The organism is Agarivorans sp. Z349TD_8, from assembly GCF_050870825.2.
In the GTDB taxonomy this organism is placed as follows: domain Bacteria; phylum Pseudomonadota; class Gammaproteobacteria; order Enterobacterales; family Celerinatantimonadaceae; genus Agarivorans.
On the sequence record NZ_CP194037.2, the window covers coordinates 1 to 230,686 of the forward strand.

A 230,686-nucleotide genomic window follows, 5' to 3' on the forward strand; every position below is an offset into this window, starting at 1 on the left:
GTGAGTGGGTCTCTTTGGCAACAAATCTTAGTTCGTTTACAAGATGAATTGCCGGCAACAGAATTTAGTATGTGGATCCGACCACTTCAAGTTGAGCAAGATGCAGGACTATTGGTGTTATATGCACCGAATCGTTTTGTACTTGATTGGGTAAAAGATAAATATCTGATTCGAGTGAATGCTTTACTGGAAGAATTTTGTGGGAACGATAAACCTAGTTTGCGCTTTGAGGTTGGCAGTCGACCTGCAACTAAACCGCTAGCAACAAAAACTAGAAGTAACGTGATTCAAGCCGGCACCGCTAACCAGCAAAGTAATCAGTATGATAATGGTAAGAGTTGGGATAAAGAGCCTGCGGTTAAATCTGCTTTAGAGGCGAATCATCGTAACAATATAAACGCCACCTATCAGTTTGATAATTTTGTTGAAGGTAAGTCTAACCAGTTGGCACGTGCTGCTGCGACTCAGGTTGCGAATAATCCTGGTGGCGCTTATAACCCCTTATTTTTATATGGGGGAACCGGTCTTGGTAAAACGCACCTGCTACATGCGGTAGGTAACGGTATTATTGCCAATAAAAAGAATGCCAAAGTTGTGTATATGCATTCTGAACGATTTGTTCAAGATATGGTAAAAGCCTTACAAAACAACGCGATAGAGGATTTTAAGCGTTACTATCGTAGTGTTGATGCATTGCTTATTGATGATATTCAATTCTTTGCCAATAAGGAACGTTCTCAGGAAGAATTTTTCCATACTTTTAATGCCTTACTTGAAGGTAATCAGCAAATTATCTTAACCAGTGACCGTTATCCTAAAGAAATTGATGGCGTAGAAGATCGTTTAAAAAGTCGTTTTGGTTGGGGCTTGACGGTTGCTATCGAACCTCCGGAGTTAGAAACTCGGGTTGCCATATTAATGACCAAGGCGAATGAAAATAATATTCGCTTGCCTGATGAAGTCGCTTTCTTTATCGCAAAACGCTTACGTTCCAATGTTCGAGAGTTGGAAGGGGCTTTAAACCGGGTGATCGCAAACGCTAATTTTACCGGTCGCGCGATTACCATCGATTTTGTACGCGAAGCCTTACGTGATTTATTGGCATTGCAAGAGAAGCTAGTCACTATCGATAATATTCAAAAAACAGTTGCTGAATATTACAAAATTAAAATAGCTGATTTATTGTCTAAGCGTCGTTCTCGATCCGTGGCGCGACCTCGGCAACTAGCGATGGCGCTGGCAAAGGAATTAACCAACCATAGCTTGCCTGAAATTGGTGATGCTTTTGGCGGTCGCGACCATACAACGGTGTTGCATGCTTGTCGTAAAATAAGTCAGCTTAAAGAAGAAAGTCACGACATTAAAGAAGACTATCAGAATTTAATTCGTACATTATCGTCATAATCGGAGAGGCGTTGGTAGGTATGCAATTTAGTATCAATCGGGAACAACTACTTAAACCCCTGCAGCAGGTTAGTGCTGCTTTAGGTGGTCGACCAACCATTCCTATTTTGGGTAATGTATTGTTGGATATTAGTAATAACCAGTTGTCTATTACTGGTACCGATATGGAAGTAGAACTAGTCGCGACCTTGCCTTTGCAAAGTACTGTAAATGAAGGGCGCGTGACAGTACCAGCGAAGAAGTTTGTTGATATTTGTCGTGGTTTACCTGATGGCTGTGAAATTAGTTGTAAAGCGGATGATAATCGCTTGGTATTGCGTTCTGGACGTAGTCGTTTTTCTTTAGCGACACTTCCGGCTAATGACTTTCCTAATGTAGAAGATTGGCAGAGTCAGCAGGTGATTCAGTTGACTCAGGGGCAATTAAAGAATCTGATCGATAGCACTCAGTTCTCAATGGCGAGCCAAGACGTTCGTTATTATTTAAATGGAATGTTGTTTGAGACGGATGAGAAAGGACTTAAAACCATTGCCACTGATGGCCACCGCTTGGCATTAGCCGAACAAACTTTTGAGACACCATTACAGCCTCAACAGGTGATTGTTCCACGTAAAGGGGTGATTGAGTTATCTCGTCTGTTGGAACACGAGGACCAACTGGTTGAGCTGCAAATTGGCAGCAATAATATCCGAGCTAGTGTGCAAGGTTTTACCTTTACCAGTAAATTGGTTGATGGACGTTTTCCTGATTATCGACGGGTATTGCCTTCTAATAGTGATAAGGCTCTTATTTCTGGAAGGGATGAATTGAAACAGGCATTTTCTCGAGCTGCTATTCTTTCCAACGAGAAGTTTCGCGGAGTTCGTCTGCAGTTAGAGGCGGGCATTTTGAAAATTACTGCGAATAATCCTGAGCAGGAAGAGGCGGAAGAGATCCTAGATGTTGATTATAATGCAGAAGCTTTGGAAATTGGTTTTAACGTTGTTTATGTTTTAGATGTATTGAATGCGCTAAAGTGCGATCAGATCCGCATCAACATGAGTAATAGCAATAGTAGTGCCTTGATTGAAGATAGTGAGCAGAGTGGCAAAGCGATGTACGTTGTTATGCCAATGCGACTCTAGTGACAAATTAAATTAATGTATATACAAAGTCTTGGTTTGCAAAATTTTAGAAATATTGAGCAAGCTAGTTTAACCTTGAACCCCAAGTTAAATGTGATTTTGGGCGAGAATGGTAGCGGTAAAACGAGTGTACTAGAAGCCATTTATTATTTGGGCTTTGGGCGTTCCTTTCGGAGTAACTTCGCCAGTAAAGTGGTCAGTCATAGCAAGGATAGCTTTGTTGTATTCGCTCAATTGGAGCAGCATAAGATTGGCTTGCAGAAGTTTAAGAGTGGCGACACGGTTTTAAGAATTAATAAGGAAACGGTACGCAGTCAGTCGGTATTGGCTTCGTTGTTACCTTTGCAGATCCTACATCCGGAAGGCTACGGCTTGGTGGATGGTAGTCCTCGCTACAGACGGGCATATTTAGATTGGGGAGTGTTTCACGTGGAACAACAGTTTCACGCGGCTAGTCAAAACTATAAAAAGACATTGAAGCAACGTAATGCATTATTAAAGCAAACAAAACAGTATCAAGACTTATTATATTGGGATAAGCAACTGGTTGAGTTTGCCATGATTGTTAGTCGGTTACGCGCTGCTTATGTGGAAAGTATTCGTACAACTTTGACTGACTTAGTTGCCGAGTTTTTGCCTGAGTATCGGTTTGAGTTGGCATTTCATCAAGGTTGGGAAGAAAAAAAGGATTTGGCTGTATTGCTACAGCAAGGTTTTCAGAGGGACCGTATCTTGGGCTATACCCAATGTGGCCCCCATAAAGCCGATATAAAGTTTAAATTTAATGGCGTAAATGCTGTTGACCTTATTTCTAGAGGTCAGTTGAAGCTTTTTGTTTGTGCGTTGATTTTAGCGCAGGGGCAACATGCACAGCAGCATAGCGGTAATCAGACGGTATATTTGATCGATGATTTTGCGGCAGAATTAGATAAGTCTAAACGCCAGTTGTTAGCTAAGTGGCTGCAACAACATGGGTCTCAGGTCTTTGTTTCTGCGATTGAGAAACAAATGCTGGATGGATTTGATTTAGAAGGATGCACAGTGTTTCACGTGGAACATGGTGTTATCAGCGACTATAAAACGAGAGTAAAACATGGCTGAAAATGAATATGGCTCATCGAGTATTAAGGTTTTAAAAGGTCTTGATGCCGTAAGAAAACGTCCTGGGATGTACATTGGTGACACAGACGATGGCTCAGGTTTACATCACATGGTATTTGAAGTCGTCGATAACTCTATCGATGAAGCGTTGGCTGGGCACTGTAAAGATGTGGTGGTTACCATTCATAATGATGGCTCTGTCTCTGTGTCGGATGATGGCCGTGGTATTCCTGTAGATATGCATGAAGAAGAGGGCGTGTCTGCAGCAGAAGTTATTATGACTGTTCTGCATGCCGGTGGTAAGTTCGATGATAATTCCTATAAAGTATCCGGTGGATTACATGGTGTAGGTGTTTCGGTTGTTAATGCCTTATCTATAAAGCTGCAGCTAACGGTAAAACGACAAAATCATGTCTATGAGCAATTTTACACTTTAGGTGTTCCCGATGCTCCCTTGGCTGCGGTGGGGGATACTGATAAAACAGGAACCGAATTACGCTTTTGGCCTAGTGAAGAAATTTTCTCTGATACAACATTTCATTATGAAATTTTGGCAAAACGATTACGCGAACTGTCGTTTCTTAATTCTGGTGTTTCGATCATTTTAAAAGATGAGCGCGATGGTCGCAAAGACCACTTTATGTATGAAGGGGGGATAGAAGCGTTTGTTTCTTACCTCAATACTAATAAAACACCGATTCACCCTAGAGCGTTTAGTTTCAACTTCCAACGAGATGATGGTATCGCGGTAGAACTAGCGATGCAGTGGAACGAAGGTTTTCAAGAAAATGTTTACTGTTTTACCAATAATATTCCACAGAAAGATGGTGGAACCCACTTGGCTGGGTTTAGGGCGGCATTAACGCGTACGCTCAATAGTTATATGGAAAAAGAAGGCATCAACAAAAAAGACAAAAATAACGCAACAGGTGATGATGCGCGAGAAGGTTTAACGGCCGTTATTTCGGTGAAAGTACCTGATCCTAAGTTTTCTAGCCAAACCAAAGATAAGCTAGTTTCCTCTGAAGTGAAGTCTGCGGTTGAGCAGACGATGGGAGAGAAACTGAGCGAGTATCTACTAGAGAATCCGACTGAAGCAAAAATCATTACCCAGAAAATATTGGATGCAGCTCGTGCTCGTGAAGCCGCTCGTAAAGCTCGCGATATGACGCGTCGTAAAGGTGCCTTAGACTTAGCTGGACTACCGGGTAAACTCGCCGACTGCCAAGAAAAAGATCCTGCGCTTTCTGAACTATATATTGTGGAAGGGGACTCTGCGGGGGGCAGTGCTAAACAAGCACGTAACCGCAAGAATCAGGCTATTTTGCCGCTGAAAGGTAAAATTCTTAATGTAGAAAAAGCGCGTTTCGATAAGATGTTGTCATCACAAGAAGTTGCAACACTGATTACCGCGATGGGCTGTGGTATTGGTCGTGATGAGTATAATCCTGATAAGACTCGTTATCACAACATCATCATCATGACCGATGCTGATGTGGATGGTTCACATATCCGAACCTTACTCCTGACTTTCTTCTACCGTCAAATGCCGGAAATTATCGAACGTGGTTATATCTATATTGCCCAACCACCTTTATATAAGGTGAAGAAAGGCAAGCAAGAACGTTATGTGAAAGATGAAGAATCTCTGACCGAATATCTCACAACTTTAGCTTTAGATAACGCTGGGCTATATGTGAATGCGGAAGCACCAAGTATTAGTGGTGAGCCTCTGGAAAGTTTGGTTACTCAATACCGTCGGGTATGGAAGAATAACGAACGTTTATCTCGTCGTTATCCTATCTCTTTGCTTAGCCAAATGATTTATCAACCACCGCTAAAAACAGAAGAGCTACAAGATGCCAGCGTACTCAAAGAATGGGCTGAACAACTGATCGCACCGGTTAATGCGGAATTACCTAGTGGTAACTACTATTCGGTAGCGGTTGAAAAACATCCTGAGCGTGACATCTACTTCCCTGTAGCAACACTCCGTCAACATGGGGTAGATGTATCTTTTAACTTTGAACCCGAGTTTTTTGCTTCGAATGATTATCGAGATATTTGCAGCCTGTATAGTAATTTAGATAATTTGGTGGAAGAGGGTGCTTATATTAAGCGTGGCGAAAAAACCAAACCAGTGAAGAGTTTTGAAGAAGCGCTCAATTGGTTAATGTCTGAATCGCGTCGTGGCTTATATATCCAACGTTATAAAGGACTCGGTGAGATGAATCCGGATCAGTTATGGGAAACGACAATGGACCCAGAGACTCGACGGATGTTGCAAGTGACGGTTGAGGATGCAATTGCTTGTGATCAGCTCTTCACCACCTTAATGGGTGATCAAGTTGAACCTCGTCGTAATTTCATTGAAGAGAATGCACTTAATGTAGAAAACCTAGATGTCTAACATTTAGTATCTACCGTATTAAGCTTAAAAAAGGCAATATGAAAATATTGCCTTTTTTGTGCTTGAAAGCCTAGAGTCTATCCCCATATCTATTCATAACAAGATGCCATGATCATGGGTTTTGTTAAGACAGAGATGCAGCCTTTGTGCTGGTCAATTTAAATTATTGCTCTATGAGGATAACAAACATGCGTAATCAATATGACTTTTCACCACTTTATCGTACGGCCATCGGCTTTGATCGTTTAGCTAATTTCATTGAAGCGGCATCAAACCAAAGTGCCCAATCTCAAAATACAGGCTACCCGCCTTATAATATTGAAGCAGTCGATGATAATCATTATCGAATTACTCTCGCCGTGGCTGGGTTTGCTGAAGATGAGTTATCTATTGTTGCTCAGCAAAATGCTTTAATTGTTACTGGTACTAAACAGAAAAAATCAGATGAGATTAAATATCTGCATCAAGGGATCGCAGAACGAGGCTTCGAACGACGTTATCAAATTGCTGATCACGTAAAGGTGAGCGCGGCTAACTTAGAACATGGCTTATTGGTTATAGAGTTAGAACGAGAAATTCCTGAAGCTCTAAAGCCAAAACAAATTCCTATTAATGGAAAGTTGGCTTCGGTTGAAGTATTGGAGACTAAATCGGCTTGATTGCCAAGGGATGATGAAGAGTGAAAAAAGGGCCAACAGTGGCCCTTTTTAGTATTGTTTTAAGCGAGCAGCGGATTAACCACAGAGGCCAAAATGTCGATACCTTGTCTTACATTGGCTTCACTCTGAGCGAAGTTGAGACGAATGCACTCTTGGGTATGTCGCCAATCCTTGTCTATTCCGGGGAAAAAGTAGCTTCCAGGTACGATTAGTAAACCCTTATTTTTTAATTGTTGGTAAAGCTGTTTATCGCTAATCGGTAAGTCTTCAAACCACAACCAAAGAAACATCGCCCCTTCAGATTTGTGAATTCTAAATTTTGCAGAGGGGATAGCTTGTTGTAACCAAGTGATAGCCTGCTCAGATTTATGTTTATAGAAAGGTCGAATGATATGGTTGCTGGCGTCGAGTAGGCTATTATCCTTTAACATCTCATTGGCTAAAGCAGGACCAATTCCGCCAGGGGATAAATTAATAATGCCTGACAAATTGCTGATTGCCTGAATCGTTGAAGGCTTAGCAATTACAATTCCACAGCGTGTTCCGGGTAAGCCCAATTTTGATAAGCTTAAGCAAAGTATGGTGTTGTTATTCCAAAATGGTTTTGCGTCTTCGGTAAAGACCAAGTTTGGAAAAGGAAGGCCATAAGCATTATCGATTAATAATGGCACCTGATGTTGTTCGGCAAGTTGTGATAGTTTGGTGAGTTCTGCGTCGGTAACTACATTACCTGTAGGATTGGTGGGTCGAGAGACGCAAATTAATCCAATCGACTCATCAACGACCAGCCGTTCAAAGTCGACATGATACTTAAATTGGCGGTTGGCTAAATACTCAATAGAAGGCTTGTTACCGACAAATATTTGTTCGCTTAAACCACTATCCTCATATCCTATATACTCAGGAGCGAGTGGAAATAACACTCTTTTATCCTGCTGCAGCCCCTTACCGGCAAAAAGATTAAATAAGAAGAAAAATGCGCTTTGACTGCCATTAGTGAGTGCTATGTTCTCTTCTTTTATATCCCAATGAAACTGATTACTTAAAAAAGAAGATAAGTTAGATATAAATTCCTTATTACCTTGGGGGGAGTCATAGTTACATAAGGCTTTGAGCAAACTGTCATTACTTAGCCCTGTGCTGAGGTGTTGCTGAAATAACTCGGTCATTTGTGGTATCTGTGCTGGATTTCCACCCCCGAGCATTATCATTTCGTCACCCGCTCGGATCCCTTCATCCAAGTCATCCATCAGTTGCGTGATCCCCGAATGACGGGTGAACTTATTACCAAAATCTGAATACGTCATAAAGCACCTTCTTCGAACTAGGCGTCACAATAACAAACAAATGTGAGGAATGGTATTCGCTAGTCCGATTTGGTTAATGATAGGGTTGAAGTGAATGCAAGGCTCGCTGTAAGGACATTTTGAAGGGCCTAATATCTCAGATAGTTTGATAGGCTCAATAATCTAATTATCGATGGTCAATCAGCGAACCGGCAGAGTTCAATTGAGAATCTACGATCTTGTCATCATATAGGCCAAGCAAAGCGGCTAAAGCCGCTTTGCTTGGCCTTATCGTTATCTACTTAGTCATTTGACCTGCATAAACGATGACTACTACATCGTCGTTTTTACGGCGTTCAAAAGCGTAAGGCGTGTTACTTAACAAGATGTGTTGTCCTGCCCCGACCGCTTGATGGCGCTTACGGAACTGTAACAACTTTTGCCAATGTTTTTTTACCGCGAGGTGCTCGGCATCGAACTGTTGCCAATTCATATCTGAGCGAGTGGCTTGTTTTTTGTCGGAGCTTCTTGAACCTTTTTCGCGTGCTGTCTCATCGCCATAAAAGACTTGTACCGCGGTTGGCATTAGTAAGAAAGCAGAACCGAGTTGTTTTTGCTTATCCAGTGTTTTGGCAATGCTGCCGTAGGCTAGCTTCGTATCATGCGATGATACATAACTGAGTAGCTTGCCGTCTCGCTTATTGAGTATATCAGCGTATTGTTGATAGCCATCTTGCATTGCGCTAAAACAGTTCATGCCCTTTTTAGCAAGGTCTGTTTGATAACTAAAATCTATTAGGGAGTCGAAGCCGTACTCATATAATTTTGAATCACTTAAACCTTGTCCCCAATATTCCCCTGTCATCCAAAACTCATTGTTGTCGAGAACTTTATCAGGATGCTCTAATTTCCATTCTTGAAATGCCTGGCTCGAGGCCATTTTTAAGGCTTGCCAAGCTTCTGGCTCGACGTGTTTAACGGTATCTGCTCTAAAGCCGTCAATACCGTATTCGCGAACCCAATCGGATAGCCAAGTGACCAAGTAATCGCGTACGCTTGCACCAGGTATTTCAACCGCTTTTGTATCTGGTTTATTTTTATAGAAGGTGGGAAGGCCCACAACCTTTTTGGATTCGGTTTTAAAATCAGGTAAATAAGCTAAAGACATGGTTAAGTCATTAGCCCCTGGGCTAGGGTAGCCTGAGATATCAGTACGAACCCAATCCGGCCCCCACCATTGTTGCCAAGATTTTCGTTTACCATAGTCAATAAAGTCGTTAAAACTATGCCAAGTTTCCCCTTTCGCTGGGGTCCAATTGGTCCACTTTTCGGTGAGATAAGTCTCGATAGGCTGGTCAAAATTTTGAGTTTCCCCAAACTTAAAGGCCTGCATATCGGCAAGAGTAGCGTAGCCTGCATGATTCATCACTATATCCATCACGACTCGAATACCGCGTTGATGAGCCTGATCCACAAATTGTTTAAATTCTTTGGCTGTACCCATGTTTTGATCCATGAGCGTATAATCTTGAGCATAGTAACCGTGATAAGCGTAGTGTTTAAAATCACCACTCATGCCTCCTCCAACCCAACCGCGAATTTGTTCGTAGGGCGCAGTGATCCAAATTGCGTTGATCCCTAGATCTTCGATATAGTCGAGCTTTTTGGTGAGACCGGCTATATCTCCACCGTGGAAGGTACCAATTTCTTTTTGACCGTCTTTGCTTCGCCCATAACTATTATCATTCGTCGGGTTACCGTTATAAAAGCGATCGGTGATGACAAAATAGATCGAGGCACTGTCCCAACTAAAGGTATCAGCTTTTTTATTGGTCGATTCTAGGAGTAACAAACCACCACTATCAGCGGCAGGGGTGAATGTTACGCTACCCTGTTGAACGGTACTAATTTGACCGCTGTAAAAATCTTTAACCGTAGAACCTTCTTTAAAGCTGGCGCTAACATCGACGGTAATCGGCTGACCGTCCCATTGCAGACATTGTGCTGTTTGTTTATGAGGTGAGGAGAATGTTTGAGTTTGGTTAGTGGTTTGCTCTGTGGAAGCACAGCCTGCAATGATTACACTAACAAAACATGCTAATAGCGTAGGTTTAAGTGAATTTTTCATGTTTTACATCCGTTTAATTGCTGACCTTTACAAATAAAAAAGCCCCTTTTCAGGGGCTCGAACTACCATGAAAATTTACATTTCTACTTTTTCGATATAAGCCACAGGGATTTCGCCTGACCAATCTAGGTAGAAGCGATAAACACCATCTTCTTCTGGAGTAAATTTAAAGTTATCGAAGGCGGCACATTTGTTTAACTCGCGACGCTCTCCAACTTTGATTGGCGCTTCACCGGATAAGAAACCGAAGTTAGTACCACATTGCCATGCAGCATCACCAAACTTCCATTCGTATGGTTGACCATCGGCAATCAGTGGCTCGTCTACAGGAGAGGTGGCGCTCCATACATTAGTTTTGCCTTCAACTGGCATTAACTTATTTTCTGGGGTTGCATCCCACCAACTAAATACACCGCGTAAATGCACGTCGCGGGTTAATTTGCTATCGCTGCCACTACCAGAAGCACAGCCCACGGCCACCACCGTAATCAGTGCAAGAACACCCGCTTTCAAGATATTTTTAAGCATTTTCAATTCCTTTCTTATTTTATAACTTTCCTTTGTCTCTACAGACAAACATTACCTAACGAGCTGAACTGAACTCGTTGTCAGTTATAACGGAGCTTCTCATGAAAAAACGTGCCAAGCTCACAGTCCTATTCTGAAAAGCATTTCATGAAATGAACTATTTTATTAAAACAGTTAAGTGGATCAAAAAAGCCGTATTCTGTAAAGAATACGGCTTGTTTCGGTTTTGCTGTTCTCGTTATTTATTGAATCACAGAAATGTCCGCGATTTCTAAAAACAATTGACGAAGTGAGCTGAGCAGACTTAAACGATTTATTTTTAAAGCATCATCTTCACTCATCACCATCACATTATCAAAGAAAGCATCAACCACCTCGCGGAGGCTTGCCAGCTCAATCAACGCTTGTTGATAATCACCTTTCTCAAGCAAGGGCGCTAAGCTGATTTGCATACTAGCGACAGCCTCAGCGAGAGCTTGCTCTTGGCTTTCTTTTAATAACGAAGCGTCGATTTGTGGTTTCACGAAATCTGGGTTTTTCGCCAAAATATTGGAAACCCGCTTGTTTGCAGCCGCCAAAGCTTGGGCTTGCTCCAAAGTGCGGAAGTGACTCACCGCTTTAATCCGCTGTTCAATATCTGCCAGTTTAGTCGGCTTCCGCTCAAGTACTGCGGTTATCACGCTCGGATCAATAGCTTGTTCTAGGTACATCGCTCTTAAACGGGCGTAAATAAACTCGATAAGCTGAGTGTGAACCTTTGTTTGAGTCGCTTGCTCAAGTTCTAAAGGTAGCAGTAACAAAGCACTATTAATCAAGGTATCCAAGTCCAGGTCAAAGCCCTTATCTTGGATAATTCGAATAATACCTAAGCAGGCTCTACGCAGTGCAAAGGGGTCTTTGTCTCCCTTTGGTAGCTGGCCAATGGCAAAAATGCCCACTAAGGTATCAAGTTTGTCGGCGATAGCGACCGCTGCGGCGACTTTTGATTCGGGTAATTTGTCGCCAGAAAAGCGAGGCCAGTATTGCTGCTGTAAGGCATTGGCTACATCATCATGTTCGCCGTCGAATTTTGCATAATACATGCCCATAACACCCTGAACATCAGCAAATTCCAAGACCATTTCACTGTTGAGATCGGCTTTAGATAGAAGTCCTGCACGCTGTGCATGCTGGCTATTGGCTCCGATCTCTCCAGCAATTTGTGCTGCTAATTCAGAGACTCTGTTTGACTTATCTAATAAGCTGCCAAGCTGCTGCTGAAATACTACGTTGGCCAGTTGGTCTAAACGACTATCTAACCGTGATTTTTTATCGGTGTTAAAAAAGAATTCTGCATCGGCAAGGCGAGGACGAACTACTTTTTCGTTACCCGCAATCACCTGTTGAGGATCTTTACTGACAATGTTCGAAACAAAGATAAAACGAGGTAATAAGTTACCTTTGGTATCTAAGATTGGAAAGTACTTTTGATTGTCTTTCATCGTGTAAATGAGAGCTTCAGCTGGGACGTCCAAGAACTTGTCTTCGAAGCTGCCAACCATCGCAACCGGCCATTCCACCAATGAACAGACTTCTTCAAGCAGCGCTTCATCAATCTCAACAATGCCACCTTCGCGAGCCGCTTCCGCTTCAATTTGTTCGCGGATAATCGCTTTACGCTGTTCATAATTAACAATCACTTTACCGCGGCGATCTAATTGTTGAACGTAGTTGTTGGCGTGGTTAAGCTCAAATTCAGCTTCGCCCATAAAACGGTGGCCACGAATAGTACGCGCAGATTCAATGCCGAGAATATTCCCTTGAACCAATTTCTCACCATAGAGCATCGTGATGGTATGCACTGGACGGATAAACTGAGTTGCTTTTGCTCCCCAACGCATAGGCTTAGGGATCGGCAGTTTAGCTAAACCCTCAGCGACAATTTCTGGGAATAGCTGGTAAATGGTTTGACCGCTGATTTCAGCTTTATGCAGTAGCCATTCACCTTTGTCGGTGCTGAGACGCTCTGCTTGTTCAACGCTAATGCCATTGGAACGAGCCCAACCCTCAGCCGCTTTGGTTGGTTTACCATCTGCATCAAAGGCACTACTTACCGCAGGGCCGCGTTTTTCTACCACTTTATCTGGTGTTTTTTCGGTTAATGCTTGAATAGAAAGTGCTAAACGACGAGGTGCCGCAAACCATTCGATATTTTCAAACTCAAAACCGGCTTTTTCTAAGCTTTGTTGGACATTGTTTTTGAAAGACTCTGCCAAGCCGCGCAGAGCTTTGGGTGGCAATTCTTCGGTGCCGATTTCTACTAATAGGTTTTCGTTACTCATGCTGCCTCCGTTACTTCTTATCTTTGCATAAAGGGAAACCAAGCTCTTCACGAGCATGGTAATACGCTTCTGCTACGGCTTTGGATAAGGCTCTCACCCTCAGAATGTAGCGTTGGCGTTCGGTCACCGAAATTGCATGACGAGCATCGAGTAAGTTAAAGGCATGAGACGCTTTCATTACTTGTTCGTAAGCAGGTAAGGGAAGACCTGCTTCAATTAATTTTTGGCTGTCTTTTTCACATTGATCAAACTGAGTGAATAGTGCGCCTGTGTCAGCGTGTTCAAAGTTGAAAGTAGACTGCTCAACTTCATTTTGATGGAAAATATCCCCGTAGGTCACTTTCCCCATCGGACCATCGGTCCAGATTAAATCGTAAATGCTATCAACACCTTGGATATACATGGCTAAGCGTTCTAAGCCATAGGTGATTTCACCGGTTACCGGGGAGCATTCTAAGCCACCAACTTGTTGGAAGTAGGTAAATTGAGTGATTTCCATCCCATTTAACCAAATTTCCCAACCGAGACCCCAAGCACCAAGTGTTGGTGATTCCCAGTTGTCTTCTACGAAGCGAATATCATGGATCTCGGGATTAATACCAAGTTCAACTAGTGAACCGAGGTAGAGTTCTTGGATATTGTCTGGCGACGGTTTCAACACGACTTGAAATTGGTAGTAGTGTTGTAAACGGTTTGGGTTTTCACCGTAGCGTCCATCGGTAGGGCGACGACAGGGTTGTACATAAGCACTATACATCGGTTCTGGACCGATAGAGCGCAAAAAGGTTTGCGGATGAAAGGTGCCAGCACCTACTTCCATATCTAAAGGTTGAACAATGACGCAGCCTTGACGGGCCCAGTAGTCCTGTAAAGCCAATATTAGGCCTTGAAAGGTTTTTATATCGTATTTATGCATGATTTGTGTCGCGCGTATGAAAAGTAATCGGTTTTATAACTGACGGAGTATACCCTAGCAAGCAGATAGACCCTAGTGCTGTTACCTCAGGAATCACTGATAACCGAGACTTTTTTTAAAAAATCGCTCAACTTCCTTTCTTGATCAAGTATTGAAAGGGCATTTGGTCTACTTTCTTAGCGATTAGCGTGTGATCCATAAATTCACAAAAACTAACCATATCTCGGGTGGTAGAGGGATCGTCAGCCTGAATTAATAAGGTCTCCCCTAGAGCAATGTTACGAATTGCTTTTCTTACCATCATTACTGGTTCAGGGCAGCGCAGACCGAGTGCGTCTAATTGGTGATCGGCTTGGTTAAAATCTATCAAACTACTCATTGATTTATCCCCTTATTGAATGACTTTTACATTGTATAACAGCTACGGTTAGATTTGCAGCTGTCAACTTTGACCAACAGCTTGGCATGTTTTCGATAGTTTTGGCATTTACTACTCAACTAAGGCTATTTCAGCAGACGGCACTTTTTGTTTTTTACAAACTTGCTCGCTGCAATCCAATCTTCCCTTTTTCTCACATCAAGGTGTCGATCATAGAGTGGTTCGCTAATTCCATCCCCGATTTATGATTGACATCAGTGACAACAAGATTGGCACCTTCCTCAGAAGAGGCTTCCCCAATTCTTCTTGTTGCTACGGTGGTTTTTGAAGCCTTAACATATAGAGCGTCTCCATAGCGTTTATAAGCTAGGCCTGGCGGATTTAAACCGACCCGCTCAGTAAGGTCGCTGTAAGGTACTTTCTGTGTTGATGCCGTATCTAACTGGTTTAGAAAGAGATATTCAGTTAAGCCAATACTTTGCTGTTGATACGCTAAAGCAAATTAAAAAGATTGCCCCGAAAATAAGTTTTGTAGTTGCTGCGGATATAAAGTTGGCTAACCTTTGTCAAGATGATATCGATATTGCTATGCATCGTGAACGCCCCACGGATAATAGATTAAATGTCGGGAGTATTTAAATACTCATGGGCAGGTTGAAGCAGGGAGTACATTTCTGATGAGCTATTGGTGATGTATAAAAAACAAACCTTACCTCAGTATTGGCAATCGTTATGTGGCCAAGCTTCTCATCATTCGCAAGTGATTGTAGAAACGAATTCACAAACCCTCTTGATTGAAGCGATCGCTGGTTTTTTTGATGACGGATCTATTATTTTTACTCTTAAAATCTTTGTTTTAGGGTATCGATGAAGTCAGTGGCGATTCAAATATTGAATTTCGAACGCTATAAAAATGTAATTCACCAATAGTGTGTTTCTTTTAGCTTTAGCTACTTGGCTGCTTTGACAACCCGCGCTAGTTTGATAGCTGCATATTGGGGCTCGGCTTTTGGATCGTTTAAGAAATTGCTGATCACATCAAAGATAGCACCTTGCACTTTTTCGCTTACCGCTAAGCCGTGGGCCATACTCGGTACCAAATCACCCGATTTGTTACTGGCTTTAAATGCGGCCATCGAGTCTAAAGCGCAGCTATCAAATTGCTTCATATCCATATCGATCCGAACTGGAATAGAGCCTTTGTTGAGGTTAAATATGGTTTGGAACTCGGGGGTGAGAATGGTTTTTGCGAGGCTTTTTTGAGCCTTAATATCTTCAGGTTTATTTAGTTCAAACATTGCAAAACTGTCGATATTAAAGATAAATTGCTGTTGTGTGCCGGGAGCGGGGACGCAAACAAAGTCTTTACCTGGTAGTTTACCTGCGGCAATAAACTCACCCTTGGCCCAGTCCCCCATAATTTGCATGCCGGCTGTACCATTAATTACCATACTGGTTGCCATATTCCAGTCGCGTCCGGGGGAGTCACTATCGATATAGTGGCTTATTTTTTTTAATACGCGAAAGACTTCGACCATTTTGTCTCCGCCTAAAGTCTTATCATCTAGTTTTACGAAAGCTTTCAGGTAGTCTTTCGCACCTAAAATATCTAAGGCTAGCGTCTCAAATAAAGTCGCATTTTGCCAATTCTGCCCACCGTGGGCGAGGGGAATAAACCCGGCGGCTTGTAGTTTGTCTGCAGCGGTGAAAAATTCAGCCAAGGTGGTTGGGATTTTTGCGTCTGCTTTTGCAAATACAGCTGGGTTTGCCCATAACCAGTTTACTCGATGCACATTTAGCGGGACGGCAACGTAGTTGCCCTGATACTTCATAATATCTGTCACGACTTTGGGGATCACATCGTCCCAATGTTCTTCTGCTGCGACGTCGTTAAGGTTACTTAAGAACCCTAGTTCTGCCCATTCTTGAATATCGGGGCCTTTTAGTTGTGCAGCGGCTGGTGGATTACCTGAAATTGCGCGGGTTTTTAACACCGTCATCGCGCTTTCTCCACCTCCTCCAGCAACCGCAAAGTCTTTCCAACTATGCCCTTGGGCTTCAAGCATTTTCTTTAAAACATTCACCGATTTGGCTTCACCGCCGGAGGTCCACCAATGTAAAACCTCAACTTCTCCCGCGTAGGCGGAATTAAGCGAATAGCAGAATATAAGAGTGGAGAAGAAAGTCGTTAATTTGCGCATAGTTAGACCTTATTATTTTTATTTAAGCTCTATCACTTATGTTGAGCATACTAGCCTGAATACTGCAGATAAAACCCAACCGATGAAGCAAATCTTAACTAGAGCTCTATTTGATGTGAGGGAGTCGCAGTTTCACTTCTAAGCCGCCTTGAGGCAGGTTTTGTAAGCATATATTTCCCCCGTGAGCGTGGGCGATATTACGAGCAATACCAAGGCCCAAGCCTGAACCTGACTTCGCTTTATTTAAGCGAACATAAGGGTTGAATACTTCGCTTAATTGAGCTTCTGGGATCCCTGGTCCATGATCGACAAATAGCAAGCAAAGCTCGTTGTCATCATCGAGCAAATAAATTTCGATTTTGTCACCGTATTTAATTCCATTTTCAATCAAATTAGCGATGCAGCGCTTGATCGCTAGGGGTTTACCACGGTAAGGGGAATTCGTCTCTCCAAACACGCTGACTTTATCGAGATACGGTTCGATACAATACTTTAGATGAGACATGATGTTGATATCGGTTAGATTTTCATGGATATCGGTGTCTTTTACCGTTTGCAGGGCACCTTTAGCCATAATTTCCAGTTCATCTAAATCTCGATTGAAGGCGTCAATGACATTGTCATCATCGAGCAATTCTGCGCGTAGCCGTAGCCGGGTAATCGGGGTTTTTAAATCATGAGAAATGGAGCGAAATAGCTGTTCTCGATCTTCAATATAACGTTTTAGCTTACTTTGCATGGTATTAAAGGCACGGGTCGCTTTGCGAATTTCATCACTACCTTCTTCTACCAAAGGTGCTTGGAATAAGTCGATCGTAAGGCGTGAGGCGGCTTTTGCTAAACGGCGTAGCGGACGAGTTTGTCGGCGCACGAGTATGAAGGTGAAAACCAGCAGAAAGACCGTCATTAAGGTGATAAACATTACGCGCCCCTTGGGTAATAAACTATCATCCAAGTTCATATATGGGGCTGGGAGTAGCGCAGCTAGGTAAATCCACTCTCCACTTTCTAGTTCTATTTGGGTGACCAATATGGGTGGATTCAAGGGTTTTATTTGCAGGCTATGCGAGGCCCAAGAAGAGGGTAAGTCTTGTAGTAATATATCGTTTTTTAAGACATGCAATTGATCGGGCAAGGAAAAGTCAACGTCAATTTTAGTGCTGCGATTGAGTTCTCGATGCAGAACATCGCTGACCGTTTGAATTACCAGATTTTTGTGATAACTGTCAGGAATGGAATTGATTTTAATGTACTCTCGATTGAGTGACACAAAGAAGCGAGTGCCGCCCATCTTACGTAACTGATTGAGTACAATGTGGCGATATTCAGAAGGTAAAGATTCAAAAAATGTCACCGTCGAGGCTAAGCTCAGCGCTAGGTTGCGAGAGGTGGCATTCAGGCCTTCACTCTCTGATTGGCGCAACTGATAAAACCAAATGAAGCTACTGGCACCTTGGGCCAGTGCAATGGCGAGCAATAGCAGCAATAGCATTCTTGCTAATAAAGAATTTGGCTTTATTCGCTGTAATAGCCGATTAAACTTCATGACTCACTTGAGTCACCATCATGTAACCTGAGCCTCGAATGGTACGGATCAGCCGAGCCTGACTGCCATCATCTTTTAAGCGTTGGCGTAGCCGGCTAATTTGTACGTCAATTCCTCGCTCCATGGGTAAGCTTTCGCGGCCGCGAGTGGCATCACTAATGGTATCCCGGTCGAGGGTTTCGTTCGGGTGTTGCAAAAATAGCTGCAATAAACGGTAATCGCTGCTGGATAACTCCAGCGTCTCTCCGTCTTCATGTTCCAGTTGCTGAGTTTGAGTATCTAGGCGCCACTGGCCGAAACGAATGTAGCGAGTATTTTGCTGAGCATTCGCGGTGACTTGAGAGCGGCGCAGTAAGGCCTTAATTCGCGCCAGTAGTTCGCGAGGGTTAAACGGTTTTCCAATGTAATCATCGGCACCCAACTCGAGACCAACAATCCGATCCATTTCATCGGAATTAGCGGTGAGCATGATAATCGGTACATTGGAGGTTCGGCGGATTTTTTGGCATAAGGTAAAGCCGTCATCGCCCGGTAACATGATGTCGAGAATGATGAGTTCTGGTTTATTGGTTTCCAGTAGTTTTGCCATTTCTATACCGTCATTGGCACTGATCACTTCAAAGCCTGATTTACTTAAGTATTGCTCAAGTAAGCTTCTAATTTCTAAGTCATCATCAACGACGAGCAGTTGTTTTGCAAAAACCATGGTTGTCTATTCAATATTAGTGTTATTCATTTGTACTAAGAATAACAAACAACGTGGCAGGGGCGAAATGCTTCACATCATTAAGCAAGAAAAATGGGAGCTAAATGCTCCCATTGGTTCTTTATCCGCAGATTTAGGGGCGTTCAAATATTGTTGCGATGCCTTGTCCTAAACCAATACACATGGTTGCAAGCCCTAGCTTGGCATCTTTGGCTTCCATTAGGTTGATCAGAGTGGTCGAGATTCGGGTTCCAGAACAGCCTAGTGGATGGCCTAAAGCGATGGCTCCGCCATTCAGATTTATCTTGTCTTCTAGTTGGTCCATGAGGCCCAATTCCTTCACACAAGGAAGTGATTGTGCGGCAAATGCTTCGTTGAGTTCGAAAAGGTCGATATCTTCGAGTGTCAAACCAGCACGTTTTAAAGCCTTTTGGGTGGCGGGCACTGGCCCGTAGCCCATAATGGACGGATCGCAGCCAGCAATGGCCATGGCGCGAACTTTCGCGCGGATCGGTAAACCCAGCTCCGCGGCCTTTTCGGCAGACATGATGAGCATTGCCGACGCCCCATCAGATAAGGCTGAGGAGGTACCCGCGGTCACTTTACCGTTAACCGGGTCAAAGGCTGGGCGGAGTTGCGCGAGACCTTCAATAGTGGTTTCAGGGCGGATCACTTCGTCAGTTTCTATCAGGCTCAGTGTCCCATTGGTATCATGTCCTTCGATGGGAAGAATTTCTCTGGCAAAGCGCCCCTCAATGGTGGCTTGATGGGCTAGACGGTGGGAGCGAGCGCCAAAGGCGTCCATTGCTTCGCGGCTAATACCATGCATTTGCGACAGTAATTCTGCAGTTAAGCCCATCATGCCTGCCGCTTTAGCCACCGACTTGGTCATTCCAGGGTGAAAGTCGACGCCATGGCTCATTGGAACATGCCCCATATGTTCTACTCCGCCAACGATAAAGATATCTCCTTGGTCGGCCATGATGGCACGTGCCGCGTCATGTAAGGCTTGCATCGATGAACCACATAAACGATTCACCGTGACCGCGCCAGTGGTATGTGGTAAACCCGCCAGTAAGGCGGCATTGCGCGCGATATTAAAACCTTGTTCTAAGGTTTGTTGAACACAGCCCCAATAGACATCCTCAATATCATTTGGATCGAGAACTGGATTACGTTTTAACAAGCCTTTCATTAAATTTGCAGATAAGTCTTCTGCGCGAACATGTCTAAAACAGCCATTCTTCGAGCGGCCCATGGGGGTGCGAATACAATCTACAATAACCACTTCTTTCATTTTATATTCCTCCATTAGCCTTGTGTCGCGTAGTAAGTTTCGCCTGCGGCGGCTTTGGCGCGTAGGCCGTCTGTAACCTGGTAGAGTGGTCCGAGAGCTGCGTACTGGTCGGCCAAGGCGACATATTCAGCCAAGCCCATGCTATCGAGGTAGCGAAATACCCCGCCACGGAACGGTGGAAAACCTAAACCATAAACCAAGGCCATGTCTGCCTCTCCGGGGCTCTGCACAATGCCTTCCTCTAAGCAACGCACCACTTCGTTAATCATCGGAATCATCATCCGGGCAATAATTTGCTGGCTGCTGTAATCTTGGCTTTGCGGGCTGAGTGCCGTGAGTAGCTGATAAGTACTTGGGTCGGCATCTTTTTTGGGTTTACCCCTTTGATCTTTGGTATAGGCATAGAAACCCAATCCATTTTTTTGACCAAAGCGTTGCGCCTGATACATTAGATCAATGGCATCTTCGCCGACTTTGCTCATTCGCTCAGGAAAACCCTCGGCCATCACCGCACCGGCGTGGTGGCCTGTATCAATCCCCACAACATCTAATAAGTAAGCGGGGCCCATTGGCCAGCCAAATTGTTTTTCCATGATCTTATCTACTTTGACAAAATCTGCGCCATCTTGAATGAGGCGGCTAAAGCCAAAAAAGTAGGGAAATAACACCCGATTAACAAAGAAACCCGGGCAATCATTGACTACCACCGGGGTTTTCCCCATCTTGGCTGCATAGGCCACCACACTGTCGATGGTTGCTTGCGAGCTGTGTTTGCCACGGATCACTTCTACCAGTGGCATGCGATGTACTGGATTGAAAAAATGCATCCCACAGAATTTGTCTGGGCGACTGAGATTGTCAGCTAACAAAGAGATTGGAATGGTTGAAGTATTTGAAACAATGATGGTGTTTTCACTCACATGTTGTTCTACTTCTTTGAGTACCGCTGCTTTGATTTTGGGATTTTCAACCACCGCTTCTACCACGATATTGCTATTCGCGAGCGATTGGTAGTTTAAACTCGGTTGAATGGCCGATAGAACCTTAGCCATTTTTAGGCCATCAATGCGACCGCGTTCTAGTTGTTTATTGAGTAATTTGCTGGCTTCGTTCATGCCTAAATCTAAAGCCGCCTGATTGATGTCTTTCATTACTGCCGGTACACCACGACTGGCACTTTGGTAGGCAATACCGCCCCCCATAATACCTGCACCGAGTACCGCTGCTTGCTCAATTCGCAGGGCGTTTTTACTGGACTTCTTGGCCAAAGCTTTAAGCTGTTGATCGTTTAAGAAGATACCAACCAATGCTTGCGCGACATCCGATTGAGCCAAACCGATGAAGTTTTTGCCTTCTAGCGCTAATGCTTCTGTACGTTTAAAACTGGCTGCTTTTTCAATGGTCGAGACTGCAGTCATGGGAGCAGGGTAGTGAGGTCCGGCTTTGGCCATCACCAACCCTTTGGCACAGTTAAAGCTCATCATTGCTTCAACTTTATTTAAATTGAGTGGACTGAGCTTTACTTGGCGTCGCTCTTGCCAATCAATTTTTCCGGTAATTGCATCTTCAAGCATACTCAAAGCGGCTGATTTGAGGTTATCGGGGTGAACCATCGCATCAAGTGCAGCAAATTTGAGTGCTTCGGCAGCCTTATAAGTTTTACCGGTGGTGATCCATTCCATGGCGTTATCGGCACCAATCACCCGTGGCAATCGCACGGTGCCACCAAAACCCGGCATAATACCCAGTTGAGTTTCTGGCAGACCGATGCTGGCGTTATTGTCAGCAACCCGCAAGTCGGTCGCGAGAATGAGCTCACAACCACCGCCTAGTGCAAAGCCATTAATTGCCGAAATAGTTGGCACATTAAGATCTTCTAAGGCGTTAAAAATATCATTTGCTTTGGTGAGCCACGCGGCGAGTTCAGCCTCGGGAAGCGCAAATAAGCCTAAGAACTCGGTGATGTCAGCGCCCACGATGAAGCTATCTTTGCTCGAGCTGACTAATAAGCCTGTTAATTCACTTTGTTGCTGCAAGGTCTCTATCGCTTCTGCTAAAGAGATTAACGTGCTGCGGTCTAATTTATTGACACTTCCTTTGTTGGCATCGAATGTTAATTCAGCGATGCCAGCGGCAATATAGCGAACACTAAGGTTCTCGCCTTGATATATCATTCTGCTCTCCTTGTTGCTGATGTACATAGCACCAGTTTTGTGTAGGGACTAGAGGTTAAATATGTAATCAAGTTGTTACTCAAACATTAAAGCAAATATAACACTCATTTTAAACACTTGTTTGATAATTTGTTGTTTGTGGCACAAAAGGTCGCTGTAAACACGAGTAAATAAAATTAAGTCATGCTAAATTAAATGCTCTAGATCCAACTATGTTTGTGTTAAATGCGCTATAACTAACAAGCTAACTAATAGTCGTAGGGAGAGTGTAATGCCAACTATTCAACAACTGTTTACCCAGCATATAGAGCAGTTACAGTTGCGGGTTGCCGATGTATTAGAGCGCGAGCAATTAGAGGCTTTAATCATTCACTCTGGCTATCCTTTGCGAATTTTTTTAGATGATCAGCATTACCCTTTTCAAACCAATCCTCACTTTAAACATTGGTTGCCTTTAACCGAGCATCCGCATTGTTGGTTAGTGGTCAACGGTGTTGATAAACCGACGCTGATTTATCATCAAGCGAACGATTACTGGCATAAGGCTGCTTCCAGCCCTAGTGGATTTTGGGTCGACTTTTTTGACATCCGAGTGATGAAGCATCCACAAGATATCGAGCCTTTTTTGCCGAAACAACGACAACGCTGCGCCTATATTGGGGAGCATCCTGAATTAGCCGAAGCTTTGGAAATTGGTGAACGCAATCCAGAGTTGGTTTTAAATTACTTACATTATTACCGTGCTTATAAAACTGATTACGAGTTAGAGTGTATTCAGGAAGCGAATCATCGTGCGGTGAAAGCGCATCTAGTCGCCAAGGAGCTGTTTTTGGCGGGTGCATCAGAATTTGAAATGAACTTGGCTTACCTCTCAAGCTTAGGGCGAGGTGAGCACTCACTTCCTTACGCTAATATTATTGCTTTAAATGAAAACGCCTCCATATTGCATTACACCGCTTTAAGTGCCAGTAAGTTAGCCGAGCAAAAACGTTATTCACTGTTAATTGACGCGGGGGCCGAGTACCGCGGCTATGCTGCCGATATCACCCGCAGTTATGCTTATAGAAAAGGTTTATTTGCAGAGCTGGTGCTGGAAATGGATATATTACAACAATCGCTGGTGAACGATCTGAAACCGGGTTATCGCTATACCGATTTACACCTTAAAGCGCATCGTAAATTGGCCAAATTGCTGGTGGATTTTGAATTTGTTTATTGTAGTGCCGCAGCAGCTGTTGAAACGGGAATTACCCGTTGTTTTTTTCCTCACGGTTTGGGCCATCACCTTGGTTTACAAGTGCATGATGTGGGCGGTTTGATGCAAGATGAAGATGGCACGGTACTCGCAGCTCCAACTCTCGATCCCTTTCTGCGTTGTACCCGCATGCTGGAACCTCGACAAGTACTGACAATTGAGCCTGGTCTTTATTTTATCCCTTCTTTATTAGCCGAATTGGCTGAATCTGAGCACACTCGCTTGATTAATTGGTCTCGGGTTGATGAAATGCGCCGCTTTGGTGGGATCCGTATCGAAGATAATGTGGTAATTACCGCGTTGAATTGTGACAACTTAACGCGTGCGGGCAATTGGAGTTAAACATTCAAACTGATCGTTATTTACGTCCCTCGCAGTTGGTAAGCCGAGAACAAGAAATTAAGCGTAGTCGTTTTATTAGTATTATCGCGCCCGTAGCGGATCGTCGGCAGGCCCAACAACAGCTTGCTGAGATAAAGTCGCAGCATCTTCAGGCGCGTCATCATTGCTGGGCGTTTATTGCCGGTCATCCTCTGGATTCCCAGTGCTTAGGTTTTAGTGATGATGGAGAACCTTCTGGTACCGCGGGAAAACCGATGTTAGCGCAGTTACAAGGCAGTGGCTTAGGCCAAATATTAGCGGTGGTGGTTCGCTATTCTGGAGGCATCAAGTTGGGGACTGGGGGCTTAGTCAGGGCTTATGGTGGTGGCGTACAACAAGCATTAAAATTACTGCAAACTGAACCCGTAATTGCTTGTGGATGTTGTGATCTAGAATTTGATTACGCCTTTACGACTCAAGTAGAAATGTTGCTGAATAAGGTTCAAGGGGTAAAACTGGAGACCGAATTTAGCAATCAGGCAAAAATGCAGGTGAGTTTACCAATCAGTGAATATGCTGGATTTAAACAACAGCTGATTAATTTATCGAGTGGGCAAATTGTCGTGACTAAGCTACGTGCTTAAGTTGTCATAGGTGATGCTTTACTTCAAGATATACAGCATTATCTCAATCTAATAAGAGAAACAATACCGATGCAAATCAGGGCGATAGTTAGGATCGTCGGATTACTTGTGATGCTATTTAGCCTCACCATGATTATTCCGGCCGTTGTCGCTGCGGTATATAAAGACGGTGCCGGTAAAGCCTTTATGGCTGCTTTTGCTATCTGTATTAGCGCTGGGTTTCTATTATGGTTTCCACAGCGGCAACAAAAAACAGAGCTAAAGGCTAAAGAAGGCTTTCTAATTGTTGTGTTGTTTTGGACGGTGTTGGGGAGTGTTGCGGCCTTACCTTTTATCTTGTCCGAACAGCCAAATATGAGTATCACCGATTCTTTCTTTGAATCGTTTTCTGGGCTCACGACCACCGGCGCGACAGTTATTGTCGGGATTGAATATTTGCCGAAAGCGATTTTGTTTTACCGGCAAATGCTGCAATGGTTAGGAGGGATGGGGATCATCGTTTTGGCAGTGGCTGTTTTGCCGATCCTCGGTGTTGGAGGAATGCAGCTTTACCGCGCGGAAATTCCTGGTCCAGTCAAAGATAAAAAAATGACCCCACGGATCGCCGAGACCGCCAAGGTGCTTTGGTATATCTATTTATTTTTAACGGTGAGTTGTGGGGTCGCATTCTGGCTGGCCGGAATGTCAATATTTGATGCCGTTTGTCATGCTTTTTCAACTATCGCGATTGGTGGGTTTTCTACGTATGATGCTAGTTTAGGGCATTTTGACAGCGCCTTAATTAATACCATCTGTGCGGTATTTTTAATTATCTCGGGGATTAACTTCTCGCTGCATTTTGCGGCCATCAACAGTAGAAGCATTACTTTTAAATACTATTTTCTCGATCCCGAATGCCGCGCCTTCTTCTTTATACAAATTTGTTTAACTTTAGTGTGTTTTGCAGTGTTACTGGGTCAACAAGTTTATGATTCAGCAGCATTTGCCTTAGACCAAGCTTTTGTTCAATCGGTCTCTATTTCTACAACCGCTGGGTTTACCACCACTAGTTTCTCTGAGTGGCCGCTGTTCCTACCTGTGTTATTAGTTTTTTCTAGCTTCATTGGTGGCTGTGCGGGTTCTACTGGCGGGGGACTCAAAGTGATTCGGGTTTTCTTATTGAGTTTACAAGGCATGCGTGAGTTAAAGCGTTTGGTACATCCTCGTGCGGTCTACCAAATTAAATTGGCCAATAAGGCGCTTCCTGACCGAGTATTAGAAGCGGTCTGGGGATTCTTTTCTGCCTATGCCCTCGTGTTTGTGATCTGTATGTTGTCATTGATAGCGGCGGGGATGGACGAGTTATCGGCGTTTTCAGCGGTGGTCGCCTGTTTGAATAACTTAGGCCCTGGTCTGGGTCAAGTCGCGGTACACTACTCAGATATTACCGATGCCAGTAAGTGGGTATTGTTGATTGCTATGTTATTTGGTCGCTTAGAAGTGTTTACCTTATTAGTACTATTCACTCCAGTTTTTTGGAAAAGTTAGTCATGAAATTATTGGTGTTATATTCAAGTTGTGAGGGTCAAACCTTAAAAATTGCTCAGCATATCGTTGCCCAACAAGCCGAGCCAGATGTTCAGGTCGACTATGTCTCACTTGACCAGAGGACAAGCTGGCCAGATCTCAGTCAATACACCAAGGTTCTGATTGGTGCCTCAATCCGTTATGGTAAGTTTCGTCCGCAGTTGTTTGAATATCTGGCGACCTATCAAAAGTCGCTGGCAAAAATGCCGGTGGCTTTTTTTGGTGTATGTCTAACGGCTCGTAAACCAGAAAAGAGTAGTCCGGAAACCAGCGTCTATATGCAGAAGCTAAATCACAATGCCGCTTGGATGCCAAATTTGCAGGCGATATTTGCTGGCGCGCTGCTTTATTCACGTTATAACTGGTGGCAGACTCTCATTATCCAGTTGATCATGAAAATAACGGGTGGCAGTACCGATACCAGTCAAGATATAGAGTTAACCGATTGGGCAAAGGTTAATCAATTCTCCATTTTGTTTGGCAAGCTGAGTAATAAAAGCGCAAGTTGATGGTTTTTTGTAAGCACCTGTATAAGCTTTGAGCAGTTAAACAAAAAACTGTGATTTTCTTCAAAAAAGGCTTGCACCGTAAGCGCGGATCCCTATAATGCGACTCCACTGACACGGCGGGCAGCACGCAATAGCGCAGCAGCAAGCGGTCAGGGTTGGTAAGGCCTGAGGCTTTATCAGCGACGGTTAAACGCTTCAAACTTTCCTTAGAAAAGTTCTTCGGAAAAGATTGAAAAAAGCGGTTGACAGTCACCGAGGATGGCGTAGAATGCGCACCTCGCTTCGCAAGAAGCAACGCTCTTTAACAATTTATCAAGCAATCTGTGTGAGCACTCACAGAGCACTAAGCGAAAAAAATTAGCTTAAGTGGACTGGAGTGACACACTGTTTTAACAGTAATAATTTCAGTATTTACTTTGAGCGAAAAAACTTTGATTGAAGAGTTTGATCATGGCTCAGATTGAACGCTGGCGGCAGGCTTAACACATGCAAGTCGAGCGGTAACATTTCTAGCTTGCTAGAAGATGACGAGCGGCGGACGGGTGAGTAATGCTTGGGAATATGCCTTTACGTGGGGGACAACAGTTGGAAACGACTGCTAATACCGCATAATGTCTTCGGACCAAAGGAGGGGACTCTTCGGAGCCTTTCGCGTAGAGATTAGCCCAAGTGGGATTAGCTAGTTGGTGGGGTAATGGCTCACCAAGGCGACGATCCCTAGCTGGTTTGAGAGGATGATCAGCCACACTGGGACTGAGACACGGCCCAGACTCCTACGGGAGGCAGCAGTGGGGAATATTGCACAATGGGCGAAAGCCTGATGCAGCCATGCCGCGTGTGTGAAGAAGGCCTTCGGGTTGTAAAGCACTTTCAGTTGTGAGGAAGGCAATATGCTTAATACGTATATTGTTTGACGTTAGCGACAGAAGAAGGACCGGCTAACTCCGTGCCAGCAGCCGCGGTAATACGGAGGGTCCGAGCGTTAATCGGAATTACTGGGCGTAAAGCGTACGCAGGCGGCTTTTTAAGCCAGATGTGAAATCCCCGGGCTCAACCTGGGAATGGCATTTGGAACTGGGAAGCTAGAGTTTTGTAGAGGGTGGTAGAATTTCAGGTGTAGCGGTGAAATGCGTAGAGATCTGAAGGAATACCAGTGGCGAAGGCGGCCACCTGGACAAAAACTGACGCTCATGTACGAAAGCGTGGGGAGCAAACAGGATTAGATACCCTGGTAGTCCACGCCGTAAACGATGTCTACTAGTTGTCTGTGGGTTTAACCCGTGGGTAACGCAGCTAACGCATTAAGTAGACCGCCTGGGGAGTACGGCCGCAAGGTTAAAACTCAAATGAATTGACGGGGGCCCGCACAAGCGGTGGAGCATGTGGTTTAATTCGATGCAACGCGAAGAACCTTACCTGCCCTTGACATACTAAGAACTTTCCAGAGATGGATTGGTGCCTTCGGGAGCTTAGATACAGGTGCTGCATGGCTGTCGTCAGCTCGTGTCGTGAGATGTTGGGTTAAGTCCCGCAACGAGCGCAACCCTTATCCTTATTTGCCAGCACGTGATGGTGGGAACTCTAGGGAGACTGCCGGTGATAAACCGGAGGAAGGTGGGGACGACGTCAAGTCATCATGGCCCTTACGGGCAGGGCTACACACGTGCTACAATGGCATGTACAGAGGGATGCGAACTCGCGAGAGCAAGCGGACCCCAGAAAGCATGTCGTAGTCCGGATCGGAGTCTGCAACTCGACTCCGTGAAGTCGGAATCGCTAGTAATCGTGGATCAGAATGCCACGGTGAATACGTTCCCGGGCCTTGTACACACCGCCCGTCACACCATGGGAGTGGGCTGCAAAAGAAGTGGGTAGTTTAACCTTCGGGAGGACGCTCACCACTTTGTGGTTCATGACTGGGGTGAAGTCGTAACAAGGTAGCCCTAGGGGAACCTGGGGCTGGATCACCTCCTTATTATGAACGTTTATGTTTTGTGAAGTGTTCACACAGATTGCTTGATAGAAAGTAGAGAGAAGTTGACACCTGTTTAGGTCTGTAGCTCAGCTGGTTAGAGCGCACCCCTGATAAGGGTGAGGTCGGCAGTTCAAGTCTGCCCAGACCTACCAAGGTGCAACTTTTAGTAAGAAATGGGGCTATAGCTCAGCTGGGAGAGCGCCTGCCTTGCACGCAGGAGGTCTGCGGTTCGATCCCGCATAGCTCCACCACTTCTTACCTAAAAACCAAAGATAAGTCGCCAAAAGATGGCCATTTAGCTTTGGTTTTTTTGTGAACCAATGCTCTTTAACAATTTGGAAAAGCTGATAAAAAATATCTCAAAAATACGAGTTAAATAACAAGTGTTTTTGGTATTCAAAAAAATAAGGTGATCGTACTCGAGTGGCAGGATTTATACAGCCTGACCATTCAAGTGATTTAAGCGACAACATTTAGGTGTTGTATGGTTAAGTGACTAAGCGTATACGGTGGATGCCTTGGCAGTCAGAGGCGATGAAGGACGTGTTAATCTGCGATAAGCCATGTTGAGTCGATAAAAGACGCAATAGACATGGATTTCCGAATGGGGAAACCCACTGCATTTTATGCAGTATCGTAACGTGAATACATAGCGTTACGAGGCGAACCCGGGGAACTGAAACATCTAAGTACCCGGAGGAAAAGAAATCAACCGAGATTCTGGTAGTAGCGGCGAGCGAACCCGGATTAGCCCTTAAGCTTCTTATAATTTAGTGGAACAAGCTGGAAAGTTTGGCCGTAGCGGGTGATAGCCCCGTACACGAAAGGTGATTTGAAGTGAAAACGAGTAGGACGGCACACGTGATATGTTGTCTGAATATGGGGGGACCATCCTCCAAGGCTAAATACTCCTGACTGACCGATAGTGAACCAGTACCGTGAGGGAAAGGCGAAAAGAACCCCTGTGAGGGGAGTGAAATAGAACCTGAAACCGTATACGTACAAGCAGTGGGAGCCTCTTTGTGGGGTGACTGCGTACCTTTTGTATAATGGGTCAACGACTTAATTTCAGTAGCAAGGTTAAGCGAATAGCGGAGCCGTAGGGAAACCGAGTGTTAACTGCGCGCATAGTTGCTGGGATTAGACCCGAAACCCGGTGATCTAGCCATGGGCAGGTTGAAGATTGGGTAACACCAATTGGAGGACCGAACCGACTAATGTTGAAAAATTAGCGGATGACTTGTGGCTGGGGGTGAAAGGCCAATCAAACCGGGAGATAGCTGGTTCTCCTCGAAAGCTATTTAGGTAGCGCCTCGGACGAATACTAGTGGGGGTAGAGCACTGTTAAGGCTAGGGGGTCATCCCGACTTACCAACCCTTTGCAAACTCCGAATACCACTAAGTACTATCCGGGAGACACACGGCGGGTGCTAACGTCCGTCGTGAAAAGGGAAACAACCCAGACCGTCAGCTAAGGTCCCAAAGTCATAGCTAAGTGGGAAACGATGTGGGAAGGCTTAGACAGCCAGGATGTTGGCTTAGAAGCAGCCATCATTTAAAGAAAGCGTAATAGCTCACTGGTCGAGTCGGCCTGCGCGGAAGATGTAACGGGGCTAAGCTATGCACCGAAGCTACGGGTACTTGCTTTGCAAGTGCGGTAGAGGAGCGTTCTGTAAGCCGTTGAAGGTGATTCGTAAGGATTGCTGGAGGTATCAGAAGTGCGAATGTTGACATGAGTAACGATAAAGGGGGTGAAAAGCCCCCTCGCCGAAAGACCAAGGTTTCCTGTTCAATGTTAATCAGAGCAGGGTGAGTCGGCCCCTAAGGCGAGACTGAAAAGTGTAGTCGATGGGAAACAGGTTAATATTCCTGTACTTCGTATAATTGCGATGGGAGGACGGAGAAGGCTAGGCCAGCGCGGCGTTTGGTTGTCCGCGTTTAAGGTTGTAGGCTGGACACTTAGGAAAATCCGGGTGTCTAAGGCTGAGGATTGATGACGAGTCACTAAGGTGATGAAGTGGTTGATGCCCTGCTTCCAGGAAAAGTCTCTAAGCTTCAGATTATACGAAACCGTACCCCAAACCGACACAGGTGGTTGGGTAGAGAATACCAAGGCGCTTGAGAGAACTCGGGTGAAGGAACTAGGCAAAATGGTACCGTAACTTCGGGAGAAGGTACGCTGCTGTTGGTGATGGGACTTGCTCCCTGAGCTGACGGCAGTCGCAGATACCAGTTGGCTGCAACTGTTTATTAAAAACACAGCACTGTGCTAAATCGAAAGATGACGTATACGGTGTGACGCCTGCCCGGTGCCGGAAGGTTAATTGATGTGGTTAGCGCAAGCGAAGCTATTGATCGAAGCCCCGGTAAACGGCGGCCGTAACTATAACGGTCCTAAGGTAGCGAAATTCCTTGTCGGGTAAGTTCCGACCTGCACGAATGGCGTAATGATGGCCAAGCTGTCTCCACCCGAGACTCAGTGAAATTGAAATTGCCGTGAAGATGCGGTGTACCCGCGGCTAGACGGAAAGACCCCGTGAACCTTTACTACAGCTTGACACTGAACATTGACCCTACATGTGTAGGATAGGTGGGAGGCTTTGAAGCGTTGTCGCTAGATGATGTGGAGCCGACCTTGAAATACCACCCTTGTAGTGTTGATGTTCTAACGTTGTCCCGTTATCCGGGATGCGGACAGTGTCTGGTGGGTAGTTTGACTGGGGCGGTCTCCTCCCAAAGAGTAACGGAGGAGCACGAAGGTTGGCTAAGTACGGTCGGACATCGTACGGTTAGTGCAATGGCATAAGCCAGCTTAACTGCGAGACAGACACGTCGAGCAGGTACGAAAGTAGGTCATAGTGATCCGGTGGTTCTGTATGGAAGGGCCATCGCTCAACGGATAAAAGGTACTCCGGGGATAACAGGCTGATACCGCCCAAGAGTTCATATCGACGGCGGTGTTTGGCACCTCGATGTCGGCTCATCACATCCTGGGGCTGAAGTCGGTCCCAAGGGTATGGCTGTTCGCCATTTAAAGTGGTACGCGAGCTGGGTTTAGAACGTCGTGAGACAGTTCGGTCCCTATCTGCCGTGGGCGTTTGAGAATTGAAGGGAGCTGCTCCTAGTACGAGAGGACCGGAGTGGACGAACCGCTGGTGTTTGGGTTGTTATGCCAATAGCATTGCCCAGTAGCTACGTTCGGAACTGATAACCGCTGAAAGCATCTAAGCGGGAAGCAGGCCTTGAGATTAATTCTCACTAGGACTTTAAGTCCTCTGAAGGGCCGTTGGAGACTACAACGTTGATAGGCAAGGTGTGTAAGTGCTGTGAGGCATTGAGCTAACTTGTACTAATTACCCGTGAGGCTTAACCATACAACACCTAAAGGGTGTTGCTTATAGATACTTTATTTTAGAACCAAGAGTGCTTGTTATGCTCGTGGGATATATCAGTTTTTTCGAATGTTAAAGACAACAAGTTTTTGCCTGGTGGCAATAGCGTTGTGGAACCACCTGAACCCATGCCGAACTCAGAAGTGAAACGCAACTGCGCCGATGATAGTGTGGGGTCTCCCCATGTGAAAGTAGGTCACTGCCAGGCGCCTATTTTAAAAACCCAGCTATGTGCTGGGTTTTTTTATGTCTGAAATTGCCATGTGAAAGTAGGCTGGATATTGCCAGGCGCCTATTGAGAGAAAGCCTATCTTTACGGATAGGCTTTTTTTATGTCTGGGATTTAGCAATGCTGCATCGCGCAGTTAACGCGAAGGTTTTATTCGTGAGCAGGATGGGACGCTTCGAAAATGTGTGCGTTTTTAGGCCGAAGTCGAAGCGTTTATGCGTGTTCGTATCACCATTTTTATATTTGCTGCATGTGATTTTTAGTGACTCGCTAAATCCTTTGGTACAATAGGGCTTGCATGTTGCTTTTTATCAAGAAAAATATAAATGACCCCACGTTTTACTCGTAATCGTTCGCTTCGCTCATTGCCTCAAATTGCTCAAGATCCGAGTCAATTTATGACTTTATTTAGCGCCGAAGACTACCGCATCAGATTGCTGCAGTTAATCTCTCAGGCTCGTTCTCGAATTTATATTGTGGCTTTATATTTGGAAGATGACTTGGCGGGGCGCTCAGTGATGGATGCCTTATATCAGGCAAAGCAGCAACGACCGGAACTGCAGATTAAGGTGTTGGTTGATTGGCATCGTGCACAACGCGGTTTAATTGGTGAACAACAGGCTCAAGGTAATGCGGCAATGTATCGGGAGTACGCTGCTAAGTATCCCGGCTTAATTGAGATTTCGGGGGTACCTGTAAGCAATCGAGAGCTATTCGGGGTATTACATCTGAAGGGAAGTATCATCGACGATACGATCATTTATAGTGGTGCCAGTATTAACGATATCTATTTAGCTCAGCAGCAGCGTTATCGTTTCGATCGTTACCAATTAATTGGTAACTCAGATCTCGCAAATGCGATGGTTGAATATTTAGAACAAGTACTACTGGCGACTCGTGCGGTGACGAGTTTATCGGTAGCCAATCCAGCCTCAACTCGGTCGCTTAAATCGTCGATCAGGCGTTTACGCTTGTCTTTACAGCGGCAACAGTACCAATTTCACGCTCAACAACTAAATGCGCAGCAACTTGGAATTACTCCACTCATCGGTTTGGGTCGGCGACGCAACTTATTAAATAAAACCATTAAGCTATTAATGTCTAAGGCTAAACAACAGCTTACTATTTGTACGCCGTATTTTAATCCTCCCCGTAGTCTGCGTCGTGAAGTTGCTAAGGCGCTTAGTCGCGGGGTGCGAGTGCACTTGATTGTGGGTGATAAAACAGCCAGTGACTTTTATAGTGAGCCTAGCGAAAATTTTAAGGTGATCCACGCTTTGCCTTATCTGTATGAAGTAACGCTCCGTAATTTTATTAAGGGCAAGCAAGCCTTTTTGGCGAGTGGACAGCTGACCGTGAACGTTTGGCAACATGCTAACAATAGCTTTCATTTGAAAGGATTATGGGTCGATCAACGATATGCCTTGCTCACTGGTAATAATCTGAATCCTAGAGCTTGGAATCTGGACTTAGAGAATGGCTTGTTAGTGGATGATCCACATGCTTTACTCGAACATCAGCGTCAGCAAGAACTACACAATATTCTGCAACATACTCAGCCAATTACTACACTGGCAGATATCGAGTCGCTTAATGATTACCCGAAACCAGTCAAACGTTTGCTGAAACGAATTGGCCGGGTGAAAGCCGACAGCCTACTCAAACAAATCTTATAAATAACAATGCCCAGCAAGATGCTGGGCATTACATAAAAAGCGTTGGGTGTCAGCGCTTAACTAGGGAAAGAAAAGTTAACACCTTCTCTTATCGATGAAGAAGGCCAGCGTTGAGTGATGGTTTTACGTTTGGTATAAAACCGCACGGAATCTGGGCCATAGGCATGTAAATCACCAAACAATGAACGTTTCCAGCCCCCAAAGCTGTGATATGACACAGGAACGGGCAGTGGAACGTTAATCCCGACCATTCCTACTTGAATGTTGTCCGAGAAATAGCGTGCCGCTTCACCGTCACGGGTATATAAGCAAGTCCCGTTTCCGTATTCATGTGCATTAATTAAGTCCATGGCTTGTTGCATGTCATCAACTCGCACCACACATAATACAGGTCCAAAGATCTCTTCTTGATAGGCTTGCATGGCGGTGGTTACGTGGTCGATCAGAGTCCCCCCAACAAAGAAGCCTTTTGGATAACCACTCACCTGTGGGTTACGGCCATCAACTACTACGGTGGCCCCTGCTGCTTCTGCGCTGCTAATATACATCTGTACTTTATCGCGTTGTTGCTCGGTGATTAATGGGCCAAAGTCATTTTCTTGGTCAGAATATGCGCCGACTTTCAAACCTTGCATTGCTTCGGATAGCCCTGCCACTAACTTGTCTGCGACTTCATCGCCCACAGCAACTGCTACCGATAAGGCCATACAGCGTTCGCCTGAAGAACCAAATGCAGCCCCTAACAAAGAGTTCACGGCATTCTCTAGATCAGCATCAGGCATTACGATTGCGTGATTTTTTGCCCCGCCAAGGGCTTGGCAGCGTTTTCCATTTGCAGTCGCAGTACTGTAAATGTATTCAGCAATTGGGGTTGAACCGACAAAGCTTACCGCGGCAACTCGTGGGTCGCTTAATAGTGTATCAACCGCTTCTTTATCGCCATTCACGACATTGAATACACCAGCTGGTAAGCCTGCTTCGTGTAGTAATTCGGCAATGAATAAGGTGACGGATGGATCGCGTTCCGAAGGCTTTAATACAAAGGTATTGCCACACATCAGCGCCATAGGGAACATCCACATTGGCACCATCATTGGGAAATTAAATGGGGTTATACCAGCCACAACACCGAGTGCTTGGAATTCACTCCAAGAGTCGATATTAGGACCAACATTGCGAGAATGTTCACCTTTGAGTAGCTCTGGTGCGCCACAGGCATATTCAACACATTCAATCCCGCGAGCCAGTTCGCCTTTTGCATCATGCACGATTTTACCGTGTTCTTTGCCGACTAATTCGCAGATCTTGTCTGCATGTTGTTCGAGTAAGGTCTTATAGCGAAACATAATTTGGCAACGTTTGGCTACAGGCGTATTACGCCAAGCTGGAAAAGCGGCTTCAGCGGCTGCGATCGCTTGCTCCACTGTGGCTTTTGGTGCGAGTGCGACTTGACTCGCTACTTCGCCAGTCGAAGGATTATAAACATCTTGTAAGCGAGTATATTCTGACTGGGTTTTACCATTAATTAAGTGACCAATAATAGACATGTAAGATTTCCTTGTGTGACTAGGCTTGGCCTGTCAATTGATGAATAGTATCGCCTAAGGCGTTAAATAAGCTGTCGATTTCTTCTTTGCTGACCGTAAAAGGAGGCGCAATTTGTATGGTATCGCCGCCATAGCGGACATAATAGCCCTGCTTCCACATCGATTGTGCGATTAAATATGGGTTGAGCGCGGGTTCACCGGGAGCGTGGGCAATACTAAGCCCAACAGCCATGCCCATATTGCGAACATCGGTCACCAGCGCTAGGCTCGCGAGTTGATGCGCGGCATGTTCCAGTACCGGGGACATTTCACGGACGCGTTCAAACATGTTGTCTCGTTGTAATAAATCCAGCGAAGCCAAACCTGCGGCACAGGCGATCGGGTGTGCCGAATAAGTATAACCGTGTGGCAGTTCTAGCATGTAGTCTGGGCCACCAGTTTCCATAAAGGTATCGTAAATTTCTTGTTTACAGGCGACCGCTCCCATGGGAATTACTCCATTGGTAAGCTGCTTGGCCATATTGATCATGTCTGGTGTTACCCCGCAAGCTTCTGCTCCGGTTTTATAACCGAGGCGACCGAAGGCACAAATGACCTCATCAAAAATCAGCAAAATTTGGTGTTGGTCGCAAATTTCACGTAAGCGTTGTAAGTAACCGACGGGTGGGGGGATGACGCCTGCACTGCCTGCCATGGGTTCAACAATTACGGCAGCGATGGTTGAGGCATCATGAACCGCGATCAAGTCCAGTAAATCATTGGCAAGCTCGGCGCCTTGTTGAGGTTGCCCCTTGCAGAAGACATTTTCTGGCAAGACAGTAGAGCGCATATGGGCAACGTCGAGGCCGCTGCCAAATAGTGCGCGATTTGGCGCGATCCCTCCAACCGAAAGCCCACCATAGTTGACGCCATGATAGCCTTTACCGCGGCCAATCAGCTTGGTTTTACCCGCGAGTCCTTTTTTACGCCAATAGGCGCGCGCAATTTTTAAAGAGGTATCAGCTGATTCTGAACCCGAGCCAGTAAAAAATATCCGATTTAGTCCTTCAGGCATAAATTCGGTGATTTTCTCCGCCAGTTGAAATGACCCCGGGTGGCCAAACTGAAAGGCTGGCGAGTAATCGAGCCGAGAAGCTTGATGGCTAATCGCATCGACGATCTCTTGGCGACCATGACCCAAGCCACAAGTCCATAAACCTGATAGACCATCAAAAATCTTGCGGCCATCGTCAGCAAAATAGTAATTACCCTTGGCATGGGTAATGATCCGTGGGTCCTTTTTAAATTGGCGATTGGCACTATATGCCATCCAATGGCAATCCAGTTGGTTCTGGCTAACACTTAACTCTTCATGATGCGCCATAGCTGACTCCCTCATAATATGTTTGAGATGGACTAAATATTTTGAAGCAGCTTATCGCTAGATTTGAGTTGCATAAATGTGTATCTTTCAATCTAAAGTTTCATAAATGCGAAACATTATGCAGCAGCGACTTGGACAATTAAGCGATATTGATTTACGACTACTCAAAGTATTTCGGGTGGTGGTGGAGTGTGGGGGGATATCGGCTGCCGAGGTGGAGCTTAATATTGGTCGTTCTACGATTAGCCGTCACGTGAAAGATTTAGAAATTCGCCTTGGGGTGAATCTTTGTCAGCGTGGGCGAGCAGGTTTTGTTTTAAGCCCAGAAGGGCAGCACGTCTATCAGTCCAGTTTACGCTTAATGGGCGCTTTAGACGAGTTTCGGGCTGACGTACAAAGTTTACATAGAGATATGACGGGTAATCTGGCGATTGCTTTGTTTGATAAAACGGTGACTAACCAGCAGGCAAAAATATCACAAGCCTTGCAGTTATTTGACCAGCGAGCACCTAAAGTCACGCTTGATCTTTATGTTGAAACCTTATCGGTGATCGAAAGTGGCGTGATTGAGGGGCGCTTTCATTTGGGGGTAGTGCCGGGGCAACGTCAGTCAGCGAGCCTCAATTATCAATTTTTGTTTGATGAACGGATGTCGCTTTATTGCGGTTATCATCATCCACTATTTTCACGCAGTGACATTACCATTGGTCCCGAGGAAATTGTTGGACAAAAATATGCTGGATTAGGACATCACTCGCCCAATATGGATACTTCACAACGTTTTGGTTTTCAGCGTCATGCCACCGCTTATGACCAGGAGGCAATTGCCACTTTATTGTTGTCGGGCAGTTACTTGGCATATTTGCCGGAACACTATGCACGTAGCTTCATTGAACAGGGCTTAATTCGGCCACTGGGTGGGGAGCAGTTCAGTTATCACTGTCCATTTTTAGCGGTGACACGTGTCTCCCCAAAACCTTCGCGTATTTTGGCTTGCTTTATCGAGTGCTTAACTCAGGTTCATCTGTCCAGCTAAGCCGCTACTTTTACTGAAGGCGCTGGGTGAGCCACTGATTAATTGCCTTTATTTGGCTCGGGGAAACACTATGCGCCATTTCATAGTATTCCAGTGTTGCATTATATTGCTGTTGCAGCAGTTGCTGATGAGCCTGTTCACCCAGAGCCGGAACAACCACATCATCTTGGCGGCCATGTTGGATCAATATGTCTAAGTTAGTTTGTTGTTGAGTGCTGGGGAGGCTGGCAGGGAGTAAATAAGTCGACATACACAACAATCCGCCCAGTGCTTGAGGAAAGTTTAACGCCAGCTGATAAGCCACTGCACCGCCTTGCGAAAAGCCTGCAATCACAATGTTTTGGCTGGCGATCCCTTGGTTCATTTGCTGCTCGATTAAAAGCTGAAGCTGCTGGCTCACCTCTTGTAGATGCTGCTGATTGATGATGCGCTGCGGCTGCATCGCTAAAATATCGTACCAAGCCGAGAGTTGATAGCCTTGATGCACGGTTAATGGGCGTAATGGCGCGGCCGGAAAAATATAGCGCAGCGCGATGGATTCGCTGAATTTAAAATGCTTTGCTAAGGGCGCAAAATCTTCGGGGCCTGCACCTAAACCATGTAGCCAAATGAGGCAGTGGGTTGCCGGGTGAGGTGGTTCAATCGTGATGGTAGCCGAATTTGGCATGGATAGTCCTTTGCTGAATGAAAGAGTTCTATTAAGCTGAGCAACAATTTAGCGAACAGGCATTGTATTGAAATGGCTGAGAGAGACAAGTATGCAAGAATTAATTGATGAAATAAGAGCCGCAGACCAGTCTGGCGCTTATCCAAGTGAACTCCCTAGCGACAGTCAGTTGGTGGAAGTGGAGGAGTTGATTTTGATCCCGATGCCCAGCGATTTGCGGGCTTTTCAACTGACTGTGAGCGATGTGATTTATGGCAGCTTAGAACCAGTCACGATTAGCGATCCTTACCTGCATACCTATTTGCCAGAGGTGGCTGCGACAGCTTGGAACATGGGTTTACCCCGCGAATTTATTCCCATTTGTCAAAATGGAGATAACTTTTACTTCATTAGTCAGGAGGGGGAAGTGGGTTATTGGCAAGGCCAGGCTGCGGAAGACTTGGTTCCTGAATGGGATAGCATTTGGGATTGGGCGATGGAAGTATGGATGCAAAGTTAGCGCAGCAGTCATCTCCCCCTCCCTATCTGGAGAAGTTTTGGTTGGTGATTGCACATATCCCAAGCGGTAAAGTGGCGACTTACGGTGGCGTTGCAGCCATGGCCGGCTACCCTCGCATGGCTAGAGCTGTCGGACGCTGCCTAAAGCAGCTCCCCGAGGGCTCATCGCTGCCTTGGCATCGGGTGATTAATGCTCAAGGTCTGATCTCGTTTCCTGAGGGCTCGGCTAAATATCAAAAGCAACGTCAGCGACTTCAGGAGGAAGGGATTGTTTTTCGTCATCAGCGGGTACCTTTGAAGCAGTATTTATGGCTTGGTGATTAGTATTTACGGTTTGTTCGATGCCAATGGGTATCACAAACCATCGGTATTTCGATGATTGCGCCAATCCGCCAATTCTGTTGGGGGTCGAGGAGAGTGGGAATAAGCCAATGACCAAGCAAGCGACAGTCGTCAGCCAATGGTACTTGTACATTCTTAGAACCAAACACAATCAATTATATACTGGTGTCAGTACCGATGTGGCTCGACGCTTTGCCGAGCATCAATCGGGAAGTTCGAAGGGTGCCAAGGCGTTACGTGGGAAAGGTCCGCTCAACTTAGAGTTTCAGCAAGGCCTTGCCAGTAAGCAACAAGCAATGCGTTTGGAATATAAAATTAAGCAATTAAGTAAGGCGCAAAAAGAACAGCTCTTATTAGGTCAATTCGACTGGCGCAGCTTGCTTTAACGACGGCCGGTTTCTGTTTTGGCGCAAGCTTCGCTTACCAATCAATATTAAGGGTAAAATAATCATCGCTGCACCCAGCCAGGTGAGGGCATCAGGCATTTCTGAAAAACTTACCCAGCCGACCACGGCAGCGCCAATCAGGCCTGTGTATTCTGAACTGGCAATGGTATTGGCCTCTGCAGTTTTGTAGGCAAAAATAGATCCTGCGTGTAAAAATAGAATAAATAAGCTACTCGCGCCTGCGAGCCAGAATATTGACCAGTTCATTCCAGTAAGCGTTGGCCATGCCAGTGCCACTGTCGTGGGCAGCACCATTAAGTTGGTCCAAAATAAACTGGTAACCACCGACTCCTTTTTTGGAATGTATTTTACGGTGAGGTTACTTAAGGCCAAAGTGAGGGCTGTCCCCAGCGCCGCAATGGCCCCCCAGTTAAACTCTGAAGGGCGAATAATCACCAATACTCCAATAAAGCCGATACTGGCGGCGAATATTTGGGCGCGATTGACTTGGCTTCGGTGGAGCCACATGCCAAGTGGTAACATCATAATCGGAGCCGCGTAGAATAAGGCATTGGCAGTTGCTAAAGGGAGCGCGACCAAGGCGACAACCATCAATCCTGAACCCGCTAACCAGAGGTAACCGCGAAAGAAGTGGACCAGTGGTTTTTCTGGACGCTTGTGTTTGGTCAGTAAAAAAGCAGGTAACAACAGTATCAGGGTGCTGATTTGCCGATAAAGTAATATTTCGAACACCGAGGCTTGCTCGCCCGCCACTTTCATAAAGGCATCTGAAAATACCGCGATCTGATTGGCGGTAATCAAAATAATGATAGCAATTAAGGTGGGATTAAGCTTCAAGTGGGCCTCTGTGATGCACGAATAAATTAAGCTGGAATAAAACAGTCTAAAGACTTGTTAAGCATTAAAAAAATGATAATAATCTACTATTGATGAAAATTATTCATGGATTGTATGCGAACTCTTCCTCCACTTAATGCATTGGTTGCTTTCGACGCCGTGGCTCGCCATCATCATGTCGCTAAGGCTGGCGACGAATTGGGCATTAGTCAAAGTGCGGTGAGTCATCGCTTAAGATTGCTTGAAGACTATTTGGGAGAATTGTTATTTGAAAAAGTTGGTCGCCAACTACAATTAACCGAGGCCGGACGTAGCTACTCCGTTGAGGTGGAACGGATTCTAAATGAACTCAGTCAGATTACCCGACAGGTAAAAGGAGAGGGGATCGCGCAATTGCGTTTAACCACCTATAGTTCCTTCGCGCTGAAGCGTCTGGTGCCGCTGTTACCCAGCTTTCGTGCTCGTCATCCCGAAATTGATTTACGTTTGCAAATGATTACCGAAGAACCGGTGTTATCGAGTAAAACTGGTGATTTGTTTATCTGTCTAGCGAAAAACGTGAAGGGTTATATCAGCCATCTATTGCATAAAGAGCGATTGGTGGCGGTTTGTTCGCCAGCTCTATATCAAGAAGTCGGTCATCAAAATTGGCGTCAAGATTTATTGAATTTCCCTTTATTATCTAGCGACTTAGATGATGAAATCAGCGAGCCAGGCGCAGACTGGATGGTTTGGTCTAAGGGGCTTGGTTTACAGCTGCCTAAGAAACAAATTTTTCATAGCTTCAGCCATCAAGTTCTGGCCTTGGAAGCCGCAGAAAGTGGCCAAGGTATCGCTTTGGTGAGTGACTTTATGGTGGAGCAGGATATACGAGCGGGTAAGTTAGTTGACTTGCCGTTTGGTGGGGTAGAGACCGGTTATCATTTCTATTTATCTTACAAGCAGGCGCGTGGCAGAGAACAAGAGTTAAAACAAGTGGCCTCTTGGTTGATTGAAACTGCCGCGAGTCCGTTAGAGGTTTAACGGGGCGTCAATCCAACACTGGCTCGCTATACAATTCTGTGATCAATCCATGATTCTTTCAGGGCACCGATGAGGGTGATATTTTTTCCAAAACAGTCATGCTCGCACTAATCCATTAATAGTTTGACCAGCAATAGGCTCAGGCTATCCACAAAATTCAGCCGCAATATCGCAAATTCATCATTTCTTAATACTTGTTGCATGGTGGCCGAGGGGTGGCTGGTATGCCAACAGCCAATGATACTTTGGTATAGGAACATGACCTTGGTGAGTGCCTGCTGCTGGTTGAGTTGTGGCGACCAGTGCTGAAATAATTGGCAGAGTTGTTCAGCCAGTCGCTTCAGCTCGCGTTTAAAGGCGATGGCTTGTTCAATATTCTGTTGCTTTTCTAATACGGTATGCAAAATTGCAGAGAGATAGCAAAAACTCGGTCTGGCGGCGATGGTTTCAGCGAGAACTCGTGCTTGTAAGGGGTGGTTGGCGAGGCGTTGGATAGCAAGCAGTAACTGCGCTGCCTCGTCTAAATACAGTGCCATAAACAGACTTTCTTTGTTCTTAAAGTAGCGATATAGCGCCGGTTTCGATAACTGTAGTTGTTCGGCTAAGTGGCTTAACACCACCTGATCGTAACCATGCTCCGTGAGGGCTTGTTTGGCGGAGGCTAAGATCTGTTGGCGACGCTGTTGTTTTTGTTCGGGACTAATTGCGCGCTTTCTTATGCTGGTATTTACATCATTTTTTATCAAGTGTTGGTTCCTTTCACCTTTACATGGCTTACGCTTTTGTTGCTAATTTAACTTTGTTAACCATGCATTTTAACGACGGCAGAGAAAAGCAGCTGCCGCTTACCCAAACACTATCTTTTAGGTCTGTGTTGTACTCGCTGCGACAAGTGTGAGTCGCGCACAAGCAAGCGCCTGATTAGGTAGTGTTTTGCGATTTTGTTTACAGTCTAAGAATAAGTTACCCATAGAAACTTGCCAAACTATTTAGTAACTGCTATCTAAGTTACTCATGGTATCTTATTTTGTTGATCTGAGTTCAAGGTGAAATGATGATTGATTGGGAGCGAGGGTGAGTATTTCTCGGCGACAATTTTTGCAAGGTGCTACAGCCATCGCGGCGATGGCAGGCGGTGGCCAGTGGTTATTTGCTAGTTATCCCTTACGCTACCAAGCCAATCCCCAACTCGCGTTATCGGCGCAGCATCAACAGATCCTGCTGGCGTTGATCCCTGTGTTTGTGCAGGGGCAATTTAGTGACCAGGATGACCTCGCGATGCTGCGTATTTTAAATAATGTTGATGTTGCGATCAGTGGATTGGCTGCGCATAGTCGGGCTGAATTACGCCAACTGTTGGACTTATTACAGTCGCGGGGCGGATGGTTATTACTCAGTGCTGGAAGTAGTCAGCTTAGTGAACTCAGCACTCAGCAAAAAATAGTCTTGTTGAGGACCTGGCAGATGCATTATTTGCAGCTATTACGCCAGACTTATCAAGGCTTACATGAGCTGATCATGGCGGCCTGTTATGGCGACCCCGAGGTTTGGCCTCTGTTGGCTTATCAATTACCAGCCCAAGTGAAGGGACTGTTTCATGATTAAAGATTGGATTGTCGAAGGGCTTGCCGACGGATGGTCACATCTTGATGGGGCAAGTTTGCAAGATAATCGTCAATTGGATTGTGATGTGTTGATCATTGGCAGTGGTGCTGGTGGTGGGATTAGCGCTCAGGTTATCGCAGAAGCGGGCTTCAAGGTTATTTTGGTTGATGAGGGACCGCTAAAAACGAGCCAAGATTTTAAAATGCAAGAGCGTCAAGCCTATCCCGATCTCTATCAGGAATCTGCCGCTCGTAAAACCAAAGATAAAGCGATTAGCATTTTTCAGGGACGCTGTGTTGGGGGGTCCACTACCGTAAATTGGACGACTTCGCTGCGAACCCCGGAATCCACGTTACTGCATTGGCAGCGGCGTTGGGGCATTCGTCAGTTAACATCCGAGAATTTACAGCCCTATTTTGAACAGGTTGAGCAGCAGTTAGGGATCCGTCCCTGGTTGGCCAATAATGCCAATAATGCGCTGTTAGCCAAGGGCTGTGAGGCGCTTGGTTGGTCTCATAAAGCGGTTCCGCGGAATGTCAGGCAGTGCTGGAATTTGGGGTACTGTGGGATGGGGTGCCCGACTAATGCAAAACAGTCGATGCTGGTGACCACCATCCCTGCAGCGCTTAATCTAGGGGCCAGTTTACTAAGCCGATTTCGGGTAGAAAGCTTAAATATTAAGCAACAACGGGTGCGGGGTGCAAGCTTACAAGCCTTAGATCAACAGCAATGTCCAAGGCAAATCGAAATTAAAGTGAATGCGCGACACGTGATCCTAGCAGCTGGTGCTATTGGTTCGCCAGCGATATTGTTGCGCTCAAAGGTGCCTGATCCGAATCAATTGATCGGTAAACGCACGTTTTTACATCCGAGTGTGATCAGTGGAGCCTTATTCGAACAGCCTGTATTAAGTCATCAAGGTGCGCCACAGTCCGTATATTCCGATCACTTTGTATGGCGTGATGGTGTCGAAGGGCGCTGTGGTTACAAATTGGAAGTGCCACCGGTTCATCCGATTTTATTGGCCACCAAACTGACCGGCTTTGGCCGCTTTCATAGTGAAATGATGCAACAAATGAATCATCTACAAGTGACGATTGGATTGTTGCGGGATGGCTTTCATGAACAAAGTCACGGTGGGCAGGTTAAGCTGCGAGACGATGCTAGCCCGATGCTGGATTATCATCTGAGTGATTACCTGTGGGATGGTGCTAGGCGAGCGCTGCTGAGTATCGCTGAGTTACAATTTGCCGCCGGGGCTAAACAGGTTTACCCCTTACACGAACAAAGTCGGCAACTGAACAGTTGGACTGAGGCCCAGTCGTTTATCAAGCAATTGGCCATGCAGCCATTGGCCACTCGTTTGGCATCGGCACACGTGATGGGGGGATGTGCAATGGGGGGGGAAGCGGCATCGTCGGTGGTTGATGAAGATGGCAATTTTCGTCTCTTGGCTGGCTTGACTGTGATCGACGGTTCGGTTTTTCCAACCAGTTTAGGTGCAAATCCTCAGCTTACGATCTATGCCTTAGCATTGCGGAATAGTCAGCGACTTGCCGCCAAGCTTGCGCTGAGTGTGCCCTGAATGGTGGGCGCTTGGTCTATGCTTGTTTCTCTTAAACCACTGCTCGGTACCACCTGAATAAACTATAAACCTGCGGTGGTCATCGTAATTGAGAAAGATAAGCAGAGTTAGTGTATTTACAAACTTAAGCGCCCACTGTTAGTCTAGGGATGTTAATCGAATGCTGTTTAATTTGTTTATCGATTCAAGCGTGTGTAGGTTGCCTGTTTTGGCCCTCGCGCTGCCCAGTATCAAGGAGACAGACAGCTATACTTGAAATACGTTCTAGAACATAGACTAAAGGCCTTATTTAATGTGGTTACAACGTTTGGTAAGACTTAAGGCTCGGCCTCGTGGCTTTCACTTAATTACCGAAGAGTTACTATTACAGCTACCAGAATTAAAGCAGTTTAATGTGGGGCTGTGTCATTTCTTGTTACAACATACCAGTGCGAGTTTAAGCTTGAATGAGAATGCCGATCCCAGTGTGCGGCATGATATAGAAGCTCATTTTAATCATATGGTGATTGAGAATGCGGGCTATTATCAGCATACTTATGAAGGTCCCGATGATATGCCTGCACATATAAAAAGTAGCTTATTAGGCTGCGAACTCACCTTGCCGCTCAGCTCCGGAGAGCTTAACTTAGGTATTTGGCAAGGTATTTATTTAGGCGAACATCGTGAGCAAGGCGGTCGTCGGCAAATTGTGGTGACGATCAACGGTGAATAAGCTGAGTAAAGAACTCCAACGTGCTGAGTTACCCTCCTCGACATCTTGTTCATTCCTCAAACTGAAGATGGTGCGATGGACTTATTAGCGATCTTTATTTTTATGGCCATCGTGTTGTTTTTTTGGCGTCGCCGTAAAGACGCCGAGCGTGCGCAACATTTGATTAAGCAAAAATGTCAGCAGCTTGATTTGCAGCTACTCGATCTCAATTTTAAACAAGAAAAACCGCAAAAAATAGCTGGCCATTGGCGCTGGTGCCGCTGCTACCAATTTGAATTTTCTTCGACCGGAGAGAGCCGTTATCAGGCCTTGTTGATCATGGCTGGTAGCCAATATAAGTTTGATTTACCAGCCTATCGGATTGATGAATCCTTCGAACCCTTACATTAGTAAAGGTTGACCCTACAGTTGAATATATTTGCTGCTGTACTAATGAGCACTTAAAAAGTAGCTGAGTAGTGCGGAACCACCCGATATCGCACATAGCGTTAGTGAGAAGCTGCGCATCCATCGCTGTGGCAGTCGTTTACCGTAGCGCCTGCCACACCAAACGCCCGCTAAAGCCGCCGGAATTAAGGGTAAACTGGCTTGTAAGTGTTGCAGCGACATATAACCGATAGGCACTTGTACTAGCAGTGATAATAAACAGCTCACCACAAAAAATGCTGATAAGTTTGCGCGCAAATAGCCTGCTTGTTGATGCTGCAGTAACAATGCCATGGGCGGCCCACCAATGGAACTGCTGGTGCCCATAAATCCAGACATAAAACCTGCGATCGCCATGCGCTTCGGAGTCGGGGCGAGGCGCACTGGTAATAAACTGATAGCCACCGCGATCAGTACCGATAAACCTAACCAAAAGCTTAAGCTGGCCAAGTCTGCCCAATAGAGTAAAGCGCCACCGGCAATTGTGCCAGGGATCCGACCGAGTATGGCTGCTTTTAAGCCATTCAATGAGATGCTGCTGCGATGCTCGACGGCGCTGAAGATGGAGATCACCAGCGCAACAATCACCACCGGACCGGGTACATAGATGGGCGAGAGCTGAAATAGTAATGGCGCGGCAATCACCGCCAAGCCAAAGCCAATTGTGTATTGGACCAACGAACCGATAAAGATCAGTAGGCAGGCCAGCAGGGTAATCACCAAAGTATTCCTTATTGATATTGGGCTAACAGGGCTTAGCCCGTGAGCGATTTCTCGATGGGTTTAGTTGAAGTTGCATCGTTGTTGCTGCTGGTGGCTCAGGGTGGCGAGTTCTATTACTCGAATCACATCACTGGCTTGTTGAGCGCTAATGGCCAGCGGTTCACCATGAAGCACTGCGGCGGCAAAGTTATCATAAAAGGCCGGATAATTGCCTTTGCTTAAGCTTTGATGCACGGTGGCTTGGTTGGCGAGATGAATTTCGCTACGATTTGAGTCTTTGCCAAAGTGTTGCGCCTTCGGTGACAGTCCCACCGTTAGTTGTTGTGCTTGCGGATCCATTCCCCACTTTGCGTAGGAGCCTCGATCGCCATGTAACTGAAAGCGAGGGCCTGGTTCAAGCATTAAAGAGTTGCAGCTTAACTGCACCTTTAACTCGGGATAGATTAAATGTAAGTCAAAGCTGTCGACACTCTTAGCTCCAGGGCGTTGCATGGCAAGATGAGCCCATAGTTGTTGGGGGGGGCCAAACAAACACAGTGCTTGATCAATCAGGTGGGCACCTAAGTCATATAAAACACCGCCACCCTGAGGGTTGAGTTCTTTCCAGCGGGTTTTCACAACTGGCCGATAGCGGTGAAAATGGGCGCTATAGCTATGTAATTTCCCCAAGCGTTGTTGCTTGATGAGGCCTTGAATGGTGAGAAAGTCACTATCCCAACGGCGATTGTGAAATACACTTAAGTACTTTCCTGTCTGTTGGGCGACTTGTTGCAAACGCAAGCATTGTTGGCTATTCAGCGCCAGTGGCTTTTCGACAATCACGTGTTTACCTGCCAACATGGCCTGTTCTGCTTGTTCAGCATGTACCGAATTCGGGCTGGCTATCACTACAATGTCGACTTCAGGGTGGTCGATGACCTGTTGCGGATCAAGACACAGAACATGCGGGTAGCGCTCAGTAATCGAGGCCTGCTGCGAGCTGGCAATCGCGAACAGCTTAAGTTGTGGACAAGCTTGAATGAGCGGGGCGTGAAATACTCGCCCCGATAAACCAAAACCAATGATAGCAACGTTTAACATGACCGCTCCTGTTAGGGGGTAGACAAAGGAATGGTTGAGAGTTTAACCCGGTCAGGTTGCTGGCGTGTGACGCTGAGTAACCATAATTGTTTGCCATTACTGGCAATCGCTTGGGCCGTGTCTGGCTGTGCTAGCGCTGATATCTTGAGGACTTGACCGCTTTGCTGGTCAACTTTTAATAGACTGCTAAAGCGAGGACTCAGTATATACCAGTTGCCTTGATGCCAAGCCATACTGCCCAATTGGTATTCTTGTAGGCTTTGTTGTTGATTCGGATCTGCCATCACTAAGTCAAATGAGCTTGCTTGTTGGCCCTCGCGGTTGCCGCGATAACAACGTTTTAAGCCTTCTCGCTCGCAACTATACAATTGCTTGGCTTGGGAGTCCCATATCACGCCTGCCGTTTTATGGATCAGTCCGCCCTTGAGCCACTTCCGTTTATCGATAAACTTCCACTGTTCGCCGGCTTGGCTAAAGAATAGCAAACGTCCATCCGCAGAAATTGCCAGTAAGTGTTGATCAATCATGGTTAGGTCTGCAATGTCTCCGCTGGTGGGGAGTGGTACCAGTTCTGCGCGCTTGAGTTGGGGATTGAGATAAGCCAATTGAGCGGAGCCGTTCACCATGACGGTTTGTGGGGCAAGCGTGCCAATGAGCCACTGTTGTTTCTCTGTTTGCCAGAGCAAGCTGGCGGCATTAGGGATCCCCGTTAACTCGGCTTTTAGTTCTGGTTTAAGTGTTTCATCGGCTAAAGGACTGTGTTGGAAGTCACTGCTTGGCGGTGGAAATAGCACTAATCCAGCGAGTGTACCGAACATTAATAGGGCGATAAGGGCGATTACTTTAAGCATTGGCATCCTCGTGAATGCAGAGGGAATGAGCTACCGCTTGAGTTGCCAAAAATTGGCCGTTTGGTCGAGGCTTGAGCGCCATTCGCTGAATCATGGTGTCGCAATTAACTCTTGGATTGTGGAGTAGCCACAACTATGCCGTTTGCTGAGGCGTTAGTAAATTGTTCATCAAAAATTCATGGTGTTTTTATAGGATTGTTGCAGCCTACGGATAGCTTTAATGGCATGAATGAGGAACGCAACATGAGCAGTTCTGAACAGAATTCTGGGCTGGAACAACCAGCCGACCAGCATAAGTTAGTCAGTATAAAATGGCGTTTACCGCCGTTTCGAGTTTGTGACTGTTGGTCGATGAGTTCACCGTATCTCGGGATTTTAACTGACGATCGGCATTACTCGATTTCGGCCTAAGCGTTTTGCTTCGTAGAGTTGCGCATCGGCAGACTCGACAATCGCCTGTGATTTACTAATAGGGTTATATTCAGCAACACCAAAGGAGCAGGTGATGTTGTCGATGCGCTGGTGGGATCGGCGATCTTTAAGGCTAAGCTTTTCTATCGCGCGACGGACTGATTCGGCTAATTGCCTGGCCGAGCGTATATTCGATTTCGGACAGAGAATTGCAAACTCTTCGCCGCCGATACGATAGGCTTTAGCCCCGTCTCTACAGGCCTCTTGGATCCGTTTGGTCACGACTCTTAAAACTTGGTCACCGAGAATGTGTCCGTAACTATCATTAAAGGCCTTGAAGTGATCGATATCGGCTAAAATGATGCAGAGTCCCTGCGGAGTCGTATCGTATAGTTGCTTAAAATCGGTATCGAAGGCTCGACGATTTAAAGCGCCAGTGAGGGCGTCGTAGAGCGCTTCTTTTTCGGTTTCTTTTAGTTTGCTTTTTAAGTTTTCTATTTCAGCCTTGGCTTTACCCAATTGCGAATTAAAGAAATTGGTACTTTGACGAATATTGGCTGCATCCTCGACTAAGTTACGAACTAATCCGAGTACTTGCTCTAAGGGAACGCCATCTTCTTCAATACGATTGAGTTTGGCAAAGTTACGGTCGATATTGGACTGAAAAGTACTCGCATCACTGCCGGTATCAAGCATGGTTTGCGATAATTCGGTAGCCATAGCTTCCAAGTTAAGACGCATGCTCTCGATATTTAATTGATCTTGGCTGGCAATATGGTTTTGATATAACACTTGGCTATTGGTGGTGGGGACTGTGTCATATTCACTAATTATTTCATCAATAGCGGCATTTAGTTCAGGATTTTGGTCATCGACATACAGATACCACAAGGCATAATTGTTGGGGGTGGCCGGGATCTGATACTTCATCATCAGTGGTACAGCTTTCTTTAAATTTAGAGTCGCTTTCTTAAATAGTTTTTGGCTCATAAGAGTTCCATCGATATTGAGACTGTCCCTGTTTGGTGATTGCGAAATGTAACGGAGAGTGCAACATACCCAAACCCAAGGCTATGATAACTGATTTACTGATCAACTATAGGTGATTTGATTAGCAATAATTGTGATTTAAATGCTTTGATGCGTAGATAAATGGAAGAGTATGACTATCTTGTCATCGCTCACCTATCGTTTAAGTCTTGGTCAATGAGCGCTTAAAACCATTTTTTAATTGCCAACCATTACTCATTACAGCTTAGTTAACTTTACGCTATCACGAGGTTTTTTTATTTAGAGGAGTTTTGCTGGGGGATAAGTAAAGTCAGCCCAGCAAGTTTGACTGGGCTGAAGTGCTTGATTATTTTGCGATCAAAATACGTAGCATTCTGCGCAATGGCTCTGCCGCGCCCCAGAGTAACTGATCACCGACAGTAAAAGCCGAGATATACTCTGGCCCCATACTGAGTTTGCGAATGCGGCCTACGGGAACACTGAGGGTGCCAGTGACCTTGGTTGGGGTGAGTTCTTCAACTGAAAGCTCTCGCTGGTTGGGGATCACTTTTACCCAATCGTTATGCTCGGCAAGAATTTGTTCGATCTCTGCCACAGGGAGGTCTTTTTTCAGTTTGATGGTCAGCGCTTGACTATGACAACGCATTGCGCCAATTCGCACACAGATCCCGTCGATGGGAGTCGCTTGCTCGCTGGTGCCTAAAATTTTGCTGGCTTCGACTTGTGCTTTCCATTCTTCTTTACTTTGGCCACTTGGTAGTGGGACGTCAATCCATGGGATTAAGCTACCCGCTAGTGGTACCCCAAATTGATCACTCGGGAAATCGTCGGCACGCATTTTCTCGGCAACTTTACGGTCGATGTCGAGGATCGCAGAGGCTGGGTCTGCTAGCTCTTCGGCAACATCATCACGAATAGCGCCCATTTGGCTGATTAATTCCCGCATGTTACGCGCACCAGCACCCGAAGCGGCTTGGTAAGTCATAGGGCTTACCCATTCGATCAGCTCTTTTTCAAATAAACCACCAATCGCCATGAGTAACAGTGACACTGTGCAGTTGCCACACACGTAGGTTTTGATCCCTTTGTTGAGCGCTTGGTCAATCACATCGCGGTTAACTGGATCGAGTACAATGATGGCATCGTCTTCCATACGTAAGGCTGAAGCGGCATCAATCCAATAGCCATCCCAACCACTGGCGCGTAATTTGGGATACACAGCTTTGGTGTAATCTCCGCCTTGGCAGGTAATGATGGTATCCATGGTTTTTAGGCTGTCGATGTCAAAGGCATCGAGTAAGCTGGTCTTACCTGTACCGACATCCGGGCCGGCAATGCCAACTTGCGAAGTACTAAAAAAAACAGGGTCAATGTGGGCAAAATCGTTTTCTTCTCGCATACGTTGCATTAACACGGAACCCACCATACCGCGCCAACCAACCAAACCTACTCTCATGGCTTGCTTACATCCTTTATTTTATAATATTGAGTGTTTGCTATTTCGCCAAGACGCCGTCTTCACGAACTTTTGAGATTACCATTGGCAAGCGCTGAACGCTAGGCCCGGTTGCGCTTTTGTGATTATTTTTACAGCAGTTTGTTTATATCGCGAAGGCTAGGTATGGGAAGCATGCCAATTCAAGCGAAGGGGTCGCACTCTCTGCGGTGGCCCGATACGCTTGATAATTCAGTTTTTACTTCTTGCTTCCCATTTTGAAAGAAAAACAGAGAAGGGTTTGCGTCACTTATTTAGACCTTTTTCGTGACTAAAACTATTTGATCCAAACCAAACTTAAGCGTCAAAGTTCTACCAAGCCTCGCATCTCCAATAGATACCGGCAGTTTTAAGCTCGTTGATAACGAGCTCTGCGCTTAAGCAGAACCGCTGTAGGGAAAATTAACGACTTTAGATGATTGGCGAGGATCTTCACCGATGGTAATGGTTCGGGTGCGGCGTTTACCTTGGCTATAGCGATCGTAGCTGGCATCGCTGATCCCCATTTCTTGGCAAAACTCCACGAAGGTGGCAAAGTCTTTGGCTGTAAAGGCGCTATCGTTTCGAGTCAGTTGATTGTCAAAATACGCTTGAGTGCCGTTGAAGTTGATATTGGCACAGGCATCATAGGGCTGACCATATTCGCTAACTCTGATCGCTCGGACCATCTTAATTTCAAAAATCCAATCGCCAATGCGTAGGCAGCGCTGTTCAAACTGTTGCATAGTGGTCCCTATTATTTATTTTAAGCTAGACGAGCGGTTTAGAGGGGCTCGTGGTATAGGTCCTACAAAAGCATAAATTGAGCCAAATAATTTAATTATTACAAATCAATGGTTTAACTAATTACTGCTGGACATGCTGTCGTGCTAAGGCGACAGGTGGTTTGGTGCTGTGTTAGCCAAGGGCTAATTTATTCTAGCGATTCAGATAAATCACATCGACATCAAATACTTACCAATAGATTGTGGCGCTTTTCTCATTGTCGCTATCTGGCGACAGTATAATTTTTAACTATCTCTGGCATTATAGGCGCAATTTATCGGATATTTATTGCTAGGATTGGCCCATTGATTAATTTTCGTGCGCTTGCTTCAATTCGTCGTCTGAGTTTTTGGGCTTTGGCTACTCTGGGGTTGCCGCTGTTATTGAGTTTGTTGTTAGCTTCTTACTATTTACAACAGGTCTCTATGCAGGGCCAACAAACTGCCTTTTTGGCCGCTGAGGTGGTTTCCAGTAGTAAACGTTTAGACGAGAACTTACTCGATTTAGAGCGTAGTGCCCGTCAATTTAGGGTATTAGCTGACGAGAATCTACTGAGTTTATACCAGGATCAATGGCAAAAGTTGTCGGGTGGATTGGTGGCCTTTCAGCAACAACATCATGACCCCGCGCTATTGAGTATTGTCGCGCAATTACAGCAGCAGTTAGTGAGTCTCGGTAAGTTAATGGCGCAACCGAAATCCAATGATAATAAGCAGTTAAATCGACAGTTTAATCGCTTGTCTGAATTAGGAAAGAGTTTCGATCAACGTAGTCAAATCTTGGTGAAGGAGCTCGCTCAACAACTGGAGCAAAGTACCCAATCGGCGCAACGGCGCTTGATGTTAAGTATGCTGGGGCTGCCCTTCGCTTTAGCTGCGGCGGTATTACTGGTGCTGGTTGTTACTCGACCGCTGCAACAACTGCGGCCGCAAATCGCGCGTCTTAAATCGGGTGAATTTGACCAAGCTATTAAAGTGAGTGGTGCCAGTGAAGTGATGGCTATCGCCGATGCTTTAGATGAGATGCGACTGCGTTTACTTAGCTTAGAGCAGCAAAAAACCAGTTTTATTCGGCATATTTCCCATGAGCTCAAAACGCCTTTGGCGGCGATCCGTGAGGGTAATGAATTACTCTACGATAATAGTGCTGGGCCACTGAATGCGCAGCAACAGGAAATCACCGAAATTTTACGAGACAGTAGCTTACGACTACAACAGTTAATCGAGGCTTTACTCGATTTCAATTTACTCTTGGATACGCCGCTGCAACAAGCTTCGCAAGGGGTTGATATTAGGGCGCTGGTGGAGCAGGTTCTCGCAAGTCATCGATTAAGTTTAAGTAGCCGTCAGTTAACGACTCAATTGGATATTCAGCAGCCAAATGTTGTTGCAAATAAGGAGCAACTACGGGTGATCGTTGACAATTTGTTGTCTAACGCGATTAAGTTCTCTCCCGATCATGGTCAAATAGTGTTGGGTTCTTTCGTGGGGTCTGCGGGGGTGAGCCTCTATATCGACGATCAAGGTCAAGGCATCGACGATGATTTGCAAAGCCGAATCTTTCAGCCTTTTGTGCAAGGGCCGGCAGCCAAAGATCCACGCCTTAAGGGCAGCGGTCTCGGTTTAACGATTGCCAAAGAATTGGTTGAACGACAACACGCACAGCTACGCTATCAGCGTTTAAGTCCAGGCAGCCGGTTTTTAGTCGAAGGATTACAAGGAAACCAACAGCATGAAAAGTAGTGCCAAGCTAGGTTTATTGGCTTTATTTACACTCGGTTTAACGGCTTGTCAGCTGTTACCTGAGGGGGAAAATCAGGTGGCGCTAGTTTGCGACGCCCAGTCGAGTATGAACGGTATTTTTACGCCCTCGGCCTATTATTTGCGCTTAGCGGAGATGAGCGATGATCAGATCTTCAATGAGTTAGAGATTTTATTGCAAGATCCACAGTTGGGTGATAATCCGGTAAAACTCGGCCTGTTATATGCTTATAAGAGATCACCGGTGAAAAATCCGCATCGAGCTCATGCAGCCTTGAGCCAGGCTTTTGCCAGCCAAGGCAGCTTTGCTCAGCAGGGGATGCTGCTGGCGCTAAATGATCAATTGAGTGATGCGCTAAAGTGGCAGCATAAATATGAAAATTTGGGCGCTAACCAAAAACAGCAACAGCTATTATTACAACAGCAAATTGCGGCATTAAAGATGCAACTAGATGAACTCACTCGAATTGAGCAGCAATTAAATGAACGAAATTAACCCACATGGCGGCAACCTTTTAGTTGTCGATGACGACCCTAGTTTATTGCGCCTGATTAGCTTGCGTTTGCAATCGGCTGGTTATCAGGTACGAGCGGTTGCCAGTGCCAAACAAGCTCTGGCCGAATTAGAAAGTTATCCGGCGGAATTGGTGATCAGTGACGTACGCATGGATGGCATGGATGGCTTAGCCTTGTTCAATGCCATTAAACAACGCTATCCCAGTCTGCCTGTAATGTTATTGACGGCTCATGGCAATATTCCGGATGCGATTGCCGCCACTCAACAAGGTGTATTTGGCTACTTAACCAAACCTTTTGACAGTCAAGAGTTATTAGCTAAGGTGGCCGAAGCGCTGCACTTACAGCAACCCGCAGGCGAGTCGGTTCGCAGTTGTGAGCCGCCAGCTTGGCGACAAGATATCATTAGTCGTAGTCCAGTAATGGAGGTGTTGCTCAAGCAAATTCAGCAAGTGGCACCGAGTGATGTGAATATCATGATCCAAGGTGAAAGTGGTTCGGGTAAAGAATTGCTGGCTAAGGCGATTCACTATGCAAGCTCGCGCAGCCAAGGCCCTTTTGTTGCGGTGAATTGTGCAGCCATTCCCGAGGGTTTATTTGAGTCGGAACTATTTGGTCATGTGAAAGGGGCCTTTAGTGGCGCAGCTCATGCGCACAATGGTTTGTTTCAGGCGGCTCAGGGCGGCACCTTGTTTTTGGACGAAATTGCCGATACCCCCTTAAGTGTGCAGGTGAAGTTATTGCGAGCTTTGCAAGAACGCGAAGTGCGCCCGGTGGGATCGACAAAACATGTTGCGGTAGATGTGCGCATCGTTTCGGCAACTCACCAAGATCTTTATCAGGCGGTACAGCAACAGCAGTTTCGGGAAGATTTATACTACCGACTCAATGTGGTGGAATTAGACCTACCGCCTCTGGCGAAACGTCAGGAAGATATTCCCCTGTTGGTGCATCATTTCAGTCAGCAAATTGCCGACCGACAAGGTGTGGCGGTTAAAACCTATTCGCCCGATGCGATGGCCAGTTTGGTGGCGGCGCGTTGGCCGGGCAATGTTCGCCAGCTGATGAATGTGGTAGAGCAAACCAATGCCTTATCCACGGGGCCGTTGATCCCTGTGCAACTGGTGCAGCGAGCACTGCGTGAAAAAGCTGAGCTAGTTAGCTTTTCACAAGCCAGAGATGAGTTTGAGCGAAGTTATTTAGCTCGCCTATTACGTCTCACTCAAGGGAATGTGAGTCAGGCGGCAAGGTTAGCGATGCGTAATCGCACGGAATTTTATAAATTGCTGGAACGTCACCACCTACGCCCCGAATCGTTTCGCGCTTAATCAATCAAAGTGTCATTGCTTGCCGCACTTCGCGCGCTTGCTGTGATCGCTTGGGACGAGAGAACACTTTTCGCTGGTCTTTGAGTCACCAGAGATTGGAGCGCTAGCAGTGGCACTCCAAGTCTTTTTGTGTTTAAAGGTGTTTCTCGTTGAAACGATCCACGATCACCGCACAAGCGGCATCGCCAGTGATGTTCAGCGATGTTCGGAGCATGTCGAAGATTCGGTCTAAGGCAAATAATAGCGGTAGACCTTCGATGGGGATCCCTGCGGCCAATAAGACTGCGACCACTAAGAATGAAGGGCCGGGTACACCCGCTTGACCAATTGCACCAAGCGTTGCAGTAAAGATAATCGCGGCGTAAGCGGCAAAACCTAAGTCGACCTGAAAAATTTGCGCGAAGAATACTGCAACTAAACCGTAATAGATGGCGTTGCCACTCATATTAATGGTGGCGCCCAGTGGCAATACAAAGGAGGCGGTTGCTTTAGAGATGTTTAATTCTTCTTCGACAACTTCCATGGTGACCGGTAGGGTTGCCATCGAAGATGCGGTGGATAAAGCGACCGCTTGCGGCTTTGTCATTACATTCATGAACTGGCGAACCGAAGTCTTGGAGAATAGTTTGATGGTGAGAGGGTAGAATACTAAGCCGTAAATTAAAATCGCGGCGACATACACTGCAAATAACTTGGCAACCAGCGTTAACATACTGAAGCCAAGGGTGCCTACCGACTCCGCCATCAAACCAAATACACCAATAGGGGCAATGATCATCACGATGTTAATCATCCAAATGAAAGCAGAAATGATGGTGTCTAAGCTTTCCATTAAAGGGGCTGTTTTGGCCTTAGGTTGTTTCGAAATAGCAATTCCTAAGAATAGGCAGAACACCATGATTTGCAGAATATTAGCATCCATTAAAGAAGCAAAGATGTTCTGAGGGATCATGCCGATGATGGTTTCCATCACGCCGGGTACACTGCCTTTGTCGGCGTATTCATTGGAGAATAAATGGCTGGCTTGGCTCAAGTCCAGACCGCTACCCGGTTGGAAGATATGGCCCATCACCAGCGCTAGAATAACCGCGACCGCCGAAGTACCAAGGAAGAAAGCAAAGGTGGTAATGCCGATTTTACCGGCTGCAGGGCTATTTCCCAAATTCGCCGCACCCGCGATAATTGAGACGCCAATCAGTGGGATCACCAGCATTTTTATTAAGTGGATGAAGATGGCGCCAAGAGGTGCAAACATTGCCGCCTGTTCTTCCATCAGTGTGCCAACGATGGTCCCAAGAATCATTGCGATGATGACTTGTATACCAATATTTTTATACAGCGGTTGTGTTGCGTCCATCAATATTCCTATTTGAATCGATTTGGGGTTGCACCCTTGTTTTTGATGGTCGCGCATTGTACTTGAATTGATGGATTTGGTCATTCTTTATGCTGTTATTATTGCAATTTAAGATATAAAAAATTATATTTTCGGTTAAATACTCGCCACATTTAAAATTATTCTCTGCATCTATAGTTGTTTGCACTGCAATTTTTCTTTAAATTTCTTTATCAGTTGTCTGCGTCAAGTGTTCTAAACCCTTATAAGCTGCGGCTTGTCGTCTGCTTGAGTCTTGGTTCCGCAGACATCAACGTCGCCTCGCTGGGTGAACCTTTTATGATTGTTAATTGCATTGGGAAAAGACCGTTCGGAGGGGGGCGCAACAATTTGGCTTGCTTGTCGCCGATTCTTGTCTGGCAAGTGAATCATTACATCGATAACAGCATTACCACAAACCAGCGCCGGGAGAATATCATCGCGCCAGCAAAGAACTGACAACCAGTGAATAGGTGCCTCGCTGATGATTTACTTGAGTTGGTACCGAAACCTCTTGAAAGAAGTAAGTGAATTGTTGGTTTGATGCCTTTGCCGTTTAATGCAGCCGCATTATCGTATTAATTGGCGCGCGAGATGGGGCGTGTTGGGTGTTGGCCTGCTTAAGTTGGCGTAAACGAAGCATAACTATTGCCTTAAAATTAGATCATGATATTTTTTGTGCTCGAATTATTTAAGGAACCTCAGCCATGCCAAAGGCCAGTGACATTAAAAAGAACGCCGCGATTGAACATAACGGCAAAGTTTTTTTCGTGAAAGATATTGTGAAGCTTACCCCTAGTGGCCGAGCAGGCGCGAGTTTATACCGGATGCGGCTCTACGATGTCGCCACAGGCGCCAAAGCTGATGAAAGCTTTAAAGCTGACGAAATGATTAGCTTGGCCGATGTTAGTCGTCATCAAGTGATGTTCTCTTACATCGATGGCGACGAGTATGTATTTATGGATAATGAAGACTACACTCCCTATAACCTCAATAAAGAAACCATTGCTGACGAAGTGCCCTTCATTACCGAAGAGACCAGTGGTATCCAAGTGGTCACCGTGAGTGGAGAGCCTGTGGCTATTGAATTACCGGCCAGCGTTGAGATGCTGATTGTGGAAACCGATCCTTCCATTAAAGGCGCTTCCGCCAGTGCGCGTACGAAGCCTGCGATTTTAAGCACAGGTTTGTCGGTACAGGTGCCGGAGTATATCTCCAGTGGTGAGAAGATTAAGATCAGCACCACCGAGAAGAAGTTTATGAGTCGCGCCGATAAGTCGTGATTTGCAGTGATTGATGGATAGGAAAGCAGCTTTATAGCTGCTTTTTTGGTTTTGAACCGGTAGACAAATTGTGCGGCTCTCAGTGCATAGTGTGCGAATGAAGCCTATGTAGCGAATTTGGGTGAGTCCTTGCTTCAACATGAGCTGGTCGAGGCCAATCTGGTATTCATTAGGGGTTACGGCATGCCAGCGCTGCATAAATGCTTTGGTAAACATCGTTTGAGTAGGCTTTTAGCTTGGGACTGGCTAAAGTCACCGGCTGTGTGGGGGGCCACCGTTTGTCTAAGCTTGCTATTGATGGATTTAATCTTAGTTAACAGGCCGAATACTAGCGATTATTGTTATTAAACACAATATAGAAAGCCACTTTTAAAAGTGGCTTTCTATTCTCATTGCTTTAAGCGCTGATGGAGCCAGGCTTTGTTAAATCATCACTCGACCTTGGCGCATTAATTCTTCTATTTCGCTGAGGCTGCTGGGGTCGTCGATGGTAGAGGGGATGGCGTAGTCTTCACCATCGGCCAGTTGACGCAGGGTGCGACGTAGTATTTTCCCGGAACGTGTTTTGGGCAGACGCTGCACGATAATCGCCTGAGTAAAACAGGCGATAGGACCAATTTCTTGGCGGACTTTTTTAATCAGCTCTTTTGAAATCTCATGGTCTGCTTGTTGTACGCCGTCTTTAAGCACCACCAAACCGAAGGGCACTTGGCCTTTCAACTCATCGTGGCTGCCAATCACCGCGCACTCTGCCACAGCCGGATGAGCGCCCACCACTTCTTCCATTTCGCCAGTTGATAGGCGGTGGCCAGCCACGTTAATTACATCGTCGATACGACCCATGACAAACAGGTAGCCATCTTCATCGATGTAACCGCCATCACCGGATACATAGTAGCCGGGAAATTGTTTTAAATAGGCAGATTCGAAACGGGCCTGATCGCCCCAAATGGTGCTTAAGCAACCTGGGGGAAGCGGTAATTGGATGGCAATAAAACCTTGCTGATTGGCAGCGCAGGGCTCACCCATTTCATCTAAAATGCTTACCTGATAACCGGGCAATGGCTTGGTGGCGCTGCCCGCCTTGACTGGCATGCGCTCTAAACCCAAAGGATTGCCGGCTATCGCCCAACCGGTTTCGGTTTGCCACCAGTGGTCGGTAACTGGTTTATCGGTTTTGGCAAGGGTCCAGTCGAGAGTGGGTGGGTCTAAACGCTCGCCCGCCATGAAAATATCGCGTAGCTGGCTGAGGTCATAGTTTTTTACCAAGGCCCCTTCGGGATCTTCTTTTTTAATGGCCCGAAAGGCGGTGGGGGCGGCAAATAGTACTTTCACTTTATGTTCGCTTGCTACTCGCCAAAAGGCACCTGCATCGGGGGTTCGTACTGGTTTACCTTCATACAAAATGGTGGTGCAGCCTTTGATGAGCGGGGCATACACAATGTAAGAGTGGCCCACCACCCAGCCGACATCGGAAGCCGCCCAAAATACTTCGCCGGGTACCATTTGGTAAACGCTGTGCATTGAATAGTGCATCGCTACTGCGTGGCCGCCATTGTCGCGAACCACGCCTTTAGGTTTGCCCGTGGTGCCCGAGGTATACAAGATATACAGCGGGTCGGTGGCTTTTACCGGCACACAATCGGCGGCGGGTGCTTGTTGTTGCAGCTGCCGCCAGTTGAGGTACTGTTGATTAAAACCAACCGCTTGCTGTGGGCGTTGCCATACTAGAACTGGGGTTTCCATTTGTTGGCTTTGCTCCAGGGCAAGGCTCACCATCGGCAGGTAGTTAATCACCTTGCTGCCTTCGAGGCCGCAGCTGGCGGTCATGATAACCTTGGGCCGAGCATCGTTAATACGCACCGCTAATTCCTGGGCTGCAAAACCACCAAATACCACCGAGTGAATGGCTCCTAGGCGAGCGCAGGCTAACATGGCGATGGCGGCTTGGGGGATCATCGGCATGTACAAGACTACCCGGTCGCCTTTTCTCACGCCTTGCTGAGCCAACATACCAGCGGTTTGTGCTACCTGATCGCGAAGCTGAAAGTAGGAGAATTTTTGCTGACTATGACTCACCGGAGAGTCATAAATCAGCGCCGTTTGATTGCCTCGCCCTTGCTCGCAATGATAGTCGAGCGCCAGATAAGCGGTGTTCATTTCACCGTCGGCAAACCAGCGATAGTTGCCATATTCGTCCTGGCTGAGTGCCTCTTGGGGTGGCTTGTACCAGGCTAATTGTTGCGCTTGGCTTAACCAAAACTGCTCGCGGTGCTGATTGGCATAGTTGATGGTTTGTTGATAATCACCGTTTTGTTGCTCGTTGCCGATGGGGCGCATGGGTTCATGGTGTTGCATATTCATCTTTTTCCTCCTCGTCCCTAAGCTAGTTACCTCTTGGCAAGGGGCGGATGTCTGCTTGGCTCCGCTGGCAGTGCCGCGGCTGATTTAGTGTGCTTGGTGGCGCTTTAATCGTCGTCGCCGGGTACTCGGATCCAACCTTCCATTAAGATCCTGGCGCTGCGACTCATCGCAACTTTGCTGATTTGCCATTGGCCATTGAGTTCTCGTGCCTGTGCTCCAACCGTTAAACTGCCAGAAGGATGGCCAAAGCGCACTGTTTCGCGGGCCTTACCGCCAGCGTTTAAATTGACCAATGTGCCGGGAATGGCAGCCGCGGTGCCAATGGCGACCGCTGCGGTACCCATCATGGCGTGGTGTAACTTGCCCATCGACAGTGCCCGCACCAGTAAATCGATGTCGCCTTGTTTTACGGTTTTACCGCTGGCGCTCTGGTAGTCTTTGCCTGGTGAGACAAAGGCAACTTTGGGGGTGTGTTGGCGTTGCTCCGCCTCTTGTAGCGACGAAATAAGTCCCATGCGCAGCGCGCCATGGGCACGGATCGACTCAAACATGGCTAAGGCGCGCGCATCATTATTAATCGCCTCTTGTAGCTCGGTCCCTTGGTAGCCCAGTTCGTCGGCTTGAATAAAGATGGTGGGAATTCCGGCGTTAATCATGGTGCTCTTGAGGCTCCCCACACCCGGTACATCTAACTGCTCCATCAGTTTCCCTGTGGGAAATATCGAGCTATCGCTGTCGGCGGGGTCGAGAAACTCCAAGCGTATTTCGGCGGCGGGGAAGGTCACACCATCTAGCTCGAAGGCCCCCGTTTCTTGGACCTGGCCTTGGCTGATCGGGACATGGGCAAGAATAGTTTTGCCAATGTTGGCCTGCCAAATTCGGACCTCGGCGATGCCGTTGTCGGGGATGCGTTGCGGATCGACCAACCCGGCATGAATCGCAAAGGCGCCGACTGCCGCAGTCAGGTTGCCGCAGTTACCACTCCAATCCACTTTGGCGGTATCGATGGACACCTGGCCAAATAGGTAATCGACATCGTGTTCTGGATGTTGGCTGGTGGATAAGATCACCGCCTTGCTGGTACTGGAGGTTCCCCCGCCCATGCCATCGGTTTGTTTGCCGTAGGGATCGGGGCTGCCGATCACCCTTAGCAACAGGGCATCACGCGCGGCACCAGCTTGTTGCGCGGCTGGTGGCAGGTCATCGCGTTTAAAAAATACCCCTTTACTGGTGCCACCCCGCATATAGGTGGCCGGGATGCGGATCTGTGCCGGATAAGTCATGATGGCTCCTTAATGCTGAGTCGAGCTTTCGAGAAAATCGTCGGCAAAACGCTGTAATATACCGCCTGCTTGATACACCGAAACTTCCTCGGCGGTATCTAAACGGCATAACACGGGTAAATCGATGCGCTCGCCGTTACTGCGGGTAATCATCAGGGTGAGTGTTGCGCCAGCGCTGGGCTCACCTAGTACATCGAAGCTTTCGCTGCCGTCGATGCGGTAACTATGACGGTTATTGCCAGTAGTGAACTGTAGCGGTAATACGCCCATGCCGACTAAGTTAGTACGGTGAATCCGCTCGAAGCCTTCGGCTACAATCACTTCCACCCCAGCTAAGCGCACGCCTTTGGCGGCCCAGTCGCGTGACGACCCCTGACCATAGTCGGCACCGGCAATAATAATCAGCGGCTGCTTCCGTTGCATGTAAATTTCGATGGCTTCCCACATTCGCATCACGTTTCCTTCGGGCTCTAAGCGGGTCAGTGAGCCTTGCTGAACCTGACCGTTTTGTTTGACCATTTCATTAAATAGCTTGGGGTTGGCGAAGGTGGCTCGCTGAGCGGTGAGGTGATCGCCGCGATGGGTGGCATAGGAGTTAAAATCTTGCTCGGGCAGGCCCATCTTGGCCAAATAAGCACCGGCTGCACTGTCCAGCATAATCGCATTGGAAGGCGATAGGTGATCGGTGGTGATGTTGTCGCCTAATACCGCCAAAGGGCGCATTCCCTGCATCCTGCGTTTGCCCGCCAAAGCTCCTTCCCAGTAGGGAGGGCGACGAATATAGGTGCTTTGTGCACGCCACTCGTAGAGCGGCGAAGTGTGATTGCCATAATCTACCTTCATATCGAACATTGGTTGATAAATCTGGCGAAATTGCTCGGGTTTGACACTTTGAGCGATCACCGCATCAATCTCTTCATCACTGGGCCAAATGTCTTTAAGGGTGATCGGTTTACCTTGGGCATCGTGCCCTAAGGCATCTTTTTCAATATCGAAACGGATGCTGCCGCCAATGGCGTAGGCCACCACCAAGGGCGGAGAGGCTAAAAAGGCCTGCTTGGCATAGGGATGGATCCGTCCGTCGAAGTTGCGGTTGCCCGACAATACGGCGGTGGTATACAGCTCTCGTTCAATCACTTCTTTTTGAATCGCAGGATCCAAAGCGCCGCTCATGCCATTGCAGGTGGTGCAGGCAAAGCCAACAATGCCAAAGCCCAGTTGTTCGAGTTCGGGTAATAACTTGGCCTCTTCCAAATACAGTTGCACAGCTTTGGAGCCCGGAGCCAGCGAGGTTTTGACCCAAGGCTTGCGGCTTAAGCCGCGTTGGTTGGCGTTGCGGGCAAGTAGCCCTGCAGCAATCACATTGCGTGGATTACTGGTATTGGTGCAGCTGGTAATGGCGGCGATAATGCAGGCGCCATCGGGCATTAACCCCGCTTGCTGAGGTACCGGAGAGGCAATTCCGCGGCTCGCCAATTCGCGAGTGGGAACGCGGCGATGCGGGTTGGATGGCCCGGCAATGTTTCGTCCCACGCTGGAGAGGTCGAAATGCAGTACGCGTTGGTATTCGGCCTGACGGAGCGTATCGGCCCACAAGCCAGTGGTTTTGGCATAGTTTTCCACCAGTCTAATCTGTGATTCTTCCCGTCCGGTGAGTCGCAGATAGTCGATGGTTTTGTCGTCGATATAGAACATCGCGGCGGTTGCACCAAACTCTGGCGTCATGTTGGAGATGGTCGCTCGATCGCCTAAAGTCAGCTGCCTTGCACCTTCGCCGTAAAACTCCAGGTAACTTGAAACCACTTTTTGCTCGCGCAAAAATTCGGTGATGGCCAATACGATGTCGGTAGCGGTAATTCCCGGCTGGCGTAGGCCACTCAGTTCCACACCAATGATATCTGGCAGTCGCATATAGGAGGCGCGACCGAGCATCACACTTTCGGCTTCCAGCCCGCCTACGCCCACAGCTATCACCCCTAAAGCATCCACATGTGGGGTGTGGCTGTCGGTGCCAACGAGCGTATCGGGAAATGCCACACCATCTCGAGTTTGGATCACCGGTGACATTTTTTCGAGATTGATTTGATGCATGATGCCGTTGCCGGGCGGGATCACATCGACATTTTCAAAGGCGCTTTTACACCAATTGATAAAGTGAAAACGATCTTCGTTACGGCGATCTTCAATGGCGCGGTTTTTGGTAAAGGCCTGTGGATCGAAACCGGCATGTTCCACCGCCAGCGAATGGTCAACGATCAGTTGAGTTGGCACCACCGGGTTCACCTTGGCCGGATCGCCCCCTTTCGCGGCGATGGCATCACGCAGGCCGGCTAAATCAACCAAGGCGGTCTGGCCAAGAATGTCATGACAAACCACTCGCGCAGGGAACCATGGGAAGTCAAGTTCGCGCTTGTTTTCGATGATCTGTCCTAAGGCGGCCGTTAGTTGCTGCGGTGGGCAGCGGCGTACCAGATTTTCGGCCAGTACCCGCGAAGTATAGGGCAGCCTGGCATAAGCGCCGGCTGAGATGGCTTCTACCGCAGCACGGGTATCAAAGTAATCGAGTTGGCTGTTCGGCAAGGCTTTACGGTATTCACTATTCATATACTCATCCATGGATGCTCGGTCGTAACTAAGGAGAGACCGGATCCGCTACTGTGACTAAAAATAAGCTGACAGGGCTGAGTTGCTGGTGTTTGCTCAGCCCAATTTATTCGTGCGATTTAACGTTGGTCTATGGGCAAATAACTGCGTGGGCCGCTACCAGTATAGTCGGCACTCGGTCGAATAATGCGGTTATTAGCCCGTTGTTCCATAATATGCGCCGCCCAACCGCTGACCCGCGAACAAACAAAAATCGGGGTAAACAAGGCCGTTGGGATCCCCATAAAGTGATAGGCACTGGCATGGAAGAAGTCGGCGTTACAGAATAATTCTTTTTCTCGCCACATTACTTGTTCTACTCGCTCCGAGACTGCAAATAAATGCTGTTCTGGGCTGTTTTCACTGAGTTTTTTCGACCAGGCTTTGATTAGCGCATTGCGTGGATCGCTGGTGCGGTAGACGGCATGACCAAAACCCATGATTTTGTCCTTGCGCGCCAGCATCGCCATAATTTCGGTTTCGGCCTGCTCGGGGCTGGTCCAATGTTCAATCATTGCCATGGCGGCTTCGTTGGCTCCGCCATGCAAGGGGCCACGCAGCGCGCCAATCGCTCCGGCGACTGCGGAGTGAATGTCTGAGAGGGTCGAGGCAATCACCCGGCCAGTGAAGGTTGAAGCATTAAACTCATGCTCGGCATACACCACCAGTGAGCATTGCATGACCTGTTCATGTAAAGGATCGGCGGGTTTACCGTGTAACAACTCCAGAAAATGTCCAGCAATCGACTTGGCCGAGCTTTGGGTGGAAATCCGCTGACCATGTTGGCTAAAGTGATACCAATAACAAATAATGCCGGGCAAGGTGGCGAGTAAGCGGTTGGCGTGGTGTTGCTGTTGTTCGAAGCTGGCTTCGGTTTCCAGATTGCCTAACATCGACACGCCAGTACGCATCACATCCATCGGGTGGGCGTTTGCTGGGATCAGCTCTAACACCGCTTTGAGTGCATCCGGAAGTTCACGCAAGTTATGTAAGCTGTCGTGATAGGCCGCTAATTGTTCGCGATTGGGCAACTCACCATTGAACAACAAGTAGGCGACCTCTTCGAAGCTGGCTTGCTCGGCTAGTTCGCGAATGTCGTAACCGCAATAGGTGAGCCCCGAACCGCTTTGACCCACGGTACATAGTTTGGTTTCGCCGGCACTTTGACCGCGTAAGCCGGCGCCTCCGATGGCTTTCTGAACCATGATGTTCTCCTTCATTTCTTTATGTTGTAGGGCTAACGGTCAAATCTTTGTTTCACTCGCTAGTTCAGATCATTGTTGTTTCTCATCACGCGTAGCGCTGCGTGATGTGGTGCTTTGGGTTTCCTGTCTGTTACAGGCGCAGCGGTCAAATCTTGGTTTGACTCGCCAGTGCATGCCTTGTTCTATTCTGCCTGGCTAAGTGGCGAGGCTTTGGTCCGCTCACTTAGATAGTTTGGTTTCGCCAGCGCTTTGACCGCGTAAGCCGGCGCCTCCGATGGCCTTCTGAACCATGATGTTCTCCTTGATTTCTTTATGTTGTAGGGCTAACGGTCAAATCTTTGTTTCACTCGCTAGTTCTGGTCCTTGTTGTTTCTCATCACGCTTAGCGCTGCGTGATGTGGTGCTTTGGGTTTCCAGTCTGTTGCAGGCGCTGCGTTTGTATTCTTTGCCGCGCGACTTAATCTTGTTTAAACAGTTGGTCTAACTTTTGTTCGTAGGCGTGATAGCCCAGATAGTCGTATAGCTCGGCGCGGGTTTGCATGCTATCGACCACGTTACGCTGGTGGCCGTCATCCCGCAGGGCGCGATATACATCTACTGCCGCTTGGTTCATGGCCCGAAATGCCGACAGAGGGTAGAGCACCATATCGACGCCGACAGCGGCCAGTTCTTCACCGCTAAATAAGGGGGTTTGGCCAAACTCGGTAATATTGGCTAATACTGGTACTTTGACCGCTTTGGCAAATTGCTGATATTGCTCCAGGGTGAGCATCGCTTCGGGGAAAATCATATCCGCGCCAGCTTCTACATATTGGCAGGCTCGCTCAATGGCACCGCCCATCCCTTCTATTTGCAGGGCGTCGGTACGAGCCATCACCACAAACTCGGGATCTTGGCGGGCATCTACCGCGGCTTTAATTCGATCAACCATTTCCTGAGTGGAGACAATCGCCTTGTTGGGGCGGTGACCACAACGCTTTTGTGCCACTTGGTCTTCCATGTGTACCGCGGCGGCTTCGCCGCGGATCATTTCTTTAATGGTACGGGCAATATTAAATGCGCCGCCAAAACCAACATCGATGTCGACCAGCAAAGGTAAGTCACAGGCGGCAGTGATCCGGCGAACGTCTTCCAGCACATCGTTCATGGTGGTGATGCCAAGATCGGGCAATCCATAGGAAGCATTGGCGATGCCTCCTCCAGATAAATAGATGGCTTGATGGCCTTCGCGTTGCGCCATCATTGCGCAGTAGGGATTGATGGTGCCAACAATTTGTAGCGGCTGATTGCTACTGACGGCATGCCGAAAACGGGCTCCTGCTGAGAGTTTCATGAGTTCACTCCTGGTAATACGTGAGGGGATGTGGCCGTGGGCATTAAAGCCTCTGGGCTTTGGTCGGATCCAAATAAACTTTGTTGTTCAATGGCTTTACGAGCGCGTGCGATATGACGGCGCATCAGCATTTCGGCTAACTCGCCATCGCGATCGGCCAGCGCTTGCCAAATGGCCCAGTGTTCTTTGAGCGCGCGCTCGGGGCGCGAAACTTGTTTGCTGGCCTGGTAACGGTACATGCGCAACAGGTGGTAAAGTTCATCACAGAGCAAGTTGACTAAACGCTGATTGGCGCTGCCTTTAATAATGAGATAGTGAAAGTCGAAATCGCCCTGTTGTTCGAAATAAGCTTTGCCTTGGTGTTGCTGTAGATAATCTTGATGGTGTTCTAGTAATGATTTTAACTCGGCCAGTTGTTCTGTCGACAATTGGCTTGCCGCGAGGCGGCAGGCCATGCCTTCCAGCGCCTCACGTACCGAGTAAATGTCGACGAGTTGTTGCGGACTGAGTTGCACCACTCTCGCACCGACATGGGGGATCCGCTCAAGCAGCCCCATGCCTTGTAGTTTTAAGATGGCTTCGCGCAAAGGGCCACGACTAACCCCGTAGTGGCGAGCCAGTTCGGGCTCTGAAATCTTCTCGCCTTGAGCAATTTGGCCACTCACGATGGCTTCGATTAGCGTGTCGCTGAGATTCTGCGACAGCAGGTTTTGTTTATCACTCTGCTCTTTTAGGTGGCTTAGTTCGGACATCTGTTGTTACGTCTGTGTTGTTTAGATGTTGCACAGTGTAGTGTAAATAGTGAGCTACGATCAAGGGATTGTCGACAATCTTGTCTTATACTTTAGTTTTAGACGAGTTTTCACCGCTTAATAGTCTGTTTTGTTTACAATGATTGGGCTAGATGGTTTATTGTCGACAATGTTGGATTTGTTCAATGTTGATTCGGTATTTGGGCTGCATGATTTTGATGGATTTTGACTGCAGTCGTTGCCAGTTGTCATGGCTAGTAAACAGTTATCTCAGCGACTTCGTTGTTTAAATCGTGCCGAATGAAGCTTCACCCGATGGCCTCACGGGCCTGCAAAACGCCGATTGGAAAAATAAACATTGCGCACAATTCTGAGTTCACAGGTTTTATTCTCGTGATCGACTAAGCGTACCAAGCGATCATTCTGTTGGCGATGAATATCAAAAAAAACATGTGCGACGGGAGAGAGAACGATCCTTCAATGTGAATGGAAGGGATTGTTTTTGTTCACTCAAAATCAATGATAAAAAAAGTCATTTTATTGGTGTTGGTGCTTGATATTTGAGCGTTCAACGGTTATCTTACGTTTTCAATCATTTACTGCATAAGTCGAGGGGAAATATGAAACATTTATCATGTGTTACACATCATTCCGTACGACTAATGGCTAACGTTTCGCAAGCTCGTTTTTTCAATATGAATAAACGATGCGTGTTACTAAAGGCCTACGCAGTTAGCTAAGATTGAGACCCATCCCAATTTTACCCGAGCTGCGAAGTGTTGCAGTGAGGGATCATCATTAATACCCCTATATTAGCTGTATCACTTCGCCCTCTTTAATGGAGAATGCGACATGATGTCACTAAAAATTCGTTTACTTACTTTCATCGTAGAAAGCTTAATACGTTACCAGCGTCATTTGGAAACCCAACAATGGCTTAAGGCTCAGCGCCAACAACGCTGGCGAGTCGAAGGCTTGAATATACATATTGCCAAAGATATTGGTGCTGATGCTGATGGCCGATTCCGCACTAAGCTCGATCAAGTGGAACGCCCAGAGCGCCGCGAGCGAGCAAAGCGTCGAGTAAACCTCAAGGCTTGGCGTATTCGACAGAGACCGTTGAAAATTCGAACGTGAATCTGCGCTCCCGAAGGGGAGCGCAGATTGGTGGTCTTTATCTTCAATGATGAGCCAAGTTAAGCAATCGCTAAAATAAAAACCCTGCTTATTGCAGGGTTTTGTGTGATACAAAGGTGGGGATTACACTAAAAAGTGGAGCCATACGCTCAAACTCACAAAGGATAAAATGGTGGTCACCAACAAGGTACTGGCGCAAAAGCTGCGTTCACCATATTCGCCGCCAATAATTGGATAAATACTAAACATGGGAACAGCGGCAAAGATAATTACCGAGGTTTTCAAATCGCTGGATAGATCGGGAAACAATAATACCAAGCCCGATACCACCATTGGAAAAATCAGCAATTTCACCATTGCTACCAAAGACATTTGGCCAATATTACATTTGATGGATACCCCGCAAAGTGAGCCGCCAATTACCACCAGGGCCACGCAGGCCGCTCCTTGAGATAGCATGCCTAAACCATAGCTAATGAAGGCTGGCATTTTTAGGCCCAGCGAAGAGCAGAGCAGTCCCAAAAATACTGAGATAATAATTGGATTGGAGCTGATCCGTTTCACGACAGGGACAAATACACTGCCTTTATTCCCTTGGCGTTTTCCCATCATGGTTTCCAGGAAAATTAAGGCAGCTGGCATCAACACGATGTTCTCCACCATCACACTCATGGCGAAGGCTTGTGCCGGTGGGTGTTCAAACATTTGTAAGATCACCGGAAAACCAATAAAGGCACTATTGGGTAAGGCGGCACCTAAACCTCTTACCCCAGAGGCTTCCCAGGAATCTTTAAATACCAAGCGACTCAACAAAATGGTAAACACTAAGGCGAATAAGCCACCTAGGGTGTAGATTAGCATGTAATCGAGGTTAACCACTTCGGCTAAATCCATACTTAATAGTTTGGTGAAGACTAGTGCAGGTAAGGCAAAGTACACCACAAAACGGCTTAAACCGGGCAGGGTGTCTTGCGGGAGAACTTGGAAGCGGACTCCCAAATAACCTAAGAAAATTAAGAAGAAAATAGGCGCAGTAATGCTTAATACAGCTTCCATTAAAACTCGTCCTTGAAAGTCACTTAGACCTGAATCGGCTAGCAAAACACCATTGTAAAGGACTTGATTAAAAAATCATACAAATAGTGAGGTGACAGCAATCGGGATAACAGCCTAACGGTGCTGTATTCAAGGCTTTATGGTTAGAGGCTTTGCAGCGAGCCTCCTGCGAGCCGGGATGATTCAATCATCGTCGTCAGCTCGCTTGGTTGTCAAATTGAGTTGTTAGTGGTGCTCCCGCAAATTTTTCAACGCCAAAATTCTCTGAATATGGCTAAAGGTCTAATATTTGTGCGCAGATGTCTACGAATGCACTTAGTTTGGGCTGATTTTTTGCCGCTATTGAAAAATAAAGAAACAGTCCATCTATACGGTGATATTGCTGGTTGGCGGGTGGGGCACGGTCCAATGTGGGATTATTGTGAATAACCCAGAGCTCATTGATATTGTGTGCACCATGTACCAAAAAAAAAGACATTGTTAGCGCGGTTTGTCATGGTCCGGCCGGACTCATCAATGTGAAGTTAAGCAATGGCGAAAGCTTGATCAAAGGTCGTCATGTAACTGGGTTCACGCCAGAAGAAGAAAGCTCTCGGGATTACGATAAGATCGTACCTTTTGAATTGGAAACCGCTTTAAAACAGACTGGGGCTATATTTGAAAAATCACCAATGTTTGAAAATAAAGTGGTGGTAGATGGGCGTTTGATTACCGGTCAGAACCCCGCTTCGGCGAAAGCGTTGGCAGAGGCTGTGATTCAGGCGTTGTAAGTGAAGGCAAACTATAGTGTTGCGGTAGCGGGCATAACAGGGACGTAATTCAATCAAATGAGACTTAGCCAGACCTCGCTCATTTTTAAGTCGTTTGAAGCCGCTTGGGTCTATTTTATCTAATAATATTACCCAAGAGAAAGGCAGAAACATTTACTACTGCAATGGTTTTACCCATTTGTTTTGTGTATTTTGTGTTTAATAATACTCAAACGATTTCAAGTTATTGGGCTTAATAAAGATGATTTCGCAAGTCGATTAATATCTTTAGCTAGGGAAATAAGGGATCTCTTGTTGCTCGCATTTTTCGGGTCACTGTGAATTTGTCATCTTGAGCTTGTTTGAGATCTCTGCGTTATATTTTTGCGGTGAAAGGAATGATTATGTCGACGAAAGTTTTGGTGATAGGGGCAGGTGCGATTGGTGCCTATTATGGCGCGCGTTTGGCACAGGCTGGGGCAGAGGTGTCTGTGGTGGTTCGTTCCGATTATGACGGCCTGAGCCACAAGGGCGAGTATGCCATTCAAAGTCATCAAGGGGACTTTTCCTTTAAGCCGAGTCAAATTTTGAAGCATCCTAGAGATTATCAGGGGATAGCTGATTATGTGATTGTGGCGACCAAGGTGCTGCCGGGTATTGATACCCGAGAACTGCTTAAAGATGTGGTGTCGGAAAGCACCACTATCGTTTTATTGCAGAACGGCGTTGAGATCGAAGAGCCGGTGCAGCAGGCTTTTCCAAAGGCAGAGATTATCAGTGGCCTGTGTTTTATCTGTGTGCAGCGTGTTGAACCGGGTGTGATTGACCATCAAGATTATGGTCACTTGGTGATAGGCCGTTACTCGCAAGGCAGGAGCGAACGCGCAGAACGGCTTGGTCGTATGTTCAATCGTGCAGGGGTGCAATGTGAGGTCTCTGCTCATGTCCAGCAGGCAAGATGGATGAAACTGGTGTGGAATGCGCCTTACAATCCACTTTCAGTGCTTGCTGGGGGGGCCAATACCCAGCAGATTATGGCGAATCCACAAACCGCTCAACTGGTGACTGACATCATGGAAGAGGTCTACCACGTCGCAAAGGCCGTTGGTGCCGAGTTTGATTATGCAGTGCTTCAGCAAAATATAGATAGAACCCTTAAAATGTGTCCATATAAACCGTCGATGCTACTCGATTATGAGGCTGGCCGTGAAATGGAGGTGGAATCTATTTTGGGCAGTACAGTCAAAGCGGCGCGTCGAGTGAAGGTCGCAACGCCGCATATTGATTCAATTTATGCGCTATTGCAGTTGGTGAATCAGACAAAGCATTCGGCATAATCTAATCGCGATGCGTCCTGCCCTAAATCGGCATGGACGCACCCGGATCATATTTAGACGATTGTAGAAACCGTCAATTGGAATGGCTGTCTGAATGTTTAAGATATTTAAACAATAACGGCCATCTCAGGTGAAGAGTTAGTTTTTTTACGAGAGTGAGATAAAGTCAAACCTACTAGAATCAATATCAAGGTTAGCCATGTAGCAGGCTCAGGTACTGAATTAAGCTCTAGTGACACACCGCCGATATTATCACCAATATTACTATCTGGAATATAAAAACCAACATTGGTAACCGAATCTAAGTGAAAATTTGCAAACAAACCGCTTGATTTAGCGAGAGAATAGACAGCTGAGGAATAATAGCCATCACCAGGATTAATTGGCCCAAGACCCGCGATCCCTTGACTTTCGCCATACCAATAAGTTATATCATCAATAATATAACCCACTGTATTTTCCCAGCCTCTAACACAGTTTTCTCCCAAGCCATCACAAGCTCTCACCGAACCGAATCGGTTAAAAGCAGTATAAACGTCTTGAACAAAAGACAATTGATAGTCACCAGGTTCCAGTGACACGTTAAGCGCGTTACTGCCCGCTAAAGAGGCATTAGTTCTACCACTGATATTAATAATGGTTGCACTGGCACTAGAACTCATTACAGTTAATAAAAGCAAGGCACAATAAAAAGCTGATTTTTTCATAATAACAAAAGTCCATTTAATAAAAATGGTATGTTCTCACAGTTGTATTATTTAATAAACACTAAGTAACATAATTGTCAGATTGAACCTTGATAAAATATGCGCGCAACGTTAATTGAGCTTGTTTTTTACATTTATTGCTAATCTGTAACATTTAGTGATGACGTCATAGCCTAAATAATCTTGAACCTTTCGGCCCCCTCTTATGATAATTTAGACGACCAATGCATGATCGTTAGTTGGGATGGCTACTTTATTATTTATCTGGGCTTGATTTTGGTTAATCCGTAATACTAAATGATAGTGGTTAGAAATAATCACCCGCAACTTCAAATGGCTGGTGGTTAAAGGCTCTAGTTCTTCGGCTCTACTTGGATTTCTTTAAATAAGTGTACGTTGTTATAACTAAAAAATGCTGTGATTTTTCGTTTAACGATTTTTGATATTTCTTACAGTTCGAGCTTTGGCTAATATTGCTGAATAATCTATCGCTCCATTTATACCTAAATCTGAGTCTGCAATAATAATAAAATGTTGTTCGATAATAGAAGGATTAAAGTTGTTTGATATTGCTATCGCTGACATATCGTCTATGTCTGGAGTAACATTTTGTCGTTCTAGTTGATTAGTGTTCGCATTTGATACTTGTACTCTTGAGCCTTCTTGTAAGTTTAAATTACTCTGAGAGGTAACTTGGTTACTACAATCAAATTTATGAGCCTTAATTAACACTTGACCGGTAGCCTCTTTTAATTTTCCTTCTACTCTTCTTTTAGTAAATTTGTCAACTATCCATTGTTTTCGGTGGTTAAAATTAGCACCACTTGCTCGGTCTTCGCCACACAAAAACGCTCTGCGCACACAGCGGCAGATGCAGTGGTAGTAGGGCGTACTGTCTAAACAAATTTGCTGTTCGCGAGCTCGAGTCATCACCGCACCTCTAAGGCTTTGAGTGTATTTAAAGTCTAGAAGTGCTGTTTGGGATTGTCAAAAAGACTTGGGTGTCCTTTTTTTGTTTCTATCTTTTTACGGATATCTTAAGTTTGTCAAGAAATAAGAGAATATAACGCACATTAAAATCAAAGAGTAAAGGCTAAAGGCTATTAGTGAGAGTTTATTTTTATTTTTTAGGGAGTATATATTGACACTTGATTTCATCCATAACTTAGATATTAAATATGCACTAAAAGAGGTCCCTATGAAACACATTGTTATACCTTTTATCTTTTTAGGTTTATTTATATTCTTCCAAAATGTATAGATTGTATATACAGAAAAAATAATATTAAAAGCGGAAAAAACACAAAACAAAAAAGCGCTACCCATGACCGTAAGGTATATGTAACGTCCTTCTTCAATATTTCCAAAAATTAACTGGATTAAAATAAAGGCCACAATAGAAATTGGAAATCCTAGAAGCGTTATAGGCCATGCTATAGAGACTTCTCCGTTCGTTTTATCACTCATTTTTACTTGCCTCGTGTCTTGATGCGGAATAGGAAATTTTAAATCTTATAAAGTCATTCGAGACAGCCATCTTAAGGATTGAACAGCCAACATCATACGATGAATATCACTTCTCATTCACATAAAAAGCAGCGTGATGTCGAAAATTGCAATATTGGTAAAGGTGTTACGACGAAAAGCCGCAAGAAGCCAAACAGCAAACACAGCGATTCGAGATATGCTAAATACCTACTCGGTCGACAAAAAATCAGACCATAAATTACTTAGCCAACATCCAGCCAGCGTTTGGCTGCTCCCATACCTTTAATTCGCTGCTGATTGTGCTGGCGCTTGTAGCACTCTAGTGCGTGACCGGCGCCCACCACACTGGCAAAGTGATGCTCTAAACCCGTGCTCAAGGCTAACCAGCTTTCTTCATCGATATACCCACGTTTATCTTCTCTGATAACGCGGCCGATGAGCTCCACCAGTTGCAGATAATCTTGGAGCTCAAAGGGCAAACCTTTGGGCATGGTTTCTCTGGGGTTGCCGACAAAGGGCATCAGAGGTTTGGGCTGTTGCCCTTGTTTGGCTTGCTGAATGCGCTGTTTAATACTGGTATGCGCTGAGGTTTCAGGCGTGCTCGCCATGTTTGAGCGAATTGGGTTTAAATCGACATAAGCCATACAAGCCGCTAGGGCTGCTTCATCTAAAAGCGCTTGGGATTTAAAACGGCCTTCCCAAAAACGCCCGGTACATTGGTCTTCTTTATTGGCAGCTCGAGCAATGTGTTCATTCAAATGGCGCATAAATCAGCTTAAATCGAAGAGGCGAGTTCGGTACACTGCAGCGGTAGCGCGAACGGCCTGCAATTGCACCTCACTTAACTGCGGACGTAACTCAAGGTTGAGATACACCTGAGTCAGTAAGGTGCCCTGATGCAAGCTATGCCAGCGTTCTAAGACTTCATCCATTGACCAAGCTTCTGCTTGTTGCGGATTAACATGTAGCACGAGGTGGGTATGATTACTCATGACGGCATAAGCACAAACATCAATCGCGAACACCGACGCTAATTTGAGTAGATTATCCTCGACCCACTGGCGGCGGTGCTCATAGCTTTTACCACTTACCTTGTCTTCGCCGCACAAAAAAGCCCGTCGCACACAACGGGAAACACAATGATAGTAAGGTGTATCTGACAAGCTCACTTGCGACTGTCTTGACCGAGGCATGGCACTAACGCCCCAAAAACCACTATTGGTAGTTTAGATTATTATCGGGGTGTGGCTAGTTGGTGTGGCTGTCTAGTTACCTTGTTTGCCACCTTATTGTTTACTTTGTCATTATTCATGTTTATTATCTTGTCCTGCAACTAAAGGAGATATTTGCAGTGGCTCACAATCAATTTCAATGCTTGTCCCAACGAAACAAAGCCAAACGTGATGCTTGCTTAAGCAAACTTAACGCCTCAGAAATGAAAGAAGTGGACCTTTATGTACTGCATGGGCCGCAGTTTTTCTCACTATGGTTAGCCAAACAGCAAAACCAAGGACTTGAGCAAACAGCGATTAGTCAGAAATTGGAAGATCTAGGCTTATCGGAGCTCGCTCAAAAGTTAGTTCTAAATACCGCTAGCCTCACTAACCAATTTGCTAGCCAAGCCTTAGACGTAAAAGCTATGGGAGCGCTAGCACTAGACATGCAGCGTGGCGGGAGTATTTTGGGTAAATACGAAATAACTCAAAATGGCACTAAAAGCTACATTAGTTTTAAAGGTAATCACAAGCTAAGGACAGTAATTAAAGGAACTAGATACCTCTCTACAAACACTAAGATGCTTAAGCTCGGAATTGGTCAACAAGGGCTCAAAGCATCCGCTAGTGGTGGTGTAATAATCACAGTTGTGTTTTCAGTATCACACCATACTCTGGAGTTAGTACTTAAAAAAGACTACTTGATGACCAATTGGGTGGTAGATATTACTTCAGATATCGTAAAAGCTTCAATTGCAGCATGTATAGGCTTCTTAGTGGCTTCTGCATTTGGCGCAACAAGTGTTGTAGTAATACCTTTAGCGATAGGCTTTAGCATAGCCTTTATAATCCAAACCGCATTAGGTATCGCAGAGGATCAACTAAAACTAAAAGAAACAATAGTCGCTAGTTTAAATCAGTCTGTCGAAATTTCAGCTAAAAACGAAATTGAAGGGCTGAATAAGAGAGTTGATACAATGAGGGCCATTTCGAGTATGAACCAATCTACATATCGATTTTTTTAGGAAGTACTATGGTTAAACTCTCTCCCCAAAAGGCAATAGTAACTTCACTGGCTTGCTTCACGTTATGCCTACTATCAGGCTTCATTTTAGTAAGCTATAAAACGCTTGGATATTTAGGAATTCAGCTCCATAACGATTATAAAGTGATCTATTTAGACTCCGGATATTTTGGACTGATTGGAGCTTCGTTTGGTCTACTATCGGCTGGACTATTTATGTTCTGGCAATATATCTGTTTAAAGCGGTTTGACTTGAGTTTAGGCCCAAAACACCTTTCGACAAAGGTCTTTGCAGTAGCTGCAGTCATCGGCTTTCTTTTCATTTTCCCAGGTCAATCTATAGAAAAATCCCGTATCGAAAAAATTGCTGAGCAACATGGCTACCAAGCCTGTCCCCCTTTCACATTATTAATGGGTTCAGCAACCATCGACGCATGGGTAAAGGACTTTAGCCTTTGTAACGATCCAGAAGTCGACAAATTAGCTCAATATGGCTACCCAGACGAACCTGCCCAAATAGCCAAACTGCTTGCAGATAGAGAGTAGAGACAAAATTAGTAGTACAATATACTCGCTAAGAAGCGAGGAATAAAAGGGGCAGAGTCACTTTAATTTAGCTAACAAAAAGACTTGGATGTCCTTTCTTTTTGAACTGTTTCCTTTTTTTCAGTTTTTTTTCATCCTATTATTATTTCTGGTGGCCAAATCTAGTGTGCCACTACACTAATTAAATCTATTATTTATAGCTTCCTGTATATTAACGCCTTTAGTTTCTAAATAATTAAAAACGTCTTGTTTATAAGGTTTCATGTCATCGGATACCTTTATTACGTAAGCTGACACTGCAACCTCTTGTAAATTCCCCTTGAATCCTTTTTTAAGGAAAAATAAAGTCCAATCAAACCGCCCGACATTAATTGTTGATTGAATTACATTTAGCGAACCTTTATTGCCCTCTGTATTCCAATTTACATCTGCACCATGATCCAATAACAGGTCAAAATACTCTTCTCTAAAATTAGAAATAGCCACCATTAACATAGTTCTTCTAAATGCTCCGCCCAATTTTTCTGGCGCTTCCAAATTAGGGTCTCCACCATATTTCAATAGCACTTCAAGGATCTCTTTACGATCTCCGCCGGTAGCTAAATACAATGCAGAGAAACCTTGTTCATCTCGGTAACTTGGGTTTGCTCCGTTGAGTAGCATATACTCTATTAGCTTATGCGCATCATTTGAGTCAGTATAAACCCATAGCAACGGAGTGATTCCGTTAAGCCCTATCTCGTTAATATTTGCTCCCTTAAGCAGCTGCTCGTTAGCTTTGTCAAAATTCTTTTCTACGACCGCTTCGATAAACTTGGCGGTTTCCGCTGAAAATGTTTCTGATAGTTTCATTTCGTTATTCTTCTCACTGCAACTACTTATCAAAGCACAATACAAAAATAAACATACTAAACGATGTACATATCTACACATTCCTGATCCCTATTGATATGAATGCGCCAAAGCAAGCGCTGTTAAGCCCATCGAATGTCGTTCTATTGGACCTAGACTTTGTGCGTAGACTGGACGACCATTAAAGTCTACTGGAGACAACTCTACCATATTTCCTATAGCCTCTGGCTGTGATGTTTCCCTCTGCAGAATATGCAATCCTTCTCCTTTGTTGTAGTAAGCTTCTATATTTTCAGCGTTACGCCTATCCAATCTATATCTAGTTATCGTACCTTCAGATATTCCAGCTGCGTTAAACGTAATTGCACTAGCTCCCGTACTTAAAGCTTGAACCGATGCGAGTCCACCACCTAATGTCAAAAAGACTTGGGTGTCCTATTTCTTCTATTTCTTCCTATTTCTTCTGGGTTAATTTTTTTTGTTTACTAAATTAGTTATCAAACGAGATCTTGGTTTGTTAAGTAGTTTGCTGGTTTATTTTTTGATGGCGGGGGGGGGGTGAGGAACGTCGATTAATGTAAATATTGAGAGCAAGGCGAAGATCCCATCGCGTATTTGTTATCGAATATTATTTCACTTTGCTTCTTGTCATGCCGCAAGGGGGGGGGACAATTGATGATTGTATTGGCCGACATTGATCGCCAATTGGGATAGATGTCTTATTATTTTCGTTGGTCTAAACAAATTTGCTGTTCACGTGCTCGAGTCATCACGGCACCTCTAAAAGGCTTTGAGTGTATTTAAAGCCTAGAAGTGCTGTTGGGAGCTGCCAAAAAGACTTGGGTGTCCTATTTCTTCTTCCTATTTCTTCTTAGCTGAGTAAATTTGTCAACTATCCATTGTTTTCGGTGGTCAAAGTTAGTACCACTTGCTCGGTCTTCGCCACACAAAAACGCTCTGCGCACACAGCGGCAGATGCAGTGGTAGTAGGGCGTACTGTCTAAACAAATTTGCTGTTCGCGAGCTCGAGTCATCACCGCACCTCTAAGGCTTTGAGTGTATTTAAAGCCTTAGAGGTGCGGTTTTGGATTGTCAAAAAGACTTGGGTGTCCTTTTATTACCAATTCGAGACAGCCATCTTAAGGATTGAACAGCCAACATCATACGATGAACATCATTTTTTATTCACATAAAAAGCAGCGTGATGTCGAAAATTGCAATATTGGTAAAGGTGTTACGACGAAAAGCCGCAAGAAGCCAAACAGCAAGCACAGCGATTCCAGATATGCTAAATACCTACTCAGTCGACAAAAAATTAGACCATAAATGACTTACCCAACATTGTAAAAAAGACTTGGGTGTCCTTTCTTTTTTTATTTCAGTGGTTAGTTTATCAAATCAGTCGAACTGTACTTAAAGGAAGAGAAAAAGATAAACAAGCTAGGTGCTAGAGCTAGGATTTTCATAATTGGGTGCTCAAAGTATACAAACAACCAAAGAGAAAATAACGAGCATATAACTGTTTTGATCGCAAAGGATTTGCTCCTAAGTAGTAAAGAAATAATGTGCTTCTGGGGCAAGCCTAGAGCTACTAGAAACAAACAAATAATAATCACTGGGTAATTCAGTGGTTCTGGAGAAAGTAGCCCATCAACTACCTCGTCTATAAGGCCAAGTGCACCAGCGTATCCTCCACCGAAGAGCCCAGCCTTTAAGTTTGAACCTCGCAATGTTTCCAAATCACTTTGTTTCATTGTTAGCCGCCTCTCTAAACATAAATGAGCTTACTTGCCCATATGCGTCAGTTGCTAGGAAAATATCTAGACACCCAGCCTAAATATTAAATATTTCATCTTCAATAAAAATAATCTAATGGGTAATCCAGGATGAGAACACGAGCGTTTTTCAATCAAGAGTGGAATAGCTATCGAACGTATATTGGATGCTAACTAACCGCTTAAACTGTGCTTTTTAAACTATGATTGGTGTGAAATCAAACTGTACGCAAAATGAACACTCTTGCTCTCACCCTGATGGTGGTTGCCAGTTGGGATGGCTGTCTAGTTATTTTGGTTGGAACATTGACTGTTAAACCATTATCAACGCTTTCTATCCATACCTTTGCCTTGGTTAAGAGGTTCAGCTTAAGCATAGTTGCTTTAATTTGACACTGACCCCTTTTATTAAAAGCGAACAGCCAATTGGTCTATCTGATTTTCATGGTGTTGATGCTTTTGAATACCAGCAACGATAATGTTACCAATCGCATTGCCAAATACATCAGCTAACGATTAGCGTTAGCTGAATTTAAATTGAACCTGACCACATTAATTTTATTTATTTCTCTTCTCCACCTTTAAACTCTGGAGGTAAATACGGTGAATCATTACGCCAATCTGGCTCTACGACATCTAAGAAACTTGCGGCTTCCATATAGTAATTTGCCACTTTTTCTTTGTATTCACTACGAAAAACATCATCCTTATAAACATCACCATGAACAATATGCTCTGGATATACTGGAAGCTTTAAGTCTGAAGATTTCTTCCCTAAATAGTAATCAATAATGTGCATATAAATATTAAATTTTCTATTTACTCTTCTAGTTTCTTGTGTAAGCCAAAACTGTACTTTAGGATCATCTAAATTTCTTCCTAATGTTCCAACTCCTATATGAGGGGACTGTGGGATTGGAAACTTAACCCCCCTATCTAACATTATTTTTTTTACTTCTTTATAAGCTTCAGAACCAGATTCAAAATCCTGAACCTGATGAACTAATGTTCGACCACTATTTCGCACAAATAATGGGTCTTCCCCCTTGTCTATTATAGAAACCACCACTTCATAGAAGCGATGAAATGATGCATCAAACGCTAAACTAAATGATCTATGTTCTAGTGGTGTCTTATAGTTTGCTCCATGCTCTATCAAAAGCTCTATGAAGCTCAAACTTCTATTGTAAAGCGCATGCTGAAGTAAATTTAAAGAGTTACCTTCAAAATTAGGATTTCCACCGTAATCAAGCAACAATATTAAAGCGTCTCTTTTGCCTTTTCCTACAGCAAGCTCCAAAACGCTTTCAATCTGACCTTGAGCCATAATTAGGTTTGGATTAGCACCATGCTTCAATAATAACTCCATCCCTTCCAAGTCATTTTTATACATGAGCCAATGCAATGCTGTTACACCTTTTTCTCCCTTTTCATTTGGATCAACACCTTGTTGGATCATAGATGTAATTTTATTTTCACTACCTATTTGAGCTGCATTTATTAAGTTTATTTGTTCAGATGTATTAAATACTTCTTCCATGCTATCTCCACATGCGAATAACGACAGCGTCACGATAGCTGCAAATAATATCTGAAGCGGCCTTATTACATCTGTAACTTCGTACAACATATTAGTTTCCTAATTCTGAATATAGTTTATAACCGTACATTCCCATACTAGCATGCACATAATCCATTTTATGGCGAGCAGGACTGCCAGTTACCCAGTCAAGGCCTGTTACTGCTTTTCCATCTGAATCAACAGCAGGAAGTTCGATCATTCTACCAGCTGCCTCAGGAACATAACTAAATCCAAAGTTAGCCTTAACGTCATCATCGAATAGTCCGCGTAAAGCTTTTCCTGCCTCAATTGGAGTGCGAATGATAGTACGGTAATCCTCCCATTATTAACCGCATTTATTCGTAGAATTCATGCTGCCGTTTTTAGTGGTGGGAACCCTCCATTTGCAAGGTGTGGTCGTTGATGATTGTAGAACCATAACCATTGGGTCGCCCGATCTTGAACCTCTTCAAGTGTGTCAAACAAATACTTACTCACTAAGCCAAACCTCATAGTACGGTTGAACCTTTCTATATACGCGTTTTGTTGTGGGTTCCCTGGCTGAATATAATCGATTCGAATGTCGTGGTTGTTGGCCCATTTAATAAACGCATGGCTAATGAACTCAGGACCATTGTCGCAGCGGATCGCAACAGGTTTGGTTCGTTGTTCGATGAGCTGCTCTAAGATCCGAGTGACTCGTACTGTGGGCATTGAAAAATCAGGTTCTGACGCCAGACCTTCACGTTTGTAATCATCTATCACATTGAATAAACGGTACTTCCGGCCATCAGATAGCTGATCATGCATAAAGTCCACGGACCAAACTTGGTTTGTTTTAATCGGCTCTTTAAGAGGCTCTGGCGTATGGCGATTCAGGCGTCGTTTTGGCCTAATACGTAAGTTTAGAGCCAATTCGCAGTAGATCCGATAAACCCGCTTATGGTTCCATGTATACCCTTTAACGTTCCGCAAATGGTGAAAACACAGGCCAAAGCCCCAGTCAGAGCAGTCTTCACTGTTGCACAGCGTTACTAACTCTTGAGCTATCAACTCATTCTCAGGTTGAAGCTTCGATTTATAGCGATAGCAGGTCTCGCTGATCCCAAACCAATAGCATGCACTTTTAATGCTGATGTGATAGTTCGCCACCGAACGCTGAGCCATCAATCGACGCTCACAGGGCTTCACCACTTTTTTGCCATCGCCTCTGAGATCACCTCTGCTTTAAGGCGTTCTTCCGCATACATCTTTTTAAGCCGTCGATTTTCATCTTCGAGTTCTTTCATCCGCGCCATAAGGGATGCGTCCATACCACCGTATTTCGAACGCCACTTGTAAAAGGTTGCGTTGCTCATTCCATGCTCACGACAGAGCTCAGGAACAGGTGTACCAGCCTCAGCCTGCTTGAGAATAGATAAGATCTGACTGTCCGTGTAACGTGACTTTTTCATGTTGAATCTCCTGTATTTACTATACGAGAAAATTCTACTTTTGCATGGGATTAATTTTCGGGGGGATTACCGTACCTACTCCGCCTGAAAATAAGTCAGCAGTAGATGACCGTACAGCAGTCAAGATTTCACCATCAACATGGTAATTTCTTACTAAATCAGTCGCTCGTGTGATATTTCCAGCCTCAACTTGAGTGGAGTATGAACACCCATAATAAAAATCACAGCGGCAGTAACATCCTTGCCTAAGCGACCCCCACTGTAATGACTTAGCTCTCAGGCTGGCGTAAAAAAGCACGATTCAGATATACGTTCAAACACTAAAAGTTTGGCGTTAATGAGTTGATAATTCTAATCATTTAAAAAGTGTTAAGCCATCGTCACTGCTATGACATCGTGATTTTGGTCATTGAATGAGTGGGAATATCTGCGCACTCGATGAATTGAGACCGGCTGAGAGGGGAATGCAGAACTGAGAATTCGGTTCTGGCTATTTTTTCGAAAAGACCCGCTTTTGCCAAAAAAGCCAAAGCTTGGCATGTACAAGCCTTGGAGCATTGGGTTGGCTACAGTACACTAGCGGCAGTTGGCATTATCAGGAAGTAAAGATGAGCGTTGAGCAGGAAACCATCGATTTTGGTTATAAAACGGTAAACCGCGAAGAGAAAGTAGGCATGGTTGCCGAGGTATTTCATTCAGTTGCCGCTAAATATGATGTGATGAATGATTTAATGTCGGGTGGCATTCACCGCTTATGGAAGCGTTTTACCATTGATTGTAGTGGCGCACGTCCTGGACAAAAGGTGTTAGATTTAGCGGGAGGTACTGGTGATCTTACTGCCAAGTTTTCACGTATCGTAGGTGATGGCGGTGAAGTGGTGCTGGCAGACATCAATGAATCGATGTTGAAAATGGGCCGAAGTAAGCTGCGCGACAAAGGCATTGTGGGTAATGTACGGTATGTGCAAGCTAATGCCGAGGCGCTGCCTTTCCCCGATAACAGCTTCGATTTGATTACCATTAGCTTCGGTTTACGTAATGTGACCGATAAAGATGCGGCGCTACGATCGATGTTTCGAGTGCTCAAACCCGGCGGTCGTTTGCTAGTGTTAGAGTTTTCTAAACCAGAAATGAAAGCGCTGAGTAAAGTTTACGATGCTTATTCTTTTCACTTATTACCGAAGATGGGCAAATTGATTGTTAATGACGCCGAGAGCTATCAATATTTGGCCGAGTCGATCCGAATGCACCCCGATCAAGAAACCTTAAAAGGGATGATGCAAGATGCTGGGTTTGAGGGCGTCGAATACTACAATTTAACTGGCGGTGTGGTTGCCTTACACCGAGCTTACAAATTTTAAGAGGCCCTTATGCCGCTATCTTCTCTGATTACTGCCGGTGTTGAAGTCTTAAGCAATCAAGTGTTGGCACTTGATGAGGCCAGCGCCGAGCGTCGCAGTCATTTGTCGGGCAAAGTTCTGGCGATTCAAGTTAGGCCATTGCCAAATTTTTATTTTGTGGTGAGCAAGCAGCAACTCGACGTACTTCATGAATATCAAGGCAAGCCGGATTGCAGCTTGAGCATGTCGCTGTTGACCTTGATGGAATTAAAACAGGCGGAGCGAATTCCCAGCTTGATTAAGCAAGACAAGCTGCAACTGGAAGGTGATATTAAGCTGGCGCAACATTTTGCCGACTTGTTCCTGCAACTCGACCCTGATTTTGAAGAAAAGTTGTCGCAGCGGATCGGTGATGTTGCCGCTTATCAAATCGTGTCCAAGAGTCGTTTGTTGGCTCAAGCATTGAACACGCTGTTCAATAAAGCCCCTACAAAACTAACTGAGTTAGCCAGTGAAGAATGGGGTTTAGTGGTGGGTCAATTGGAATATCAAGCGTGGCAACAGCAACTACAGCTACTGGTTAAAGATGTGGATACCTTGAGTCTTCGGATACAGGATTTGAGTCAATGACCCCCAAAGAGTTTGCGCGTTTTCGGCAGATTAATCGCACCCTGTGCCATTACGGTATAGACCAATTATTGCCGAAACGTTTTTGGCCTTGGCCCTTACGCTTGTTGCGCAGCTTGGTTTTTTGGTGGCGTAATCAACACCAGCAAAGCGCGCCCGGTGCGCGTATTCGCATGGCGATGGAAGACTTAGGCCCGGTATTTATTAAATTTGGCCAGATGATGTCCACTCGGCGCGACTTATTTCCGCCAGATATTGCCGATGAATTGGCTCTATTACAGGATAAGGTCTCGCCGTTTAGTGGCGAATTGGCCAAACAACAGGTCGAATTGGCGCTGGGCCAGCCGGTCGAGGATCTGTTTGATGATTTTGACTTGCAAGCCTTAGCCTCTGCCTCGATTGCTCAAGTGCATACTGCCCGTTTAAAAGAGAATGGCGCCGATGTGGTGTTGAAGGTGATCCGTCCGGGGATTGAAGCGACCATTCTGTCTGATATCGCTTTAATGCAGCGAGTTGCTAGCTTATTTGCGCGTTTCTTTAGTGATGGTCGTCGCTTACGCCCTAAAGAGGTGGTTGAAGAATATCGCAAGACCATTGTAGATGAGCTCGATTTAGCGCGTGAAGCGTCTAATGCGATCCAACTACGGCGTAATTTTAGCGGTGCTAAAGAGCTGTATGTTCCCGAGGTTTATAGCGACTACTGTAGTAAAACCTTGTTGGTGATGGAGCGGATCTACGGGATACCAGTGGCGAACATTGGTGAACTAGAAGCGCAGGGCACCAACATGAAACTGTTGGCCGAACGAGGCGTGGAAGTCTTCTTTACTCAGGTATTTCGCGATAGTTTTTTCCATGCCGACATGCATCCGGGCAATATTTTTGTGTCTCGAGAGCATCCTGAAGATCCCCAGTATATTGGCATTGATTGCGGTATCGTGGGTACCCTCAATAAAGAAGACCAGCGTTATTTAGCGGAAAACTTTTTGGCTTTCTTTAATCGTGATTATCGTAAGGTCGCACAACTGCATATTGATTCTGGTTGGGTGCCTTCCGACACTAAGGTGGAAGAATTCGAAGCGGCGATCCGTACCGTATGTGAGCCTATTTTCGCCAAGCCGCTGTCAGAGATCTCATTTGGTCATGTACTGCTGAATCTGTTTAATACGGCGCGCCGTTTTAATATGGAAGTGCAGCCGCAATTAGTATTACTGCAAAAAACTTTACTCTATATAGAAGGCTTAGGGCGTCAGCTCTACCCCGAATTGGATTTATGGGCGACTGCTAAACCATTTTTAGAGCGTTGGATGCGTAAGCAGGTGGGGCCCGAGGCGGTCTTCTCTGCAATTAAAGAAAAGGCGCCTTATTGGCTGGAAACACTGCCGCATTTACCGGAGTTAGTTTATGATAACTTGCAACTGGCGAAACAGCAGCAGCTTAAGTTTCAACGTTTTACCGAACGTTATTTACAGCAGCAGAAGCAACGCCAACGAAGTTTGGCTTTGGCTTTAGCCGCAGCGGCAAGCTTAATTTCGGCGGCGGTGATATATCCAAGTTTACCTGCGCTGGCCTTGGCCTTGGCGGTGACTAGCGGATTAGCGGGTTTAATCTGTTGGCAACAATTGAAGTAGATACTGGGCCTTTGGCTCGACAAAAGATGAAAGAGGATCACTAAATGGGCGGTATTAGTATTTGGCAATTGTTAATTGTTGCTGTAATTGTGGTGTTGTTATTCGGCACCAAGAAGCTACGTAACATGGGCGGTGATTTGGGCTCGGCAGTAAAGGGCTTTAAAAATGCGATGCGCGAAGATGAAAGCAAGCCTAGTGATCATGCCACCGACAAAGCCACCCCAGAACAGCTTGCGCAGCATAAGCAAGCCGCAGAACAAGCAAGCAAAGACAAAGACCAACAAGGTTAAGCATGTTTGATATTGGTTTTTGGGAGTTAGTCTTGATCTCGGTATTAGGGCTGTTGGTGTTGGGGCCAGAACGTTTGCCGGGAGCGATCCGTAGCGTGTTATCTGTGGTGCGCTCGGTGAAGCAGGCGGTATCGTCGGTGAGCACCGAACTGAAACAAGAACTAGAGTTAGACGAGTTGCACCAAAACCTGAAGCAGGCCGAACAAAATGGTTTAGAGTCTCTTAATGGTGATTTACAAGCATCGGTAGAGACTCTAAAAGCGCGTGCCGAGTCAGTTTCTCGCCCCTATCAAAAGAAGACGGTTGGTAGCCCGCAGCCTGCTGAAGCTGCAAATCAAGCTGTGCCATCCGATTCTGACATTAGCCAAGAAGACAATAAGTAAGCTATGAGCGATGCCCCCGCACAACCCTTGATCGAGCATTTAATTGAGTTACGTAATCGCCTATTGCGTGGTGTATTCGCCTGCTTAATCATTTTTCTCGGCTTGGTGTATTTTGCCAACGATATTTACGCTGCTGTCGCACAGCCCTTGCTCGCCGTATTACCAGAAAATGCGAGTATGATCGCTACCGATGTGGCGGCACCATTTTTCACGCCGATTAAGCTGACCTTAGTCACCTCGGCTTTTTTGGCCATGCCTTATTTATTAGCTCAGGCCTGGGGGTTTATTGCGCCCGGTCTGTACCAACATGAGCGCCGTTTGTTGGTGCCTTTGGTGTTTGGTTCGGCCTTGTTATTTTATGCGGGTGTTGCCTTTGCTTATTTTGTGGTGTTCCCGCTTGCCTTCAGCTTTTTTACTGCAGTTGCCCCCGAAGGGGTGACCATTGCCACCGATATTTCTAACTATCTCGATTTTGTATTGAAGCTGTTTTTTGCTTTTGGTTTAGCCTTCGAAATTCCGATTGCAACCTTGTTGCTGTGTTGGTCGGGGGCAACCTCTCCAGCGCAATTGCGAGCCAAGCGCCCCTATGTGATTGTGGGAGCCTTTGTGGTGGGCATGTTGTTAACCCCTCCCGATGTGATCTCACAAACTCTATTGGCCTTGCCGATGTGGCTATTGTTTGAGGTCGGTCTGTTCTTTGCGCGTTTTTATGTGCGCAAAGATGACGATGCCGAACAGGCGACGGATTAGCTTGGTGATGTTTGATATTGCGCTGAACCTTACCAGCTCACAGTTTGATAAAGATCGTGAACAAGTGCTACAACGGGCGCAGGCTGCGGGTGTGAGTGGCATGTTACTGCTGGCCAGCGATTTGGCCGAAAGCCAGCAAGTGAGTGATTTAGCCCAACAGTGGCCGGGCGTATGTTATGCCTCCGCTGGCGTGCATCCGCACCATGCAAAGTCGGTAAGTCCTACCGATATCGCCACTCTCAAACCGCTGTTTACCCAAACACAGGTTTTAGCGGTGGGCGAGTGTGGTTTAGACTTTAATCGTGATTTTTCACCACGTCCCCAGCAAGAGGCCATTTTTGAGGCGCAATTAGCCCTTGCAGCAGAACTTAAGCTGCCTGTGGTGATGCATGAGCGGGATGCGCATCAGCGCTTCATCGATATCCTTAAGCCTTGGCGCGACCATCTGCCCGGCGCTGTATTACATTGTTTTACCAGCGATCAAGCGGCCCTAAAAGCCTGTCTGGATCTGGATTTGTATATTGGGATTACCGGCTGGGTGTGCGATGAGCGCCGTGGTCTCGATTTGCAACAGCGGGTGAAAGAAATTCCAATCAATAGACTGTTGTTGGAAACGGATGCGCCTTATTTGTTACCTCGCGATTTAAAACCCAAACCCAAGAGTCGCCGCAACGAACCTTGTTATTTGCCACATATCTACCAGCGAGTCGCGCAATTGCGAGGCGAGTCGTTGGTCGAGTTGCAGCAACAAGTGCAGCAAAACGCTCGCCGTCTTTTTTCATTTTAAGTTTATCTTTTCTTAATAAGTTGATCTAAGTTAATACTGAGCGAGTAGATTTCCGTTGAGTGAACATCTAGGTGTGCATCTTGCTTGCAATTGTGAATGGAACACGCCAATCCTTAGATGATATGTCTATAGTTAAGTAAATAACATTATAAAATAGGCGTGAGAACCGAACTTAAGGAAGAGAATATATCGTGACTCTGCAAATACGTTTTTACTTAATTATTCGACGCTTGGTGTTTATTAGCGGTATTCTACTGTTCAGTTCGAGTAGCCTGGCGGCGATTGTAAATAACAATCATCTGTATCAAAAAGTACAGCAGATAGCCCTGCAAGTTCAGGCTATCCGTGCCCAGCAACAGTTACCTACCTTAGAGCCCGAACCACAAATTGTCGCCGATAAGTTGGCTTCACACTTGGTTTTTAAAACCCAGCAAATTGGTCGTTTAGCTGCGGCCTTACAGCAAAAAATGTCTTTGCCAGTCACGTCGTCTTTAGCGGTTGCATATAGTGTGATGCGCCCCCGTAATGTGCTGCCTTATTTAGATCAGGTTGAGCAACAGTTGGCCGCGGTCGCTAAGCACTTAGCGCTACCAGAGGGCCCCGAATTGGAGCGTCCACTAGGAATGACTGAAAATGATGTTTATCAGCAGCTAGTGGTGATAGAACAATTGTTTGAGGGTTTGATTGAGCCGCAAACGGTCTCTGCGATGAGCGCAGATCTGGCGTTGATCCGCGGCGACTTGCAGCTGATTAGTGAAGCGAAAAACCTTCCTTTGCAACTCGGTTCACTTGGTCAGTACCATGACCGTCAAATGACCGATGTGAATATTTTGGCTTATCAGAGCTTGTATCTGATTGAGCGTTTATTTCGCCAATTGGATATTGAACCAAGTAAGCCCGATCGTTTACCCGTTGGCGAATCGAGTATTGAGGCGGTTCGTGATACCAGCATTCTGATCCGCGCCGAATTACATCGCGGTAAAACCATTCTTAAAATTGAGCAGGATAGCCAAGTGATGGATCCTCTGTTGCTGAGTGATGCGAACCAAAGTTATGCTGCTTTTATTCAACTACGTGATGGCTTACTAAGCATGCTGGGAGCGCCAGCCCTATGATTAATCGATTAAGTTTGAGTCAAAAAATCGCGCTTATTCCGGTTGGTATCGTATTACTCATGGTCTTGATGATATGGAGTAGTAATCATTCGCTGACAGGGGTGCAACAGAAAACCAAGGCTTTCTCTCAGGAGGTTGAACCGAGCGCTCGTTTAGCTGGAGATTTATCGGTCAATGCGCTGCAACGTTTAGTGTTGCAGTCGCACTTTAGTGAAACCGAAGCGCCTGCGCTACTTGAGCAGTATCAACAACTGGCCGAACAAGCTAAGCAATTGGAACAGAGCCCGCACCTGCGCGGGTTTAGCGATGCCGCGCAAATTACCGCTAATAGCGAACTACTCGACCAACACTTTGTTGAGGGATTAGTACCATTATTGGCTGAAATTAGTCAGTTAGAAAGCCGTGTATTACGTGATGTAGTCCCACAAACTTTGGCTAAGCTCTCGGATATTCATGCCACCTTAGATATCACCAGTTCAGGCATGCTGCCCTCGCTCACGGTTAATTTGGCGAATCATATACAGGCCGCCTCGATTGCCTTAATGAGCCATCTCAACCGACAAGATAGTCGCAGTAAAGACCGTTTTTATTTAGAGCTATTTGGCGCACAAAACACCTTACTCGATTTGATCAAGGGCTTAAATCGAGAGCGTCATCAACAGTGGATCCAGTTGGTAGAACAGCAGGTCCAGTTGTTCGCTGACTCGGCTGATCGTTTATTTGATCTGGTTGAGCAGCAGCAACTCTTGAAGGATGACTTACTTAACCCTGCGGCAGAGCAAGTGGTCGCGGCGGCCAGTAATACCCTGCAACAACAGTGGCAAATGGTGAGTCAATCGAGTTCAGCGATTAGTGAGCAGCTACAGCAAACAGCATGGACTAACATGGCCTTTGGTTTGTCGATTGTGGTGATTGCTTTGGTGATGGGCTTGATTATTACTCGTTTAATTCGCCAGCCCGTGGTGGCGATGGTGCAGGCGATGCAAGCGATTGCCCAAGGCGATGGGGATTTAACGCAGCGTTTAGTGGTAAAAGGGCGCGACGAGCTTGCTCAGTTGGCCTCGGCCTTTAATCAGTTTATTGCACTGTTACAAACCACCGTCACTAATATTAATCAGCATGTTGCCGAGCTGAATGGGGCTGCGGGGCAACTTAATACTTTAGCGCAACAGTCAAAAACTCAAATGGGTGAGCAGCAGCGGGTGGTATCAGAGGTTAGTGGTCATATTGGCCAGCTGTCGCAAGGTTTTAGCGAAGTGGCCGATTTGGTGCGTAATGCTGATAGTTCGGCAGTCTCCATTAATCAGGCCTCGGAGCAGGGCAGTCAATTAACTCAATCGGCAACTAGCGAAATTAAGCAGTTAGTGGCTCAAGTGGATGGCGCTTCGGAAGATATGCGTGAACTGGCTAAAAATAGTAAAGATGCCAGTAAAATATTAGAAGTGATCAACAGTATCGCCGAACAAACCAATCTCTTGGCGCTGAATGCGGCGATTGAATCGGCGCGTGCAGGCGAGCATGGCCGCGGTTTTGCGGTGGTGGCCGATGAGGTTCGCAATCTTGCAATGCAAACTCGTGGCTCAACGGAGCAGATTGAGCAGATGATGTCAGATTTAGTGAAAGGTGCGGAGAAAACTGAAATACAAATGCGTGAAGGGCGTTCTCAAGCCAGTAGTAGTTTTGAATTGATGTCAGAAATGCAAGGCTCGGTGACCCAAACCCATGAGTTAGCCAGCCATATTACCGGCTTGTTGGACGAGGTGAGTGGTGCCTGTGATACGCAATTGAATACTTCTGAGACGGTGGTCAATGAAATGCAAGGAATGGAATCAGGGGCGCAGCGTAGTTTAGAAGGGACCGAGCATACGGCTCTGCAAGCTGAAAAAGTTGGACAACTTAGCCATCAGATCCAAGCGAGCATCGCGAACTTCAAAGTATGACCAAGGCACTGAAGTGGCTTAAGTGAGTCGCTTCAGTGTTTGTGGCATTCAAGCTCTTAAATCACGTCGCTGGAACTTAGCTGAGTGCGCCAGCTGTGCAGGTGTTTGATGGATATTACGTTCCCTGCTGATTTCTACTGATCACTAGCCTTAGCTAAAAATTTGCAACATAATTTATAATATTCAGTAATTTATAGTTAAGTTGATGCTGTTTTGTATGATGGACGTCGGCCCAGCTTAAGTTTTCCTAGGGACGGCTTTGCTTCCGTTTCCAGAGTATCTTTAGAGGTTCTAATGTATCTTCCTAAGCCCTTCATCCAAGATGATTGGTCGAGCACTGTTGAGTTGCTCGGTAACTACCCTTTAGCCTGTATTGTGAGTCAAAGCTCAACCGGTTTGGTGGCGGAACATATTCCGCTATTATTGCATGAGGTGCAGCCTGAACAATGGGTTTTACGTGGGCACATTGCCAAGGGGAATCCTTTAGCTAAAAGACTGGCTCAGCCTCTGTCTGTGCTGGTGATATTTCAGGCGGAACAATCCTATATTTCGCCTAATTATTACCCTACCAAGCAAAGTGATCCTAGGGTTGTGCCGACTTGGAATTATCAGGTGGTGCATATTAATGGCCAATTGCGCGGGATCGATGATAGCCAATGGAAACTGGCCTTATTAGCCGAGTTAACTAAAACACACGAGGCGCAACAGCCGCAACCTTGGCAGCTCCGCGATGCGCCAGAATCCTACATTGAGCAATTGAATAAGGCGATACTGGGGATTGAGGTGAGTGTTGAGCAAGTACAAGCAAAAAGTAAAATGAGTCAAAACCAAAGTCCACAGAATCAAGCTGGGGTACTGCGGGGCTTGGCTGAGCGCCAGCACCCGATGGCAGAAGTATTGGCTCGGCAAATGTCAGGGATCCAGTCTGAAAGTAATTAACAGAAAGTCGATGTGGCGGGGTTTAGGCTTGCTATGCGGCTTAGCGCTATAAACTTTTACTTTTCGCGGTCATTTATTTGTTGATGAGTCTGTTGTCGGTGGCAGTTTATGCATTTGATCAATCGGCTGAGCGACGCGGGGCGTGGCGTGGTGAGTGAAAGAGCCTTACCTGCATGGGCTGGCGCTGCTAGGTGGCTGGCCGAGCGCGATGTTCGCGCAGCAATGGTTTCGCCATAAAACGTAGAAGGCCTGTTTTCGTCGGGTTTACTATCAGAGCATTGTGATTCATGATGCTTTGCTGGGGGATTGGTATAGCCCTTATACGACAGTTTATCGAGACTGGTTGACCAAGCGATTGATGTGAGGAGGGCGATGTTGAAAATCTGTCATTATACTGAGCCCTATGCTCTGTTGGTCGCCGAGCTATTTACTGCGGCGGTGCATGCCATTGATGATGAGGTTTATTCCCCGCTACAAAAACAGGCATGGGCACCGGAGCCCTTTGATGAGACGCTTTGGCGAAGCCGTTTATTGCCCGAACGTTGTTTTTTGGCTTTGCACGAGCAGACGCTGTTAGGTTTTATTGAACTTGATGGCGACTATATCGATTGTTGTTATGTGCATCCCCAGTTTCAGGGGCAAGGGGTGGCCAGTGCTTTATATCAGCATATTGAAACGCTAGCTTTACAGCGAGGGCTGGAGCGCCTTTGGGTGGATGCATCGAAGCGGGCAAAACAATTTTTTGTTGGACAAGGTTTTATGCTGTTAAAACAAAATCAGGTGCACATTCGCGGTCAAACGCTGGAAAACTACAGTATGAGTAAAGACTTAACCGCTTTATCAGGATGGTAAAGGCTTGGCGAGCTGTGAGCTCTCGCTTTAGGGCGTGTATTGGTTTTTAAACTCCGAGTTCGCCTACCATTGCGAGTTTATCAAGCCAAAAAAAACCAAGCTCTTGCTTGGCTTTTTATCGGCGATGGAGGTGCTTAAAGTGCTTGACCGTTGACGCTTAGTTTGACATCGATGTTACCACGGGTTGCATTTGAGTAAGGGCATATTTGGTGAGCGGTTTTAACCAGTTCGACCGCGGCACTTTGCTCTAATTCTAATTCAGCGGCTAAGGCTACGCTGAGCACAAAACCACCCTGTTCATTGGGGCCGATCCCTACAATCGCGGTCGTTGGTGCTGATTTAATCGCGATTTTGCCTTCGCGCGCCACATGTAAAATTGCATTCGAGAAACAAGCGGCATAACCAGCTGCAAACAGTTGCTCTGGATTGGTCGCTTCGCCACTACCACCCATTTCTTTTGGATAGCTTAAGGCTAAATCGAGTTTGTTGTCGTCGGTAGTGACTTGACCGTTACGGCCGGCTAATGCAGTGGCAGAGGTAGTGTATAAAGTAGACATACTGGATCCTTTTATTTAGGTTGTGCGCAATTAAGTTGTTAGCAACTCTAATTGAGTTCTGGTTAGAATGCAAGTATATTGTGCACAATTTAATTCCGAGCGAGTTTAGCCATGAGTGACGCTTCTAAAGATAAACTACAATCCTTTAGCCTGAGTTTAGATAAGCAGCTGTGTTTTGCCCTTTATAGTGCTTCCAATGCGATGGGGCGAGCTTATCGCCCCTTATTAGAAAAATTGGACCTTACCTACCTGCAATACATTGTGATGATGGTGTTGTGGGAGCAGCGTCGCGTGAGTGTGAAACAGCTGGGGGAAAAGGTGCATCTGGATTCGGGTACCTTAACGCCGCTACTGAAACGTTTAGAAGCGAAAGGTTTGGTGGTTCGCGCACGTAGCGAGCAAGATGAGCGAGTGCGGGTGATTAGCTTAAGTGAAGCGGGACAAGCGATGCGAGAACAGGCGCTGGCCATTCCCACAGCGATGTTGTGTCAGGTAGACATGCCTTTAGAAGAGTTGCAGGCTTTAAAGCAAGGCTGTGAGCACTTATTGAGTCAATTGCTAAAATAAAATATCGGCATAAAGCAATCGGTATGAGAAAGAGAAAGCTTGATTGAAACGCTTTTAATGCCTTCCAAATCTTACAGGGCTTAGAAACCTTAGGCCTGCGTATGGAACGCCATTGTGAGAATGCCGAGAAATTAGCCCTCTACTTAAAACAGCATCCTAAAGTCGCTTGGGTTAATTATGCGGCCTTGCCCACCTGCCCTTACTATGCACTTTGCAATAAAATTGTCGGGGGGAAAGCCTCGGGTATTTTAAGTTTTGTCTTGAAGGGCGGTAAAGATGCTGGTGGAAAGTTTATTGATGCGCTGCAGATGATTTTACGTTTAGTGAACATTGGTGATGCAAAGTCTTTAGCTTGTCATCCCGCATCAACAACCCACCGTCAGCTGAATGATGAGGAGTTGGCAGCGGCAGGGGGGAGTGCCGATTTGGTGCGGATTTCGGTTGGGATAGAAAACATCGATGACATTATTGATGATGTGAGCCAAGCCCTGGATAAAAGTTAAGCAAGGCAGATTGCATATTCATATTGAGCCAGCTTTGTGCTGGCTTTTTTGTGTCTCAAATAATGAGCCAGTCGATGGGTGTCAAGCCAGAGATACATGCGGTAAAACTTACATTTTTGGATTTATCAATAATTGTTTTATAGTTAACGTTAGGTTGCAATTTGGTTAAATTTTCTGGGTTGTCGTTATATCACGCTTAGGGAAAAGTCGTGATTTCGTGAACCTGATGTGAGGCTCGGAGTTCGCAAGCAAGGAAGCATCGATGGATAATAGGATGGTTCAGCTCAAGGCAGCCGTGATTTCGCTGTTATTGATGCTGGTTTTTTTTCTGAATCCTTTTGGATTACGGAGCGCTTCAGAAAAATACAATGAAGATCTTATCATTGGTTTTAATGCCCCCTTGTTTCCGCTTGAGGCACAAGCACAGCTCGCCGTGGTGTTGCTGGATGAAGCCTTTATTCGACATTATGCTGGCCGATATCCGGTTGATTATAGCTCGCTCAATCAGCTGTTGATCCGTATTGCACACTATCAGCCAAAAGCTGTTTTTTTCGATATTCTTCAATATTACCCAAGCTCAAACTATCAAAGTTTGTGGACCGAACGGTTACGCAAGAGCAATCAAAAATTCCCGGTTTTTATGGCGAGTATTCCGCATATGGATCGTTCGGAATACTTCCAGAAAGATTCTGGCTTGCGCCAGAGCATTTCCGCCGCTAGTCAGCTTAGTGCCGTTGGTTGGAGCGATTATCAGCATTATTATCCGCTAAATTTTCAGTTGGATGGCAAAGCTTACCGCTCGGCTGCTATGGATTTATATCGTATTTGGTGCCTTAGTGAGCCAAGTGTGTGTCCTTATAGCGATGAAGATTTGGTGGAAAGCGGGCGGTTTACCGCGCCAATGATCGTGCAATGGAGTAATCAAGCGGCTGAAAACCAGTCCGATTTTGCCTACTTACCGGAAGGTGTCCAGTGCCAGCCTCGGACCTTAAAGGCTGAGCAATCGACCTTGATTAGACTCTATCGGCGCCTTCAATCCTTGCGAGATAACTTTTTGGCGTTGTTTCATTCGGGATTATCTGGAGAGGCGCTTAAAAAATCAGTAGCTTACCCTTGCCCGCAAGTGCTGACGATTTCCGCTACTAAGTTTTTTCAAGATGATCAAGCTGCCAAACTCAGGCGACTGCAGCAGCGCTTGGTTTTGGTGGGTTATGGGATCGAAGGTTCTCCCGATCTGGTGGAATCACCAGTGAATGGGTCGTTGGCTGGGGTCTTCTTACATGCCGTTGCGCTCGATAACCTGATTAATTTTGGTGAGAACTATTGGCATGTGCCTGCAACCATCGATGGCTTAGGGATTAATGTGAGCGATCTTATTGAAGGAATACTACAGACTATATTTTTATATGCGGCCCTCTATTATCGATTTCACTATCTGGAGAATAGCGCTTTAAACGCCGTGGCTAAGCCGCATCAGCATCATTGGAAAGGACTCATCATGGCCTTGCTGGCGATTTTGTTGACCTTTCTCTGCGTCTTATCCGCATATCAGTATTTGAAATACGGGCCGGTCAATTGGTATGCCTTTATTCTAATTTTATTGACCATTATCCCTACGTTTTTACACCAATTATTCGCTCAGTTGATGGCTTTCTACTCCAATCAATTGACACTTTTCAAGTGCGAGTTGCTCCATATGTTCTATTCGCCATTGTCGCGGATGGCGAAGTTGACTTGCTGCTGGAGCTTAATCAAAAACAACAAATTGATCTTGCTGGCTTTGCTCGGTTTAGCTTGGTTGACTGGCTTGGTGTTGACCCATTGGTTCTATTACGCGGCGGTATTTTTGCTGAGTCTGCTTGCCTTGATCGGCTTTCATGACTTGGTATCACGTTTGATGAAAGGAAAGTAATGGCTGCCTAAGCCATTTATTGGAAGGAGAATATGATGAGATTACGACTTTATTTCAGCTTACTCTTACTCGTCGTGGGTTTGCTTTTACTACCACCAGTGCAGGCGCTATCGTTGGTTGGCGCTAAAGTGTTGCGCTTTAAGTACGATCCGATAGAGCTTTGTTATCGAGACTCGCAGGGAGAGTTTACTTGTAAAGAAAGCCCTCATAGTGAGCTTCCCAATTTGCAAACAAGCTCGTTAACCGTGTTACAGCATATTGTTGACCCTGGTATGGTCGAGTTAAATATATCGGGGGAAAAGGTGTGGATCTTTCAAGACAGCGTCGAAACGGACAAAAAGGCAAAATCTTTAGGACCGTGTGTTACGCAAAGTCTTTCTAACGACCAAGGGACTAAGGTCTACGCATCGACTGGATTTGGAGAGGGATGCTAGCCATGAAGATATTGAAAATCATCTCTTTTACGCTGCTGTTAAGCGCTTGTGCCACTCAGAATTTTCCGTCGTTGAATTTGGCCTCGACCAATAAAGTAGACCAATTTGAGGGCGAATTTTTGGACAGTGAAGACGTTAGCTTAGCGCTTCAAGCAAGTTCGCTCAGTGAACCCGATGATTTAGCTCAGGATGTGATACTCAGCCAAGATCGACTCAGTCATCAACAGTTGCTGCGCTACTTTGATGGGATCTTAAATCAGTTGTTATCTAGTTGGCCGGGTCATCGACCCGAGATTGATTTGTCGATTGAACTTTCGCGAAGTTACAGCGCTTACGCCACCCGCCAGCAGATCGTGCTATCGATGGGGATGATCTCTGATTGTGAGACAGAAGCTGAGATTGCTTTTGTGATTGCCCATGAGCTTTCGCATATTTTGTTGGGACACAATAATACCAACGCCTATTTTAAGCGACAGCATGAAACGGTTGAAGAAATGGCCCAGCTGGCAAACTTAGGAATGGCCATTGGCGATCTTGAAGTGAGTCGCGATCAGCAACAGATTAAAGTGGAGAGTAAGAACAGCCAGCACACGCAAAATACCTATAAGGACATATTTAAAACCAGTTTAGCGATTAATCGCCTGAGCCGGGATGTGATTAATTCCAGTATGAGCCGAGAATATGAGGATGAAGCCGATTTATTGGCCATCGACCTGTTAGTGAGAGCGGGTTATAACCCACGAGCCTACGACGTGGCGTTGCAACGACTTGAAAGTAGCCAGACTTTCACTCAACAGCAACTGCTGCAGAAGAAACAAGAATATCAAAAAGTGGTGACTATTTTATCTGAGTCAAAAATTCCGCAAGATGATTCCTTGTCACAGCGCTTGATCTATTATGCCGGTAACGAAGCGGCGACTCAGGCTTTACAAATTTTTGCGCAACGCCATCGTTCCGCTCAGTTACGTAGCGCGGATCTGAGTAAGTACATCCAACGCCAATATAAAGCGAGTTCAATTAAGCTGCGTCCTTTACATCAACAACGTTACCAGGCGCAGGTTAAGTCTGGTACCGATGTGCAAATTACCCGCAATTATTGGCATGCAAGCAATGCCATTCAGGCGATGCAGCAGGGCGATCTAGTGAGTGCCGAAAAATCGGCTAGAAAGGCGGTGTCAAAACCAACCAGCAGCGATGGCTATCCTCGCATAGTGTTTTCTCAAATTCGTTTACAACAGGGTCAATTGAACAAGGCGGTAAAGAATCTCGATTTAATTAAGGATTGGAAAAATTTGTCTTTGGAGTCAAGTCTCTATGCGGTGAAGACCTATCAGTTGGCTGAGCGTTATCGCCAAGCGGAAAAAATTTTACGGCAGACCCAAGCGCAATTGACCGAGCAAAGTATTTTGTATCCACAGTGGGTGAGTTTGTATTATCAAGAGAACGATATTGAAGCTTTGAATCAGTGGTTAGATAAATGTCGAGCCGTCGGTCGTAAAGATTTGAGTTTACGTTGTAACACGGCTGCGAAAATCCCAGTGGTGATCCCCGAACAAGCGACGCCAACAGAGTCGCTGCTAGAAAGGATCAATACACTGTTTTAGTATTGCGAACCAGCTGTTTGATATAGCTGTGGAAAAAAAACACTTAATGATGATTTAATGTATAAGTTGGCTAGAATAAAAATGACTAATCAATTAAATAAGCAAAGCGTAGGGACTGTATGAAAGCTTTGGTGATTGTGTTTTTGTTTATTTGCTTTCCCTTGATGGCGGGATCAACCATGCGGATTTCTGCTGCAGCTGGTGCCAATGCGCTACCAGAGGTGCTGGATATGGTCTCTTCCGCATATGCGATCATGGGCTATAAAATTGAATTATTGGGAATGCCGGCAAAACGTGCCTTACGACAGGCTAGAGACAACCCCAATATTGATGCCGAACTTGCCCGTAGTCAATTGGTGGAAAACTACTTGACCAACTATATTCGAATTCCGGTTCCGGTCAAAACGCTGGTAGTATCCGCATTTGTTGTCGATGACAGCATTCATGTGAGTCAATGGCAGCAATTAACCCCCTATCGCGTAGGCTTGGTGCGAGGTCATTTGGCTTTTCATGAGCAGCTAAAAAACCATCCTGCTGTGGAGTATTTTACCAGTGCCAATCAAGCGATTACGATGTTAGAGCGGGGTCGCGTAGATGTGGTTATTTTACCGAAGCAGATCGGAGAGTATGCGATTAAAAAGTATTGGCATAAACAGACTAGAGCCGTCACTCCGCCGATCGACCAGATTTATTTATATCATTACTTGAATCAAAAGCATCAGGCTATTGCCTCAGAGCTCACGCACATTCTGCAGCAACTCACGATTCAATCTGAATAAGCAGATTCGAATTTGACTCTGTTGCATGGATGGTGGTTTGTTCAAACTAAACTTCTGAAGATAAGAATTGACCAATCTCATGCAGAGCATGCGTGGGTGAATGCCATTGATAATGGCGCTTTTTTTTGGTGCTTGTGGTGACGGATTGGAACATGAACAAAATGTAATGTGATCGCCACCTTGCGGTAAGGAGGGATCGCTTATAGTGAGTGCAGTGACATAACACAGGACCACAAGTGATGAGATCCCCCATGAAATTATCAACAAAAATCTGTCTGGCGGCTGCGCTTGCATTCAGTTCTACCGCAGCGATGGCCGATGACGAGGCGTTATCTGCTTTAGCCATTAAGCGGGCCAACTTTAGCTTAGAGCAGGCTATCGAAAAGGTTCACAATACTTACGCTGGACAAATTACCGAACTTGAGTTGGATGACTATCATGGTCAGGCCGTTTATGAAATAGAAGTCGTGAACCTAAACCAAGGACAGCAACACAAGCTTAAATTGAGTTTGAGCGATGGCGAAATGTTAAAAAATGAAAGCCGCAAGTTGACGCTGTTAGGTATCAGTAAATTGGATGAGGATGAGCGTTTAGCGCTGGAGCAGCTAAGCCAAGCAGATTTTTCTTTGAGCCAAACGGTGGCGATGCTTAGCAGTAAGTTTCAGGCGCAAGTGCTAGAGTTGGAATTAGAAAATGAAAAGGGCATCACTTATTACAAATTCAAGTTACTCGGTGAGCAAGGTAAGCAGCGAGTGATTGTGGATGTACTAAATGGTGAAACCATTCCGGTATTGAAACACTAACAGGTTTGAATTATCACGAATCAGTGTTGCCGTTACCTCGATCAGGTAGTGCTTATTGGTTTATTGGGGATGAGTTATGGGGTGGGTAAGGCCGCCCATGACCCATCTGAGGTCAAGCAATCAAAGGTAAGTTAGGTGCGAATATTAGTTGTTGAAGATGATCGAACCACCCAACAGTTTTTACAACGCGCTCTCAGTGAGCAGGGGTATCTGGTGGATGTTGCCAGTGATGGTCAAGCGGGGTTGTTTTTAGCCTTAGAGCATGACTATCAATTGTTGGTGCTGGATCGAATGTTACCTAAACTGGATGGTTTAAACCTGTTAAGCACTTTACGTGATGCCAATAAAACACTACCGGTGTTGATCTTAAGTGCCTTAGATAGTGTTGATGAACGGGTCAAAGGTTTGCGTCAAGGGGGAGATGATTATTTAGTGAAACCTTTCGCCTTAGCCGAGCTATTAGTGCGGATCGACATTCTGTTAAAGCGTCCGCGAGGCCCAGCTGCGTTCGCCAGCAATCGGCTTCAAGTTGCGGATCTTAGTATCGACTTGCTGGCGCGTCGGGTGTGGCGTGGTGAGCAGGAAATTTTACTGCAACCCAAAGAATTTAAGTTGTTACACTATTTAATGGAGCATGCAGGCCAAGTGGTGACCCGAACCCTATTATTTGAAGCCGTGTGGCATTATGATTTTGACCCCCAAACCAATGTGATCGATGTGCATGTGGCACGTCTAAGAAAGAAGGTAGAACTGGATGGCCATCGACCACTGCTTGAAACCGTTCGTGGTGTGGGTTACCGAATGCTGGCAAAATAATTTTAAAGCCAGCTCCATTTGGCGACTAACTGGTATTTATACCGGCTTATTGATGCTGGTGGTGGGTATTTTACTGTGGGTTCTTTACCAGTTGAGCGTGGGGCAGTTAAGTCGTAGCCAAGCCCAGCAAATTAGTCAGTTGTTACAGCAGCAAACCTTATTGGCTAAAGAGTTACAGCCAGCAGATTTTATTCGTCAGTTTGAGCTGCAAGCGGAGCAAGCTGGACAGTTTGTATTAGTCTTTATTAGCCCTGAGCGCAGCTATGGTCGTTTACAGAGTATTCCTTCCCAAATCAGTGCTTGTCCGACGTTGAGCCGTTTTCCGGTGTATAGCTACAACGAAATTCGTTTATTTTCTGGTTGTGTTGAGTTGCTCAACACTGGTCGTTTGCTGGTGGCCACCGACGATGAAGCGCTGGTTGAGATGCGCGAGCGCTTCATTCACGCCAGTATGATTGCCTTAGCTTTGGCTCTGGCCTTGGGACTGCTTACCGGATGGTGGTTCTCGGCTCAGTTATTACGCCGAATTAACCGGATCAATCAAGTTGCTTTAGCCGTAGAGCAAGGGCAGCTGGATGCGCGAGTGCCCTTGAGTCGCCACCACGATGAATTTGACCATCTGGCGAAACATATGAACAAAATGTTGGCTCAGCTAGAGTACTCTTTTCAGGCGATTGCAGGGGTTACCGATGCGATTGCTCACGATTTACGAACCCCCTTAGGACGACTGCGATTGGCTTTAGAGCAAAGCCTCATTGATGTGGAACATCAGCGGCTGAGTTCGACGCAAGTATCCGCCATGTTAGCCGAATTAGACGGCATATTAGTCACTTTTAGCGCCATGTTAGAGTTGACTCGCTTGGAGCAACACCAGCAACAGGCACAGTTTAGTGCCGTGGATTTAGTTCAAATCGCGGAGGATGCCATCGAGTTATTGTTGCCGGTAAGCCAACAGCAAGACCAGCATTTATGTTTGTTTAATGCTCGCGCGGCAAAGCCCTTGCAAGGGGATCCCAGTTTATTGTTTCGCGCGATCTATAACTTATTGGAAAACGCCAGTAAGTATGCCGGACCACAGACCCAAATTAGTTTTGAGTTCAGCGGTGATGGCTTTATCGTCAGCGACAATGGCCCTGGTATTCCCGAGATGGAAAGCGAGAAGGTCTTCCAACGCTTATATCGTTTGGAGAGTAGCCGTCATAGCCCCGGTTACGGTTTGGGGCTGCCCTTAGTTCGGGCGATTGTTGCTTTGCATGGTGGTGAGATTAAACTCAGCGATAACCAACCGGGACTTAGAGTCAGCGTGAGTTTTAGCCAAAATGAAGCTTTTGTATAAGCCGCCTGTTGGCAAAAGTAATGGCGGAATGTCCAGCCATTACCTGAGTACTTGGTGTTGGTTTGCTTCTCTGTTTTAGACACTCGCGCTAAGCGAGCGCCTTGCGATGGAGTACTCGCTTGATCAAGGTGAACAGAGCAATGCTTTCCCCAGAGAGTGACAACGCGAGTTGATTATCACTTAACCCTGGATCGACGGCTAAGCCTAATAGCGCATTTCCCAAATAAGCGGTGTTGGCATCGGGGCTAGAAGCCAAGGCCTGTAACGTAGTGAGAGTGCTGGTTTCGGTGGACTCATCGCCTTTGTAATGAGCAACGTGTAACGAGGCAGCTAAGCTGGCAAATTGATTCAGACTATCGCCAGTCAATCCCATTTGAGCCAGATAGCGACGATATAGGCTGAGCATACCTTGGTTGATAAAGTTTTCTTTATATTCGGCAAAGTTGCTCATGGAAGTGATGCTATCGATGAAGAGACTCGAGATATTGAAGCTTTGATCCGCGATGTTTACATCCACTAGACGATAAGGGCAGGGCGCAGTGACGGTGGAGCCTGTTTCTACATCATATAAAAGAGTTGAGCCATCCCCATTATAATCAGCCATGCTGGCATCTTGCGCATGAAAATGTCCGGTAAAAACTAAATTTAAGCCATAAGCTGCCAGCATCGCACCGACGGACTCATAGTCATCAATCAGGTATTCCGGGAAAATGGTCCGTTGGCTGGCAAAGTGCGCAACGAGGCCATGGTGTTGCATCCCAAACACTAATTTGTTTTGTGCCTGTGCTTCAGTGAGTAGTGGTTGTAGCCAACCCAGTAAATCATCAGATAAAGCGCCAGAGGTTTCCGGGGAGCCGAGACTGGCGTTATCTTGATACTTGCAAGAGTCTAGTGCGACCAACCAAACCCCGCTAGTTGGCTCGGCGATATAGCTCAAAGAGTTGTCGTGTCGATAGAGTGCTTGCTGGTAGCCAAAATCTGCATATAAAGAGGCAAATTGTTCAGCATTGACAGTCTCGACCGCGCTCGTTGTATCGCCATTAAAGGAGACCGCGTCGGGATTGTTGATGTCGTGATTGCCCGGTATGACATACACTTTTTTCCCCGCATCGCGTAATGGTTGTAATAATTCGAGTGCTTTTTGGTGACACACGAGCTCGCCATCTTTGGTAAGGTCGCCGGGGATTAACAATGCATCCAGCTCCGGTTGTTGCAGTAACTGCTGCACAATTGCACTTAAGATTTCACCGCTTTGGAGGAGCATTTTACGATCTTCTGCGAGGTAATTTTCAAGGGCCTGCCCAGTCGTACCTAATGCGAGGTTATAGACGTGAGGATCGGAGAGTACCGCAAAGCGCAGGGTGTCTGAAGCGCTGCGGCTTTGTGAGCTACTGCTCTGGTGACATGCGCTTAAGCTGTGACCCAGAGTGATAGTAGAGCCTAGTAATGCAGTGGTCTTTAAAAATTTTCTTCGATTAAAATTAGTCATGAATTTTCTCTTTGATTGATGAAAGATGAATTCACGCTAGGCTGGTCGGATGACTATTGGGTGACAGAATTATGAAAGGCTTTTTTTTATTGATTTAGAACAAACAGATAATGAATTCAGGCTTAAATATGGTTTGAGAATTTTGAATTATTGTCTTTAGGACTTGGCGACTTATATTGATTCATCGCCACCGCCAATAGTAAGTAGATGACCGCCAACAACCATAAATGAGTAAAGTGGTTTTGCACTTCAGTAAAGCTGGCGCCCATTTGGTTGAGCTTTAATAGGCCCAGCACCATTGGTTTGGCGGGAACTAAATCGGCTAGCATGTTGATTGGCATCGGGATCGCGCTCTGTGGCCAAATAAATCCGCAGCCAAATACAATCGGCAGAGAACTTATCAAACCGACCACCGTGGCGTAATCGCGTTTTGGTAATAGGGTTGCGATACACATTGAAAAACCGCAGCTTGCAAGCAGAAAGGGCAGCAGCATGGCCGCGATGTCTGCCATATGTCCCCAGAGGTGAACCTGGTAATAATCAAGTACAAAACCAAGATAGAAGCAGCTGAGTACGCTGTAGAGGGCCACAAACAACAGGCTGCGTACCAGCACCAACTTCCAGGCGGGCACAAAATGCAGATAATTGGGTTTGAGTGCAGGGCGACTGGGAGTGGCGTGTAGGCCTACGGCGATTAACAAAGTTTGGTGTAACAAGATAATAAAGACAGCGGGTAATACATAATCTAAATAGCCTTGATTGGCATTAAAAACCGGATTGCTACTCAGCTTGATGGGCGTGTGTGATTCGGCGGCACCTTTAAGAGGGATGCCTTCGATAAGCATTTTGCTGACCTTGGTTTGCGCCGCTAAAGTACCAGCGGTGGTACTTAGGCCTTCTACAATGGTGCTGTAAACTAAGAAATAAGAAGCATCGCCAGCATAGGAGAGCGCTGGAGAGCGGTCCTGCAATAGGTCACGATAAAAGTGTTTCGGGATCACCAGTAAGCCGCCAACACGGCGTTCCACTAGCAGTTGCTGAGCCTGTTCAATGCTGGCCACCTGTGCGCTTACTTTGATCAGTGGGCTGGCATCGACCATCCTAAGTAGTTGCCGACTGAACTGACTGCCATCGTGATTGACCACTGCTATCTGCTGTTCTCGAGGGCTTTGTTGCATATAGGGTCGAGGGTAGAGAAAGGCATAAAACAGCAAGCCCCCAATGGCGGTGAGTAACAGGGCTCGATTGGCGAGCAGCCGCCGTATCTCTAGCCGCAGCAATAGGTAGCTGTTCATGATACGGACTCATCAGGTTGTGATAATCCCTGAAAACGCAGCTTGACTAGCCATGCCGCGCTGACGAAAGCCAATAGGAATATCAGCAAGTGGCTGAGTGCGGGCAGTGATTGCAACATTGGTGCCCCATAGTTTGCCTGAGTGATTTGGATTTCGATGTAGTGGCAAACCGGAATTAAGCTTCGCCAGAATTGGGCAAACCAAGGCATATCACTCACTGGGAAGGTCACCCCCATAAAGGCGAAACTTGGCGCGGTGAGGGCGGCGGCGAAACTTAAAGCGCGAGCAAGATCTTCAAATAATAAGATAAACAGCAGGGCAATGGCTTGTGAGGCCAATACACAAAGCACTAAGGCCAGCAATAGGATGCTCCATGAGCCCCGCATTGGCCAGTCGAAGCTGGTAAACATTAGGCTACAAAACAACACTCCTTGTAGCCATAGTAAGGCGCCAAAAAATAATAGTTTAGCGGCAATTTTCTTGCTGGCATCCTTTTTAAGCCAAGACCGAAAACTTTGCTCACGCAGTTCTGCGCCAAGGGCGAGTACCATCACCACCATGCAGAGCACTTGCCAAAAAGCTGGTAGGGCTGCCGAAACGATAAATTGAGCGTAGTTGCTATTGCCGTTAAACAGCGCACTAATTTGGTTGCGAATGGGGACAGCTTGGGCCAGTGCTTGCGAGGTTTGAGTATTCCCTTGGCTGAGGACTCTGAGCAGTGCAACTTTGGCATTAAAAGTGGCGTGGCTTTTTTGCAATGCCGAGTTGATTTGCTTACCCACCACCATCAGTTGGCCATTATAATAGGCGGCCACGGTAGGTGCCTGACCCAGTTTGGTATGTTGCTCAAGCTGATTGGGGATAATGAGTAACGCGTTCACTTGACCAGTGCGGAGCAGGGCCCCTGCCTCCACTTGGTCGGTTACACTCTGCACCTGCAAGCTTGGGCTGGCATCATAGTGGGCGATAAGGCTACGCGACAATTGGCTGTGATCATGGTCGACCACTGCGATGGTTAAATCTCGGGTAAGCCCTGCGGAAAAAATCCACCATAACAGTACAAATAACAGTAAGGGAACCCAGCTGAGCAAGGCGCTTAACCATGCATCTTGTCGCAGCTGGTGCCACTGTTGCGCCAGCAGTTGTGAAAAGCGAGGTGATGGTGAAGACATCAGCAGGTTTCGCCTAGTGTTCAAGAGTGATAATGGCACTCATGCCGACTCGCAGTTGCGGTACTGCTTGGGTGGGCCTCGCTTCAATTTCAAAGGTGCGCAGGTCAAACCCGGTGCGACTGTCGGTGGCCCGCCAGGTGGCAAAATCCCCCATTACCGCCACATGGGAAACTTTAAAATCAACCTGTTGATTATTTAAGGCGGGCAGCATGGCACTAAACTGCTGATCTTTCTGAAATCGGCTGAGCTGATCTTCGCGCACATGTAAAATCAGCCAGGCATCTTGCATGTCGATGATTGAAACGACTGGAAAACCTGTAGGGGCTAGCTCGCCTTGCTGCAGCAAAATTTGACTGACTTCGCCAGCGTGCCAGCTTTTCACTAAGGTATCACTGGCATAGGCTTGCACTTCGGCCACTTTCCCAGCGGCAGCTCGCAGCTGTTCGACGGCGGCTTTTTTGGTTTCGTCACGCGCGCCAGCCTTGGCCATTTGATACATTTCGGATGCCGAATTTTCAGTGTAGCGGGCTGCTTGCCATTGGGTATAGGCTTCGTCGCGTTTTTGCTCAGAGACCACACCGTCTTTAAAGAGGTTATTGACCCGTTGATAGGTCTTTTCGCTTAGCTGAGTGGCCGCTTGAGCTTTTTGCCATTGATCTTTGGCCGCTGATATTTCTTGGCTGCGAGCCCCATTTTCAGCCTGTTCGGCGATTGCCGACGCGGCTTGTTGACCGGCTTTGGCTTGCTCTAGTTTGGCTTCGAGTTCAGGACTGGTAATTGAGAAGATCAGTTGTCCTGGCTCAACCTGTTCACCCTTTTTAACCAAGACTTGATCGATCCGTCCCGCTACCTTTGAAGAAATGTTGTATTGCTGGGCCTCGATTTGCCCCTGCAGAGTTTGTGCCTGCGGTTGATAGGCTTGCCAAAAGGAATAGCCGACCCAAGCAATAATTGCCAGTAACGGTGCGATGGGTAATAGAGCGGAAAACTTACGCATAATCAGGCCTTAGTTAAATCGATAATATTGTGAAAACCGGTCCATTTCACCACTCAGTGCAGTGAGCTTAGCCAACGCGATAACATGATTATAAGCTGCCGATTGGCGTTGGGTTTTGACCTTCGCCTGAAATAGTTCAGCATCCACCACATCTAATGAGGTGGCTAAACCTTGGCTAAAAGCCTTGAGACGGATCCGCAGGTTTTCTTGCGCTAGGGCGAGGCTGGATTCCAGACCCTGATATTCTTCTAAGGCTTGTTCGGCTTCGCGGTAGGTTTTTTCAACGAGTAGGCTCAGGTCTCGCTCGGCTTGAGCATGTAAATAATGGATTTGGACAAGGTTGCTATGGGCGGCTTGTACTTTGCCCGAGCGACCGCTGTTATCGACTAAGGGCACTGATACGCCAAGGCCGACCATCCAGTCAGGCGAGACTTTAGCTGCCAGACTGTCTCCTTCGTAAAGTTGGTAGTTACCAAACATGTAAACCTCTGGCTGGTAAAGACTTTTGGCAATAATCTGCATGTTTTTGGCCTGCTCTGCCTTGCTGTCGAGAATCGCGAGGCCGGGGTAGCTGCTGAGTGTTTTTGACATAAAAGCTGCGAGGGCTGGGATGCGAGGTTCGGTAAATAGCTTGGTGGCCGGCTGGATCGCCGTGTCTTGATGTAATAGCTTACTTAAGGCGAGTTGCGCGATTTGGTAGTTGCGCAGCGCTTTTTTGGTATCAACTTTGGCCTTATCGTAGGATGCATCGGCCTGCAGACGTTCTACCAGCGCGATTTGTCCTTGTTGCTCTAGCTTCATCGCGTTGCGTCGATGTTTGGCGAGACCATCTTCGACTTCTTGGTAGGTTTGGGCGACCTGAGTGGTGAGAACCACGCCAAAATAGACGCGAGCCAAATCTTCAAACTTCGCCTGCTGTCGCATCGCTAAGATTTTAGCGGCTTCGATATGTTGTTCGCGCGCGATATCAATCGCGGCACCGCGTCGGCCGCCCAGGTAAAGCGGCCAAATAGCGCGGATGGAACTGGTGGTGATATTTTGCTCGGTGAAGTTGGTCGTCGTGGGTAACTGAAGTAGCGGTCCAAGAATTTGTGCCAGCACTGGGTCTAGGGTACTTGGGTCGAGCGAGGCCAGAGGTTCTAGGTCTTTGAGATCGAGCGCGACTGGTTTCTCCAAACGGGTATAGCTGCCGCTGAGATCTATTTTGGGGTAATACAGATCGGTCGCTGCATCACGCAAAGCCTCACTGCGCGCCAAATTGGCTTTATCGGCGGCTAAGCTGTCGTTATGTTGCAGTACTTGTTGCCAGGCCTGCTCGAAACTCATGGCCTGTGCTGTGGAGATCAAGATGAATGCGCTTGCGCCAAACCAGCAAGTCGCGGTAATCGCGCAGCGTAAAAAGTACCTCATCAGTATGGTCGGTTCCTATCTAATTAGAATATTTACTCTAGCTTAATCCTTAAGGCTGGTTCAAGCCTTTCGTGGTTGCAATGTGCGTCTGGACAAGCCTTAGTGTAAATCCTTTTATAAGCCGATTACTGGGGCAGCGTCGCGTTATTTGCTAAGGATCTTGGTCACTGTTGATCATCATGAGATTGAGCAATAGCAGTTTTGTTTCAATTGACTGGCTCTTTACTCAATTTAGGCTCTGAGAGCCCGCGATAGATGGGAGTAGGAAGCAGGGCTTCAGTGGTGGTTTTGTCACGAAGCTGTGCTATCTGCTTATGTGCTTGTCTGGAAAAATAACAATAGAGATATCGACGCCACCATGACAGCTGATGTTGCAGCAGCTAAGACGAGATTGTGAAGCAGGGGCCATTGTCATGCTGGTGAAGTCTGCGAATAACAGGCTGGCATACCGAGTGGCCTTTGCTTGAGTAGCCGGCTTTTTAAGCTGATTTTTTATTGTATTAGAGCACCAATTAATTCATAAATATCAAGCTGCTGCTTTAGCCTGCAAGCAATGTGCTGCAGATATCATTTGCTTAGGAGTAACAAAGACGATAAAAATGGAAACCAAGCGATTAGTCCTTCGGCAATGGACTTGTGCAGATTATCGAGCGTATGCGCAATTGAATGCAGATCCCAGAGTGATGCGCTATTTTCCGGCAGTCCTTTCAACCCCGGAAAGCGACCAACAAGCCAAGCGTATTCAAAATCTTATTTCAGAAAGAGGCTGGGGGTTTTGGGCCCTTGAGTTGAAATCGACGGGCCAATTTATTGGATTTGTTGGACTGCATCAGTAAGATGACACTAGCGGCATTCCTGATGCGCCATTGATTGAAATTGGCTGGCGTTTATCTTCAGACTGTTGGGGACTCGGCTACGCCCCCGAAGCGGCGGAAAAAGCCTTGGAATTTGCCTTTTTAAAGTTAGCTGTGACTTCGGTGTATGCATTTACGGCAATACAGAATCGAGCCTCTCAGCGGGTGATGTTGAAATTGGGGATGCTAAATACTCAGCAAGATTTTAATCATCCTCAATTATCGGCTGGACATCGATTGGAGCGGCATTGCCTGTATCAAATCACGAAACAACAGTGGCTCGAAAAACAGCCTTTGTCGGTTTTTTCACAAGCAAAAAGCACCGGACTCAGCGCTTCGAAATCTTAGCGAACGATCATTTCCGTATGCTTAGTCTTTGGCTAAACAGGGAATAGCAAGGCAGAGCGGCAATTATGGATAAAGGGAGTTGTGTGGTTCGATTCAACGCAGATTAACTGGCGATATTAGCAACGTGATTCATTGTCAACGCAGATTAACTGCCGATTTACCGTGTTATCAAGAAGATGAATTCTCTCGTCAAAAATGCGACTCGCTTGGCTTGAGTCATGGAGCGCAGCTAATCAAGTAATCAGGAAGTATAAACTGTGAAGCAAATGATGAAATACGACAATAGCTTTGGAAAGTGGCTTTACTCGGACCTTTCATACCGTTTGAGAGGGCCGTCCCTATGCCAGTCTTAGCACTGCTTGCCGCTTGTGGTGCGGGTTTTCTTTGGGGAACGGGGGCATTGGTGGTGAACCTATTGGTGGCGCAGCATGGTTTCACGCCAGAGAATATATCATTTTGGCGTTTTGCGATTGGTTCTGTGGTTTTGCTTGGGATCTTTGGTAAAAACATTCATTGGCGCTTGGTTCAGCCGGTTTTAGGTCGCTTGACGATCGCTGGTATCGCAATGGCTGGTTATGTATTGTGCTGGTTTCTCGGCATCGAGCGGATGGGCGCAGCAGTGCCGACTCTGATCGCACTTTGCCTGCCTCCGGTTTTAGTGACTATGGTTGCGGTTGTTCGAGGCCAGGAAATCATTGACCGTCAACTCTTCAGCGTATTGGTTGCGGCGATTATTGGCACCATATTGATTGTGTTTCAGCATGGCGAGGCGAATACCGCGGCAGATTTTAAAAATGTGGTCATCGGCATCGCTTTCTCGCTGGTATCGGCTTTTCTTTATGCTGGATTTTCGATGACTAGTGGCCGCTTGTCGAAGGTGTTAGGCGCGGGCCAGTCAACCACCTGCCTCACCGTCATTGCGACACTTGTGATGGCGATCTTTGGACTGTTTCGACCATTAAGCTGGCCAGTTGCGGTCCCACCACAAGCTTGGTTTCTATATTTGGGCGTGGTGACTGCGGCTCTGGCGCTGTTGGCATTTAGTTGGGGGGCTGCCAAACTGAGCCCAACAACCCTTACCGTCGCCACGCTTTTAGAGCCCCTCACCGCGGTAGTGCTCTCGGCTTTCATCCTCGGAGCTCAGATGAGTCACCTGCAACTGCTGGGCGGCGGATTGCTGATGCTCAGTATTTGGGTGCTTGGCAAAAGAGCTAGCCCGGTTGATTCGTAGTGGAAGTTAGCAATCTACGTGGGTACCTTAAAGTGAGCGACGGTCCGCTGCGGGTACACCGTATGACTGTTTATGAAGGCTAAATTAGCTCCGTGGTTGTCCCTTAGCCCATTTGTCTGCGGTGCAGGCAGGATAGAGCCAGAAGGTGTTCGATGAAGGTGTCGCTCAGGGACATTGAACTGGGATCTCGTCAGGTTCACGACAACCTGTCTCCTTATTATATTTCTGATAGGTCCGAATACATGGGATGGCCCCTGAATGAACAGGGCCCGTTTAATCATCGATCTGGCTGGTATTAGTCACTCCCTCCTGATTGATTGTTGTGCTTATTGCGCTCGATCAAGGACGTTTGCGCGGGGCGATTTTGGATGTCTTTGACGAAGAACCTTTGGCCGCAAAACATCCTTTATGGCTACATCCCAAGGTTTCTGTGACCCCCCATATGGCTTCTGAAGCGTCGAATACGGCAATTGTGAAGCAGCTGCTGGAAAATACCCGTCGATTTTCCCAAGGCCTGGCTTTACTGCATCAAATTTAGCCTGTGAAAACACTAATAAATGGGCCCGAGCTCTTCCAGTTGGGTAAGGTAGACCCGAGTATCAAACTCTAGCTGGTGGTAGTTGGGCAGCATATGCTGACAGAGCTGATAGAAGGCTTTGTTATGCTCTTTTTCTTTGAGATGGGCCAGCTCGTGCACCACAATCATCTTTAAAAAAGGTTCCGGAACTTTTTGAAACAGTTTGCTGATGCGAATTTCGTTCTTGCTCTTGAGTTTGCTGCCTTGTATTCGGGAAACATAGCTATGTAGGCCCAGCGCATGTTTTACCACATGAATTTTTGGATCGTAAATCACCTTGCTTAAGGGGGCCGATTTACGAATATAACGATTTTTTAACTCGGTGGCGTAGTCGCGTAGCTCTTTGTCATTATGGATTTGGTGGACCTTGGGGTATTTGTTCAGTAAAAACTCGGCTAATTGTTGCTGGTCGAGTAAGTACTGGATCCGGTCACTTAATTCGCTGGGGTAGGCACTGAGGTATTTAAGAGTCGACATGGTCGGGCTGTGGCTCCTGTGCAAGGGTTAATTCAATACCCACTCGGCGCTTAAGGCCGGGCGGGGCTGGCGCACTATAACGAATTTGGCGCCAAGGCTTAAGTTTATTTGCGGTTCAGCAGCGTCACGGCCGCCACCACCAGACCGATGCCGAGGATTTGCCCCCAGCTGACCGAGTGTTCTAATAAATAGCAGGCCATCAAGAGGGTAAAGATCGGCCCGACACTGCCAGAGATGGCGGTTTTTTGTGCGCCGATTCGATGGATCGCTTCGCTAAACAGAAAGGAGGGGATCATCGTTGAAAACAGCGCATAGCCATAAACGGACGGAGCATAGTGGTTGAGCTGAGTTGAACTATCTTGCAATGAAAAGTGAACAAAGATAGCTAAACTTGCGGCAATCATCGCAATACAGGTAAAAGCCTGGCTACCGATTTGACTGACTATTGTTTTACTGAAAACCAGATAACAGGCAAAGCTAAAGGCGCTGGCAATCACCAGCCCGGTGCCTAGCAGTAGATCTTGATTGACCATTTGGCCCTTGGTTTCACTCCACATCATCATGGCAACACCTAACCAGCTGAGAGGTAAAGCGAACACCACCAGTCGTTGTGGTTTTTGGCGGTAAATCAGCCAACTCAGGATGATGGTAAAACTGGGGTAGGCGTAGAGTACCACACGTTCCAAGGGGGCTGAGACATACTGCAATCCACTTAAATCCAAATAGCTGGCAAGGTAGTAACCGCTGATGCCAACTGCTGCTGCCTTTAAGAGGTGGCTGGCGATCGGCTTGTGAGTAAAATGGCCCTGTTGCCACCACCATAAGCCAAGGCCGACATAGAGCGGTAAACTAAAGGCCATGCGCAGGGTCATTAGGCTAGTGGGGTCGATGCCATGTTGGTAGGCGAGTTTTATCCAAATGCCTTTCAGTGAAAATAAGGCGGTTGCGAGTAAGGCAAACAGTAAGCCAAGACTGCTGGGAGCAAGGGGGATGCGCCGTCGTGTGGCAAAGCGAAAGTAGTGGGTAATATTCATGTCTTGGCTGCCTTCTATGGAGAGAGAAAGAGGCTACGAAGGCATATTCACCGGCTGCGCTTCGCAGCCAGTAACAATTAAATCTTATTGTTCACCGCTGCTTGAGTTCTGTGCCACCACAGATCAAGCCCTTGACACCTCGCATTGGTGCGGAGCGGCTTACTGTTGCTTAAGGTGTGATGGAATAAGTGCATGTTTTGATCCTTGATGGTGGATCTTTAATCTAAGTGGAATGCCCTGTGAATTCAAGGCGGTATTTTGTTAAATCGGGATAAAGCGCTGGTCAAACAGGCAGCGCCGCTCCACTGAGGGCGCTGCGATGCGGCAAAGAAATTAGTTTATCCCTTGTCCGGCTTGGTTTATTTTTGATCTGGCTCTGGCTCTGGCTCTGGCTCTTAACAGGGCGTGTCCGCTAAGGAAAGCCAAGCAGAGTAACAGTGCATAGGCACTTTGCCAACCGAGTTCGAATAACAGCAGAGCACACAGGGCTGCACTAAATAGTGCGAGGTAGCGAGCCACTCCCGGCAGAAGAATACTACCGGCGAGCATACTGAGTAGGTAGACCACAATAAAATTGCCATTGGCGTAGCGGATCAGGTGCTCTAGGGGTAAGTCGAGGAGCCAAGCAGCGATACAACTGAGTCCGCAGGCACCCACGATGCTAAATAAGGCAGTTGTTGGCACCTTGCTCTTAGACAAATGTGCAAATAAGCTTGGCAGTTGCTGTTCGTCGGCCATACTCCATATGAGCCGAGCAAAACCTTGTATGTAGATGTTAATGCTGGCAAAACAAGCCAAGTAACCTACCATCGCCGCCAGCCATTTGGCCTGCGGGCCAAACAATATGGCGACCAAATGGGGCAGGGATTGAGTATTCGCGTATTGGTTGCCAAAGGCTCCGTATTTTAAAACCACCACCGAGGCCGCCCAATAAACAATGCCAGCCAATAGCGCGCCGAGTAATAGCGCGATCGGAAAATCCCGTTCTGGGCGGCGAAACTCTTCGCCCATGTGGGCAAAGGCTTCGATACCGACAAAACACCAAAACATAACGGTGAGTGCTGGGGCGATACTGGGCACATCAATATGACGGGGAAGCTGTACATCGGTCAGGTGAATATCGGCTTTCCACCATAACATGCCCACCAACGTGATGATGGCAATAGCGATTAAACCCTGTACATTTCCAGATAGTTTTGCGCCTCCTAATCCCAAGAGTAGCATTGCGAAGAGGCTCAATAGTTGGATTGCCAGTGCGCTGAAGGCGCTGAGCTGAAACAGTGATTGCCAAAAACCTGTGGCCATCACTAAGGCTGCTGGCAAACCTACGGGTAGCACCGAAATAAACAGAAAGGCGGTCATCTTTTCTGCCCGGTCACCCAAGGCTTTTCCTACAAAATGGGCCGCACCTCCGGCATGGGGGTGACGCTTGCCGAGTGCGGCAAAGGTAAAGGCAATCGGTAATACCAGTGCCAGCAATATTAACCATGCCACCAAAGCACTTCGCTCGGCGATACTGGCGGCCATGGCTGGTACCACAAAAATTCCGGTTCCTAATAATGAGGTCGCGAGTAAGGCGACACCTTGGCCAATACCCAATTGTTGATTTAAACGGCTCATCCTAGACTCTGTTTGATAACGGTTAGCTAAAGATGATAACGCCGAACCGCAATTTTGCTAGCTGTTAAGTCAACGGAATTGCGCGACAGAGTGTCGGTACTGACCGTGAATTTAACGGTGAGTGTGGTGAAGTTTGATGAGTCGAGTCGATGGCAGAGGATGCGTTGAATTTGAGCAATATCAAGACATTTTTAAGGACGGTGTTCATCCTCTTAGCTTACTGGTATTCTAGCCCAAATACCGTTTAACCGCTGTGATGACTTCCAATAAATGGTAAGACAAAACAATGGCTTAGATTATTTTATGAAACATAGACTTTAATTTTATAGCGAGATAAGCATGTCTGACAGTCAGCCTGATGACCAATATACCGATTCCTTTCAACAGCAACAGGGCTTTGTCTCGTTGGTGGGAGCGGGTCCCGGTGATCCTGAGCTATTGACGGTCAAAGCGGTGAAACGGATCCGCTGCGCCGATGTGATTGTTTATGATCGCTTAGTCTCGCAAGAGATTCTTGATTTGGCCTCACCCACAGCCGAGATGGTGTATGTGGGTAAAAAGTTGGACCATCACTTTGTGCCGCAAGCCGAGATCAACCAAATCTTGGTTGAGCAAGCCACGTTGGGTAAACATGTGGTGCGTTTAAAGGGCGGCGACCCGTTTATTTTTGGCCGCGGTGGTGAAGAATTACAAGCTTTGGCCGAGGCGACGATTCGCTACGAGGTGGTACCTGGTATTACGGCTGCGGTAGGCTGCACCGCCTATGCGGGGATTCCACTGACCCATCGAGACCACGCCCAGAGCGTGCAGTTTATTACCGGTCACTTAAAACAGCACGGTGAAGATATAGATTGGCCTTCTTTGGCCCACGCGAATCATACCTTAGTATTTTATATGGGCTTGAAGCAATGTCCGCAGATCCAAGCTAATTTGTTGAGCAATGGCTTAGCGGCTAGTACTGCTTGTGCGATTATCGAACGCGGTGCCACGCCACAGCAACGGGTTTTCACGGGTTGTTTGGCGCAATTGGCTGAGCTGGCGGCGCAGGCCGAAAGTCCTTCGCTGATCGTGGTGGGTAGCGTGACCAAATTACATCAGCAACTGGGGTGGTTCAAGCCAGAGCTGAGCGATTGATTTCGTTCGATTAATAAAGCCGAACATCGCCCGACTTTAGCTTGGTTAGCGAATGGTTTAATCAGCCTTTTTACGGCGAAAAAGACCTTTTAGCAGCGCCCCTAAACCGACCACAATAATAACTGCAAATTTCTTTAAAAATAACAAGGCGACAACAAAGAAACCAGTTTTAGCTATCACTTTCCCTGCCACTAAAGCGCCTAGGCCGTAGGCCGCCACTTGGTCGATATCGGGATTGAAATCGAGATAGCTAGAGCCTTGATCGAAGTTGGCTAAAGCTAATACCGAATCCAGATTTGCAGAGATGGTTGCCAGCTGATCCATGTTGGCAATAAAGTTTAGTACTAACACACCTTTTCGACCTAAGATCCGAATGTTGTAGTTTAGGGTATGGACTTCTTGGTCGCCAAATTTGAGTTCTTTTGCCCAGTGTAGTTTATGGTGACTAGCATCATAGTAAGGGCTTGCTGCCCAGCCGACTAATTGGATGCTTTCATAGCCTTGTTCGATCCGCTGCTGGTTATCGGCCTTGGTATCGGCTTGCATTTCTTGCAGTAGTTCAACATAGTCGATGTCTTCGGCATCGCTATCTGAAACGTAACCATCTTCCTCGTACTGGATACTGACTGCCCATGAATCTGAATCAAAAGGGGTATACTCTGCGGGGAAAAGCATGCCTAAAACCTGCTGTCCCGGTGGATTACCCCACACTTGTTCCAGTACCGTTTTTGAGTCTTCCGGATTTAAGTAATAAAAAGAATCGGGAACGTTCAAGGTGGCGTTGGCATCGGAAATGACAATTTCACCGGTCTGCCGATCTAAGGACTGCCAGATCCCACGCGCCCACTGTTGGTAGTCTTGATCGTTTGCATCGTTGCTGCTGGCCGTTGCGGATAAACATAACAGCAGGCTGCTGAAGATGATTCGGTAAAACATAACTATCCCTGTTCTCATATTTGATGTCGGCGGCTATTGTAAATGACTTGCTGCCTATTTTATTGATTCAAATCTCCATCGTTACAAGTAGTTGTAAATGAGCTACTTTTATTTGCTAGTGCCATGGATGGTGTAAGATGAGACGCATCAGGCAATGCGACTCTCATGAGGCTCATTTCATAGACTCAATGCCTAACACATGAGCAAGGGGGCTCGCGAAGCGCTTTGAACGACAAAATAAGGGGCTGGAATATCAAATCATATGTCTACGATGTGTTTTGTGGTGAATTTGCCGCAGGCAATCCTTGTGGCGTGGTGGTGCTCGAGCGCTGGCTGAGTGATGCTGAGTTACTCGACTTAACCAGAGAAATTGCCCAGCCAGTGACATCTTTTGTACTTGTCGAAGACAAAACTTACCACATTCGGTGGTTTTCACTGCTGGGTGAAATAAACCTTTGTGGGCATGGCAGTCTGGGGGCGGGGGCCGAAATCATCAAGCGCTACCAGCGCAAGCAAGTCGACTTTCAAAGTCGTTATGGTCAGCTAAGGGTATCGGAGAACCAAGGTTTTTTTTCAATGACGCTACCTAGCTGGCGGGCAAAACCATATGCCTCAAATATGCTGGGCAATGAATTTTTGCTACCTAAACATCGGGATGTATTTACCACCCGAGATATGGTTCTTGTTTTGGATTCTGAAGCGGCTGTAGCGAGTTTTAAACCCGATTTTGAACAGCTCAAATTAATCGAAGATCAGCATGCCTTTATGGTGACGGCACAATCCAGTGATAATGAGTATGTACTGCGATACTTCGCCCCCAAGATTGGGATCCCCGAAGATCTCGCAACTGGCTCTGCGCATTGTTCTTTGGCGCCCTATTGGTTCGATCAATTAAAGTGTCGAGAGCTATATGCACGCCAGCTTTCCAGCAGTGGTGGACAATTTAAAATCGAAAAAGCGTCGAATCAGGCCATCGTGCTTTCTGCTCAGGCGAAACCACGGATCTAGTTTAGGCGATTGAATGGGACCTCAAAGGTCTTGTTTTTCCTGTCATGCCACCAACGGCCAGCTTAGATCTCGCCCCGAACATTTCTGTTAAACAAGTGATTCTGAGGGATGACTGCTTGTCCATTTTAATGACTGCTTTTAAAGGCTTCGGTCAATATCTATCGCCATGTCAACACTTATTGGTAAATGTTAATTAAGATCACGCGTCGAAATAATTTATGCTGTATTTTGTTGCAAATTGATATCCATCAAAGTTGTATGGTTATTTCGTGTTACTGTGCGCAAACAAAATAGCAACGTTTGATCAACCATAAGTAAAGGAAAAATAAAATGAAAAAGACGTTATGTGCGATTGCTGTTGTTGCCGCATTCAGTTCTAGCAATGTATTGGCTCACGAGAAAGGGGATTTCTTTGTGCGTGCCGGGGTTGCGAGTGTGATACCGAATGACAGTAGTGATGGTATTTTGGGGACTTCGAGCCAGTTGGCGGTTAATTCGGATACTCAATTAGGCCTGAACCTTGATTATATGATGAGTGATAATGTTGGAATAGAGTTGCTCGCCGCAACACCTTTCTCGCATGAGATTTCTACCGATCTGGGGGGGCTTGGAAATATCGGCAAGACCAAACACTTACCGCCAACTTTAATGGCGGAATATTACTTTGGTGATTCGCAATCAGCCTGGCGTCCTTACATCGGTGCGGGGGTGAATTATACGACCTTTTTTGATAGTTCTTTTAATAGCACAGGCACCAATGCCGGTCTCAGTGACTTGAGTCTTGATGATTCTTGGGGACTTGCTGCGAATATCGGGGTGGATTATAAACTCAATGAAAATTGGTTCTTAAATGCCTCGATATGGTATGCCAATATTGAAACCACTGCTCACTACAAAGCGGGCACGGAGAGTAAATCTACAGATGTGAAGATCAACCCAGTTGTGGTGATGCTCTCTGGTGGCTACAAATTTTAATGATGCGCGATTGAAAGAAACGCGAATACATTTTTCTTGCGCAGTGCTTGATTAGCGCGGTATCAAAGGATCAAAGTATTGGCTGTTAAATTTGAGTTTTATGGTCTAGTTTTTTTGACTACGGGCCATAAAGCACAAATTAAGCGAATTGATTGGCGGCTAACTCGATGAGTTAGCGCTTATTTCAAAACTCGTATAATTTAATCTACTGTTCAATATTTAGTTTCAAATTTTAGGGAAATTGCAATACCTTCAACTAAACGCTTGCTGTCATTCCCCAGCTAGAGTCCCGCTGCTTAAAGCCTGTTAGTTTGTTGAATGAACTAGTTTACTGCATGGATCTCGGCTACTGCGCTTAGCGTGATGCTATATGCCATCATCTATAGTGCGCAGTGACATCAGCCCTTCTTTTCTGAGCATTGCTCTGCTTCAGGATCTTAGCTCTTTCTTGGATAAGTCTCGCTTAAAAAATTCAGGTGAAATTTAACTTGCTTCAATCTTAGTAATCCATAGAATGCACATGATAATCATTATCACTCGCTTTTTAGATGCTTTATGAGGTTTTAAATGAAAGGATTGGCGTTTAGCGCAGCTTTAGGGATGTCTTTGTGGTCGATGACGGCTCAAGCAGAAGTTAAAATAATTGAAGATGTATTGGGTCGCTCCGTGCAAGTGGATGTGCCAGCAGAGCGCGTGGTACTAGGATTTTATGCTGAAGACTACATGGCAATTGGTACTGAGAAGGCCTTTGATCATGTGGTTGGGATCTCTAAAGATACTTGGCAAGCCTGGCGCCCCGCGAGTTGGCAGTTGTACACCGACTATCGCCCATCACTAAAAGCCATTCCAGATGTGGGTGAAGTTGAGTCGCAAACCTTCTCCGTTGAAAAAGTTCTGAGCCTAAACCCCAGTGTGTTGTTATTGGCTGACTGGCAGTATAAGGGCCTTGGAATGGATGTAGACGCCATTGAAGACGCCGGTATTCCGATTGTGGTGGTGGATTACAATGCTCAAACCTTGGAGCGTCACTTAAAAAGTACTCAGATTATCGGTGAATTAACTGGCCAGGAAGCACGCGCCGCGAAAATTGCTGATGAGTATCAGACGGTGGTTGAGCATATTCACGACACTATCGCCAAGGCCAAGTTACCAAAACCACGTACTTACGTAGAGTTTGGGAACCAGGGTCCTAGTGAGTATTCTTTCACCTATGGTAAAAATATGTGGGGCGCGATGGTCACCAGCGCGGGTGGCGATAACATTGCCGCGCCATTCATCGAGTGGTGGGGACCAATCAATCCAGAGCAAGTATTAGCCTCCAACCCGCAAGTGATCTTCATTACGGGCACCGAATCGGGCAAAAAATCGGATGCTATGGTGATGGGTCAAGGGATTGCTCAATCGCTGGCGGTAGAGCGTCTTAAAGGCTTCACTCAACGTGCTGGCTGGGAAAGCCTGGACGCTGTCAAGAACAAACGTCTGTTCGGTATTTACCAAGGTGCATCGCGCACCATCCTTGACGGCAGCATGCTGCAATTTATTGCAAAAGCGCAGTACCCTGAGCTTTTCAAAGCACTCGATCCGGCACAAAATTATCTTGATTTTTATCATAAGTATTTGCCTGTAAGTCCTAAAGGCAGCTTTGCCGTACAAATGACTGATTAATGCTAGCATCCAGCCTCATTGCAGATGCGGTCAATCACCAACGTCGCTCGGAAAAGCGGCGTTGGTGGGTTTTGGCCGGCTTACTGCTGTTACTGGCATTTTCCTTTTTGCTGGATATTGCAACCGGACCTTCATTACTGGGCCTGACGGATGTGTTTCGGGCCTTAATGGAGGGGCTTGGTGCGCCTGTTGAGGTGACCACTACCACTAAAGTGATCGTGATGAATCTGCGTTTGCCCATCGCCTTAATGGCGGTTGTGGTTGGTGGATCTCTGGGGGTGGGTGGCGCTGAAATGCAAACCTTACTCAATAATCCGATGGCCAGCCCTTATACCTTGGGGATGGCGGCTGCAGCGGGTTTTGGCGCCGCCTTTATGTTGTATCTTGGCGGCTTGGGTTTACATTCGCAAATCGCGGTGCCGCTGGGTGCCTTCGCCTGTTGCATGTTATCGGCAAGTTTGTTGTTTGGCCTGGCGATGATGCGACATATCACTTCCGGTCAATTAATTCTGGCCGGCATCGCCTTGCTATTTTTGTTTCAGTCGCTGCTTTCCTTGGTGCAATTCATCTCATCGCCGGAATTAAGCCAGCAAATTTTGTTTTGGTTATTTGGTAGTTTAACCAAAGCCAATTGGACCAATTTTCTAATCACCGCCATCGTAACGCTGATTTGTGTCGCGGTGTTGCTGAAAGATGCCTGGCAACTAACAGCGCTTCGCTTAGGGGAAGAACGGGCGAAGAGTCTTGGCGTGAATGTGGCTCGCTTGCGTATTAAGACTCTGATTATAGTGGCCATTATGACCGCAACCGCTACCAGTTTTGTTGGCATTATCGGCTTTATTGGTATTGTGGCGCCTAACATTGCCCGTATGCTGGTGGGTGAAGATCAGCGCTACTTCTTGCCATTATCATTTTTGGTGGGGGCATTTTTGCTGTCCAGCGCCTCGGTGTTGTCGAAAGTGATTGTACCCGGCGCTTTATTCCCCATCGGTATTGTAACCGCGATTATTGGTGTGCCGTTTTTCTTTTGGTTGATTATGAGTAAGAGGCGCTAAGCATGCTGGAAGTCCGTGAATTATCTCTGGCATTTGATGACTTAGTGTTGGCTGATCGTCTTAGCTTTTCGCTGGCCGCCGGAAAGACCCATGTGATTATTGGCCCCAATGGGACCGGTAAAAGTTCCTTGCTAAAAACCTTGTTTGGTGACATTCAGCCACAAGGCGGAGAAGTACTGTTTGAGCATACCCGGTTGACCAAGTCCAACTTGAATCCTTGGCGCCAGCAGTTTGGCTATATGCCGCAGGATATTCGTCTGGATGTGGGTTTGAGTGCCTTAGAGGTGGTGTTGTTGGGAAAAATGAGTGCACTTTCCCTCAAACTAGACGATTCCTTGCTCGAGCAAGCCTTACAGGCTCTGGACGCCATTGGTTTATTGCACTTGGCAAATCGCGATGTGCGAACCTTGAGTGGCGGCCAATGCCAGATGGTTTTGTTCGCTCAGGCTTTGATGCGTCAGCCTAAGATTTTAATGCTGGATGAGCCGGTGAGCGCTTTGGATCTACATTTTCAGCAAGTGCTACTGAACCATCTCGACCAGCAAACCAAAGCCAAGCACTGGGTTTCACTGATGATCCTGCATGACCTTAATCTGGCGGCGCAGTATGCCGACAACTTATTGGTGTTGAAAGATGGTCACTTGATTGCTCAGGGGGCACCAAAAGATATTTTGTATCCAGAGCTAATTGATAAAGTGTACGGGGTAAAAGTAGACATTCAACTGGACAGTTTAGGGGCGCCGTTTATTCGAACGCGACGGCCCGGTCACGCAGCCGTTCACGGATAAAAACCATCAAATAAAATCGATCGAAGGAAATGAAGATGTCGAGTAAATACCTTATTTTGGCCCTGTTGGCATGCTTGTCTGTCAGTCCGCTGTCGGCAAAGGAATGGCAGGTTAAAATGTTGAGTTATGGGGACGCCGGTTCGATGGTATTTGAGCCCGCTTTTTTGCAGGCGGAAGTTGGCGACAGCGTTACTTTTGTTCCCAGCCAGTCAGGACATTTTGTTAAGTCTTATGTGGTGCCGGAGGGCGCGTCGGGCTGGGCCTCTAAAATGGATCAAGCTTATACCATTACGCTGGATCAACAGGGATTGTTTTTGTATTACTGCCCACCACATTTAATGATGGGCATGGTAGGGTTGATTCAGGTTGGTGAGGCGGTGAATAAAGCCACCTTTGAACAAAAATATCCGCGTTTACGTGCCAAAGTGGCACTCAGCCCAGAGCGAGTGGATGCTGTTGTTGCCCAGATCAAATAGTCGATGAAAGCAAATCATTTGCTGGCCGACTGGCAAGGCTTGTCAGCTGCCAGTCGTGTATTGGTGATTAATGGCTTTAGCTTTAATCTTGGCTTCTATATGTTATTGCCGTATCTGGCAGATCATTTACAGCGTTCGCTTGGTTTGTCGCCTTGGTACGTTGGTCTGGTGATTGGCTTGCGGGTATTTAGTCAGCAGGGCATGTTTCTGGTGGGCGGCACTCTCGGCGATTATTTCGGTTACAAGCGCCTAATTCTGGCTGGCTGCGTGGTACGGGTGGCTGGTTTTGCTCTATTAGGCGTCGCCGAAAGCCTTCCCTGGTTGTTACTCGGCGCCTTTTTTACGGGGTTTGCCGGAGCGCTCTTTACCCCATCCAGCAACGCCTATCTGGCTTATGAGGCGCCCGATCTGGCGCGTCGAGACCGGATTTTTGCGCTGCAAAACTGGACCAGTGAAGCGGGCATGTTGTTAGGTCCCTTGCTGGGCATTCTTTTGGTCGCCAAAAATTTTATGTGGGTTGGCTGCTCTGCCGCCGCGATTTTTGCGATTTTGTTTTTGATCCAATGGCGCTACCTACCCAAATTAGCGGCTCAGGCAAATCGTGAGCAGGGAGCCCAGCCTTTTTGGTTGCAGTGGCGGTCGATGTTACAGCATCGGCATTTCATGGGCTTTATTGGCTTTGCCTGCGCCTTTCAGTTGTTGTTTCATCAATTGTATTTGGCACTGCCCAATGAGGTGCAAATGCGCGGCCTGAATTCAGATGTGATCACTTGGGTATTTATGACCTCTTCGGCACTGGGGATTGGCTTACAGATGCCTATCAGTCGTTGGGTGGCTCGAAATATTGGTCCGGCCGCGGCGATGGGCATCGGTTTAGCCCTAATGGGCCTGTCCTTTTTGTGGTTTTTAGTCAGTGTCTCTTCTTGGCAGGCCGCCAATTTTATCGCTTATGCGGTGATGTTTAGTTTCGGCTCGATGCTGGTTTTACCCCTACTGGGCTCCTATGTGGCCCGTTTTTGCAGCGCAGCTGAGCTAGCCAGCCATTATGGTTTATATGCCTGTATTGGCGGGGTTGTGGCCTTGCTTGGTAACGTTGCTGTGGGTTGGTTGTTAGACGTCGATGCTTTACCGCGCCAGTCGGTTTGGCTCGGGCTAGCGTTGATCGGTTGTTGCTCGGGCTTTGGCCTGTATCGACAGGTTCGTCATTTACCTTAGTGTTAGAGGTGGATTGGTGATTGATTTGGCAGGATCAGCATGGCGAATGACTCGATTGCGGTGTGCTAACCGCCACGACTATAAATGAGCGCTCGTCATTAGCATTCCGATTGTTGCTTAAGCCGTAGTTGCCTATTGCAAAGAAATGTAAATTTTATATCTATTTAAAGTCAAAGATATAAAAATCATTATTTTAGTTAATTTTATATGGAGTAAAGGGCAAGGATTTAGATAGTTTTTGACGAAATTTTCAGTCATTAACTCTTAGCTTTTTCGACTTTGATGACAAAAACACGACAGAAAGATTAAAGCTTAAGCACTATGGTGGTTTGCTAATCAATTTTGTTCTCATTCACACACCATTCGCTCATTCAAATGACTCAATATCGACTGTAATTACAGGCTTGCAGTGAGTATTTAGTTCCTAATTAAGGCTTAGGCGCATGTTGCGTCGAGCAAGTATTCAGCCATTTTTGCAGTCAGGAGATTTATGCATGACTAAAGTATTTAAATCATTCCGTTTTACTTTGCTCGGTTTAGCGGTGGCGTTTTCCCTTCTTGCTTGTGACACTGAAACAACCAAGGCGAAACCTGCAGCGGCTCCAGCGATGCCTGCGGTTACTGTCGATGCGGTTGTCATCAAAACCCAGCCTATAGAGTTAGCAACCCGTCTTCCGGGTCGCACCAGTGCTTTTCGGGTTGCAGAAGTTCGGCCACAGGTGGAAGGGATTGTTTTGCAACGCTTGTTTGTTGAAGGCAGCACGGTCAAAAAAGGTGATGTGTTATTTCAAATTGACCCTGCAAGCTATGAGGTCGCGTTAGATAGTGCTCAAGCGACGCTTGCTTCAGCGCGAGCGGTACTCGAAAGAGCAGAGCTACAGCTGAATCGTTATCAAGCTTTGATAAAAAAACGAGCGATCAGTCAACAAACTTACGAAGATTCCCAAGCGAGTTATCGTGAGGCGGTGGCATCGATTATGTCAGCTAAAGCGGCGGTTAAATCGGCGCAAATTAATTTAGATTATACCAAGATTAAGGCCCCTATCTCGGGTCGTATTGGCTTGTCGGCGGTGACTGAAGGAGCCTTAGTGACCGCAAATCAAACAACTTATTTGGCGGTGATTAAACAGCTGGATCCTTTGTATGTAGACATTTCTCAGTCTAGCTCTGATTTGATGAAACTACGCAGTAATCATCCTCTGGGTGAAAAAACACTGGGTGCGATTCAGTTGTCGCTGGACGATGGGACACCAGTTGCAGAACCAGCAAGCTTGCAATTTGCGGATGTGAGTGTAGACCAAGAAACAGGCACGGTGAATCTTCGCGCCTTGGTACCTAACCCCGATTTGTTGTTATTACCAGGCATGTATGTTCGGGCCGAAGTCCCCACCGAGACTCGTGCTGAAGCGATTCTGGTGCCGCAGCGGGCGGTTAGCCGGGATGTGACCGGACGCGCTCATGTGATGTTGGTGAATTCAAAAAATGTAGTTGAAGATCAAGTGGTTGATGCAGTTCGAGTGGTGGGAACTCAGTGGTTGATTGATGCTGGCTTAAGTGTGGGCGATCAGGTGATCGTGAATGGCCTACAAAAAGTGAAACCCGGAAGTGCAGTGCAGCTGAATATCTTAGCACTTGATGAAGGACAGTAAACTATGGCTCGTTTTTTTATTGATAGGCCCATTTTTGCATGGGTAATTGCCATTGTTATTATGTTAGCGGGGGTGTTATCGATTACGTCACTACCGGTGGCGCAATATCCGACAATCGCTCCGCCAGCGGTGAGTATTTCTGGGAATTATCCAGGCGCTTCGGCACAAACCGTAGAAGATAGTGTGACGCAAATTGTCGAACAAAACATGAATGGTATTGATAATTTATTGTACATGTCATCGACCAGTGATTCTTCGGGACGCTTCTCTACCACCTTGACCTTTGCGTCAGGCACCGATCCAGATATTGCGCAAGTACAGGTTCAAAATAAGCTTAGTGTGGCGGAGTCTTTACTCCCGACTGCAGTGGTGAATCAAGGGATCTCGGTTGCCAAATCATCCAGTAGCTTTTTGATGGTGATCGGCTTTTATTCCAAAGACGGTAGCATGAACAATATCGACTTGGCGGATTATGTCGTCTCTAAGGTGAAAGATCCTTTGAGTCGAACCGAAGGGGTTGGTGAACTGCAGGTATTTGGTTCTCAACATGCTATGCGTATCTGGCTCGATCCACATAAGCTGAATAAATATAGTTTAACGCCAGTTGATGTGACCAACGCTATTAGCGCGCAAAACACCCAGGTATCGGTGGGTGAATTAGGCGGCGCTCCTTCGGTGCCGGGTCAGCAGCTGAATGTGACCGTGACCGCGCAAGGGCGTTTGTCATCGGTGAAGCAGTTTGAAAACATTCTATTAAAGGTAAATAGCGATGGCTCGCAAATCCGCTTAGAAGACGTTGCGAGAGTGGTGTTGGGAGGGGAAAGCTATGCTTCGGTGGCGCGTTATAATGGCCACTATGCAACTGGCTTGGCGATTACTTTGGCTAGTGGGGCGAATGCCTTGGATACTGCCGAAGCGGTGACAGCAAAAGTTGCTGAGTTGCAGAAATTTTTCCCTGAATCCTTGGAAGTGGTATATCCCTACGACACCACGCCATTTGTCAGAATTTCTATTGAAGAAGTCGTGCAAACGCTCTTTGAAGCCATTGCATTGGTATTCTTGGTGATGTTCTTGTTCCTCCAAAACTTTCGGGCGACCTTGATCCCAACTATTGCGGTTCCTGTTGTGTTATTGGGAACTTTTGGAGTGATGGCGGCATTTGGCTTCTCGATCAATACCTTAACCATGTTTGGCTTGGTTCTGGCGATTGGCTTGTTGGTCGATGATGCGATTGTGGTGGTAGAGAACGTGGAACGGGTGATGGCCGAAGAAGGCTTGTCTCCGCGTGATGCCACGCGAAAATCGATGGGACAAATTACTGGTGCACTGGTGGGGATTGCTCTGGTGTTGAGCGCAGTATTTGTACCAATGGCCTTCTTTGGGGGCGCTTCAGGCGCGATTTATCGACAGTTTTCTTTAACGATTGTGTCGGCCATGGTGTTATCGGTGATCGTTGCGATGGTGTTAACCCCGGCGCTATGTGCAGCGTTGTTAAAGCCGGTCAGTGAAGGCGCGCATACCCCTAAACGTGGGCCTTTAGCCTGGTTTAACCAAGGCTTTAATGCCAGTACCCAAAAATATCGAGGGGTAGTGCAACGTGGTGTACATCAAAAAATCCGCTACGGGATCGTTTATATTGCGGTGATTGCTGCCTTGGCTTCGCTGTGGAATAAATTGCCAACGTCATTTCTTCCCGAGGAAGATCAGGGGGTATTGATGGCGATGATTCAACTACCTACTGGTGCTACTCGTGAGCGGACCATGGCAGTATTGGATAAGGTTCGGGGGCACTTTCTCGAGGGTGAAAAGGACGCCGTGGAGTCGGTGTTCTCGGTGGCTGGTTTTAGTTTCGCGGGCAGTGGTCAGAATATGGCGATGACTTTCGTGAAGCTGAAGGATTGGGATCAGCGTACCAATCCAGGGCTATCGGTGAAGGCGATTATAGGTCGAGCTTGGGGGGCTTTATCTCAGGTGAAAGAAGCCTCGATATTTGCCTTTAATTTACCGCCAATCCCTGAATTAGGCACCGCCAGTGGTTTTGATGCTTACCTGATTGATGAAGGTAATTTAGGTCACGAAAAAATGATCCAGGCGCGTAATCAGTTACTGGGGATGGCTGCTAATAATCCGAATTTAAACGCGGTGCGACCTAACGGCATGGAAGATGCCCCTCAATTTCGAATTGAGATTGATTATGAAAAAGCCATGTCAATGGGCGTTGCGGTGAGTGACATCAATAGCTCTTTGCAAACCGCTTGGGGTTCTAATTATGTGAATGATTTCATTGATAATGGGCGGGTTAAAAAAGTATATGTTCAAGCAGATGCGCCATTTCGTATGAACCCTGACGATTTCTTGTTATGGCATGTTCGTAATGCCAACCATGAAATGGTGCCGTTTAGCGCATTTGCAAGCACTCATTGGAGCTATGGTTCACCACGTTTAGAGCGCTTTAATGGGTCACCAGCTCTTAATATTCAAGGTGCGGCAGCGCCGGGTAAGAGTACTGGTGACGCGATGGATGCGATTGAAGCGATTGTAAGTCAGTTGCCGCAGGGAGTGGGTTTAGCTTGGAATGGCGTGTCTTACCAAGAGAAGCAAAGTGGGGCGAACTCGGCCTTGCTATATTCGATCTCCTTGTTGATCGTATTCCTTTCTTTGGCGGCCTTATATGAAAGTTGGAGTGTACCATTCTCGGTGATAATGGTGGTGCCACTAGGGATTTTTGGGGCAATTATTGCTGCAACTTTCCATCACTTATCCAATGATGTGTATTTCCAAGTTGGGCTATTAACAACAGTGGGATTGTCGGCGAAAAATGCCATTCTGATTGTTGAGTTTGCGAAAGCACAATATGACCAAGGGATGGACCTTATCGCTGCGACCGTAGAAGCTTGTCGGATGCGTTTACGCCCAATTATCATGACTTCTATGGCCTTTATTTTAGGAGTATTACCTTTGGCCTTAAGTTCTGGTGCTGGGGCTGCTAGCCGTAACGCGATTGGTTGGGCGGTTGTTGGTGGTATGATTTCAGCCACGGTACTCTCGATATTTTTTGTCCCAGTGTTCTTTGTTTTGGTGATGCGTCTATTTCGTACCCAGCCAAACACTATTCAGCAAACAGCGGGAATTGAGCAGACTACAGAGGATAATTAATTGAGTAGGCCGGCGCACTTATTGGAATTGATAGTGCTTTAAACTAATTTTGTTCGACATGTTTTCAACACCATCAGCTTGGCTGATGGTGTTTTTTTATGCGAAAACGATAGCCATGGATAAATTTCTCGCGGGTCGTTGATGACGCTCGCCAGCGCGTAGGAGTCGATTTCCCTGTGTTTGATTGTTGAGTACGGTCAAAGAGCCTGCTATAACATTTGCTGGTGCTGATATGATGGAATGATATTTTTGGATAAATTTGATCAACAGATTGTTGCATTGTTGGTAGATAATGCCCGTATGCCGGTGAGTCAAGTTGCCCGTGAAGTGAGCCTGTCGCGTTCGGCGACCGCTGAACGGATCCATAATTTAGAAAAGCATGGGATCATTAAGGGTTATCATGCAGAGCTTGGGCATGGCGACCAGTCACCGTTGATTGCAGCGCATTTTGAATTACGTTATAACGAACATCATTGTGAAGCCTACGCGGCGTTTATGCGAAAAATTCCTGAAATCAAACGTTGTCAGTCGATCAGTGGCGATGTGGATATGTTGCTCTATGTAGAGGTGGAGTCGATGGCTCGTTTAGAGGCGATTCGTCTGCAGTTGGAGCAGATGGAAAAAATGGTGATGGTTCGCACTCACATGGTATTACGCGAAATGTTTAATCGTTAACTTCATATGGATCAAGTGATTGTGGGCTTTCATCTGGATGAGCAGCAACATTGGATTGCAAAACTCGCCTGTGGTCATAGCCAGCATTTACGGCATCAGCCACCATGGCAAAATCGTGCTTGGGTGTTCGATCATCACGCTCGCTTAAGTCGCCTAGGTCAAACCTTGTACTGTACCAAATGCCTCAAATCGGTTCCTGCCGATTGGATTTAATCATTATTTCAATTTCATCGATCGTTTTCAGTTGTTTCCCCGTTATAAGCATAGGATTAGGCTGTAAGGTAGATTGTTATGCGATTGGCGCAAGGCAGACATCGACGCTATTTACTTCTCATCGTTTTACTGGCTGGCCTATTCGGTTGTGCTCGTGATGATGTGGGTGCTTATGCTGCAAACCACCCACAATTGCTACTGAAAGATTTTTTCAATGGTGAGTTAACCGCACATGGTATTGTCAAAAACCGAGATGGTGAATTAATCCGCTATTTTAATGTTAGCATGCAGGCCCGTTGGGATGAGCAGGGGCAGGGAACACTTGATGAACACTTCGAATTTGATGATGGGGAACGACAACGGCGGATATGGACTTTACAGCCGCAGGAAGATGGTCGTTACCTCGCCAGTGCTAATGATGTGAGTCAACCAGTAAGCATGCGGATCTCCGGCAATGCGTTGTTTATGGAATATGTATTAAGTTTGCAATACCAAGGGAAGCCTTTGGACGTTAATGTGAAGGACAAAATGTATTTGGTGAACCCACGTACCATCATTAACGAATCGCAAATCAGTAAATTTGGTTTTACGCTTGGCTCTGTGAGCTTGGTGATCCAGAAGCTGCCTTGAGCACAAAAGCTAATTAAATAAAGTAAATACCTTGTTAATTTCTAGTAAACTAGACTAGGTATTATGAATAGCATCATTTAATAAGAGAGAATTGGATGTCGAATGTGTCTAATCTAGCGCCTCTGGCGAGCAGTTTTAGTTTAGATCCTGCCCTGATTACGATTACTAATTTGCGGCTTCGTACCTTTATTGGTTTTAATCAAGAAGAGCTGAGTAAACAACAAGATGTGGTGATTAACGCAGAAATTCGTTATCAGGCTAGCCAAGCCTGTGTCGCGGATAGTGAAGATTTGGCGCTGAACTACAAGCTGATCACCAAAGCGATGATTGCCCATGTGGAGCAGGGGCATTTCAGACTGCTCGAAAAATTATGTGCCGATTTGCTGAATTTGGCGATGAGTGAACCAAGAGTGATTAACGCACGGATTACGGTGGATAAACCGCATGCCTTGCGGTTTGCCGATTCGGTATCGGTGACTCTATCGGGCACTCGTAATGCCGATTAAGGTTAGTGAAATTCACGCGCCAGTTTTGATTACTGGTGCTGGACAGCGACTCGGATTAAGCATTGCTAAAGACTTGTTAGCTCAGGGCTATCCGCTTCTGATTAGCTACCGTAGTGAAACCGCTGGTGTTGCCGAGCTACGTGAACTGGGGGCGGACTGTGTGGCGGCCGATTTTAGCCAAGATGCCGGTATTCAAAGTTTTATTACTTATGTGTTAAACCATTATTCGGTGTTGCGGGCGGTGATCCATAACGCTTCGCAGTGGTTAAAAAATGCAGCTTTAGACGATGAACATGAGTTGATACGTCAGATGTGGTGTGTGCATGTGACGGCTCCGTATCAGATGAATTTGGCCTTCGAAAGTCTATTAAATCAACAGCATCAGACTGGCGAGACCAGCGATATTATTCATTTAACGGATTATGTGGCAGAAAAAGGCAGTGCCAAACATATCGCCTATGCTGCCAGTAAAGCTGGTCTGGCCAACTTGAGTCTCTCTTTTGCTGCTCGGCTCGCGCCTGCCGTGAAAGTTAATAGCATTGCGCCTTCGTTATTGATGTTTAATCAGCACGATGACGCAGCCTATCGTCGTAAGGCATCGGCCAAATCGCTGATGGCGAAAGAAGGCGGCGCGGCTGAAGCGGTCGCCGCGGTGAATTTTATTATGAACAGTCAATATTTAACGGGTCGCTGCATTGCTTTAGACGGCGGTCGTCACCTCGTTTAATGTGAATAGCCCAGCATGGGCTTGACCTATCAAGACAATCTAAAGGAAGTGATTATGAAAGTAGCGTTAGCCGAAAAAAAATTTAGCAAAGACGCTTGCTTGTCACCGGAGGCAATTCAAGTACGCCAAGCCTTGATTGCAAGAGGTATCGAAACCCCCTTGCTAGAAAATCAGTTAAGCAACGAGCAAAAGTACCAAAAAATAAAGGCTTCATTAACTGAGGTGGTGAGTACTCTGGGTTTGGATCTTCGTGATGATAGTTTGGCGGAAACGCCGCATCGGATTGCTAAAATGTTTGTGGATGAAGTGTTCTCAGGCTTGGACTATTCGCGTTTTCCCAAAATTAGCATCATTGAGAATAAAATGGCGGTGGAAGAAATGGTGAAAGTTGCCGACATTTCCTTTACCAGTACCTGTGAACATCATTTTGTGACCATCGATGGTTTGGCGAAAGTGGCGTATATTCCCAAAGATAACATCATTGGTTTGTCGAAAATTAATCGTATTGTTCGTTTCTTTGCCCAGCGTCCGCAGGTGCAGGAGCGTTTAACCCAGCAAATTTTAGTTGCTCTACAAAGCCTATTAGGCACCGAAGATGTGGCGGTTTCGATGGTCGCGACCCATTTTTGCGTGAAGGCGCGAGGGGTGATGGATGCAAGTTCTTCTACCCAAACCTCTGCTTTTGGTGGTCAATTTAAGTCGAGTCAATCCACGCGTAGAGAGTTCTTGGCCTAAGGCCCGGATTTAGTGATTAATTTTACCGCTATTTTTGATTTGACTGATGAAGCAGCCCAAAGCAGGGTGATGTATGACATGGGGGATGTCTAAACAACGCTTCATTTTAAAGCAAAATTCAGCGTTGCTGTTCAAGGCACCTTGGTGAAGGTGTTTTCCCCTATTGCCTATTACAACAGGGGAACATTCAGTTTATTTATTGCCTGAAGTACTGCTTGCAGGTTTCGCGAAACGTTTACTCTTGGCTGTACCACCAGTATGTCGGCGATTTTTCCCAACTGGCTTATTGCCGCGGGCATTTTCACTCGAGCGTTGTCCGTCTTGGTGTTCAACGCGTGGATTTCTCGGTTTTTTGGGTTTTTTCGGTTTTATTGGGCGACCGTCTAAGCGAGTCGGTGGTAGCACGACACTCGGCTCAAAACCGGCCACTTCTTTACGCTCCAATAGTGCTCCAGTTAAGCGCTCGATACCACTCAGATCGGCAACTTCATCGGCACAGACCAATGAGATGGCTTGACCAGTCGCGCCTGCGCGACCCGTTCGACCGATGCGATGTACATAGTCTTCAGATACATTCGGTAAATCAAAGTTGACCACTTGTGGCAGTTGGTCAATATCCAAGCCGCGCGCCGCGATGTCGGTGGCGACTAAGACTCTTACTTCACCACTTTTAAAGTTGGCTAAAGCTTTGGTGCGTGCACCCTGGCTTTTATTACCATGAATTGCCGCTGCACTGATGTTTCGCTGTTCCAGATGTTTGGCTAAGCGATTCGCTCCATGCTTGGTTCGGCTAAATACTAAAACTTGCTGCCAGTCATTTTGTTTGATGAGTTGGGTCAATAAGCCTGACTTCTTGCTTTTATCAACAGGCACGATCCATTGCTCGACCGTTTTGGCTGCCGCATTACGCGGCGTCACAGAAATTTCGACCGGATCTTTTACCAAGCTCTTGGCTAGCGTGCGAATTTCATTGGAGAAAGTCGCTGAAAACATTAAGGTTTGACGCTGTTTGGGCAATAAAGCCAGAATTTTTCGAATGTCATGGATGAAGCCCATGTCCAACATCCGGTCAGCTTCATCAAATACGATGACTTCCAGTTGTTGGAAGCGAAAGGCATTTTGCTGGTATAAATCGAGTAAACGGCCTGGCGTTGCCACTAAGACATCGGCGCCACGACGTAGTTTTTGCATTTGCGGGTTAATTTTAACACCACCAAATACCACGGTAGAGCTTAAAGGTAAGTTCTTACCGTAAGTGGCGACACTTTCACCAACTTGAGCCGCTAACTCGCGGGTGGGCGTTAATACGAGTGCTCGCACCTGATTGGCTCGGGCTTTTGGCCCCTTGGATAATATTTCTAACAGCGGCAAAGTGAAGCCGGCGGTTTTACCGGTACCGGTTTGCGCGGCTGCCATGATGTCTTTACCTTCTAAAATCACAGGAATAGCTTTGGCTTGAATGGCTGAAGGTGTGTCGTAGCCTTGTTCGGCAACGGCTTCAAGAAGGGGTTTGGATAAACCCAGGGAATCAAAGCTCATAGAAAATTGTCTCTTGTGGTAAGTGGTTAAAACATGGCCGCCGAATTGGCTGGGCGTGCAGCTTACAGCAAGTTCGCCAAGAGCGCCATCCTTGCAGTTACTGATGCAAGGTTTTGCCATTGATTATGGCAGCCGCAACCGACTCTGTCTTGTTTTCCCCGGCTGATGGAGTCGCGTTGGTCGCTGTTGATGGGAGCTTGGCTTGTAATTGAGCAGATTTTCGGCATAGTGAAAACTATTAAGTGAAGTAAGGAAGATAGTTACAGTATGAAAATTTGGGTTGATGCCGATGCCTGTCCGGTGGTGATTAAAGAGATTCTGTTTCGGGCTGCCGAACGTATGCAATTACCGTTGATTTTAGTGGCTAATCAATATATTAAAACGCCGCCTTCGAAGCTGATTAGCTGTATTCAGGTGAGTGCAGGTTTTGATGTAGCGGATAATGAAATTGTGGCGCGGGTAGCACCGGGGGATTTGGTAATTACCGCTGATATTCCTTTAGCCGACGAGGTGATTAGTAAGCAAGCGCAAGCCCTGAGTCCACGGGGTGAACTGTATACGAAAAATAATATTAAAGGGCGGCTGAATATGCGGGACTTTATGGATACCTTGCGTTCCAGTGGGATGCATGCAGGAGGCCCTGCGGCGATGAATCAATCGGACCGAAAGGCTTTTGCCAGTCACCTTGATAGAATTTTGGCTCGTTACCTGCGCGAGTCGCCGACGAAGCCATCGTGAGTGTCAGTCGCGATATTATAGTTGACTCGTTTCAGCGTTGATTTTGATAGCAAATATGAAAAGGAGGAGCAAATGGGAAAGCAGTTTGTGTCGATGAGTCATCAGCATATTGAGTTTATTGAGCAACAACAGCTATTTTTTGTTGCCACGGCAGCCGCACAAGGCAAAGTGAATGTTTCACCCAAGGGAATGGATTCTTTTCGGGTACTCAATTCGCAACAAGTGCTTTGGCTTAACTTGACTGGTAGTGGTAACGAAACCGCAGCCCATGTGCAGCAGCTGCCTCGGATGACAGTGATGTTTTGCGCCTTTCAGGGGAAACCGTTGATCCTTCGTTTATATGGTCAGGCGACGGCTATTCACCGTGCTGATGAGGCTTGGCAAGACTATATCTCGATGTTTCCTGCACAAGCAGGCGCTCGCCAAATATTCTTGCTAGAGATAGAGATGGTGCAAGGTTCTTGTGGTCTATCAGTCCCATTTTTTGACTTTGTGGGACCGCGAGATGAGTTAAGTTCGTGGGCTGAAAAACAAGGCGAAAGAGGTATTGAACAGTATTGGGCTAAGAAAAATCAACGCAGTCTCGATGGCGTGGCTACCCATATTGTCGACTTATCTAAGCCAGCCACTTAAGCTCAAATCGACTTATCTAAGCCAACCACTTGAGCTCAAATTATCATTTGAGCTGTAAGTAATTTTTTAACGTTGTAGTTCTTTATTTGGTGCTTCAATGTCTAATAATGGGGACGCATCAATTTCTTCGGCATTCATCATCGCTGCAACGTGTTGTAACGAGGATAAGATCTGAGTTTTTTCCCAGTCGTTCAAATTTTCAAAACGCTTAATAAATTGCTCGTGTAATAGCGGTGGAACCGTGGTTAATATGTCCATGCCTCGCTCGGTGAGCCGTGGGTTGACGATGCGTCGATCGGTCGCGCTACGAACGCGTTCAATAAGCAGCCGTTCTTCCAAGCGATTCAGGATGGTGGTAACCGTGGCCTGGCTTAACGAGACTTGGTCAGATAGCCGCTTTACCGTTACTGTGCCTAATTCTTCAATTGCCCTGAGGACCATCACTTGAGGAATTGTTAAGCCACAGGCTTTTACAATGCGTTTCGACTGTAAGTCAGTCGCGCGGATAATTTTTCGAAGCGAGATGAGAACATCTTGCCAGTACGCTGATTTTTCCATGGTCACCGAGCTTTTTGATTTTTGCCTAGTATATCCCATACTTAGCCTACAGGGTATGTTCAGCTATTCGTTTGAACTCTAATTATTAGAGATGTATTATTAGCGCCACTAACTGAGGCATCAAGGAAGGAAATAATCATGAAATTTAGATACGCAGCATTGCTGTTAGTCTGTGGTTTTGTTCAGGCAGAAGAGGATTGTGGCAGTGTAACCATTGCCGATATGAATTGGAGTTCTGCATCGCTGATCGCCAATGTAGACAAGTTTATCCTTGAGCAGGGGTATGGCTGTGAAGCGGAGCTAGTTCCTGGTGATACAATGCCAACCACAGTTTCGATGATTGAAAAAGGCGAACCTGATATTGCGCCAGAGTTGTGGACCAACTCGGCCAAGGATGCCTTGGAACGCGGGGTCGCCGAAAAACGCATTCGTTTTGCTGGACGTTCGCTCTCCGATGGCGGAGAAGAAGGTTTTTGGGTTCCACAATATATGGTTGACCAATACCCTGAACTGGCCACTATCGAAGGCATTAAGCAACATGCCGATTTATTCCCACATCCTGAAAGTAAAGAACTTGGGGGATTTTATGGATGTCCGGCGGGCTGGAATTGCCAAATTTCATCTGGGCATCTATTTACTGCTTTGGCGCTAGAAAAGTCGGGCTTTGAATTAATTGATCCTGGTTCGGGTGCTGGTTTATCTGGCTCTATCGCAAAAGCCTATGCACGCAAGCAGGGTTGGTTTGGTTATTATTGGGCACCTACGGCGGTATTGGGAAAGTACAAGATGGTCAAAGTTGACCTTGGTAGTGGTATCGATGAGCAAGAGTTTTTGAGCTGCACCACACAAGAAGACTGCGTTAATCCTAAAGTGACGATGTACCCACCTTCTGCGGTGTACTCGGTGACGACCGAAAGTTTTGCCAGCAAAGCACCACAAGCTTATGGATATATTACTAAGCGAGCGTTTAGTAATGCCCAAATGAATCAATTATTGTCATGGATGGAAGACAATCAAGCTGATGGTGATGCTGCTATGTATCATTTCTTAAGCGAATTTCCAGAGACTTGGAAAGCTTGGGTTTCACCCGAAGTGGCTGCAAAAGTTAGTCAAGCGCTAGCGAGTATGTAATTGATTGTTTTATAGGCCAGCCTCAGCTGGCCTTTTTCATTTATTAAGAGGTAGTTTTATGGCGGATTCGTCGTGGCTGGATAGCTTTCCACAAATGAGCCGAGCCGATCTTATTATGATACGCAAAGGCCTAGATGGGGCATATCGAAGTTTTTCCCGAGAGTATGGCGAGGCCATTGAGTCGTTTTTCGATCCCTTACTACAATTTTTAGTGTGGTTCGAAAAATTACTTATCAACACACCATGGTGGTTAGTTTTATTGGTTTGCGCGGTGTTAGTTTATCTGGCCAGCCGTTCTTGGAAACTGGTGATCGGCAGCGTGGTATCGCTATTGCTGGTGGGATATTTTGGTATGTGGGAAGACATGATGCGTACCATGAGTATTATTACCGTTTGCACCATGCTGGCGATTGCTTTAGGGATCCCCATTGGGATCGTAATGGCGCGCTCTAATCGTGCGCAAGCCATCATCACCCCAATGCTTGATGTGATGCAGACGCTACCAGCCTTTGTGTACTTGATTCCGGTGGTGATGTTGTTGGGTATTGGTAAGATTCCAGGTGTTATCGCCGTGGTTATTTATGGTATTCCTCCGGTCATTCGCCTCACTAATTTGGGGATCCGTTTAGTAGATAAAGAGGTTTTGGAAGCGGCCACGGCCTACGGCGCTAACGCTTGGCAGAGGTTATTTGGGGTGCAAATACCCTTGGCGATGCCAACGATTATGGCGGGTATAAACCAAACCATTATGATGGCTTTATCGATGGTGGTGATCGCTTCCATGATTGGGGTGAAGGGTTTAGGCCAACCCGTACTGAAGTCGATTACGAATCAGTACTTTACTCTAGGTCTACTCAATGGACTGGCAATTGTTGCGCTGGCAATTATTTTCGACCGGACCTCTCAGGCTTATGCCAAGCGTACTCAAGCGCATTTACAAGGACTCAAACATGACTAAGTCGCTAATTAAGATTGAAGGCTTATATAAGTTGTTTGGGGAAAATGCGAAGCAAGTGATGTCGATGGTTGAGGCTGGCAAGTCTAAGGACGAAATCCTCGCTGAAACTGGCCATACTCTAGGTTTGAAGGATATTAATTTAGAGATCAAACAGGGTGAAATTTTCGTAATTATGGGGCTTTCTGGCTCCGGGAAGTCGACCTTAATTCGTCATTTTAATCGTCTGATAGACCCGACTAAAGGGGTGATTAGTATTGAAGGCACCGACGTGATGAAGTTAAGCCCTAAGCAGTTGCAGGACTTCCGTCGCCATAAAATGTCGATGGTTTTTCAACGTTTTGGTTTAATGCCTCATCGCAGTGTGATTGAAAATGTCGCCTATGGTTTAACGGTGCAGGGGCTTGCTAAAGAACAACGTTTGGCGAAGGCGCAGCAATGGCTAGATACCGTCGGTTTAAGTGGCTATGAGCAACAATATCCCTCACAGTTATCGGGAGGACAACAGCAGCGGGTTGGTTTGGCGCGGGCCTTGTGTACCGATGCTGAAATCTTGTTGATGGATGAAGCCTTTTCTGCCTTAGACCCTTTGATCCGTAGCGAGATGCAAGATCAGTTGATCGAGTTACAAGAAAGCCTGCATAAAACCATCATCTTTATTACTCATGACTTGGATGAGGCCTTGCGTCTGGGAGATCGGATCGCAATTTTAAAAGATGGAGAAGTGGTGCAGCAGGGCACGCCAGACGATATCTTATTGAATCCGGCCACCGATTATGTAGAAGCCTTCGTGAAAGATGTGAACCGTGCTCGAGCCTTAACAGTGGAGACGGTTATGCAGCCTCCCGCGCGTCGAATTACTGCCGATACCATTAGTGAAGCCTTGATGCAGATGAAAAAGATCAAAGGCGACTATGCCTATCACGTGACGGAGGAGGGTTATCAAGGAATCGTCACCCAAGACGCATTGGAGGCTGCCTCGAAAACCCATGGTGATGCCTGCTTTACGTCGAGTGAATGTGAATATCAAGATGTCCCGACAATTTCTCCGGATGCGGCGATTGAGAGTGTGCTCACCGATTCTTTAGAAACGAGTTATTCGCTGCCAGTGGTTGATGATGAAGGGAACTTAAAGGGCGAGCTTACCCGTCGCTCGGTGGCAGAGGTATTTGCCGACTCGGATTCTGAAGCGAGTTCGGTAAAATAAAGTCTTCTCGTTCAACTACAGGTACTGTTCTCCGAATATGGCTTCTGTTTTACTAGGGGCTGTTGAACTTGGGAATTTGTAGGTTCGAGATTACCGCTCACTATCCAAGATAATGCCCTAAGTTTGGTCATACTGAGTCTACGGGAGAATGTAGTCCAGAGTTTTAGTATTGTGCCAATCGCGGCAAATCATGATCTGGAAGTGAGCCAAATTATCGAGCATGCAGGCTTGGAGTTTGGCGCTGTGGGGGAGGGATTTGGTCCTTCCGACGCAGAAGTGAAGTTCATGAGCTAGCACTATCGTCAGCCAAAAGCAGGTTATTGGGTCGCTTTGGTCGATGGTCAGGTCGCTGGATGCGGTGGTATTGCTTGCTTGGATCCAGCGAATGGCAGCTGTGAACTACGCAAGCTATTTGTATCAGCGCACTATCGTGGCCGGGGGATTGGGAAGGCTTTAGCGCTGCATTGTCTTCAATTTGCGACGGAGCAAGCTTATCAACAGTGCTATTTAGGTACCTTGAGTAGCATGAAGTCGGCAATTCACTTATACACTTCTTTGGGATTTAAACGATTAGTGGAGCCCTTTTGCGGTAGCATTCATGATGGCTGTGATGTGTGGATGCTAAAGTCCCTAGCAATGAATGCAGATAAAAATTTTATATCCGCCTGAGTCGTGAGAAACACGCCAGTGATGAATCACCAGCGTGTTTGTTGTGGTGTTTAAGCTAGGGCCAGTACTTCATCTAAATTGATGATTTCTAATATGCCACTCCAGATTTCTCCTTCTTCACTGTTCATGTAGCAGAAGCCATTTAGCCAACCTGCTTTTTGTTAGTAAAGTCAGTGAATAGCGGCTTGGATTGCTCTGCGTTACCCTATTGAAGGTACTTTGCTTGTGATTGTGAGGTGCTTTGTTTAAATTGTGACTTTATTATCTGGCTTTTAAGTCTTTGGAGTCGTCATGATACGAAGCGTTGAACCGCAGGATTTGGCGCAAATGTGTGCCATTTATAACCATTATATACGTAATTCAGTTGCTACCTTTGAAGAACATGAAGTGAGTTTGGAGGATTTCAGTCAGCGCATCGAAAAAATTACCCAGCGTTTTATTTGTTTAGTTTATCAAGGGCAGGATAAGGTCTTGGCTTATGCCTACGTGAGTCCTTGGAAGGAGCGCAGTGCCTATCGTTTTTCAGTAGAAAGTTCGATCTATGTTGCCGCGGATGCTGCTGGTCAAGGTGTCGGTCGAGCACTTTATCAGCAACTCATTGAGACCCTGAAAGATTATCCTGTGGCTACTATTTTAGCTGGAATATCCTTGCCTAATCCTGCCAGCATTGGCTTGCACCAAGTTTTGGGTTTTAAAAATGTGGCTGAAATTGAACGGGTTGGACGCAAATTTGGGACTTGGATCAGCGTTGCTTACTGGCAGCGACATATTAAAACCGAGCAACAACTGCTGCAGCTAGAAGCAAGTACGGATCTGGAACCTTAACCATGTCTGAAATTAGTTTTTCTAAACAACACAAAGATATTTTGGTCGCTAAGGTCCAAGCATATTGTGAGCAACAGCTGAATCTCGAGATAGGCCAGTTTGATGCTGAGTTTTTGCTCGATTTTTTCTCCGAAGAGCTTGGCGCATTCTATTATAACCAAGGTTTGCAAGACGCCCAAACAGTGGTACAGAGTCGAGTTGATAGCATCAGCGATGCACTGTATGAAATTGAGAAACCCACTAAGTGGTAATGGATGAGGAGTGAAGCGTCATCATGAAAACAATTGGCATTTTAGGGGGAATGAGTTGGGAGTCTAGTTTGAGTTATTATCAGTTACTCAATCAAGGCATTAAACAGGCTATGGGCGGCTTACATTCGGCCAAAATTAATTTAGTCAGTGTCGATTTTGCTGAAATAGAAGTTTTGCAACATCGTGGTGATTGGGACGCTTTGGCCGATAAAATGGTCGCGGGGGCTTTGGCGGTGCAAGCGTCAGGTGCAGATTTTTTGCTGATTGCTACGAATACCATGCATAAGTTAGCGCCTCAGGTGGTGAATGCGCTCGATATTCCATTACTGCATATTGCCGATGCGACTGCCCAATGTTTGCGCAAAGACCAGATCCGTCGCGTAGGTTTATTAGGAACCCGCTTTACCATGGAGCAGGATTTTTATGCTGGTCGTCTGCGGGAGCATCAGCTTGAGGTATTGGTTCCCGATGAGCATGGCATGGCACTGGTTCACGATATCATTTATCAGGAATTATGTCAGGGCATGATTTCGGCAGCTTCTAGAGCGATTTATTTGCAGCAAATTGAAGCGCTGCATGCTCGAGGGGCCGAAGCGATTATCCTCGGTTGTACCGAGATTGGTTTGTTAGTGAAACAGCAAGACACTGCGATCAAACTATATGATACAACGGCTTTGCACGTTGCAGCTGCGGTAGAATTTGCCTTAGAAGAATAAAGGCAGAAAAACAAAAACGGCCCCAAAGGACCGTTTTATTAGCTTAAAGCTAGTGTCTAATTAATCGTAGACTAATTGGATACTAATGCCTTAAAAGCAGCTTAGGCAACAGTTACGTTTGCAGCTTGAGGACCTTTTGGACCTTCTTCAACTTCAAACTGAACTTCTTGACCTTCAGCTAAGGTTTTGTAACCGTCGCTTTTAATTGCACGGAAGTGAACGAATACGTCTTTTCCGTCTGGACGCTCAATGAAACCAAAACCTTTTTGCTCATCGAACCATTTTACGCGACCTGTAGCCATGAGTAATCTCCAAAATATAATAAATAAAATTTACGCCAAAAGCGGGCAAATTATAGGGTGCCGAAAGATGCAGAAATTACTGACGAACAAACAAGTAATGATCCGAAAATCATGCAATTGTATGGGGCATAAATATCCGCTGTAACCTTTACCAGCGAGCAGAAGTGTAACTTATATTGGGGCAATGTAAAGGTGAATGTGTGATCTTCTCGATCTGTTTCGAGTAGTTTATAAGCAATATTACTGGATTATCTCGCCTGGAACCGCGTACTGCTTGGCTGTAGCTCGCTTATTGTGCCAATCTTGTCATTAAAATTTCATTTATGGCACTGATTGTTTACAGTTTTAAGGTTTCATTCTCTGGTGACGTTGCTTGAGGGCGATCCGCCATGATTGATATGGATAGTGATCATTTACGGGCTGGTGTTATTTGGATGTATTTTTTGTTCGAGCTAAGGCGCTTTAGTGAGCTTGTCTGATGATGACTTCTGAGATAGAACAGAGGTGAAGATTTATCCACGAGTCGAACTCCAGTATGCTGACTCATATCCCGTTTGATTGAGAGTATGCCTGTGTTTAAATGGTCCTCCCGTTGGCAAACTAGTGTGGCCACCATCATCGCTTTGATTGCTTTTGCGGGTAATTCAGTCTTATGCCGCTTGGCCTTAGCTGAACAGCAGATGAATGCTGCAGCCTTTACTAGTGTGCGCTTATTTGCTGGCGCATTGATGCTGAGTCTATTGCTGGGCATGCAGTCTAGAAAAAATACTGGGGGGGTGCGCGGAAGTTGGTACTCGGGTGGTTTGTTATTCATTTATGCGAGTTGTTTTTCTTTTGCTTATCTTTACCTCGATACAGGTATTGGTGCCTTAATCCTATTTGCTGCGGTGCAATTGAGCATGCTTGGGATGGCGGTACTCAAAGGTGCGCGTTTGCATTTGGCGGAGTTATTGGGAATTATTTTGGCCTTTAGTGGCTTGGTATGGTTATTGATCCCTTCCAATGAGCGTCTGCAGATTTCGCCATTAGGTTTTAGTTTAATGGCCGTCGCTGGGATTGCATGGGGTTTATATAGCCTTAAAGGCCGAGATTCTGTTCGTCCTCGAGTGGATACCACATTTAATTTTTTGCGTAGCCTGCCTTTTTTGTTACTGCTCATCCCTTACTTGAGCTCAATTAAAATCATCAGTAGCGAAGCGCTATTATTGGCCTTGTTATCCGGTGCGATTGCTTCTGGTTTAGGCTATTGGATTTGGTATATTGCCTTAGCGGGCTTATCGGCAAGCCAAGCCGCAGTCGTGCAGTTACTGGTCCCGATTATTGCCGCGGGTGGTGGTTGGGTATTTGCCAATGAGTCTTTGGATCCAAGCTTTGTACTATCGGCAAGTTTGGTGTTGGGTGGTATTTTACTGACTATTCTCGCGGGGCGGCAACGGTCTCTTTCAATAAGGAAATAAAATGACTCGTTCTCTAAATTTGGTGGTGGGACGTGGCTCGACTTGGTCTATTCGTGCTTATTTGTGTTTGCAACTGATTGAATTTGAGTTCGATCTAAAGGTAATCGCCTTGGGCGAAGTGGGTTACCGAGAGGTTTTGGCGAAGTATTCAGCGAACGGCTTGGTACCAGTGCTGCAATTATCCAATTTAGCTATTCATGATTCGCTGGCCATTGTCGAATACCTGAATGAATGTTCGGCTGGGAAGTTATTCCCAGTCGATCCGAGGCAACGCGCCTATTGTCGTAGCTTGTTAGCCGAGCTGCATTCGGGCTTTAGCCGGATCAGGACTCAGCTTCCCTTTGAGTTTGCTCCGCTGAGCACTCAACCCGATGGTAGTGGTTTGACTGAAGAATTGGCGCGCTTGCAAGCGATTTGGCAACAGTTTGGAGCCGCTTTTGCTTTTGGGGAGCCAGGGGCGGTGGATGCGTTTTATGCGGTTATGGCCCAGCGTTTACACCATTACGGGATTGATTTTGAGGGTGCTGCGGGTGCTTATCAACAGTACTTACTTGGGTGGCGGCTATTTAAAGATGCGCTGGCCGACGCTCAGCGTTGGTAACGGGCGCGGCGGCTTGAGATCTGGCTTAAAATGAGCCAGGTGTACTGTAGCGGTACACTTGGCTTCAGCAGCTTTTAGCAGGGTAAATGGCGAACCCGAAACGAGCGACCTTTCATTTTTCCGTGCTCTAACTTTTTGCGTGCGCGTTTTAAAACTTCCCGCTCTACAGCAACATAGGCGCGGTTATCGAATAGGTTTATTTTGCCCACTTGCGCTCCTGCGATACCATCTTCTCCGGTGAGAGCGCCTAGGATATCCCCTGCTCTAACCTTTTGTTTCTTGCCGCCATCAATTTGTAGGGTGGCCATGGTTGGTGGGGGGGGCGTCTTATTCAACAAAGTCATTGGCGGTAAATCTTCATCGACGATTTGGCGTGCTAAATAGTCTTCTAATAAGGCAACTTTGTAATGCTCATTATCGCTATAAAATGAACAGGCAATCCCTTTACTACCTGCTCGGCCAGTACGGCCTATGCGATGCACATGGATTTCTACGTCACGGGCAATCTGGTAGTTAATTACGGCATCTAAGGCGTCAATATCTAAACCACGGGCCGCGACGTCGGTGGCGACCAAGATGGAAGCACTATGATTGGAAAATTGCACCAGTGTTTGGTCACGATCGCGTTGTTCTAAATCGCCATGTAATGCTAAGGCATTAAAGCCTAACTGTCGTAATTCGTCGGCGACTTCCTGAGTTTCCCGTTTGGTATTACAGAATACTACACTTGATTTAGGGCGATGTTGTAACAACAGTAAACGCAGGGCAAGCATTCGTTGTTGGTTGTCATCGACCTTGAAAAAATGTTGAGATATTGAGCTGTCATCGTGGGTACTGGCGACTTGAATGCGAACCGGCTCACGCATAATGTGTTTCGAAATACTCTCGATTTGTTCTGGAAATGTAGCACTAAATAATAGTGTTTGACGTTCACTAGGTGCCAAATCAATGATCGCGTCGATCGCGGATTGGAAGCCCATTTCTAACATTCGATCGGCTTCATCTAAGATCAAATTTTTGACGTGGTCTAAGCGTAAAGTGCCTTTGCTGAGATGTTCTTCAATACGACCGGGGGTGCCAACGACAATATGTGCCCCATGTTCTAAGGAGCCAATTTGTGGGCCAAAGGGCATGCCTCCACACAGCGTGAGTACCTTAATGTTATGGATACTGCGAGCTAATTTACGAATTTCTTTGGCAACTTGGTCGGCTAACTCTCGAGTTGGACATAGCACCAGCGTTTGAATTCGAAAACGTTTCACTTCCAACGCATTGAGCAAGCCTAAACCAAAGGCAGCAGTTTTTCCCGAGCCAGTTTTCCCTTGAGCAATCACATCTTTGCCTGCCAAGATTGGGGGGAGACTTTGCGCCTGAATTGGCGTCATCGAGCAATAACCCAGGGTTTCCAGATTTGTTAATAAATCGGGGTGCAGGGCAAGGGTAGAAAAATCAGTTTGGCTCACAATGGCGTCCTCTTCGAGGGTGAAAATAAAGTGTCGACCGCAGCAGCAATTGCATCGGGGGCGCGATGATAGCTGAAAACCGCGCACAATTGGGTAAAAAATAGCAATTTTTTGCCCGCTAGTGAGAACCGTTATTGCCAATAATCTTAGTAATCAAGTATATAAGCGAGCAGCAAAGATGCCGACTATTGCTTATTATGCTCAGATTATTGCCGATACAAAGCAAACTTTGCTTAGCCAAGCGGCATTTGTGTTTTTGCCGCAGGGTTTGCTTGACGTGTTAGATCAACAGATCTTGATCGATGGCTTGATAAGCGCTGGCCGAGTTGATTAACGCGTGTGCGGTAAGGCTGGGAACCCCATATACCAGGGTTTCAACGGCATAATCATCCGAGAGCTTATCTAGTAAAATCGCAAAATCGCCGTCTCCAGACAACAGCACCACCATATCTACATGGCGTGCGGCTTCGAGCACATCGATGGTAATACCCACATCCCAATCGCCTTTGGCACTGCCATCGCGGCGCTGAATAAATGGTTTGAGTTTGACCTCAAAACCGATGTGTTTTAGCGCTTCTTGAAACTTTTGTTGTTGGTTATCTCCGCGATCGATGGCATAGGCATAAGCGTTGACGATATCCCCTTGATGTTGCAGTTGTTGCCAAAGCCGACGATAGTTAAATTGCCGATTATAAGCCTCGCGACAAGTGTAATAGATGTTCTGTACATCGGCGAACAGGGCGATTTTTTTCACAAATAATCCAATCAAATAGCAAGCACTCTAGACTAGCGGCTGGTTGAGTCGGATGCAATCGAAAGCCTACTGGCGAGATTGGCATTGAGATCGAGCAGTAGTTTTGTGGGTTGTTCGGTAAGACTTGAACATTAAAGTATTTAGATTGACAAATAGTTTGATTATCAAATATTATTCATTTCAAATAATTTGGAGTTGAAACAAAATGTTGCATCAGTCTGATCCTGCTACTCAACGTCGTTGTCGGGCCTTTGTTAGTCATAGTCCTCAAGGTGAGAGTCGGACGCGTTATGTGTTAGCTCTCACCGTGGTGACCATGTTGTTAGAAATTACCGCTGGAAGCCTATTTGGATCGATGGCCTTGTTGGCTGATGGTTGGCATATGGGTACCCACGCAGCCGCCTTCATGATTACGCTGTTTGCTTACCGTTATGCGCGTACTCATGCGAATAATCCGGATTTTTCCTTTGGGACCGGTAAGGTGAGTGTATTAGGCGGTTATAGTAGCGCTATCGCCTTAGGGATGGTGGCGTTGTTAATGGCGGTAGAATCGATAGAACGCTTGTTTAACCCGCTTTCGATTCAGTTTAACGAAGCTATTGGTGTGGCACTGCTTGGCTTGTTGGTTAATCTTGCAAGTATGTTGTTATTACAAGAAGGGCATCATCATGGTCACGACCACGACCACGACCACGACCACGACCACGACCACAATTTAAAAGCCGCTTATATGCACGTTCTGGCGGATGCCCTTACTTCGGTGTTGGCTATTGCTGCGTTATTTATTGGTAAATATCTTGGCTGGACTTGGCTCGATCCGGTGATTGGTGTGGTGGGCGCTTTGGTGATCAGTAAATGGTCTTGGGGTTTGATTAAGCAAACCAGTCCAATTTTACTGGATGCGAATATTGCACAAGTCTATCAGCAAAAAGTTCTTGCTTGTTTGGAGCTAGGAGGGGACAAGGTCAGCGATATTCATATTTGGCGAGTGAGTGCCGATCATTATTGTGCAGCGATTTCAATTATTAGCCCATCGCCACGGCCTTTAAGTGAATACAAGCAGCGCTTAGCCCAATTTGATAAGATCCATCATCTAACTATTGAAGTGAGCCATGGAGCGTGACATGCAATCCCTAACCACCCTTAATCATTTATTGACCGAGTTTTACGACAAGTTTTCTTCTTGGGAATTGTCGGTGGTTAAAGAGAGTGCTTACTCCTTGGCTCAGGTGCATACTATCGAGGTGCTGGGTAATCATGGGGCCATGCGGATGAAAGAATTGGCTGAGAAATTGGCCATTACCACGGGGACGCTGACGGTGCAGGTAGATAAATTAGTAACCGCTGGTTTAATCGAGCGACGCGCACAACAAGATGACCGGCGGGCTATTGTGGTGGCTTTATCCGAACAGGGTTTGCAGGTCCATCAGTATCATAACCAACGCCATCTTGAATTAGTCACGGATTTAACTCGTCATATCGACGCGCCACAGCTAGAGGTCTTAATCGATAGCATGCAAAAAATGAATCGTGAATTTTAAGTCTGGTGAGTGGTTTTGTTTCAATTGAGTGCTTCACCGCTTCACTAAAGTCAGGTCGAAATAACAAGGCTCTCTCATATTTGCAAGCCGTTTGTGATGAGTTGAGAGCTAGTTTGCGTATTCATGAACTTTCGCTTGCACTTGCCTTGTCAATCCCCTTAGAGTGCAATTCTTATCTTTCATTATTATTTTCCTATATAAATATCAATAAGGTAGTCGTTGTTGTAACTGCCTTCTTTATAGCTATAAAACTGACTATTTGGAATTTGAGATTATACTTAGTTCTATAACTAAATCGGTTTGTGCTGCGCTAGGCTTGCTTGACATGAAGTTCTGGCGTTTTACTGAGTTATGGCAAAGGCATTCAATGCTGCGCTGGCTTGAAGATATCTAAAATTATTCAGCAGCCTCTCGCGAGGTAAGTTAATGGAGTTACTATGTTGAAAACGTTTTCATTTAAAGGGAAGTTGATTGCTTTGTTTGTTGCGATTATAGCGGTGACTTTGCTTACTTCTTATGTCAGCGTGAATCACTACATCAGCCAATATATTTATCGCTCAGATAGCACTAACATTCGGGTTCATCTTCGCTTAGTACAAGACAAGATAGCTTCAGATATTAACGCCAAGATCCTGCTGGCTAAAAATATTGATGTTGGCCTGGTGAATGTTAAACAAATTCATGATCAAAGCGGCTTTTATCGGATTGTGAAGCTAATTTCGGAAGACATGGGGGTGTCTAACGAAGAGATGTTGGAAGAAGATGAACAACTGCGCCCGTATGTGGACCAATGGCAAGCGGCCAAAGGGCAAGATATTGCAACCAAGGTGGTATTTGAAGAACAGCGTCCTTTGTTGGAAATTATTAGCCCTAAGGATGGTGAGTTTTTCTATCTGGATTTAAGTTATCTGGTAGCCCTGTTGCAGGACTCTTCCATCGACGGTAGCTATATGGAACTGGTTGATGACAATGGCGAGCAATTATACAGCGATAAACCGCAACAACAGAATGCCGATTTAGAAGCCATCCCGATGCCCATCAGCGTGAATGGTAAGCAGTGGCAGTTAACGGGTTTTATTGACCCGGCGTTTATTCAAGCCAATACCAACCGGTTGAACAATGCGATTACCTTGAGTTTGCTATTTGCTTCGTTATTTATTGTGGCCCTGAGTATTTTTGCCTTACGACTAGCTTTTAAACCGATTAATTCCTTACGTCAATTGGTACACGACTTGGCCCAAGGTGATGGCGATTTATCACGGCGTTTACAGGTGGAAAGCCACGATGAATTGGGTCAAATAGCAGAAGACATCAATCATTTCATCATGAAGTTGCAAGCGATGATGTTGGAAGTTGCGGGAGCGGGGCAAAAAATAGCGGGAGAAGTGAGCAAGCTCTCGGAGCGGGTTAACGCGAACCAAGAGTTGTTAAATCAACATACCCAAGAGACGGAACAGGTGGTGACAGCAGTCACTGAAATGAGTTCGACCTCGGAATCGGTGGCGCAAAGTGCTGCAGATACGGCTTCGCTGACTCAGCAAGCGAGTGAAGAGGCACAACGCTCTCGAGAGGTGGTTCAGTTAGCCGTTGAAAGTGTGAATCAATTGGTGACGGAAGTTGATGGGATGTCGGAGTCGGTACAAAAGACCACCGAAGATACTCAAATGATTGGCGAAGTGCTGAAGGTGATAGGAGATATTGCAGCACAAACTAACTTATTAGCATTAAACGCGGCGATAGAAGCAGCCCGAGCAGGAGAGCAAGGACGTGGTTTTGCGGTGGTAGCTGATGAAGTGAGAGCATTGGCGGGTCGAACTCGCGACAGTACCGAACAAATTGATGCGATGTTAGCGACCTTGCGTAGTGGCAATCAAAATATCGTGCATAGCATGGAAGCGACAAAACGCAGTTGTCAAAGTAGTGCCGAGAATACTTCACAGGTGATGGGCTCATTGGATGTGATGGCAAATGCGGTGTTAGAGATTAATGATTTGGCGACTCAAATCGCGACGTCGGTGGAAGAACAAAGCTTGGTGGCAGAGGAAATTAATCGCAATATGATTGCCATTGGCGACGTGGTGCATGTGCTCCGAGAGCGTGGCGACGAAAGCCTCGCAAATACCAATAGCTTATCTGATTTTAACCACTCTTTAGAGGAACAGGTGGGCCAATTTAAGCTCAGTTAATTCTGCGTTTAAGAACGTTTATTTCGCTACATTCGTCGAAAATAGCCTATGACTGGTTCTATTTTCGACGAACTTCCCCTTACCTATGTTATCTCTTTTCAGAGCATGTCGTTGGTGTCGATTGATTGGCGTGTGCCTGTTTATCAGCCGTTAAATGTCTACCAGCAGCGCGGATGTATGGCATGGGCATCGGCCAAATTTTCTCATTTTTGTATATCACCCCCCATTGACTTACCCATAACGTTTGCCAAATAGTCTCGGAAAGGTCAAGGTGTTGCACACTGGTATGACCATCAACTATCTGTATTTTATCGTAAAAATTGTAAATCTGCCGATCGACTCAAAGAAATAGATTTTTTTGATATATAGACTAGCAGTTTGCCCTTAAACGCAGGGCCCTTGTATTTATGGAGTAAAAGCTTTGAAAGGTTTTTCATTTAAGGGCAAATTGATAGCATTATTTGTTGCGATTATAGCGGTGACTTTGCTTACCTCTTATGTCAGCGTGAATCACTACATCAGCCAATATATTTATCGCTCAGATAGCACTAACATTCGGGTTCATCTTCGCTTAGTACAAGACAAGATAGCTTCAGATATTAACGCCAAGATCCTGCTGGCTAAAAATATTGATGTTGGCTTGTTGAGTGTAAAAACAGCACCTGAACAAAGCGGTTTTTATCGAGTGCTGAAAATGGTCTCATCACAAATTGGTGCGACTAACGAAGAGATGCTAGAGGGGGATGCACTCAAACAGTATTTCGATAAATGGCAAGCGGCCAAAGGGCAAGATATTGCAATCAAGGTGATATTTGAAGAACAGCGTCCTTTGTTGGAAATTATTAGCCCTAAGGATGGTGAGTTTTTCTATCTGGATTTAAGTTATCTGGTAGCCCTGTTGCAGGACTCTTCCATCGACGGTAGCTATATGGAACTGGTTGATGACAATGGCGAGCAATTATACAGCGATAAACCGCAACAACAGAATGCCGATTTAGAAGCCATCCCGATGCCCATCAGCGTGAATGGTAAGCAGTGGCAGTTAACGGGTTTTATTGACCCGGCGTTTATTCAAGCCAATACCAACCGGTTGAACAATGCGATTACCTTGAGTTTGCTATTTGCTTCGTTATTTATTGTGGCCCTGAGTATTTTTGCCTTACGACTAGCTTTTAAACCGATTAATTCCTTACGTCAATTGGTACACGACTTGGCCCAAGGTGATGGCGATTTATCACGGCGTTTACAGGTGGAAAGCCACGATGAATTGGGTCAAATAGCAGAAGACATCAATCATTTCATCATGAAGTTGCAAGCGATGATGTTGGAAGTTGCGGGAGCGGGGCAAAAAATAGCGGGAGAAGTGAGCAAGCTCTCGGAGCGGGTTAACGCGAACCAAGAGTTGTTAAATCAACATACCCAAGAGACGGAACAGGTGGTGACAGCAGTCACTGAAATGAGTTCGACCTCGGAATCGGTGGCGCAAAGTGCTGCAGATACGGCTTCGCTGACTCAGCAAGCGAGTGAAGAGGCACAACGCTCTCGAGAGGTGGTTCAGTTAGCCGTTGAAAGTGTGAATCAATTGGTGACGGAAGTTGATGGGATGTCGGAGTCGGTACAAAAGACCACCGAAGATACTCAAATGATTGGCGAAGTGCTGAAGGTGATAGGAGATATTGCAGCACAAACTAACTTATTAGCATTAAACGCGGCGATAGAAGCAGCCCGAGCAGGAGAGCAAGGACGTGGTTTTGCGGTGGTAGCTGATGAAGTGAGAGCATTGGCGGGTCGAACTCGCGACAGTACCGAACAAATTGATGCGATGTTAGCGACCTTGCGTAGTGGCAATCAAAATATCGTGCATAGCATGGAAGCGACAAAACGCAGTTGTCAAAGTAGTGCCGAGAATACTTCACAGGTGATGGGCTCATTGGATGTGATGGCAAATGCGGTGTTAGAGATTAATGATTTGGCGACTCAAATCGCGACGTCGGTGGAAGAACAAAGCTTGGTGGCAGAGGAGATTAATCGCAATATGATTGCCATTGGCGACGTGGTGCATTCGCTGCGGGAACGAGGAGAGGAGAGCCTTATCAGTACCAATGGCTTATCGGATTACAACCATGCCTTAGAAGCACAGGTGGGCCAATTTAAGCTCAGTTAAGGTTACATACTAGGAGCGGTGTGCTTTCGCGAAGCATGCTGACGTAGTGGCGTCGAAGTTCAGTGTATCGGTTCGTTATACTGTTTAGGTCGCGCCATTACTACCTCGCGTTTAAACGGACGAAGTTCAATTTTCTATTGCATCATCTTTAGCCGCTGGCGGCTATTGTCAGCGATACCTTTACGCTTCTTTACACTTGTAAGACTGCCTCTTTTAAATGAAATCGTTATACTAAATAACCTGCTGAATTATCAGGCTAAATTTTTTAGCTGTAACTTTGATGTCTGAATAGTATGAAAAAATTTGCGAAACGTTTATCGATGGTTTTAGTGCTGTTTTTGTTCGTAGCAGCAGTTGGATCGCTCTATTACAGCTCTCGCCCTGAAGCCGAACCAGCTTATGTGACTGAAGCTGTACAACGCGGTGATATTGAAAATACCGTATTGGCAAACGGCATGTTGCACCCTGCCAAGCTAGTCAATGTTGGGGCGCAAGAATCCGGGCAAATCAAACACTTAGCTGTTGGGCTTGGCGATGAAGTTACACTGGGCCAATTGATTGCTCAAATTGATAGCCTGAGTCAGCAAAATGCCTTGAAGCAAGCGCAAGCGTCATTAGCCAGTATTAACGCGCAGTATCGTGCTAAGCAGGCGCAAATTCATCAGGCCTCACTTGAGTATCAAAGGCAACAACGAATGCAGGCCGATAATGCCAGCTCACGTGCGGATTATGAAGTCGCAGAGGCAAATCTTGCCATCTATCAGGCTGATCTGGAGCAATTAAAAGCCGAGCAGCAACAAGCTGCGATTACCGTGGATAGCGCCAAGGTTGATTTAGGTTATACCACGATTGCTGCACCCATGGCTGGTACGGTGGTATACACCTCAGTAGAAGAGGGGCAAACCGTAAATGCGAATCAAAGCACTCCAACCATCATCGAATTGGCACAACTCGACACCATGATCGTGAAGGCGCAAATTTCGGAAGCGGATGTGATTCATGTGCATCCTGGCCAAGACGTTTATTTCACCATTTTGGGTCAAGCCAAACACCCCTATCGTGCGCAATTACAGGCCATCGAGCCTGGACCTACCTTAATGGATGGTGATGATAGCGATCTGAGTGTCAGTGACAATGAAGCGATTTATTACAACGGTTTCTTTGAAGTGGAAAATCCCGGTCATACCTTACGAATTGGCATGACCGCTCAAGTGTCGATTGTGTTGGATAAGGCGCAAGACACCTTACTGGTTCCCGCTCAAGTGCTACAGAGAAAGCCGGGTTCTAAAGGCCGCTATCAAGTGCCGGTGTTGGTGAACCAGCAGCTGGAGTATCGAGATGTGCAAGTGGGCATTAACAATAAGATCCATGCCCAAATACTTACGGGTTTAAATGAAGGTGAGTTAGTGGTTGTGGGGGCTCCTGGTGAGAGTAACGCCGCAGGTAATCGCCGTCGTTCGCCAATGGGTTTTTAGTCATGAGTGAAGCCTTACTAGAAGTCTCCAACATTTCGCGTTCTTTTAGTGCTGGAGAGCAGCAGCTGACGGTTCTCAAGCAAGTGAGTTTATCGATCCAAAAAGGGGAAATGGTCGCAATTGTGGGAGCCTCGGGCTCGGGGAAATCCACCTTGATGAATATTCTAGGTTGCTTAGATAAGCCGACTCAGGGACGTTATTTAATCCAAGGTCAGGATACTTCAACCATGGATGTAGATCAGTTAGCCGCCCTGCGACGTGAGCACTTTGGGTTTATTTTTCAGCGTTACCACTTACTGAGCGATTTAAGTGCGGTGGCCAACGTTGAAGTGCCGGCGATATATGCGGGTAAGAATAAGGTCGAGCGTAAAGCACGGGCACAGGATTTACTGAGCCGTTTAGGTCTGGCTGACCGTTTCGACCATAAGCCGAGCCAACTCAGCGGTGGCCAACAACAGCGCGTGAGTGTTGCGCGCGCGTTGATGAATGGTGGTGATGTGATCCTTGCGGATGAACCCACTGGCGCACTAGATAGCCAAAGTGGCGAAGAGATGATGGCGCTGTTACGCGAGTTACATCACGATGGTCATACTATTATTTTAGTGACTCATGATATGCACGTGGCACAATTTGCTGATCGTATTATTGAAATCAAGGACGGTGAAATTCTCAGTGATCGCCGCAGTAGCGCTGGTTCGACAGCGACACTGGCTAAAGTGATGTCAACGAACAAGCCCGGGTGGTTTGCTTGGGACCGCTACTTAGAGGCCTTGAAGATGGCCCTTTTAGCGATGTCGAGTCATCGCTTACGCACTTTTTTAACCATGTTAGGTATTATTATTGGGATTGCTTCGGTGGTATCGGTGGTTGCCTTGGGTGCTGGTTCACAACAAGCCATCTTAAAAAATATCGCTTCGATGGGTACCAATACCATTGATATTCGACCGGGTAGCGGTTTTGGCGACCGACGTTCGGGTCGGGTTCGTAGCTTAACCGCAGCCGATGCCGATGCGCTAAAACAGCTATCTTTCGTCGATAGCGTGACGCCTTCTTTAAGTACCAATGTTACCATTCGTTTTGAGAATCAAGCGGTAACAGGTAGCGTGGAAGGTGTGGGACCGGAGTATTTTCGAGTAAAGGGTTATCAACTCGCGCAGGGTCAATTTTGGGATCAAGCCAGTGTCGATTCCTTAGCGCAACAAGCGGTCATCGATAGCAATACCCTTAAGTCGTTGTTTCCTGACCAGTCCCCGCTGGGTCAAGTGATGTTTCTGGGCAGTTTACCGATCCGCATTATCGGCGTCACTCAGCCCAAAACCAGTGCGTTTGGCAATAGCGATTCGCTAAAAGTATGGTTACCTTATACCACGGTTGCAGGGCGGATGATTGGCCAGCGTTACCTCAATAGCATTACGGTGCGCATCGATCAGTCTGCCCCCAGTAATGCTGCCGAGCAAGGGATTATTAGCTTGCTTAAAATGCGTCACGGTAAGCAAGACTTTTTTACCATTAATACCGATACCATCCGACAAAATATCGAGAAGACCACCGCTACCATGACCCTATTAATTTCTGCTATTGCGGTGATTTCTTTAGTGGTTGGTGGCATTGGTGTGATGAATATTATGTTGGTATCGGTGACCGAACGAACCAAAGAAATTGGCGTGCGGATGGCGGTTGGTGCGCGTCAAAACGATATTTTACGTCAGTTCTTGATTGAAGCAGTGTTGGTTTGTTTGTGCGGTGGGGCGATTGGTATCGGCCTAGCATATCTGATTGGGTTTGTTTTTGCGTCTACTGGCGGTAGTTTTCAGATGATATATTCAACCAGCTCGATTGTGGCAGCCTTCGCTTGTTCCACCTTAATAGGTATTTTATTTGGCTTTTTACCCGCCCGCAATGCCGCCAAACTTGATCCCGTTGATGCACTGGCAAGGGAGTAGCATGATGAATTCACAGTTGTATAAGTACAGCACTGTTGGGCTCGCAATGAGCTTATTGACGGCTTGTTCTCATTTCAGTCGCAGTGAGTTTCATCCACCCGAGGTGCTTACGCCGCAAGTTTGGCAAGACACAGTCGAACCAAGTGAGGCGACAACAAACACGCTTTCTAGCCGTTCGCTTAGTCAAGATCGTTGGTGGGAGAAATTTAATAATCCTGAGTTGGATCGACTCATCGAACAGGTATTGCAGACCAACAACAATTTAAGCTTGGCAACTTTAACCTTGCATAAGGCCCGTTTAGAAGCTGGCTTGAGTGAAGATCAACTCTATCCTCAGTTGTCTTCGAGTTTGTCTGCTGGTCGCAGTAAGGACTTCAATGATGGGGCCAGCAGTGGCTCCTATCAGGCTAATATTTCGGTGGGTTACCAAGTCGATCTGTGGGGTAAGGTTTCGGCAGATATCGATCAGGCGCGTTGGTTAGCCATTGCCAGTGCTGAAGATCGTGAAAGTACCGCACAAAGTTTAGTTGCCACCACCGCTTCACTATATTGGCAACTTGGATATCTCAAGCAGCGTGTTAGTCTCAGTAATGGTAGTATTAAAGACGCGCAGCAAACCTTGCAGTTAACTCAGTCCCAGTACCAATCGGGGGCGGTGACCATTCTCAATGTATTGGAGGCGAAGCGCAGTCTGGCTAGCCTGCAAGCCAATCATAGCCAGTGGTTACAACAGCTTCACGAGGCGCAAAATGCCTTGGCAATCCTTTTTAATCAACCTCCTGCAGAGGACCAACTGCAGATAAAGCAATTACCCGAAGGGCCGATGCCCTTGGTGATCGAAGGCGTTCCCGCTGATATTTTAGTGCGGCGTCCCGATGTGAAGGCCGCGCTGTATCAACTGAAGGCAGCCTTGGCCGGCAAAGACTCAAGCACTGCGAGTTACTTGCCCGCCTTGAGCCTAACGGGATCGCTAGGTAGCTCTTCGAATCAGCTGAAAGAGTTGTTACGTAACCCTATTGGGACGTTGGGAGCAGAGTTAGCGTTACCTTTTTTACAATGGAATCAATTGCAGCTTAATCAGCAGATATCCGAAGTGCAGTATCAGTCGGCAGTGGTCCAATACCGTCAAACTCTCTATCAAGCATTTGAAGATGTTGATAACGCATTATCGGCACGCCAGCAGTATCTATATCAAGGGCAGCGTTTAATTGAGCAATATCAAAGCGCCAAAGAGGCGGAGCGGATCTATCAAAGTCAGTACCGAAATGGTGCCGTTGGGATTAAAGATTGGCTAGATGCGCAAGAACAATTGCGTAACGCCGAGGCTTTGCTACTGGAAAATAGTTACCAACAGTTTGTTACTCAGGCGACCTTGTACTTAGCTTTAGGGGGAAGTGACATTGCCCCACAGTTAGCTGGTAAATCGAGCGATATAAAGTCTTAGTTGTTGAGCCGCAGCTGCTTTACTCGCTGGCGGCTTAACTTATTGCAGTCACAAGTTTGTAGTCTCGAACAAAAATGCGCTACGAGCTCGAGTACTTTACTTAATTAAGCATTCTCGGCAGTGGCGCGGGCATCTTGTACTTGAGTCATTAAATCTTGTGCTTTTTTGATCACTGCGCTGGCTTCTTTAGTGCGACGTTTTTGTAGTAAGTAGTCGGAAAAGCGTAAGTATTTATTTGCCATACGTTGACGAGTCTGTACCAGCAAAGAGAAATCATTAGGAAGCTGTTTCGCCATCGATCGTACTTCTTTAGCCAGCTTATCGAGTGATTTGATTCGGTTCATATTATTGATGCGTTGCTGAAGGTCATCAAATTGGTGTTGATATACCAATTCAGCCGCATGGTAGGGGAAGTCAATCTGTTGATTTTTGGCTTTGGCTTGCTGGTAATCCGCCATTTGCTGAATTGCTGACTTTAAGGCATTTGCTTGGGCAAGGCGTTGCTGCTGTTGTTCGCTATTACCAAAGAAGGCTTCGCCAGCTTCGATCATTGAAGCGAGTTTGATTACATCGAGCTTGTCGCGCGCATTGTCAAATAATTGGGTGAATACCTGCTCTGATTTCTGGTTAGGTTGAAACTGAAAATCTGTTCTAACCTGCATTAAATCGCGGTAGATGGTGTAGATATCATCACCGTCTTCACTATGTTGGTAACGACCTTGCTCTAGATGTGTATTGAGACGTTGGCTGAGTGCTTCCACTGTGCTCATCCATCCCTGATTGATATCTTCGGCGGTTAGGGCAAGAGCGTAAGAGTCTGGATAGATGCGATTTACCTCTTGTAATAGAGACTGAATGGCATAGTAATCAGGATAAGCTATGCCTTTATTATTAAGCAGATTGTCAATTTTTTTTTCATAGTAATTAATTACCAAGCCTTGCTTTTGACGCAATAAGGCTTGTTTAGGGATTGCTTGTTGATCGGTAATTGTTGCTAACAGCGGCAGAAATTGTTGTGGGTTTAGTGCTAATAATTCACGATTGGCTTGTTCGATTTGTTGTCGCGAAGCCAAGTCGAGTTGTGACTGTTGGACCTGTTGGTGTAAGTGCTGATAAGTCACACCTGCGGAGGCAATCAGAGCGAAGGTCAAGCAAACACTTAGGGTTGGGTTTATATAGCTTTTGGTTAAGTCTTTTTCGAGTGTAGCTAAATCAGTTGTTCGTTGCTTAATGTTAAATTTTAGACCTTTTCTTAAACTTGCCCAGCGTAATATGGAGACATGCTTGGGCTTGTCAGGGAATATATTTTCTTTTGCCGCTTGATTGACGGGCTTGCGATTAAATGGGTGCTTACTGGTAAGTAATTCATAGCTGATGCAACTAAAGGCAAACACATCGTCGGCGATGCTGGGGTTTGCGCCTGCCAATAACTCTGGAGACGCATAAGTGGGGGTAAAGCCACTAACTGGAGAGGTTTCTTCTGGCTTGTCAGCCGCATATTGATCTGCATTTAAATTAAGCGCTCGGGATACGCCAAAATCGAAGATCTTAATGGTTCCATCACGTGCCAGCATGATGTTGCCAGGCTTTAGGTCCGCATGAACTACACCGTTGTTATGCGCATAACCTAGGGCCGATAGTAATTGCTTCAGTAAAGCAAGGGCGCTCTTGAAAGGCAGTCCATGAGGACGGTGACTTTTAATTATTTCATCTAGAGTTTGTCCGTCTAGCCATTCCATGATCAAATAATAGTCTTCTTGGTCAACTCCAAAGTTATAAACCCTAATGATATTTGGATGACTCAAACGCTGGGTTTTTCTGGCTTCTCTGATCAGGATCCGAGCTGCGTCGGGCTGGTTATGAAACTCTTTCTGTAGCAGTTTAATCGCAACATAGGGCTGGCTATCACCAGCCGCTTCAAGTAATAAATCTTTCGCTCGATAGACATCACACATCCCACCGTGTCCTACCAGACCTTCAATTTGATAACGTTTTTTGATCACCCGATTGATCATTTTACAGTCATTGCTGTTGGACGTTTCGCTTTCTTGGATTTTTGAGTCTGCTAGGTTATTCGATTGATATATTTGTGTATGACCGACCTTGGTTTCGTCTTTTAATTTTTTGTCAGTATGTTTTTTACTTGAATCATCCATGAAGCCGCCGTATATAATTTAACCAAATTTTTGTTATGGTGATTTATTTAATTTGTCATATAAATGAATTTATTTTTTATTGCCACTAATAACCAATATATTATCAGCGGAGTATGATGGCAATCTTTACTGAGTTTTCCTTATTGGGAGTCCGTCCTCTCAGTTCTTTCAGTCTAAATAATTTAAATTACATTAACAACAATATAATCACTAGTAAGATTCGAGTTAATTTATATTTATAAAAAGTTTTTATTTTTATTGATTAAATTATTCTTTGAGTGTAATAATACGGCCTCTTTTTTGTAATGATATTTTGGTCATTAGTTATCTTGGGTTGATGGGTTCTACTTAAAGTAAAAGAGAATGCTTCTAGGGGACGGAAGATTATGGATTTGTGTTTATCTGTGATGAGTTATCACAGGTTTACCTCTGGCGTGGAAGAAAAAAAACATTTCTTCAGTGATTCAGGGGAATCGGTACTGACGATTGGGCGGGCGAGTCAATGCTCTTGGTGTTTACCTGATCCAGAAAGAGTGATCTCTAGCCGTCATGCTAGGGTCGAGTTCAATCAGGGGGTATTTTGGCTTTACGATACCTCAACTAATGGGGTTTTTGTTAATCGTTCGGTTGAACCCATCGAAAAAGATAAACCTTATCAATTGGTTGATGGTGATATCTTGGCGATTGGTGATTATGAAATAGCGGTCAATTTGTCTGCTTTACCGGAGGACTTGCAAACTCAAAAAGTAATCTCTGCGCCTGTAGCTGCAGAAGATTTTGGCGTTCTTGCTGAGCCGTCATCGCCAGCTCCTAACTCGCTCAGTTTAGATTCCAGTCTAAATGCCAATCTAAGTGATGCTTTTATCTTGCCCTCAGCTCTGACGCAAGATTCGTCATCAAATATTCCAGAGGATTGGAATGCTTTATTTGCTAACGATCCTAGGATTGAAAAATCGTTAAGCCTTGAGCCTGAAGTGACTGAAGAACAGCCTATTAATACAAAAATAGTCCATTCGCAGACACTCAACGCTGGCGTTGCCAAAGCAGAAAAGCTGACGTCAGCTTTTGTTTCGGATATTGATCGGGCTCAGTCTCGTCCATCGGCAACACCACTCTCAGCAAATTCGATTGATGAGCAGACGCATCTTGGTGCTTTTTTAGAAGGGATGGGCATTTCTGCCGATCTTATTTCTCAAGAAAATCCGATCCGTTGGTGGCATCAATTAGGAGGGATAACTAGGGACTCTCTCGATGGGATTATGAACACTTTACATAATCGAGCAGCATTTAAAGAAAATACTCGGATTAACCAGACGACTTTTCGTAAAAATGAAAACAATCCATTGAAATTTTCAACCAATGCTGAAGACGCCCTTCATAACTTACTACAGCGTAAGACTTCAGGGTTTCTCCCTCCTGAACGAGCGGTAAAGGAAGCCTTTATTGATCTCGAGCGACATGAATACGCCTTGCTTTCCGGTGTTGAGGGGGCCGTGGCGAGTGTCATGCAATTGCTTGACCCCAAATCGATAGCGTCGAAGGTCCACAATACGCAGGGCATCGCGAAGTATTATTCGGCAATTGAAAAGCATAAAAGCTGGAATCGTTATTGTTCGGTACACAGTGATTTAGAACATGAATTTAGCCAAAACAACAATGCTTTCTATATGGAAGATTTTGCGAAGGCTTATGAGGCGACTTTAAAGCGCATAGACCAAAAGGGACAACGATGAGCAAAATAGGGAAATTAGTACTTAGTATGCTGCTGAGTATGTCAATGTTGGGCTGCACGGTAGCCAATTATGTAGTCGAACCATATTCAAAACTGCAATTTAGTGTGGCTAAAAATGTTAACCCCGATATTACTGGGCGAGCTTCTCCTGTGGTGGTGAAGGTTTTCGAATTGTCTTCAAGAACCTTGTTTGATAGCCAAGATTTTTTTGCTTTATATGATGATGCAGCCCAAGTTTTAGGCCCAGACTTGATTCATAAGACTGAGTTTGAATTTGAACCTGGCAGTCAGTCTGAATATAAGTTGTCACTTTCCCCTGGGGTACGTTATGCCGGCGTTTTAGTTGCGTATCGAGATATCGACACCGCGAGTTGGCGAGAAGTTGTCACAATCGATCCTACCAATTACAAAACTTTTAATATTCATGTCGGCGAACTCGCCGTATTTGTTGGTAACCCATGATGCAATTGGGGAACAAGAAATGAGCGATTTTTGTCGTGTGGCTTGGACTGAGGGTATGTTTTTGCGTCCTCAGCATTTTCAGCAACAAGAACGTAGTTTAAGTTTTCAGCAACAACAAATGTTGCAGCAGTCGAACTACTTTTGGGGAATCAATGAGTTAGTGATCGACAACGCATTGTTAAGTCATGCGAAGTTCGGTTTGTCAAAGATAAAGGCTTACTTACCTGATGGCGCGTTGATGGTTTCTCCTGAACGCGATCCATTACCGGAACCGCTATCGCTAGATAGTCGTGTTCGCGACCAGATGGTGTTAATTGCGATTGCGACCGAAAAGTCGAATAGTTTGAATGTATCGGCTCAAGCGAATAGCGTCACGCGTTACCGTTTTGTTGATCACGAAGTTGCTGATACCTCGCTCGGTAATGATGCAATAGAGGTACTGCAGTTGGCCCAGGCTGGCTTTGAATTGAAGCTAGAAAGCGACAATTTATCGGGTTATACAACTTTGCCGGTTGCCAAAATTAGTGCTGTTTCTAAAGAGGGGCAAGTGACTTTAGATGGAAAATTTGTACCTCCTTGGCTGAATGCGCAGAACAATGCGGTGCTAAAGCAGCACTTATTAGAAGTTCATGGTGTGATGCGTCAACGGGCAGAAGCTTTAGCTGCACGGATTGGCGCTGGTCAGGGTAGTACTAGCTCAATTGCCGATTTTTTAATGTTGCAGTTACTGAATCGCTATGATGCATTGCTGGGACATATCTTACATACCAGCGGTTTGCATCCTGAACGCCTATATCAAGAATTAGCGAGTTTGGCTGGGGAACTCGCTACTTTTTCTAGTAAGAATAAGCGAGCACCGCAGTTGCCTGCATATCAGCATCAACAACTCACAGGAGTATTTGGTGACTTGATGGTAGTGCTTAACCAATATCTAAGCATGGTGCTTGAGCAAACCGCGATTCAGTTGCCTTTAGATCAAACTAATTATGGTATTCGGATTGCTCAAGTGCAAGATAAAGGGCTGCTTGATCGCGCTGAATTTGTGTTGGCGGTTACTGCCAGCCTTAGTTCCGATGAGTTACGCAAGCGTTTCCCCGCGCAAGTGAAAATTGGTCCGGTAGAGCATATTCGGGATTTGGTTAACAACCAATTGCCGGGTATTTCCGCTGTTGGTTTGCCAGTTGCACCGCGGCAAATACCCTATCATGCCGGTTTTCATTATTTCAAATTAGATAAGAGTAACGACTATTGGGCGCGCTTAAGCGCGAGTGGTGGGATTGCCATCCATTTGTCGGGTCATTATCCAGAGCTTGAAATGAATCTCTGGGCGATTAGTCAGTAATTTGAGTACCAAGGAAGAGTATTGATGTCAGAAGCTACAGTGATGAAGCCTCGGCCAGGGAATCGCGGCGCGAACAAGTCTGTCAGCGATTTAGGCAAAATTGCGGCTAGCGCGGCAGAAGCCGAATGCACCGTGCTTATCACGCCTTCGAAAAATAAGGAACGGGGGGTTCAACTCCTTAAGTTTGGCGATAATCCCTTAATTGACGAAGCGAGTATTTTGTTATCGATGGTGGGGCAAATTCGATGTACTGCGAAGCATGGAGATATCGCGTCGTTACGCCAAGTGTGCATCGATAAGATTCGGGATTACGAAGCCAATTTACGTCACCTACAAATTAGTGCCGAGCAAATTGAGGCGGCACGCTACTGCATGTGCTGTTTTATCGACGAGACGGTACTCAATACTAACTGGGGTGGACAGTCGATTTGGGCGAGTGACAGTTTACTATCGACTTTTCACTCGCAAACTTGGGGGGGCGAGTACTTTTTCACCTTACTCGATGAAAACTTAGTCGCCCCTCATCAAAAGGCCTCACTATTAGAGCTTCAATATTTATGTTTAGCCTTAGGGTTTGTCGGAAAAATGCGGGTAACAGAGCGAGGTCAAGATCAGCTAGAAGCCTATCGCCAACAAGCATTTGAACGTTTACAAGTGATTCATGGTGAGTCTGAAATTGCCTTATCTCCACAAAGTAACGCTAGTGTCAATATGATGAAGGAGGCTGGTGGTGGGATCCCAATCTGGGTGCTGACGGCTATTTTGGGTGTGCTCTTGTTATCGATTTACATGACGAGCAGTTATTTCATTAATAACTATTCAGATCAAGTGTTTAACCAACTCAATACTTTGGCGCGCTGGGACGCTACGGTCAAAACTTCGGTTGAGCGTGATGATCAACAATTGCTGATGTTGCAGCAGCGTTTACAAACGGAAGTGAATCGCCAGCTACTAGAGATCCAGCCGCTCAGTGATCGTGTTCGTATCACGATTCATTCAAGCGAGTTATTTGCGCCAGGAAGTGCAGAAGTGAAGTCTGCACTGGTGCCGATATTACAAAAACTGTCTCGAGCTTTAGAGTCAACCAGTGGTCGGATCCTAATCACCGGACATACCGATAATCAACCGATCTTTACGAGTCGTTACCCATCTAATTGGCATCTTTCGTTAGCGCGAGCGACCGCCGTTGCTAATACCATGTCGGTGGGCACTTTGTTGCAGGGGCGCTTGTGGCCGGAGGGACGAGGTGACTCTGAGCCTCGAGCAAGTAATGACTCAGAATCTGCGCGGGCGTTAAACCGTCGGGTTGAGATTGATTTGCTTTATTAAGCATTGTTAAAGGATCTAAAAATGTTTATCAGGTTGTTTTTTCAACGCTTATTACAGTTATTAAAATCCAAATGGACGATTAAAGTGATTGGCTTTTTAGCTTTATCCTTTTTAATTTGGTTTGGTGGTCCGCTCATTGCTATTGCTGGCGCAGAGCCCTTCGTGGGGGCATTAGCGCGTTGTTTGACGATTCTTATTGTTGCGATGATCTGCACCGTGTATCAGCTATGGCAGCATTTACGCCGTCATAAACAAGATCAACAAGCGGTTCAATCGTTACTCGATGGTGAAGGGGAACAGAGTAACGATGAAGATAGTCGTAGAGAAGTTGAGACGTTACGCGAGCGAGTGGTGACTGCATTAGAAGTACTTAAGAATTCCAACTTGGCAAGAGGCCAAGGGGTATATCAATTGCCTTGGTACATCATGATCGGCCCTCCGGGAACCGGAAAAACCACGGCTCTAAAAAATTCAGGTTTAGAATTTCCCTTGAAAGACAGGTTGGGAGATGACCCCTTAGCTGGCGTGGGTGGGACGCGCCATTGTGACTGGTGGTTTACCAACAAGGCCGTATTAATCGACACCGCAGGTCGTTATACCACTCAAGATAGTAACAACGTAAAAGACGCTAGAGCTTGGTTGGGTTTTCTCGGATTACTTAAAAAGTATCGAACCAAGCGGCCAATTAATGGTGCCGTTGTTACGGTCAGTTTGGCGAGTCTATTGCAGCAAACTCGTACTGAACGCAATTTACATGCTCGGGCGATTAAGCTGCGTATTCATGAGCTTAAAAATCAGCTCGGGATGCAATTTCCAGTCTATGTGATTTTAACTAAGGCCGACCTAATCGCAGGATTTAGTGAATTCTTTGCTGATTTGAATGCGAATGAGCGAGAGCAAATTTGGGGGATTACCTTTCCTTTGGTCGCGGAAAATCCGGAGTTGGGTGTTGTTGGTCAATTTAATCGAGAATTTCATGGCCTACTGAAGCGGATCCAAGGTCGATTAAACCAGCGTTTACAGCAAGAACGAGATATCGATAAACGAACCTTGATGTACGAATTCCCGAAACAAATGCATTTATTGCAATCGAGTATTGATGATTTTCTAAAAGAGGTTTTTTCGCCGAATGCTTTTGAAGAAGCGCCTATGTTACGTGGTTTATACATTGCGAGCGCAACCCAAGAAGGGAAGCCAATTGATCGTGTGATGACCGAAACGTCTAGTGGTTTAGGTTTGGGCCAGGTGCCACTGAAACAACAGGCCGGGGAAACTAAAGGCTATTTCATTAAACGTTTATTAGAGGATGTGATTTTCCCTGAGCAATATCTTGGCTCGGTTAATCGATATCACCAAAAAAATGCCTTGTGGACTCGCCGATTGGTGATTGGTACTTGTTGTTTGAGTTTATTGCTATGCAGCGTGTTCTGGTACAACAGTTATCGTTGGAACAAGCAGCTCATTGATCATAGTGAGGTGGCGGTTAGTCAATATCAGGATCTGGTTAAGCCGAGCTTAAGTAAAGATACCGATGTGATAACCCTTGTCCAGGCTTTAAATCTGTTGCGTGACTTACCCGCAGGTTTTAGCCATCAGCTGGTCGATAAAGATGTTCAGCGGATGGGTTTGTATCAAGGTGATAAAATTGGTCAACCAGCACAAGCGGCATACCAACGAGCCTTACAGGGATATTTTGCGACTTACCTCACCAATGCGCTGAAAACTGAGTTAGCCGAAAATGAGGTCTATTTGGAGTACCTCTATGAGTCATTAAAGACTTACTTAATGATTTACGATGCTGAGCATCGAGATCTAGAGCTGTTATATAGTTGGTTTGAGGTGTATTACGAACGCAAACTGCCGGGCGAAATTAATCAAACCCTTCGCCAGAATCTGATGGCCCATACTCGCAATTTGTTTCGTGTTGGGGTCAATACGGTTGCTGTCGATGAGCAGGCGATAGCGCAGGCGCGTAGTGTATTAACCCGGATGCCTTTGGCCGAACGGGCTTATCAACGCTTGCGTATCGAATTTCTTTCAAGCCATGTCGCTGATTTTAAGTTGAGTGATGTGTTGGGACGCCAAGGTCGCCAAGTGTTCAATCGTTCAAGTGGTACCCCTTTGCATGAGGGGATCCCTGGTTTGTATACCTATAGTGGATTCCACGGTTTATTCCGCATTGAAAATAATCGGATTGTTAAACGTTTGATGGAAGACAGCTGGGTGTATGGCGATAGCTTATCGATTGATGAAGCCACTCGCGATGAAGTGGTGCAAGCGGTGAGAGAGCGTTACTTTAAAGACTATGTTTATGAGTGGGAGCAGTTACTCGCAGACATTCAACTGAAACCTTACGCTTCGGCACGAGAAGGTGCCGAGTTAGTTCAAAAGCTCACAGGCTCTGAGCGGCCGATGCAAAGCTTGATCCTTGCGGTGCAAAAAGAGTTGCGCTTAAGCGATGTTACGCTTAGTGATAAAGCTAAGCTGGCAGGGGATGTCGCGGCCAATGCGGCCGACGTGGCGTTTAAAAATCAAAAGGCTCGAATTAACCGTTTTTTACCCAACGATATGTCGGCGGCGAAGCTTTCCTTGCCCGGCGTGGAAGTTGAAGCGGAGTTTGAAGATTTACTCAGTATTAACGAGGCTGACTTAGAAGGTTTGCAAGCTTCACTATTAGAGCTTCGCGATTATTTAGAGGTTTTATCGGAGTCGAATAATAAACGCGCTTATACCAGTTTAATAAATGATAGTAGCCAGGCTGCGGTTAGTAGTGCCTTACGCCGTAGTCGAAAAATGTTACCAGCTCCTTTTGCCTCATGGATGAGTGAGTTGTCGAATCAAACCGTCGCCTTGGCTAAACGAGGCGCGCAGGTTCATGTGAATACGATTTGGAAGGATAGCGTCTACAAGGAATATCGAGCAGCTATTCGAGGTAAGTACCCGTTTAGTCATAAAGCCACTGAAGACGTTAGACTCAAAGATTTCTCTCGCTTTTTCGGTTATGGCGGAACCATGGACCAGTTCTTTGAGCGTTACCTAAAGTCTTCGGTCGATACCAGTAAGCGAGTCTGGAAGCTAGAACGCTCGGTGGGAATTGATGCAGACTCCCTCAAGGTCTTTCAACAAGCGCGACGGATCCGCGACGTATTTTTCGAACCTGGTACCCAAATACCGCGAGTGGAATTTGGTTTAAAACCCCTATCTCTGGATGCCCATATCAATAACTTCAGAGTTGAAATGGGTGAGCAGGAGTTGGTTTACCGGCATGGACCGCGGCGTACTTCGCATTTCATTTGGCCTGGCGACGCCAGTCGCAGTACCCGTTTAGCTTTTGTACCACCTAAATCGGGCCATTCAATTTCTGAGACCTTCCCTGGCAATTGGGGCTTGTTTCGAATGCTCGATGGTTTGTTAGCGCAGCGTCCAGCGAGTCGTAAAGACAACATTCTCGATATCGAAATTAAAGGGAATAAGGTAAAGCTCGAGTTAATTCCGAATACTGCCATGCACCCTTTTTGGTCTAACGATTTGGCGAGGTTCGCATGTCCAGTCAGCCTATAAGCGGATTTGGTTATTTTGGAAAAGTCCCAGCTCGAGGTGATTTTATTCAAGGTCATTTACCCAATGATTTTGTGAGCGCTTGGCGTGAATGGTTGCAAGCCGTGACCGCTGTCAGTCGCGAACAACTCGGAGAGCAATGGTTAGATCGTTATCTGACCAGCCCCATCTGGCATTTTGCTCTTTCTGCTGGCGTATCAGGAGAGTCTGCGATGGGGGGAACGTTGATGCCTAGTGTTGACCAAGTTGGTCGCCACTTCTACTTCACTATGGCAAAACCTGTGAATGTGCAGCCAGTCAGTCTTTGGCAGCAGCGAGAGTGGAGCGAGCACAGTGAAGAGAAAGTACTTAAATTGCTTGATGATGATACCGACGTACAACGTTGGGCTGAAAGCATTCGTCAACTCGACTGGTTGGAATCTATCGCAGTAGCTAATCCAGTATTAAATGGCGCCAAAGACTCTCAACAACTGGTATTAGAGAGTGAGCAAGTAATCAACAGTGAAAACTTATTGCATTTGCAACTACGTCAGAACTTAGGGCGCTACTGCATATGGTGGACTCATGGTTCTGAGCATGTACCTGAATGCACGCTGGTGACCGAAAGTTTGCCGTTAGTTAGCCAGTTTTCAGCCATGTTAGATGGGCAATGGGAGCATTGGGGATGGTAGCGCATTCAACATTGTTAGACGGATTTTTTGTGAGCTTCGCACGAAGCCATCCTGGAAAAGTGCGTCCATATAATGAAGATGCTGTGCTTGATTTACGTGAAGCTGGCGTGTGGGTGGTTGCCGATGGCATGGGGGGCCATGCGGCCGGAGACATTGCCAGTCAAATGGTGATTGATAGTGTGACGCAAAGTGTTGAGTCAAGCCCAACTGAGCATTTAAGTATTGATTGCCTACGCAAGGCCTTACTTGGTGCCAATCAGCAAATCATTGACTATTCGCAGCAGCATTTAGCGGGCAAAACAGCCGGCAGTACGGCTGTGTTACTGCAGATTCGAGATGGTTTCTATCATTGTCTTTGGGTCGGGGATAGTCGTATTTATCTGTTTCGCGATCAGCAGTTACAGCGTAAAACTCGCGATCATAGCCAAGTCATGGAAATGGTCGAACAAGGTTTAATTGCTGAGTCTGAAGCAGAGCAGCACCCTTTGTCGAATGTGATTACTCGAGCCATTGGGGTAAGTGAAGCGCTGACCGTGGATCAAAGCTCCGGTCAGTTGCTACCGGGAGATCAATTTTTATTGTGCTCCGATGGTTTAACCAAAGAGCTCAGTGATGCTGATTTGGCGATGTGCATGCAAGCGAACAGTGTTTCTGATATTGGTTTGGCCTTGATGCATTCCGCTTTGGTGAAAGGCGCGAGTGACAATGTGAGTTGTGTGTTGGTGAAGGTATGTCAAAGCGATACCGGAACTGATGAAGAACATTGTGACGATACGGTTCCCGTATTTTTTAATCGGCGCTAGGAGCTTAAATGTTTGACCAACTGTTCGAGATTGATTTTCTGGCATTAGCAAAGCCTCTATCTGAAGCGCGACCTTGCGGTGAAGACCCGCGCTTAGATGCTTCACCTTTATCGACCTACTTTACGCTTAAAGATGTTCGTAACGGTGCTCGGGCCGCAGAGCGTAATGCCTTGGTGGATAACGAGCCGCTTTTGAGTCTCGCTCATGAATGGGACCCCATTATTCAGCGAGTTCCCGAGGTATTGCTCGATACTTGTAAAGATTTAGAACTCGCGGCTTGGCTGATTGAAGCCTTGGTGCGCCGCAAAGGATTTAAGGGCATAAAACTGGGCTTTGATGTTGCGCGTAGCCTGATTGAACAGCATTGGGAAGATCTGTACCCCAGCCCAGATGAAGATGGGCTACTTACTCGCGTCGCGCCTTTGATCGGACTTAATGGTTATGACGGTGAAGGCACCCTGTTAATGCCGATTGCTTGTGTGCCTTTAACCGAGCTGGTTGAAGACCAAGCCTATTCCTTGTGGGAATTTGAACAAGCGAGCGAAGTGGAGCGTTTCGATGATACTAAGCGTAGCCAGCGTTATGCCGCTGGCGCGGTGCGGCTGGAAGATATTACTCACACGGTGAAAGCGACTCGCGGCAGTTTTTTTGTTGAGTTGTTAAGTGATATTGAAGCCGCCATGGAATCCTATCTGCTTTTATCACAGTGCATTGATGAGGCGGTTGGCGAACCGCAGCCCAGTTCTCACATCGCTAAGCGTCTTACTGAATGTGCAGAGGCGGTACGTTATATCGCCGCTGATAAATTGGCTGAAGCTGAAAGCCAGTCAATGACGCAGCAAGTGAGTATGGCCTCGACAGATGGCGCGCTTTCTGCCGCGGACGCAGTTAGTCCTCATTCGCAGTTAAATAGCCGGGTAGAGGCGATTGCTCAACTGACAACAATAGCAGATTTTTTTAAGCAAACAGAACCTCACTCGCCAATGGCTTATGCCATTGAGCAAGTGGTTCGTTGGAGTGGAATGAGCTTACCGGATTTACTCCAAGAGCTGATTACAGATAACGATGCTCGAACCGGGTATTTCCGATTGACCGGAATTATATCGGAACAACAAGACTAACGTGGTGCTTAGCGCTCTACGTGTTAATCAATAACAAGGAGATTGATATGGACAGTATCCACGGCAAGTTGTCTCGGGTACGCAAACCAAGAGTTCACATTACTTACGATGTGGAAACTGAAGGTGCTGCAGTTAAAAAAGAATTACCGTTTGTCGTCGGAGTGATGGGGGATTTTGCGGGCGACAATACCACGGCATTGAAGCCGCTTAAAGACCGTCGTTTTATTCAGATCGATCGCGACAATTTTGATGATGTATTGAAGCGAATGAATCCTAAATTAGAGTTTAAAGTGGATAACAAACTTGCGGACGATGATTCATTGATGTCCGTCGAATTGGCTTTCCAGTCGATGAAAGATTTTGATCCTGCAGCCGTGGTTAATCAAGTCGAGCCATTACGTAAGTTGATGGATACACGTAATAAGCTTCGTGATTTGATGACCAAAGTCGATCGCTCAGAAGACTTAGAAAATATTTTGGAAGAGGTCTTAAATAATACCGACTCTTTGCAAAAATTAGCGGGTGAACTAACGAAAGATGTTAATCCGGAGGGCGCAGCATGAGTCTTGAAAGCCAAACCGTTCTAGACCCAAGTGTTGAACAAGCGCAGGGCTCTATCTTGGAGCAGGCGATTGGCGCGACGAAGCAGACGGACTACTCTCGCTCAGAAGAATTGTTAAGAACACTTACTGAAGAAGCGTTGAAAGGTACCGTGACTTGGAATAAAAATCTTACCGTAACTTTTCGAGAAGCGATTGCCGGGATTGATGAACTTATTTCCAAGCAGCTTGCTGAGGTGATGCATCACCCAAGTTTCCAAAAGCTGGAAGGATCTTGGCGTGGTTTGAATTACTTAGTGATGAATTCTGAAACTAGTCAAACTCTGAAAATTCGAGTGCTCAGCATGAGTAAGAAAGAGTTGCATAAAGATTTGAGCAAAGCGGTTGAATTTGATCAGAGCCAAATTTTCAAAAAGGTTTATGAATCTGAGTTTGGAACGCCAGGGGGTGAACCTTACGGTGCCTTAGTTGGTGATTATGAGTTTACCAATCATCCAGAGGACATCGAAAGTTTAAGTTTGATGTCGAATGTTGCAGCGGCCGGCTTTGCGCCCTTCTTATCGGCATCATCACCGGCTTTATTTGGTTTTGATAACTGGACCGAACTAACCAAGCCTCGTGATCTTGAGAAGGTGTTTGAGTCTTTAGAGTACACCAAATGGCGTTCATTCCGCGAAAGTGATGATTCTCGATTTGTGACGCTAGCTATGCCGCGAGTATTGGCGCGTTTACCTTATGGTGAAGCGACAACGCCGATTGAAGAATTTCGTTATGAAGAGTTTGAACTTGATCCGCAAACTGGCATGTCCAAAACCACTGAGCATGATGAATACTGTTGGATGAATGCTTCCTATGTATTAGGTGCGCGGATGACCGAAGCTTTCGCTAAGTATGGTTTTTGTACTGCTATTCGTGGTGCCGAGGGAGGCGGCAAGGTTGAAAACCTGCCTTCGCACCTCTTTGTTTCCGATGATGGCGATCCAGATTTGAAATGCCCAACTGAAATTGGCATTACTGATCGACGTGAAGCGGAATTGAGTAAATTAGGTTTTTTGCCTTTGTGTCACTATAAAAACACCGATTACGCAGTGTTTTTTGGCGCGCAAACCTGTCAAAAATCCAAGCGCTTTGATAATCCAGATATCACTGCAAATGCGGCTATTTCTTCACGTTTACCATACATCATGGCTACCTCTCGTTTCGCTCATTACCTTAAGGTGATGGCTCGCGACAAAATTGGCAGTTTTATGGAAGCTGAAGACGTTGAGAATTGGTTGAATCGATGGATCTTAAGTTATGTCAACGCCTCTGAGGGAGGCGGTCAGGAGATCCGTGCGAAATACCCATTAGCTGACGCTAAGGTTCAGGTAAAAGAGATCCCTGGTGCGCCGGGTTCCTACAACGCCGTGGCTTGGTTACGGCCTTGGTTGCAGATGGAAGAACTCACCACATCGTTGCGCCTGGTCGCAAAAATTCCAGAAATTGGCGGATAATTAAAAGCGGGCCGCAAGGTCCGCGTTTTCTCATGACAATGACTCAAACTTTACCATCTCTGCGCTTTGTGGATAGCCAAACTTTGCAACAAATTGATGTTGAACCGTTGCGGATCGATGCGGATTGGTGTGCCCAAAGTGAAGTCGTGGATCAATTTCTGGCCACTGAAGATGCCTATCTCGCCTTGCGTATTTGGCTGGAGAAGGATAATCAGCAGCTTGAATCATGGTCTGCAGAGCGCTTGCGGCCAATTTTACTGCGGGCTATTCGTGATATTGATGAGCGCCTGAATAACCAAGTGAATGCGATTATTCACCATCCTCACTTTCAACAGTTAGAGGCAAGTTGGCGGGGGCTTGAGTATCTTACTGCCCAAATAGGTCCGCAAGAACACAGCCTTGTGACCAAAGTGAAGTTGATTAGTATCAGTTGGCAAGAGTTGTGTCGCGATGTCTCTAGAGCCATCGAATTTGATCAAAGTGAGTTATTTAAACAGATCTATAGCAATGAATTTAATATGCCTGGTGGAGAGCCCTTTGGCATGCTTGTCGGCGATTATCGAGTGAGTCATAAAGCGCGTAACGGTATTGCGATAAATGATTTAGAAGCGCTGCGGGCTATTAGTCTTACCGCCGCAGCCGCTTTTGCTCCTTTTGTCACGGGGGCAGATCCTTCAATGTTGGGGGTCGATTATTTCAGTGAATTGGCGTCGGTGCGTGATATTGCGGCGCAGTTCTCTCAAGATGAATACCTGTTGTGGCGCAAGTTAAGAAGTCAGGAAGACTCGCGATTCTTAGGTATTGCTGCACCAAATATCTTGATGCGGGAGCCATATCAGCAAGATGGCCGACGTCAAGAAGGCTTTATGTTTGTTGAGCAAGTGAATGATCCGGAACGCGATTATTTATGGGGAAATGCGGCCTATGGTGTGGCTTCGGTAGCGGTACGTGCATTTAGAGAGTCGGGTTGGTTCAGTCAAATTAGAGGCTTACAGCCGGGTCAATATAAACATGGTCTGGTGTTTGACTTGCCTGGTTCAGATTTTAAGCTGTCACGGCATATTCGTTCAGCGAAGCCCCCAGTTAATTTGCAGGTGGGAGATCGACTAGAGAAACAGTTGTCTGATAGCGGTTTTATTCCGGTCTCCACTGTTCCTCACACCGAGCACTTAGTCTTGTACAGCAATGCTTCGGTGAATCTACCGAAGCATTATGACAGTATGGCGGTGGCGGTGAATGCGCGCCTCTCCTCAATGTTGCAATATGTATTATGTGTCTCGCGATTTGCTCATTATCTCAAGATTATAGGACGTGACCGGGTCGGCAGATTTGATAGTGCCCACTTGATCGAACGTGATCTACAGCGTTGGTTGCATCGCTATACCACCGCCTCCGATGAGGCATCTGACGAAATCCGAGCCCGTTATCCGCTGAATGAAGCCAGTATCCAGGTTAAAGAGCAGCGGGGTAAACCCGGCCATTACTACTCCATTATTCACTTACGACCACATTTTCAGCTGGATCAGATGGTATCCAGTATTCGCTTGATAACCGAGTTATCGCCAAGCTACCACCAAGCAGGATAAATAGATGCAACAACAAATAAAACAGTTGATTCAACAGGGACAGTTAAGTGAAGCAATTGCCGCGACTATCGCGCATTTAAAAGTAAAACCTAAAGATTTAGATACGCGCAGTAGCTTTATTGAGTTGTTGTGTATTGATGGCCAGTTAGAGCGCGCCGATCAGCAGTTAGATCTATTGGTGAAACAGCACCCGCAATGTGTACCAGGGGCATTAAACATGCGTCAGTTAGTACACGCGGCTCAATCTCGAGTTGATTTTGCGCACGGTGGCGATACCGCCAGTTTGGTGAGTGGTGCAAAGCAAAGCTTAACTCAGCTTATTGAATTGCGTTTAGCGTTGCTCAATAAAGATCAGCGTGCATTAACGCGTGCAGCGCAGCAGTTGGAGCATTTGCGTGAATCTGCTGAGTTAACAATCAACGATCAAACTTGCACTGAACTTCGTGATTTAGATGACAGCTTAGCGGGTTACTTGGAAGTGTTTGGCTCAAATGGCTTGTATTATTTTGTGTCTTTTGCCGATGTGACTTGGCTAAAGTTACTCCCCGCGACCAGTCTATTCGAACAGATCTGGCGTCGTGCTGAATTAGATATAAAAGATGGTCCTTCAGGTGAAGTATTCCTGCCGATGACTTACCTCGCTAGTGAGAGCGACGCTGAAAAATTGGGTCGCGAAACAGATTGGCAGCCCTTGTTAAATAGTGAGTTCTTTCAAGGACGAGGGCTAAAAATGTGGCTAGTAAACGATAATGCGCTGGCTATATCTTTGCTTGAGTCTTGCTCTACTCTTAGCTGCACAGAGACGGTTGAGTGATGAGTGGTTTACCAGCTTTGCAACTGTCCTTACTTGATCGTTTGTGTAATACCCATGATGACGCGCTGGCTTCAAACGGCGTTTACTCTAGCTATGGTCGACAGGCTTATCGGCAAAGTATTCGTCGAGATCTAGAGGCCTTGCTGAATGCTAAATTGCATTGGCATACCTGGCCAGAGTGGTACCACGAGCTCGATCTTTCTTTATTTAGCTACGGACTACCCGATTTCTCGTCAATGCCTTTAAGTAGTCAGGATGGAAGAGAGAGGCTCTGTCAGATTGTTGAACAAACGATCCGCAAATTTGAGCCGCGCTTTATTGATGTATCGGTGTCGACGGTAAGCGATGAGCAACCGCTGGATCGAGTATTACGTTTGCGGATCCATGCCTTGTGTCATGCCGATCCTGAACCGGAAGAGATGACCTTCGATTCCGAAGTTGAACCCGTTTGCTTAGGCATAAAAATAGTTGAGTAAGTCATGAGTGATGAACTATTAAAGTATTACAATCGTGAACTTGCTTATCTGCGTCATATGGGGGCCGAGTTCGCCGAACGTTATCCTAAAGTGGCTGGGCGTTTGCGGATCAGCGAAGAAAGTGTCGAAGATCCGCATGTATCTCGTTTATTAGAGGGCGTTGCTTTGTTAACTGCTCAAGTGCGGCAAAAGCTTGATGACAGTTTTCCTGAGCTTACGGAAGCTCTACTTGGTCAACTTTACCCTGATTATCATGCACCGATCCCCTCGATGTCAGTGATTAAGATGAGCACTCAAAACGTCACTGACTATAGTTTGATGATCCCTAAAGGGACGGAATTAGATACCCAAGTTCCGGGCTATAAAAGTTGTCGTTTTAATACGTGTTACGACGTGCAAATGTGGCCGATAGAGCTTACTAAAGCGAGTTTTGAAAGTGCCCCCTTTAAAGCGCCTCGGCCCAATTTTCAAAAGCATGTTAGCGCCGTTTTAAAATTAAGACTGAGTTGCGAATTTGATGATGTGTCGTTCCGTGATTTAGGTATCGACAAGCTGCGATTCTATATTCACGGCCAACCACAGCTGAGCTATCAACTTTATCAATTAATTTTTCAATCGAGTGTTGGTATGGCATTTGCCAATCCTGACAGTATGCAGGCTCGCCAATATTTGCAAGCAAGGCATATACATGCGGTCGGCTTTGCCGATGAAGAAAAGGTCGTACCTTACGAACAACGTAGTTTTAATGGCTACCGTTTGTTGGTTGAGCATTTTTTATGTCCTGAGAAATTCATGTTTTTTGAGCTTCAAGATCTGGAGCCCAATTGGTTTGGTGAGCAGCATGAAGTGGACCTATATATCTATCTTGACGCCGATTCTGATATTCTGGCGAAACAGCTTAGTGCAGATAACATCTTACTTGGTTGTGTACCTGTGGTGAATCTGTTCGAAGATGAGTTGGAGCCGCTGCGCTTAGATCCCGCTCGGTTTGAGCATCGTCTGGTGCCTCGCTATCGTGATGCGGATATCTCCGAAGTGATTCGCATATTAGATGTAGAAGCTTTTGATCAGCACGACAATGGTGTTGCAGTCACGCCTTTTTATGGTAGTCAGCTTCCTCATTATGTGCCTGCGGGTCATCTATTTTGGACGCTGCGTCGTGAATTCAACAAATGGGCGGGAGGCCATGACGAGCCGGGCGTAGAGAGCTATTTATCAGTGGTTGATGGCAATGCGAAGCCGCTGGATATCGAGCAGCATGAACAATGGCTGATTTCAGCGAAAGCTCTGTGCAGTAATCGAAATTTGCCTGCAAGACTGCCCTTTGGTGGGGGTCAACCCTCGGTCGTGATGCCCAGTCGCGCTGACTCTCTAAAAAATGTTCGCTGTTTGCTGCCATTTAGCGAACCGGTGCGACCGGCAATGTTTGATGCTTCTCGCTGGCAATTGGCCAGTCACCTAACGCTCAATCACTTTACTCAGGCAAATGCAGTCCAGTTGTTGCAGGAGTTGTTGCAGTTGTACGACTTTAAACAGTTACCGCAAACCAAGGTGTTGATTGAAGCTATCACCAGTCTGGATGTTCAGCGAGCAACCGCAAGAGTCGTACAAAATGGTCGAGTTGGTTTCTGCCACGGTTCGGACATCGAGCTTGTATTTACCAACCAAGATTTGTCTGGCACCAATCTGTTCTTTTTTGGCAATGTACTGGCACACTTTTTTGCACAATACACCACCATTAATAGCTTTACCCGTTTAACGATTCGAATACTGGGCCATGCTCAAGCATTGCATCGCTGGCCCGCCTTGGCGGGAGATATGGAGCTGTTATGAATCTCTTTGAAGGCTTAAATAGTGGCAGCGAACAAGATTTTCATCATAGTGTGGTCGCGATCCAAGCAAGTCGGGGGGGCGTTCATCATGGAATAGGCTCCGATACGCTGCCAAAGCACGAAGCGCTGCGTTTTAAAGTGCCGCAAAATTTAGGTTTTCCGGGAAAAGCCTTAGCGAAGGTGGTGGTGCCAGAGTCGGCCTCGCAACCTTACCAGGTGTACGTCAATTTCATGGGCCTAACCGGGCCTAGTGGCGTATTACCCAGCCATTATAGTGAATGGGTCATGGAACGTTGCAAACAAAAAGATGAATCGATGCGTGACTTTTTAGACATCTTTCATCACCGCGTTATTTCTTTGTACCACCGCGCTTGGGAGAAATATCAGTACCCACTGCAATATCTGCGTCGCTTACAAACTGGGCAATCCGATCCTATTTCTTTGGCTTTGCACGCATTAGCGGGGACTTCTACTTCTAGTCAACTTTATGTCGGCGGACTGTTTTCTCAAACCATACGCAGTGCACAAGCCTTAAAACAAATCGTTCAGCTGATATCAGGCTGTCAGGTGGTGGTTCATCAGCGAGTCGGGCAGTGGCTGAGTTTAAATGAATCTGAGCAAACGCAGTTAGGAGGCCGATTCACCCCTGAAGGTCAGCATGCTCAGCTTGGCAGAAGTGCCACCTTGGGCAGCAAAATATGGGATGTGGGCTCAGCCATTGACATTGATATTCAGGCCGACAGTCAAGCGGCGGCTCAGCGTTTGTTACCAGGAGGGCCGTTATTGGATCTATTGCAACAAACCGTGGCCGCATATTTACCGAATCATATTCGTCCTCGTTGGAGTTTAAGTGCACGTTATCGAGATATGCCGAGTGGGCGTTTAGGTCATTGCAGCTTGGCTCTTGGGCGCGGCGCATCCTTAAGCATGAATAGTCGGCACATGGAACAGTACACCAAGATAGTGATTGCGTAAGCGCATTCGAAAGCAAGGAAAGGGAATAAAAATGACCACAATGAGTTTGAAATCAATGGTTGAGAAGCTGTCGCCAGCTGCCAAGCAAAGTTTAGAGTCGGCCGCCGCGCTATCTAATAGCCGTAGTCATTTTAGTGTTGAAGTTCAGCACTGGCTGTTGGCAATGTGTGAGCAGCGCAGTGAGGATTTATACATCATCGCTCAGTATTATTCGCTTGATTTAGCGGGCTTTATTCAGGATTTAAATCGTAGTCTTGAACAAGCTAAAACGGGTAATCCACAAACCCCAAGTTTGTCTCCGCAAATTGTGAGTCTATTAAGTGCAGCATGGATGGTCGCGACGATTGAATACCAGCAAACCAGCATTTTTCCAGTGCATATTCTTCACGCTTTATTGAGTGACGATACTTTAAGTTTCACCACCATGGATTATTTGCAACATTTGGAAGCCATTGAGGTGAGTCAACTGAGCCGTATTTGGTCGGGCCTGCAAAATAACGTTGGTGATGGCACTGTTCAGACTCAATCCTCAGCTAAAACGCCTAACTTAGAGCAGTTTACCATCGACTTAACCGAGCAAGCTCGACAGGGCCAACTCGACCCAATTTTAGGGCGTGATGATGAAATCCGTCAGATGATCGATATTTTAACTCGTCGACGGCAAAATAACCCAATTTTGACAGGTGAGGCTGGGGTGGGTAAAACGGCCGTTGTGGAAGGTTTAGCTCAACGTATTGTCGCCAAAGATGTACCTGAATCATTACAGAATGTGAGGATTCAGGTCTTGGATTTAGCCTTGCTACAGGCAGGTGCTGGGATGAAGGGCGAGTTTGAAAATCGTTTAAAGTCGGTGATCAGCGAGGTAAAAAACTCGGCAATCCCAATCGTTGTTTTTATCGATGAAGCGCATACGTTAATTGGCAGTGGCGGCCAAGCTGGGCAGAACGATGCTGCTAATTTACTCAAGCCAGCCTTGGCGCGGGGTGAACTGCGAACAATTGCCGCTACAACTTGGGCTGAGTACAAGAAATATTTTGAGAAAGACGCTGCCTTGACGCGTCGCTTTCAAGTGGTGAAAGTTGAAGAGCCTAGTGAAGACAAAGCGATCGTCATGTTGCGAGGTTTGCTGCCAGCGATGGAAAAGCATCATCGAGTCAGTATTAGCGATCAAGCTTTACAGGCAGCAGTTTGTCTTTCAAATCGTTACATTAATGGTCGTCAACTACCCGATAAAGCGGTGGCCTTGCTCGATACAGCTTGTGCCCGGGTAGCGATGAGCCAAGCGGCAACGCCAAGCCAGGTAGAGCATTTACAGCGACAGCAGCAACAACTCAGTGCTCAAATTGAGCAATTAGAGAGAGAACAGTTAACGGGTTCTAATCATCAAGCTCTACTCAGCCAACTTAGCTGCCAATTGGTAGATGTTCAAGCTGCCTTTGCGCAAGCCGAAAGCACTTGGCGTGACGAACAGGGTTTGGTGAAAAAAGCCAAGCAGTATGTTGATGAGATCTTAAATGTGGATCATGACGATCGGCTTGAGTTACGTCGTCAGCTGGTGGATTTGAAAGCCTCTTTAGCGGAAGTGGCTCAACCGATGGTGTTCTTAGAAGTTGATGAATTACTCGTTGCAGAGGTGATTGCTGATTGGACGGGTATTCCTCTTGGGCGGATGCAAGCTAATGAGATAACTACGGTTTTGAACTTATCACAGAAAATGGCCGAGCGGATTATCGGCCAGGATCACGCTCTAGATTTAATCAGCAAAGTAGTACAAACCACCCGTGCTCATCTCAGTGACGAGCGTAAGCCCAATGGGGTGTTTTTACTCACGGGACCCAGCGGTACAGGTAAAACGGAAACCGCTTTAACTTTGGCTGAACAGGTCTATGGCAGTGAAGATAACCTCACGGTAATCAATATGTCGGAGTTTAAGGAGGAGCATAAGGTCTCTTTATTAGTCGGCTCTCCTCCGGGATACGTGGGGTATGGTGAAGGGGGCGTGCTCACCGAGGCTGTGCGGCGCAAACCTTACAGCGTGGTATTACTGGATGAGATGGAAAAAGCCCACCCCGGAGTGCAAGACATATTTTATCAGGTCTTCGATAAAGGCTCGATTAAAGATGGTGAAGGTCGAGACATAGACTTCAAAAATACCATCATCATTATGACTTCGAATGTTGGAACTGATACCACCACTGCTTTGTTTGAGGATCAAGAAACAGCCCCTGATATTGACGGCTTAAAACAGGCGCTTAACGATGACCTGCTCGCCGTATTTAAGCCGGCTTTTATCGGTCGCTTAAATGTGATCCCTTTTATTCCTCTAAATCACGTCACACTGCAGCAGATTGTTCGTTTGCAGTTACAGCGTGTCGAACAACGGTTTTCCAAGAGTTATAAAGGAACATTACGTTTTTCTGAGCAAGTCGCTGAATATTTGAACCAACAATCAAATAACGCAGATATAGGTGCGAGGGCGATTCAAAATAATATTCAAAATGATTTATTACCGATTATATCGAAAAAGGTGTTGGAGGCTGTTTTTTCTAAGAAAAACGTCGGTTCAATCTTAATCGATATACGTGATTCTAATTATTGTGTAGAAACAGAGTGATTTGTGTTTATTTATTGATGTAAATATCTATAATGTGTTCTTCGAAGTTGTGATGGTTGTCTTTTTAATTTGTTTTTTACTGGATTGATTTGTGAGATGGCTGCGACAAGTAAATTTGCTCGTTTAAGGCGATGCATTAATAACCTAGCCCTTATGGGTATATTTTTAAAAATTAGCTAAAGGAACTTAGCATGCAAGCAAATACTTATTTGAAATATGGTGATATTAAAGGCGAAGCAACCGCTGAGCAGTACAAAGATCTAATTACGCTGTTATCAGTTGATTGGTCGGTGAGTCGTGAGATCACTTCTCATACGGGGACTGCCCAAGATCGTGAAGCGAGCGCAACGCGCTTATGTGATGTCACAATTTCAAAAATGCAAGATAAAGCTTCGCCTGATTTATTCAAAGAAGCCACTATTGGTAAGGGTAAACCAGCAGTTTTCCACATTACTAAGCAAGGTGAAAAAATTGAAGAAATCATGAAAATCGAGTTAACCGATGCGATGATTTCTAGTTATGCCGTTTCGATTCAAGATGATCGTCCGGTAGAGCACATCACGATTTCTTACACTGAAATGATGATGACCGTTACCCCAACTGATGATCAAAATAATGTTCAAGCACCACTTGTTTACGGCTATAGCGGTGTTAAAGGTCAACAAATGTAATTGTTCTTACCTATGGGGTAGTTTTTAACTATCCCGTTTTTATCTTTATTTATTGTGAAAAATGAGAAATATGAAAAAGGCAAGCCAGAGCAAGAATATCATACAAATAGAAACACCTTTAGGTAAGGATGTACTCCACCTTACTCAATTTGATATTCAAGAAGGTATCTCTATTCCTTTTTCTATAAATGTTTCTTGTTATAGCAATGGTCAGCTTATTTCTCAGGATGATCTTATTGGTAAATCAGTGACGGTTAAATTAGATTACCAAAAATCTGAAGAAACTGTTACTCGCTATTTTAATGGTTTTGTTTCTAGCATCCATGCATTAGGTAGTCGTATTTCTAGCGAAGCCGAAGGGGAAAAATATCAGGATTATCGTTTGCAGCTGGTATCGGGTTTACATTTTTTAAAGCAACGAATCAATTGCAGAATTTTTCAGAAGCTTAGTGTAGAACAAATTGTCAAAAAGATACTTACTGAACACGGTGTACCGATGCAGAGCGAGCTTAAGTCAACTTACTCGAATTTGGCTTTTAAGGTTCAATACAACGAAAGTGACTTAGACTTTGTGCATCGCCTATTAGAAGAGGCGGGCATTTTTTATTTTATAGAACATCGTAAGAGCAAGCATTCTGTGGTTTTAGTCGATGCTTTGACCGCTTACCGAGAGGCTGAAGAGTCGCAGGTCGTTTTTACTACCGGCTCCTTAGCCGAAGCGCATGTTTTTTCTTGGAACGGTAATTTTCAGCTCCCTGCTGGACGCTCGGTTAAGTATGGTTTTGATTTTATAAAGCCCAAAGTAAAACCAAAGGGCGAGCAACAAAAAGTAGCCGTAAGTAAACAGCAATTAAGTAGTGAAGTCTTTGAATACTATGCTGGTTCTGAATTAAACCCGGAGTTGCAAAATTCTGCGAATATTGCTTTAGAAGCGATGCAAAGAGATACCTTGTTGTGTGCTGGTGGTAGTACTTGCGCGACTTTTTCGGCAGGCCAATACTTTACTTTCAAGTCTCATGAAGATCCAAAACAGCTGAACAAAAGTTATTTGATTACCCAGCTGTCTTTAAGTGTCGCCATCGTTAGTCAAACGGGAGCCGCGAAAAATAGTGGTCAGGTATTACACAATCAGTTTTCGTGCATACCTTCCGAGGTGCTATTCAGACCTTTACAGGTCACCCCGCGCCCCTTGATCCATGGCTCTCAAACCGCTTTAGTCACTGGCGATCCAGGTGAAGATATCCACGTGGATAAATATGGCCGGATTAAAGTCTTATTTCATTGGGATCGTGAAGCCAAGCCGGATAGCAGTAGTTCTTGCTGGATCCGAGTGGCGCAAAATTGGGCGGGTAGCCGCTATGGCGCATTTTTTTTACCGAGAGTGGGCCAAGAAGTACTGGTGAGTTTCCTTAATGGTGATCCCGACCAACCAGTGATTACCGGAGCGTTGTACAACGGTGATCAAATGCCGCCCTACGCTTTACCCAGTAAGAAATTCCAGTCGGGTATTAAAACGCGTTCTACGAAGGGGGGCGGGGAAAGTAACTTCAACGAGATTCGTTTTGATGACGATGCCGGAAAAGAATTACTTTATCTGCAGGCGGAGAAGGATTTACAGACAGAGATTAAGAACTGCCAAACCGAAAAAATCGGTAAAAATTTAACGGTTGAAGTTGTGGAAAACCAGTCTGAAACCATTGGTAAAAACTTGCTGATCGATGTTGGCAAAAATATCGATTTGGTGGCTGGCAGTCAGGTCACAATTAAGGCTGGTGGTGCCTCTATTATTTTATCGAGTGGTGGCAATATCGACATTAAGGGCTCGTCCATTTCTATTAATGGTTCGGCTATCGCCCTTAAGGCGCCTTCCATCTCGTTAAACTAGGAAATTACATGGGTAAGCCAGTCGCAACGTTGGGGTCGTTTCATATGTGCCCTAAGGTTGAAAATAAAGTACCCCATGTGGGAGGGCCCGTTGCCAGTGGTAATGGAGGAGTCACTGTGGGCGGGATGCCAGTTACCTGTGTTGGTGACAAATTAGTGTGCATTGGCCCTCCAGATTCAATTTCTACGGGCTCCGGTTCGGTCACTGTAGGGGGAAAAGCGGTAGCTCGCTTAGGTGACTCGACCGACCATGGTGGCAAGATATTGGCAGGTAATCCAACGGTGTTAATTGGCTAAGATGATTTTAACACTAGACATTGAAGCGATGCAGTTGGGCCAATACGATGACCCAGTCAATATTTTTGAGCTTAGCGAGAAGCAGGCCTTGCAGCCAGAATTAAGGCTCCATCAGCAAGGCTGCTTACGCCATTTTAGTTTTGACCACACAGTTACCGAGCGTTTGCTTGAGCTTCGTTGGGATGCCGATGCGGTTTTCATATTACTACCCGAGGCCCCGATTGTTCAGGCTAAAGGGAAAGACTATCAGCGGCTTCTTGACTTGATCCCTAGTATAAAAGGTTTAGCCAAAGTGTATTTGTTCCCCTATGGCCGGAGTGCTTTGCAATTAGCTATGCGTCAAGCGGTTAAGCTGATTTCGCTACAGCAAGTGAGTGATATTCAGCTCATTGCCTACCATGAGGACCCGCGTTTAATCACTCTTGTGAGAGAACCGAGCACTCCTGCCAGCCAATGTTTTATTGCCGGCCGACTGCGTCCAGCAGACAAAGGCTTTGTGATCCCTTGGACCAGTTACGAAGTGCAGACTTCAGATAAAAGCACTCAAGCTACGATTGCAGCACTGATTCAGCGCTATCAGCGTCAATGCGGCAAGTCGCTCAGCCAATGTTATTTCCCAACTGCGTTGCCGCAAGCTTTGAGGGATGGCTGGTTACACAGTGTTGAGTATTTTCAAGACAGCCTTACATCGCGCAGCCAGTTTATCTTTGCCGATGCACTGATTGGCGACTTGGGGGTGTGTAGTGGTATCTATAACTTATGCCATTGTTTAATGCTGTATCAGCAGCAAAAATATGTTGGAACAAGCTTTCAGCTGGCTCTTTCCGATGATGCCTATCGGAGCGCAATGACGCTTCGTTGGGTCGCTTAGTGGTGTAAACAGTAGTATGGATGGAACCCAAAAACAAGTTGTAACCGCTAACGATGGTTTTGCTTATGAGTTTTTTAAAGGCATTAAAAAAAATACCTCAACATCAATTTCTTTTACTGATGTCGCGAGCGTTGAGCTGTTTTTAACGAAGTTTAATGGGGCCGTCAATGCTGCTGGAAAAGGGCTGCATACGGTTTATCTTTTGTTGCCTTTAAATAAGCGAAAGCAGCCGCGGCAACAGCTTGTAAATGCTTTACTCTCTGGCGAAATTTGGTGTTATCAGCAGCGGGTAAAACAGTTGCCGATTTCATCTCCTGCTTCGACTCCCTCTCGGAGTTCATCCGTCCAAAATGAACCCAAAGCTCCGGGAGGGCGCTCGAAGACTCAAGTACAAACTCAAGACCAGCACGCAAGTGAGCCTGTTGCACAATCGATTGATCATCAAGATACCGTATTGTGCGGCGATCCTGTTGCGATGAGTAGTGGTGAGGAAGTCCTTCAGTTGGTAGATGTTCATCTACAGGGGCATGTAGCACTGTGCTGGCAGCGTATTTATCGTTCTAGTTGCTCCCACCTTGATCTGGGACTGGGTCTGGGTTGGCGTAGTAATTTTCATTATAGCTTAGAGGAAGATTTCGGCGAACAGCCGTGCTGGCAATTTACCGACGCATTGGGTCAAGTATTCCGCTTTCCCTATGTTGCGGTGGGAGCCAAAAGTGTCCAGCTCAGGTCGGGTATGGTACTTCGGCATCAAAGTGATGAAATGATTATCACTCATGCTGATGGCAAATTATTGCGCTTTAGTAAAATCCAACAACATTGGCTGCTTACCAAGTTAAGTGAAGGTGTCGATTGCACTTTCCGTTTGACTTATTCAGCGGCGCAGCGGCTTACGGTTGTAGAAGTAAATCGAAGCCAGAGCATTTACTTACGTTACGACCTAAATGGCCATTTACTTGAGGTGCGTTCAAGTAGAGCTCAAGATGCGCAAATTTATGCAAGCTATAGTTACGACGACGCTGGTCAGTTGGTCGACGCGACGAATCGTTTTGCTCAACAAGAACGCTATCGCTATCAACAGGGTTTGCTTATTCAGCGCACCCGCGCCTCGGGTTTTAGTCACTATTTTTCTTGGGATGGCTCCGCTCAAGATGCTCGTTGTATCGAGCAATGGGGCGACAACGAACGCTATCACTACCGCTTTGAATACCAGCCTGAACAGGGATTAAGCCGCAGTTTTGATAGTTACGGTAACTGTTGGACCTATTGGCATAACCCACAGGGACAAATTCTTAAAAAAATTGCGCCCGATGGCGCCACTTGGCGATTTGAATATGATGAGCTCCAGCGAAAAATTAGCCAAACTGAACCAAATGGGACAACTACGTGTTTCCATTATAATAGTGCAGGCCAGTTAGTTGCCGAGCTCCATCCGAACCAAAGCTTGACTTGTTATTCCTATAATCGTTTAGGTTTTGTGAATCAGATTGACTATGCCGATGGTTCATCACTCAAACGGGAATACAACAGCTTAGGTTTACTTACCCAAGAAATCGACGTGCAAGGTGTGGTCACTCAATATCGCTACGATGCGCACAGTCGTTTAATCAACAAGTCTGCCGGTAATCAGCCTGCACAGTTATTTTGGTGGAACGAACAAGGTCTGCTGAGCGCCAAGCAAGTGGGCGATGCCCTGACGCGCTACAGCTATAACGCTATTGGAGAATGTAATGGTGAAGTGAATGCCTACGGTTGGGTTAGTCAGTATGTTCGTAATGCCCAAGGGCAGCTGATTGAGGTAGTTCATTATCACCAAGACCAGCCACAGCACACCCGGTGCCAGCGATACGCCTATGACCAAGCTGGACGGCTCAGCGCCCGAACCAACCCGCTTGGTCATACCACCAACTTTGAATATCAAGGATTATCGCAGCCTAGTAAACAGATTAACCCCGATGGTTCATGGCTTGCTTTTAGCTACGATAAAGAGCGCAACCTAACAGCCATTGAGCGTAGCGACGGTCAGCGTTATCAATTGGAATACGACAGTTGTGAGCGTATACGTAAAACCATCGGTTTTGATGGGCGCGAGCAAGCCTATCAATACAACCTGGCTGGTCAACTAATACAGTTAGTGGAAAACAGCGAGCGCTTGGTGCAGCTGAAGCGAAATAGCTTAGGCCAAGTGATTGAGCAGCGCAGCACCGCCAATGGCATGACTTTAATTAACGACTTTGCTTACAACTTACAAGGCAAACTAAGCCAAGCCAATAATAGCGCTCGTAAAATTCGTTTTAATTACTTTGCCAATGGTCAGTTACAGGAACACTGGCAAGACGACTGGCATATCCGCCATCAGCTTAATCAGCAAGGCTTGCGCAGCCAAACCCGCTTACCTGACAGCAGTATGCTTCGTTATCGCTACGATGAACACGGTCGCTTAAGTGCACTAACATTGAATGGCCAAGCACTGATATCCCGCCAGTTTAATGCCAGCGGCAGCGAGCTAAACCGCGAGCTCAGTGCTAGTCATCAACAGCATAATCATTACGACCCTCAAGGGCGTTTGCTGAAGCAAGAGTGGCAGGGCGACACATTAAATCTGGCGCGTGACTACCGTTTTGATGATGGCGACCAATTGCTGGGGGTCAACGATAGTGAGCTGGGCGCACAAAATTACAGCTACGACCCGCTTAGCCAACTCACCAAAGCCACCTCTCACAGCGGTGACAATCAAGCCTTTAGTTTCGACAGTTTTGCTAATCCCAAACAAGGCGAGTTGGCCGGCGATAAGCTGCTGATGCTCAACGAGCGTAGTTACCGCTACGACCGCTACGGCAATCAAGTACTCGCTAGCCAAAGTAAGGTGCGTCAGCAGCGGGTATTTAATGGTTTAAACCAACTGGTTCGGCTGAGTGAGGGGAGGAAACATGCTGAATATCATTACGATGCTCTTGGGCGTCGTAGCCGTAAAATCACCTCCAGCGGCACCACTGACTATCTCTGGGAGGGCCAACAGTTAATCGGTGAACACTGCCAAGGGCAATTTACCTGGTATGTGTACGAGCCTAATAGTCACCGCCCACTGGCCATGATTAAACAAGGCCAGGTTTACCACTATCACCTAGACCACCTCGGCACGCCTATTCGTTTAAGTGATGAGCAAGGCAACATCGTATGGCAAGCCCACTATCAGGCCTACGGTGCAATAGAGCAACTAAGTATTAACCAAATTAGCAACCCGCTGCGTTTTCAAGGCCAATATCATGATGATGAGAGTGGTTTACACTACAACTTTCACCGTTACTACTGCCCACAGCAAGGGCGCTACATCCAGCAAGACCCGATTGAACTACTCGGTGGCTTAAACCTCTACCAATACACTCCAAGCCCGACTAACTGGGTAGATCCTTTGGGTTTGTGTAAAGAGGATGGTGCCCCTTTGGTTGCTGGACTCCCTCTATTGGCTCCGGCTGCTCAGCCCTTAGCATCAACAGGCTCGCAAGTATTAGGACAATACGCTACGCGGCAAGCCGCCAACCAAGCGGTTTATGCTGTTGCGGAAAGGTCTTTATTGGCGTCATTGATACCCAAAACACCATGGGCACTGCTGTTTTATTCGGCTGAAGTCGGAGCGGGTTCAGATGATGTAGCCGGTTTTATTCAGCAACAAGCTCAGCAAGATGAGCTGGGGCATCGAACGTGGTTGGCTAATGGTGGTGATGGTAGTATTGAGGAGTGGAAGTCTCGGGGTAAGCCCTCTGAGTTGGTGGCTAATGTTACTGAGGAAACTGGCTTGGCAGATGAATTTAAGCTGAGCGATGGGCAGAAAAATGATATAGTTTCTATCAGAAAAATATTTGGAGATAATTTAAATTCTAGAGTTGAAATTGAAGCTAATGCATTAATTGCAGCAGGTAGAACGGATGGGGTAGCACTTTCTTGTGCTGGTATAGCTGAGCAAGGCATTGTGGGTGAAACCTTTCAAAATATTCCTTTCTCTATGAAAAAAGGAAGAACTTTCCCGGGCACTGAGAGGTTTGGGGAAAATAATGGTTTCATCAGAATAACAGACCAAGCGGCTTACTTGGATGAAGTAACAAGGCTGTATGCGAAAACTGGTAATGATTTAAATCCTGTGATAAGGGACCAAATCAAAGCGCATGTGAGGCAAGGTGCCGAGTTTGGACTTCGTGATGAAAAAGGGTTGAAGGGTATGCCAGGGCTTCATGCGGAAATACAGTCTGCAAATTATGTGTTGAATCAAGTGAAAGCAAAGCCAGGTTTTGATATTAGTAACGTACAAGTTTCAACCTATAAGCTTCAGAACAGCCCTGGTCAAGGTGGGCCATTTACAGCTTGTAATCATTGTAGTGGTATTTTACAGGGTTTTGATATATTGACTGGTCATTGATGATGATAGTAGTTAAAAGTGAACTTGAATTTGATAGTTTCAATAAAGCGTTCTATTGCGGGAGCTTGTTTAGTGGTGTCATTATAGATGTTGTCGATGGTGTTGTGGTTGAAAAAAAAATATGTCGCCAAGGGAAAATAGTTGGCGATTACACCTTACCATTTCCACTTTATGAAACCAGTAAACTAGAAATTGATGCTGAATTTTTAGACGGATTTGACGAACCTTTTAAATTTCGAGGAGAGCTATATAACGGTGTTGCTTACTTTTTTTATAAGGGTGAACATTCGATAGTAAAACAGTATGACAATGGAGAGGAAGTCTCGGAAGCAAAGTATTTAAATGGCATTTTACAAAGTTTAGAGCATGCTGAACAGGATGATCGCATGACACAAGATTATGTATGGGATGAGGGTGGAAGTATTAAAGACTTTTGTATTCATGCTGTAGGTAAGTTTCAGATGGCCCTGCATTTTGAGTCTGAAGAAAAGATATCGTTATTGACTGTACGTGGTCACTATTTCCAAGAAATAGAAGCATCAAAAGGCTTAGTATTAGTTGATAAGTTTTATAGTCCAGACTTCTTGAGAGAGATTAGTGGCGGAACGAAGTTAAATATCTCTGGTTCGAATATAACTGATAGTATGTTTAGTGATTTACTTCAGGGTGATGGACTGAAAGACACTCAGCAGCTTCAAATATATAATACTGGTATAACTAATGTAAGTTTTCAAAAAATAATCAGACTGATTAAGCTTTCTGAGTTGTATGTGGAATCTGACATTTTGACAAATGATGATGTAAAGCATTTCAAACTAGCACATCCTAACTGTTATGTGAGGTTTAATGGTGAAGAAGTTATTATTTAGCTTTTAAGGTTGCACGAACTGTTTGATCCGCTTGTCGAGTTGTCTCTGGTAGCCGGTATTTAGGAGAGAGTTTTAGTACCCATTCACAGGCCGTTGCGAGTGAAATACGGTGGCCGATTGAAACGTAAATAGGATTGATACCAGTTTGCGTTCTTAATGCATTACCAATTATTTCATTGTTATCAACAAGAGGCGCAATTGCGCCTCTTGTTGTATCTGGATTTTCATGTTCTCCGAGTAATCGTGTCTTGCCACAGCCGACAGTCGGTACATCAAAGATCACTCCCAAATGACAGGCTAACCCAAAGCGCCGGGGATGAGCAAGACCTTGTCCATCACAAATGACTAAGTCAGGTGTGTGTTTAAGCTTTGAAAAGGCCTTCATTAGCGGTGGTAGCTCGCGAAAAGAAAATAGACCAGGAATGTAAGGGAAATTAACAGTATCAGTTGCTGTCGCTGTTTCGATTACTTCTAAAGTAGTTGTGTCAAGAATGACGGCTGCAGCTATTAGTTTGTTGCTTTCCTTGGAATAGGCGACATCAACTCCGGCAACCAGATGAATTTTACCAAATTGATCTTTTTGTATTACTTTAGCTGCAAGTGAGTGCTGAAGTTGCAAGGCTTCTGTTTCAGTAATATCCCAAGAGTGTGTAATGACTGGCTGCATAAGAAATCTGTATCTGTTTGGTTACAGCAATGAACATCATGGGCACTTAATCCAATATACTTATGTATTGCCCATTCGTTATGCATTCAGTTGCATGTAGTGGTTAGAAACATTCTATTGCTTTGGGTGATCGTTTTGTCCCAAAGGCTATAATTAATCAGCATATTATGCACGTTTTCAGTTGTTGTAAAGGGTGAATCGCCCTTAGTTTTTCGGAGGCTAACTTTCTTGAGAGAATTAGCCAATGAGCAAAAGAATTACCTATTCCCCAGAAGTCCGTGAACACGCAGTGCGCATGGTTCTGACATCAGAACGTGAGTACTCGTCCCGATGGTGTTTACCAACACCCCAATCCGCCCCCTGATTTTGTGATTACCGAGGCGAAATACGGCAAATCGCGCTTGGGTAAGACAACGACTGGCAAGCAGATGAGTGATGACTGGGTGACGGACAAGCGCCTAAGGGATGCAGGCATCACTAGCAGGAAAGAGCGTGATAGGATTCTAGACGCGCTTGACGAGGGTGATGGTAGTGTTGAAAAAATGTTAATCCGCAATAAAGCAGATGGCACAGTCGTCGCAAAGCGATTAGATAAGCACGCTAAAGTTGTTAGTTCAGGATTGATTTTATAAGGTACAAGATGATTAGGGATACGAATAAAAGCAAAGAATATTTTGAAGAGTTAGTTGACTACAGCCAAGAGTCGATTAAAAAAAGAGCTCTAAAGCTTTCATCACAAGCTGAGTTGGGTGTTTCAACCAAGCTCAATTTGTCTTTCCGCCTACTGACAAATCATATTGTGTTAATGCAAGAACGCTATTCGCTTGGGGATGACTTAAGTGAGTTTGAGTATCTCTTAGAAATGGCTATTGAGTATCGCCGCAAACAGAAGCAATTCGCAGATGCCTTGCCTTCAAATGAGCAAAAAGATCGTATTGGTTGGGAAGAAATTCGCGAAGATTATTTGGCAGACATTTTTTTGAAATGGTTGAGTTTTGCCTATTGCTTAGATATGGGGCAAGCCTACTACCAAGAGGTCTTAGATTTAATTGGAAACCAAGGTCGAGATGCCTTGTTTGATAACATCGCGGTTAGGCTGGGCGATACCGAGCGCGAAGTTGCAGAGAGCGTCTTGTTCAAACGCCGCTTCAACAAACTGTTCAAAGTGATTGAGGCTGAACCTGCTGAGCGCCCTAAGCTGATGTTGGCTTACTTAGATGCATGGTACAAGCTAGAGGGTAGCCCAGATTACCACTTGATGGATGGAGAGGCTTACGATGGTTATTGGTGCTGGGAAGCGGCTTTAATTACTAAGCTTTATGAGATAGATGACCGCCTCTATATCGACCATCAATACTACCCCAAAGACTTGGTTCACTGGAGTGAGCAGTGATTCGAGACCAACGCCGTGATGAGGCCTATTTTAGCGAGCTGTTAAGCGATTTAGACGAAGCGCTAGCAGAAACCCAACAGGCGCTAGATGAAGGGGTTTTTACCTCGCTCAGTGAACAAGTCGATGTGGCCCAGCAACTCTTCCAGCTTGCCATCATGCGTGCAGTCGCGCATTACTCTTATGGTAGCGATATGGCCTCTCTTAAGTTATCCGTGTTGGCGATATTGCCTTATCGCCAGCAGCTAAGTGCCACCGCAGATAAACTGCCCGCTGTACACCAATGTTATCGCCAAGACTTTGAGCGTTTAGGTGGGGTAGGTGAAGCCTGCGGCTCAGCCAATATTAATCGCTATGTTTACGCTTTATGGTGGTTAGCCTTGTTGGTTGCGGTGGGTGCAGAGCAAACGCATATTCAACAAGTTCTAGACATCATCGCAGAGCGGGGTAACGATGCGCTATTAGACCGTATTGCCCATAAGTTAGGGGATACTGACCGCCCCATTTCTTCCACACTTTACTACCCCTGCACATATCAAGCGCTATTGGATGCCATAAATAGTAAAGGCGATGCTCAAGCAGAACATCTGAATGTGTTTATAAGGCAGTGGTACGACAGCCTAGAAGATGCAGATTGGTTCGATAAGCATTTATGTGACTGTGAATTTGAATACACCGACTATTACGTTGGCTACTGGTGCTTTGAAGCGGCTTTAATAGTCACGCTTTTTGACACTCCTAAAGCATCCATGAATGAGCATGTAATGTTTCCCCGCGCCTTAATTAAGGGGGTTGTTCGAGGCTAATGATTCAACTTTCATTTATAGATTTTTATATTTACAAGGCTAAGTAAGCAATCACCTAATCCCTTGGCTTGGGTGGTGTCAATAAACCTAATGACATAAAAGCAGAGCAAGCGGCCTGCATGATAACCATCACCGTTACTACTGCCCACAGCAAGGGCGCTACATCCAGCAAGACCCGATTGAACTACTCGGTGGCTTAAACCTCTACCAATACACTCCAAGCCCGACTAACTGGGTAGACCCATTGGGTTTGTGTAAAGAGGATGGTGCCCCTTTGGTTGCTGGACTCCCTCTATTGGCTCCGGCTGCTCAGCCCTTAGCATCAACAGGCTCGCAAGTATTAGGACAATACGCTACGCGGCAAGCCGCCAACCAAGCGGTTTATGCTGTTGCGGAAAGGTCCTTATTGGCGTCATTGATACCCAAAACACCATGGGCACTGCTGTTTTATTCGGCTGAAGTAGGAGCGGGTTCAGATGATGTAGCCGGTTTTATTCAGCAACAAGCTCAGCAAGATGAGCTGGGACATCGCACGTGGTTGGCGAATGGTGGCGATGGGAGTATTGAAGAGTGGAAGTCTCGTGGTAAGCCCTCTGAGTTGGTGGATAGTGTTTCAGATAAGTCTGTCGATTTAAATGCAATTGCGACTAGAGATGTTGGTAATGTTACCGCACCCATTGATTTCGATGGTCACATTCTGAGTGGAGAAGTCAAACCAAATGGAAATGTGGTTGGTGGTTATTCGACAGCGACAGGTAATGTACGTGTGATACCAGGAACTGAGTCTCAACCAAATGCTCAAGGCGTATATACCGCTCAGATAGAAGTACCAGACCCGTCTAGTCCTGGTGATTTCTTACCTAAAACTAATAATGGTGGTATATCTACGATGTTTCCAGATTCGTGGTCCGCAGATCGAATTAAAGTCGAGGTGGATGCTGCTTACCAAAATAAGGTGGTTACTGGAAATAAATGGAGCGGTGTAACACCTAGAAGATAACCTAGACACCCACCCTAATTGGTAAAAGTAGGCATAAGCAACAATGCTTATATTCATATCCAAATATACAGGGTGCTTGTTTGTGTCGCGTTCACGTCAATCACAGGTCAGTCTCCAAGATACACCGTACTATCAATGTGTCTCCCGCTGTGTTCGGCGTGGATTTCTTTGTGGCAAGCCTCTCACTCCGGGCAGAGCTATGAGCATCGCATAGAGTGGGTAGAGCAGCGTATTCTTCTGTTAACTCAGGTGTTTGCCATCGATGTTTGTGCCTATGCTACTGCCTAACTAGACACCCAACCGAATTATAACGGCAAGCTGGTTGAAAAGCGCAGCAGGCAGTGGCGCTGGGGCTATGATGACGGCCGCCGCCTGGTGGCCGAGCATAGCTCGGAGCAGGGGCTGACCGAATATCGCTACAACGCGCGCGGGAAGAAGGTCGCCGTAGCCGTAAAATCACCGCCCAAGGCCAATTTATCTGGTATGTGTACGAGCCCAATCGCCACCGCCGTATTCTTCAAAATGGGAGCTATCTTAGGTCTTGATAAGTAAAGGCTTGGTTTATATGTTTGTTTGAGCAATATGGATGCTCACGATGATTTAACAACGGCTATTTGTGTTTGCCGTTATTAGAACATGATGTAGTTTGAGAAGAAATATGCTACTTAGCGGGTTTATTATTTTGTTGGCGTGATTGTTGAAACCAAAACCGTTGTCGACCTGTTGAACGAGACATAGATGTCCTTATAATTTTTATTTAATGAAGCGGTACGATGCGATATTTAAATTATCGATGTATTTATTATGAAGTAAATAGAGGAGGTCATGACACTAACAAGAAGTCGTTATTGGAAATGCGTTGATGATCTAAGTTACAGAATAAATAGTGGATTAATCGTTAATAGAGCCAACGTAAATGCCAATGTAGCATTTACGTTGATAGCATATATTATATTGCTTCTACGTTAGCAGCTTGAGGACCTTTTTGGCCCTGCTCTACGTCAAATGATACTTTTTGGCCTTCAGCAAGGGTTTTAAAACCTTCTGAAGCAATTGCGCGAAAATGTACGAATACGTCAGCGCCGCCGTTGTCTTGAGTGATAAAACCAAAACCTTTGTCTTCGTTAAACCATTTTACTGAACCAGTTGTTTTATTAGACATATTGTGTCCCTTAATATTTAAAATTCATAAAGTTATCGCGATAATGCGAGCGCTGAAATTGAATTATTGAATGTGACGATAAAGCTAAGGGAAAACTGAGGATAACAACCGTAACGAAGAAATTCTGAGGTTTACATTTACTTGATGGTTCACTAATAACTCTGTATAGCAGAGCAAGATAATAGTACCTGAGTTTCGAGTATTGTAAAGCCATATTTGAAATATATAAATTCAGTGGATCCTGTCGGGGCATGTTTTTATAGTGTTTACGCTGAAGCTCAGCTAGAGAAGGAAGACCTGATACACATTTGTATCAGGTCTGAGAATTGTCTTGAGCGACTTATATTGCTGCCGCTTGTGCGACTTTAATGTATATTTCACGTAGCTTTTGGGCAATAGGACCTGGTTTGCCATCGCCAATCGCTTTGCCGTCAATCTCAATCACCGGCCATACAAAGGTGGTTGCCGAACTCACAAAGGCTTCTTTCGCTGCATAAGCTTCTTCAATGGTGAAGTTGCGCTCTTCCACTTCCAGTTGAGCATCTTCGGCGAGTTGTAATAAGCTAGCGCGAGTGATGCCATGTAGAATGTCGTTACTTAAAGGCCGAGTAATGATTTTCCCTTGCTCGGTGACGATATAAGCGTTGTTTGAGCTTCCTTCGGTGACATAACCGTCTTCAATCAACCAGGCATCGCTAGCACCAGCTGCTAGCGCAGCTTGTTTCGCTAGGCAGGGGGCAAGTAAGCCTACGGTTTTTATGTCGCGACGTTTCCAACGAATATCAGGGATGGAAATCACCTTCATGCCTTTGGCGGCTTTGGGGCAGTCGATCAGTGGGCGGGATTGGGTGAATAATACCAAGGTCGGAGCGGTGTCTGCTGGAAAAGCAAAGTCGCGATCACCGGCATTACCACGGCTAAGTTGCAAGTAAATGCCACCTTCTGTTAGCCCATTTTGCTTGATCAGTTCGCGTTGGATCTCGGTGAGCTGCTCGCCGCTCACTGGCAAGGTCAGTTCGAGCTCAGCGCATGAGCGTTCTAAGCGGGCCAAGTGGCCGGCATTATCGATGAGCTTGCCATCGAGCACCGCGGTGACTTCGTAAACCGCATCCGAGAATAAAAATCCACGGTCAAATACCGAAACTTTTGCTTCTAACTCAGGGACATATTCCCCATTCACATACACGATACGTTGCATGATTATTTCCTCTTAGCCCCACAGCTGTGCTGTGAAAGGCAACATCTCATTATTATTAAATTCAAAGCCGTGTTCGATGTCTTCACTGAGTAGCAGGGGACCATCGAGGTCAACAATTTCACAGCCCTGCGCTATTACAAAAGCTGGTGCCATGCTAAGCGAGCTAGAGAGCATACAACCCACCATGATTTGTAGACCGGCTTGTTCGGCAAGTTCTTTTAAAACCAGTGCTTCGGTCAAACCGCCAGTTTTATCAATTTTTATGTTGATCATGTCATATTTACCGATAATGCCCGGTAGGCTCGCGCGGTCGTGACATGACTCATCGGCGCAGATAGGGATCGGTCGCGATAGACTTCTTAAAGCCTCATCGTCACCCGCTGGAAAAGGCTGTTCAATCATCGCTACATCTAACTTAATCAGCTCAGGGATCAGTGAGTTATAGAGTTCAACTGTCCAAGCCTCGTTAGCGTCAAGGATGATCTTGGCGTTTGGCGCACCTTGGCGGACGGCCGCGACGCGTTGCAAATCTTCAGCTCCACCGAGCTTCAGCTTAAGCAAGGGGCGAAACGCATTTTCGGTCGCGGCTTGCTGCATCTTTTCCGGTGTATCTAAAGATAAGGTGTAGGCGGTGGTGAGAGCCGCTGGCGTGGCTGACACTTTTTGCCAAATGGAAATACCTTCCTGCTTACATTCTAAATCCCACAAGGCGCAGTCTACGGCATTACGCGCAGCGCCGGAAGGTAATAACAGTTGTAGCTCTTGGCGCGACAGACCTTCACGTAAGCGTGGCAAAATCCCTTCAAGCTGAGCGAGTACACTGTCGATAGATTCTTGGTAGTGGGCGTAAGGAACACATTCGCCACGGCCAATTTTTCCTTGGTCTTCCAGCTCGACAATAACCGTTTCTGCTTCGGTTTTACTGCCGCGAGAGATGGTGAAAGTTCCGCGAATTGGCCAACTTTTTGTAGAGAAACGAACTTTCATTATAGCTCCGCTAATTTTTCAACAATACGGCCTACACCTTGACGGAATGGATCAACGACTGGCAAGCCAATGTTTGATTCAAGTTGCGCCATATAATCTAGAGCTTCTTTTTCTTCTAGCTGAGAAGTATTCACTGAAATACCAACAAATTGTACGTTTTTATTGGTGAGGCTGGCAGTTGCTAAGTTGGCCTGCATACAAGTGTCGATATCAGGTAGTGAATAGTCGGGGACGCCACGCATATGGGTGCGGGTTGGCTCATGACATAATACCAGTGCGTCAGCTTGTGAACCGTGAATGAGACCTGTAGTTACGCCGGCAAAAGAAGGGTGAAATAAAGAACCTTGACCTTCGATGATATCCCAGTGGTCAGCGCTATTGGCTGGTGCAATCGTTTCAATGGCTCCGGCAATAAAATCGGCCACCACGCAGTCGGCGCTCACGCCTTCACCACAGATTAATATTCCGGTTTGTCCGGTGGCTCTAAAGTCGGCATTAAAACCCTGCTTTTGAGCTTCTTTTTCGATAGCTAATGAAGTATACATTTTACCGACTGAACAATCGGTACCTACCGTGAGTAGACGTTTTCCGGCGCGTTTTTTACCACTGGCGACTGGGTAGGCTTGGCTTGGGTAGCGAACATCGAATAATTGGCGACCATGCTTCTCGGCACATGCAACGAGTTCTGGGATGTCGCTGAGTTTGTTATGTAGACCCGCCGCGATATCAAGACCTGATTCTAGTGCTTCAATTAATACACTAACCCATTCATCGGAGATGATGCCACCGCGATTAGCGACACCAATGACCAAAGTTTTTGCTCCTGCAGTTGCAGCTGCCGCAATCGAGAGGTCCTCTAAGCCGCAATCCGCATTACAAGAAGGGAGGCGAAATTGACCCACACAATACTCGGGATGCCAGGTTTTAATGCCTTGGGCTACTTTGGCTGCAAGTTGATCGGCTGCGTCGCCAAGAAACAATAGATAAGGTTTTTTCAGTTCCATCATTAATACTCCGTAAACGTGTTGCTGGTGAGTCACTATTTAGGCATCAGCAGCGTCATTGATCTTGAATGTTGATAAAAACTCTCTGCAAGAAACATGACAAAATTTCGCATGTAGTGCTTCTTATGGTCAAAAACACTTTACTCAAAATGAGAGGATCTGTTGGCAGATGACAGAACTAGGGTATTTTTGATAGCCTTATCATATTTAGGAAATGCTGTTACTTTTGTTTTTGGTGGGGATTAATGTCTTAAAAATTTTGCGTTCCAGAATATTTCATCAGCAATGATGGAAACTTGGATTTATATAATATTGATCTTAAGTTCCTCAGTAGATGGATGCTCTGCGCCTCTGTCTGATATTTTTATTCATCCCATCTGACTTTTTATTTCGTCTCATGTAGGTACATCGAATGTGAATGAGGAACTGCGGTTATTTATTGCACCCAAATGGGGCTTTGTTCTGTGATGTTGCACATATTTGGTGCTATTTAGCTATTTTTTCGAATTGATTTACACTACTATGTCAAATGTTAATAAAATGTATCAGTATGTTTCTATCTGCCTTTTGTCGATAAAAGAGGTTTAAATAGAGCATTTATAGATAGCGTTTTATTCTTGCTTTTGGCTTGTAATATGGCGAATTATTCTAGTGAGTAATAAGCTGTGTCCATGTTATGACTATTTAACATTTGTTAGTGTTGGTCGTCGCTAAGCTACTCATAACACGCCGTTATGGATGGTGTTTGGTAGATTGGTCTACTACTTGCTGTGACTAATCTAAATCGCTTTCTTAAATATAATTATGGAGAACAAATAAATGGACTTTATCTCTGGGCTGATTGGCCAGCTCAATGGCATCGTTTGGGGTGTACCAATGTTGGTGTTAATTTTGGGCGTCGGGATATTTCTCACCGTAGGCTTGAAGTTTATGCCGATCCTCAATATTGGCCCGGCTTTTAAACTGATGTGGGATGGCCGAGGAGCAAGTGGTAAAGGTGAAATCCCGCCTTTTCAGGCATTGATGACGGCGATGTCAGCCACTATTGGTACGGGTAATATCGCGGGGGTTGCGACAGCGGTCTTTATTGGTGGTCCGGGAGCATTATTCTGGATGTGGATGACTGCTTTATTAGGGATGGCCACCAAATACGCCGAAGCCGTATTAGCGGTTAACTACCGTGAAAAAGATGAAAATGGCAGCTATGTTGGCGGCCCAATGTATTACATCAAAAATGGCATGGGCAAGAAATGGGCCTGGCTGGGCACCTTGTTTGCGGTATTTGGCGCGGTGGCATGTTTTGGGATTGGCAACGCGGTGCAGTCAAACTCGATTGCCCAGGTGCTAGAGTCTAACTTCTCATTTTCGCCGTTAATGGTTGGCTTAATCATTATGGTACTGGCGGGCGGGGTTATCCTTGGGGGCTTAAAACGAGTGGGTAAGTTTGCTGGTGCCTTGGTGCCAGTGATGGCGGTTGCCTATATCGTTTGTGGCCTTATCATTTTGCTGATGAACCTTGGAGAAATTGGTCCAGCGATTATGACGATTCTAGAACATGCCTTCACGCCGGCTTCGGCTCAAGGTGGTTTTGCTGGTGCAACAGTCTGGATGGCGATCCGTTTTGGGGTGGCGCGCGGGGTGTTCTCTAACGAAGCCGGTCTCGGTTCTGCGCCGATTGCCCATGCGAGTGCTCAAACTGATGAACCTGTTCGTCAAGGCTTGATTGCCATGTTAGGAACTTTCCTTGATACCTTGGTTATTTGTAGCATTACCGGTCTGGTGATTGTGATTTCAGGCGCTTGGACCGAAGGTGCCTCGGGGGCTGCGTTGACCTCTGCCGCCTTTGAGCAAATTTTACCTGGCTGGGGCGGTTACTTGGTTGCTATTAGCCTTGCTGTATTTGCTTTTACCACGATCGTTGGTTGGTCTGTTTATGGCGAGCGTTGTGCTGAATACCTGTTTGGTCCTAAGGCCGTTCTACCGTTTCGTTTATTGTTCATTGTGGCTTTGCCGGTCGGCGCAATTATGGAGTTAGACTTTGTTTGGTTGCTGGGTGATACCCTGAATGCAATGATGGCTATTCCTAACTTAGTTGCCTTAGCGGTGTTAAGTCCGGTGGTCTTTAAGTTAACCAAGCGCTACTTTAGTCAGCAGCAAGCGCCTAATGGGGTTACCGAGTCATAATTTTATTGTGTGAATCAGCCTTGCCAAGCTTCGACCTTGGCAAGGTGCCATCTTTAATTTTCTAGTGAAGGAGGAAGGATGCTCACTGCAGAAGCTGTGATCGATCTACAGGCTTTACAGCACAATTATCAGGTTTTGAAGCGGCTTTGTCCCAAGCAGCAGTTGGTTGCAGTGATTAAAGGTGATGCTTACGGCCACGGTTCGGTGAATGTCGCCAAAGCCTTGCCTAGTGCTGATATGTTTGCCGTGGCGAGAATTGAAGAAGCGCTGGAACTGCGCGCAGCAGGTATTATCACGCCGATCCTACTGTTAGAAGGCTGTTTTTGTAGCGAAGATTTAATGCTCGCTGCCGAGCACCAATTTCACACCGTGATCCATAGTGACTTCCAGTTACAACAGTTTACCGCAGCACATTTGCTCAGGCCTTTGCACGTGTGGGTGAAGCTCGATACAGGCATGCATCGAGTGGGGATTGAGCGTCCCCAGTTTAATGACTTTGTTCAGCAGCTTCAGGGCTGCGTTAATCTCGCCGGTGAGCTGGGTTTTATTAGCCACTTGAGCTGCGCTGATGACTTAGATTCAGCTACCACCCGCCAGCAAATAGCCTTATTTGAAGACTTAACCAAGGACTATTCTGGGCCCAAAACCCTTGCGAATTCGGCTGGCGCGCTGTATTGGCCCGATGCGCAATATGACTATGTGCGCGCCGGGATCTCGTTGTACGGTATTGCTCCTAATGAGCAACAAATTGGTCAGCAACATCAGTTAAAACCAGTGATGAGTTTGAAGTCGAAATTGATTTCGGTGCGTCATCACCGCAAAGGTGAACCGATTGGATACGGTGAAATTTGGCGAGCCACAGAAGATACGCTGATAGGAGTGGTCGCCATGGGCTACGGTGATGGTTATCCTCGTTCGGCACCCGCAGGTACGCCAGTCTATATTAACGGACGGATTGTCCCCATTGTGGGTCGGGTATCGATGGACATGCTCACGGTTGATTTGGGCGCTGATGCCGGCGATCAAGTGGGTGATAGCGTCGAGTTCTGGGGTCGTCAATTACCCATTGAAACGGTGGCTCAAGCCATTGATACCATCCCCTATGAATTGTGTATTAAGTTGACTAAGCGAGTCGTTAAAAGTAAGGCGTTTACCTAGCGAAGTGGTATTCTGCTAACACTATTATATTGTTATTAAGGGGCAGAATAATTGCCCCAGTTTCCCGCCGTATCTCTTCCTTAAAACTATCGATATAGAAGGTACTCGCTTAGTTTGGTTTGTCGATACCTTTGTTAAGCTTGTCTAGAGCATGTCTAAGGGAGTAAAAAAGTATTCGCTTTAGTCATTTTTATATTCTTAAGTTGAAGGCCAGATAGAACCTACCAAGATTTTTGTTTATTTTTTGTTGAAAAATTACTTCTACACCGACGAATCAACCTTTTTCATCTATTTGAGTTCGTGCAACTCATTGTATACTTGAATCTATTTTAAGAAACATGATATAAATCAAATTCAGATATTTTGTTAATGATAGGTTGCATTTTATCGATCTATTCTATTGTTGTCTCTCGATTTATATTTTCAAAGCTTTAACTAAGTATTGCCATCATCATTGAGTAGGATGATCCAATGTCGGGCGTTAAAAGGGAGTTTTATGCGCATATCAAGTTTATCCTCAATTGCTGTAGCAGCATTATTTGGGCTATCTATTCCGGCCTTCGCGGCTAATGACACTTATGCCCTCGATAGTGGCCAGCTGCGTTTTGGTTCTGGTGCAGAAACATCGATCACTGCTTCTGGTGTACTAAAACAACCTTTTTATTACGACGATGCGAATAGCACATGGTACAAACTGACTTATTCGAGCTACCCTCTCAGCAGTGCGATTGGGTTTGGCGGGGATGGCTCCGAGATTTGGAATGTTAATGGCACTATTACTCAAGATCCTACTTTAAGTAATCAGACCATCGATAGCTCGGCCTTTACTTTGTATGATGGCGTAAAGGGTTATGGAACGCTTACCACAAGTGGTTCGCTTGCCATAGATGAGGCCAATTTGGGTTATCAGGCGAGTTTTACCGTCGAGCAAGACTCTCCCTATGTTTCGATTACCATTAGCTTGAGCAATTTGGGGACTAGCAACGTCGAAAATCTTCGTTTCTGGATGGGGACGCGAGATGATTATGTGGGGACCGATGATAGCCCCACCAAAACACGTGGTAATTTAGTGGATGGTGTATTCACGCCGATTTCTACGTCAGCGGAGCAAGCGCAAGGCTTACAAATTGAAAGTAATAGTGGCTCCAGCACTAGTGGGGTGTTGTTTTATGTAAATGCTGATAATGGTTATGTGATCCACAGCGTTAGTCGTGGTTTTGAAAGGGTTACCGCTCAAGATCCTCGTACTTCTGCCATTACCGCCACTGGTGACGACGCTTATGGTTTTTATTTACGGATGAAGGATCTTGCGCCCGGCGAGACGGACTCCTTTACTTGGTATTACGCCGCAGGTGATTCATCTGAACTGCAAGCTTTGGCTCAGACCATTTATGACGCGGCTCAGGGTAAAGATGTTGTTGAAAACGTGCCGGTGGCTTTCGAAGATGAAGACTTTGTTGATGCTCAAGGAAATGTTGTTTCTAAAATTCGTATCGCTTCATTGCCAGAACATGGTGAACTTACATTAAATGGAGCCACGATCAGTGAGGCGTTAGAGATTAATAGTGCCGATTATAATCTGATTAGCTATGCCCCCGATGAAGATTTTGTAGGGACCGACCAATTCACCTGGCAGGCCTGGAATAGTTCTAATTCAGCATACAGTTCGGATATTAGCACGGTGACATTTACTATTCTCAGCGATTCAGATGGTGATGGTTCGGCGGATGTGGCGGATGAAGATATTGATGGCGATGGTGTCCTTAATGAAGATGATGCTTTCCCCGAAGACCCGACCGAATCCGTCGATACCGATGGTGATGCTATTGGTAACAATGCCGACACCGACGATGATGGTGATGGCGTAGCCGATAGCACTGATGCCTTCCCGCTTGACGCAGCGGAATCCGTCGATACCGATGGCGATGGCACCGGTAACAATGCTGACACCGACGACGATGGCGATGGCGTGTTAGATGCGGATGATGCTTTCCCACTTGATGTTGGGGAATCAGTTGATACAGATGGTGATGGTACCGGTAACAATGCCGATACCGATGATGATGGCGATGGTGTGTTAGATGTTGATGATGCTTTCCCACTTGATGCTGCGGAATCTGTCGATACTGATGGTGATGGTACCGGTAACAATGCCGATACCGATGATGATGGCGATGGGGTTGCCGATACTGGTGATGCCTTTCCATTGGATGGTAGTGAAATTATTGATACTGATGGTGACGGCACCGGTAACAATGCCGACACCGATGATGATGGTGATGGCGTAGCCGATAGCACCGATGCTTTCCCACTTGATGCTGGGGAATCTACCGATACTGATGGTGATGGCATGGGTAATAATGCCGACACCGACGATGATAATGATGGCGTAGCCGATAGCACCGACGCCTTCCCCTTAGATGCTGCCGAAACCGTCGATACCGATGGCGATGGCATTGGTAACAATGCTGATACCGATGATGATGGTGATAGGGTCGCCGATGCCAGCGATGCCTTCCCCTTAGATGCTGCTGAAACCGTCGATACCGATGGTGATGGTATCGGCAACAATGCCGATACCGATGATGATAATGATAATGTGCTAGATGCAGATGATGCCTTCCCTCTTGATGCAGCGGAATCTGTCGATACCGATGGCGATGGTATCGGTAACAATGCCGACACCGATGATGATAATGATAATGTGCTAGATGCAGATGATGCCTTCCCGCTTGATGTATCAGAATCCGTCGATACCGATGGCGATGGTATTGGTAACAATGCTGATACCGATGATGATGGTGATGGCGTAGCCGATAGCACCGATGCCTTCCCACTTGACGCAGCGGAATCCGTCGATACCGATGGTGATGGTATCGGTAACAATGCCGACACGGATGATGATGGTGATGGGGTTGCCGATAGCACTGATGTCTTCCCGCTTGACGCTGCGGAGTCTGTCGATACCGATGGCGATGGTATTGGTAATAATGCCGACACCGACGATGATGGTGATGGGGTTGCCGATAGCACTGATGCTTTCCCACTTGATGCAGCCGAATCCGTCGATACTGATGGCGACGGTATTGGTAACAATGCTGATACTGATGATGATGGTGATGGCGTATTAGATGCTGATGATGTTTTCCCACTTGACGCTACGGAATCTGTCGATACCGATGGTGATGGCACCGGTAACAATGCCGACACCGACGATGATGGTGATGGCGTATTAGATGCGGACGATGCTTTCCCACTTGATGCTGGGGAATCTGTCGATACTGATGGCGACGGTACCGGTAATAATGCCGACACCGATGACGATGGCGATGGCATGAGTGATGAATGGGAGCTTGCTAATGGTCTTGATCCTCTCGATAGTGCTGATGCTGCTTTAGATTCTGATGGTGACGGTGAGAGTAACCTGGAAGAATTTACCAAGGGCAGTGATCCGCTCCGCGATACCGTGGCGCCTGTAATAACGCTTGATCCTGAACTTTGGTTTAATGCCACAGGCTTATTTACTCAGCTTGAATTGACTGCTGTTTCAGCCACCGATCATTTAGATGGTGAAATTGCAGTTGAGATGGTCGCCGGACAAACCTTACTGGAGCCAGGGGTACATACGTTGACTTATCGCGCCAGTGATGCGGCGGGTAATATCGCAGAAGTTAATCAAACTGTGAATGTGAGACCCTTGATAAACTTTACGAAGGACCAAACCATTTTTGAAGGGGATTCGGTAACGGTAGGCGTTGTGTTAAATGGCGAATCGCCGGTTTATCCACTCACGATTCCTTATGTTGTGTCTGGTACGGCGAGCAATGGATTGGATTATGTGCTAGAGGATGGCAACTTTGTTATTGAATCAGGCAAACAAGCGCAAATTAGCTTTGATAGTTTAAACGATTCGATTGCCGATGACGCCGAAACTATCGAACTAAGCTTGCTTGGTGATAGCGCTGAATTGAATATGGGAAATAGAACTTCCCACCTGGTGACAATTAGTGAAGAGAATATCGCGCCCGAAGCGAAATTTGCGATCCGTCAAAATGAGAAATTACGGGCAGTGATCGCACAAGATCAAGGCATGGTCAGCATTCAAGTACAGGTGAGTGATGCAAATGCAACGGATACTCATACTATGGTGTGGGATTTACCCGACAGCCTAACGGGACTAGCACCTGAGGGCGATACTTTGAGTGTTGATCCAAGTGACTTAGCCGCTGGTGTTTATACGATCGCGGTGGTGGTGACGGATTCAGGTTCGCCTTCGTTAAGTGACAGCGTGCAGACTAGCTTTACTGTCACTTCGATCCTGCCAGCCTTGTCGAATAGTGTCGATAGTGACCAAGATGGTTTGTCCGACTTTGAAGAGGGTTACCAGGATACAGACCAAGACGGTATTTATGATTACTTAGATAATCAAAATTTATCGTCTAATGTTGTCGGTCATCTCATTTCGGAAGGCAGTTATAACTTACTTGAATCAGATCCCGGAACCAGTTTACGGCTGGGTCAAGGTGCGCTGCAGGATGGTCGTGAAGGCACCTTAGTGGAAGAAAATGACATGTATAGTGATACTCAATCGCTTGACAGTGATGTGGTTACACATGTTGGAGGGATCTTTGATTTTGAAGTTCACAATATTCCTGAGCATGGGCAATCGGTGAATGTGGTGATCCCTCAGCGTGCTCAGATCCCCGAAAATGCGGTTTATCGTAAATGGTCTCCGGAGGGTGGCTGGCGTACTTATGTGGAAGATGCTAACAATCTGATTTCGTCAGCCCCAGGCTCAGAAGGTTATTGTCCACCCCCTGGAGATCCTGCGTTTGAAGTTGGCTTGGTGAGCGGGTATTGGTGTATACAGCTAACGATCGAAGATGGAGGTCCCAATGATGATGATGCGACAGCCAATGGAAGCATTGTCGATCCAAGTGGTATGGCGACTCGTCAGCCAATTACCGAAGGGGTGAGTGCTTCTGGTGGCGGCTCATTTGGTGGCGTGGCGGGTTTGCTATTGGTTGTGCTGGTGATGGTTCGCCGTCGTTTTTCGTAAGCAGTGATAAGGATATTTTTGAGAATGAAAAAACGATTCGTCTATGGATGTATTTTGGCGACCATCGCTTGGATGGGCTCGGTGCAAGCCGCCAGTTATGATGAGGGCAGTCCTTGGAAACTAACCCTTGGAGCAGGGCGGGTATTCAGTAATAGCGATGTGTCTGAGATAAACCGAGGCTTGAGTCAAGCAGGGCAAGATGTTCAGGTGTCTGATTTTGATGATAGTCGCTTAGGTTTGAGTGCTTGGTTGGCTTATCAATGGTCTGCTCACCATAGTGTGGAGCTTGGTTATGTCGACTTTGGTGACATTCAGGGGACTATCAGTGGTGACATGGTGGATCCAGATGAGCTACAAGCGGCACTGAATGACAATTTCCCACATTCTGCGAGAGGATTCGCGCTAACTTGGCGGCCATCTTACCGAGTGGTGAATAACATGTCGGTTTATGGTCGTGTTGGCCCTTATTTTTGGAAGACCAAGGTGAATGCAAGTAATGATTTAATCAATACCAGTCATTCAAGTGGCGTTGATGTCTTGCTTGGTGCGGGTGTTGAATGGAAAGTTGCACGGCGTTGGGCCGTTGGCATTGGTTGGGACCGCGGTTATTTTGGTTCCGACAATAATGATTTGATCTCCTTGAGTGTGAGTTTTCATTAGTAGGCTCTCTTGCGTCGCGTGAGCTTCAGCTGAGCAATTAGTTTGCCAAGCTCTGTGAATCAACCAGACAAGCCAAGCTTGTCTGGTTTTTTTATGGGGCTGCTGAGCTGCTGTTCGCTTTAATACCAATCTAACTAATGATCGCTTCATTCTTGTTCGCCTAGATCACCGCCTATCTTGAGTGCTTCCTTCGTCTTGTTATTTCAGACATTCGCGATGTTTTCACCGTTGTCACGCGCCGCTCCCACAAAAGTTTCCCTTCGCAGAGACAGCGATTGAGAAAATCTTGAGATTGTTTTTGTTATTTATGGACATCTATACATCCAGATCGGTAGAATTTTGAAATCTTAAAGACAGTTAAAGAGAAAAATTAATGTCGCAAACTAGCATCACCATCCTCGACGGCGGCATGGGCCGAGAATTAGCTAAACGTGGGGCGCCGTTTCGTCAGCCCGAATGGTCTGCTCTGGCGATGATTGAAGCGCCAGACATGGTGCAACAGGTACACCAGGCCTTTATCGAAGTCGGTTCGCAAGTTATTACCACCAATAGTTATGCTTTGGTGCCCTTTCATATTGGCGAGCAGCGTTTCATCGAACAAGGACTCGAGTTGGTACAGCGCTCAGGTGAGGTGGCTCGCCAAGCGGTAGAGCAGGCACGGTCGATTTGTAAGGTCGCGGGTTCTATTCCTCCTTTATTTGGCTCTTATCGAGCCGATTTATTCTGTGCAGAGCAGGTTGAGACGGTGGCGACCCCGTTAATTCGTGGCTTAGCGGAGTATGTGGATCTTTGGTTGCTGGAAACGCAGAGTCTGATTGAAGAAACCCAATCGGTGGCTCAACTTATTCAACAGCTTAGCGCCGAGCAAAAGCCTATTTGGGTATCTTTTACCCTGGAAGATGCAGAGCCGACCGCCGAACCTTGTCTGCGTTCCGGTGAAACGGTGCAGGCAGCGGTGAAAGCGATGTTTGGCTTAGGGATTGAAGCGATCTTATTCAATTGTTGTCAGCCCGAAATTATTGAAGCAGCCTTGCAGGTGGCCCAGGCCGAGTTAGCTGCCCATCCGGAGCAGAGCATTCGCTTAGGTGCTTACGCGAATGCCTTCCCGCCACAACCTAAAGACGCGACGGCGAATGACGGCTTAGATGAGTTGCGCGAAGATCTATCGCCTTCGGCTTATCTTGGCTGGGCGGAGAAGTGGCAAGCCCAGGGCGCTTCGCTGATTGGCGGATGTTGCGGCATTGGGCCGGAGCATATTGCGGCCCTGGCAGCACATTTTTCAGCGCCCACTTCTGCCTAGCGAGCAAACATCCCCATCACTCATGCTTTCTTCAGCTTTATCGGCTGAGGACCGCGTGGCTGATGGATAACTTGAATTAACTTAGCGACCAGTGATGCGCTGGCTAGTTCGCGAAGAACCACTCGCAGCATCTGTTGCCTACCCAGCCCCTTAATCATGGGCTGGGTACACTAATTTGAAAAAAGACTGGCGAGATCGGGGCGATGATCAGGCCGACTGGTCAGGTTGATATTGGCTTTGATGTGATCGATATGCTGCTGCATTAACTGCACTGCCAACGCTTCATCCTTAGCACGCATCGCCTGCACAATTTGCAAGTGTTCATCATCGCGGCAATTACTCATGCCGACCGCCCCAAACATACCAATAATTAACGAAGACTGAGTGACTAAATCTTTCACCAGACGCAGCATCACCGCATTATCTGCCACCTGAGCCAAGCTAATATGAAACTGCCCCGAAAGCGTGATGGCTTTGCGTCGATCGCCTGCGGCATGCGCCACAGATTCCTGTTCGAGGTGCTGGCTTAAGCGCTCAAGGTCGCCGAGCTGGGCTCGCTGGACAGCTAAACGCATGATACTGGGCTCGATGGCTAAACGGGCTTCGAATACATCTTGGGCCTGTTTTGTGGTTGGGCTGGCAACAAAGGCGCCCTTATTGGGTTGCAACACTACCAGCTGGCGATTGGCCAGGGTTAATAATGCCCGCCGTACTCGCATGCGCCCAACGCTAAAGGCCTTACACAGTTCAGACTCTGCCAATTTGGTGCCGGGCGCCAGACGCTGGTCGATTATGGCCTCATAAATGCGCTCTACAATCATTTCTTCTTCGGCGCTATCGGCGATTTTATTGTCATTCATGGATAATTGTTAACCTTCCTGGCGATTCAAGCGGTGCAACATTTTAAACCACGCTGCACTATTTTCATTCATATCTTACGACATTTCGCTGAATTAGCCTGCATTGTTTTGTTGCCCGAGATGAGGCAGGTTCGCACGATGCCCAACAAAACGGGGCTGCTAGCGCTATTGCGTAAAAAATGAACGGCTTAACCAGTGCATGGCATAAGCCTTGCTTGTTAACGATGTGAAGCATGTATTGTTAACAATTTATTGTTTGTGGTTAACGATTTATGAGTTTCAAGGAAAACGAAACCGATCATTTTTTATTTGCTGTTCAGTGAGAAGCATAAATGTGTGCTTTAAAGGAGATCATCCAATGCAATATCGCAATTTTATAAAGTATGGCCTGTTAGCCAGTGCTATCAGTATGACTTGTTCTACCTTTGCTTTTGCCGCCAATCCGGTACTTAAAGTTGGCTTTGTTGGGGTAACCTCTGGTCCGGCGGCTGCCTGGGGGATTTCTAACCAACGTTCCATGGAGACACGCGCCGATTGGCTCAATGAAACCGGCGGCGTCACCATCGGTGATACGACCTACGATATCGAAATTGTTGCCTTCGATGATCAAAAAGATCCAAAACGCTCGATTGCCGGTATGGAGAAAATGGCGCAGGAAGGCATTCACTATGTGGTGGGACCAAACGTGGATGACGGCGCAGCAGCGGTTAGACCGGTGGCCGAGCAAAAGGGCATTATGTATTTTCCCTATGCCTTCCCCAAATCTTTATATACCAAACCGGCGTCAAATGCGGTCTTGGGCATGGTGGCAAACTATCAGTCGGGGCCTGCTATTTATACCTACCTGATGAAACAAAAGGGCGTAAAAAAGGTCGCCTTTGTGGCTGCCAATGAGTCCGATCCGCTGAGTCAAAGAAACGGTGGGGTTGCGGCGGCCAAAGCCCTGGGCCTGGATGTGGTCTCGAGCAACGTGACTTACCAGGTGGATACCACCGACTTTACCCCGGTGTTATTGCCAGTGATTAAATCTCGTCCAGACTTATTGGTATTATCGGGAGTCTCTCCGGCCAACGCACCGCAGTTGATCCGCTCGGCACGTGAGTTAGGTTACAGCGGCCTGATCTCCACCGAAACGGCGCAAGATGCCAACGTACTCCAAGAAGGTGCCGGCAAGCTGGCCGATGGCTTTATCTCGGTGGGGGGCGCATCGACACCTGAGTTGGCCTCTGATGCCATGCGTGAATTTGTCGCGCGCTACACCAAGAAATTTGGTGAATATAATGACGAGTCAAATACCAAAGTTTATGCCCTGGAGTACATTCTTGAAACGCTGAAAGCCAATCCTCGCGCGATTGACGATGTGGCGGCTTTTCAAACCACCATGGATACCTTTGAGGCGCCCAACCCTTATATGGTGGGTGATGCCAAGTTGAGTTATGTCGGCATGTCGTCTTTTGGTCAAAAGCGTCAAGTGTCGGTGCCGCTGGTGGTGAATGTCTATCGTGATGGCAAATTTGAGACCTTATTTGTCGCCAATGTCGACTAGTTGCTTGCTGGCAGCGCTTTAGGCTGCCGATGCCTGGTCGCTTGCAGGAGCGATCAGGCGCTTTATAAGTTTGCTTTGTGAAGGCTTGGTTATGGAACAGATTATTGTAAATGGTCTCTACCTTGGGGCGCAGTACGCACTGATTGCCTTAGGACTTACCCTAATTTTCTCGCTGATGAATGTACTCAATTTCGCCCACGGACAGATGTATGTATTAGGCGGATTTGTCACCTATACCATCGTGGTGCAATTTCAGTTGCCATTCATGGTGGGCTTGATCTTATCGGCGCTGACGCTGGCTGTGGTGGGAGCGCTGATCGAAAAATACTTATTTAGACCAGTGATTAAAAAATCCAAACGAGACGAGAGTTCGATGTTACTGGCGGCCGGTATTGCGTTTTTTCTGGATGCGGTGATCCTGCTGAGTTTTGGTGAGAAGCAGCGTGGCGTCCCGAAAATTGTAGAGGGTGTTTTCAACTGGGATTTTCGAGTGATTATGCCCTATGACCGGATTGTGATAGGCCTGATTGCCATCGCCATGATCGTGGTTTTCATTTTATTAATGCAGTATTCAAAGCCGGGGCGAGCCATGCGAGCGCTGGCTCAAGATAAGGTGGCCGCTCAGTTGATGGGGGTGGATGTGGACCGCTATCAGATGATTGGTTTTGCGCTGGGCGCCAGTCTTGCTGGTGTGGTGGGCGGCTTACTGGTGACCATTACCGGGATTAATCTTGGTATGGGCGGACCGGCGTCCATTAAAGCCTTCATGATGATCATGATTGGCGGAGCGGGGGTGATTTCGGGGGCGATAGCCGGCGGATTTATTCTTGGCATGTTAGAGAGTGTCGGCCTATCGGTGCTTTCGGAATATGGTGATATTGCCTACTTGGTGATATTTGTCTCTTTGATGGTCTTTTTAGCCATTCGCCCGCAGGGGCTGATGGGCAAACCTTGGGGCTAAGCAAATGAATAGAAAAACAGTATTGAACGTGGCGCTATTTCTGGCTGCGGTTTATTTATTGGTGCCCTTGCTAATCATGCTCAGTGGCCGCAGTGATTTTTATTACACGCTCACTTCGGTGGCACTGCTATCCATTGCCTCGGCCGGAGTATGGTTAACCTTCTCGATTGGTCGGATCAATATCGGCCAGGGCGCTTACGCACTGGCTGGGGGCTATGTTTCGGCGATCCTGGTGACACAGTTTGAGCTTAATTTCTGGCTCACCCTGCCGCTGGCGGGCATCTTTTGCGCGCTGCTGTCGGTATGCATTGGTTTGCCCATCTTAAGATTGCGTGGCGTCTATTTTGCTATGGTCACGCTGGTGTTGACTGAGGTGATGCGACTCACCGCCCTGGCGCTTCCGGTGACTCAGGGAGCGAAGGGGATTACTTCCATTCCGCTGCCTCAGGCGCTGGAGATCTTCGGATTCAGATTGATCCCCGATTTTTCCAGCCTGGAAAATCCCAAGCTGGCTTTTTATTTGATGGCTGTGAGCATGATGATCGTCGCTTATGGAGTGGTGTGGCGTTTGGTGAATTCTCGGTTGGGTCATCTGTGCCGTTCGCTCCAGCAAAACGAAGAGCTATCGGCCTCGATAGGAGTGAATACCGCCTACTTACGTGTGGTGACCTATGCCATCTCCTCTTGCTTTGGCGGGATCGCGGGTGCCAGTTTTGTGGCAATTTCGCAGTCGGTTTATCCTTCGTCATTCCAGGTCGCCGACAGCGTGAACTTCATGCTGAATTGTTTTTTGGGCGGCTTGGGTTATGTGTTTGGCCCGATGCTCGGCACCTTGATGCTGTATTTTGGCTGGGATCTGTTGTTTACCGCGGGTAAGTATCAAATGCTGATTTTCTCTAGCTTGTTGATTATTTTGATGTTGGCGCTGCCCAACGGCGTGCTGAGCCTGCTGGAACGAAATAAGGAGCGCTCATGACAGCCTTACTCGAATTGCGCGCTGTGACCAAGCGTTTTGGTGGTTTAACTGCGGTTAACAATATTAGCTTCTCGGTGGCGGAGGGCGAGATCCTATCGGTGATTGGCCCCAACGGCGCGGGGAAGTCGACCCTGTTCCAGCTGATCTCATCGTTCCTGAACACCAGTAGTGGCGAGGTCTTGTTCAGGGGGCAGCGAGTCAATAATCTCGCGCCGCATATTGTGGCGCGTAAGGGCATTGTGCGCACCTTTCAGGAAACCACGGTGTTTCGGTCAATGACGGTGCGCGAGAACATTATTGCCGCCCATCATCTGCGCTCTAAAGCTTCCTTGCTGGGGTTCTTTTTCGGCACTAGGGCAGCCCGTGCCGACGAGCGCAACTTCGGTGAATCGGCAGATAATCTTATCGAATTTCTGGAAATGCAGGCGATTGCGGATGAACTGGCCTCCAACCTGCCTCAGGGCCACCTTCGAGCGTTGGGCATGGCGATTGGCCTGGCCACCGATCCGGCGGTGTTATTGCTCGACGAACCTTTTGCAGGGATGAATCACGACGAAACCATGAAAATGGTGACGTTGGTGAAACGACTGCGAGATGAGCGCCAGGTGACGGTGTTGCTGGTCGAGCATGACATGCCAGCGGTGATGAAGATTTCAGATCGGCTGATTGTGATTAACTTTGGCCAGAAAATCGCTGAAGGCACCCCTTCTGAGATTCAAAATAACCCCAAAGTCATCGAGGCCTATTTGGGCTCTGAAGACGCCGCGATCGGGATGTAAACTATGAGCGAAATACTGCGTTTGGATAATGTAGAACTGTATTACGACCACGTATATGCCCTGAAGGGAGTCAGTTTGAATCTTCAGCAAGGGGAAACGGTGGCTTTAATTGGGGCCAATGGTGCCGGCAAGTCGTCGATTTTACGGGCGATTACCGGTTTATCTGCCATTCACTCAGGGTCGATTAATTATTGCGGGGAGCGCCTCGATGGCACTGCCGCCGCCGAGATCGTGAAAAAGGGCATTGCCATGGTACCGGAAGGGCGGCGGGTATTTCCGTTGATGTCGATTAAAGATAATTTGCTGATGGGCGCATTTACTCGCAGTGACAAGGCGGGCATCGCCGAGACGCTGGAGAGTGTTTTAGAGCGTTTTCCGCGCCTGCGCGAGCGCTATCATCAGCAGGCCAGTACCCTGTCTGGCGGCGAGCAGCAGATGATGGTGATCGGACGCGCCCTGATGGCGAAACCGAAGTTGTTATTACTCGACGAACCCAGCCTGGGGATTGCGCCGAAGCTGGTTCAGGACATTGCCCGCTCGATTGTTGCTATTTCCCGCGATCAGGAGGTAAGTGTGTTGCTGGTGGAGCAAAATAGTCGTATGGCGATGTCGATATCCAATCGCACCTACGCCTTATCAACCGGCTCGGTGGTATTGGAGGGCACTTCCCGAGAATTGATCCATGATCAGCGAGTGAAAGCCGCTTATCTGGGGGGCGAGGTGTAAACGCGATGCGAATTTTGCTAGTGAATCCAAATACCTCGGCGGCGATGACCGAAAAAATTGCCGCCTCTGCCCGACTGGTGGCCGCACCGGGCACCGATGTGCTAGCGGTGCATTCACTGCAGGGCCCTGCCTCCATCGAAGGTTACTACGATGAGGCGATGAGTGTGCCGGGGATGCTGGCGGCGATCCAAACGGTGGTGAATTATGACGCCATCGTGATTGCCTGTTTTGATGATACTGGCCTCGACGCCCTGCGTTGTGTTACCGATAAACCGGTGTTGGGGATCGGTGAGGCAGCCAGTCATGTGGCCTCGATGCTGGCCAATAAATTCTCGGTGGTGACGACTTTGGCGCGCTCGGTACCGGCACTGGAACATAACTTGTTGAAATATGGGATGGAACGAAAATGCGCTAAGGTTCGTTCTTCGGAAGTGGCGGTGCTGGAGCTGGAGCAAGCGAATCCCCAGGCTTTCGCCAAGATCTGTTCAGAGATAGAGCAAGCCATCGCGCAGGAGCGTGCCGAAGCCATCGTATTGGGTTGTGCCGGAATGACTGACTTGGCTGAAACGCTTGCCAATAAATATGGTTTACCAGTACTCGATGGGGTGTCCTGTGCGATTTCGCTATGTGAAAGTTTGGTGCGTTTAGGCGTGAAAACCTCACGTTTGGGTGGTTATGCGGCGGCAGTGGACAAGTGTTAAGCTTGCCAGCGAGCCTTTAAGCCAAGTGACAAGGTTTATCTTCGCAATAAAAAAGGCCCCGAGAGGGGCCTTTTTCTATTTTTCTATACTTGGTTGCTGAGCATTACTCGTTAATGTGGGCAATCACAGAATTAGCGGTGTATTCCAGGGTGACAGAGTGCCCGGCTAAGCTTGCCGTGGCGTATTCACCTTTCAGGCCTTTGGCAGCGTTGATGAGGGTAAAGCTGTCTCCTGCTTTAAGCGCTTGTTGGCCGGCTTCAAGCTGGATGTTGCCTTGATTAACATAAGCGACACCCGCAATCTTGATTTGCTCGGCATCGGCGTCGAGTACCAGTTTAAGCACCCCCGATTTTTGAGTAAAGTCACCGTCAATTTCCAGCGCGCCACGGCTATCTACCTGAACTTCACCACTGCTGAGGTAGAGGTCGCCCTGACCAAAGGCTGTTGGTGATTGCGCTGTTAATACTCCGCCAAGTAACAAAGTTCCGCCGCTATAGCTGTTATTGCCGCTTAGGTTGAGTTGGCCTGTACCATCTTTGCTGAGCATGCCTTCGCCACTGATGTCGTTGCGCCACCAGTCTTGCGCGGCGAAACCACCTTCGCTGCGAACCATGGTGACATGCACATCGCCATCAAAGGCACCATAACCATCGGCGGCAGCAACCAGGTTGATACGTCCCCAGCCATTGGTTTTATCCAACATTGGGTAGCCTGAATCGACTTCGGTGCTGGCGAGTACTGCGCGGCGTTGTGCATCACTCAAGTAAGGTTGGCGGGTGGCCAACAAGGCTTCGGCGCCTTCGGGAACGATGGGTGCCAGTCCTTTGGTGCCGGTTTGCGGTAGGCCATAGGTGAGGCGGAAGGTGTAGGCGTCTTTTAGGGCCTGATGATCGCGGTAGCGGTTGTTGTTAAATACATTCACGTTGAGGGTACCGTCATCGTTTTTGAAGCTTCCTTCGTTGGTGACGGTTTGATTTGCATAGTCATAAAGGCTCATGCTGGCAGCGGTGGCTTTGCCGCCGAAGTAGTCTCGTGTTTTGTTAAAGGCTGCCGCGGCAACATCTGGTTGAGTATTTAAGGCAAAGCTTGCGATCATCATCGCTTGTACTCGTCCACCAATCACATCAATCGGAGAGTGCATACCAGCTAAGATGCGGTTTTCACCCAAGTCCGAGCCACGGGCAACCAGCGCATCAAAACGCTCGGGCAAGGCGTAGGCATAGGCCAAAGAGGCCAGAATACCGGCATTCGTGTGACCACTGGGGTAGCCGTTATCTTTACGACGGTTTTCGGTGGTAGGGGTATATAAAGAGTCGGCTTCATGGCTGCTCGAGTGGGCACGACGGGCACAGAACAGGCCTGGGATCACCTTGACACTGGTAGTGTATTTGTCAATTCGGTAATCGGCGTTGGCACGGCTGGCACTGCTGCCATCAATACAGCTAAAGGTTTCCACGGTGATGAAGTCCGTTTCTCCTTGGTCATTCATGCGCCAGGGACGCGGCGTGCCAAATAGGTATTTAGGGCCGCTGGTGGACGCGTAAGAATTTCTAAACAGTTGGGCGAGCTTGACCACATCGCCTAAGGTTGAGTCGGCAAGTCCACCATAGGTGGAAAAGCTATCGTTGTCGCCAGGCTTGTAACGAGTATTGTCGGTGACATCGCTGACTAAGATCTCTTGAAAACTGGCAAAAGCACCTGAGTTTGCCGCGTAGTCTTCGGTGAGTGGGCCAAAACCATCGATAGTGCTGTAGTTTTTACTGCGAATATCATCTAAGAATGCATAGAGCGTTTGTTGTTCGGTACGCTGAGCAGTAACATCCACTACATATTTGATGTTGGCTTGCCAGGTGGCCGGGTCTTTAATTTCGCTACCCGCGGCTACATAATCACTCGGCTGACCATTGGCTGCATTGTGCGGATTGGGGCCATCACCGGCTTTGTAACCATTGTCTGCATCGGTGTAATCTTTAGCATATTCCTGCCAATGATCGGTGGTTCCTTTCCATACATCGTTAATCCCACTCAATAAGGTATTGATCGGATTGCTGCTGAGGGTGAAACGGCCATTGCCATCGCTGCGTGGAATATAGGCAACACTGGGGAGTGGATCGCTGACATCGGGGATAGCCACATATTGTTCGAAACCCACACCTCGAGGCTGAGCGGGTTCGGTGATGGTTACTGCTGTGTCGCTGTCATTATTACAGGCGGAGAGTAAACTCACAGCAAGTGCGATAGTGCTGAGCTTAAAGAGCGGTTTGTTACTACTGCTGAACTTCATGTGTTGGTTATCCATTTGGTCGATTAATTACGTCGCGATGCTAATGGATATATATTTCACTTTTATTTAATTTATGTTTCAGTTATTACGTGAAAGATTAGTAGCTTATGGGGTACTGAGGGTGAATTTGACTCCCCTCTGAGTTCGTTGGCTAGTCATGGTTTGGTTGATCACGGTGCAATACTCAAGTCGTGGTAGTCTATAAATAAAATATCACGAACCAAGATGGTTTTTCAGAGGCCTGAGCAATGAAGGAATTTTTGCTACAACGCTTTGTGCAAATCGATTGGAGTTGCAATCAAGGGCAGTTGTTTGCCATCTTGCTCTTAGCGCTATGGTTATGGGCTATATGGCCAGCCAAGGCCATTGAGGCCTTGCTCAAGGATGGTAATAAGCAAACCAAGTTATTGCTCGTGCTGACGGCGATGAATGGATTGTGGTTACTCGACGGGAGTGTGACTGAGGGGATCCATGTTCATTTTCTGGGCTTAGTCACCCTAATGTTGATGTATGGTTGGCGAATGGCCACGGTGATGGCGATGTTGCCTACGATGTTTTTCGCCACATTGATGTTAAAACAGCCCTTCGATTTTGCTATTTATGGCTTGTTGGCGGTCGCCTTACCGACTTTTTTATGTTTTGCCGTGTATAGCCAAGTATTTAAGTATTTACCCCATCACTTGTTCGTTTATATTTTTTGTGGGGCATTTTTGAATGCCTTTTTGTCGATCATCTTTCATATTCTGGCATGGTCGGTTTGGCTGTGGTTGAGTAAAGACTACAGCTGGGATTTCTTGAACCAGAACTACTTGTTAATTATTCCATTATTGGGTTTCCCTGAAGCCTTACTGAATGGCATGGCGGTGACGTTGATGGTGGTCTACTGTCCGCATTGGTTATATGACTATTCTGACAACACCTACTTTGAACGTTAATAAGTGACACTCAAATCAAAGCGAATCGTTCGGTATTGCTCCCAATTTAATAAAGACTCTGTGCGCCAGCAGTAATCATTGGCATTGATAAAATAGAGATATCCAATCACTCTCGGTAAAATGGCCGTCGGTAGCTATTATTTATCAATCCGGTAACTTCACAGTTAAAAGTATGGTGCTTACATCGGTTTATTTGGAAAATAAGCTTATTCATCCCGCAGGTATTACCAGCAATAATCACGATACCATTTTCATCACGAACTCTATCTAAAAAGTATAAATATCTTGTTCTTCGATTAAGCAATAATTTTTTCCTGAGTTACAAATTAAATTTGTTGATTTTAAAATGAGGATTATTTTTAACAAAATAGTTTCAATCGCATTTGACACTTAAGTTGGATATTTTGTTTGTTGCGGATTGATTATTCTTCGGTTTTTTTTGGTGCGCTTGGTCTATGTTGATGGACTCTGCCTAATAAGCGAGTGAGCTGTTATTGTAAATAAATAGGCAGAGTTCTAAGGAAGCGACAGTTGATCTTGAAGACAAATGGAGCATTTAGTTTGTGATTTTGCACGATTAAACCCGCACGATTGCAGCAAAACATCGCGGATCTGCTATATATAAAATAGCAACTCAATCGTTAGTTTAGGTTATTAGCATAAAATGGCTAGATAGAGAGTCCTCATATGAACAATAAAGTTTTATCGGCAATTGCCCTTTCTCTGATGATCTTGCTGAGCCCTTTGGTTGTCGCCAAGCAGATAAACGTCAAAAAAGTTGAGGGTGATAAGGAGCTATTAATCTTTAGCATATTAAAACTAGCGCTAAGTAAATCTTCACCGGAGCTCAGTTTTAATCAAGCCAATGAAGAGATGACCGAAAGTCGGTTAATTAATGAAGTGATCGCTGGCAATATTGATGTAATTTGGGGCGGGGCCTCTACGGCCAATGAAGAACAGATGCGGGTGGTACGTATTCCAGTATTGAAGGGTTTACTCGGACATCGGATTTTTATTATTCGTAATGGCGACCAGCATCGCTTTGATAACATTAAAAACTTAAGTGATTTAAAACAATTAAAAGCTGGTCAAGGCACCTTCTGGGGGGATACTCAGGTGCTTAAAACCGCCAATATCCCTACCGTGACCACCATCAAATATAATAATTTGTTCCCAATGCTTGAAGGGGGGCGCTATGACTATTTCCCGCGAGCCGTGCATGAACCTTGGAGTGAGGTGAAAGGCCATCAAGAGCTTAACTTAACGGTAGAAAAAAATTTGATGCTGATCTATCCCTTCGCGATGTATTTCTATGTAGGCAAAAACAACCAGCAATTACATGATTTGATTTATAAAGGTTTTGAAATGGCAATCGAGGATGGCAGCTTCGATACGCTATTTTTTAACCATCCAATGATCAAAGCGGTGCTCGAACAAGCGAACTTAGGTCCGCGGATCCGGATCCATATCGACAATCCTTACATGCACCAAGACACGCCAACGGATCGTCCTGAGTTTTGGCTTGATATTAATAAATTATAGGAAGGTAAGTGATGAAATCAATTACTCATAAGTCGATGCTGATGCTCTCAAGCACCTCGCTTGTGGTGATGCTTATTGTCTTTTCAGTGAGTTATTCCCTCGCAATCAATTATTTTGAGCGAGTCGAAGCGCAAGAGATCTCTGGACTGAAAAAGACCTTCAGTATTGTTCTGCGTGAGCCGATTTTCTCTTATGATAAAGATCTTATTCGGGATATTTCCGCAGGTTTTATTGATGATCCAATTATTCATTCGATCACTGCTTTTGACCATCGTGGTAAGTTATTGGCCGAAGTGACCGAAAGTGGCCCCACTCCCGATAGCTCGGCACTGGTGAGCCAAGATGTCGAGGTAGTTTGGAGTGGTAACGATCCGATCGGTAAGCTGGCAGTGACCTTTAGAACCGATAGCAATGATGCCTTGCTTAACATGGTCAAATTTACTTTTGTGGCGATTGCGGTTGTCTTGTTAATTACTTTACAAGCCACCAGTTGGTTTACGTTGTCTAAATTTGTGGTTGGTCCGATTAAGGTGGTCGCGGATGCCTTAGCCACCATCGCGGCGGGGGGCGGAGATTTAACCAAAAGATTGGAAGTGAAACGCGATGACGAAGTAGGACAGCTAGCCACAAACTTTAATCATTTTATTGAGCAGTTGCAGGGCTTGATTGGCAATGTGGTCGATAATGCCACGGAACTGGCTACCACCTCTTCTGGCATCAAAGATTCTGCCAGTAATAACCTAGCCGCCATTCAGCGCCAATTATCTGAAACAGAACAAGCTGCAACGGCTTTGAATGAGATGTCATCAGCGACTAATGAAGTCGCCAAAAGTGCCAACAAAACCGCCGAACATACGCGAAGTTGTTCGGAATTGGCAAAAAAAGGCGACCAAATGGTGCTAAATACTGCTTCGCAAATTAACCAACTGAATGATGAAATGACCGCAACTGCCGATAAAATTACTCATGTGAGTACTCAAAGTGACACCATTGGTTCGGTGCTCGACGTGATTAAGGGCATTGCAGAGCAAACCAATCTATTAGCGCTTAATGCGGCGATTGAAGCAGCCCGTGCGGGCGAGCAAGGTCGGGGGTTCGCGGTGGTCGCCGACGAGGTTCGTAATCTCGCACAACGTACTCAGGAATCTACCATCGAAATAGAACGGATTATTGAAGAGTTACAAGCAGCCTCTTCTAACGCAAGCGGTTCAATGCTATCCAGTCAAGAGGCGCTTCAATCAACCATTGAAGAGTCACAACTGGCGAACCAAACTCTAGAAGAGATACTCGAGAATATTAATCAAATTAATGATATGAACTTGCAAATAGCTGCCGCATCGGATGAGCAAAATATGGTTGCTTCTGATGTGAGTCGCAACGTAACTGAAATATTTTCCTTGTCTAATGAAATTACCTCTAATGCAGAAAATGTGCAGTTAGCCAGTGAGCAACTGAATGATCTTAGCAATAGCATTAAAAAATTATTGGCGAATTTCCACGTTTAAATAGTTTACTTCACGGCCTCTGGATCCAGAGGCCGCTTATTTCAGCGGCTAGGCTTAGCGACAGTGGTACTCATTTTTGCGATGTGTCTGGATTGTGACATTGACCTTCAATTGTGGGTATGACAAACGACAAAGCTCGCTTGCCAAGGGCTAAATGGCGGGCTACCCCCTGATTCCTCTAGGCATACTTCTTGATAACGCTCTTTAACTATGACAACACACGAGCGTCGCATCAATGGATAATAAACTGGATTGGTCAGCTTTTGCAGAGCAAGGCATGGGTGATGCCTATGCTGGGATCCCTAAGCAGGGTGGTGACTTTGCTAAAGCGGTGGCGGTTTGCATTGGCAGCGGTCATTGTGAGCGTAATCAACGTGGTGTGATGTGTCCTAGTTTTCGGATCACTCAGGATCCAGAGCAGTCTCCTGGAGGGAGAGTTCGACTACTTAAGCAATATTTGAATCGTGATCTGGCTTGTGAACCAGAGCCTCAGTTAATGGCCGCTTTAGATCAATCGATGGATAGTTGCGTGGCGTGTAAGGGCTGCAAGCGCGAGTGTGAGAGTAACCTCGACATGGCACAAATCAAGGCCGAATATCTGGCTCAAAAGTTGGTGCAACAGCCGTTGTCGCGGCGCGATTGGTTATTTGCGCATCTGCCCCAGTTGCTCTATCGGCATCGGTGGTTGGGAAAGTTGATTGGTTTGCGTAATCGGGCTGCTTATCTTGCGAAACTTAGCGATCATTGGCTGGGTATTAGCGCGCGTATCGCCTTGCCTGAGCTGGCGACTCGACGCTTTGCTCCAGAAAAACGAGTTTACTATCCCTATCAGTCATTGAGCGACCGACCTCCGCGTTCGGTGGTGTTATGGATTGACCCTTTTACTGCATTATTTCACCCCAAACAGGCTGATGACGCTTTGCACGTATTGCGTAGCGCCGGTTATGTGGTGTGGCTGGTTCATCCGGAGTCGCAAGCCGATAGGGTTTTGGATTCGGGTCGAACTTTGTTCAGTAAAGGCTTGATTGATAGCGCTCGTCAACAGGCCAGCTATTTGCTGGAAGCACTGGCGGTCCATGTGCATTTTGAGCGCCCGATTATTGGTTTAGAGCCCTCATCGCTACTGATGTTACGGGATGAATTCTTAACACTTGGTTTGGGGGAGGCGGCTGAAAAAACCGCTAAAAAAGCGCTGCTTTTTGAAGAGTTTTTAGCTCGCGAAAGTCAGATGGCTGATTTCGCCTTAAAGCTGGTTGCTGAACCGCAATCAAAGCCGCTGCTGGTGCATGGTCACTGTCATCAAAAGGCGGTCGGCGCTATGAAATCGATGCGTCGAGTATTGCGCTTAGTCGCAGGCCTACAGTTTAAGATGATCGAGTCCACTTGCTGCGGTATGGCAGGTACCTTTGGCTTAGAGTCGGAACACATTGATCAGGCTCATGCCATGGCTGCGCAAGGTCTGCTTCCTGCACTGGCCCAGCAAACCGAGGCGACGATTATCAGTAATGGCTTTGGCTGTGCTTATCAAATCGAACAACTCAGTGGACGTAAACCACTGCATTTGGCCAGCTTCTTAGCGAGTCTAATTAAAAGGCCTCGCTGAGGTTTGGCCATTGCATAATAGAGAGTGCTGTTTGTATTTAATTTTCGCGGGAGACAAAAATAGTTAATTGAAGTCTGAGGTATAGCATTTGGTTCGTTAAGCAAATGGGGTGTAACCAAACGTAAATTGCTTTGAGCGGATGGCTGGTGATTGATTATTTAGCGCTGCCATGGTTCAACTCGATGACACATGGCCAGCTTTACCTCAATAAATAACATAGGGCTGAAAAAGCACTCAAGCGAAACTCGCCCCTCGGTGAGGATTGGCTGCCATAGTGCTACTTCCAACTATTGCTTTTTGGGTTTACTTTTTAACATTTCAAGAATGTTTTTCTTGGCCGCGCCTTTAATCGCTTCGTTTTCTTGGATCTGTTGGCAAGCGGCTTTTGTCCCTGAAGCCGGGTTACAATCGGCATATGCAGTTGAGCTGCCACAACAAATGGTAAATACGCACAAAATTAAAGATATTTTTTTCATTGATAGACTCCATTAGTGAATATGGTTTAAGGCGGTCATTGCTTCTTCTTGGGTTTCAAAGTATTGCTGTAATTGGTCGATATACCAGATTTCCGAGCCTTGTGTATTGTCGCCGGAATCCAATATTTGAATGTCCCATTGCTGCTTATTTGGCAAATAGTAATGAACGATGAATTTATTCGATTCTTCGATGACTAAGGTCGGGAGGCTGGGGTTTGATGCATTGAGGGTAAAGTTGTAGGTACCGGTTTGCTTAATTTGGGTTTTAATATTCTCGCTATCAGAACCATTGTATAAGGTTTTTTCCTGAGCGAGTTGCAGCGTATGATTTCCGGTAGGCTGAGTTCCAATGTTGACCGCTGCGCTCCAATTGTTGTCGGAAACTTTAAACTCGTAATTTCCCTGTTTTAGGAATAACAGACCACGGTAAATAAGGTCTCCTCCGTAATTTAAGGGAATGGTTGTCTCCCAAGCATTCATGCTGCCGCGAACAAAAACGTTTTTGTTAAGGGGACCATAATCAATACTTTTATTTTGTTGTGTCATCACGGCAATCGCAGGACCACCATTTTGGTAGTTAAATCGGATGCTGTAATTGGCTGCGGCCGGAATATCCAGTACTAAAGACTGGAAATTATTAATTGGCGTTCGAACATTTGGCTTCAGTTGGATTGTGCTCGAGTGCTCGGAGGATAATGGATTTGAATGTTCGCCCATCTGATACAAGCCTGGTTTTAATGTGGAGAAGTTTAATTGGTAGAAGTTGTCCCCCATATAGCGAAGACTCTTGGCGCCTTGATCATGCCAAAGATCACTGTATAGCTGAATTGTCTGCCCGAATGGTCCTGGATCAGGCAGTAGTAAATGGAACTTAATGTCATCATAGGCAAAGTAGTAAAAGTTATATAACTGGCGCTTATCTATTGAACTAAATATATTCTCCGATACTTCTGAATTCGATAAACCTTGTTCTGCGAAAGGAAGTCCTACGTTCATTTTGGTCCAACTCTGGTCGGCAAATTTGAATTCTATGGTTCCTTTATCAAGCATTTTGCTCACCGAATACTGTCCATTGCCTTGGTTTATCATTTCATCGGCTAAACCCCATCCGTTCATGGACCCCCTTAGGAAGAAAGTTAAGTCAGTAAACTGGCTTGTAGGATCCGCTGAAAACTTGAGGCTTTGCGGCTTATTGTTGCTCGTTTGTTTGTGCTGAGAAATGTCGCCATTATTGTCGATGAAGAGCGTCGCCTTAAGACTGCCGTCAGGATCCTCTGTCGAATACTGAAGTAATTGTGAACGATTAATAAAGATTGGCCGATCGAACCTGAATTGATGATGGTTGCGAGTGGCAGGGAACAAGCCGATAGTTTTGACGTTGTCATGCCAAACGTAGTGGGCCCCCTGCTTTGCATTAGCCTTTTCGGTCGCGAGTTGTCCATGATCATCAATGATAAACAGTGAGTCACGTGCATTGCCGTTTTGGTAGTACAGAGTAATTGGAGAAGGTAAGCGACTATCAACCAGATTGGATGTGCTCACTTCTATTTCTCGGTTGTTGAGTTCGGCGATCGCTTTGAATGTGACTTGAGCACCGTTGTTGGTATGCGATGCATCCCAGAACAAGCGATAAGGTGGTGCGGTATCAGTGCCGATAAAATGAAACCCATCACCGGTATTTACATAAAAACGAACGGCACTGCTTTGTAGGGGGGTGGTGAGGCCATCCAGGCTGACTTTGAGCTGAACTTGACCACTGAGAACTTCAGTTTTAATAGGGGTGTCAAACTTTACTGTTGCGGTGTTGGGGGCCGAAGGGACGGTTTGCTCGGCCTTATATACGGCGAAGCTGAGCCCTGGTAGATGTAAGTTCAGTTTCTCGTTCTGGTCTGGCTTCATGGCTTCATTCAGCTTGCTATTTGTCAGTAGTAATTGGTAACTGGGACGGCTTACTGGCAGTGAGACTTGTTTCTCTGTTGTGGCGGAATTAAATACGATGAGATAATCGATACTCTCTTGTTTTAACACTCGAGAGAAGGCGTAAATACCGGGACCATCACTATCGTGATACAAGGGATACATTGCTCCACGTCGTAGCGCGGGTTCATTTTTATATAACTGGGCGTACGCTCGAATACTTTTAAATAGCGGATGGTTATAATCAAAGTTTGAGTCTGCGGCGGTCTTGTTGGTGCCAAGTAGTGGGGTTGTGGCATAGCTTTGAGTCTTGGTTTTGAACATATCGACACGTGACTCTTTATCAGGCCCTGTGCCAACAAAACCCTGTTCATCGCCGTAATATAGGGTTGGTATCCCTCGAGCAAAAAACATAAAGGCATTGGCGACTTCTACTCGCTTGAGTTGCTCTTGCGCTGAGATGCCCTTGTTTTCTAAGCCAACAAAATATGCAAATCGGCCAATGTCGTGGTTTCCAATGAAATTCGCCAAGGTATTGGTTTGGGTATTTGGCGTGATATAGAAGTCATCATTCAAAAATAGTGAGTCAAGTTGTTCCGGCGATTCATGCTTTGAAAACACACTGCGAATGGTACCTTGGATACCAAAATCGAGTAAAGAGGGGAAATGCCCGGCTTTTAAATACTTGCTACGACCCGCTGCACTGTAATCAAAAGCTTCGCCAAAAATAAAAAAGTTGGGTTTACCCAGTTGTTTGGCGTATGACTGGATCTCATTATTCCAGGTTTGCCAAAATTCGATTTCGATATTTTTAACCGTATCGACTCGAAATCCATCGATATTGAAGTTCTTCATCCAAAACTTTGTGATATCAATCAGTCCGTTGATCACTTCTGGTTTGCTGGTATTTAAGTCATCGCCACCATTGAAATCCCCAAGCAGAGCGCTTTCACCAGCGTGATTAGTATCACCATAGTTGTGGTAATTACTGATATCGTTTAGCCAGGCTGGGTGTTTGATAGATTTGTATGGCTCAGGTAGAAAGGGGGTATAAGGGTGGGCGGAATCTGGCCCGCGATATGTGCAGTCGTAATAATTTACTTGTGTATTGCCATGGTTTATTACAAAAGGCGGATTTGCAAATGCTCCTTGTTCATCATGACATTCTCGAAACTTGATGGCATCAAACGTATGGTTGAGTACCAGGTCTAGATATATTTTAATCCCTCTTGCGTGAGCATTTTCAATCAGTGATTTGAGCTCGGCATTCGTACCTAAATGAGGGTCTACATTGAGATAGTCTTCGACCCAATAGCCGTGATAGGAGGCTGATTCAACTAAGTCTGAGTTAACTCTGATAGTGTGGTTTTTGAACACAGGACTCAACCACAGCGCAGTAACGCCTAAATTTTCTAGATAATCTAAATGCTCACTCAGTCCTTGGAGGTCACCGCCATGGTAGTAGTCTTCGTTGCTTGGATCAAAACCATGTTCGCTGCGAGAACCTTTAATATAAGCGTTATCGTTATCTGGATTTCCATTTGCAAAGCGGTCTAGTAGAACAAAGTAGATAAACTCATCTTCAGGCGATCTATTGGGGTCCGAAATATCTTTATAGATATTATTGTTTGCAATAGATAATGGGCTCATAAAAATTAGCAGCGCTATGCTTGCAAAATATCCTATTTTCATTGTTTCTTATCTATCCCTGTCGTCGATCTCAAATCCATTTTCACCAGTATTTAATATATAAATATATAACTAGAGGTGTGATTCTTTCTTAGTGATATTCATATTATATGAGTATCACTAATGTATTTATTTGGTTTATGTTACTGGTGACGGATTCTAAGTTAACTTTGATTTAGTGTCTACGTCATTATTAATAATAAAGTCAGGAAATCGTTTTCATGTTTATTTTGTACTTTGATAAAGCGTTTTCAACGCTATTTTATTTTTTATTCTTGTGTATTTATTAATTTCATCTGTAATAAGTTTGTTATTTTGCTATTGTTTTTATTGTTATTTGCAACCTGCGTTGATTTATTTGTCTGTGTTTAGTTAGTTTTTATTTATGGATGCCATTCTCGAATGGTTTATGAATGCTTATCTTAAATTCGAAAAGGTTCGGTTATATGCGCGGCTTTAGATTACGGTTTTGGGCCGGTGCTTTTTTTTTAGCATTGCTATCTGGAAGTTTACTTTTTGATGCTTATATTTTGTTGAAAGATGGGATGTTAGCGCTTGCCTACCCCTATGAGCTTGATTATGGGGAAGGGCCAATTTTGTCTCAGACTATTTTACTGGGGCAGGGGCTTAATATTTATCATGACTTTTCGCAAGCTCCCTATACGGTGGCCAACTACCCTCCTGTTTTTCATTACTTTTCTCTTGCGCTCACTCCGTTCGTTGGGTCGTTTTTACAAGCGGGACGGCTGGTGTCATTTATGAGTACCTGGGGTGCTGCGGCGGTCATCGCCTGTTGTGTATTCAGTTTGTCGAATAATCTAGATATTTCTAAAAAAACACGGCTATTTGTCGCGATGCTGAGTGGGGCTGCATTTCTAGGATTGGACTACGTGTATATGTGGGCCGCGCTGATGCGGGTAGACATGCTCGCGTTGCTATTAACGCTCTGTGGATTGGCTTGGTTTATCTGGCGTTATCCAAAACAAGATGGGCTTTGGGTGGCTATCTTGTGGTTTTGTTTGGCTGCATTTACTAAGCAATCGACTTTAGCCGCACCGATGGCTGTTGCTCTTTACCTTCTGTTGAAATCGCGCCAAGACGGATTCCGTTTTAGCATCGCTATAGGAATTTTAGGCGCGAGTGGTTTGGCTCTCCTGGTATGGAACAGCGAGGGGGGAGCATGGCAAAATTTAGTGATTGCGAACAAAAATAATTTTTATTGGTCGGATGTCGCTAAGTATCTCGGGCTAATGGTTCGAGACAATTGGCTATATTTAGTCGCGAGTTTGTTGTTGTTAACATTTTGGTTATATCGAGCACTGAGAAGTCAGCTCGACCCGCGTATTTTACTGATAATCATCTACCTTGGGATTGCATTTTTAACCGCGCTTTCAATTGGTAAAGTGGGTTCTAATTTTAACTATTACATTGAGTTTCTTGCGCTTGCTTGCATTGCCTTTGGACTGGTTCTGCTGATTATCATTCGCCAATCGCAGCTTATTGCCTCTAAGGCTGGTTTAGTCGTGATGCTGATGTTCGCTGTCGCGGTCACAACTTTTCATAGTTTGAAATATCACGGTCAATTCAAAGCAAGTTATAGAAGTCTTAAAGTGGCAATGGGGGAGCGAAATATTCGAAATGAAGTGGCGCATCAACAGCAGTTAGATCGAGTCGTTGATTGGCTTCGTAGTCGCACTGGAGAGGTGATATCTGAGGACATGACCTTGCTCTCGGTTGCAGGCCAGCCCTTAAGTTTTCAACCGTTTATTATGACGCAATTAGCAGGGCAAGGCCTATGGGATCCTTCGCCAGTTGTCGAATCGTTACTCGATCGTCGTTATGCGGGGGCGGTTTTATTGTTTGACCTCGATAACGTGCCAGCTTACGCCAAAGCGAGGTTTAGTTCAGACATACTCAATGCCTTGAAGAGTCGTTATCAATTACGTGAGACCTTTGCGCAATATCACCTTTACGAGCCTCTTAGTGTTTCAGTTCCGCAACATTTTATTTTTTATAGCCGCGCTACCAAACCTGCATTGGGGCCCTTGAAAAAACCGTTGTTATTATCCGGTCTGCATGACTGGAATCAAGCTTCGCGGATGGATTATCAGGGGGATAATTGCTACGCAATGGTGTTGTCATTAACCCCAGGACATTACGACTTTCAGTTTAAAGATATACAAACCTCAGACATCCGTTTGGCATCCAGCCAATTGCGTCAACAGGGTAAAAAATTGAGTTTTGACATCCCAGTTGCTGGGGTTTACACGCTGTTACTTGAGGTAGCTGATGATGCTGCGTTTACCTTGTCACTTGAACCCAGTCATCACCTTATTTTGAACTATTTCGAAGTTGATCACTGGGAGCGAGAATTGGTCCCCTTGGATCGAGAGACCACGGGGATGCAGGTGTGGTACTTGGCTCCTTTTCAGCAAACTTTTTTTAGTGAGAAAGAGGCGCTGGAGTTTTTGCGTCTTCACTCAAGAGCTTAACAAGCTAAGCGAGGCCGGTAGTGTCCGGCCGAATGGAATACGTTTAGTTAATAAGGACAACATTTATGCAAATTGATGCTCGGCGAAGGTTATGCCTGAACGGTTTGATGTTATTCACGCTGTTGGTGTTATGTCGCGCCAATGCGGACGTTTATGATCCGCGAAATATGAATGAACGAAAAATGGAAGATGAAGTGGTCTACTTTGTACTTCCCGATCGATTTTATAACGGCGACCAAGATAATGATCTCGGAGGTCTCGAGGGGACGATTTACCAGCATAGCTTTAATCCGTCCGACACCGGTTATTACCATGGTGGAGATCTAAAGGGCTTACAACAAAAACTCGATTATATTCAACAGTTAGGCATTACCGCGATCTGGATGTCGCCAGTGCTTAAAAATCTGCCTTTACAGGTGGGGCCCGATGGCACAGAGTCTGCCGCTTATCATGGTTATTGGACCATTGACTTTACTCAGATCGATCCACACTTTGGGAGCAATCAAGATCTTCAGCACTTTGTTGATGAAGCGCATCGCCGAGGGATCAAAGTACTATTTGATGTTATTACCAATCACACCGCTGACATCATCAAGTTTCGAGAGTGTCATAATGCTCAAGGTCAATTCTTGACGAAGCAAACGGTTTGTCCTTATCGCTCTCTCGAAGAAAGTCAAACATCACCCTATACCCCTTTTGTGCCAGAAGCTTTTGCCAATATTAAAAAACCCAATTGGTTGAACGATATCAGTGTTTATCACAATCAAGGTGATACGACTTTTGCCGGTGAAGATGCCTTGAATGGTGATTTTGAAGGGATGGATGACCTTAATACCGAAGACCCGCGGGTCGTCAAAGGCATGGTGGAAATATTTAAGCACTGGATTGATGCTGGGATCGATGGCTTTCGTATCGATACGGTGCGCAATGTCAATATTGGCTTTTGGCGTGAGTGGGCGCCGCAAATTTTGGATTACGCGAAGCAAAAGGGAAAGCCAAACTTTTTTATGTTCGGGGAAGTTTACGATTACAGCGTCGAAAATCGCAGCGAGTACATGACCGTCGGTAATTTGCCTTCGGTATTCGATTTTAGTTTTCAAGGTGTGGTTCGTTCCGTTATTTCGAATGGTCAAGCGAACGAAGCGATGCATTATC

189 protein-coding genes, 2 tRNA genes, 3 rRNA genes and 4 pseudogenes (1 of these 198 cut by a window edge) are annotated in these 230,686 nt (G+C 46.2%); 136 read left to right on the forward strand and 62 right to left on the reverse strand.

The window, feature by feature from the left end:
- The 5 genes from dnaA (at position 1) to ACRRS1_RS00025 (ending at position 6,698) form a co-directional block, all read left to right on the forward strand.
- On the forward strand, positions 1-1,404 hold the full coding sequence (dnaA, locus tag ACRRS1_RS00005; protein ID WP_432468668.1) for a chromosomal replication initiator protein DnaA: 1,404 nt from the start codon (positions 1-3) through the stop codon (positions 1,402-1,404).
- A gap of 20 nt (positions 1,405-1,424) precedes the next feature.
- Positions 1,425-2,528 (forward strand): DNA polymerase III subunit beta, encoded by a 1,104-nt coding sequence (gene dnaN, locus ACRRS1_RS00010; protein ID WP_432455250.1) that lies wholly within the window; start codon positions 1,425-1,427, stop codon positions 2,526-2,528.
- Positions 2,529-2,543: 15 nt separating this feature from the next.
- A complete protein-coding gene (gene recF / locus ACRRS1_RS00015) occupies positions 2,544-3,629 on the forward strand; it encodes a DNA replication/repair protein RecF (RefSeq protein ID WP_432460554.1) in 1,086 nt (361 codons plus the stop codon).
- Complete coding sequence (gene gyrB, locus ACRRS1_RS00020; RefSeq protein ID WP_432464119.1) at positions 3,622-6,039, forward strand: DNA topoisomerase (ATP-hydrolyzing) subunit B; 2,418 nt, start codon at positions 3,622-3,624, stop codon at positions 6,037-6,039. The genes recF and gyrB overlap by 8 nt, the downstream gene beginning before the upstream one ends.
- A gap of 188 nt (positions 6,040-6,227) precedes the next feature.
- Positions 6,228-6,698, forward strand: a complete 471-nt coding sequence (locus tag ACRRS1_RS00025; protein WP_432455247.1) for an Hsp20 family protein — start codon at positions 6,228-6,230, stop codon at positions 6,696-6,698.
- Positions 6,699-6,757: 59 nt separating this feature from the next.
- Here the strand turns inward: ACRRS1_RS00025 and ACRRS1_RS00030 are convergent, their stop codons facing one another.
- From ACRRS1_RS00030 to tusA, 6 genes are all read right to left on the reverse strand, one after another.
- A complete protein-coding gene (locus ACRRS1_RS00030) occupies positions 6,758-8,005 on the reverse strand; it encodes a valine--pyruvate transaminase (RefSeq protein WP_432468667.1) in 1,248 nt (415 codons plus the stop codon).
- A gap of 277 nt (positions 8,006-8,282) precedes the next feature.
- Entirely contained in the window at positions 8,283-10,112 is a 1,830-nt protein-coding gene (locus ACRRS1_RS00035) for an alpha-amylase (RefSeq protein WP_432468665.1), read from the reverse strand.
- 75 nt (positions 10,113-10,187) lie between these two features.
- Positions 10,188-10,640: a hypothetical protein gene (locus ACRRS1_RS00040; protein ID WP_432468664.1), complete on the reverse strand. Its 453-nt coding sequence runs from the start codon at positions 10,638-10,640 to the stop codon at positions 10,188-10,190.
- 242 nt (positions 10,641-10,882) lie between these two features.
- Positions 10,883-12,961: a glycine--tRNA ligase subunit beta gene (gene glyS, locus ACRRS1_RS00045; protein WP_432468663.1), complete on the reverse strand. Its 2,079-nt coding sequence runs from the start codon at positions 12,959-12,961 to the stop codon at positions 10,883-10,885.
- A gap of 10 nt (positions 12,962-12,971) precedes the next feature.
- Positions 12,972-13,877 carry a glycine--tRNA ligase subunit alpha gene (gene glyQ, locus ACRRS1_RS00050; RefSeq protein ID WP_432455242.1) on the reverse strand — a complete coding sequence of 302 codons (906 nt, stop codon included), beginning with the start codon at positions 13,875-13,877 and terminating at the stop codon, positions 12,972-12,974.
- A 127-nt stretch (positions 13,878-14,004) separates the two neighbouring features.
- Complete coding sequence (tusA, locus tag ACRRS1_RS00055; RefSeq protein ID WP_432455241.1) at positions 14,005-14,256, reverse strand: sulfurtransferase TusA; 252 nt, start codon at positions 14,254-14,256, stop codon at positions 14,005-14,007.
- A 429-nt stretch (positions 14,257-14,685) separates the two neighbouring features.
- Between tusA and ACRRS1_RS00060 the strand changes: the two genes are divergently transcribed.
- Positions 14,686-14,895: a hypothetical protein gene (locus ACRRS1_RS00060; RefSeq protein ID WP_432468662.1), complete on the forward strand. Its 210-nt coding sequence runs from the start codon at positions 14,686-14,688 to the stop codon at positions 14,893-14,895.
- 311 nt (positions 14,896-15,206) lie between these two features.
- On the opposite strand, the gene ACRRS1_RS00065 is transcribed toward ACRRS1_RS00060, so the two are convergent.
- The 5 genes from ACRRS1_RS00065 to fadB all read right to left on the reverse strand — a co-directional run bounded on the left by ACRRS1_RS00065 (position 15,207) and on the right by fadB (position 22,180).
- Positions 15,207-16,457 (reverse strand): ABC transporter substrate-binding protein, encoded by a 1,251-nt coding sequence (locus ACRRS1_RS00065; protein WP_432468660.1) that lies wholly within the window; start codon positions 16,455-16,457, stop codon positions 15,207-15,209.
- 106 nt (positions 16,458-16,563) lie between these two features.
- A complete protein-coding gene (locus tag ACRRS1_RS00070; protein WP_432468659.1) occupies positions 16,564-18,003 on the reverse strand; it encodes an ATP-binding protein in 1,440 nt (479 codons plus the stop codon).
- Complete coding sequence (locus ACRRS1_RS00075; RefSeq protein ID WP_432468658.1) at positions 17,993-18,709, reverse strand: response regulator; 717 nt, start codon at positions 18,707-18,709, stop codon at positions 17,993-17,995. Before ACRRS1_RS00075 ends, ACRRS1_RS00070 begins: the two co-directional genes overlap by 11 nt.
- Before the next feature lie 133 nt (positions 18,710-18,842).
- Positions 18,843-20,006, reverse strand: coding sequence for an acetyl-CoA C-acyltransferase FadA (fadA, locus tag ACRRS1_RS00080; protein WP_432468656.1), 1,164 nt, complete (start codon positions 20,004-20,006; stop codon positions 18,843-18,845).
- Between the two features lie 14 nt (positions 20,007-20,020).
- On the reverse strand, positions 20,021-22,180 hold the full coding sequence (fadB, locus tag ACRRS1_RS00085) for a fatty acid oxidation complex subunit alpha FadB (RefSeq protein ID WP_432468655.1): 2,160 nt from the start codon (positions 22,178-22,180) through the stop codon (positions 20,021-20,023).
- Positions 22,181-22,451: 271 nt separating this feature from the next.
- On the opposite strand from fadB, the gene pepQ reads away from it, so the two are divergent.
- From pepQ to pssA, 10 genes are all read left to right on the forward strand, one after another.
- Positions 22,452-23,777, forward strand: a complete 1,326-nt coding sequence (gene pepQ, locus ACRRS1_RS00090) for a Xaa-Pro dipeptidase (RefSeq protein WP_432468654.1) — start codon at positions 22,452-22,454, stop codon at positions 23,775-23,777.
- Positions 23,768-24,400 (forward strand): YigZ family protein, encoded by a 633-nt coding sequence (locus ACRRS1_RS00095; RefSeq protein WP_432468653.1) that lies wholly within the window; start codon positions 23,768-23,770, stop codon positions 24,398-24,400. The genes pepQ and ACRRS1_RS00095 overlap by 10 nt, the downstream gene beginning before the upstream one ends.
- A gap of 69 nt (positions 24,401-24,469) precedes the next feature.
- Positions 24,470-25,927, forward strand: a complete 1,458-nt coding sequence (locus ACRRS1_RS00100; protein ID WP_432455233.1) for a TrkH family potassium uptake protein — start codon at positions 24,470-24,472, stop codon at positions 25,925-25,927.
- 2 nt (positions 25,928-25,929) lie between these two features.
- Positions 25,930-26,475: a menaquinone-dependent protoporphyrinogen IX dehydrogenase gene (hemG, locus tag ACRRS1_RS00105; protein ID WP_432468652.1), complete on the forward strand. Its 546-nt coding sequence runs from the start codon at positions 25,930-25,932 to the stop codon at positions 26,473-26,475.
- Positions 26,476-26,907: 432 nt separating this feature from the next.
- A 16S ribosomal RNA gene (locus ACRRS1_RS00110) occupies positions 26,908-28,450 on the forward strand.
- Positions 28,451-28,525: 75 nt separating this feature from the next.
- Positions 28,526-28,602: transfer RNA gene (locus ACRRS1_RS00115), tRNA-Ile, on the forward strand.
- A gap of 23 nt (positions 28,603-28,625) precedes the next feature.
- Positions 28,626-28,701: transfer RNA gene (locus tag ACRRS1_RS00120), tRNA-Ala, on the forward strand.
- 235 nt (positions 28,702-28,936) lie between these two features.
- Positions 28,937-31,824: ribosomal RNA gene (locus ACRRS1_RS00125) — 23S ribosomal RNA — on the forward strand.
- A 110-nt stretch (positions 31,825-31,934) separates the two neighbouring features.
- Positions 31,935-32,050 (forward strand): 5S ribosomal RNA (rrf, locus tag ACRRS1_RS00130).
- The 16S, 23S and 5S rRNA genes sit together here with 2 tRNA genes alongside, the layout of an rRNA operon.
- A 347-nt stretch (positions 32,051-32,397) precedes the next feature.
- Positions 32,398-33,747 (forward strand): CDP-diacylglycerol--serine O-phosphatidyltransferase, encoded by a 1,350-nt coding sequence (gene pssA / locus ACRRS1_RS00135; protein WP_432468650.1) that lies wholly within the window; start codon positions 32,398-32,400, stop codon positions 33,745-33,747.
- A gap of 56 nt (positions 33,748-33,803) precedes the next feature.
- Here pssA and ACRRS1_RS00140 read toward each other — a convergent pair whose 3' ends face one another.
- Positions 33,804-35,294 carry a CoA-acylating methylmalonate-semialdehyde dehydrogenase gene (locus ACRRS1_RS00140; RefSeq protein WP_432455230.1) on the reverse strand — a complete coding sequence of 497 codons (1,491 nt, stop codon included), beginning with the start codon at positions 35,292-35,294 and terminating at the stop codon, positions 33,804-33,806.
- Positions 35,295-35,313: 19 nt separating this feature from the next.
- Positions 35,314-36,657 carry an aspartate aminotransferase family protein gene (locus ACRRS1_RS00145; protein ID WP_432468648.1) on the reverse strand — a complete coding sequence of 448 codons (1,344 nt, stop codon included), beginning with the start codon at positions 36,655-36,657 and terminating at the stop codon, positions 35,314-35,316.
- Positions 36,658-36,763: 106 nt separating this feature from the next.
- Here ACRRS1_RS00145 and ACRRS1_RS00150 point away from each other — a divergent pair, with 106 nt between their 5' ends.
- Complete coding sequence (locus ACRRS1_RS00150; protein ID WP_432455228.1) at positions 36,764-37,693, forward strand: LysR family transcriptional regulator; 930 nt, start codon at positions 36,764-36,766, stop codon at positions 37,691-37,693.
- Positions 37,694-37,703: 10 nt separating this feature from the next.
- Here the strand turns inward: ACRRS1_RS00150 and ACRRS1_RS00155 are convergent, their stop codons facing one another.
- Positions 37,704-38,360, reverse strand: a complete 657-nt coding sequence (locus ACRRS1_RS00155) for an alpha/beta hydrolase (RefSeq protein WP_432468646.1) — start codon at positions 38,358-38,360, stop codon at positions 37,704-37,706.
- A 91-nt stretch (positions 38,361-38,451) separates the two neighbouring features.
- Here ACRRS1_RS00155 and ACRRS1_RS00160 point away from each other — a divergent pair, with 91 nt between their 5' ends.
- The 3 genes from ACRRS1_RS00160 to ACRRS1_RS00170 all read left to right on the forward strand — a co-directional run bounded on the left by ACRRS1_RS00160 (position 38,452) and on the right by ACRRS1_RS00170 (position 39,586).
- Complete coding sequence (locus tag ACRRS1_RS00160) at positions 38,452-38,859, forward strand: SMI1/KNR4 family protein (RefSeq protein WP_432455226.1); 408 nt, start codon at positions 38,452-38,454, stop codon at positions 38,857-38,859.
- Positions 38,844-39,182, forward strand: a complete 339-nt coding sequence (locus tag ACRRS1_RS00165) for an MGMT family protein (RefSeq protein WP_432455225.1) — start codon at positions 38,844-38,846, stop codon at positions 39,180-39,182. The genes ACRRS1_RS00160 and ACRRS1_RS00165 overlap by 16 nt, the downstream gene beginning before the upstream one ends.
- Before the next feature lie 107 nt (positions 39,183-39,289).
- Complete coding sequence (locus tag ACRRS1_RS00170; RefSeq protein ID WP_432455224.1) at positions 39,290-39,586, forward strand: GIY-YIG nuclease family protein; 297 nt, start codon at positions 39,290-39,292, stop codon at positions 39,584-39,586.
- Here ACRRS1_RS00170 and ACRRS1_RS00175 read toward each other — a convergent pair.
- Positions 39,554-40,444, reverse strand: coding sequence for a DMT family transporter (locus ACRRS1_RS00175; protein ID WP_432455223.1), 891 nt, complete (start codon positions 40,442-40,444; stop codon positions 39,554-39,556). The two genes, ACRRS1_RS00170 and ACRRS1_RS00175, sit on opposite strands and share 33 nt — an antisense overlap.
- Positions 40,445-40,558: 114 nt before the next feature.
- Between ACRRS1_RS00175 and ACRRS1_RS00180 the strand changes: the two genes are divergently transcribed.
- Positions 40,559-41,467 carry a LysR substrate-binding domain-containing protein gene (locus tag ACRRS1_RS00180; protein ID WP_432464125.1) on the forward strand — a complete coding sequence of 303 codons (909 nt, stop codon included), beginning with the start codon at positions 40,559-40,561 and terminating at the stop codon, positions 41,465-41,467.
- A 107-nt stretch (positions 41,468-41,574) separates the two neighbouring features.
- Here the strand turns inward: ACRRS1_RS00180 and ACRRS1_RS00185 are convergent, their stop codons facing one another.
- A complete protein-coding gene (locus tag ACRRS1_RS00185; protein ID WP_432468644.1) occupies positions 41,575-42,213 on the reverse strand; it encodes a TetR family transcriptional regulator in 639 nt (212 codons plus the stop codon).
- 328 nt (positions 42,214-42,541) lie between these two features.
- On the opposite strand from ACRRS1_RS00185, the gene ACRRS1_RS00190 reads away from it, so the two are divergent.
- The 4 genes from ACRRS1_RS00190 (at position 42,542) to ACRRS1_RS00205 (ending at position 45,759) form a co-directional block, all read left to right on the forward strand.
- Positions 42,542-43,072 carry a twin-arginine translocation signal domain-containing protein gene (locus tag ACRRS1_RS00190; RefSeq protein ID WP_432460563.1) on the forward strand — a complete coding sequence of 177 codons (531 nt, stop codon included), beginning with the start codon at positions 42,542-42,544 and terminating at the stop codon, positions 43,070-43,072.
- A complete protein-coding gene (locus tag ACRRS1_RS00195; RefSeq protein ID WP_432468643.1) occupies positions 43,065-44,657 on the forward strand; it encodes a GMC family oxidoreductase N-terminal domain-containing protein in 1,593 nt (530 codons plus the stop codon). Before ACRRS1_RS00190 ends, ACRRS1_RS00195 begins: the two co-directional genes overlap by 8 nt.
- Before the next feature lie 292 nt (positions 44,658-44,949).
- Positions 44,950-45,369, forward strand: coding sequence for a secondary thiamine-phosphate synthase enzyme YjbQ (locus tag ACRRS1_RS00200; RefSeq protein ID WP_432460564.1), 420 nt, complete (start codon positions 44,950-44,952; stop codon positions 45,367-45,369).
- 75 nt (positions 45,370-45,444) lie between these two features.
- Complete coding sequence (locus tag ACRRS1_RS00205) at positions 45,445-45,759, forward strand: DUF3301 domain-containing protein (protein ID WP_432455217.1); 315 nt, start codon at positions 45,445-45,447, stop codon at positions 45,757-45,759.
- Positions 45,760-45,798: 39 nt separating this feature from the next.
- Here ACRRS1_RS00205 and ACRRS1_RS00210 read toward each other — a convergent pair whose 3' ends face one another.
- The 6 genes from ACRRS1_RS00210 to ACRRS1_RS00235 all read right to left on the reverse strand — a co-directional run bounded on the left by ACRRS1_RS00210 (position 45,799) and on the right by ACRRS1_RS00235 (position 52,091).
- On the reverse strand, positions 45,799-46,515 hold the full coding sequence (locus tag ACRRS1_RS00210; protein ID WP_432455216.1) for a sulfite exporter TauE/SafE family protein: 717 nt from the start codon (positions 46,513-46,515) through the stop codon (positions 45,799-45,801).
- A 63-nt stretch (positions 46,516-46,578) separates the two neighbouring features.
- On the reverse strand, positions 46,579-47,598 hold the full coding sequence (locus ACRRS1_RS00215) for a Gfo/Idh/MocA family oxidoreductase (RefSeq protein ID WP_432468642.1): 1,020 nt from the start codon (positions 47,596-47,598) through the stop codon (positions 46,579-46,581).
- A gap of 11 nt (positions 47,599-47,609) precedes the next feature.
- Positions 47,610-48,449: a hypothetical protein gene (locus ACRRS1_RS00220; protein ID WP_432468640.1), complete on the reverse strand. Its 840-nt coding sequence runs from the start codon at positions 48,447-48,449 to the stop codon at positions 47,610-47,612.
- A 375-nt stretch (positions 48,450-48,824) separates the two neighbouring features.
- A complete protein-coding gene (locus ACRRS1_RS00225; protein WP_432460567.1) occupies positions 48,825-49,850 on the reverse strand; it encodes a GGDEF domain-containing protein in 1,026 nt (341 codons plus the stop codon).
- 367 nt (positions 49,851-50,217) lie between these two features.
- The gene (asd, locus tag ACRRS1_RS00230) at positions 50,218-51,327 is read right to left on the reverse strand and encodes an aspartate-semialdehyde dehydrogenase (RefSeq protein WP_432468638.1); all 1,110 of its coding nucleotides are present in this window, start codon (positions 51,325-51,327) and stop codon (positions 50,218-50,220) included.
- Positions 51,328-51,743: 416 nt separating this feature from the next.
- Entirely contained in the window at positions 51,744-52,091 is a 348-nt protein-coding gene (locus tag ACRRS1_RS00235; RefSeq protein WP_432455211.1) for a hypothetical protein, read from the reverse strand.
- 345 nt (positions 52,092-52,436) lie between these two features.
- Here ACRRS1_RS00235 and ACRRS1_RS00240 point away from each other — a divergent pair, with 345 nt between their 5' ends.
- The 3 genes from ACRRS1_RS00240 to ACRRS1_RS00250 are packed head-to-tail and all read left to right on the forward strand — an operon-like array spanning position 52,437 to position 55,735.
- Positions 52,437-53,873, forward strand: coding sequence for an ATP-binding protein (locus tag ACRRS1_RS00240; protein ID WP_432468636.1), 1,437 nt, complete (start codon positions 52,437-52,439; stop codon positions 53,871-53,873).
- Positions 53,863-54,387: a hypothetical protein gene (locus ACRRS1_RS00245; protein ID WP_432468634.1), complete on the forward strand. Its 525-nt coding sequence runs from the start codon at positions 53,863-53,865 to the stop codon at positions 54,385-54,387. The genes ACRRS1_RS00240 and ACRRS1_RS00245 overlap by 11 nt, the downstream gene beginning before the upstream one ends.
- Positions 54,374-55,735, forward strand: a complete 1,362-nt coding sequence (locus tag ACRRS1_RS00250; protein ID WP_432455208.1) for a sigma 54-interacting transcriptional regulator — start codon at positions 54,374-54,376, stop codon at positions 55,733-55,735. The genes ACRRS1_RS00245 and ACRRS1_RS00250 overlap by 14 nt, the downstream gene beginning before the upstream one ends.
- 133 nt (positions 55,736-55,868) lie before the next feature.
- On the opposite strand, the gene ACRRS1_RS00255 is transcribed toward ACRRS1_RS00250, so the two are convergent.
- Positions 55,869-57,092 (reverse strand): dicarboxylate/amino acid:cation symporter, encoded by a 1,224-nt coding sequence (locus ACRRS1_RS00255; RefSeq protein ID WP_432468632.1) that lies wholly within the window; start codon positions 57,090-57,092, stop codon positions 55,869-55,871.
- A gap of 725 nt (positions 57,093-57,817) precedes the next feature.
- On the opposite strand from ACRRS1_RS00255, the gene efpL reads away from it, so the two are divergent.
- Positions 57,818-58,393: an elongation factor P-like protein EfpL gene (gene efpL, locus ACRRS1_RS00260; protein ID WP_432455206.1), complete on the forward strand. Its 576-nt coding sequence runs from the start codon at positions 57,818-57,820 to the stop codon at positions 58,391-58,393.
- Positions 58,394-58,816: 423 nt separating this feature from the next.
- Here the strand turns inward: efpL and ACRRS1_RS00265 are convergent, their stop codons facing one another.
- The 6 genes from ACRRS1_RS00265 to ACRRS1_RS00290 form a co-directional block, all read right to left on the reverse strand.
- Positions 58,817-60,757, reverse strand: a complete 1,941-nt coding sequence (locus ACRRS1_RS00265; RefSeq protein WP_432455204.1) for a propionyl-CoA synthetase — start codon at positions 60,755-60,757, stop codon at positions 58,817-58,819.
- A 104-nt stretch (positions 60,758-60,861) separates the two neighbouring features.
- On the reverse strand, positions 60,862-62,040 hold the full coding sequence (gene prpF / locus ACRRS1_RS00270) for a 2-methylaconitate cis-trans isomerase PrpF (protein ID WP_432468630.1): 1,179 nt from the start codon (positions 62,038-62,040) through the stop codon (positions 60,862-60,864).
- A gap of 9 nt (positions 62,041-62,049) precedes the next feature.
- Positions 62,050-64,644, reverse strand: coding sequence for a Fe/S-dependent 2-methylisocitrate dehydratase AcnD (gene acnD, locus ACRRS1_RS00275; protein ID WP_432468629.1), 2,595 nt, complete (start codon positions 64,642-64,644; stop codon positions 62,050-62,052).
- A 119-nt stretch (positions 64,645-64,763) separates the two neighbouring features.
- The gene (prpC, locus tag ACRRS1_RS00280) at positions 64,764-65,888 is read right to left on the reverse strand and encodes a bifunctional 2-methylcitrate synthase/citrate synthase (RefSeq protein WP_432455201.1); all 1,125 of its coding nucleotides are present in this window, start codon (positions 65,886-65,888) and stop codon (positions 64,764-64,766) included.
- Between the two features lie 457 nt (positions 65,889-66,345).
- Positions 66,346-67,221, reverse strand: coding sequence for a methylisocitrate lyase (prpB, locus tag ACRRS1_RS00285; protein ID WP_432455200.1), 876 nt, complete (start codon positions 67,219-67,221; stop codon positions 66,346-66,348).
- Positions 67,218-67,973 (reverse strand): GntR family transcriptional regulator, encoded by a 756-nt coding sequence (locus ACRRS1_RS00290; protein WP_432455199.1) that lies wholly within the window; start codon positions 67,971-67,973, stop codon positions 67,218-67,220. Before ACRRS1_RS00290 ends, prpB begins: the two co-directional genes overlap by 4 nt.
- An 852-nt stretch (positions 67,974-68,825) precedes the next feature.
- On the opposite strand from ACRRS1_RS00290, the gene ACRRS1_RS00295 reads away from it, so the two are divergent.
- Positions 68,826-69,110: a hypothetical protein gene (locus ACRRS1_RS00295; RefSeq protein WP_432455198.1), complete on the forward strand. Its 285-nt coding sequence runs from the start codon at positions 68,826-68,828 to the stop codon at positions 69,108-69,110.
- Between the two features lie 123 nt (positions 69,111-69,233).
- Here ACRRS1_RS00295 and ACRRS1_RS00300 read toward each other — a convergent pair whose 3' ends face one another.
- Complete coding sequence (locus tag ACRRS1_RS00300) at positions 69,234-70,166, reverse strand: AEC family transporter (protein WP_432455197.1); 933 nt, start codon at positions 70,164-70,166, stop codon at positions 69,234-69,236.
- Between the two features lie 518 nt (positions 70,167-70,684).
- On the opposite strand from ACRRS1_RS00300, the gene ACRRS1_RS00305 reads away from it, so the two are divergent.
- Complete coding sequence (locus ACRRS1_RS00305) at positions 70,685-70,936, forward strand: hypothetical protein (protein WP_432455196.1); 252 nt, start codon at positions 70,685-70,687, stop codon at positions 70,934-70,936.
- Between the two features lie 383 nt (positions 70,937-71,319).
- On the forward strand, positions 71,320-72,252 hold the full coding sequence (locus ACRRS1_RS00310; protein ID WP_432468626.1) for a ketopantoate reductase family protein: 933 nt from the start codon (positions 71,320-71,322) through the stop codon (positions 72,250-72,252).
- Between the two features lie 107 nt (positions 72,253-72,359).
- Here ACRRS1_RS00310 and ACRRS1_RS00315 read toward each other — a convergent pair whose 3' ends face one another.
- From ACRRS1_RS00315 to ACRRS1_RS00325, 3 genes and pseudogenes are all read right to left on the reverse strand, one after another.
- The gene (locus tag ACRRS1_RS00315) at positions 72,360-72,959 is read right to left on the reverse strand and encodes a hypothetical protein (RefSeq protein WP_432455194.1); all 600 of its coding nucleotides are present in this window, start codon (positions 72,957-72,959) and stop codon (positions 72,360-72,362) included.
- Positions 72,960-73,388: 429 nt separating this feature from the next.
- Positions 73,389-73,889, reverse strand: coding sequence for a hypothetical protein (locus tag ACRRS1_RS00320; RefSeq protein WP_432468624.1), 501 nt, complete (start codon positions 73,887-73,889; stop codon positions 73,389-73,391).
- 800 nt (positions 73,890-74,689) lie between these two features.
- A pseudogene (locus ACRRS1_RS00325) lies at positions 74,690-75,640 on the reverse strand (transposase).
- A 158-nt stretch (positions 75,641-75,798) separates the two neighbouring features.
- Here ACRRS1_RS00325 and ACRRS1_RS00330 point away from each other — a divergent pair.
- Together ACRRS1_RS00330 and ACRRS1_RS00335 are read left to right on the forward strand one after the other, a co-directional pair.
- Positions 75,799-76,686 carry a hypothetical protein gene (locus tag ACRRS1_RS00330; protein WP_432460577.1) on the forward strand — a complete coding sequence of 296 codons (888 nt, stop codon included), beginning with the start codon at positions 75,799-75,801 and terminating at the stop codon, positions 76,684-76,686.
- 8 nt (positions 76,687-76,694) lie between these two features.
- Complete coding sequence (locus tag ACRRS1_RS00335; RefSeq protein ID WP_432460578.1) at positions 76,695-77,231, forward strand: hypothetical protein; 537 nt, start codon at positions 76,695-76,697, stop codon at positions 77,229-77,231.
- Positions 77,232-77,408: 177 nt separating this feature from the next.
- Here ACRRS1_RS00335 and ACRRS1_RS00340 read toward each other — a convergent pair whose 3' ends face one another.
- From ACRRS1_RS00340 to ACRRS1_RS00355, 4 genes are all read right to left on the reverse strand, one after another.
- Positions 77,409-78,083 carry an ankyrin repeat domain-containing protein gene (locus ACRRS1_RS00340; RefSeq protein WP_432460579.1) on the reverse strand — a complete coding sequence of 225 codons (675 nt, stop codon included), beginning with the start codon at positions 78,081-78,083 and terminating at the stop codon, positions 77,409-77,411.
- A 1,385-nt stretch (positions 78,084-79,468) separates the two neighbouring features.
- Entirely contained in the window at positions 79,469-79,837 is a 369-nt protein-coding gene (locus tag ACRRS1_RS00345; protein WP_432468623.1) for a hypothetical protein, read from the reverse strand.
- A 583-nt stretch (positions 79,838-80,420) separates the two neighbouring features.
- On the reverse strand, positions 80,421-81,398 hold the full coding sequence (locus ACRRS1_RS00350) for an ankyrin repeat domain-containing protein (RefSeq protein WP_432468622.1): 978 nt from the start codon (positions 81,396-81,398) through the stop codon (positions 80,421-80,423).
- 390 nt (positions 81,399-81,788) lie between these two features.
- Positions 81,789-82,873 (reverse strand): IS3 family transposase gene (locus ACRRS1_RS00355; RefSeq protein WP_432462919.1). Its coding sequence is split into 2 segments (ribosomal slippage): positions 81,789-82,624 and positions 82,624-82,873, totalling 1,086 coding nucleotides; the frame shifts between segments, so codons are not numbered across the junction.
- A gap of 608 nt (positions 82,874-83,481) precedes the next feature.
- Between ACRRS1_RS00355 and ubiE the strand changes: the two genes are divergently transcribed.
- The 12 genes from ubiE to ACRRS1_RS00415 all read left to right on the forward strand — a co-directional run bounded on the left by ubiE (position 83,482) and on the right by ACRRS1_RS00415 (position 93,524).
- Entirely contained in the window at positions 83,482-84,234 is a 753-nt protein-coding gene (gene ubiE / locus ACRRS1_RS00360; RefSeq protein ID WP_432455188.1) for a bifunctional demethylmenaquinone methyltransferase/2-methoxy-6-polyprenyl-1,4-benzoquinol methylase UbiE, read from the forward strand.
- 9 nt (positions 84,235-84,243) lie between these two features.
- Positions 84,244-84,843: a ubiquinone biosynthesis accessory factor UbiJ gene (locus tag ACRRS1_RS00365; RefSeq protein ID WP_432460582.1), complete on the forward strand. Its 600-nt coding sequence runs from the start codon at positions 84,244-84,246 to the stop codon at positions 84,841-84,843.
- Entirely contained in the window at positions 84,840-86,468 is a 1,629-nt protein-coding gene (gene ubiB, locus ACRRS1_RS00370; protein WP_432460583.1) for a ubiquinone biosynthesis regulatory protein kinase UbiB, read from the forward strand. Before ACRRS1_RS00365 ends, ubiB begins: the two co-directional genes overlap by 4 nt.
- Before the next feature lie 44 nt (positions 86,469-86,512).
- A complete protein-coding gene (gene tatA / locus ACRRS1_RS00375) occupies positions 86,513-86,758 on the forward strand; it encodes a Sec-independent protein translocase subunit TatA (protein ID WP_432460584.1) in 246 nt (81 codons plus the stop codon).
- Between the two features lie 2 nt (positions 86,759-86,760).
- Positions 86,761-87,141 carry a Sec-independent protein translocase protein TatB gene (gene tatB, locus ACRRS1_RS00380; RefSeq protein ID WP_432460585.1) on the forward strand — a complete coding sequence of 127 codons (381 nt, stop codon included), beginning with the start codon at positions 86,761-86,763 and terminating at the stop codon, positions 87,139-87,141.
- Positions 87,142-87,144: 3 nt separating this feature from the next.
- Positions 87,145-87,891 (forward strand): twin-arginine translocase subunit TatC, encoded by a 747-nt coding sequence (tatC, locus tag ACRRS1_RS00385; RefSeq protein WP_432455183.1) that lies wholly within the window; start codon positions 87,145-87,147, stop codon positions 87,889-87,891.
- On the forward strand, positions 87,869-88,678 hold the full coding sequence (locus tag ACRRS1_RS00390) for a TatD family hydrolase (RefSeq protein ID WP_432468620.1): 810 nt from the start codon (positions 87,869-87,871) through the stop codon (positions 88,676-88,678). Before tatC ends, ACRRS1_RS00390 begins: the two co-directional genes overlap by 23 nt.
- A gap of 191 nt (positions 88,679-88,869) precedes the next feature.
- Positions 88,870-89,793 carry a hypothetical protein gene (locus ACRRS1_RS00395; RefSeq protein WP_432468618.1) on the forward strand — a complete coding sequence of 308 codons (924 nt, stop codon included), beginning with the start codon at positions 88,870-88,872 and terminating at the stop codon, positions 89,791-89,793.
- Positions 89,790-91,733, forward strand: coding sequence for a methyl-accepting chemotaxis protein (locus tag ACRRS1_RS00400; RefSeq protein ID WP_432468616.1), 1,944 nt, complete (start codon positions 89,790-89,792; stop codon positions 91,731-91,733). Before ACRRS1_RS00395 ends, ACRRS1_RS00400 begins: the two co-directional genes overlap by 4 nt.
- 294 nt (positions 91,734-92,027) lie before the next feature.
- On the forward strand, positions 92,028-92,672 hold the full coding sequence (locus ACRRS1_RS00405) for an FMN-binding negative transcriptional regulator (RefSeq protein ID WP_432468615.1): 645 nt from the start codon (positions 92,028-92,030) through the stop codon (positions 92,670-92,672).
- Positions 92,673-92,826: 154 nt separating this feature from the next.
- Complete coding sequence (locus ACRRS1_RS00410) at positions 92,827-92,916, forward strand: DUF1294 domain-containing protein (protein WP_432468613.1); 90 nt, start codon at positions 92,827-92,829, stop codon at positions 92,914-92,916.
- A gap of 128 nt (positions 92,917-93,044) precedes the next feature.
- Positions 93,045-93,524, forward strand: coding sequence for a GNAT family N-acetyltransferase (locus ACRRS1_RS00415; RefSeq protein ID WP_432455176.1), 480 nt, complete (start codon positions 93,045-93,047; stop codon positions 93,522-93,524).
- Positions 93,525-93,658: 134 nt separating this feature from the next.
- Here the strand turns inward: ACRRS1_RS00415 and ACRRS1_RS00420 are convergent, their stop codons facing one another.
- Positions 93,659-94,081: an organic hydroperoxide resistance protein gene (locus tag ACRRS1_RS00420; RefSeq protein WP_432455175.1), complete on the reverse strand. Its 423-nt coding sequence runs from the start codon at positions 94,079-94,081 to the stop codon at positions 93,659-93,661.
- Between the two features lie 111 nt (positions 94,082-94,192).
- Here ACRRS1_RS00420 and ACRRS1_RS00425 point away from each other — a divergent pair, with 111 nt between their 5' ends.
- From ACRRS1_RS00425 to ACRRS1_RS00465, 9 genes and pseudogenes are all read left to right on the forward strand, one after another.
- Positions 94,193-94,648, forward strand: a complete 456-nt coding sequence (locus tag ACRRS1_RS00425) for a MarR family winged helix-turn-helix transcriptional regulator (protein ID WP_432455174.1) — start codon at positions 94,193-94,195, stop codon at positions 94,646-94,648.
- Between the two features lie 56 nt (positions 94,649-94,704).
- Positions 94,705-95,151 (forward strand): annotated as a pseudogene (locus ACRRS1_RS00430) (PLP-dependent transferase); the annotation flags it as partial.
- A 262-nt stretch (positions 95,152-95,413) separates the two neighbouring features.
- Positions 95,414-97,063, forward strand: a complete 1,650-nt coding sequence (locus tag ACRRS1_RS00435) for a CHASE2 domain-containing protein (protein ID WP_432468611.1) — start codon at positions 95,414-95,416, stop codon at positions 97,061-97,063.
- A gap of 32 nt (positions 97,064-97,095) precedes the next feature.
- Positions 97,096-97,497, forward strand: coding sequence for a hypothetical protein (locus ACRRS1_RS00440; protein ID WP_432455172.1), 402 nt, complete (start codon positions 97,096-97,098; stop codon positions 97,495-97,497).
- Between the two features lie 2 nt (positions 97,498-97,499).
- Positions 97,500-99,101 (forward strand): M48 family metalloprotease, encoded by a 1,602-nt coding sequence (locus ACRRS1_RS00445; protein WP_432464137.1) that lies wholly within the window; start codon positions 97,500-97,502, stop codon positions 99,099-99,101.
- 119 nt (positions 99,102-99,220) lie between these two features.
- On the forward strand, positions 99,221-99,880 hold the full coding sequence (locus tag ACRRS1_RS00450) for a substrate-binding periplasmic protein (RefSeq protein ID WP_432455170.1): 660 nt from the start codon (positions 99,221-99,223) through the stop codon (positions 99,878-99,880).
- Positions 99,881-100,131: 251 nt separating this feature from the next.
- Positions 100,132-100,683 (forward strand): PepSY domain-containing protein, encoded by a 552-nt coding sequence (locus ACRRS1_RS00455; RefSeq protein WP_432464138.1) that lies wholly within the window; start codon positions 100,132-100,134, stop codon positions 100,681-100,683.
- A gap of 135 nt (positions 100,684-100,818) precedes the next feature.
- Positions 100,819-101,499, forward strand: a complete 681-nt coding sequence (locus ACRRS1_RS00460) for a winged helix-turn-helix domain-containing protein (protein WP_432464139.1) — start codon at positions 100,819-100,821, stop codon at positions 101,497-101,499.
- A complete protein-coding gene (locus tag ACRRS1_RS00465) occupies positions 101,438-102,835 on the forward strand; it encodes a sensor histidine kinase (protein ID WP_432455167.1) in 1,398 nt (465 codons plus the stop codon). Before ACRRS1_RS00460 ends, ACRRS1_RS00465 begins: the two co-directional genes overlap by 62 nt.
- 88 nt (positions 102,836-102,923) lie before the next feature.
- On the opposite strand, the gene ACRRS1_RS00470 is transcribed toward ACRRS1_RS00465, so the two are convergent.
- The 5 genes from ACRRS1_RS00470 to ACRRS1_RS00490 form a co-directional block, all read right to left on the reverse strand.
- Positions 102,924-104,324: a metallophosphoesterase family protein gene (locus tag ACRRS1_RS00470; RefSeq protein ID WP_432468610.1), complete on the reverse strand. Its 1,401-nt coding sequence runs from the start codon at positions 104,322-104,324 to the stop codon at positions 102,924-102,926.
- 122 nt (positions 104,325-104,446) lie between these two features.
- A complete protein-coding gene (locus ACRRS1_RS00475; RefSeq protein WP_432468608.1) occupies positions 104,447-105,619 on the reverse strand; it encodes an ABC transporter permease in 1,173 nt (390 codons plus the stop codon).
- The gene (locus ACRRS1_RS00480) at positions 105,616-106,791 is read right to left on the reverse strand and encodes an ABC transporter permease (protein ID WP_432468607.1); all 1,176 of its coding nucleotides are present in this window, start codon (positions 106,789-106,791) and stop codon (positions 105,616-105,618) included. The genes ACRRS1_RS00475 and ACRRS1_RS00480 overlap by 4 nt, the downstream gene beginning before the upstream one ends.
- Before the next feature lie 13 nt (positions 106,792-106,804).
- Positions 106,805-107,788, reverse strand: coding sequence for an HlyD family secretion protein (locus ACRRS1_RS00485; protein WP_432468605.1), 984 nt, complete (start codon positions 107,786-107,788; stop codon positions 106,805-106,807).
- 9 nt (positions 107,789-107,797) lie between these two features.
- The gene (locus ACRRS1_RS00490; RefSeq protein ID WP_432468604.1) at positions 107,798-109,198 is read right to left on the reverse strand and encodes a TolC family protein; all 1,401 of its coding nucleotides are present in this window, start codon (positions 109,196-109,198) and stop codon (positions 107,798-107,800) included.
- 599 nt (positions 109,199-109,797) lie between these two features.
- Between ACRRS1_RS00490 and ACRRS1_RS00495 the strand changes: the two are divergent.
- The 3 genes and pseudogenes from ACRRS1_RS00495 (at position 109,798) to ACRRS1_RS00505 (ending at position 112,169) form a co-directional block, all read left to right on the forward strand.
- Positions 109,798-110,400 (forward strand): annotated as a pseudogene (locus tag ACRRS1_RS00495) (GNAT family N-acetyltransferase).
- Between the two features lie 340 nt (positions 110,401-110,740).
- Positions 110,741-111,631 (forward strand): DMT family transporter, encoded by an 891-nt coding sequence (locus tag ACRRS1_RS00500; protein ID WP_432460601.1) that lies wholly within the window; start codon positions 110,741-110,743, stop codon positions 111,629-111,631.
- Positions 111,632-111,953: 322 nt separating this feature from the next.
- A complete protein-coding gene (locus ACRRS1_RS00505; RefSeq protein WP_432468602.1) occupies positions 111,954-112,169 on the forward strand; it encodes an NAD(P)-dependent oxidoreductase in 216 nt (71 codons plus the stop codon).
- 12 nt (positions 112,170-112,181) lie between these two features.
- On the opposite strand, the gene ACRRS1_RS00510 is transcribed toward ACRRS1_RS00505, so the two are convergent.
- From ACRRS1_RS00510 to yjeH, 3 genes are all read right to left on the reverse strand, one after another.
- Positions 112,182-112,685 (reverse strand): M48 metallopeptidase family protein, encoded by a 504-nt coding sequence (locus ACRRS1_RS00510; RefSeq protein WP_432460603.1) that lies wholly within the window; start codon positions 112,683-112,685, stop codon positions 112,182-112,184.
- A gap of 104 nt (positions 112,686-112,789) precedes the next feature.
- Positions 112,790-113,719: a DMT family transporter gene (locus ACRRS1_RS00515; RefSeq protein WP_432468601.1), complete on the reverse strand. Its 930-nt coding sequence runs from the start codon at positions 113,717-113,719 to the stop codon at positions 112,790-112,792.
- A 333-nt stretch (positions 113,720-114,052) separates the two neighbouring features.
- Complete coding sequence (gene yjeH, locus ACRRS1_RS00520) at positions 114,053-115,339, reverse strand: L-methionine/branched-chain amino acid transporter (RefSeq protein ID WP_432468599.1); 1,287 nt, start codon at positions 115,337-115,339, stop codon at positions 114,053-114,055.
- Positions 115,340-115,678: 339 nt separating this feature from the next.
- Here yjeH and cobA point away from each other — a divergent pair, with 339 nt between their 5' ends.
- Positions 115,679-116,473, forward strand: coding sequence for a uroporphyrinogen-III C-methyltransferase (gene cobA / locus ACRRS1_RS00525; RefSeq protein ID WP_432468598.1), 795 nt, complete (start codon positions 115,679-115,681; stop codon positions 116,471-116,473).
- 57 nt (positions 116,474-116,530) lie between these two features.
- Here cobA and ACRRS1_RS00530 read toward each other — a convergent pair whose 3' ends face one another.
- A complete protein-coding gene (locus ACRRS1_RS00530) occupies positions 116,531-117,409 on the reverse strand; it encodes a DUF2167 domain-containing protein (RefSeq protein ID WP_432455155.1) in 879 nt (292 codons plus the stop codon).
- A 225-nt stretch (positions 117,410-117,634) separates the two neighbouring features.
- On the opposite strand from ACRRS1_RS00530, the gene ACRRS1_RS00535 reads away from it, so the two are divergent.
- The 15 genes from ACRRS1_RS00535 (at position 117,635) to folE (ending at position 132,882) form a co-directional block, all read left to right on the forward strand.
- Positions 117,635-118,417 (forward strand): PhzF family phenazine biosynthesis protein, encoded by a 783-nt coding sequence (locus ACRRS1_RS00535; protein WP_432455154.1) that lies wholly within the window; start codon positions 117,635-117,637, stop codon positions 118,415-118,417.
- Between the two features lie 330 nt (positions 118,418-118,747).
- Positions 118,748-119,392 (forward strand): outer membrane protein OmpW, encoded by a 645-nt coding sequence (ompW, locus tag ACRRS1_RS00540; RefSeq protein ID WP_432455153.1) that lies wholly within the window; start codon positions 118,748-118,750, stop codon positions 119,390-119,392.
- A gap of 567 nt (positions 119,393-119,959) precedes the next feature.
- Complete coding sequence (locus ACRRS1_RS00545; RefSeq protein WP_432455152.1) at positions 119,960-121,057, forward strand: ABC transporter substrate-binding protein; 1,098 nt, start codon at positions 119,960-119,962, stop codon at positions 121,055-121,057.
- Entirely contained in the window at positions 121,057-122,112 is a 1,056-nt protein-coding gene (locus ACRRS1_RS00550) for a FecCD family ABC transporter permease (protein WP_432455151.1), read from the forward strand. Before ACRRS1_RS00545 ends, ACRRS1_RS00550 begins: the two co-directional genes overlap by 1 nt.
- 2 nt (positions 122,113-122,114) lie before the next feature.
- Positions 122,115-122,900, forward strand: a complete 786-nt coding sequence (locus tag ACRRS1_RS00555) for an ABC transporter ATP-binding protein (RefSeq protein ID WP_432455150.1) — start codon at positions 122,115-122,117, stop codon at positions 122,898-122,900.
- A 35-nt stretch (positions 122,901-122,935) separates the two neighbouring features.
- Entirely contained in the window at positions 122,936-123,376 is a 441-nt protein-coding gene (locus ACRRS1_RS00560) for a pseudoazurin (protein WP_432468596.1), read from the forward strand.
- A gap of 3 nt (positions 123,377-123,379) precedes the next feature.
- Positions 123,380-124,591 (forward strand): MFS transporter, encoded by a 1,212-nt coding sequence (locus tag ACRRS1_RS00565; protein WP_432455148.1) that lies wholly within the window; start codon positions 123,380-123,382, stop codon positions 124,589-124,591.
- Between the two features lie 494 nt (positions 124,592-125,085).
- Entirely contained in the window at positions 125,086-126,240 is a 1,155-nt protein-coding gene (locus ACRRS1_RS00570) for an efflux RND transporter periplasmic adaptor subunit (RefSeq protein WP_432455147.1), read from the forward strand.
- Positions 126,241-126,243: 3 nt separating this feature from the next.
- The gene (locus ACRRS1_RS00575; RefSeq protein WP_432460606.1) at positions 126,244-129,396 is read left to right on the forward strand and encodes an efflux RND transporter permease subunit; all 3,153 of its coding nucleotides are present in this window, start codon (positions 126,244-126,246) and stop codon (positions 129,394-129,396) included.
- A 240-nt stretch (positions 129,397-129,636) separates the two neighbouring features.
- Positions 129,637-130,071 (forward strand): Lrp/AsnC family transcriptional regulator, encoded by a 435-nt coding sequence (locus tag ACRRS1_RS00580; protein ID WP_432464155.1) that lies wholly within the window; start codon positions 129,637-129,639, stop codon positions 130,069-130,071.
- Positions 130,072-130,077: 6 nt separating this feature from the next.
- A complete protein-coding gene (locus ACRRS1_RS00585; protein WP_432455144.1) occupies positions 130,078-130,284 on the forward strand; it encodes a DUF3565 domain-containing protein in 207 nt (68 codons plus the stop codon).
- 78 nt (positions 130,285-130,362) lie between these two features.
- Positions 130,363-130,914, forward strand: coding sequence for a DUF3833 domain-containing protein (locus ACRRS1_RS00590; RefSeq protein WP_432468595.1), 552 nt, complete (start codon positions 130,363-130,365; stop codon positions 130,912-130,914).
- Between the two features lie 95 nt (positions 130,915-131,009).
- Positions 131,010-131,420 (forward strand): dihydroneopterin triphosphate 2'-epimerase, encoded by a 411-nt coding sequence (gene folX / locus ACRRS1_RS00595; RefSeq protein ID WP_432455142.1) that lies wholly within the window; start codon positions 131,010-131,012, stop codon positions 131,418-131,420.
- The gene (folM, locus tag ACRRS1_RS00600; protein ID WP_432468593.1) at positions 131,410-132,147 is read left to right on the forward strand and encodes a dihydromonapterin reductase; all 738 of its coding nucleotides are present in this window, start codon (positions 131,410-131,412) and stop codon (positions 132,145-132,147) included. The genes folX and folM overlap by 11 nt, the downstream gene beginning before the upstream one ends.
- Before the next feature lie 54 nt (positions 132,148-132,201).
- Complete coding sequence (gene folE / locus ACRRS1_RS00605) at positions 132,202-132,882, forward strand: GTP cyclohydrolase I FolE (protein WP_432455140.1); 681 nt, start codon at positions 132,202-132,204, stop codon at positions 132,880-132,882.
- A gap of 192 nt (positions 132,883-133,074) precedes the next feature.
- On the opposite strand, the gene ACRRS1_RS00610 is transcribed toward folE, so the two are convergent.
- Positions 133,075-134,421, reverse strand: coding sequence for a DEAD/DEAH box helicase (locus ACRRS1_RS00610; RefSeq protein WP_432468592.1), 1,347 nt, complete (start codon positions 134,419-134,421; stop codon positions 133,075-133,077).
- A 267-nt stretch (positions 134,422-134,688) separates the two neighbouring features.
- On the opposite strand from ACRRS1_RS00610, the gene ACRRS1_RS00615 reads away from it, so the two are divergent.
- Positions 134,689-135,159, forward strand: a complete 471-nt coding sequence (locus ACRRS1_RS00615; RefSeq protein ID WP_432468590.1) for a YaiI/YqxD family protein — start codon at positions 134,689-134,691, stop codon at positions 135,157-135,159.
- Positions 135,160-135,231: 72 nt separating this feature from the next.
- Positions 135,232-135,792 (forward strand): pyridoxamine 5'-phosphate oxidase family protein, encoded by a 561-nt coding sequence (locus ACRRS1_RS00620; RefSeq protein ID WP_432468589.1) that lies wholly within the window; start codon positions 135,232-135,234, stop codon positions 135,790-135,792.
- A 66-nt stretch (positions 135,793-135,858) separates the two neighbouring features.
- Here ACRRS1_RS00620 and ACRRS1_RS00625 read toward each other — a convergent pair whose 3' ends face one another.
- Positions 135,859-136,350, reverse strand: a complete 492-nt coding sequence (locus ACRRS1_RS00625; protein ID WP_432455136.1) for a MarR family winged helix-turn-helix transcriptional regulator — start codon at positions 136,348-136,350, stop codon at positions 135,859-135,861.
- 138 nt (positions 136,351-136,488) lie between these two features.
- On the opposite strand from ACRRS1_RS00625, the gene ACRRS1_RS00630 reads away from it, so the two are divergent.
- The 7 genes from ACRRS1_RS00630 to ACRRS1_RS00660 all read left to right on the forward strand — a co-directional run bounded on the left by ACRRS1_RS00630 (position 136,489) and on the right by ACRRS1_RS00660 (position 142,104).
- A complete protein-coding gene (locus ACRRS1_RS00630; protein WP_432455135.1) occupies positions 136,489-137,481 on the forward strand; it encodes an ABC transporter substrate-binding protein in 993 nt (330 codons plus the stop codon).
- Between the two features lie 58 nt (positions 137,482-137,539).
- Positions 137,540-138,439 carry an ABC transporter permease gene (locus ACRRS1_RS00635; protein ID WP_432455134.1) on the forward strand — a complete coding sequence of 300 codons (900 nt, stop codon included), beginning with the start codon at positions 137,540-137,542 and terminating at the stop codon, positions 138,437-138,439.
- Complete coding sequence (locus ACRRS1_RS00640) at positions 138,432-139,643, forward strand: quaternary amine ABC transporter ATP-binding protein (protein WP_432460610.1); 1,212 nt, start codon at positions 138,432-138,434, stop codon at positions 139,641-139,643. Before ACRRS1_RS00635 ends, ACRRS1_RS00640 begins: the two co-directional genes overlap by 8 nt.
- Positions 139,644-139,973: 330 nt before the next feature.
- Complete coding sequence (locus ACRRS1_RS00645; RefSeq protein WP_432455131.1) at positions 139,974-140,312, forward strand: GNAT family N-acetyltransferase; 339 nt, start codon at positions 139,974-139,976, stop codon at positions 140,310-140,312.
- Positions 140,313-140,603: 291 nt separating this feature from the next.
- Entirely contained in the window at positions 140,604-141,137 is a 534-nt protein-coding gene (locus ACRRS1_RS00650; protein WP_432455130.1) for a GNAT family N-acetyltransferase, read from the forward strand.
- A gap of 2 nt (positions 141,138-141,139) precedes the next feature.
- Positions 141,140-141,388, forward strand: a complete 249-nt coding sequence (locus ACRRS1_RS00655; protein WP_432464157.1) for a DUF2164 domain-containing protein — start codon at positions 141,140-141,142, stop codon at positions 141,386-141,388.
- A gap of 23 nt (positions 141,389-141,411) precedes the next feature.
- Positions 141,412-142,104, forward strand: a complete 693-nt coding sequence (locus ACRRS1_RS00660) for an aspartate/glutamate racemase family protein (RefSeq protein ID WP_432455128.1) — start codon at positions 141,412-141,414, stop codon at positions 142,102-142,104.
- 101 nt (positions 142,105-142,205) lie between these two features.
- On the opposite strand, the gene ACRRS1_RS00665 is transcribed toward ACRRS1_RS00660, so the two are convergent.
- Positions 142,206-142,406, reverse strand: a complete 201-nt coding sequence (locus ACRRS1_RS00665) for a cold-shock protein (protein ID WP_137672498.1) — start codon at positions 142,404-142,406, stop codon at positions 142,206-142,208.
- Positions 142,407-142,972: 566 nt separating this feature from the next.
- On the opposite strand from ACRRS1_RS00665, the gene ACRRS1_RS00670 reads away from it, so the two are divergent.
- Both ACRRS1_RS00670 and ACRRS1_RS00675 read left to right on the forward strand, forming a co-directional pair.
- Positions 142,973-143,863: a DMT family transporter gene (locus ACRRS1_RS00670; protein ID WP_432468588.1), complete on the forward strand. Its 891-nt coding sequence runs from the start codon at positions 142,973-142,975 to the stop codon at positions 143,861-143,863.
- Between the two features lies 1 nt (position 143,864).
- Positions 143,865-144,464 (forward strand): glutathione S-transferase N-terminal domain-containing protein, encoded by a 600-nt coding sequence (locus ACRRS1_RS00675; RefSeq protein WP_432455126.1) that lies wholly within the window; start codon positions 143,865-143,867, stop codon positions 144,462-144,464.
- 74 nt (positions 144,465-144,538) lie between these two features.
- Here ACRRS1_RS00675 and dbpA read toward each other — a convergent pair whose 3' ends face one another.
- Positions 144,539-145,927: an ATP-dependent RNA helicase DbpA gene (gene dbpA / locus ACRRS1_RS00680; RefSeq protein ID WP_432468587.1), complete on the reverse strand. Its 1,389-nt coding sequence runs from the start codon at positions 145,925-145,927 to the stop codon at positions 144,539-144,541.
- A gap of 280 nt (positions 145,928-146,207) precedes the next feature.
- On the reverse strand, positions 146,208-146,681 hold the full coding sequence (locus ACRRS1_RS00685) for an NYN domain-containing protein (RefSeq protein WP_432468585.1): 474 nt from the start codon (positions 146,679-146,681) through the stop codon (positions 146,208-146,210).
- 205 nt (positions 146,682-146,886) lie between these two features.
- On the opposite strand from ACRRS1_RS00685, the gene dmeF reads away from it, so the two are divergent.
- The 7 genes from dmeF (at position 146,887) to ACRRS1_RS00720 (ending at position 157,434) form a co-directional block, all read left to right on the forward strand.
- Positions 146,887-147,804, forward strand: a complete 918-nt coding sequence (gene dmeF, locus ACRRS1_RS00690) for a CDF family Co(II)/Ni(II) efflux transporter DmeF (RefSeq protein WP_432468583.1) — start codon at positions 146,887-146,889, stop codon at positions 147,802-147,804.
- Between the two features lies 1 nt (position 147,805).
- A complete protein-coding gene (locus ACRRS1_RS00695) occupies positions 147,806-148,222 on the forward strand; it encodes a MarR family winged helix-turn-helix transcriptional regulator (protein ID WP_432455122.1) in 417 nt (138 codons plus the stop codon).
- A gap of 437 nt (positions 148,223-148,659) precedes the next feature.
- The gene (locus tag ACRRS1_RS00700; protein ID WP_432468581.1) at positions 148,660-150,408 is read left to right on the forward strand and encodes a methyl-accepting chemotaxis protein; all 1,749 of its coding nucleotides are present in this window, start codon (positions 148,660-148,662) and stop codon (positions 150,406-150,408) included.
- A gap of 421 nt (positions 150,409-150,829) precedes the next feature.
- A complete protein-coding gene (locus tag ACRRS1_RS00705; RefSeq protein ID WP_432455120.1) occupies positions 150,830-152,572 on the forward strand; it encodes a methyl-accepting chemotaxis protein in 1,743 nt (580 codons plus the stop codon).
- A gap of 293 nt (positions 152,573-152,865) precedes the next feature.
- Positions 152,866-154,047 carry an efflux RND transporter periplasmic adaptor subunit gene (locus ACRRS1_RS00710; RefSeq protein WP_432455119.1) on the forward strand — a complete coding sequence of 394 codons (1,182 nt, stop codon included), beginning with the start codon at positions 152,866-152,868 and terminating at the stop codon, positions 154,045-154,047.
- Positions 154,048-154,049: 2 nt separating this feature from the next.
- The gene (locus ACRRS1_RS00715; RefSeq protein ID WP_432455118.1) at positions 154,050-155,990 is read left to right on the forward strand and encodes a MacB family efflux pump subunit; all 1,941 of its coding nucleotides are present in this window, start codon (positions 154,050-154,052) and stop codon (positions 155,988-155,990) included.
- A 1-nt stretch (position 155,991) separates the two neighbouring features.
- On the forward strand, positions 155,992-157,434 hold the full coding sequence (locus ACRRS1_RS00720) for an efflux transporter outer membrane subunit (RefSeq protein ID WP_432468580.1): 1,443 nt from the start codon (positions 155,992-155,994) through the stop codon (positions 157,432-157,434).
- Between the two features lie 104 nt (positions 157,435-157,538).
- On the opposite strand, the gene ACRRS1_RS00725 is transcribed toward ACRRS1_RS00720, so the two are convergent.
- Entirely contained in the window at positions 157,539-159,590 is a 2,052-nt protein-coding gene (locus tag ACRRS1_RS00725; protein ID WP_432468579.1) for a serine/threonine-protein kinase, read from the reverse strand.
- 386 nt (positions 159,591-159,976) lie between these two features.
- On the opposite strand from ACRRS1_RS00725, the gene tagH reads away from it, so the two are divergent.
- From tagH to ACRRS1_RS00835, 22 genes are all read left to right on the forward strand, one after another.
- Positions 159,977-161,323 (forward strand): type VI secretion system-associated FHA domain protein TagH, encoded by a 1,347-nt coding sequence (tagH, locus tag ACRRS1_RS00730; RefSeq protein WP_432460624.1) that lies wholly within the window; start codon positions 159,977-159,979, stop codon positions 161,321-161,323.
- Positions 161,320-161,784, forward strand: a complete 465-nt coding sequence (gene tssJ / locus ACRRS1_RS00735; protein ID WP_432460625.1) for a type VI secretion system lipoprotein TssJ — start codon at positions 161,320-161,322, stop codon at positions 161,782-161,784. Before tagH ends, tssJ begins: the two co-directional genes overlap by 4 nt.
- 19 nt (positions 161,785-161,803) lie before the next feature.
- Positions 161,804-163,126: a type VI secretion system baseplate subunit TssK gene (tssK, locus tag ACRRS1_RS00740; RefSeq protein ID WP_432464164.1), complete on the forward strand. Its 1,323-nt coding sequence runs from the start codon at positions 161,804-161,806 to the stop codon at positions 163,124-163,126.
- Between the two features lie 24 nt (positions 163,127-163,150).
- Positions 163,151-164,455, forward strand: a complete 1,305-nt coding sequence (gene tssL / locus ACRRS1_RS00745; protein ID WP_432468578.1) for a type VI secretion system protein TssL, long form — start codon at positions 163,151-163,153, stop codon at positions 164,453-164,455.
- A gap of 21 nt (positions 164,456-164,476) precedes the next feature.
- On the forward strand, positions 164,477-168,016 hold the full coding sequence (gene tssM, locus ACRRS1_RS00750) for a type VI secretion system membrane subunit TssM (RefSeq protein WP_432468577.1): 3,540 nt from the start codon (positions 164,477-164,479) through the stop codon (positions 168,014-168,016).
- Positions 167,998-168,684 (forward strand): type VI secretion system-associated protein TagF, encoded by a 687-nt coding sequence (tagF, locus tag ACRRS1_RS00755; protein ID WP_432460629.1) that lies wholly within the window; start codon positions 167,998-168,000, stop codon positions 168,682-168,684. The genes tssM and tagF overlap by 19 nt, the downstream gene beginning before the upstream one ends.
- Positions 168,678-169,487 carry a PP2C family protein-serine/threonine phosphatase gene (locus tag ACRRS1_RS00760; RefSeq protein ID WP_432455109.1) on the forward strand — a complete coding sequence of 270 codons (810 nt, stop codon included), beginning with the start codon at positions 168,678-168,680 and terminating at the stop codon, positions 169,485-169,487. The genes tagF and ACRRS1_RS00760 overlap by 7 nt, the downstream gene beginning before the upstream one ends.
- 8 nt (positions 169,488-169,495) lie before the next feature.
- Complete coding sequence (gene tssA, locus ACRRS1_RS00765) at positions 169,496-170,608, forward strand: type VI secretion system protein TssA (protein WP_432455108.1); 1,113 nt, start codon at positions 169,496-169,498, stop codon at positions 170,606-170,608.
- A 47-nt stretch (positions 170,609-170,655) separates the two neighbouring features.
- Positions 170,656-171,171: a type VI secretion system contractile sheath small subunit gene (tssB, locus tag ACRRS1_RS00770; protein WP_432455107.1), complete on the forward strand. Its 516-nt coding sequence runs from the start codon at positions 170,656-170,658 to the stop codon at positions 171,169-171,171.
- Positions 171,168-172,661 (forward strand): type VI secretion system contractile sheath large subunit, encoded by a 1,494-nt coding sequence (gene tssC, locus ACRRS1_RS00775; RefSeq protein WP_432455106.1) that lies wholly within the window; start codon positions 171,168-171,170, stop codon positions 172,659-172,661. Before tssB ends, tssC (ACRRS1_RS00775) begins: the two co-directional genes overlap by 4 nt.
- A 32-nt stretch (positions 172,662-172,693) precedes the next feature.
- Positions 172,694-174,247, forward strand: coding sequence for a type VI secretion system contractile sheath large subunit (tssC, locus tag ACRRS1_RS00780; RefSeq protein WP_432455105.1), 1,554 nt, complete (start codon positions 172,694-172,696; stop codon positions 174,245-174,247).
- 4 nt (positions 174,248-174,251) lie between these two features.
- On the forward strand, positions 174,252-175,061 hold the full coding sequence (locus tag ACRRS1_RS00785) for a type VI secretion system accessory protein TagJ (RefSeq protein WP_432455104.1): 810 nt from the start codon (positions 174,252-174,254) through the stop codon (positions 175,059-175,061).
- Positions 175,061-175,537: a type VI secretion system baseplate subunit TssE gene (gene tssE, locus ACRRS1_RS00790; RefSeq protein ID WP_432455103.1), complete on the forward strand. Its 477-nt coding sequence runs from the start codon at positions 175,061-175,063 to the stop codon at positions 175,535-175,537. The genes ACRRS1_RS00785 and tssE overlap by 1 nt, the downstream gene beginning before the upstream one ends.
- A gap of 3 nt (positions 175,538-175,540) precedes the next feature.
- Positions 175,541-177,370: a type VI secretion system baseplate subunit TssF gene (tssF, locus tag ACRRS1_RS00795; protein WP_432455102.1), complete on the forward strand. Its 1,830-nt coding sequence runs from the start codon at positions 175,541-175,543 to the stop codon at positions 177,368-177,370.
- Positions 177,367-178,344: a type VI secretion system baseplate subunit TssG gene (gene tssG / locus ACRRS1_RS00800; RefSeq protein ID WP_432455101.1), complete on the forward strand. Its 978-nt coding sequence runs from the start codon at positions 177,367-177,369 to the stop codon at positions 178,342-178,344. Before tssF ends, tssG begins: the two co-directional genes overlap by 4 nt.
- A gap of 31 nt (positions 178,345-178,375) precedes the next feature.
- Complete coding sequence (gene tssH / locus ACRRS1_RS00805; protein WP_432455100.1) at positions 178,376-180,958, forward strand: type VI secretion system ATPase TssH; 2,583 nt, start codon at positions 178,376-178,378, stop codon at positions 180,956-180,958.
- 191 nt (positions 180,959-181,149) lie between these two features.
- The gene (locus ACRRS1_RS00810) at positions 181,150-181,629 is read left to right on the forward strand and encodes an Hcp family type VI secretion system effector (RefSeq protein ID WP_432455099.1); all 480 of its coding nucleotides are present in this window, start codon (positions 181,150-181,152) and stop codon (positions 181,627-181,629) included.
- A 70-nt stretch (positions 181,630-181,699) separates the two neighbouring features.
- Positions 181,700-183,514, forward strand: a complete 1,815-nt coding sequence (locus ACRRS1_RS00815) for a type VI secretion system Vgr family protein (RefSeq protein ID WP_432460632.1) — start codon at positions 181,700-181,702, stop codon at positions 183,512-183,514.
- An 8-nt stretch (positions 183,515-183,522) separates the two neighbouring features.
- Positions 183,523-183,810 (forward strand): PAAR domain-containing protein, encoded by a 288-nt coding sequence (locus ACRRS1_RS00820; RefSeq protein WP_432460633.1) that lies wholly within the window; start codon positions 183,523-183,525, stop codon positions 183,808-183,810.
- Positions 183,803-184,681, forward strand: a complete 879-nt coding sequence (locus ACRRS1_RS00825; protein ID WP_432460634.1) for a hypothetical protein — start codon at positions 183,803-183,805, stop codon at positions 184,679-184,681. Before ACRRS1_RS00820 ends, ACRRS1_RS00825 begins: the two co-directional genes overlap by 8 nt.
- 16 nt (positions 184,682-184,697) lie before the next feature.
- Entirely contained in the window at positions 184,698-189,095 is a 4,398-nt protein-coding gene (locus ACRRS1_RS00830; protein WP_432468576.1) for an RHS repeat-associated core domain-containing protein, read from the forward strand.
- Positions 189,095-189,964 (forward strand): hypothetical protein, encoded by an 870-nt coding sequence (locus ACRRS1_RS00835; RefSeq protein WP_432455094.1) that lies wholly within the window; start codon positions 189,095-189,097, stop codon positions 189,962-189,964. Before ACRRS1_RS00830 ends, ACRRS1_RS00835 begins: the two co-directional genes overlap by 1 nt.
- Here the strand turns inward: ACRRS1_RS00835 and nfi are convergent.
- Complete coding sequence (nfi, locus tag ACRRS1_RS00840; RefSeq protein ID WP_432455093.1) at positions 189,957-190,631, reverse strand: deoxyribonuclease V; 675 nt, start codon at positions 190,629-190,631, stop codon at positions 189,957-189,959. The two genes, ACRRS1_RS00835 and nfi, sit on opposite strands and share 8 nt — an antisense overlap.
- 314 nt (positions 190,632-190,945) lie before the next feature.
- On the opposite strand from nfi, the gene ACRRS1_RS00845 reads away from it, so the two are divergent.
- From ACRRS1_RS00845 to ACRRS1_RS00865, 5 genes and pseudogenes are all read left to right on the forward strand, one after another.
- Positions 190,946-191,263, forward strand: coding sequence for a hypothetical protein (locus ACRRS1_RS00845; RefSeq protein ID WP_432455092.1), 318 nt, complete (start codon positions 190,946-190,948; stop codon positions 191,261-191,263).
- An 8-nt stretch (positions 191,264-191,271) separates the two neighbouring features.
- Positions 191,272-192,024 carry a PoNe immunity protein domain-containing protein gene (locus ACRRS1_RS00850; protein WP_432455091.1) on the forward strand — a complete coding sequence of 251 codons (753 nt, stop codon included), beginning with the start codon at positions 191,272-191,274 and terminating at the stop codon, positions 192,022-192,024.
- Complete coding sequence (locus tag ACRRS1_RS00855; RefSeq protein WP_432455090.1) at positions 192,021-192,827, forward strand: PoNe immunity protein domain-containing protein; 807 nt, start codon at positions 192,021-192,023, stop codon at positions 192,825-192,827. The genes ACRRS1_RS00850 and ACRRS1_RS00855 overlap by 4 nt, the downstream gene beginning before the upstream one ends.
- 244 nt (positions 192,828-193,071) lie before the next feature.
- Positions 193,072-193,827 carry an EndoU domain-containing protein gene (locus ACRRS1_RS00860; RefSeq protein ID WP_432460637.1) on the forward strand — a complete coding sequence of 252 codons (756 nt, stop codon included), beginning with the start codon at positions 193,072-193,074 and terminating at the stop codon, positions 193,825-193,827.
- A 43-nt stretch (positions 193,828-193,870) separates the two neighbouring features.
- Positions 193,871-194,106 (forward strand): annotated as a pseudogene (locus ACRRS1_RS00865) (hypothetical protein); the annotation flags it as partial.
- Between the two features lie 670 nt (positions 194,107-194,776).
- On the opposite strand, the gene cspE reads toward ACRRS1_RS00865, so the two are convergent.
- From cspE to dgcN, 4 genes are all read right to left on the reverse strand, one after another.
- Positions 194,777-194,989, reverse strand: a complete 213-nt coding sequence (gene cspE / locus ACRRS1_RS00870) for a transcription antiterminator/RNA stability regulator CspE (protein ID WP_432455084.1) — start codon at positions 194,987-194,989, stop codon at positions 194,777-194,779.
- Between the two features lie 340 nt (positions 194,990-195,329).
- The gene (locus ACRRS1_RS00875) at positions 195,330-196,187 is read right to left on the reverse strand and encodes a D-amino-acid transaminase (RefSeq protein WP_432455083.1); all 858 of its coding nucleotides are present in this window, start codon (positions 196,185-196,187) and stop codon (positions 195,330-195,332) included.
- A 12-nt stretch (positions 196,188-196,199) separates the two neighbouring features.
- Complete coding sequence (dgcA, locus tag ACRRS1_RS00880) at positions 196,200-197,174, reverse strand: N-acetyl-D-Glu racemase DgcA (RefSeq protein ID WP_432455082.1); 975 nt, start codon at positions 197,172-197,174, stop codon at positions 196,200-196,202.
- Positions 197,174-198,181: an N-acetyltransferase DgcN gene (dgcN, locus tag ACRRS1_RS00885; RefSeq protein ID WP_432460640.1), complete on the reverse strand. Its 1,008-nt coding sequence runs from the start codon at positions 198,179-198,181 to the stop codon at positions 197,174-197,176. The genes dgcA and dgcN overlap by 1 nt, the downstream gene beginning before the upstream one ends.
- Positions 198,182-198,997: 816 nt before the next feature.
- On the opposite strand from dgcN, the gene ACRRS1_RS00890 reads away from it, so the two are divergent.
- The 5 genes from ACRRS1_RS00890 to ACRRS1_RS00910 all read left to right on the forward strand — a co-directional run bounded on the left by ACRRS1_RS00890 (position 198,998) and on the right by ACRRS1_RS00910 (position 208,539).
- A complete protein-coding gene (locus ACRRS1_RS00890; RefSeq protein ID WP_432468575.1) occupies positions 198,998-200,362 on the forward strand; it encodes an alanine/glycine:cation symporter family protein in 1,365 nt (454 codons plus the stop codon).
- Between the two features lie 78 nt (positions 200,363-200,440).
- Complete coding sequence (gene alr, locus ACRRS1_RS00895) at positions 200,441-201,520, forward strand: alanine racemase (RefSeq protein ID WP_432455079.1); 1,080 nt, start codon at positions 200,441-200,443, stop codon at positions 201,518-201,520.
- A 496-nt stretch (positions 201,521-202,016) separates the two neighbouring features.
- The gene (locus tag ACRRS1_RS00900; protein ID WP_432460641.1) at positions 202,017-206,579 is read left to right on the forward strand and encodes a thrombospondin type 3 repeat-containing protein; all 4,563 of its coding nucleotides are present in this window, start codon (positions 202,017-202,019) and stop codon (positions 206,577-206,579) included.
- A gap of 24 nt (positions 206,580-206,603) precedes the next feature.
- On the forward strand, positions 206,604-207,239 hold the full coding sequence (locus ACRRS1_RS00905; RefSeq protein WP_432460642.1) for an outer membrane beta-barrel protein: 636 nt from the start codon (positions 206,604-206,606) through the stop codon (positions 207,237-207,239).
- 373 nt (positions 207,240-207,612) lie between these two features.
- Positions 207,613-208,539 carry a homocysteine S-methyltransferase family protein gene (locus ACRRS1_RS00910; RefSeq protein ID WP_432460643.1) on the forward strand — a complete coding sequence of 309 codons (927 nt, stop codon included), beginning with the start codon at positions 207,613-207,615 and terminating at the stop codon, positions 208,537-208,539.
- Positions 208,540-208,709: 170 nt separating this feature from the next.
- On the opposite strand, the gene ACRRS1_RS00915 is transcribed toward ACRRS1_RS00910, so the two are convergent.
- A complete protein-coding gene (locus ACRRS1_RS00915; protein WP_432460644.1) occupies positions 208,710-209,399 on the reverse strand; it encodes a GntR family transcriptional regulator in 690 nt (229 codons plus the stop codon).
- Between the two features lie 358 nt (positions 209,400-209,757).
- Here ACRRS1_RS00915 and ACRRS1_RS00920 point away from each other — a divergent pair, with 358 nt between their 5' ends.
- From ACRRS1_RS00920 to ACRRS1_RS00945, 6 genes are all read left to right on the forward strand, one after another.
- Positions 209,758-210,945 (forward strand): ABC transporter substrate-binding protein, encoded by a 1,188-nt coding sequence (locus ACRRS1_RS00920; RefSeq protein ID WP_432460645.1) that lies wholly within the window; start codon positions 209,758-209,760, stop codon positions 210,943-210,945.
- Between the two features lie 91 nt (positions 210,946-211,036).
- The gene (locus tag ACRRS1_RS00925; RefSeq protein WP_432460646.1) at positions 211,037-211,906 is read left to right on the forward strand and encodes a branched-chain amino acid ABC transporter permease; all 870 of its coding nucleotides are present in this window, start codon (positions 211,037-211,039) and stop codon (positions 211,904-211,906) included.
- Between the two features lie 4 nt (positions 211,907-211,910).
- Complete coding sequence (locus tag ACRRS1_RS00930) at positions 211,911-212,882, forward strand: branched-chain amino acid ABC transporter permease (RefSeq protein WP_432460647.1); 972 nt, start codon at positions 211,911-211,913, stop codon at positions 212,880-212,882.
- Positions 212,879-213,661, forward strand: coding sequence for an ABC transporter ATP-binding protein (locus tag ACRRS1_RS00935; protein WP_432455070.1), 783 nt, complete (start codon positions 212,879-212,881; stop codon positions 213,659-213,661). Before ACRRS1_RS00930 ends, ACRRS1_RS00935 begins: the two co-directional genes overlap by 4 nt.
- Positions 213,662-213,664: 3 nt before the next feature.
- Positions 213,665-214,387, forward strand: coding sequence for an ABC transporter ATP-binding protein (locus ACRRS1_RS00940; protein ID WP_432460649.1), 723 nt, complete (start codon positions 213,665-213,667; stop codon positions 214,385-214,387).
- A gap of 5 nt (positions 214,388-214,392) precedes the next feature.
- Positions 214,393-215,088: an aspartate/glutamate racemase family protein gene (locus ACRRS1_RS00945; protein WP_432460650.1), complete on the forward strand. Its 696-nt coding sequence runs from the start codon at positions 214,393-214,395 to the stop codon at positions 215,086-215,088.
- Between the two features lie 103 nt (positions 215,089-215,191).
- Here ACRRS1_RS00945 and ACRRS1_RS00950 read toward each other — a convergent pair whose 3' ends face one another.
- The gene (locus ACRRS1_RS00950) at positions 215,192-217,372 is read right to left on the reverse strand and encodes a phosphatase PAP2 family protein (RefSeq protein ID WP_432460651.1); all 2,181 of its coding nucleotides are present in this window, start codon (positions 217,370-217,372) and stop codon (positions 215,192-215,194) included.
- Positions 217,373-217,620: 248 nt separating this feature from the next.
- Here ACRRS1_RS00950 and ACRRS1_RS00955 point away from each other — a divergent pair, with 248 nt between their 5' ends.
- The 4 genes from ACRRS1_RS00955 (at position 217,621) to ACRRS1_RS00970 (ending at position 222,957) form a co-directional block, all read left to right on the forward strand.
- The gene (locus ACRRS1_RS00955; protein ID WP_432464183.1) at positions 217,621-218,307 is read left to right on the forward strand and encodes a hypothetical protein; all 687 of its coding nucleotides are present in this window, start codon (positions 217,621-217,623) and stop codon (positions 218,305-218,307) included.
- A gap of 687 nt (positions 218,308-218,994) precedes the next feature.
- On the forward strand, positions 218,995-219,849 hold the full coding sequence (locus ACRRS1_RS00960) for a substrate-binding periplasmic protein (RefSeq protein ID WP_432455065.1): 855 nt from the start codon (positions 218,995-218,997) through the stop codon (positions 219,847-219,849).
- 11 nt (positions 219,850-219,860) lie between these two features.
- Entirely contained in the window at positions 219,861-221,354 is a 1,494-nt protein-coding gene (locus tag ACRRS1_RS00965; RefSeq protein ID WP_432456117.1) for a methyl-accepting chemotaxis protein, read from the forward strand.
- A 235-nt stretch (positions 221,355-221,589) separates the two neighbouring features.
- Positions 221,590-222,957, forward strand: coding sequence for a (Fe-S)-binding protein (locus tag ACRRS1_RS00970; RefSeq protein WP_432468574.1), 1,368 nt, complete (start codon positions 221,590-221,592; stop codon positions 222,955-222,957).
- A 287-nt stretch (positions 222,958-223,244) separates the two neighbouring features.
- Here ACRRS1_RS00970 and ACRRS1_RS00975 read toward each other — a convergent pair whose 3' ends face one another.
- Both ACRRS1_RS00975 and ACRRS1_RS00980 read right to left on the reverse strand, forming a co-directional pair.
- Positions 223,245-223,433: a hypothetical protein gene (locus ACRRS1_RS00975; RefSeq protein ID WP_432460653.1), complete on the reverse strand. Its 189-nt coding sequence runs from the start codon at positions 223,431-223,433 to the stop codon at positions 223,245-223,247.
- Positions 223,434-223,445: 12 nt separating this feature from the next.
- Positions 223,446-227,042 carry an alpha-amylase family glycosyl hydrolase gene (locus tag ACRRS1_RS00980; RefSeq protein ID WP_432468573.1) on the reverse strand — a complete coding sequence of 1,199 codons (3,597 nt, stop codon included), beginning with the start codon at positions 227,040-227,042 and terminating at the stop codon, positions 223,446-223,448.
- 443 nt (positions 227,043-227,485) lie between these two features.
- Between ACRRS1_RS00980 and ACRRS1_RS00985 the strand changes: the two genes are divergently transcribed.
- The gene (locus ACRRS1_RS00985) at positions 227,486-229,531 is read left to right on the forward strand and encodes a hypothetical protein (RefSeq protein ID WP_432464187.1); all 2,046 of its coding nucleotides are present in this window, start codon (positions 227,486-227,488) and stop codon (positions 229,529-229,531) included.
- A 65-nt stretch (positions 229,532-229,596) separates the two neighbouring features.
- Positions 229,597-230,686: the start of an alpha-amylase family glycosyl hydrolase gene (locus tag ACRRS1_RS00990; RefSeq protein ID WP_432468572.1), read on the forward strand. It continues 2,510 nt past the right edge of the window; 1,090 of the gene's 3,600 nt are visible here — the first part of the coding sequence; the start codon lies at positions 229,597-229,599; the stop codon falls past the right edge of the window.

Excerpts from the sequence above, each read along its gene's own strand:
- dnaN (WP_432455250.1), top strand. The coding sequence starts at position 1,425 with ATGCAATTTAGTATCAATCGGGAACAACTACTTAAACCCCTGCAGCAG.
- recF (WP_432460554.1), top strand. The coding sequence starts at position 2,544 with ATGTATATACAAAGTCTTGGTTTGCAAAATTTTAGAAATATTGAGCAA.
- gyrB (WP_432464119.1), top strand. The coding sequence starts at position 3,622 with ATGGCTGAAAATGAATATGGCTCATCGAGTATTAAGGTTTTAAAAGGT.
- ACRRS1_RS00025 (WP_432455247.1), top strand. The coding sequence starts at position 6,228 with ATGCGTAATCAATATGACTTTTCACCACTTTATCGTACGGCCATCGGC.
- ACRRS1_RS00030 (WP_432468667.1), bottom strand. The coding sequence starts at position 8,005 with ATGACGTATTCAGATTTTGGTAATAAGTTCACCCGTCATTCGGGGATC.
- ACRRS1_RS00035 (WP_432468665.1), bottom strand. The coding sequence starts at position 10,112 with ATGAAAAATTCACTTAAACCTACGCTATTAGCATGTTTTGTTAGTGTA.
- ACRRS1_RS00040 (WP_432468664.1), bottom strand. The coding sequence starts at position 10,640 with ATGCTTAAAAATATCTTGAAAGCGGGTGTTCTTGCACTGATTACGGTG.
- glyS (WP_432468663.1), bottom strand. The coding sequence starts at position 12,961 with ATGAGTAACGAAAACCTATTAGTAGAAATCGGCACCGAAGAATTGCCA.
- glyQ (WP_432455242.1), bottom strand. The coding sequence starts at position 13,877 with ATGCATAAATACGATATAAAAACCTTTCAAGGCCTAATATTGGCTTTA.
- tusA (WP_432455241.1), bottom strand. The coding sequence starts at position 14,256 with ATGAGTAGTTTGATAGATTTTAACCAAGCCGATCACCAATTAGACGCA.
- ACRRS1_RS00060 (WP_432468662.1), top strand. The coding sequence starts at position 14,686 with ATGCCGTATCTAACTGGTTTAGAAAGAGATATTCAGTTAAGCCAATAC.
- ACRRS1_RS00065 (WP_432468660.1), bottom strand. The coding sequence starts at position 16,457 with ATGCGCAAATTAACGACTTTCTTCTCCACTCTTATATTCTGCTATTCG.
- ACRRS1_RS00070 (WP_432468659.1), bottom strand. The coding sequence starts at position 18,003 with ATGAAGTTTAATCGGCTATTACAGCGAATAAAGCCAAATTCTTTATTA.
- ACRRS1_RS00075 (WP_432468658.1), bottom strand. The coding sequence starts at position 18,709 with ATGGTTTTTGCAAAACAACTGCTCGTCGTTGATGATGACTTAGAAATT.
- fadA (WP_432468656.1), bottom strand. The coding sequence starts at position 20,006 with ATGAAAGAAGTGGTTATTGTAGATTGTATTCGCACCCCCATGGGCCGC.
- fadB (WP_432468655.1), bottom strand. The coding sequence starts at position 22,180 with ATGATATATCAAGGCGAGAACCTTAGTGTTCGCTATATTGCCGCTGGC.
- pepQ (WP_432468654.1), top strand. The coding sequence starts at position 22,452 with ATGCCAACTATTCAACAACTGTTTACCCAGCATATAGAGCAGTTACAG.
- ACRRS1_RS00100 (WP_432455233.1), top strand. The coding sequence starts at position 24,470 with ATGCAAATCAGGGCGATAGTTAGGATCGTCGGATTACTTGTGATGCTA.
- hemG (WP_432468652.1), top strand. The coding sequence starts at position 25,930 with ATGAAATTATTGGTGTTATATTCAAGTTGTGAGGGTCAAACCTTAAAA.
- pssA (WP_432468650.1), top strand. The coding sequence starts at position 32,398 with ATGACCCCACGTTTTACTCGTAATCGTTCGCTTCGCTCATTGCCTCAA.
- ACRRS1_RS00140 (WP_432455230.1), bottom strand. The coding sequence starts at position 35,294 with ATGTCTATTATTGGTCACTTAATTAATGGTAAAACCCAGTCAGAATAT.
- ACRRS1_RS00145 (WP_432468648.1), bottom strand. The coding sequence starts at position 36,657 with ATGGCGCATCATGAAGAGTTAAGTGTTAGCCAGAACCAACTGGATTGC.
- ACRRS1_RS00150 (WP_432455228.1), top strand. The coding sequence starts at position 36,764 with ATGCGAAACATTATGCAGCAGCGACTTGGACAATTAAGCGATATTGAT.
- ACRRS1_RS00155 (WP_432468646.1), bottom strand. The coding sequence starts at position 38,360 with ATGCCAAATTCGGCTACCATCACGATTGAACCACCTCACCCGGCAACC.
- ACRRS1_RS00160 (WP_432455226.1), top strand. The coding sequence starts at position 38,452 with ATGCAAGAATTAATTGATGAAATAAGAGCCGCAGACCAGTCTGGCGCT.
- ACRRS1_RS00165 (WP_432455225.1), top strand. The coding sequence starts at position 38,844 with ATGGATGCAAAGTTAGCGCAGCAGTCATCTCCCCCTCCCTATCTGGAG.
- ACRRS1_RS00170 (WP_432455224.1), top strand. The coding sequence starts at position 39,290 with ATGACCAAGCAAGCGACAGTCGTCAGCCAATGGTACTTGTACATTCTT.
- ACRRS1_RS00180 (WP_432464125.1), top strand. The coding sequence starts at position 40,559 with ATGCGAACTCTTCCTCCACTTAATGCATTGGTTGCTTTCGACGCCGTG.
- ACRRS1_RS00195 (WP_432468643.1), top strand. The coding sequence starts at position 43,065 with ATGATTAAAGATTGGATTGTCGAAGGGCTTGCCGACGGATGGTCACAT.
- ACRRS1_RS00200 (WP_432460564.1), top strand. The coding sequence starts at position 44,950 with ATGTGGTTACAACGTTTGGTAAGACTTAAGGCTCGGCCTCGTGGCTTT.
- ACRRS1_RS00205 (WP_432455217.1), top strand. The coding sequence starts at position 45,445 with ATGGACTTATTAGCGATCTTTATTTTTATGGCCATCGTGTTGTTTTTT.
- ACRRS1_RS00215 (WP_432468642.1), bottom strand. The coding sequence starts at position 47,598 with ATGTTAAACGTTGCTATCATTGGTTTTGGTTTATCGGGGCGAGTATTT.
- ACRRS1_RS00220 (WP_432468640.1), bottom strand. The coding sequence starts at position 48,449 with ATGCTTAAAGTAATCGCCCTTATCGCCCTATTAATGTTCGGTACACTC.
- ACRRS1_RS00225 (WP_432460567.1), bottom strand. The coding sequence starts at position 49,850 with ATGAGCCAAAAACTATTTAAGAAAGCGACTCTAAATTTAAAGAAAGCT.
- asd (WP_432468638.1), bottom strand. The coding sequence starts at position 51,327 with ATGAGAGTAGGTTTGGTTGGTTGGCGCGGTATGGTGGGTTCCGTGTTA.
- ACRRS1_RS00235 (WP_432455211.1), bottom strand. The coding sequence starts at position 52,091 with ATGCAACAGTTTGAACAGCGCTGCCTACGCATTGGCGATTGGATTTTT.
- ACRRS1_RS00245 (WP_432468634.1), top strand. The coding sequence starts at position 53,863 with ATGAAAAGTAGTGCCAAGCTAGGTTTATTGGCTTTATTTACACTCGGT.
- ACRRS1_RS00250 (WP_432455208.1), top strand. The coding sequence starts at position 54,374 with ATGAACGAAATTAACCCACATGGCGGCAACCTTTTAGTTGTCGATGAC.
- ACRRS1_RS00255 (WP_432468632.1), bottom strand. The coding sequence starts at position 57,092 with ATGGACGCAACACAACCGCTGTATAAAAATATTGGTATACAAGTCATC.
- efpL (WP_432455206.1), top strand. The coding sequence starts at position 57,818 with ATGCCAAAGGCCAGTGACATTAAAAAGAACGCCGCGATTGAACATAAC.
- ACRRS1_RS00265 (WP_432455204.1), bottom strand. The coding sequence starts at position 60,757 with ATGAATATGCAACACCATGAACCCATGCGCCCCATCGGCAACGAGCAA.
- prpF (WP_432468630.1), bottom strand. The coding sequence starts at position 62,040 with ATGACTTATCCGGCACAGATCCGCATCCCGGCCACCTATATGCGGGGT.
- acnD (WP_432468629.1), bottom strand. The coding sequence starts at position 64,644 with ATGAATAGTGAATACCGTAAAGCCTTGCCGAACAGCCAACTCGATTAC.
- prpC (WP_432455201.1), bottom strand. The coding sequence starts at position 65,888 with ATGGTTCAGAAAGCCATCGGAGGCGCCGGCTTACGCGGTCAAAGTGCC.
- prpB (WP_432455200.1), bottom strand. The coding sequence starts at position 67,221 with ATGAAACTCTCAGCAGGAGCCCGTTTTCGGCATGCCGTCAGTAGCAAT.
- ACRRS1_RS00290 (WP_432455199.1), bottom strand. The coding sequence starts at position 67,973 with ATGTCCGAACTAAGCCACCTAAAAGAGCAGAGTGATAAACAAAACCTG.
- ACRRS1_RS00295 (WP_432455198.1), top strand. The coding sequence starts at position 68,826 with ATGATGTCACTAAAAATTCGTTTACTTACTTTCATCGTAGAAAGCTTA.
- ACRRS1_RS00300 (WP_432455197.1), bottom strand. The coding sequence starts at position 70,166 with ATGGAAGCTGTATTAAGCATTACTGCGCCTATTTTCTTCTTAATTTTC.
- ACRRS1_RS00310 (WP_432468626.1), top strand. The coding sequence starts at position 71,320 with ATGTCGACGAAAGTTTTGGTGATAGGGGCAGGTGCGATTGGTGCCTAT.
- ACRRS1_RS00315 (WP_432455194.1), bottom strand. The coding sequence starts at position 72,959 with ATGAAAAAATCAGCTTTTTATTGTGCCTTGCTTTTATTAACTGTAATG.
- ACRRS1_RS00320 (WP_432468624.1), bottom strand. The coding sequence starts at position 73,889 with ATGACTCGAGCTCGCGAACAGCAAATTTGTTTAGACAGTACGCCCTAC.
- ACRRS1_RS00335 (WP_432460578.1), top strand. The coding sequence starts at position 76,695 with ATGGTTAAACTCTCTCCCCAAAAGGCAATAGTAACTTCACTGGCTTGC.
- ACRRS1_RS00340 (WP_432460579.1), bottom strand. The coding sequence starts at position 78,083 with ATGAAACTATCAGAAACATTTTCAGCGGAAACCGCCAAGTTTATCGAA.
- ACRRS1_RS00345 (WP_432468623.1), bottom strand. The coding sequence starts at position 79,837 with ATGAAACAAAGTGATTTGGAAACATTGCGAGGTTCAAACTTAAAGGCT.
- ACRRS1_RS00350 (WP_432468622.1), bottom strand. The coding sequence starts at position 81,398 with ATGGAAGAAGTATTTAATACATCTGAACAAATAAACTTAATAAATGCA.
- ubiE (WP_432455188.1), top strand. The coding sequence starts at position 83,482 with ATGAGCGTTGAGCAGGAAACCATCGATTTTGGTTATAAAACGGTAAAC.
- ACRRS1_RS00365 (WP_432460582.1), top strand. The coding sequence starts at position 84,244 with ATGCCGCTATCTTCTCTGATTACTGCCGGTGTTGAAGTCTTAAGCAAT.
- ubiB (WP_432460583.1), top strand. The coding sequence starts at position 84,840 with ATGACCCCCAAAGAGTTTGCGCGTTTTCGGCAGATTAATCGCACCCTG.
- tatA (WP_432460584.1), top strand. The coding sequence starts at position 86,513 with ATGGGCGGTATTAGTATTTGGCAATTGTTAATTGTTGCTGTAATTGTG.
- tatB (WP_432460585.1), top strand. The coding sequence starts at position 86,761 with ATGTTTGATATTGGTTTTTGGGAGTTAGTCTTGATCTCGGTATTAGGG.
- tatC (WP_432455183.1), top strand. The coding sequence starts at position 87,145 with ATGAGCGATGCCCCCGCACAACCCTTGATCGAGCATTTAATTGAGTTA.
- ACRRS1_RS00390 (WP_432468620.1), top strand. The coding sequence starts at position 87,869 with ATGCCGAACAGGCGACGGATTAGCTTGGTGATGTTTGATATTGCGCTG.
- ACRRS1_RS00400 (WP_432468616.1), top strand. The coding sequence starts at position 89,790 with ATGATTAATCGATTAAGTTTGAGTCAAAAAATCGCGCTTATTCCGGTT.
- ACRRS1_RS00405 (WP_432468615.1), top strand. The coding sequence starts at position 92,028 with ATGTATCTTCCTAAGCCCTTCATCCAAGATGATTGGTCGAGCACTGTT.
- ACRRS1_RS00415 (WP_432455176.1), top strand. The coding sequence starts at position 93,045 with ATGTTGAAAATCTGTCATTATACTGAGCCCTATGCTCTGTTGGTCGCC.
- ACRRS1_RS00420 (WP_432455175.1), bottom strand. The coding sequence starts at position 94,081 with ATGTCTACTTTATACACTACCTCTGCCACTGCATTAGCCGGCCGTAAC.
- ACRRS1_RS00425 (WP_432455174.1), top strand. The coding sequence starts at position 94,193 with ATGAGTGACGCTTCTAAAGATAAACTACAATCCTTTAGCCTGAGTTTA.
- ACRRS1_RS00435 (WP_432468611.1), top strand. The coding sequence starts at position 95,414 with ATGGATAATAGGATGGTTCAGCTCAAGGCAGCCGTGATTTCGCTGTTA.
- ACRRS1_RS00440 (WP_432455172.1), top strand. The coding sequence starts at position 97,096 with ATGATGAGATTACGACTTTATTTCAGCTTACTCTTACTCGTCGTGGGT.
- ACRRS1_RS00445 (WP_432464137.1), top strand. The coding sequence starts at position 97,500 with ATGAAGATATTGAAAATCATCTCTTTTACGCTGCTGTTAAGCGCTTGT.
- ACRRS1_RS00450 (WP_432455170.1), top strand. The coding sequence starts at position 99,221 with ATGAAAGCTTTGGTGATTGTGTTTTTGTTTATTTGCTTTCCCTTGATG.
- ACRRS1_RS00455 (WP_432464138.1), top strand. The coding sequence starts at position 100,132 with ATGAAATTATCAACAAAAATCTGTCTGGCGGCTGCGCTTGCATTCAGT.
- ACRRS1_RS00465 (WP_432455167.1), top strand. The coding sequence starts at position 101,438 with ATGGCCATCGACCACTGCTTGAAACCGTTCGTGGTGTGGGTTACCGAA.
- ACRRS1_RS00470 (WP_432468610.1), bottom strand. The coding sequence starts at position 104,324 with ATGACTAATTTTAATCGAAGAAAATTTTTAAAGACCACTGCATTACTA.
- ACRRS1_RS00475 (WP_432468608.1), bottom strand. The coding sequence starts at position 105,619 with ATGAACAGCTACCTATTGCTGCGGCTAGAGATACGGCGGCTGCTCGCC.
- ACRRS1_RS00480 (WP_432468607.1), bottom strand. The coding sequence starts at position 106,791 with ATGTCTTCACCATCACCTCGCTTTTCACAACTGCTGGCGCAACAGTGG.
- ACRRS1_RS00485 (WP_432468605.1), bottom strand. The coding sequence starts at position 107,788 with ATGCGTAAGTTTTCCGCTCTATTACCCATCGCACCGTTACTGGCAATT.
- ACRRS1_RS00490 (WP_432468604.1), bottom strand. The coding sequence starts at position 109,198 with ATGAGGTACTTTTTACGCTGCGCGATTACCGCGACTTGCTGGTTTGGC.
- ACRRS1_RS00500 (WP_432460601.1), top strand. The coding sequence starts at position 110,741 with ATGCCAGTCTTAGCACTGCTTGCCGCTTGTGGTGCGGGTTTTCTTTGG.
- ACRRS1_RS00510 (WP_432460603.1), bottom strand. The coding sequence starts at position 112,685 with ATGTCGACTCTTAAATACCTCAGTGCCTACCCCAGCGAATTAAGTGAC.
- ACRRS1_RS00515 (WP_432468601.1), bottom strand. The coding sequence starts at position 113,719 with ATGAATATTACCCACTACTTTCGCTTTGCCACACGACGGCGCATCCCC.
- yjeH (WP_432468599.1), bottom strand. The coding sequence starts at position 115,339 with ATGAGCCGTTTAAATCAACAATTGGGTATTGGCCAAGGTGTCGCCTTA.
- cobA (WP_432468598.1), top strand. The coding sequence starts at position 115,679 with ATGTCTGACAGTCAGCCTGATGACCAATATACCGATTCCTTTCAACAG.
- ACRRS1_RS00530 (WP_432455155.1), bottom strand. The coding sequence starts at position 117,409 with ATGTTTTACCGAATCATCTTCAGCAGCCTGCTGTTATGTTTATCCGCA.
- ompW (WP_432455153.1), top strand. The coding sequence starts at position 118,748 with ATGAAAAAGACGTTATGTGCGATTGCTGTTGTTGCCGCATTCAGTTCT.
- ACRRS1_RS00545 (WP_432455152.1), top strand. The coding sequence starts at position 119,960 with ATGAAAGGATTGGCGTTTAGCGCAGCTTTAGGGATGTCTTTGTGGTCG.
- ACRRS1_RS00550 (WP_432455151.1), top strand. The coding sequence starts at position 121,057 with ATGCTAGCATCCAGCCTCATTGCAGATGCGGTCAATCACCAACGTCGC.
- ACRRS1_RS00555 (WP_432455150.1), top strand. The coding sequence starts at position 122,115 with ATGCTGGAAGTCCGTGAATTATCTCTGGCATTTGATGACTTAGTGTTG.
- ACRRS1_RS00560 (WP_432468596.1), top strand. The coding sequence starts at position 122,936 with ATGTCGAGTAAATACCTTATTTTGGCCCTGTTGGCATGCTTGTCTGTC.
- ACRRS1_RS00565 (WP_432455148.1), top strand. The coding sequence starts at position 123,380 with ATGAAAGCAAATCATTTGCTGGCCGACTGGCAAGGCTTGTCAGCTGCC.
- ACRRS1_RS00570 (WP_432455147.1), top strand. The coding sequence starts at position 125,086 with ATGACTAAAGTATTTAAATCATTCCGTTTTACTTTGCTCGGTTTAGCG.
- ACRRS1_RS00575 (WP_432460606.1), top strand. The coding sequence starts at position 126,244 with ATGGCTCGTTTTTTTATTGATAGGCCCATTTTTGCATGGGTAATTGCC.
- ACRRS1_RS00580 (WP_432464155.1), top strand. The coding sequence starts at position 129,637 with ATGATATTTTTGGATAAATTTGATCAACAGATTGTTGCATTGTTGGTA.
- ACRRS1_RS00585 (WP_432455144.1), top strand. The coding sequence starts at position 130,078 with ATGGATCAAGTGATTGTGGGCTTTCATCTGGATGAGCAGCAACATTGG.
- ACRRS1_RS00590 (WP_432468595.1), top strand. The coding sequence starts at position 130,363 with ATGCGATTGGCGCAAGGCAGACATCGACGCTATTTACTTCTCATCGTT.
- folX (WP_432455142.1), top strand. The coding sequence starts at position 131,010 with ATGTCGAATGTGTCTAATCTAGCGCCTCTGGCGAGCAGTTTTAGTTTA.
- folM (WP_432468593.1), top strand. The coding sequence starts at position 131,410 with ATGCCGATTAAGGTTAGTGAAATTCACGCGCCAGTTTTGATTACTGGT.
- folE (WP_432455140.1), top strand. The coding sequence starts at position 132,202 with ATGAAAGTAGCGTTAGCCGAAAAAAAATTTAGCAAAGACGCTTGCTTG.
- ACRRS1_RS00610 (WP_432468592.1), bottom strand. The coding sequence starts at position 134,421 with ATGAGCTTTGATTCCCTGGGTTTATCCAAACCCCTTCTTGAAGCCGTT.
- ACRRS1_RS00615 (WP_432468590.1), top strand. The coding sequence starts at position 134,689 with ATGAAAATTTGGGTTGATGCCGATGCCTGTCCGGTGGTGATTAAAGAG.
- ACRRS1_RS00620 (WP_432468589.1), top strand. The coding sequence starts at position 135,232 with ATGGGAAAGCAGTTTGTGTCGATGAGTCATCAGCATATTGAGTTTATT.
- ACRRS1_RS00625 (WP_432455136.1), bottom strand. The coding sequence starts at position 136,350 with ATGGAAAAATCAGCGTACTGGCAAGATGTTCTCATCTCGCTTCGAAAA.
- ACRRS1_RS00630 (WP_432455135.1), top strand. The coding sequence starts at position 136,489 with ATGAAATTTAGATACGCAGCATTGCTGTTAGTCTGTGGTTTTGTTCAG.
- ACRRS1_RS00635 (WP_432455134.1), top strand. The coding sequence starts at position 137,540 with ATGGCGGATTCGTCGTGGCTGGATAGCTTTCCACAAATGAGCCGAGCC.
- ACRRS1_RS00640 (WP_432460610.1), top strand. The coding sequence starts at position 138,432 with ATGACTAAGTCGCTAATTAAGATTGAAGGCTTATATAAGTTGTTTGGG.
- ACRRS1_RS00650 (WP_432455130.1), top strand. The coding sequence starts at position 140,604 with ATGATACGAAGCGTTGAACCGCAGGATTTGGCGCAAATGTGTGCCATT.
- ACRRS1_RS00655 (WP_432464157.1), top strand. The coding sequence starts at position 141,140 with ATGTCTGAAATTAGTTTTTCTAAACAACACAAAGATATTTTGGTCGCT.
- ACRRS1_RS00660 (WP_432455128.1), top strand. The coding sequence starts at position 141,412 with ATGAAAACAATTGGCATTTTAGGGGGAATGAGTTGGGAGTCTAGTTTG.
- ACRRS1_RS00665 (WP_137672498.1), bottom strand. The coding sequence starts at position 142,406 with ATGGCTACAGGTCGCGTAAAATGGTTCGATGAGCAAAAAGGTTTTGGT.
- ACRRS1_RS00670 (WP_432468588.1), top strand. The coding sequence starts at position 142,973 with ATGCCTGTGTTTAAATGGTCCTCCCGTTGGCAAACTAGTGTGGCCACC.
- ACRRS1_RS00675 (WP_432455126.1), top strand. The coding sequence starts at position 143,865 with ATGACTCGTTCTCTAAATTTGGTGGTGGGACGTGGCTCGACTTGGTCT.
- dmeF (WP_432468583.1), top strand. The coding sequence starts at position 146,887 with ATGTTGCATCAGTCTGATCCTGCTACTCAACGTCGTTGTCGGGCCTTT.
- ACRRS1_RS00695 (WP_432455122.1), top strand. The coding sequence starts at position 147,806 with ATGCAATCCCTAACCACCCTTAATCATTTATTGACCGAGTTTTACGAC.
- ACRRS1_RS00700 (WP_432468581.1), top strand. The coding sequence starts at position 148,660 with ATGTTGAAAACGTTTTCATTTAAAGGGAAGTTGATTGCTTTGTTTGTT.
- ACRRS1_RS00710 (WP_432455119.1), top strand. The coding sequence starts at position 152,866 with ATGAAAAAATTTGCGAAACGTTTATCGATGGTTTTAGTGCTGTTTTTG.
- ACRRS1_RS00715 (WP_432455118.1), top strand. The coding sequence starts at position 154,050 with ATGAGTGAAGCCTTACTAGAAGTCTCCAACATTTCGCGTTCTTTTAGT.
- ACRRS1_RS00720 (WP_432468580.1), top strand. The coding sequence starts at position 155,992 with ATGATGAATTCACAGTTGTATAAGTACAGCACTGTTGGGCTCGCAATG.
- ACRRS1_RS00725 (WP_432468579.1), bottom strand. The coding sequence starts at position 159,590 with ATGGATGATTCAAGTAAAAAACATACTGACAAAAAATTAAAAGACGAA.
- tagH (WP_432460624.1), top strand. The coding sequence starts at position 159,977 with ATGGATTTGTGTTTATCTGTGATGAGTTATCACAGGTTTACCTCTGGC.
- tssJ (WP_432460625.1), top strand. The coding sequence starts at position 161,320 with ATGAGCAAAATAGGGAAATTAGTACTTAGTATGCTGCTGAGTATGTCA.
- tssK (WP_432464164.1), top strand. The coding sequence starts at position 161,804 with ATGAGCGATTTTTGTCGTGTGGCTTGGACTGAGGGTATGTTTTTGCGT.
- tssL (WP_432468578.1), top strand. The coding sequence starts at position 163,151 with ATGTCAGAAGCTACAGTGATGAAGCCTCGGCCAGGGAATCGCGGCGCG.
- tssM (WP_432468577.1), top strand. The coding sequence starts at position 164,477 with ATGTTTATCAGGTTGTTTTTTCAACGCTTATTACAGTTATTAAAATCC.
- tagF (WP_432460629.1), top strand. The coding sequence starts at position 167,998 with ATGTCCAGTCAGCCTATAAGCGGATTTGGTTATTTTGGAAAAGTCCCA.
- ACRRS1_RS00760 (WP_432455109.1), top strand. The coding sequence starts at position 168,678 with ATGGTAGCGCATTCAACATTGTTAGACGGATTTTTTGTGAGCTTCGCA.
- tssA (WP_432455108.1), top strand. The coding sequence starts at position 169,496 with ATGTTTGACCAACTGTTCGAGATTGATTTTCTGGCATTAGCAAAGCCT.
- tssB (WP_432455107.1), top strand. The coding sequence starts at position 170,656 with ATGGACAGTATCCACGGCAAGTTGTCTCGGGTACGCAAACCAAGAGTT.
- tssC (WP_432455106.1), top strand. The coding sequence starts at position 171,168 with ATGAGTCTTGAAAGCCAAACCGTTCTAGACCCAAGTGTTGAACAAGCG.
- tssC (WP_432455105.1), top strand. The coding sequence starts at position 172,694 with ATGACAATGACTCAAACTTTACCATCTCTGCGCTTTGTGGATAGCCAA.
- ACRRS1_RS00785 (WP_432455104.1), top strand. The coding sequence starts at position 174,252 with ATGCAACAACAAATAAAACAGTTGATTCAACAGGGACAGTTAAGTGAA.
- tssE (WP_432455103.1), top strand. The coding sequence starts at position 175,061 with ATGAGTGGTTTACCAGCTTTGCAACTGTCCTTACTTGATCGTTTGTGT.
- tssF (WP_432455102.1), top strand. The coding sequence starts at position 175,541 with ATGAGTGATGAACTATTAAAGTATTACAATCGTGAACTTGCTTATCTG.
- tssG (WP_432455101.1), top strand. The coding sequence starts at position 177,367 with ATGAATCTCTTTGAAGGCTTAAATAGTGGCAGCGAACAAGATTTTCAT.
- tssH (WP_432455100.1), top strand. The coding sequence starts at position 178,376 with ATGACCACAATGAGTTTGAAATCAATGGTTGAGAAGCTGTCGCCAGCT.
- ACRRS1_RS00810 (WP_432455099.1), top strand. The coding sequence starts at position 181,150 with ATGCAAGCAAATACTTATTTGAAATATGGTGATATTAAAGGCGAAGCA.
- ACRRS1_RS00815 (WP_432460632.1), top strand. The coding sequence starts at position 181,700 with ATGAAAAAGGCAAGCCAGAGCAAGAATATCATACAAATAGAAACACCT.
- ACRRS1_RS00820 (WP_432460633.1), top strand. The coding sequence starts at position 183,523 with ATGGGTAAGCCAGTCGCAACGTTGGGGTCGTTTCATATGTGCCCTAAG.
- ACRRS1_RS00830 (WP_432468576.1), top strand. The coding sequence starts at position 184,698 with ATGGATGGAACCCAAAAACAAGTTGTAACCGCTAACGATGGTTTTGCT.
- ACRRS1_RS00835 (WP_432455094.1), top strand. The coding sequence starts at position 189,095 with ATGATGATAGTAGTTAAAAGTGAACTTGAATTTGATAGTTTCAATAAA.
- nfi (WP_432455093.1), bottom strand. The coding sequence starts at position 190,631 with ATGCAGCCAGTCATTACACACTCTTGGGATATTACTGAAACAGAAGCC.
- ACRRS1_RS00850 (WP_432455091.1), top strand. The coding sequence starts at position 191,272 with ATGATTAGGGATACGAATAAAAGCAAAGAATATTTTGAAGAGTTAGTT.
- cspE (WP_432455084.1), bottom strand. The coding sequence starts at position 194,989 with ATGTCTAATAAAACAACTGGTTCAGTAAAATGGTTTAACGAAGACAAA.
- ACRRS1_RS00875 (WP_432455083.1), bottom strand. The coding sequence starts at position 196,187 with ATGCAACGTATCGTGTATGTGAATGGGGAATATGTCCCTGAGTTAGAA.
- dgcA (WP_432455082.1), bottom strand. The coding sequence starts at position 197,174 with ATGAAAGTTCGTTTCTCTACAAAAAGTTGGCCAATTCGCGGAACTTTC.
- dgcN (WP_432460640.1), bottom strand. The coding sequence starts at position 198,181 with ATGATGGAACTGAAAAAACCTTATCTATTGTTTCTTGGCGACGCAGCC.
- ACRRS1_RS00890 (WP_432468575.1), top strand. The coding sequence starts at position 198,998 with ATGGACTTTATCTCTGGGCTGATTGGCCAGCTCAATGGCATCGTTTGG.
- alr (WP_432455079.1), top strand. The coding sequence starts at position 200,441 with ATGCTCACTGCAGAAGCTGTGATCGATCTACAGGCTTTACAGCACAAT.
- ACRRS1_RS00900 (WP_432460641.1), top strand. The coding sequence starts at position 202,017 with ATGCGCATATCAAGTTTATCCTCAATTGCTGTAGCAGCATTATTTGGG.
- ACRRS1_RS00905 (WP_432460642.1), top strand. The coding sequence starts at position 206,604 with ATGAAAAAACGATTCGTCTATGGATGTATTTTGGCGACCATCGCTTGG.
- ACRRS1_RS00910 (WP_432460643.1), top strand. The coding sequence starts at position 207,613 with ATGTCGCAAACTAGCATCACCATCCTCGACGGCGGCATGGGCCGAGAA.
- ACRRS1_RS00915 (WP_432460644.1), bottom strand. The coding sequence starts at position 209,399 with ATGAATGACAATAAAATCGCCGATAGCGCCGAAGAAGAAATGATTGTA.
- ACRRS1_RS00920 (WP_432460645.1), top strand. The coding sequence starts at position 209,758 with ATGCAATATCGCAATTTTATAAAGTATGGCCTGTTAGCCAGTGCTATC.
- ACRRS1_RS00925 (WP_432460646.1), top strand. The coding sequence starts at position 211,037 with ATGGAACAGATTATTGTAAATGGTCTCTACCTTGGGGCGCAGTACGCA.
- ACRRS1_RS00930 (WP_432460647.1), top strand. The coding sequence starts at position 211,911 with ATGAATAGAAAAACAGTATTGAACGTGGCGCTATTTCTGGCTGCGGTT.
- ACRRS1_RS00935 (WP_432455070.1), top strand. The coding sequence starts at position 212,879 with ATGACAGCCTTACTCGAATTGCGCGCTGTGACCAAGCGTTTTGGTGGT.
- ACRRS1_RS00940 (WP_432460649.1), top strand. The coding sequence starts at position 213,665 with ATGAGCGAAATACTGCGTTTGGATAATGTAGAACTGTATTACGACCAC.
- ACRRS1_RS00945 (WP_432460650.1), top strand. The coding sequence starts at position 214,393 with ATGCGAATTTTGCTAGTGAATCCAAATACCTCGGCGGCGATGACCGAA.
- ACRRS1_RS00950 (WP_432460651.1), bottom strand. The coding sequence starts at position 217,372 with ATGAAGTTCAGCAGTAGTAACAAACCGCTCTTTAAGCTCAGCACTATC.
- ACRRS1_RS00955 (WP_432464183.1), top strand. The coding sequence starts at position 217,621 with ATGAAGGAATTTTTGCTACAACGCTTTGTGCAAATCGATTGGAGTTGC.
- ACRRS1_RS00960 (WP_432455065.1), top strand. The coding sequence starts at position 218,995 with ATGAACAATAAAGTTTTATCGGCAATTGCCCTTTCTCTGATGATCTTG.
- ACRRS1_RS00965 (WP_432456117.1), top strand. The coding sequence starts at position 219,861 with ATGAAATCAATTACTCATAAGTCGATGCTGATGCTCTCAAGCACCTCG.
- ACRRS1_RS00970 (WP_432468574.1), top strand. The coding sequence starts at position 221,590 with ATGGATAATAAACTGGATTGGTCAGCTTTTGCAGAGCAAGGCATGGGT.
- ACRRS1_RS00975 (WP_432460653.1), bottom strand. The coding sequence starts at position 223,433 with ATGAAAAAAATATCTTTAATTTTGTGCGTATTTACCATTTGTTGTGGC.
- ACRRS1_RS00980 (WP_432468573.1), bottom strand. The coding sequence starts at position 227,042 with ATGAAAATAGGATATTTTGCAAGCATAGCGCTGCTAATTTTTATGAGC.
- ACRRS1_RS00985 (WP_432464187.1), top strand. The coding sequence starts at position 227,486 with ATGCGCGGCTTTAGATTACGGTTTTGGGCCGGTGCTTTTTTTTTAGCA.